The organism is Mesonia algae (assembly GCF_003253545.1).
GTDB classification, from domain to species: domain Bacteria; phylum Bacteroidota; class Bacteroidia; order Flavobacteriales; family Flavobacteriaceae; genus Mesonia; species Mesonia algae.
Genome location: NZ_QKYV01000003.1, coordinates 257,996 through 449,587, shown reverse-complemented (window position 1 = coordinate 449,587; position 191,592 = coordinate 257,996). Strand labels below are relative to the sequence as shown.

Here is a 191,592-nt window from a genome sequence, read left to right as displayed (position 1 = left end):
ATAGTTTACAGGTAAACGCTGAAGATTATGAAAGTAATGCGGCTATGGTAGGAGAAGATGCTGAAGGAGAAGTAGATCTTGTCATCGAGTTAAGTCCAATAGAGAAGATTATCCAAGAAGAAGAAGTGGTGTTAAATCCTATTATGTTTGATTTTGATAAATCTAATATACGAAAACAAGCCGCTTTTGAGTTAGATAAGCTAGTAGCTGTAATGCAGAAGTATCCAGAGATGAAAATTAAGGTAGAAGCACATACAGATAAGCGCGGACCATCCTCTTATAATCAGCAGTTATCAGAACGTAGAGCTCAAAGTACCGTACAGTATGTAATTTCAAAAGGCATCGATGAATCACGTATTAGTGGTGAGGGTCTAGGAGAATCTTCACCTAAGGTAGAATGCGACCCTTGTACAGATCAACAGTATGAACTTAATAGAAGGTCTTCTTTTAGAATTGAAAAATAAAAAATAAAAAAATTAAATTTAAAGAGCTCGTCTAGAATATTAGACGAGCTTTTTTTTTATTTAAAATTAGATATATTTTGAATGTATTTAATTTCCACTTCAACTTTCTACATATTATTTAAATCAACGTATATTTGCAGCAAAATTACATACCCATGAGTAAACTTTTAATTGTAGGAACTGTTGCTTTTGATGCTATTGAAACGCCTTTCGGAAAAACAGATAAGATTTTAGGAGGAGCAGGAACCTATATAGGATTAGCCGCTGAAAAATTTGGCGTAGATAGCGCTATTGTTTCAGTAGTAGGAGGTGATTTTCCTCAGGAATATTTAGATTTATTTCAGCAAAAAAATATCAATACCGAAGGTTTAGAAATTGTAAAAGAAGGAAAAACTTTTTTCTGGAGTGGTAAGTATCACAACGATATGAACACAAGAGATACTTTAGATACGCAACTAAATGTTCTTGCAGACTTTAACCCTGTAGTTCCTAAAAATTATAAAGATGCAGAAGTGGTGATGTTAGGAAACTTACATCCCCTCGTCCAATTGAGTGTGATCGAGCAAGTAGAAAACCCTAAGCTCATTATTTTAGATACGATGAACTTTTGGATGGATAATACATTAGAAGATCTTCATAAAGTAATTGCCAAAGTAGATGTAATTACCATCAATGATGAAGAAGCAAGACAGCTTTCTGGAGAATATTCTCTAGTAAAGGCTGCTCGTAAAATCTCTACCATGGGTCCAAAATATGTAGTAATTAAAAAAGGTGAACACGGAGCTTTATTGTTTTTTGAAAATGAAATGTTCTTTGCTCCAGCATTACCCTTAGAAGAAGTTTTTGATCCTACGGGAGCTGGAGATACTTTTGCAGGTGGTTTTGCGGGTTATTTAACCCAAACTAATGATACTTCTTTTCACAATATGAAAAATGCTATTATTTACGGATCTAATTTGGCTTCATTTTGCGTGGAAAAATTTGGTACAGAAAGAATGATCGATCTAAAAAGTGATGAAATTGATAAAAGGCTAAAAGTATTTAAGTCTCTTACTCAGTTTAAAATAGATTTAAATTAAAAAAATGCCCTGCCCTGCGCAGGGTTTTTTCATACATATACACAACAACACAAACCTGAAGGGGAACAACAAATATGAGTGACGCGATAAAACACGAATGCGGAATTGCACAAGTAAGACTTCTAAAACCTTTAGAATATTACAAAGAAAAATATGGTACAGCTTTTTATGGGTTAAATAAAATGTACCTCATGCTAGAAAAGCAACATAATAGAGGACAAGATGGTGCTGGATTAGCAAGTATAAAATTAGATACAGACCCAGGAGAACGCTACATTAGTAGAGTCCGTTCTAATCAGGCTCAACCTATTCAAGATATTTTTGCTCAAATTAACGATCGAATCAATGACGAGTTGGTTAGACATCCTGAATATGCTGATGATGTGGCTTCTCAAAAAAAGAACATTCCTTATATAGGAGAAGTTTTCTTAGGCCACGTACGTTATGGTACCTTCGGAAAAAATAGTATAGAAAGTGTTCATCCGTTTTTACGTCAAAACAATTGGATGCATCGTAACCTCATCGTTGCAGGTAACTTTAACATGACCAATGTATTTAAGTTATTTGATAATTTAGTAGAGCTAGGTCAGCATCCTAAAGAAAAAGCCGATACTGTCACCGTAATGGAGAAAATAGGTCACTTCTTAGATTCTGAAGTTAGAAAGCTTTACAAAAAACTAAAAAAAGAGGGATACTCAAAAAAAGATGCTTCTCCCCATATTGCCGACCAATTAAATGTAGCTAAAATACTCAGAAAGTCCTCAAAAGATTGGGATGGTGGTTACGCTATGGCGGGACTTATGGGACATGGAGATTCTTTTGTACTTAGAGATCCTGCAGGAATACGCCCAGCTTATTACTATATAGATGACGAAGTAGTTGTAGTTGCATCAGAAAGACCTGTTATACAAACCGTTTTTGATGTACCATTTGATGAAGTAAAAGAATTAGATCCTGGTCACGCTCTTATCACAAAGAAGAACGGAAAAACTTCTATCGATAAAATCATAGAACCATTAGAAAGAAAAGCTTGTTCTTTTGAACGTATCTACTTTTCTAGAGGAAGTGATGCCGAGATTTACGAAGAGAGAAAAAATTTAGGTAAATTTATTATGCCCGACATTTTAAAGGCTATTGATTATGATACCATAAATTCTGTCTTCTCTTTTATTCCTAATACTGCTGAAACTTCTTTCTACGGAATGGTAGAAGCTGCTCAAGACGAATTAAATCGTCAAAAGAATGAGGCTATTTTAGAGGAAAAAGAAAATTTAACTGACAAACGTCTTTCTGAAATTCTTTCTCATCGTCTTCGTACCGAAAAAATTGCTATTAAAGATGCTAAGCTTAGAACCTTTATTACTGAAGATAGCAGTAGAGATGACCTTGTAGCACACGTTTATGACGTTACCTACGGTGTGGTGAAAAAAGATGACAACCTTGTTATTATAGATGATTCTATTGTAAGAGGTACTACGCTTAAGAAAAGTATCTTAAAGATGCTAGATCGCTTAGGCCCTAAAAAGATTGTTGTGGTATCTTCTGCTCCTCAAATACGCTTTCCAGATTGTTATGGAATTGACATGGCAAGATTAGAAGACTTTGTAGCTTTTAAAGCAGCATTAGAGCTTTTAAAAGAAAATGACAAGTACGGTATTGTAGAAGAAGTTTATCATAAATGTAAGGCTCAAATCCATTTAAAAGACAGTGAAGTACAAAATTTTGTAAAAGAGGTTTATGAGCCTTTCACAAACGAACAAGTTTCAGATAAAATTGCAGAGTTGCTTAGTGATAATTCTATTAAAGCAGATGTAAAAGTGATTTATCAAACTGTTGAAAAACTTCACCAAGCTTGTCCTAAAAATTTAGGAGATTGGTACTTTACAGGGGATTATCCAACTCCAGGAGGAAATAGAGTAGTGAATAGAGCCTTTATAAACTTTTATGAAGGTAACAGCGAAAGAGCATATTAATTAACGATTTATAATTAAAAATAAATTTTACCGTAATTATTCTTAATTTATTTTGATAAATTCAATAGAATATCATATATTTATAACTCCATAACTAAGTAGGTTAAGTTTATGGTAAAATTTGGGGCAAAAAGGTGATTTAAAAATCACCTTTTTTTCATGAAAAAAAGCGAAGTTTAAATGAATAAACTCCGCTTTCTTATATTTTTAAATCTTCTTCTTATTTCGCTTTAGCGTATTTAGAAGAAACTTCTTCCCAGTTAATTACATTAAAAAATGCATCGATATAATCTGGTCTTCTATTTTGGTAATTTAAATAGTAAGCGTGTTCCCAAACATCTAATCCTAAGATTGGTTGAGCATCACAACCTTTTCCTGGCATAAGTGGATTGTCTTGATTTGCTGTAGAACAAACTTCTAATCTTCCTCCTTCGTGTGCACAAAGCCAAGCCCAACCAGAGCCAAACTGAGTTGCAGCAGCTTTAGAGAACTCTTCTTTAAAAGCATCAAAAGAACCAAAAGCTTCATCAATAGCTTTAGCCAAATCGCCTGTAGGTTTTGCTCCTCCATTTGGAGACATCACTTCCCAAAATAAGTTGTGGTTGTAAAAACCACCACCATTATTTCTTACTGCTTTATCCTCCATATCTAAATTAGTAAGGATATTCTCTATATTTTTTCCGTCAAGATCTGTTCCGCTTATAGCGTCATTTAATTTTTTGGTATATCCCGCATGGTGCTTGCTATAGTGAATCTCCATAGTCTTAGCATCAATATTAGGTTCTAATGCATCGTATGCATATTTAAGTTTTGGTTGTTCAAAAGCCATAATCTATTATTTTTTATATTAATTGTAAAAATTTCAATCAAAATTAGCTATTAAGATACACTTTTAAAATAAAAATATGTTATAAAATACTTAAATACTAAAACTATCTTACAAAACACAACTATAAACATACATTTCTTATTTTAGTGAAAAATTTTGCCTTGCAAACTACACAACCCACACCGTTTTATATTTTTAATGCCTCAGCTGGATCGGGGAAGACATTTACCATTGTTAAAAAGTACCTTAGCCTCTTATTCACTTCTACTCAAAAGGACTTTTATAAGAATATTTTGGCCATCACTTTTACCAATAAAGCTGTAGCTGAAATGAAAAGCAGAATCATTGAAACTTTACGCGCTTTTGCGGAAGAAGAAACACCCTCTAATTTTGAAGCCTTAAAATCATCTATTGAACAAGAAACTGGATTATCATCTATTGAAATACATCAAAAAAGTAAGCTTATACTCGAAAGCATTTTGCATAATTATGCAGCTTTTGAAATTTCAACCATCGATGGTTTTACCCACAGAGTTCTTCGCACTTTTGCAAAAGACTTAGGTATTGCTGTCAATTTTGAAGTAGAAATGGATACCGGTTTAGTTTTAAGTGAAGCAGTAGACCGGTTGATAGAGAAAGCAGGTAAAGATAAAGAACTCACACAAATTTTAATAGATTTCGCTTTAAGTAAAGCAGACGATGATAAGAGTTGGGATATCGCAAAAGATTTAAACGATATAGCTAAGTTACTTATCAATGAAAATTACATGCAACCCCTAGAGGTTTTAAAAAAATATGATCTTAATGATTTTAAAACCTTCGAAAAGGCTCTTAAAGAAAAAATAAAATTATTAGGTGAGATCGCTAAAGCGGAATCTGTTGCTTTTTTTGATTTGATCCACACTAACGGACTAGATGTTAAAGATTTTAGTTCAGGTTACATTCCTAAGTATTTCCAAAAAGTTATAGACGGCGATAATTGGTATCCATCGGGTAGCAAATGGCAACAAAACATAGAAACTCAAGCTCCTTACGCAAAGAAACAAACTGCAGATAAGAAAGTAGTTATGGATGGGATCTTACCAAAGATTGCATCTCACTATAGGTTGGTTGAAAAAGCGGCATTTCAGCAAGAGCTTTATAATCAAGTTATAAAAAATTTAAATTCTTTATCCTTATTAAATGCTATTTCTAAAGAGGTAGAGTTGCTTAAAAAAGAACGAGACATTTTACTTATTTCAGATTTTAATAAAAAAATCAGCGAAAGCGTAAAAAATCAACCAGTTCCTTTTATTTACGAACGATTGGGAGAACGTTACCAAGATTATTTTATAGATGAATTTCAGGATACTTCTGAATTGCAATGGAATAATTTAATTCCGTTAATTTCAAACAGCTTAAGTGCCTATTCTGATTCAGGAAAATTAGGAAGTTTACATTTGGTAGGAGACGCTAAACAATCTATTTATCGTTGGCGAGGCGGAAAAGCCGAACAGTTTATTACGTTAAGTGCCGAAAATGAAGAAAGTATTTCTAACAATCCCTTTTCAGTAGAAAAAAAGGTTGAAAATTTACCTTCCAATTGGCGTAGCAAAGCAGAAGTAGTAGATTTTAATAATAGTTTTTTTGGTCACGCTTCTTCCTATCTTGAAACCGACACCTACAAAGATCTTTTTTTAAATGCTGCTCAACATATTGAAAAAAAAGAAGGCGGTTATGTGCAAATAGATTTTATTGAGGCTGAGAATGTTGAAGAAAAAAATGAGCTCTATCCGCAAAGGGTATTAGAACTCATCTTAGATCTAGAAAGCAAAGGATATCAAAAAGAAGATATCTGTATTTTGGTTAGAAAAAAGTCTCAGGGTTATGCTATTGCAGAATTTCTAAATGAAAATGAAATTCCTATTATCTCCTCTGAAACTTTACTGATTAATCAATCTAAGGAAGTACAGTTCATTAACCACTTATTACAATTAAGTGTTTATCCTCAAGACGATCAAGCCAAATTTGGGATCTTATATTATTTATGGGAACAACAAGATAATAAAACCGATATTTTTGAATTTATCTATCCTAAATTAGATCTTATAGGTCAAGAGTTTTTTGATGTTTTAGAGAAAAATCAGTTAGTTTTTAATTTAGCTCACTTTCAAAAAATTCCATTTTATGATGGCTTAGAATATTTAATACGTTGTTTTCAGCTTCAGGAAAAGTCTAACGCATACCTTCAGTTTTATTTAGATTTTGTTTACGAGTTTACTCAAAAAAATAGCGGTGGGGTTTTACATTTTTTAGAGGAATGGGAGCTAAAGAAAGATCGCTTAAGCATTGTTGCTCCCGAAGGGCAAGATGCTGTGCAAATTATGACGGTTCATAAATCTAAAGGATTAGAATTCCCGATTGTTATACATCCTTACGCTAATGAAGCTATTGATGACACTAGTAAAGACTTTTTATGGGTAGAACTAGAAGATGAAGATTTACCTATACCTTTGGGGTATCTTAGAGCTTCGAAGAAACTCTTAGATTTTCAAGGGGATGCGGCCGCAAAATACAGTCAGCTACTCAAGGAAACTCAATTTGATGTTCTTAATGTTCTTTATGTCGCTTTTACGAGAGCAAAAAATCAACTTTTCATTTTATCTGAATTGGATGTAGATAGAAATAAAAACACGTATCCTAATAAAACTTCGGGAATATTAATAGATTACCTGAAGCTTCAAAATAAATGGAATGATTCTTTGAGCTATTCTTTTGGAACATTAATAAATCCGCAGCAGCGAGAAGAAATCGACATCCCTCCTATTTTTCAAGAAATGATATCTTCTGCCCCTACTCATCACGATATAGATGTGGTGACCAAATCGGGTTCTTTATGGGGAACGAAGCAAGAAGCCTCTATAGATTTTGGAAATACACTGCACGAAATTTTTAATGAAATTACCTATAAGAACGATGTAGAAAAAGCTCTGAAAAATGCAGTTCAAACTTCATTAATAGAAAAAGAAAATGAGGACACTTATAGAAAATCACTTGAGGCCTTGATTCATCATCCAGAACTTACAGCGTATTTCTCAAAAGAATATAGCGTTTTCACGGAAAAAGAAATTCTTTATCAAGCTGAGTTTAAACGTTTAGATCGGTTATGCATAAAACAGAAAGAAGCTGTAATTATAGATTATAAAACAGGAGATATTTCTCCAACTCACAAAAACCAAATCAACACTTACGCTATGGCCGTAGAAAGCCTAGGTTTTAAAGTGATTAAGAAAATATTAATTTACCTAGAAGACAACGCAAAACTAAAGATTGTTTACATTTGAAAATAATAAAAAGAGCAAACCATGTATAGTAAAGAAATTAAGCAATACCTGCAAAATGAACTGAATGAGATTAAAGAAAATGGTCTCTACAAAAAAGAAAGAATAATTACCACCCCTCAAGATGCTGTGATCAAAATTGACACAGGTGAAGAAGTGATTAATTTTTGTGCTAATAACTATTTAGGACTCTCTTCTCACCCAGAGGTAGTCCAAGCCGCAAAAGATACTTTAGACTCTCACGGATTTGGAATGAGTAGTGTTCGTTTTATATGTGGTACTCAAGATATTCATAAAAAATTAGAACAAAACATAGCAGATTTCTATCAAACTGAAGATACTATATTATATGCTGCTGCTTTTGATGCTAACGGGGGTGTCTTTGAGCCTATCTTAACCAAAGAAGATGCTATTATATCAGATTCTTTAAATCACGCTTCTATTATTGACGGAGTTAGACTTTGTAAAGCGGCTCGATATCGTTATGAAAATAGCAATATGGAAGATTTGGAACAACAGTTAATCGCTGCGAATGAAAAAGGAGCTCGCTTTAAAATCATAGTGACCGATGGGGTTTTCTCTATGGACGGTTTAGTTGCTCCATTAGATAAAATTTGTGACTTAGCCGATAAGTATGATGCATTAGTAATGATCGATGAATGTCACGCTACTGGTTTTATAGGTAAAACGGGAAGAGGTACATTAGAAGAAAAAAATGTAATGGGCCGTATCGATATTATCACAGGAACTCTAGGAAAAGCTTTAGGGGGTGCCATGGGAGGTTATACTACTGGTAAAAAAGAAATTATTGAAATACTCAGACAGAGATCAAGACCATATTTATTCTCAAATTCACTAGCTCCAGCTATCGTAGGTGCATCAAATAAAGTATTTGAAATGCTTACTAACAACACTGAATTGAGAGATAAATTAGAAGAGAATACTAAGTTTTTCAAAAAAGAAATGAAAGAAGCTGGGTTCGATATTATCGATGGAGATTCTGCCATTGTTCCTGTAATGTTGTATGACGCTAAGCTTTCTCAACAAATGGCCGATATGCTTTTAGAAGAGGGTATTTATGTGATCGGATTCTTTTATCCTGTTGTACCAAAAGATAAAGCAAGAATAAGAGTTCAACTTTCGGCAGCTCACAGTAGAGAAAATTTAATTAAAGCTGTTGAAGCATTTAAAAAAGTAGGTAAAAAATTAAACGTGATATAAGCGAAACTGTGATGCTATATGAAAAGTGTTAAGAAAATTTTATTATTATTTTTTTTTTTAATACTTAACAAGCGTTTACTTTTGTTCTTAATTAACACTTAAAATTAAAATTATAATATGAAACATCTTAGCAGAATTTTATTAGTTTCATTGTTCCTTTTCGGGCTTTCAAATGTGCAAGCACAAGACGAGAACAATCCTTGGGCAGTTGGTATTGGTATCAACGCCGTAGATTTTTATCCTGTAGGGGAGGATGCTCCTCAGGGAGGAATGTTTAGCGAATATTTTAATGCAGGAGACCACTACAACGTATTACCTTCAGTTTCTAGATTAACAGTAGGTAGATATGTTGGATCAGGTTTCTCTGTTCAATTAGCTGGTTCTGTAAACAAAATCGATAAATTTGGAGATGCTAATCTTGATGATTTATCTTATTACGCTGCAGATGGTGCTATTAGATATAGCTTCAAAAACCTAATAAATGAAGAGGGTTGGTTTGATCCTTACCTAGGAATAGGTGGAGGTTATGCTTGGATAGATGAAGACGGACAAGGTTCTGCTAACGGAACTTTAGGTTTTGATTTTTGGTTGACTGACAACATTGCTTTCAACATTCAATCTACTTATAAGAAAGCATTTGATGACGAAACAGGTTTAGATCATTTCCAACATTCAGCTGGTTTTAAATTAGCATTTGGAGGTAAAGATACTGATGGAGATGGTGTTTTTGATAAGAACGATAAGTGTCCAGAAACTCCAGGTTTAGCTGAATTTGATGGATGTCCAGACTCAGATGGTGACGGAATCCAAGATAGTGAAGATGATTGTCCTAATACCCCTGGTATGGCAGAATTTAATGGATGTCCTGATACCGACGGTGACGGAATTGCAGATCCTCAAGATGAATGTCCTACAGTTGCAGGTTTAAAATCTTTAAATGGTTGTCCTGATGCTGACGGTGATGGAATCAAAGATAGTGAAGATGAGTGTCCTAACGAAGCTGGTCCTGCTGCTAACAATGGTTGTCCTTACCAAGATCGTGATAATGATGGTGTATTAGACAAAGATGATCAGTGTCCAGATGTTGCTGGTACTAAAGCTAACAATGGATGTCCAGAAGTTACTGTAGAAGTAATTAATGAGTTAAATGAGTATTCTAAAACTATCTTATTCGACTTAGGAAAAGCTAGCATTAGAAAAGAATCTTATGAAGCTTTAAAATCTATTGCTGAAATTATGGAAGAATACCCAAGTACAGTATTCCATATTGAAGGACATACAGATAGCCAAGGAAGTGAGAAATTTAACTTAAAACTTTCTGATGAAAGAGCAGGTTCTGTTAGAACTTACTTAACTGAACAAGCTAATATCTCTTCTGATAGAATTACTTCTGAAGGTTACGGTGAGGCTAGACCTATCGCAACTAACAAGACTGCAGCTGGAAGACAGCAGAACAGACGTGTAGAAGTTTCTTTAGAAAAGAATAGAGATCAAGAGTAATATATAAAACTCTTATCAATCCAGAATAAACATTAAATTTATAGGATTGAAATTATTTAAAGCTGAACAATGATCTCATTGTTCAGCTTTTTTAATATATACTGTTTCCTTTTCAATCTATTTTGTTTGTGTTTTTATACAGTTATGTTCTCGGTCTTTATGAATCAAAAATTTTTAATAATATTTCTAATTCTATTAGATGATTTCCGTTTTAAAATAGCGTTTTTTAGGTGCAGAACATATTTAGTCAACTCATAAGGATATGAAAAACTCGCTTCCTCTCATATTTTTCGTATTCAATTCCTATCCCTGAGCGTGTATAATTTTCTTGCTTTGCGCTTTTAAGTTGAAATACTATGCTGAATAATAAATGCAAGAATACTCTGGACTATAGACGTTTGCACTTGTATGAGATTACCGTATGTCTATGTGTTTATCTATAAATAATTGAAAGACAGAGATTTTTCTTCTTTAGGAAACTTTGTGAATGCATTTTTTTTACCTAAATTTTTGATTGTAGTTGAAGGTCTCTTATAAACTCGTTTTTTATTAAAATTGCTTGTTATGATGTCGTTGGGTAATATTATATATAGACTGAGCACATTAGTCTTGACATTCTTTTAATCCGTAAAGTTGGTCCAATTCAGTTTTTGTTCCATTTAAAATATAAAACAAAATAAATAATCTTATTAAATGTGTTTCAATTTTGGAAATACGTGTAAATAATTTTTATTAAATACTCTAAGAGGTTATTACAGAGTATAATACATGCCAACAAAATGAACCTAACTCTGTATTGGAATTTAAGCTCAGGAAGATTAAAATGCTAAAAAAAAGCTATCAAATTAATGATAGCTCTTGAAACCTTATTAATAATTAATTACTATTTGCTAACTACAGCATTAGTATTTTGCCATTTGGTGACAGCGGTTACTTTGCTATCAGAATAATCTACCTCAGTTAGTTGATCACCATTCCAAAAAAACCATTTGCCTACTTTTTCTCCATTTTGGTACTGTGCTATAGCTTGTTTCTCTCCATCTTCAGTATACATTGTCCATTCGCCGTGTAGTTTACCATCTTTATAAGTACCTACTTGTTTTACAGTTCCGTCTTCATAGAAAAATGTACCTTTAACTGCATCTCCATTTTTTTCGAACTCAGGCTTCACATCTTGAGCTATCACTGTTGCTCCAAATAAAAGTGCAACCGCTACAATCATCTTTTTCATTTTCTTTCTTTTTTAAAGGTTAACTTAACAAATATAATGAAAAGTTTACAATAAATACACTATTAGGTAACGTTAAATTAACATTAGGAGTTTAAAATACTCTTATATAGTTATCTATATGAAGTTTAAATCATAATTTAATAGAATTATTTATTACAGAAAACATCGTTCATATATAAGTATCTTCTTATTTTTGCGCATCATTTATAGCAAAAACAACTATGTATAGAAGTCATACAAACGGAGAGTTAAATAGTAAAAATATTAGTGAAGAGGTAATCTTATCTGGATGGGTCCAAAAAATTCGAGATAAAGGTTTTATGATCTGGGTCGATTTACGCGATCGCTATGGGATTACTCAACTTATATTTGATGAGGAAAGAACTCCGGTAGAAATGATGGAAACTGCTAAAAAGTTGGGAAGAGAATACGTGATTCAAGTAAAAGGAACCGTCATAGAAAGAGAATCTAAAAACCCTAATATTCCTACGGGAGAAGTAGAGATTTTAGTAAAAGAACTTAGCATTTTAAATGAAGCAAAAACTCCACCTTTTACCATTGAAGATGAAACTGATGGGGGAGAAGATTTACGTATGAAATATCGCTACTTAGACATTCGTAGAAATCCGGTAAAAAATAAACTTGTTTTTCGTCATAAAGTAACGATGGAAGTTAGAAACTTTCTTTCTACTCAAGATTTTATAGAAGTTGAAACTCCTTATTTAATTAAATCTACTCCAGAAGGTGCTAGAGATTTTGTAGTTCCTAGTAGAATGAATGAAGGTCAATTTTATGCTTTACCACAATCTCCACAAACTTTTAAGCAGCTGCTTATGGTCGGCGGGATGGATAAATACTTTCAAATTGTAAAGTGTTTTAGAGATGAAGACTTAAGAGCAGATCGCCAGCCAGAATTTACACAGATAGACTGCGAAATGGCATTTGTAGATCAAGAAGATATCCTTAATATTTTTGAAAACCTAACCAGACATTTACTTCTCAAGATAAATAATGTGTCGGTAGATAAATTTCCAAGAATGACCTATGATGATGCTATGCGTCTTTACGGAAATGATAAACCAGACATTCGCTTTGATATGCAGTTTGGAGAATTAAATGAAGTAGCACAACATAAAGATTTCAAAGTTTTTAATGAAGCAGATTTAGTAGTAGGGATTGCCGTGCCAGGAGCAGCGAGTTATAGCCGAAAAGAAATCGATAAAATCATTAATTGGGTAAAGCGTCCGCAAGTAGGCGCTATGGGAATGGTTTATGTAAAATATAATGAAGATGGTAGTTTAAAATCATCTGTAGATAAATTTTATGACGAAGCAGATTTAAAGCAATGGGTTGAAAAAACAAAGGCTCAACCAGGAGACTTAATTTGTATACTTTCTGGAGATACCAATAAAGTAAGAGCTCAATTAAGTGCTTTAAGAATGGAAATGGCAGAACGTTTAGGTTTAAGAAAATCTAATGAATTTGCTCCACTTTGGGTGATCGATTTCCCACTATTAGAGTGGGATGAAGAAACAGAGCGTTACCATGCCATGCATCACCCATTTACATCTCCAAAACCAGGGCAAATTCCTTTATTAGCAACGAACCCTGCAGCAGTTAAGGCAAACGCTTATGATCTTGTCCTTAACGGAAATGAAATAGGAGGTGGTTCTATTCGTATTCACGATAAAGCTACGCAAGCTCAAATGTTTGATTATTTAGGCTTTACGGAAAAAGAAGCAAAAGCTCAATTTGGCTTTTTAATGGATGCTTTTCAATATGGTGCTCCACCACACGGCGGACTAGCATTTGGTTTGGATAGATTAGTAGCCATTTTAGGCGGACAAGAAACCATTAGAGATTTTATCGCTTTTCCAAAAAATAATGCGGGTAGAGATGTAATGATAGATGCACCGGCAGCTATTGATGAAGATCAATTAAAAGAACTTCATCTAAATCTTGTTAAAACTCAAGAATAACAAAAATAAAAATCCTGTTAACGCAGGATTTTTTTTGCTACATTTAGTAGATTCATAGTATAGATGTTAAAGAAAAAGACACCCTTTACAAAATTTTTAGTTTGGAGATATAAAAATATCTCCGATAAGAATTTTGTATATATGCTCTCTATTCTAGTAGGTTTAATTGCAGGTTTAGCTTCTGTAGCTTTAAAAAATATTACTCATTTTATAAGTACAATTTTTGAAGAAGGGATCATCCAGTCTTATCATACGTATTGGTACTTTGCTTTCCCATGTATAGGATTGTTATTAACGCTTCTTGTAAGAAAATACGTGCTAAAAAGTGATGTTTCTCACGGTATTCCTATGGCGTTATTTTCTATTTCTAAGAAGGAAGGGAAGGTGAGTAGGAAAAATACTTTTAGTTCTCTTTTAACTGCGCCTTTAACTGTGGGGTTTGGAGGTTCAGTAGGTTTGGAAGGTCCTTCGGTAGCTACAGGAGCAGCATTTGGATCTTCTATAGGACAGCTATTCCATATGAAAGCGCAGACTAGAAAATTATTATTAGTTTGCGCCGCGGCAGGATCTCTTTCAGCGATTTTCAAAGCTCCTATTGCGGCGATTCTATTTGCGATAGAGGTGTTTAGTTTAGATCTTACATTTGCCTCTTTATTACCATTATTATTTGCTTCCGCAGCAGCGGTAGTCACAAGAATATGGGTGATAGGAGAACAGTATATTGTTAACTTTAAAGATATACAGCATTTTGAGATTAAAAACATCTTGTTTTATGCTCTGTTAGGGATTTTAGCTTCTCTGGTTTCGGTTTACTTTTCTAAAGTTTATTTTACTACAGAAAATCAATTCCGTAAAGTAAATAACGAATATCTTAAAGTGGTTCTTGCCGGAATTATTTTAGGAGTCTTAACCTTTTTAGTTCCTCCATTATACGGAGAAGGTTTTTCGTTTATGAATAATCTTATAGCTCAAAATTACGATCAGGCGTTAGAAACCTTTTTGTTCAAAGATACTATTGAAAGTTCGTGGGTTATATTATTTCTAATTTTCGGACTCATACTTTTAAAGCCTATCGCTACTTCCGTAACCTTAAGCAGTGGTGGAGTTGGAGGAGTGTTTGCGCCAGTTTTATTTTTAGGTGCCGTGACCGGAAGTTTTTTTGTAAACATTTGCAAACAATTCGGTTTTCATTTGCCTTCCAGTAATTTTACGATGGTAGGAATGGCAGGTCTTATGGCTGGAGTTTTACAAGCACCACTTACCGCCATGTTTTTAATTGCTGAAATTACTGGAGGATATGAGTTGTTTATACCTTTAATGATCGTGGTGGGAATTTCATTTATGATCTCTAAAGCTTTTAGCGATAGTAATATTTATACAAAAGAATTAAAGGATAAAAATGCTTTAATAACCCATAATAAAGATCAGGCGGTTTTAACCTTATTAAAGTTAGACCGTATCATCGAAGAGAATTTTGTGAAATTAAAACCACAAATGACCTTGAAAGATATGTTATTCACAGCAGTGGTTAAATCGAAAAGGAACCTCTTTCCCGTGGTCAACGAAGAAGAAGAATTGGTTGGGGTTATTACGCTAGACGATATTAGAGAAATGATGTTCGACACTTCTTTATACGATACAGTATTGGTAGAATTTTTGATGCATGATGCTCCAGATTATATTTATTACGGAAAAGACGATATGCAAATGGTGATGGGAAAATTTCAAAGCAGTGGAGCGTGGAATTTACCTGTAATTAAAGAAGGGAAGTATGTTGGTTTCGTTTCTAAATCTAAAATGTTAACGGCTTACCGCCGAAAATTAATTACTTATTAAAATGAAATACGCTATTATTATACTTTTTGTCGCCATAGCCATTACGCTAGGAACAGGAATTTACCTTAATCAAACTGAAATAGATATAAAACTAGGTGGTATTCTTATCGGTTCTTCTTTAGGAACAGGGATTTTTGTTTGGATGCCTTTGTTTTTATACTATAGATCTAAAGGAAGAAAGCTTAAAGATTATATGCTTACGCCAGAGAATATCAAAAAAATGCAAGGAAAGAATTTAGATTAAATCACTCAAAATCAATTAATTTATAAAAAATTTACATTAATTTCATTTTGAAATCAATTTTAAATTGTAGGTTTGTACTTTATTAATATTTTATTTTTTTATAATGGAAGGTACAGTTAAATTTTTCAATGAGTCTAAAGGATACGGATTCATTACCAACGAAGACACAGGAAACGACATTTTTGTTCACATCACAGGATTAGATGGTGAGTCATTAAACGAAGGTGACCGTGTTGAATACGTTGAAAGCGAAGGAAGAAAAGGATTGACTGCGACAAACGTTCGCATCATCGAATAATATATAGTTATTATTTATTTTCTAAGCACCACTTTTTAAGTGGTGCTTTTATTTTATACCTAGTTTTCTTTTCAATTTTATTACCTTTAGATGATGCAAAAAGAATGTCTAGAGTGTAAAGAAAAGATAGTTGGCAGGATTGATAAAAAATTCTGTAGCGATTACTGTCGCAATGCTTACAACAATCGCTTAAATAAAGATTCTAATAATCTTGTACGGAATACCAACAACCGATTGCGAAAAAATTATCGAATTCTTCAAGAACTCAATCCCGATAAAAAATCTAAAACCACAAAATCTAAACTACTCTCTTTAGGTTTCGATTTCGATTTAATCACCAATATTTATACAACTCAAAAAGGTACCATCTACTATTTTGTCTACGATCAAGGATATTTACCTTTAGAAAATGAATACTACGCTTTAGTAAAAAGAATAGATTAATATGAAAAGAATTCTTACTAGTCTTTTTATAGTTCTTTCAATAATCCTTATTTCATATATAAGTATTGAAGGACTTCAGCCTTCGGCAACCTACTTTAAAGAAGAAACAGAGAAATCATTTTCTACTGCCAATGCATTCAATCACGTTAAAAGAATAGGAAGTCAGCCGCATTCTATAGGAACAAAGGCTCATAGTAAAGTAAGAAACTATATTGTACAGCAACTGCAAGATTTAGACTTAGAAGTTCAGACTCAAAAAGGATATGATTTCAATAATAACGGAATCTTAACCGCTCCTCAAAATATACTTGCAAAAATAAAAGGAAATGATCCTAGTCGATCTGCTTTATTGGTGATGACTCACTATGACAGCGCAGTTCATTCTTCCCCAGGCGCTAGTGATGCAGCATCTGGAGTTGGAGTGATTTTAGAAAGTATTCGAGTGTTTTTACAGAGTAATCCGCAGCCAAAAAATGATATTATTATTTGTTTTACCGATGGGGAGGAAGTAGGATTAAGCGGAGCTGGTTTATTTGTAAAAGAACATACTTGGGCAAAAAACATAGGACTCGTTTTAAACTTTGAAGCTCGCGGAAGTGGAGGACCTTCCAATACCATTCTAGAAACCAATACAGGAAACACCAATCTCATTAACGCTTTCGCAGAAGCAAATCCGCAATTTCCTGTAGCCACTTCTTTAATGTATAGTGTTTACAAGAAGCTTCCTAACGATACAGATGCAACTGTCTTTAGAGAAGTTAACGATACTCCCAGTTTCTTTTTTGCATTTATCGATGACCATTTTGATTATCACACCGCAAAAGACACTCCAGAGAATTTAGATATAAAATCTTTAGTACATCAAGCAACTTATTTGCAAGCTTTATTACCCTATTTTTCACAAGTAGATTTAGATTCGCTTAAAGCGGATAAGGATCAAGTATATTTTAATTTCTTTGGTTTAGATATCGTCCATTATCCATTCTCATTCATTTATCCAATGCTCGTTTTTGCTTGGGTGATCTTTCTTGGATTGTTCGTATATGGTATGCGTCATAAAATTTTGGACTTTAAACAAATAGGAAAAGGACTTTGGGATTTTTCAAGAGCTTTATTTTTTGGAATTTTAATAAGCGCAACCTTAAGTGATAAACTCCCTGTGATTTATGATTCTGTTTTAGAGAATCAAAACGATTTTCCGTTTAACGGACATTTATATATTGGGGTTGGAGTTTCTTTAACCTTAGCGATTTTGTTTTATTTTTATAGGAACTATTCAGCAACTACTACCGAGAAAAATAAAAATGCATTTGTAGCGCCTTTAGTTATTTGGTTGGTCTTACTCAGCATTATTGCTTTCATTTTAAAAGGAGCGGCTTATTTTATCATTCCTTTTTTCTTCTCTTTACTATCCTTTGGCTTATTGCTTTTTAACAAGAGAAACCCTTATCTACATTTACTTTTAGGAGTGCCAGCGCTTATAATATTAGTTCCTTTGGTTCAATTCTTTCCTGTAGGCTTAGGCTTAAGTAAACTGTTTATTAGCGCCTTATTTGTGATGCTCATTTTTGGATTACTGTGGTCAGTAATGGCTTACTTAAAGTATAAAAAAGCAGGTGTTTTGATTTTTGCAGTCCTAGCAGGTTTTCTATTTTTAACTGCTCACAGTCAATCGGGATATACAGAAGACCGACCTAAACCCAATAGTTTAATCTATATGTTAGATGTAGATCAAAAACAAGCTACTTGGAATACTTATGATAAAACATTAGATGCTTATACCAAACCTTATTTTAAGAAGGATAATAGTAATGTAGATTCGGTAGTTTTTGATAGTAAGTATAACGCTCAATACACCTACACTTCAGTGGCGCCTTTAGTAAATATTTCCGCGGCAGCGATACAAGTAGAAGAAAATAGATTAGACAACACTTTTACGGAATATAACGTAAAAATAAGTCCGCAACGAGAAGTAAAAAGAATAGAAGTGTTCTTAGACAAAAATGTAAAAGTAGAAAGCTTAACCGCCAACGAAAAAGCAACCCCAAATCATCAACTCCCTTATTATAAAGATCGAAAAACACCTAAATTACTTACGTATTTCGCTGTAGATCAAGATACGTTAAGATTGAAATTGAAGTTAAAAAATACAGAAATATCACCAGTTTTAGAAGTTTACGATGCAAGTTATGATTTGTTTGAAAATGAGACCTTAAATATTGCTCCAAGAGACGAGAAGATGATGCCTAGACCTTTTGTATTAAACGATGTAATGATGACGAAGCAAAAAATTATTTTAGAATGAAGAAAGTATCCATATTAGGATGTGGTTGGTTAGGATTTCCTTTAGCAGAAACATTTTTAAAAAAGGGGTATGAAGTTAAGGGAAGCACGACTTCACCTTCTAAGATAGATCAATTCACAAAGGTGGGAATAGAAGCTTTTTTAATTGCCTTAACGGAAGAAAAAGTTGAAGGTAATATTGCGGAGTTTCTGAAAGAAACAGATACCTTAATAATTGATATTCCGCCGGGATTAAGGAAAAATCCAAAAGAGGATTTTGCTAAAAAAATGACTCTTCTTTTTACTGAAGTAGAAAAAAGTAAGATAAAATACTTAATTTATGTAAGTTCTACGTCGGTTTTTGAAGATGGAGAAAGTATTCCTACTTACACAGAAAACGATATTCCGAATGCTAATTCTTCTGCAGGTCAGCAGTTAATAGAAGTGGAAAAACTTTGGCAAAGCAGCAAAATGTTTACAACTGCTGTAGTAAGGTTTGGAGGTTTAATAGGTGAAGATCGACACCCTGTAAACTATTTGGCACGACGAGAAAACATTCAAAATCCTCATGCTCCAGTAAACTTAATTGAACAAAAAGACGCGATGAGGTTGTTAATTCGATTAGTTGAAAAGTCTATTGCTGGAGTTTTTCACGGTGTTTATCCAGATCATCCTTCGCGAGAAATATATTATTCCGCAGCAGCGAAAAAGAGGGGTTTAGAGCCTCCAATTTTTGATCAGACTACAAATTCTAATGGAAAAAAGATTGATACGAAACAAACTTGCTTATTGCTAGCCTTTAAGTTTTTGCATCAACCTTAATTAATAAAAAACCCATCGAAAATCGATGGGTTTTTTTGTAAATCTTGAAACTAAAATATTACCAAATAGAAACTCTGTCTTTTGGTGCTACATACATAGAATCTCCTTCTTTAATATCAAAAGCTTGGTAGAATTCTTCGATGTTTTGTAATGGTACGTAAGCTCTGTACATTCCTGGAGAATGCGTATCAGTTTTTATTTTGTTACGTAAAGCTTCATCACGCATTTTGGTTCTCCAAACGGTTGCCCAAGACATAAAGAAACGTTGCTCTGGCGTAAAGCCGTCAATGTTTTCTGGTCTTCCGTTTTTCTCATAATGCATTTGTAGACCATCATAAGCAGCTAAAACACCACCTAAATCACCAATGTTTTCACCTAAGGTAAATTTACCATTAATGTATACAGAATCCAATACTTCGATATCGCTATATTGATCTGCTAATTTATTTCCTCTTTCGGTAAATTTCTCTAAATCTGCATCGGTCCACCAGTTTTTAAGGTTACCATCAGCATCAAAACGAGCTCCACTATCATCAAAAGCGTGAGAAATTTCGTGACCAATTACAGCCCCAATTCCTCCGTAGTTTACCGCAGCGTCTGCTTTGTAGTTATAAAATGGTGGTTGTAAAATAGCTGCTGGGAAAACAATCTCATTATTAAACGGATTGAAATAAGCATTTACCGTTTGTGGCGACATTCCCCATTCAGTTTTATCTACTGGCTCACCAATCTCTGAAAGATTTTTCTTGTAGCTCCAGTTAGAAACTGCTACCATATTATTATAGTAGTTATTTTCTTTATTAATATCTAAGTTAGAATAATCTTCCCACTCATCTGGATATCCAATCTTAACGGTAAATTTATCTAACTTTTCAATCGCTTTTACTTTAGTGCTGTCACTCATCCAGTCTAACTTCTCAATTCTTGCTTGAAAAGCAGCAATCACATTATCGATCATTTTTTCTGCCTTTTCTTTCGCTTCTGGCGGAAACTTCTCATCTACATATAATTTACCTAAAGCTTCTCCTACAGATCCGTTTACGGTAGCTAAAGCACGCTCTCTAGATGGGCGTTGTTTTTTAGCTCCGTTAAGAGTTTTGCTATAAAAATCCCAATTGGCCATTTCTAACTCGCTAGTAAGCATTCCTGCAGCATCATTTAGAGTTGCCCAACGCATTACGGTTTTCCAAAGTTCTACATTTCCTTCTTTTAAAACCTTTTGTACTTCTTTCATGTACTTAGGTTGCATCACGATAACCGTGTCTAACTCTTTTTCTACTCCTAATTCTTCAAAGTATTTTTTCCAGTTAATTGCAGGAACCATTTCTTGAAGCTCATCGATAGAACGTGGGTTATTAAAGTTTCTAAAATCTCTACTCGCCACTTTATCTAAACGTGGAGTTGCTAGACGTGTTTCAAAATCTAAGATTTGTTTTGCTTGCTTTTCCGCAGCAGCGCTATCATCTCCTAAAATTTGGAACATTCTAGAGATATGTGCTACATACTTTTCTCTTATCTCTTTAGAATCTGCATCTTGCTTGGTATAAAAATCACGATCTGGAAGACCTAAACCACCCGGAGTTACATAAGCGGTATTCATATTGCTATCTGCAGGATCTGAATAAGCTGCTAAACCAAAAAATGGAGCAGAGATAGTAGATGCATTTTTAGCAAGAACTCTTTGTACGTCTCCTACATTTTTAATACCATTAATCTCTTCTAAAGCGGGTTGAAGAGGACTAATTCCTGCTTTATCTCTAGCAACAGTATCTAATTTAGAATTGAATAAAAACAAAGCCTTTGCTTGATCGGTATCTGCAGCATATTTGTTTTCTTTTTGTGCCTTATCTACAATGGCTAGCACATCATCATCGGTACTTTTACGTAAAACCTGAAAACCTCCCCAAGAAGTTCTATCATCTGGTATAGTAGTGGTTTTCATCCAATTACCGTTCACGTAATTGTAGAAATCATTTTTAGGACTCACAAGCGTATCCATATATTGCAATTCGATACCTGGAGTTTTCTCCTCTGCTTGAGCCATATCTTTATCGTTTTTTGGATCTTCTTTACAAGAAAGAACCGCGAACGATGCAGCAGCAGCAAGTAAACTTTGTTTAAGCGTTATTTTCATGGTTTGTTATTTATGGTTATAGGTAAAAGGTTTTGCTAAATTGTTACAGATTAAGGAAGTGTTTTTATAAACTTTTCTTCAAAATTCTTTTTTAAAGTTGTCACTTTAGAGACGTGTTCGTTAGGAATACTTATAGAAAGTACATAATGTTGTATTCTCCAACCCTTTGTGGTTTTTTCTAATACTCCAGAACCTCTACAAAGTCCCATTTGAGTTTGGAGTAACTCATCGAACCACGCTATTTTATTTTTTATAAAAACATTGCGTTCTAAAGAAGTAAAACTCCAAGCCTTACCTTTATCAAAATAAGGTTTGGAAAAAGATTTAAACTCTTTTTTGTTCCAGTTTTCTGTAGGGTCAGTGCCAATAAATATGGCATCATCTGTCATTAAAGAGAAATAAGTTTCAAAATTAGCTTCCGCCGCAGCGTTATGCCAGTTATCCAGTACTTGTGTAATTTCTTTTTCAGCGTTTTGAGCAGATAGATTAATGCTAAGAAGTAAGATTAAGATAAAGAAAGAATGGTTTTTCATGAAACGCTGTCTTTTTTGATTTGCTGAATGCTATCTTGTTCTTGAATACGTTTTTCTATTTCTTCTTCAAACTCTTCTAAGGTTTTTAAGAAAACTTCATTCAACTGTATTTTTAAATCTTGAAAAGCGATAATAAGCTCTTTTGTTTTTTGTGTAATAACCTTATTATCAAAATTGGTTTTTGAAGATTCCTGTACTAGAACACTTGCTTTCGTGTACATGACATTAATTCTTGTTTGAATAGGAATTTCCTTGAAAATTGGCGGAATAGTAGAGATTAACGCAGCACTGGTTTCTTTTAAATTATTACTGGTGTTTACTATTTCTTGTATGCTTGAGTTTTGAAGTCCTGCAATTTCATTTTCAAAAGTTAAATACTCTGGCCATTGGGAGACGCTATCTTTAGCTTCCGCGGAAAGCGAAACACTTTTTATGTTAGAGATGCTTATATTCTCTTTTAATTGAGCAGCTTTTTTCTCTTGAAAGTTTTGAAGGGCTTTCTCCTCTTTTTGATCGCTATTGCAACTTATCGCTAAAAAGATAGAACTAACGAATAAAGAGTTGAAAATTAGATTTTTAAAGTTTATCATAAGAAATTTAAATCGTCCGAAAGATACGTAATTTTTTAAGGTGTCCAATTTAAGATTTTCAATTTTGTATTAACGTTTAAAAGTCGTTCTTTTGAAAAGGAAAAACAATTGTAGAATACATTTAAACTTTCAGATTTATTATGGCAATAAAGACTTTAATTATAGGAGCTTGCGGGCAAATAGGAACAGAACTTACATTGGCATTGCGTGAAAAACACGGTAATGATAATGTCATTGCAAGTGATATTCGTGAAGGGAGTGAGTCTTTAATGTCATCTGGTCCTTTTGAAACTTTAGATGCAACCAATTACAAAGCCATTGAAGACATTGTCATGCATTATGAGATAGATGAGGTTTATTTAATGGCGGCAATGTTAAGCGCTACGGCAGAAAAATTCCCAATGCGTGGTTGGAATTTGAATATGGACTCTCTTTTTAATGTATTGAATTTAGCTAAAGATAAAAAGATAAGTAAATTATTTTGGCCATCGAGTATTGCTGTTTTTGGTCCGTCAACACCTAAGTTTGATACGCCACAAACAACCGTTATGGAACCAACAACCGTTTACGGAATAAGTAAACAAACCGGAGAACGCTGGTGCGAATACTACCATAATAAATACGGTGTAGATGTAAGAAGCATTCGTTATCCTGGTTTAATTAGTTATAAAACCTTACCTGGTGGTGGTACTACAGATTATGCTGTAGAGATTTATCACGAAGCTTTAAAAGAAGGAAAATATACATCATTTTTAAGTGAAGATACTGCTTTACCAATGATGTTTATGGACGACGCTATTCGAGCAACCATTTCATTGATGGAAACTGAAGCCGATAACTTGAGCATACGTTCTTCTTATAACCTTGGCGGAATTAGTTTTACTCCAAAAGAATTAGCTGCAAGTATTCAAAAAGAGATCCCAGAATTTACCATTGATTACGCTCCAGATTTTAGACAACCTATAGCCGATTCTTGGCCTTCAAGCATCGATGATTCTCAGGCTCAAAAAGACTGGAACTGGAAACACGAGTACGACATCAATAAAATGACCAAAACTATGCTAGACGGTTTAAGAGATTAAACTTATAGTTTATTTATAATCTCAGCAGCAGCTTTTAGAGTTTCTTCTTTTTTAGCAAAGCAAAACCGCAACATGGAGTCATCTTGTTGATTTTTATTAAATACAGAAACAGGAATAGTAGCTAAACCTTTTTCTTTAATTAATCGCAAGGCAAAATCTGTGTCTTTTTCTTGGGTTATATTTTTGTAAGAAGCCGTTTGAAAATATGTGCCTTGGCTGGGGGTAAACGTTAAGCGTGAGTCTTTAATTAACGATAAGAACAAATCTCTTTTTTGCTGATAAAATTCTGCTAAGCCTAGATAATGCTGTTCGTTTTGTAAATAAGCATTAATGGCTACTTGCATTGGGTGATTCACGCAAAATACATTGTATTGATGTACTTTATTAAACTCTGTCATGAGTTCTTTTGGCGCTACGCAATAGCCCAATTTCCATCCCGTCACGTGAAAGGTTTTCCCGAAAGAATACGTGATAAAAGAACGTTCGGCTAATTGTGGGAATCTAGCTACGCTAAAATGTTTTTGATTGTCATAAACCAGATGCTCATAAACTTCGTCACTTAAAATAATAATATTCGTACCCTTAACCAACTGTTGTAATTTTTCTAAATCTTTTTGCTGTAGTATTTTACCACTAGGATTATGCGGAGAGTTAATGATAATCATTTTAGTTTTAGAAGAGATTTTTGCTGCTACTTCTTCCCAATCAATTTGGTAATTGGGTGCCTGCATTTGAATAAGCACGGGTTTTCCTCCGTAAAGCTCAATGGCAGGTTCATAACAATCGTAAGCGGGTTTAAAAACGATTACTTCATCTTCAGCTTTTACAAAAGCAGAGATCGCTGTAAAAATAGCCTGTGTTGCTCCCGCAGTAAGTGTAATGTCGGTTTCGGGTTGGTAGTTACTTCCGTAAAGTTTATTGAGTTTATAACAAAGGGTCTGGCGTAAAGAGAAAATCCCCTGCAAAGGTGCGTATTGATTTTTGGCTGAATGTATTGCTCTCGTTACTTCCTCTAATAATATTGGATCTGGACTAAAATCTGGGAAACCTTGAGACAAGTTAATGGCTTTATGCTCGTGCGCCAGTTTGCTCATTTTTGTAAATATAGTTGTTCCTAGATGAGGTAATTTAGAGGTGGGAAGTTTCATGAAATTGATTTTGCAGAAAAGATAAAAACAAAAAACCCCAATTTCAAAAGAATTTGGGGTTTTAAAATATAATTTAAAAAGGATTATCCCTTGCTTGTAGCACTCATATATTCTCGGTTCATGCGAGCAATATTCTCTAAAGAAATTCCTTTAGGACATTCAATTTCACAAGCACCAGTGTTACTACAGTTTCCGAATCCTTCTTCATCCATCTGTCTAACCATCGCTTGTACACGCTCGGTAGCTTCTATTTGCCCTTGAGGTAATAAAGCGTATTGAGATACTTTAGCCGATGTAAATAACATAGCACTTGCATTTTTACAAGCGGCAACACAAGCTCCACAACCAATACACGTAGCGGCAGCAAAAGAGTCGTCTGCATTTTGTTTATTTACAGGAATGGCATTTGCATCTACCGTATTACCAGAAGTATTTACAGATACGTAACCTCCTGCTTGCTGAATGCGATCAAAAGAACCACGATCTACAATTAAATCTTTCACTACTGGGAAAGCTTTTGCTCTAAAAGGTTCAATAGTGATGGTATCACCATCTTTAAATGAACGCATGTGTAATTGGCAAGTAGTAATTAAACGGTCTGGCCCGTGAGGCTCCCCGTTTATTTGTAGAGAACAAGAACCACAAATTCCTTCACGACAATCGTGATCAAATTCTACAGGCTCTTCTCCTTTGGCTACCAATTCCTCATTCAGTACATCTAGCATTTCTAAGAAAGACATGTCTCCTTCGATACCATCGATAGGATAATCTATCATCTTTCCTTTGGTCTTGGCATTATCTTGGCGCCATATTTTTAATGTAAGTTTCATATAGTTTAGATTTTAGTATTGAGTATTGAGTATTGAGTCGCTATTATGTAACATCTCATTTCTCAACACTGGTATCTATTTATAACTTCTCGTTTTTAGCTCAATATTGTTGAACTTTAATTCTTCTTTATGCAATTTCGCATCACGCGGATTTCCTGTGTACTCCCAAGCAGCAACGTACTTGAAGTTTTCATCATCTCTTAAGGCTTCTCCTTCTTCAGTTTGGTATTCTTCTCTAAAGTGACCTCCACAAGATTCGTTTCTATGTAAAGCATCTTTAGCAAAAAGTTCTCCAAGTTCTAAGAAATCGGCTACACGACCAGCTTTTTCAAGCTCTGCGTTTTTATCACCAGATTTACCAGTAACTTTTACGTTAGCCCAAAAATCTTCACGTAAAGCTTTGATTTCCTCTAAAGCATCTTCTAAATCTTTAGCGTTTCTAGCCATTCCACATTTGTTCCACATGATCTTACCTAAAAGTTTGTGGTAGTGATCTACAGAGTGCTTTCCGCTAGCATTCATTAAACGATTAATTCTATCAGTAACATCTTTTTCTGCAGCTTCAAATTCTGGAGAATCGGTAGAGATTTTTCCTGTTCTAATATCTTTAGAAAGGTAATCACCTATCGTATATGGAAGTACAAAATAACCATCTGCTAAACCTTGCATTAAGGCAGAAGCACCAAGTCTGTTAGCACCGTGATCAGAGAAGTTTGCTTCTCCTGCAGCGTAACAACCAGGAATGGTAGTTTGTAAGTTATAATCTACCCAAAGACCTCCCATCGTATAATGTACCGCAGGGTAAATCATCATTGGAGTTTCGTATGGATTCTGATCTACAATTTTTTGATACATTTGGAAAAGGTTACCGTATTTAGCTTCAATAACTTCTTTTCCTAGTTTTGTAATTTCTGCTTCCGTAGGGTTTTTATGTCCTGAAGTAAATGCTTTCTCTTTTCCGTAACGCTCAATAGCACTAGCGAAATCTAAGTAAACAGCTTCTCCGGTTTTATTCACACCATAACCAGCATCACAACGCTCTTTTGCAGCTCTAGAAGCTACATCACGAGGTACTAGGTTACCAAAAGCAGGATATCTTCTTTCTAAGTAATAATCTCTTTCGTCTTCGCTTAAATCGGTCGGTTTCTTTTTACCTTCACGAATAGCAATTACATCTTCTTTTTTCTTCGGAACCCAAATTCTTCCATCATTACGAAGAGACTCAGACATCAAAGTTAATTTTGATTGATGATCTCCCGATACAGGAATACAAGTTGGGTGAATTTGTGTATAACAAGGGTTTGCAAAGTAAGCTCCTCTACGGTGAGCTCTCCAAGCAGCCATTACATTACTTCCCATAGCGTTGGTAGATAAGAAGAATACGTTACCGTAACCTCCCGATGCTAATACCACCGCGTGAGCAGAATGACGCTGAATTTCTCCAGTGACCATATCTCTGGCAATAATACCTCTCGCTTTTCCATCAACCAACACTAAATCCATCATTTCATGACGGTTGTAAGATTGAATTTTACCACGATTTATTTGACGGTTCATCGCAGAATAAGCTCCTAATAAAAGTTGTTGTCCTGTTTGCCCTTTCGCATAAAAGGTACGAGAAACTAGTACTCCTCCAAATGAACGGTTATCTAAAAGACCTCCATATTCTCTAGCAAAAGGAACTCCTTGTGCTACACATTGGTCAATGATATTACCTGATACTTCCGCTAGACGGTAAACGTTAGCTTCACGAGAACGATAATCTCCACCTTTTACCGTATCATAAAATAAACGGTAGTTAGAGTCACCATCTCCTTGATAGTTTTTTGCGGCATTAATACCACCTTGAGCGGCAATTGAGTGTGCACGACGCGGAGAATCTTGGTAACAAAACGTTTTTACGTTGTAACCTAATTCTGCTAACGTAGCTGCAGCACTACCACCTGCTAATCCGGTACCAATAACAATCACATCTATATTACGCTTGTTGGCTGGGTTTACCAGATCAATTTCGTTTTTGTGTTTAGTCCATTTATCGGCCAAAGGACCTTCTGGTATTTTTGAGTCTAAAATTGACATAATCTTACGTATTATAGTTGATTAATATAGTGAAATAGTGCTATAAAAATAAACCCTAATGGTATAATGATAGCAAAAGCTTTAGTGAAGCCTTGTAGTCCTTTTGAATACTTATTATTGAATCCTACCGACTGAAAAGAAGAGGCGAAACCGTGTAGTAAGTGTAACATTAAAAAGATAAACGACACTACATACAAGATAACTCTCCATAAGTCTTTAAACTTTACAATGGTTTCTTCATAGTATCTTGTAGGATCTTCTGGTAAACCGTGTATGTATTTGTGAGAGATTTCTGGAAACCAAAAATCATAAAAGTGAAGACCTAAGAAAGCTAAGATTACTGCTCCAGAGTAAATCATGTTTCTAGACATCCAGCTAGAGTTAGCGTTTCCATTATAGTTTTTATAGCCTACACCTCTTGCATTACGGTTTTGAATTTCTAAGATGAATCCCATAATAAAATGGAAGATCACTCCAAAAATTAAAACTGGTTGTAGTAATGCTTGTACCACAAAGTTATTTCCCATAAAATGAGATAACTCGTTAAATATATCGGGGCTAATGACCGATGTAAAGTTAATGGTAAAGTGTTGTAATAAGAAAAAGACAAGAAATAGTCCTGAAAGAGCCATAGCAAATTTTCTTGCTACAGACGATTTTATAATTCCACCCATTGGTTTTGGTTATTTAAATAAAATTTATACAAAAATACATGGGTATTGGCTTATAGACAAACTTTAGCGTCTCTTTGATGCTATTTAGAATTAGTATTAACAAGTTTTTGCTGCTGTTAGGCTAAAGTTAATTTAATCGCTTAGAGTTTTTATTCAATTAGGATTGTTTATTTTTGAAAAAATTCAAGTTTTATGAGATATCAACCTATTAAGAAAGATTTATTTATAAAAAATCGCAAGAACTTTATGGCTCAAATGAAGCCATCGAGTATAGCGATTTTTAACTCTAACGATATTTATCCTATTGGTGCAGATAGCACCATCCCGTTTCAGCAAGATAGAAATCTGTATTTCTTAAGCGGAATAGACCAAGACAGTAGTATTTTACTACTTTTTCCTGATGCTCCTAAAGAAAAGCACCGTGAAATTCTTTTCTTAACGGAAACCAACGAACACATTGCTGTTTGGGAAGGAGAAAAGTATACCAAAGAAAAAGCCTTTGAAGCTTCTGGTGTAAAAACGGTGTACTGGTTAAAAGATTTACATAAAGTATTGCACGAGATAATGTCACAATGCGATACGGTTTACATCAATACGAACGAGCATTACAGAGCTAATGTAGAAACTGAAACTAGAGAAACTCGTTTTAATAAGTGGTTATTAAAAAAATACCCTGCGCACCAAACGGCAAAAAGTAATCCTATTTTACAGCGTTTACGTTCAGTAAAAGATCCTTTAGAAATAGAGGTGATGCAACAAGCTTGTAACATAACTGAGAAAGGATTTAGACGTATTCTTGATTTTGTGAAACCTGGCGTTTGGGAATATGAAATTGAAGCTGAGTTTATGCACGAGTTTCTACGAAATCGTTCTCGAGGATTTTCTTACACCCCTATTGTGGCTTCGGGGCAAAACGCTAATGTTTTACATTACATTGAAAACAAAATGCAATGTAAAGAAGGTGAGCTTATTTTATTAGATGTAGGAGCGGAATATGCTAATTATTCTAGCGATATGTCTAGAACGATACCAGTTTCTGGTCGTTTTACTAAAAGACAAAAAGAAGTTTACAATGCGATTAATAAAGTAAAAAATTTAGCACAAGATATGTTGGTGCCAGGAACATTCTGGGAGCAATATCACGTAGAAGTAGGGAAGTTAATGACTTCAGAGCTTTTAGATTTAGGTCTTTTAGATAAAGCCGATGTGCAAAATGAAGATCCAGATTGGCCAGCGTATAAAAAATACTTTATGCACGGAACTTCTCACCACATTGGTTTAGATACGCATGATTATGGAATCTTACACGAACCCATGCAAGCCAACCAAGTGTTTACTGTAGAACCAGGAATTTATATTCCTGCAGAAGGATTCGGAATTCGTTTGGAAGATGATTTGGTTATTCAAGAGAAAGGATCTCCGGTTAATTTGATGGGTAATATTCCTATTGAAGCCGAGGAGATTGAAGACTTAATGAATCAATAGTTATTATTCAATAGTATAAAAAGCTATTTGAGAAGTTATGAAAATCGTTATTCTGAAATAAGTTCAGGTTGACGAAAATTAACTTCTCAGATAGCTTTTTTTTATTCTGTTTTCGCTTCCGCGGAAGCGAAATTATTCTTTAGCTCTTTTTAAGTATAAGTCTCCAAAATCGAAACTAAAATCGGTGATAGGAGCGATGTATTTCATGGTGGCAGAGTGTGCTTTTCCATGTTCATCTAGACTGAACAATACAAACACATCGGCATCAAAACTTCTATTTTTCCATTTAGCCACATAGGTTGTCGTGTTATAAGGAAGCAATTCTGCTGTAAGCTCTGGATTTCTTTCAGAAGTAATTTTTAAATTCTTACCTTCTTCAGTAATATGAAATTTACCCAACCAAGCATCTTTGTAGGTTCCTGTAATTTGATTAGCGTTTAAAACTTTATCACTTGAACTAAATTTTTCTACTTGTTGATAAACCGCATTTTTAATGCTGTCATTTTTTGCTATCCAATCTGAGTTCCTTTTACCGTATTTTTCCAGCCAATTTCTGTCCTTATATCCCAAATAACTATCTTTTACGGTATTGGTAATGGTGCTAAAAGCGCTACCAATCATTTGATTAGTAAGTACCACAATCCCTAAATCCAATTCTGGAATTAAAGTAAACTGTGTTACTGTTCCTAATAAACCGCCCGTATGAGTTACTTGTTTGTAACCTCCTTTTACATCACTCACAAACCAACCTAAAGAATAACCCGAAAAATGAGTGTCATAAGAATTATTTTTGCTTACAGGTAATGGAGTTTGTAATTGCCATAATTCGTGCATTTGCTCTTCACTTAATATGCGCTCTCCATTTTTAGTCACGGCATCATTCATTAAAAATTCTGCCCAAGTAAGCATATCGGTTACGTTACTCATAATCCCTCCTGCAGGATTGGCAAGATCACTCCAATCATGCGGAATTTGAATTACTTCTCCTTCTGTTCTCGTATGGGCGTCGATGATATTAGATTTATCGGTCACTCGGCTATAAGCAGCTTTACTGTTCTTCATTTCAACAGGTTGTAAAATACGCTCTTCGATAAACTCTTCCCAAGTTAATCCGCTTGCGCGGTGAATCACCTCACCAGCGATAATAAACATGTTGTTGTTGTATTTAAATTCACTTCTAAAAGAACTTTCGGGCTCTAATTTGCTAACATTTGCTAAAACATCATCAATAGTAAAATCTCCACCTTCAGGGAAAAACATAAGATCTCCCGCTCCAAGACTTAAACCGCTGCGATGCGTTACTAAATCTCTTACTGTAAATTCTTCCGTGACAAAATCTTCTGGCATTTTAAATTCTGGAATGTGTTTTCTCACCTTATCATCCCAATCTAATTTTCCCTCATCCACCAAAATTGCCAAAGCAAAGCACGTAAAACCTTTACTGTTAGAAGCAACACCTACAAGTGTATTTTCGTTCATGTCTTTATTGTTGCTTAAAGAACGAACACCGTGGCCTTTGGCGTAAATCACCTTACCCTCTTTTACGATCCCTACAGATATTCCGGGAACATCAAATGTTTCTAAGGTATTTTCAATTAACCGATCTAATTTTTTTTCTTTTATCTGCGCCGTAAGTGTAAAACTAAATAAGCAGAAGCTTAGCGATAAGATTTTTAGCATTTTCATAGAGAAATATTGTTTTTTAGGATAAGAAAAGAATCTATTTTTGCCGCATGCAAAAATTTATACCTTACAAAAATATACAAATTGCCTTTACGGCTCAAGGAAAGGGAGAGGCAATCGTTTTATTGCACGGTTTTTTAGAAAACTCTACGATGTGGGAAAATGTAATTCCTGCTTTAGAAAAAAACTATCAAGTCATTACGATAGATTTATTAGGGCACGGAAATACCGAACGTTTGGGTTATATTCATACCATGGAAGAAATGGCGCAAACCGTCTCTTACGTTCTTGATCATTTGCAGATAGAAAAAGCTTCTTTTTTGGGACATTCTATGGGCGGTTACGTAGCTCTCGCTTTCGCGGAATTATTTCCGTTAAGAATAAAAAAATTATTGCTCTTAAATTCTACACCCTTAGCCGATTCTCCCGAACGTGTTGATAACAGAAACCGAGCGATACGCTTAGTAAAGCAAAATAAAGATGCTTTTATAAGTATGGCGATTACCAATTTATTTGGAAAAGAAAGCCGAGAGCAATTGAGGGAAAAAATTAATGCATTAATAAAAGAAGCGCAACAACTCCCTACTGAAAATATTGTCGCCGCTATGGAAGGTTTAAAAACTAGAAAAGATAGAACACATATTTTAAAAATCTTTACGGGAGAGAAAATATTCTTGGCAGGTGAAGAAGACGAAATTGTTCCTTTAGAAAGCTTACAGCAACTCGCAAAAGAAACCAATACTCAACTTAAAACCTTTAGAGGCGGACATATGACACATTTAGAAGCAAATGAGGAGTTGTTGACGTTTTTTAAAATCGATTAAAATCAAATAACTTAGGTTAATTTTATTTTTTCCTTAAAACTTTGTTAAGTTTTTTCATTTACATTTACAGCCGTGTTTGGTTAAGTAGCTAAATTTTAATGTAAATGTATAAATTAAACAAATGAGTAATAATAAATTTGATAAATTAATAATGAAAAATAAACTTAATTATATACCGTACTTATTATTATCGGCTTTAATCATTTCTTCTTGTACTTCAAAGAAAAATTATGAAGATAATTCAAATCAATCTTATTTAAATGAAGATTTAGAAAAACTAAGGTTAGATCATCAGAATCGCATAAATTCAACTGATAATTTTAAAACAATAGAAATTTTTTCTGATTCATCTTATGAGACAATTTCATATAATACTGATGATTTTAGTTTGCTTAAAACAAATAAAAATGGTACAAATAAAGTAATCTTCGAATATCCTGAAAATATTTTAAGTATGAGTTATGATAATATAAATGATTATTTTAGCTTATCAGATAGTAGAGACGATACCGACAAAATAATTGACGACATTAATTACATTGATAATAATAAAATAGAGATCATTGAAACTGTAGATGGAATAAGCTATGTTAAAACTGTAGTTTTTCCTTATGAAATAGAAAGTGTAGATGATGAAAATTTAGTTGGAAATATTAATTTATCTACCTCACTTCTACATAAAGAGTTGTTAAACATTGATCCAGATTCAAATAATGAGGATCAAAATAGTAAAGCTTGTCCTCCATGTGTAGGGCTATTAATTCTTGCAGTTATAACTGTTGCTAGTGATACTAATGAAACGAATAGTGAAAATTGTCAAGCAGCAATAAATGCAGCCCAAGCTAATTGTGCTAATCGTCCTGACAAATGTTTAGATTTCTCCAACGGTCCATGCAAACCTAAATGTGTAAATTGCTAAATCATAAGCTAGAGCTAACGAAGTAAATTATAGACTTCAATCGAAAGGGTATGATTAAATATTTATTAACTTAATTAATTCTTCCTTTAGTTGTTTTAGAATAAAAGTACTATAAAAATTTTTAAAGGATAATGACAGATTCTTTTTAGAAATAATTCACTTTTTTTTACTTCTTATTCTATAGCTATGGTTTGTTATTTAGTCTATCTAAATGAATTATAATTAAAAAACCAGCTCTTAAGAGCTGGTTTTTCCCTGTTTTAGTTGAAGTAAAAAGGGTTGGTTTTGGGTTAATGTACTAACCTTGCTGTGATAAAAACATACTGGTTAAGTAGTTGCAAGGTTGTAGCTTTGTCGGGGGTGTTTATAAGCAGTGATATATTATTATTACTGCCTCCATAAGCTATCATTCTTACGCTAACATCTTGTAAGATTTGAAATAGCTTAGGCGTGTCTTTATGGTGAACAATGTTGTTTCCCACTAAACAGACAATACTTTTGTTGCTTTCTACCTCTACAGTAGAAAATTTTTCTAGTTCAGAGGTGATTTCTTTAATATAAGTAGGTTGGTCTATGGTTAAAGATACGGCAATCTCTGAGGTGGTGATCATATCGATTGAGGTTTCGTACTTCTCGAAAATCTCAAATACTTTTTTTAAGAAACCGTGTGCAAGTAACATCCTTTCAGACTTTATTTTAATCACGGTAATGTCATCTTTTGCTGCGATGGCTTTTATGCCTTCTCCTTTTCTTTCGGTGGAAATTAATGTACCCAAGGCTGTAGGTTGCATGGTATTTTTCAACCTTACCGGAATATTTTTTTCTCTAGCAGGAATAACAGTTTGCGGATGCAATATTTTAGCACCAAAATAGGCTAATTCGGCAGCTTCATCAAATGAAAGTTGAGCGATAGAGGTGGTGTCTTCTACTACACGGGGGTCATTGTTGTGAAAACCATCAATATCGGTCCAAATTTGCACTTCTTTAGCTTTTAAAGCAGCTCCAATAATTGTGGCCGAGTAATCACTTCCGCCACGACGGAGATTAGAAATATTTCCGTTAGCATCTAAGCAAATAAAACCTTGGGTAACAAAAATTTGGTTATTGGGGTAACCTTTTAAAAGTCTGGTTAAGTTTTGTTGTATATAAAATTGATCGGGTTCATTTTCTCTATCTACCCGCATAAAATCTAAAGCAGAAATAAGAGCCGATGATAAACCTTGAGATTTAAAATAATGATGCACTAAAAGAGTAGAAAATAATTCTCCTTGTGCTAAAATTTTATCAGTAAAAGAATCTTGATAGGGACTATAAGAGTAACCTAATAATTGCGCAGTCATGGTATTAATATGATCTGCGACTAATTGATAAGTTTCATTTTCTTCTAGTAGTTGAAATGCAGTAGAAGTGTAATGATCTTTTAATTTTAAAATAAGTTGTGAAGCTTTTTCTTTTTCTTGATTTTGGATAGCTTCAGCAATAGAAACTAATGTATTGGTGCTACCGCTCATTGCCGATAAAACAACCACTTTAGGTCGTCCGTCATCAACAATTTCTTGTATTTTTTTAATATTTTGGATAGACCCTACTGAAGTTCCTCCAAATTTTAACACCAACATAGCATTTATTATTTGATTTCAAATATAGAATAGAGAAGGGTTGTTGCCTTAAAATTGTTTAAATTTGACTAATTTAACACAATATGTTATATAATTAACAAATGAGAACAATTGTACAATGCGTGGAAGAAATCTTAGTAAACCAATCTTTTTTGGAAGAAGCTTTGGAGCGAAAAATCATTAATTACAGTGCCTTAGCGGAAGAATTGCGAGCACCTATTAGCGAAATGTTGCGTAAGCCGGTAAAAGTGGGAGCTATTATGATGGCTCTTAGGCGTTACCAGACTCCATCTCATATTAAAAGTACATCTCATGTGAAAAAGGTGTTGAGGCAAATGGGGGATATCACATTGAGATCTAATTTGTATGCTTTTACTCTTAAAAATTCGGTTTCATTAATCGAAAGTCATAGCCTACTTTTAGATTATGTAGCTTCTAATCCGCATTTGTTTTATGCTTTTACTAGAGGATTGGTAGAAAGTAATATTATGATTTCTGGCTCTGAAAAAGAGAAAGCAGATAAGATTTTTAAAAATGAAATTATCCTAAGTAGACGAGGAAATTTATCGGCGATAAGTGTACAATTGCCACAAAATAATTATAAGATTGCAGGCTTGTACTATCAATTTTTTAAACACTTAGCGTGGAATGGGATTGCGGTTTACGAGGTGGTTTCTACAAGTAATGAGATTACTATTTTAGTAGAAGATAGTGTCATTGAAAAAGCTTTTAGCGTAATTAAAAGTTTGAAAAGTTAGAAAAGATATTCTTACTAACTAGTGCATCTGCTTTCATACTGTTGACTTGTTTTGAAGATAACAGCTTACCAAAGCAACCGACATAAATTTAAAGGTTATAAAGGTGGATATATTAGAGACCTCTGAACGAGATAAGTACAGTATTTAAGCGCACGATTAAAAACGGATAAATACGATAAACAGCAGTATTTTCTTCTTGAAATTTTGTTAGTTTTTTTTATTTTATTTTATTTGCAGCCGTGTTTGGCCAAGCATCCTAAATTCTAATATAAACTTATAAATTAAAAAAAAATGAGAAATTTATTTAGAAAGCCTTTTGCTATTTTGCTAATAAGCTTATTAATTTTTTCTTGTACTAAGAAAGAGAATAATATAAAAGAAAACGAATTGCAGTATAAAACTACATCGAAAACTTCACAGGATATTTTAGCTGAATCAATTAATAAAATCAATAAATATTATTCTGTTAAATTATCAAATGAAGATTATATTGAGACGGTAACTGTACAAGATGAAGAAGAACAAATATCTGAAATGAGCGTGGTGATTTTCAAAAATGAAAATACTATTTATGCTTCTAGTTTTAACTCGCAAACCAAAAAGTTTATAAGTGTAACCTCAAATCTAAAACTAAATGATGAGATTCATAATTTTACTATAAAAGGAGGAGATGAAGTCGACATTGAAAAACAAATTACATCGGCTCCATTATCGGACTGTAATGGAACAGAATCTTGTGAGGGTTGTCATTATAGAATTATGAAAGAAATAATTGCTCAAGATGGTGATAGTATGTATATGTGTGATAAATTAGGTGATGCATGTAATGATGCTGTAATGGTGGCCGCATTGGTTCATTGTTGGTATAGTCATTAAATATAGAGGTTAACAATCTCTTAATTTTACAATTATATATTAAGCTCTGAGGTATTAACTTAGGGCTTATTTTTTAATAACCTGAGTTCGATATTAGAAAAACTTAAACACCATTTGCTACCTAAGTCTGAACTCAGATTAAATATTATATATGAAGTTATTTAGTTTTATTTACATATTATTTTTACTATTAGTTTTTGCTGTTATGGTATGGGCTATAGTAGACATATTCAAAAGTAAAAATTTGCAACTTAGATATAAAGGAGTTTTAATGTTGGGAGTTGTATTTTTTCCTTTAATAGGGTCATTAATTTATTTTGCGTTTAAAAAAGAGTTTATAAAGAAGTAATGGATAAGCTAAAATTTAAAATCAGAAAAAAAATAATTTATAGTGTTTATGTTTTATAAATACAAAAAAAACTACTCATCATTAGTATCTCCAAATGTATTCCAGCCTTGGGCTTTCATTGGTATTTTTTGATTTCCTCTAGTCACTAAATGCATTCCTTCACGTTCTTCTGTCATATGACCGATGATGGTGAAATTTGGATTGCCTTTAATTTTATCGAAATCTTTTTGATCGACAGTAAACAAAAGTTCGTAATCTTCACCTCCGTTTAAGGCAATTGTAGTGCTATCTATATTAAACTCTTCACAAACTGAAATTACAGCAGGATCTAAAGGAATTTTCTCCTCAAAAAGATTAGCGCCCACTTTAGAGTTTTTGCAAAGGTGTATGATTTCAGAAGAAAGACCATCACTAATATCAATCATACTAGTAGGTTGTACTTCTAAAGCAGCTAATAGACTGGAAATGTCTTTTCTGGCTTCAGGTTTTAATTGTCTTTCTACTAAATATGAATAAGGTTCTAAGTCGGGTTGTGCATTAGGATTAACTTTAAATACTTGCTTTTCGCGTTCTAAAACTTGCAGTCCCATATAAGCGGCGCCGATATCACCAGTTACCACCAATAAATCATTAGGTTGGGCACCATCACGTTTAGTGATTTTTTCCGCTTCAGCTTTCCCTAATGCTGTGATGCTAATTACCAATCCAGAAGTAGAGGAAGTGGTGTCGCCACCAATGACATCTACGTTATATGTTTTTGCAGCTAAAGTTATTCCTGCATATAATTCTTCTAAAGCCTCTACAGGAAAACGGTTAGATGCCGCAATAGAAACTGTAAGTTGGGTAGCTTCAGCGTTCATTGCATATATATCAGATAAATTTACCATTACAGCTTTATAACCTAAATGTTTTAAAGGCATATAGGCTAAATCAAAATGTACGCCTTCCACAAGCATATCTGTAGTTACGACAGTAGCAAAGTTTTCATGATCGATGATGGCAGCATCGTCTCCAATTCCTTTAAGAGTAGAGGGTTGGTACAGCTCAACAAATCTAGTAAGATGGTCTATAAGGCCAAACTCTCCTAATTCAGATAAACTCGTTTTTGGGCTATTGTCTTCAGACATACAATTTGTAATAAGTTAACGTTATCAATATAAGGGTACAAAAATAATATTTTAAATACACTTGAGTGGGAAAAAAAGAACTTTCCTTAGAGAGGAGTTTCTATTTAGGCTATAACCAAACCCTATAAAACAATAACATATAATAATCTAGGCAAATATGGTATTCAGCACCTTAAATTGTATATTTGCAGATTAGATAGAATTAATTCAAACAAATTATGATAAAGGTTAGTCAGGAAGCTAAAGTAAAGTTAGCGAGTTTGATGGCAGAGGAAGGATTTGACGCCGAAAAAGACTATGTTAGAGTAGGTGTTAAAAGTGGGGGTTGTTCTGGTTTATCTTACGATTTAAACTTTGATCAAGCCCGAGTAGAAGAAGACAAAGTATTTCAAGACAATGGAATACAACTTATCGTAGATAAAAAAAGTTTTTTGTACCTCTTAGGGACCACATTAGAATATTCTGGTGGTCTTAACGGAAAAGGATTTATTTTTAATAATCCTAATGCACAAAGAACCTGCGGTTGTGGTGAATCATTTTCACTTTAATTTTTGAAGCAAAAAGATAATGAATAAGTTTACAGAAGACGACTTAAGAGAAGAGTTAAAAACCAAGGAATATGAGTATGGGTTTTATACCGATATAGAATCTGATACTTTTCCTGTAGGTTTAAACGAAGATATTGTAAGAGCTATTTCAAAGAAAAAGGAAGAGCCCGAGTGGATGACCGAGTGGCGTTTGGAAGCTTTTAGGGTTTGGGAACAAATGGAAGAGCCAGATTGGGCTAATGTACATTACGAAAAACCCAACTTTCAAGATATTTCCTATTATTCAGCCCCTAATAAAAAGCCTAAATACGATAGTATCGATGATGTAGATCCAGAGCTGTTAGATACGTTTAAGCGTTTAGGAATATCTTTAGACGAACAAAAGAAATTAGCTGGAGTAGCGGTAGATGTGGTGATGGATTCTGTTTCCGTGACAACGACGTTTAAGAAGACCTTAGCGGAAAAAGGAATTATATTTTGTTCTATTTCTGAAGCGATCAAAGAACATCCAGAATTGGTGAAGAAACATTTAGGAACCGTAGTTCCGCAGAAAGATAACTTTTATGCTGCCTTAAATTCAGCTGTGTTTAGTGATGGTTCTTTTTGTTACATTCCTAAAGGTGTAAAGTGCCCGATGGAGCTTTCTACTTATTTTAGAATTAACCAAGCAGGGACAGGACAGTTTGAAAGAACTTTAGTGGTAGCCGATGAAGGAAGTTACGTAAGTTATTTAGAAGGTTGTACGGCGCCAAGTAGAGATGAAAATCAATTGCATGCAGCGGTAGTAGAGCTTATCGCTTTAGATGACGCTGAAATTAAATACAGTACGGTTCAAAACTGGTACCCTGGTAATGCTGAAGGTAAAGGAGGGGTTTTCAATTTTGTAACTAAAAGAGGTTTATGTGAAGACCGAGCTAAAATTAGCTGGACTCAGGTAGAAACGGGTAGTGCGGTAACTTGGAAATATCCTAGCTGTATCTTAAAAGGAGATTATTCTATTGGAGAATTTTACTCTATTGCGGTAACTAATAATTATCAGCAGGCAGATACAGGTACTAAAATGATTCATTTAGGGAAAAACACGAAAAGTACCATTATTTCTAAAGGAATTTCAGCAGGAAAATCTCAAAACTCTTACCGAGGATTAGTACAAATAAATAGTAGAGCTGAAAATGCGAGAAACTTCTCCCAATGTGATTCTCTGTTAATGGGGAATGAGTGTGGAGCACATACTTTTCCGTATATAGAAACTAAAAACAAATCGGCTAAAGTAGAGCACGAGGCAACCACAAGTAAGATTGGGGAAGATCAGATTTTCTACTGTAACCAAAGAGGAATTGATACAGAAAAGGCAATTGCATTAATTGTAAATGGTTTTAGTAAAGAGGTGTTAAACAAACTTCCTATGGAGTTTGCTGTTGAGGCTCAAAAATTATTAGAAATTTCTTTAGAAGGATCAGTAGGATAAAAACTTAAAACATGAAAAAAGCATTTATTATCACCAGTTTATTAGCGGTTTTTCTTACAAGTTGTAAGCAAGATGCTAAAAAAGAAGAAGTAAAGGAAGCTGAAGCTGAAACTACTCAAGTGGAAGATTCTCAAAATAAAAATGGGATTGTAACCTTAAGTGGTGAGTTTATTTATGTGGCAGATGCAGCTGTATTAACAGGAAATAATTTTATTTATGGAGTGCAATTAGACTCTATGACGATGAAATTATCAGAACAGGTTAAGCCTCTTAAAAGAGAAGATTTTGATATGGTTCCTGTGATTGTAAAAGCAAAAGTAAAACCTAACCCTGCTAAAGAAGGTTGGGACGAGATTATAGAAATTAAAGAGATTTTAAAAGTTTCAGCACCAAAAGGAGAAGAAGCAATTAAAGTTAAAGGAAAATAAAATAAAGAGATGCTAAAGATAAAGAATTTACACGCAAGTGTTGAAGGAAAAGAGATACTTAAAGGGATAAACCTAGAAATTAATGCAGGAGAAGTACACGCTATTATGGGGCCTAATGGGTCTGGTAAAAGTACATTGGCTTCTGTAATAGCTGGGAAAGAAGAATACGAGCAAACAGAAGGAGAAATTATTCTAGAAAATGAAGAAATCTCTGAATTGGAAGCAGATGAAAGAGCACATAAGGGTTTATTTCTTTCGTTTCAATATCCAGTAGAGATTCCTGGAGTTTCGGTAACTAACTTTATGAAGACGGCTATCAATGAGACCAGAAAAGCTCAAGGTTTAGAAGATATGCCAGCGAAAGACATGTTAAAGAAAATCCGTGAGAAATCTGAGTTGTTAGAAATTGACCGTAAGTTTTTATCTAGATCACTTAATGAAGGGTTTTCTGGTGGAGAGAAAAAACGTAACGAGATTTTTCAAATGGCGATGTTAGAGCCAAAACTATCTATTCTCGATGAAACAGATTCTGGTTTAGATATCGATGCACTTCGTATTGTTTCTAACGGAGTGAATAAATTAAAAACTAAAGACAACGCGGTGATTGTAATTACACACTATCAACGTTTGTTAGATTATATAATCCCAGATTATGTACACGTTCTTCTTAACGGAAAGATTGTGAAATCTGGAGGAAAAGAATTAGCTCACAAGCTAGAAGAACACGGTTACGATTGGATTAAAGAAGAAGTGAAAGTAGAAAGCTAGAAACTACTTCTAGTCAATGTAAAAAGTAACAATATCAATTCCCCGTTAGGGGCAAAGTCAAGATTACCCATGGAATTAAAAGATAAATTAATCTCTTCTTTTTTTGCTTTTGAAGATCAAATAGATGTCAATAATCAAATTCATCAATTGCGAACCAAAGCCATTAAAGATTTTGAAACAATTGGTTTTCCAAATAAGAAAGAAGAAGATTGGAAATACACTTCTTTAAATTCAGTATTAAAAGAAGACTATAGCATATTCCCAAAAGAGGAGAATACTATAGATTATAAAGACGTTAAAAAGTATTTTATTCATGATATAGATACTTATTCTATTGTATTTATAGATGGAATATATTCTTCTCATCTGTCTAATACGACACACGATAAGATAGATGCTTGTTTAATGTCATCTGCATTGCATCATGAAAAGTACAAAGCAGTAATAGATAATTATTTTAATAAAATAGCTCCTCAAGACTCAGGATTAAACGCTTTAAATACAGCGTTTTCTAGAGAAGGAGCATTTATTTATATCCCGAAGAATACGTTAGCAGATCGTCCTATTCAAATTCTTAATTTTTCAACAGGAAATGAATCTGCTTTAATGCTTCAGCCAAGAAATTTAATTGTGGTAGGAGAGAACTCACAAGTTCAAATTATAGAACGTCACCAGAGTTTAACCGAAAATCCTGTTTTAACCAATTCGGTTACCGAAATTTATGCTGAAAAAAGAGCGCAAGTAGATTATTATAAAATTCAGAATGATAAAACATCTGCCTCTTTAATCGATAACACTTACGTGGAACAAAAGCAAGAAAGTTTCTGCTCTATTCATACGTTTTCATTTGGAGGAAAATTAGTACGTAATAATCTGCAATTCTTTCAACGTGGAGAAAGAATAGATTCTACGATGAAGGGGATTACGATTATTGAAGGAAAACAACACGTAGACCACAATACATTAGTTCATCATGCGGTGCCTAACTGTGAAAGTCATCAAGATTATAAAGGAATTTTTGACGATAAAGCCGTTGGAGTTTTTAATGGTAAAGTGGTAGTTGAAAAAGAAGCACAGAAAACAAATGCTTTTCAAAGTAATAATAACATTTTGGTAAGTGATAAAGCTACGATTAACGCTAAGCCACAATTAGAGATTTTTGCAGATGATGTAAAATGTAGTCACGGTTGTACTATTGGTCAGTTAGACGAAGATGCTATGTTCTATTTAAAATCTCGTGGAATTCCTGCTAAAGAAGCGCGTGCATTATTAATGTATGCCTTTGCTAATAATGTTTTAGAAAGTGTGAAAATACCTGAGCTAAAAAAACGCATCAACAAGCTTATCGCAAATAAATTGAATGTGAGTTTAGGTTTTGATCTATAAACTTATGAAACAGTTCTTAGTTATTATAATCTTTGTATTCTCAACATTAGCTGTAAGTGCTCAAGATTTCACCTATGGTTTTTTGATAGGAGCAAACGCTTATGATAGCGATATTTCTGGAGGAGATCTTCACGGCGGTGATGCCTATTCTGCCTTTGGTAAAGATGGCTTTCCATTAAATATTGGTGTGTTTGGTAATTATCAACTTAACCAATCTATCGGAGTAAAAGCGAACTTGTTTTATAAAGGAAACTATAGGAGCATAGATTATTTTTCAGCAGATAACCCTGGATTATATTATGATTTTGACACGTATATTTCGAGTATTCAATTTCAGCCGCTTTTTGTTTTCGACGTAAATAAAGAGTATGGTAAAGGGTTTTATCTTATGCTAGGACCAGGAATAGATTTTAAACTAAATGAAAATAATTTAGGTGATGAAGTTAGTGATGTAGAAGCACTTTACAACAATGTAAATATAGATGCATTGTTAGGTTTTGGTTTTACCTTCTCTAAGGTATTATCGATGGAATTTATTGCTAACTACGGTTTAAGCAATCAACTAGACTCAGATTTGTATGAAACTACAACTGTTGGAGCTTACGTTAATTTTTTAGTGAATTTAACTCCACTCATCAACAAATAAAACTCATTTTATGAGTCACACAAATATAGATATTAAGAAAATCCGTAAAGATTTCCCCATACTTTCTCGTAAAGTAAATGGGAAACCTTTAGTGTATTTAGATAACGCGGCAACTTCTCAAACTCCGCAGCAGGTGATTGATGTTATTGTAGATTATTATCAAAACTACAATGCCAACATTCACCGAGGAGTACATAGCCTTTCTCAAGAAGCTACCGATGCTTATGAAGAAGCAAGAGAAAAAATACGAACTCATTTTAATGCCAAACATAAAGAAGAAATCATTTTTACTTCAGGAACCACGCACGGCATTAACTTGGTCGCAAACGGATTTTCCAACCTTTTAAAAAAGGGAGATGAGGTATTGGTTTCGGCATTAGAACACCATTCTAATATTGTCCCGTGGCAAATGTTATGTGAAAAAAGCGGAGCTAAGTTAAAGGTGATTCCAATGACTCCACAAGGAGAGTTAGATAAGCTCGCTTTCGCGGAATTATTTTCAGAAAACACCAAGTTGGTTTTCGTTAATCACGTTTCTAACGCATTAGGAACGGTGAACCCCATACAAGAAATTATAGCAAAAGCTAGAGAAGTTGGTGCTGCAGTTTTAATAGATGGTGCTCAAGCAGCTCCTCATATTAAAGCCGATGTACAAGCGCTAGATGTAGATTTTTATGTTGTTTCTGCTCATAAAATATGTGGACCTACAGGAGTTGGGGTTCTTTACGGAAAAAAAGAATGGTTAGAGAAACTCCCTCCTTACCAAGGTGGAGGAGAAATGATAGACCAAGTGAGTTTTGAAAAAACGACTTACGCAGGTTTACCTCATAAATTTGAAGCAGGAACTCCTAATATTTGTGGAGGTATAGCTTTTGGAGCAGCTCTAGATTATATGAATGCCATAGGTTTTGAAGCTATTGCAGAATATGAATATGAGCTTTTAAAGTATGCAACTCAGCAATTGTTGGAAATTGAGGGTTTAAAAATCTATGGAACTTCGGCTGATAAAACGGCTGTTATTTCTTTTAACATAGAAGGAATTCATCCTTATGATATTGGTACTATTGTTGATAAATTAGGAGTAGCGGTAAGAACTGGCCATCATTGTGCTCAACCCATTATGGATTATTTTAAAATTCCGGGAACGGTAAGAGCTTCATTTTCTTTTTACAATACAAAAGAAGAGGTTGATGTGTTAGTTGAAAGCGTTAAAAAAGCAAAAATGATGTTATCATGAAAAATATAGGATTAGTTTTAATTGTAATGGTTTTTAGTGTGTTTGGATGTAAATCTTCCAAAGAAGCTGTAGCAGAATTGCAATCAGGAAAGTATGATATTGTAAGTATTAATGGTGAAGAAATTGATGATAAAGCTCAGGTAGATATTAATTTTAATACAAAAGCAAGTCGGGTAACTGGTAGTGCAGGTTGTAATAAATATACAGCTTCCTACACTGTAGAAAACGGAATGCTGGAGGTAAAACAAGCTGCAGTTACTAAAATGTCCTGTATGTTTATGTCTATTGAAACTCAGTTTTTAAAAGCATTGTCACAAGTAAAATCATATAAATATAAAGAAGATATGATTTTACTATTGGATGAAAATAAAAACGTAATTTTAAAAGGAAAAAAATAAGCGATTGGAGAGTATAAAGAATATACAAGAAGAGATAGTAGATGAATTTTCTATGTTCGAAGATTGGATGCAGCGCTATGAGTATATGATAGAGTTAGGGAAATCCCTTCCTTTAATTGAAGAACAGTATAGAGTAGATGAAAACCTTATTAAAGGTTGCCAGAGTAAAGTTTGGTTGCATTCTAAGTTAGATGGGAATAAAGTTATTTTCACTGCAGATAGTGATGCAATTATCACCAAAGGAATTGTAGCTATTCTTATCCGTTCTTTTTCTCATCAAGAGCCACAAGCTATTTTAGATGCCGATACCAATTTTATAGATGAGATTGGATTGAAAGAACATTTATCACCCACTAGAGCTAATGGTTTAGTGAGTATGGTAAAACAAATAAAAATGTATGCTTTAGCTTATCAAGCAAAGCTCAATTAAAAGTAAAGAATTATGTCAGTAGATACAATAGATACCAATGAGTTAGGAGAAAAAGTGGTGAAGGTTATAAAAACTATTTATGACCCAGAGATCCCTGTAGATATTTATGAATTAGGGTTAATTTATGATGTTTTTGTAAATGAAAACTACGATGTAAAAGTTTTAATGACTTTAACGACTCCTAATTGCCCAGTGGCAGAATCACTTCCGCAGGAAGTAGAAGAAAAAATTAAATCTATAGATAAGGTGAATGATGCAGAAGTAGAAATCACTTTCGATCCGCCTTGGACACAAGATTTAATGAGCGAAGAAGCAAAACTAGAATTAGGAATGCTTTAAGAATCAAAACATGTAAATGCCAAGAAGAAAATTAAATTCTTTAAAAGAAAAAAACAAAACCAATTTTAAATCATCATTTAATGCCCTTAGTTTTATTCCAAGATTTTTTAAAGAAATCTGGAATATTAACAAAGGGCTTTTTCTTATTTCAGCTATTTGCAGGCTTATAGCTGCTTTATTACCTGTCGTTATTTTATGGATAGGAAAAGAAATTGTAGATGAAATATTACTGCAAATAGAGCTTAGCAACCCCGATTATACTCAATTATGGACTTATGTTGCTGTAGAGTTTGGTTTAATTATACTATCAGAGTTATTTGGTAGAGCAATTTCACTTACAGATGGTCTTTTAGGCGATGAATATAATATCGCCACCTCGGTAAAAATTATAAAGAAAACCAACCAAATCAATATAAGCCAGCTCGAAGATCCCGATTATTACGATAAATTAGAACGAGCAAGAACACAAACTACGGGCAGAGTAGGGTTATTATCTAATGTTCTAGCCCAGGCACAAAGCATCATTACTATTACCTCACTCATTGTAGGACTCATTTACTTTGAGCCGTTACTAATTATTCTGTTAGTGCTTAGTATTATTCCAGCATTTATCAACGAGATTAAATTTAGTCAGCAGCAATACTCTCTAGCCAGAAGCTGGACCTCAGAAAGACGAGAATTAGATTACCTAAGGTTTATTGGTGCCAACAATAAAACGGCTAAAGAAATTAAACTCTTTGGACTAACAGATTTTGTGGTCAATAGATTTAAAAATCTCTCCAATTCGTACTATTTACTTAACAGAAAACTCTCTATAAGAAGAGCCTCCTTAGGCTTTTTATTCAACGTTTTAGGAACGGTTGCTTATTATGGCGCATATGTTTTTATTATTTTTAGAGTATTAACAGGAGTTATTACATTGGGAGAACTTACTTTTCTTTCAGGTTCTTTTAATCGTTTAATGAAAAGCTTACAAGACTTTTTTGCTCGCTTTACGCGGATTTCTGAAAGCGCATTATATCTAAAAGATTACTTCGACTTTATAGATATGGAAGTAGAAGACCAAAGTCAAGAAACAATGCCGCTTCCTAAATCTATTGAAATAGGTTTTGAATTTAGAAATGTTAGATTCGCATATCCCGAGAGTAATTCAGAAGTATTAAAGGGAGTTAATTTTACTCTAAAAGCGGGTGAAAAAATGGCCTTCGTAGGTCAAAATGGCGCAGGTAAAACCACTCTTATTAAACTCATGTTGCGTTTTTATGAACCTACTAGCGGAGAAATTCTCCTTGACGGAATTAATATTAATCAATTTAATAAAGCTGAATATCAAGAATATTTTGGTGTTATTTTTCAAGATTTCTTTAGGTATGAGTTTACGTTAAGAGAAAATATAGCTATTGGTCATATTGATGAAGTAGAAAATTTAGAAAAAATCAAAGCTGCCGCTCAACTAAGTTTAGCTAATGAAGTAGTAGGAGATTTAGAATTTGGTTATGAACAACAATTAGGTAGACGTTTTTCTAACGGAGTAGAACTTTCTGGTGGGCAATGGCAAAAAGTTGCTTTAGCACGAGCTTATATGAAAAATGCGAAAGTGATGATTTTAGATGAACCCACTTCCGCGCTCGACGCAAAAGCAGAAAGTGAAGTCTTTACTCGTTTTATTGGTCTTACCGAATCAAAAACAAGCATCATCATTTCTCACCGTTTTAGTACCGTTCGTCAAGCAGATAAAATTGTAGTACTAAAGGAAGGTAAAATATTAGAGGTGGGTACGCATATAGAATTAATGCAAAATAAATTGTTGTATTCAGAACTGTTTACATTGCAAGCTGAAGGTTATAAGTAAATGTCTTATTTTTTGATTAGGGACAAGATTTTAAATTTCACATAGGAGTAAATTTATATTTGGTATTTTTGCAGTATGGAAGAAGAAATTATAAATAGAGTAGCAAATAGTAAACTAGTCACCGTTAATTTAGAAGACTATTATTTATCAGGACAACGCCAACAAATAGATATTAGCGCTTGGCTTTATGAAGGTTTTGTGCTTCGTGAAAAAGATTTTAGATCTGCATTAAAAGATCAAGATTGGTCAAGTTATAAAAATTCTTTTGTGGCTCTTCATTGTAGTACAGATGCAATTATTCCTTCGTGGGCTTATTTGTTGATAACTACTTACCTTCAGCCTTATGCAAAAAAAGTAGTTGTAGGAGATTTACGAGAACTAGAATCTATTCTTTATGCAGAAAAACTTCAGCAAGAAAATTGGTCAGCTTTTAATGATCAAATGGTAATTATAAAAGGGTGTAGTAACCTTCCGGTTCCAGAGAATGCCTATTTATTATTGGCTCAGTACCTTCAGCCAGAGGTGAAAAGTCTTATGTTTGGAGAAGCTTGCTCTTCCGTTCCTCTTTATAAAAAGCCAAAGATGTCTTAGGTTTATTTTCTCTAAAGGCTTAAAAGACTTAAATTTGCAAAAAAATAAAAATATTTATTGCGACATGAAAAAATTACTATTTACTTTCTTAGTATTACTAACAGCGAATCAAATTACGTATTCACAAGAAGAACAAGCAGAAGAAAGACCTGATGGTTGGAAAGGTTCTGGAGCTGTTTCTTTGTTGTTTAATCAAGCAGCTTTTAATGCAGAGTGGCAAGGAGGAGGGACTTCTAACTATGCAGGAAACCTTAACTTGAGCTATGATTTAAACTATAAAAAGGGAGATTTTACTTGGGATAACCGATTAATCGCAGATTACGGTTTAACGAAAGTAAAAGACCAAGAGTTTACTCGTAAAACAAATGACCGTTTAGAGATAAATTCTATTGCTGGAAAACAAGTAAAAGAAAGCAATTGGTATTATTCATTTTTTATGAATTTTAAAACTCAATTTGCAAAAGGTTACGAATATAGTACTGTAGATGTTTTAGATCCTATTACAGGTAATGTAATTGGCGAAGAAGAAATAAGAACTGAAACAACTCATTTCTTATCTCCAGGTTATTTACAAGCAGGTCCTGGCATGCTATGGAAAAAAGATGATAATTTAAGTGTAAATATTGCTCCTGCAACAGGAATACTTATTTTTGTTGATGATGCATTTACTACTACTCCAGGTTATACAGATGGTGATTACTTTGGTGTAGATCAAGGTAAGTCTACAAGATTTGAATTTGGTGCTTCTGTGAATGTGTATGCTAAATTTACTGTAGCAGAAAATGTTACTTTTGAAAATATTTTAAATCTATATGCTAATTATTTAGAAGATCCACAGAATGTAGATTTAGATTATACAGGGAATATCAATATGAAAGTAAACGATTACCTTTCAGCGAGTTTTATTTTTCAAGCTATTTATGATGATAATGCTGTTAAAGGGTTTCAAATTAGAGAAGTTTTGGGTGTTGGTCTAACTTATAAGCTTAACGCAGCTAACTAATTTTTGAAGATATCATATATAAAAAAGCTTCCGATTAACGGAGGCTTTTTTTATGCAGATTTATAGCAGCGTCGAGTAGCGTATGAATGGTTTTTAAAGGAAGGTCTTGATTGGAGCCTATTCTCAATATTTTCATTCGAGAGCGGTTGCCTTTTTCTAATTGTGGGTAATCTAAAAGATTTCCATCTACAAATAAAATATAGGGTTCTTCTGTATGTTTATCTGTCCATAAATAACAGAACATTTTGTTTTTATAGCAAAAACACGGCATTCCATATTTTTTAGTTTCAGTTATATCGCAGTTTAAGTCCAAGATAATTTTCCGTAAAGCCAATAAGCAACTCCTATTGGGTTCTTCTTTGTTTAAATAAAAATTATCTAGATTGTTCATTTTGCTGAAATGTGTAAAATTGTTTTTTATTAATCTGGTAATGACAAAATTTATTTTGATGAGAATCTAGCCCTTCATTAATTTTTTGCATTCCACATTTTTTAGAGATGAGTATTGATGCTATATTCTTAGTATACATTCTGGCATGGATATTTTCTAGATGCAATTGCTGAAAACCATAAGTAATCAAACCTCTGCAAATTTCGGTTCCAAAGCCTTTATTCCAATAAGGGTAAGCGATAATATATCCTATTTCTAGTTCGTTATGGTTTTTAAAAGAATTATAAAAGCCAGCTTCTCCAATAACTTTATTTGAATTGGAAAGTTTAACTGCAAACAACTGAGAACCATTTTTGAAGTGGGTTTTATATTTTTTTGCTAACTCAGATCTAGAAGCGGAATATTGCCTTGGCGGAATAAAAGTCATATTCCTTTCATTATTATAGATATCAAATAGAGAATCGATATGCTTATCGCAAATAGGTGTTAAAAATAATTGATGGATTGCTATAGTTTCCATAAATAAAAAATAATCACTTTTTCATTACTTAGAATGTCTTTTCCCTTTTCTATTCATAGTGAATTTCATGCTGTAACCAAAAATTAGCCCACCAATTACCCAAATAGGAATAGCGGTAAGTATCGATTTTAAAGTGATATCTTCTTGAGACATTAGCGGAAAGATAAAAGTCATAATAACAAACATACTCAGACCCCACATTAAGCCAATTTTAATCCAGCCTCCATTTTCATAAGGATTGGGGATGTTTTCTAAATCTAAATTTTTAAACCGATGAGGTTGCTTTTCTAACCATTTCTTTTTTAAGGAATTTTTAAACCATCCCCACAACGGAAATGTAAGGGCTAAAAGGATAAAACTTGTAGCATTCGTTAAGCACGGAATTATATTCTCGCAGGTAGGACAAAATAAACCAAACCAATTTTTAAAAGCAGTTTTGTTTTGTGTAGACCAAGTTCTATGGTCGTGTAAAGTATTGCAATGTGGACATGGAATAAAGCTTCTTTCTGCCAAAGATTTTTCTGAAGTTTTATCTACTAGACTAATTTTGGGAACTTTCATTCCTAACAAGATTTCATTTATAGCTAAGCCTGGATTAATGATGTAGTGAAGCATCATCCAGTTCTTCCACGTGTAGACTTTGTACTTGTTTTTATCAAAATTCATAAAAGCAATTTTCTCAAAAGTAAAAAAAAGGGAAAACAAATATTTGTTTTCCCTTTACTGAATTATTACAATTTAAATTATGAATTTGAAGAACCTTGTAACTCTTTTCCTCTTTTTTGTCTCAACCACATTTTCAATTTCATAGATAAGAAAAACAAAATAGGAACTACAATTAGGGTTAAGAAGGTTGCAATTAAAAGTCCGTAGATAACTGTCCAAGCTAAAGGTCCCCAGAATACAACATTGTCACCTCCCATATAGATATTAGCATCAAAATCTGCAAATAAGGTAAAGAAGTTGATGTTTAATCCTATGGCTAAGGGTATTAATCCTAATATGGTCGTAATGGCCGTTAACAATACAGGACGTAAACGAGCTTTACCTGCTTTAACTATACTTTCATAAAGATCTTCATTTTCTAAGAAGTCATCGTTATCTAGATCTAAATCATTTTTCTTTCTGTCTATTAACAGTTGTGCATAATCGAGTAAAACCACCCCGTTGTTCACTACAATTCCGGCAAGTGAAATAATACCTACCATAGTCATCATAATCACAAAGGCACTTCCCGTAATTACAATACCACCAAATACACCAATAAAACTCAAGAAAATCGCCAACATAATAATCGCTGGTTTTGAAATTGAGTTAAACTGAAATATTAAAATGAAGAAAATAAGTCCTAATCCTGTGAAAAATGCACCCATTAAAAAGGTCATCTGCTTATTTTGCTCTTCAATTTGTCCGGTATAATCAATCTTGATATCTTGAGGTAGACCTTCATAACTTTTCATTTCATTTTGAATTTGTGTTACGATGGCTCCTGCATCTGTATAACCTGGTGATAATGCAGAGTAAACGGTTACTACACGTTTGGTGTCTTTATGTTTAATAGCGCTAAACCCAGAGTTATTCTCGTGTCTTGCAACCGCAGATACAGGAATACTCTTTAATTGCCCAGTATTATCTCTAAAGGTTATATTCTGATTGAATAAGGCGCTGGTATTATATCTATTCTCTTCATTAAAACGAACATAAATATCGTAATCATCTCCATCTTCCTTATAAATCCCCGCTTTAGCTCCAAAAATAGAATTTCTAAGTTGTTGTCCTACTTGAGAAGCGCTAATACCTAATTCCCCCGCTTTTTCTCTGTCAACAACCACTTGCATGCTTGGTTTGTCCTTGTTAACGTCTATTTTTAATTCATCAATACCTGCAATATTTTTGGTATTGATAAATTCACGCATTTTTTCCGCAGTAGCGATTAATTCGTTGTAGTCACTACCTTCTATTTCAATATTAATAGGAGAACCCGCAGGTGGTCCATTAGCATCTTTTTCAACAGAAATTAAAACCCCAGGATAAATACCTACTAATGCTTTCTGAACTTTTTGACGTAAAAGTTCACTGTCCTCACCTCGGCGATACTTATACTCACGCATAGAGGCTGTAATTTTTGCTTTATGAGGCATTTCGGCAGAAGAACCACCGTCCGTTTGCGGGTTTCCAGCTCCTTCACCTACTTGAGATACGGCACTTTCAACTAAGAAATTATAATTACCGTCTTTATATTGACCATCATCTAATACGTCATAAACCCTTTTTTCTATCTCTTTAGTAATGGCATTGGTTTTCTCAATAGCGGTTCCTTGAGGATATTCTATATAAACAATAATCTGATTAGGTTTGTTATCTGGAAAGAATTCAACTTTTGTTCTTTGAGTAGCTAATGACGCGCCAAAAGTTACAAAAGCAAGAATCAACATAATGAATGTCCCTATACTTAAAATATAAGGTTTTTTGCCAGAAAGAGCTCTTCTCAATTGGCGTTCGTACCAATTCTCCAATTTCACTAATGTTCTATTTTGAAAAGTATTTGCCCATTTTCTTAAGATTAAGCGATATACCCATAACATAATGGCTGTGAATACCATTAGAGATCCTAAGCCGCTATAATCGCCACCAAAAATTAGGATGAGAATACCAATGACTGCCATAATGATGGTAGTTCGTACAATTTTATGAAGCGGCATATCTTTATCTTCAATACTCATAAATTGAGATACCAAAACAGAATTGAAGAAAATAGCTACAAATAAGGAAGAGCCTAAAACTACCGAAAGTGTAATAGGCAGAATCATCATAAACTCACCCATAATCCCTGGCCATAGACCTAATGGTATAAAGGCTGCTACAGTAGTTGCGGTAGATATGATAATAGGAAAAGCAATTTCTCCAATACCTTTTTTTGCAGCCTGAAATCTACTCATCCCCTCTTCTTCCATAAGACGATAAACATTTTCAACCACCACAATCCCGTTATCTACTAGCATCCCAAGTCCCATAATTAATCCGAAAAGAACCATGGTGTTTAAACTTTGTCCCAGTAACTCTAATATCATAAGAGACATAAACATGGACATGGGAATTGCAAACCCAACAAAAATCGCATTTTTAAATCCTAAAAAGAACATTAAAACGGTCACAACTAAAATGACTCCAAAAATAATGTTGTTCACCAAATCATCTACCTGTCCTATGGTAACTGAAGATTGATCGTTGGCAATGGTTACTGTTAAATCTTGCGGGAATGTATTTTCAATAGCATCTTCTACTATAACTTGCACCTGTTCAGCTGCTGCAACCATGTTTTTACCTGCACGCTTTTTTATATCTAGCATTACTACAGGATTTCCAAACTCACGAGCATAAGTGGTTTTGTCTTCCTCTTGGAATGAAATAGTAGCCACATCTTTAAGATAAATGGCGTTTCCGTTTTCAGCTTTTACGACAAAATTTTCTAATTCACTAGGGTCGTCAATTTCACCTAAAATACGAATGGTACGACGTTGACCGCTGGCTTTTAGATTTCCAGCAGACATTGTTACATTTCCATTATTAATGGTACCAATAATGTCATTAAAAGTAACATCGGCAGCCATCATTTTATAGATATCAACAGCTACTTCAACTTCTTTTTCTTGCGCACCACGGATGTCTGCTTGTTTAATTTCTTGAATATCTTCAATCTCATCTTGAAGATGCTCTGCATATTCTTTTAACTTCTCAATGGTGTAATCTCCAGAAATATTAATGTTGAGTATGGGCATCTCTTCAGATAAGCTCAATTCAAATACATCAGGTTCTACTTTAGCTCCATTAAAGGTAGGCCAATCTTCACTAGCCGTTTCGGTGTCTATTTCATCCTTTACTTTTTGTTTAGCTTGTTCGACACTTATGTTTTCATCAAACTCAACGACTATCATCCCATAATCTTCTTGAGAAGTAGAGGTAATTTCAACAACGTTACTTACCGTTTTTAGTTTATCTTCTAACGGATCTGTAATTAGTTTCTCTATATCTTCTGCAGTGTTTCCTGGAAATACAGAGCTCACATAAATTTTGGTTTCATTAACCTCGGGGAAGTTTTCTCTTGGCATGCTAAAAAAAGCAGAGACCCCTAGATAGAAAATAACTGCGATTAAAACATACATCGTAGTTTTATTTTCTATTGCCCAAGATGATAAACCAAATTCTTTATCGACTTGTTTTTTCTTTTTTGTCATTTTCTTTGGTTTAGTAGTTGATCACTTTTACTGTTTGGCCATCTTTAACACTACGCGCTCCTTCTTGAACAATCTCTACATTATTATCTATACCTTCAAGTACTTCAATAACATCACCCTGTGTTTTTCCTGTTTTAATGATCACCCTTTCTGCAACGCCTTCATCATTCGCATTTTTTTCATTTACTACATAAACATATTGTTCACCTTCAGCATTTTCAGAAATAATACTTTGCGGAATTAAAATAGCATTCTCATTCGTGTAATCATTAATTTTTAGTTTAGCTGTTAAGTTAGGTTTGATGTTTTTTTCATCATTAGGGATAGCTACTTCAACTTTAAAGGTTCTATTGGCTGGATTAATAAAATCTCCAGCTTGTCTAATTTCTGTATCGATACTTTTTCCTAAAACAGGAAACTGTACTTTTACTTGTTTGCCTTTAGTGACATCTGTAATGTAACGCTCTGGAATATCTGTTTCAATGTACATATCTTTTAAGCTTACAATTCGCATTAACTGTGTTTGTCCGGCAGCAACTACACTTCCTTGCTCAGTAATTACATCATCAATAGTTCCTGTAAAAGGAGCTTTCACTGTAGTTTTTGCTACTTGTTGTTTTAATTGATTTACAGCTTCACTCTGTGCTTCATAAGTAGATTTTGCTTGTAGGTATTGAATTTCACTACCAATGTTTTGATCCCATAAACGTTTTTGACGTTCGTAAGTGGTTTTAGCTAAATCGGCTTCAATTTGTAACTGTGCTAACTGTTGGCTTAACCCACCATCATCTATTTTGGCAAGTGTTTGCCCTTTTGTTACTTTTTGTCCTTCTTTAACATACACATTCGTAAGAATACCATTATACTCTGGTGTAATAACTAATAAGTTCTTGGTAGTAACGTTTCCTTGAATTTCTAACACGTGATTAAAAACTTCTTCTTTTGCCGTAAGGGTAGTAATTAAAGGAACGTGTTTTACGGTATCTATTTTTGATATCGCTTGATCTAACCTTTTAATTTTTTCTTGAACAACTTGTTGTTCATCTACCAATTCTGCACGTTTTTGACGAATAGTTTCAAGGTTATTACTTTCTAGAACACGTTCTACAGAATTTCTTTTATTTTCTCCTCCGCAGGAAACCAATAAAAGAGTGACGATTAATAGGGAATATATATGTTTCATTGTATGATTATTTAGATTGATTAGTTTAATGGTACAGTATTTAAAATAGTTTCTAAAGCTGCTTTCTTGTTTAATACTTCGAGCATAGACTCTAGAAATTCTTGTTGTGTTTGGTATAATTGTGTTTGAGCTTGACGAAGTTCGAAACTTGTAGCTAAACCTTCAGTAAATTTAATTTGGTTTTTGTTTTCAATACGCTCAGCTAATCTTAGGTTTTGCTTTGCAGTTTGATAATTTTCAATAGCAAATTGATAATCATTTTTAGCTCTATCTATTTGTAAACGTATTTGTTCTTTAGCTTGATCAAATTGAGTTTCGGCTTGGTCTAGAGCAATTCTAGCTTGTGCTGTTTTTGCACTTCGTTTTAATGAACTAAATATTGGAATGTTAAGGCTTACTCCCCAAATAGAAGATTGAAACCATTGTTGGTTATCGTTTAAAAAAGTAAACTTTTCGCTATTTGCCGTTGTCCCATAATTAAGAAAAGTAGTAAGTCTAGGTAAGGCTTTTGTGCGTTCTAAGTTATACTCGTGTTCTCTTTGTTCAATTAAATTTTGAGCTAATTTGTAATCAAGGTTTTCCTCAATTGAACCTTCAGTGTTCATTAGGGTAAGACTAATGTTCTCTTCAGCTAGATTATCTAAATCTTCCGTTAAGGTAATTTTATGTGTTAATGGAATTCCTAAAGTTAGGTTAAGCATTTCTTGTGTAATCCCTACTAATCGCTTGGCATTATTTAATTGATTGGTGATTTGTAATAAGGTGATTTGCAGTTGCTCAACAGCTTCTTCTTCTTGTAAACCATTTTCAAATATTTCTTTAGTTTCATCATAGTTCTTTTGTAACGTGGTTTGGTTACTTTCTAAAATAGTCACTAATTCTTGAGCTAAAAGCACATTTCCATAAGCATCAATAACACTTTTTCTAACCTCTAAAAGAGTTTTTTGGGTTGTAGTATTGGTGTAATCTAGAAAAGTTTTAGAAGCTCTTAAGGCAACTAAATAAGAACCATCAAATAACAGTTGTGTTGCTGTGGCAGTTGCACTTAGATTTTGTTTGGTTCCAAATTGTACAGGAATAAATGTTCCAGGAGGTCCCCCTGTAATTTCGGCTGGTAGAAGTTGTACAGGTCGTTTTAGGTTATTTTGATAATCTATATTAGCATCAATTTGCGGTAATCCATCTGCTGTAGTTTCCCACTTTCTTTTTATGGCAGCTTCAATATCTCTTCTTGCATTTATTGCATTGTAACTGCTGTCTATAGCATATTCTATAGCTTCCTCTAAGCTAAAGCTGTATTCTTTTTGCTCTTCTTGCGCGAAGAATGTAAAGGATACGAAAAATAATAAACAGGTGAGTTTAATTTTCATGAATTTGTTTTTTTGCTAGTTTTTCTAAAATGATTTGTCCTTTTGCAGAAACGATTCCGCGCATGTGATATTCTAAAAAGTGTTTGATTAAAACTGAAATAGGATAGCTTTCTTCGGGGAAGTATTCACTCTTTTTAATCCCTTCCAACGTCATAAAATAAAAGCGATAAACTATATCTACTATCAGATCTTCTCTGTATAGACCTTCTTCAATCCCTCTATTGAGGTTGTTGACAATAGTTTCTTTCATTCTATCCATTTTACAATTGCGCATATTTGCTTCAATATTTGGGTAGTATTTTTTTAACTGATATTGGGGTGAAGATTTTTCCTCTCGCAATCGACTCAATATATATTTGTGTATATATAGGATCTCTTGAATGGGATTGTGATCTTCGGCAATGATTTCATCAATCCCTTCAGTAATACAATTAAAAAGTTCCATCGAACACACTTCGACTAATTTAGATTTGGTTTTAAAATGTGTGTAGATCGTTTTTTTTGATATTCCTAGGTTCTCAGCAATATCATCCATAGTAACGCTTTTAAAACCAAGTTCTAAAAACATTTCAGTTGCTTTATTTAAAATTTGTTCTCTCATAATCGCCGCAAAAGTATAACAGAAACTTTTAATACTATAAAAGTTTCCGTAGTTTTTTAGTTAATATTTCTACAATTTTCCCGAGTGGTAATTTTGGTTTGAGTCTTACAGGTTTGTTAGACGAATATCTATAAGAATAAAAAGTAAGGTGTAGCTTTGTTGAAATTATTTCAATTATGGTATTTTAGCCAAAATTTTAGGATAGGCATGAAAGAAATTAGCATTTATAGAGAAGAATTTTTAACGTATTTAGAAAGCAAGTTAACTCGTAAGGAGCCTGCAAATTTGTACGATCCAATGCGTTATATTCTCAAATTGGGAGGTAAGAGATTGCGTCCTATATTAGTGATGATGTCTGCAGATGCTTTTGGAACAGACTCTCAAAAAGCTCTAGATGCTGCTCTAGCCGTAGAAATTTTTCATAACTTTTCTTTAGTTCATGATGACATCATGGATGACGCTCCGTTAAGAAGAGGAAAAAAGACTGTACACGAGAAATGGGACATCAATACAGGGATTCTATCTGGAGATGCTATGTTAATTAATGCTTATCAACTCTTTGAAAGTTACGAAGGCGATCAATTTAGAAAATTAGCAAAGTTGTTTACCAAAACTGCCATTGAAGTTTGTGAAGGACAACAGTATGATATCGATTTTGAAACGAGAGAAGATGTTACTTTGGCAGAGTATTTACATATGATAAAATACAAAACAGCAGTTTTAGTAGGTGCAGCTTTAGAAATGGGTGCTATTGTAGCAAATGCAAATGAAGTTTGCACTCAACAAATTAATGAGTACGGTTGCTTGTTAGGAGTAGCGTTTCAATTACAAGACGATTATTTAGATGCTTTTGGAGATGCTGAAACTTTTGGAAAGCAAATAGGAGGAGATATTATTGAGAATAAAAAAACCTTTCTTTACTTAAAAGCACTAGAGGAAAGCTCTTCTGTAGAAGCTAGACAGTTGCAGCATTTATACACTATTGCTCCAGAAAATCCTGAGCAAAAAATCGAAACTGTAAAGCAATTATTTATAGATAGTGGAGCGGCTAGTTTAGCTAAAGCGGAAATAGAAAAATACACGCAAAAAGCATTTAATGTTTTAGAGGATATGAACATTTCTGAAGCTAAGAAAAAACCATTTAAGGAGTTCGGAGAATTACTAATGACGAGATCAGTTTAAGGTGTAAAATACGCTTTAACGTATTTTAACAGGAAAACTTATGGCTTATAAGAGAATTTTATAGTTTGAGGAGGGCTATATTTAGTAAAAATTGTATTTTTGAAGTGTTTTTAAAACACAACAGTATATTCCTCTTATGGATCAATTTTCATTTCTAAATGCGGCACACACCGCATATTTTGCAGAATTATATGATCAATATCTGCAATTTCCCGATAGTGTAGAACCTAGTTGGAGAGCCTTTTTTCAAGGATTTGATTTCGGTAAAACGTTTGATAACCAAGATGTAGACTCCTCTTCGCAGCACAATGCGACTTCCTCTAGTCAAGGAGTTGATATTCCTGAAAGCGTATTTAAGGAGTTTAGAGTAGTGCAATTAATCGATGGTTATAGAACCAGAGGTCACTTGTTTACGAAAACAAACCCTGTACGAGAAAGAAGGAAGTATGAGCCAACCCTAGCCATTGAGAACTTTGGTTTGTCTAATGCAGACTTAGACACTAAGTTTTCTGCAGGAGAAATATTAGACTTAGGGAAAGCTAGCTTAAAAGAAATCATAGATCACTTAGAGAAGATTTATTGTAGCTCTATAGGGATTGAGTACATGTATATTAAGAGTCCAGAAGAAATAGAATGGATTCAGAAAAGACTTAATATAAATGAAAATCATCCTGAATTTTCAGCAGAAAAGAAAAAGCAAATCCTTAAGAAATTAAATGAAGCTGTTTCTTTTGAATCTTTTTTACATACTAAATATGTAGGTCAAAAAAGATTTTCATTAGAAGGAGGAGAGAGTTTAATTCCAGGATTAGATGCTCTAATTGAAGCTGCTGCAGAAAAGGGAGTTAAAGAATTTGTCATGGGAATGGCCCATAGAGGACGTTTAAGTACTTTGGCAAATATTTTTGGCAAAAGTCCTAAAGATATATTTAGTGAATTTGACGGAAAAGATTACGAGCAAGAAGTATTTGATGGAGATGTAAAATACCATTTAGGTTGGACCTCTTGTCGTCGTACAGATAGCGGAAAAGGAATATTGCTAAATATTGCTCCAAACCCATCTCACTTAGAGACTGTTGGCCCCGTGGTTCAAGGTATTGCTAGATCAAAACAAGATAGACATTATTTAGATAACCCCAAAAGTGTACTTCCAATTATAGTTCATGGGGATGCTGCTATTGCAGGTCAAGGTGTGGTTTATGAAACCGTGCAAATGGCGCAATTAGATGGTTACAAGACAGAAGGGAGTATACATATTGTAGTCAATAATCAAATTGGTTTTACTACCAATTACTTAGATGCAAGATCATCTACGTATTGTACAGATGTTGCTAAAGTAACATTATCTCCAGTATTGCACGTAAATGCAGATGATGCAGAGGCTGTAGTCCATGCGATGTCTTTCGCTCTAGATTTTAGAATGAAATTTGGTAGAGACGTATTTATCGATCTTTTAGGATATAGAAAATACGGTCATAATGAAGGAGATGAGCCGAGATTTACACAGCCAAAATTATACAAAGCGATTTCCAAACATAACAACACTAGAGATATCTATGCAAAAGAACTTGTGGAGCAAGGTATCATTGAAGAAAGTTATGTAGATGAGATTGAGAAAAAATATAAAGACGAGTTAGAGCAAGATTTAGAGAAATCTAAAAAAGAAGAAACTACCATTATCACTCCAATTATGCAAGAAGAGTGGGAAGGCTATACATACGGAACAGAATCTGATATGATGGAAGCCGTTGATACTTCTTATGATTTAGAAAAACTAGATCAATTAGCTCAAACTATTACTTCTTTACCAGAAGATAAAAAATTCTTACGTAAAGTAACTAAGCTTATCAAAGCTAGAAATGAAATGTACTTTGAGAAGAATAGTTTAGACTGGGGTATGGGAGAACTCCTTGCTTATGCTACGCTTTTAGAAGAAGGACACGATGTAAGGATGACAGGTCAAGATGTTGAAAGAGGTACTTTTTCACATAGACACGCCGTATTAAAGGTAGAAGAAAGTGAAGAAGAGGTTAACTTACATAATCAAATATCAAAAGATCAAGGTCATTTTCATATCTATAACTCCTTACTTTCGGAGTATGGGGTAGTTGGATTTGATTATGGTTATGCTATGGCAGATCCCAATGTGTTAACAATTTGGGAAGCACAGTTTGGAGACTTCAGTAACGGAGCACAAATTATGATTGATCAATATATTTCTGCCGCAGAAGATAAGTGGAAATTACAAAACGGATTGGTGATGTTGCTTCCACATGGTTATGAAGGACAAGGTGCAGAGCATTCTTCGGCAAGAATGGAGAGGTATTTGCAACTTTGTGCAAAGGACAATATGTATATTGCAAATTGTACGACGCCAGCCAATTTCTACCACTTATTAAGGAGGCAAATAAAAACAGCTTTTAGAAAACCATTAATTGTTTTTACTCCTAAAAGCTTGTTGCGACATGCAAAAGTAACTTCTACTAAAGAAGAATTAGCAACTGGTTCTTTTCAAACCTTGATAGATGATAAAGAAGTAAAGCCAGAAAATGTAAAAACACTAGTTTTCTGTATGGGAAAATTCTATTACGACTTGTTAGCTAAGCGTGAAGAATTAGAAAGAGATGATATTGCTTTAGTAAGATTAGAACAATTATTCCCATTGCCAACTTCTAGAATTCACGAAGTTATAAATAAATATGAAAATGCAGACGATATCGTTTGGGCACAAGAAGAACCAAGAAATATGGGGGCTTGGAGCCATTTACTGCTTCATTTAGATGATGCTCGTAAATTTAGAGTTTGTAGTAGAAAATTTTATGGAGCTCCTGCAGCAGGTAGTTCAGTAAGATTTAAGAGAAGACACGAAAGAGTAATCGAAAGTGTTTTTGATAAAACAATAAATGATTAATAGTTAAAAAATACGATTCCGAAATAAATAGAAATTATGGCTTTAGAAATGAAAGTCCCTTCACCGGGAGAGTCGATTACAGAAGTTGAAATAGCACAATGGTTGGTAGAAGATGGAGATTATGTAGAAAAAGACCAAGCAATAGCCGAAGTAGATAGCGATAAGGCTACTTTAGAGTTACCTGCAGAAGCAAGTGGTATTATTACGCTTAAAGCGGAAGAAGGAGATGCAGTTCAAGTTGGGGAAGTAGTTTGCTTAATTGATACCGATGCAGAAAAGCCAGGAGGTGATTCTTCAGATAAAAAAGAAGAAGATTCAAAAGAAGATAAGGATAAAGCTGAAGCAAAAACAGAAACCCCTTCTAAGCCTTCTACGCCAGATCAAAAACAAGACGATAAAAATTACGCTAGCGGAACACCTTCGCCTGCAGCCAAAAAGATTTTATCAGAAAAAGATATGGACGCTAAAGATGTTCAAGGATCTGGTAAAAACGGGAGAGTAACTAAAGAAGATGCGGTTAATGCTAAACCTTCTATGGGAACTCCAGGTAATGGAACTAGAAGTGAGTCTAGGTCTAAAATGTCTATGTTACGTCGTAAAGTAGCAGAACGTTTAGTAAGTGCTAAGAATGAAACGGCTATGCTTACTACCTTTAACGAGGCAGATATGTCAGCTATTTTCAATCTAAGAAAAGAATACAAAGAAGACTTCAAGGCTAAACATGGGGTAGGACTAGGATTTATGTCTTTCTTTACTTTAGCGGTGGTAAGAGCATTAGATATGTATCCTGCTGTAAATAGTATGATCGATGGTAAAGAAATGATTACTTACGATTATAAAGATATTAGTATTGCAGTTTCTGGACCAAAAGGATTAATGGTTCCTGTAATGAGAAATGTAGAAAACCTTACGTTTAGAGGAGTAGAGAGTGAGGTGAAACGTTTAGCGCTTAAAGCTAGAGATGGGAAAATCACAGTAGATGAAATGACTGGTGGTACGTTTACTATTTCTAACGGAGGTGTATTCGGGTCAATGCTTTCTACACCAATTATCAATCCTCCACAAAGTGGAATTTTAGGAATGCACAACATTATTGAGCGTCCTGTTGCAATTGATGGAAAAGTAGAAATACGACCAATGATGTATTTAGCACTTTCTTATGACCATAGAATTATCGATGGTAAAGAATCTGTTGGTTTCTTGGTGGCAATTAAAGAAGCTTTAGAAAGCCCAGAAGAATTGTTAATGGATAATAATGTAAAAAAAGCTTTAGAGCTTTAATTGCAGAATATAAAAATTTTTAAAAAACCGTTTTCATTCAGTTGAAAGCGGTTTTTTTATTTTAAATATAAGCAATTGCTCTTGTAATCAATCACTGCTTTTCCTTTCTCTAGCATATCTGCACCAATGATACCGTGCACTTGGTCGGCGTTATGATTTTCTAAGGCCTGGTTCACGTGGCTTAGATCAAATAATACCAAACTCACCTTTTTCTTTTTCCAATCTTTAATTTTCAACTCATTTTTTAAGGACACTTGGGTAAGCATATCTGTAGCTCCAGCTCCAGCGGCTTTTACATCGCTATCTTCAGCAAAAAGTTTAAAATATTCTGCGGTATCAATTCCCACACAAGAACTAGAAGCGCCTGTGTCTAAAATAAAATTACCTTCAACTTTATTGATTTTGGCTTTTAGTTCTAAATGGTTGGTGGCAGTGGTTTTTAATTTAATGCGGGTGTAACCTTTTTCCTTCATTAATTTTCGTAGCGTAGACATTCTTCTTTTTTTAGCAAAGATAGCCGAACAAAATCAATTAGTTTTGCAAAACAAATTCAGGTTTTAAATTTTGTTTTATGAAGTTGATAGATACCCATACCCATTTATATAGCGACGCTTTTGCAGAAGATAGACAAGAAATGGTGCAAAGAGCTTTAGAAAAAGGAGTGCAGCAATTCTTTTTGCCCGCCATTGATAGTGAAACTACCCAGGCGATGTACGATTTAGAAGAGCAGTTTCCTAAAGAAATGCATTTAATGATGGGGCTTCATCCTACTTCCGTTAAGGAAAATTATAGAGAAGAATTACAACACGTAAAAGATCAATTTGTACAACGAGATTTTTGTGCTGTAGGAGAAATTGGTATCGATTTGTATTGGGATAAATCTACCTTAGAAATTCAACAAGATGCTTTTAGAGAACAAATAAAATTAGCGAAAAGTAAAAATTTGCCTATCGTAATTCACTGTCGTGATGCTTTCGATGAGGTTTTTGAAGTGTTGGAAGAAGAAAATGATGAAAAGCTTTACGGAATTTTTCACTGCTTTACAGGAAATGAAGAGCAAGCAAATCGTGCTTTGTCGTATAATATGAAGTTAGGAATAGGTGGAGTAGTGACCTTTAAAAATGGAAAGATAGATCAGTTTTTAGAAAATATTCCTTTAGAGCACATCGTTTTAGAGACCGATGCTCCTTATTTATCACCAAAACCTTTCCGCGGTAAGCGAAATGAAAGTAGTTATGTGGTTTATGTGGCCGAGAAACTATCGGAAATTTATAACTTGCCAGTCGAAAAAATTGCAGAAATCACTACCAAAAATGCTTTAGAAACATTCAAAATCTATAAATGATGCAAGAAAATAATTCTAAGATTTTATTGATTTATACCGGGGGAACCATTGGTATGATAAAAGATTTTGAAACCGGAGCTTTGGTAGCCTTCAATTTTGACGAATTACTGCAAAATATTCCCGAGTTAAAGTTGCTAGAGCACACTATAGAAACAACAGATTTTGGTGAGCCTATAGATTCTTCAAATATGAATCCGATGTATTATGGGAGAATTGTTGAGGTGATTGAAAAGAATTACGATGATTATGATGGTTTTGTTGTTTTACACGGAAGTGATACGATGTCTTATTCCGCTTCAGCGATAAGTTTTATGTTAGAGAATTTAAATAAACCTATTATTTTTACGGGTTCCCAACTGCCTATTGGAGATTTAAGAACCGATGCTAAAGAGAATTTAATTACTTCAATTCAATTAGCAGGTTTAAAAGAGCATGGGAAAAATGTAATTACAGAGGTAGGTTTGTACTTTGAGTATAAGTTGTATAGGGCTAATAGAACGACAAAAATTAATTCAGAAAACTTTCATGCTTTTGCTTCTTTAAATTATCCTGCTCTAGCAGAATCGGGTGTCAATCTATTGGTTAATAAGTCTATTTTAAAAAAACCAAACCGTAGAAAGGATCTTATTGTTCATAAAGAATTAGATGATAATGTTATAATTTTGAAGCTATTTCCTGGAATTAATGAGCATATGGTGTCTCATTTATTGTCTGCAAAAAAATTAAAAGCCATAGTTTTAGAAACCTACGGGAGTGGAAATGCTTGCACAGAAGATTGGTTTTTAGAGCTATTAATAAAAGCGATAAAGAGCGATATCAAGATCGTGAATGTAACGCAATGTGCAGGAGGAAGTGTAATTATGGGGCATTATGAAACGAGTACGCAACTTAAAAAAATCGGAATAATTTCGGGAAAAGATATTACTACAGAGGCTGCTGTGGCAAAATTAATGTATTTATTGCCAAAAGATTTGTCTCCAAAAGTCTTTAAGACTATATTTGAAACATCGCTAAGAGGAGAAATGGCATAAAATTAACGCCACATATTTTTGTGACTTATTTTTTTTTTGTTATTTGGCACTTCGTTTCGGCAATCGTAGCGGATATAATAGAGAGGTGGCCGAGCGGTCGAAGGCGCACGCCTGGAAAGTGTGTATACGTCAAAAGCGTATCGAGGGTTCGAATCCCTTCCTCTCTGCTGTTTAAAATGAACGATAATTTTTATATATTTAAACCTTTAACTAATAATTAATTAAGACAACAAGTAATGAAAAGATTATTTTCTATTCTGGTAATCGCAACAATTATGGTCTTTGGTGGCCTTTCTGTCAACGCGACTAATAGTGTAAATGCATTGCCATCAGTAACTTCGAATATTATTCAAGACGAAGATGAAGCAGGGACCGCAGTTCAAGAAGAAGAAAGCTTAGGTTTTCATCAAGAGCTTAAAAAGCGTTTTATAGAAGGTGGTGCCGGTTTTATGGGGATCGTTCTTTTATGTTTGATTCTTGGTTTAGCGATTGCAATTGAAAGAATTATTTACTTAAACCTTTCTACAACTAACTCTAAGAAATTAGCACAAGATGTAGAAGATGCTTTAAATAGTGGTGGTGTAGAAGCTGCAAAAGAGGTTTGTAGAAATACAAAAGGACCTGTTGCATCTATTTACTACCAAGGTTTAGATAGAGCAGACGAAAGTGTAGATGCAGCTGAAAAAGCAGTTGTTGCTTACGGTGGAGTTCAAATGGGACAATTAGAAAAGAATGTTTCTTGGGTTTCTTTATTTATTGCTTTGGCACCAATGCTTGGTTTCATGGGTACAGTAATAGGGATGATTCAAGCATTTGATAAGATTGAAGCAGCAGGAGATATGCAGCCTTCATTAGTTGCAGGTGGTATTAAAGTAGCACTTTTAACAACTGTATTTGGTCTTATTGTAGCAATTATTCTTCAGATTTTTTATAACTACATTATCGCAAAAATCGATAGTATCGTTAACGATATGGAAGATGCATCTATTACTTTAATAGATATCTTAGTAGATTACAAGAGAAGAAAGTAATTGAGTAATTAACCTATAATACAACTATAATGGTATTACATAAAATTTTAAAAATACTAACTCTAATAATTGGTGTGGTTGCATTGGTTATGGGAATATGGTTATTTGCTTCAGACAATCAATCTTTAGTACAGCCCTTAATGATGTTGGCTTATGCTGTTGTTGCAATTGTTTTAGTACTAGTTGCTGCTTTCGTAGTGAAAGATCTATTCTCGGGTAATGTAAAAAACACCCTAATTTCTGTTGGAGCTTTTGTATTAATCGTAGCAATCGCATATTTTATTTCTGATGGTACTGCTACAGAGATGAAGAATGGAGAAATGCTTACTGCTAACGAATCTCAATGGATTGGAGCAGGATTAAGAACATTCTATATTCTAGCTGCAATTGCGGTAGGAGCAATGATTTTTTCAGGAATTAAAAAATTAATTAAGTAAGAACTAAGTATGGCAAAGAGAAATGCACCAGAAGTGAATGCAGGTTCGATGGCAGATATTGCTTTCTTACTGCTTATCTTCTTCTTGGTGACAACTACTATAGAAACCGATGCAGGTATCAATAGTAAATTGCCACCAATTGAAGACATACCAGAAGATCCACCACCACGTAAAGAAAAGAACATCTTTATAGTGTTAGTAAACCAAAATGAAGAATTATTGGTTGAGGAAGAAAGAATGGAACTTGGTAACTTAAGACAAGCTGCAATAGACTTCTTAGATAACGGAGGAGGAGATTGTAATTATTGTCAAGGTCGTAGAGATCCTGCTTCTTCAGATAATCCATTAAAAGCAGTAATTTCTTTACAAAACGATAGAGAAACTGAGTATGGCGCTTATATCGCTGTACAAAATGAATTGGTTGCTGCCTTTAACTTTTTAAGAAATAGAGAGGCCAATCGTTTATTCGGTACATCTTTTGTTCAAATGGAGAAAAACTTTAACGACTCTGAGTATAGAGGAAGTAAAGATAAGCTTGAAGAAGATATAAAAACCATTAGAGATATGTTTCCTTTAAATCTATCGGAAGCTGAACCTAAGGAGAGAGAATAAAAAGACAAATAAAGATTCATTATGTCTAAATTTAAAAAGAAAAAAAGTGGAGATTTACCTGCAATATCAACGGCATCATTGCCAGATATTGTATTTATGTTGCTATTCTTCTTCATGGTTGCAACCACGATGAGAGATACCACTTTAATGGTTAAAAATGAATTACCTTTTGCAGATCAGGTTGAAAAACTAGAGAAGAAAGATTTGGTAATGTATATCTATGCAGGAAAGCCTAGTGAGCGTTATCAAAGGCAATTTGGTAAAGAAGCCCGTGTTCAGTTAAACGATAAGTTTGCAGATGTTTCAGAAATCAAAGAATTTATCATCTCTGAAAGAGAATCAAAAAGAGAAGAGTTACAGAATTTATTGACAACTTCTCTTAAAATTGATACCGAAACTAATATGGGAATTGTAGCCGATATTAAATATGAATTGAGAAAAGCTGAAGCTTACAGAGTAAATTACACTACGAAGAAGGGATCAGCTACTCAAAATATGCAATAACAAGTTTTTTTACTTGTAATAGAAAAACATCCAATTTCAATTGGGTGTTTTTTTGTTTTTATACCTTCCTTTTAATTACCTTTCTCGTATGAAAAACGTTTTTTTATTCTTGCCTCTTCTCATCCTACCTTTTATTACTTTAGCTCAAGAAGTTAAGAATATAAGTGTAGATACACTTTCGACTGAAGTTGATAGTCTTTATAGAGAAGATCAATTTTATGTGGGCTTTGGTTTTAATTTACTCTTAAACCGACCAAAGGGGGTTACGCAATCTGGGTTTTCTGGAGGTTTACATTTTGGCTTCACTCGAGATATGCCGATTAATAAGAGACGTAATAAAGCTATTGGTTTAGGTTTAGGAATGTCTATTAATTCATATGGATTTAATATGTTAATCGATGAAAAAGACGGTCAAACTACCTTTACAGAAATTGAAGATAGTTATGATACTAATCGTTTAACGAGTTATTTAATCGAAGCTCCTCTAGAATATCGTTGGAGAACATCTACAGCCTCAAATTACAAATTTTGGAGAATCTATACAGGTGTAAGGCTAGGTTACGTATTTTGGTCAAGGTCCAATTATATTGCAGACGATATTACTATTAGAGAAAAAAACTTAGATGCCTTAGATAAAATAAGATATGGATTAACCTTTACTTTTGGATACAACACATTTAACTTCCACGTCTATTATAGTTTAAACTCATTTTTTGATGGTACTTTAGAAAACTCTATGGAAGATGTGGGTTTAAATCCTTTAAAGGTTGGGATTATGTTTTACATACTTTAAAACCAAAATATACCAATATAAGGAATTAGACCGATAAATAAGCCCCAAGCTATTTCTTTTGCATTGTGCGCTTTTGCTTCTAATCTAGAAGCAGCAATCCAACCCACAGAGAAAATACTTATTGCAATTAAATAAAGAAGATTGGTTTGGTAAATAAAACTAAGTAAAAGTATAAAACCAACAACTCCCGAAATTCCAATTAGATGCAAACTTGCTTTAATTTTAAAATAAGCTAGCAGTAATGCTAGGATATTTGAATAGAGAATGCAAGTAAAGAAAAAATACAATTCTGTTTGATTATAACTTTGAAGTATAAAGTTATTTACTGTTAATAAAATAATGCAAAAGAACAGCAATGGAATCTTCCTTTCTTGTACTTTTTTTAGATGGATACTATCTATCACTTTCAAGTTTTTCAGTAAGAAGAAAAAAACAATAGGAATAAAAATAGTTAGTATAGAAATAGCCATGATTTTGGCTTTCGCTATAGAATCTGGAGAAAATCTAGGAGTAATTAAAAAATAAAGAATCGTACCTATTAAAGGCATGAAAATGGGGTGGAGAAGATAAGATGCCGATTTAATGAATAAACGCATAAAAAGTATTTAAATTTCCTTTCTAAGCCTTGCTACAGGAATATCTAATTGCTCCCTGTACTTGGCAACCGTTCTTCTTGCGATAGGATATCCCTTATCTTTTAAAACCTTAGCAAGTTTATCATCGGTTAAAGGTTTCTTTTTATCTTCATCTTCAACGGTCATTTCTAAAATCTTCTTTATTTCTAAAGTAGAAACTTCTTCCCCTTGATCGTTAGTCATTGATTCAGAAAAAAATTCTTTAATCAATTTTGTACCGTATGGAGTATCTACATATTTACTGTTGGCCACTCGACTTACGGTTGAAACATCCATATCAATTTTTTCAGCAATATCTTTTAAGATCATAGGATTTAAGTCGCGTTCATCACCCGTCATAAAATATTCATATTGATGGTGCATAATAGCATTCATCGTCACAAATAAGGTTTCCTGACGTTGACGAATAGCTTCAATAAACCATTTAGCAGAATCTAACTTTTGCTTAATGAACATTACGGCATCCTTTTGCTTTTTGGTCTTCTCTTTGGACTCTTTGTAGCCTTTAAGCATATTATTGTACTCTCTAGACACATGCATGCTAGGAGCATTTCTTCCGTTGAGGCTTAAATCTAACTCTCCATCTTTAATTTTTATCGTAAAATCTGGCACTACATGCTCAACAATTCTAGTATTGCTAGAATAAGAACCGCCTGGTTTTGGATTAAGGTGAGATACCTCATCAATAACCTCTCTTAATTGATCCTCGGTAATATTAAATTTTGAAATTAGTTTTTGGTAATGTCGCTTACTAAATGCATCAAAAGCATTTTCAAGAATGTCAATCGATAGTTCTACTATAGGATCGGCTTCTCTTCTCTTTAGCTGAATTAATAAGCACTCTTGTAAAGAACGCGCTCCCACACCAGCAGGATCTAACTCATGAACCAGTTTGAAAACTTTTTCAACCGTTTCTTCGCTAGTGTATATATTTTGAGTAAAGGCAAGATCATCAACAATATCACTAGTTTCACGACGTATGTACCCACTTTCATCAACGCTTCCTACTAGAAATTCTGCTATATTTTTTTCCTCTTCATCGAGTCTAAACGTCTGCAATTGTGTTTTTAAATGCTGAGAAAATGAAACCCCTGATGCATAAGGAATCGTTTTATCGTCATCATCTTTACTATAATTATTTGCCTGAGTTCTATAACTAGGAATCTCGTCATCACTCAAATACTCGTCTACATTAATCTCAGATTCTGTTTCAATAATTTCAGAATCACTTTCCATCTCCTCATTCTTAAACTCATCTTCATACTCATCACTAGATTCTTTTCCGCTATCTAAGGCAGGATTGTCTTCTAACTCCTGCTTTACGCGTTGCTCAAAAGCTTGCGTAGGAAGTTGTATCAATTTCATTAACTGAATTTGTTGCGGAGATAACTTTTGTGAAAGTTTAAAGTTTAATTGCTGCTTAAGCATAAAATAAAGGATTATACCTACAAAAATAACTAAAAAGTTATGGTTTTTTATACCAAAATTTTGTTAAGCTTCAAGTAATTTTCAATTTTGGCATAAGAAATTTCTTTAGAATTTTTTAAATCGTTTAGAAAGTGCAGCTTCAAATTCTAATTTTTCTAAAGTAATTGGATGGGTAAAGCGGAGTTGAAATGCGGTTAGATAAATAGCTTTTTCCAAGAAATAAAGAGAGCCATACGTTTTATCTCCCACAATAGGAAAACCGTGCATAGATAAATGTTTTCGTAGCTGATGTGTTCTTCCCGTTAACGGATTTAATTCTACCAAGCTAAAATCATTTCCATCTCTTTGATAATATTCTACGACTTTTGCTAAGGTTTCAGCTTCTTTTCCTTCAAGAGGATCGTTAAATAACTGTTCTTCTTTAGAAAATTTCCCTTCTACGATAGCCAAATAAGTTTTGTAAATTTCTTTATGTTCAAAAGCTAATGACAATTGCGTTTGCACGGATTTAGTTTTGGCAATGAGTAAAAGTCCGCTAGTAGGATTGTCTAATCGGTGTACCGGAAGTGGGTAAGTAAGTGCATCTTTTTCCGCGGAAGCGATAAGGTTATGCGGAAGAGCATTTTCTATGGTTTTAAAATAATTTCCGTTGGTAGGGTATCCGGCAGGTTTTTCTATAACTGCTAAAAATTCATCTTCAAAAATTACGTTTAAGTTCAATTGAAAGATCTTCTTTGTGAAAATAACTTCTTCTAATAATTCTAGAACTTGTCCTTCTTCAATCCAATCTGCTGTGGTGGCAATTTTTCCGTTAAGGAGAATACGCTCTTTCTTAATTGCTTTTTTAACCGCACTCCTAGATATAAGTAAAGAGAAAGCTTGAGAAGCATATTCTTGCAATCTCATTTTTTCTTTTACGCTAGGAACAATATGTTTTTCTATGATTTTGGGATGCGACATAATTAAATATCTTTATAAAAAATATATAGGATGCGATTAACTTTTATATTGTGCTTTTTGTCTTTTACAAGTATTGCACAGAATTTTACCTCTACTGTAAAATCTAAAAAAACTAAGCAACCTCTATCTTATGTGAATGTAAGTATTTTAAATAAGAGAGTGGGTACAAGCACTAATTTAGATGGTGAGTTTTCTATAAATTTAGAAAAGTATAAAAAGGATACTCTACTAATTAGCTGTTTAGGTTTTAGTACTAAAAGATTGGACATATCCTCTGTTTTAAAAAATCCGACAGCTTATAGAGAAATTTATTTGGAAGATGAACTCTCTTCTTTAGATGATGTTGTTATAAATGTAAAGAAGAAAAAATACGGAAGCAAGCATAGTTTAGGTTTACGAAAAAAGTGGTTTTACAGTCGGGTAGGTGTTCAATTTGGGATGGAACAAGCTATTTTAATTCCCAATGATAAAAGTAAGGTTGGTAAAATAGAAGAAGTAAGTTTTTGGGTAGGAAAGGAGGAGCAGTTATTTTACAACAGTAGATTAACTTGGTTTAGAATAAAGTTTTATAGTTATGATAAAGAAAAAAATGAGCCTAAAGAGTTGCTTTCTTACCAAGATATTATAGTTAAGCCTCAAGAAAACGAAAAACAAAATTTAAAAGTAGATGTCAGTTCATATCATATTTACTTTCCTAAAGACGGTGTTTGTGTGGTGATAGAAACGGTTAACCCTAAGCCGAGTAAAGAAAGTGACAACCAATACATAACTTACCCTCAATTAATCTACTCTAATGAAAGCAAAAATAGAGCTTGGAAAAGGTACAGAGGAAATAACTGGTTTCAACAGTCTGAAGAACATAGATCAACTAGTGCTATTATAGGGTTTGAAAAGAAGTATTATATAGCGCCAGCGCTAAAAATTAAAGTGCGGTATGAGAAGTAGGAGATAAGAAAATAGCAAGAGGTTGTCTAAAAATTTAGTTTTCGATTTGCTAGGTATGTAATTAACTTATAAGTAAGCTGTTACGTTGTTCTTTTATCTTATAAAGCTTAACCCGCAATTTTTGCACTCCAAATCATTCGGTAAAATGCTTAATTTACAAGCTGGACAGTAATCTGTAATATTTACGATTTTAACTTCGTAATTTTTCCGTAGATTTTTTAATGTTTCTAAATCAGTTTCTTCAATAGACCTTAACTCTCTCCTTTTTCTTATTGTATCATCTATTAGAAACTCAAAAATTATATACCACCACAAAGTGATTTCTACCCAGTAAATTTTATATGATTTTTCAGTTTTAGAATACCCAATAATTTTATATTCAGATCTTATAGATAATGCATTTCTAACTGAAATCCCTTTTTTCCGGTTAAAACGATTCTCTCGTAATTCATCTTTTTTTAGTCGTAAATGTTCAATATAAATACAGTTATTCTTTTCAAGAAAATTAATTGATTCTTTTAATGATAATTTTGGTTTGATTGAAGGGATATAAAAATATTTAATTGACATAAAGCATATAAATACGCAAAATGTTATAATCAAGAAAATTAATATACACGATATAATATCAGTCACTTATTGTTATCATTATATGACGGCTACATTTATCTCAAATTGCAGAAATAGCTATTTGAATTTACTGGCTCCAACTACTTTCATTTTATATTTCTAAAATTGCTTTTTTTTTAAAAAACATCTGTCATTTATAATGAACCGCTAATAAATTTAATCTAATTTCTCAATCTCTAAACTGTTCAGTATCATTTGCTATGCTTAGAGTAAATCTAAGTCTTTTTGTTTTAAAATTACTTTAGCAAAAAATCCTATATTGACATTTATATCAACTAATTTGGGGTGAAATTGATTAATTGCTGTTATAGAAGTTCTTGTATTGCTACTCTAACAATTAGAACGTTAATTCTTAAAATTGACTTATTTTTAATTCGTACAGTAAAATTTGAGAAGTAATTAAAATAAAAAAAGCCAAATTGAAATTCAATTTGGCTTTTTAATATATTGTATTTAATTAAAAATCTGCGTTTTGCGGACTTCTAGGGTAAGGAATAACGTCTCTAATATTACCCATTCCTGTAGCGAATAAAACTAAGCGCTCAAAACCTAAACCAAAACCACTATGCACACAAGTCCCGAATTTACGGGTGTCTAAATACCACCATAATTCTTCTTCATCGATGCCTAGTTCTTTCATTTTGGCTTGTAGTACGTCTAAACGTTCTTCACGTTGAGAACCTCCTACCATTTCTCCTATCCCAGGGAAAAGTACGTCCATCGCTCTTACTGTTTTCCCGTCTTCATTCAAACGCATATAAAATGCTTTGATATTGGCTGGATAATCAAATAAGATTACCGGACATTTAAAATGTTTCTCTACCAAGAAACGCTCGTGTTCACTTTGTAAATCTGCTCCCCATTCTTCAATCACGTAATTGAATTTTTTCTTCTTGTTGGGTTTAGAATTTCTTAAAATGTCTATAGCTTCGGTATAGCTAACACGCTTAAAGTTATTTTCTGTGATAAACTTCAACTTATCTCGCAAAGCCATAGGTGCGCGGTCTGCCTCTGGCTTACTTTTATCCTCTTGTATAAGTCTGTTTTCTAAGAAAGCTAAGTCATCATCACAGTTTTCTAAAATGTAGTTTAGAACGTACTTAATAAAGTCTTCAGCCAGATCCATATTTCCGTCAAGGTCACAAAAGGCAACCTCGGGTTCAATCATCCAAAACTCTGCTAAGTGACGAGAGGTGTTCGAGTTTTCGGCTCTAAAGGTAGGTCCGAATGTATACACTTGTCCTAAACCAAGGGCGTAAGTTTCCGCTTCTAACTGTCCGCTTACGGTGAGATTGGTTTCTTTTCCAAAAAAGTCTTCTTTAAAATTAATGCTTCCATCCTCATTTTTAGCAGGATTGGTAAGGCTCATATTAGTTACCTTAAACATTTCTCCTGCGCCTTCTGCATCACTACCTGTAATGATAGGGGTATTTACATAATTGAAGCCATTTTGCTGAAAGTATTGGTGAACAGCAAAAGATAGCTTAGAACGCACTCGCATAATCGCACTAAAGGTGTTGGTGCGTACGCGTAAATGTGCTTGTTCTCTTAATTTTTCTAAGGAATGACGTTTAGGAGAAAGAATAGTTTTCTTAACCTCTTCTGGATCTGCTTTTCCTAAGATTTCTATGTCTTGTACTTCGATTTCTACTTTTTGTCCTTGCCCTTCACTTTCTTTAAGTGTACCTTTTATAGCAACGGCAGCTCCAACATTAATTTGTTTTAAGGTTTCTTCGGGAGTATTTTCAAAATCTACAACACATTGTAAATTATTAATCGTAGAACCATCATTTAGGGCGATAAAGCGGTTACTTCTAAAAGCGCGCACCCAGCCTTTTACATAAATTTCTTGTAAAACCGGATCGGTTTTAATTACATCTACAATTTTTGTATGTTTCATCTTCATTTAATTTGAGCGACAAATATAATTTTTAGCCCTAAGCTTAGCAAGAAGTTAAGGGTAAAAGAAATGCTACGTACTAATTTATTCTATAACTGACAGAAAAATGAGGGAAACGTATAAAATCTTTAAAAATAACGCTGGATTCAACGTCTTTACGGTTTTCGAAATTTGGCGTATTAGAATGATAGGTAACTATATCTTTAAAGAAAATGGAAACCATCCAATCTTCTTTTGATAAAAAGCTAACACCAGCGTCTAGATATGTTTTTAGATAATTGCTGGTTTGTGTATCTAAATTTTCTATGGCAGGGTTTACACGATAATGGTTGTAATTGGCACCTATTTCACTTTTAAGGTAAAATTGAGGTGTAATTTTTAAGAAGTAGTATTGTAGTTGTGCCCCGATTTTATAATTGAGCGAAGTGTTATTTTTATCTATTTCTTTTACTTCAAAAGAATCGTAACTCATCCCTAGTTGACCGCCAATAAATAATTTGTTGGCAATAGCATAATTTATTTGTGGAATAAACTCTAAGCGTAAACTATTATTTATTTCTTGGTAATCAATATCATTGTTATTTATTCTTGCTATTTCTCGGTTATAAAAAGATAATCCTGCTTTTGTTTCTACCCATAGTTCTCCTTTTTCTAAAGCTTGGGTTTGAGCTATAATATTATAGGTAGAAAAAAATACTAAAATAAATGTACAAAAGTTTAAAAAATGGTTTCTTCCCATATATCTGGAATGTTTTTTAAGTTTTCTAAATCCATGGATATAAATATATAGTCTATATTTTCTTCTTTATAAAGATGTTTTGCTAAATTGATATATTTATCTTGTAAACCATCCATTTTCTTAGTGTAAAGAATTATAGTGGTTGTTTTATTTTTAGGAAAATCATATAATTTTTGTGATTCAATACTTTTTAAAACAATCCCTTCATAGGTCTTTTCGTTAGAAAGAAAATTTTCAATATCAGAATTATCTATTGCAGTAAAATTATCACAAGTATTTAATGGAATCTCATTACCATTTTCATCTTTTACCAATATTTTATCAATTGAAGTAGATTGTTTATTTTTTGTAAAAGAAATTAATGATGCTTCCATATTGTTTATGAAATCTGGGCTTGAAGCTTTTGATACATAATAGAACTTTGACTTTTTTGCTTTTTGTGTATCAGAAACTTTATTTAAATATGCTTCTGAGGGTAAAAGTTTTTCAGAAGCATTGTTTTTTGTTTCAAAACTAATTTTAATGCAAGAGGTCACCAACATAAAGATAGTTATATAAAAAATCCTTTTCATCCAATTATATTTCAATATTTATATCACAAATTAAGTTTCCATTTTCATCAATTCTAGTAGGATAAGAACCTTCTATAAACATTACTTCCCCATGCTGGGTATTCTCAGTAACTATAAAATTTTCAAGGTCTTTAGAAGAATGATGCTCGGAATTGGTAGTTATTTCTGAAGGAAAATGTAATCTTAAAGTATTTTCGTTTATTAATTCAGGCGTAAATTCTACCTCACCAGTACTTTCATTGTAGTTGGTAACAATTTCTGGATTTTGTATTCCATCGATTGCTAAAACAATTGAAAAGCAAAAACCAAACCCAAAGCTACATTCGAGGCTACCAAATTTTGGTACTTTTAAGAATGCAATTTTAATAATTGGCCACTTCTTAGAAGAGGCTTCATTTGCATTAGAAGAAGATTCATTCGGAATAGCTTCATCTAAATTCTCTGATCTATTTATAGTAGGTGTATTTTCATAGGAATCGATTTTATCATAATCATTGTCTGAACTACAGGAATTTAATATAGATAGAACTAAAAAGAGTATTGTTAGTTTTAAAGGGTTAAAGTTTTGAAGTTTTCATAATGAAGTTTATTCATATAAGTTGACTTCTAAGCTAAACAAAAAAAATTATTTAACAAAATCATATGATATTAATAATTCATTTACATAAATTCTAATCTTTACTTTTTTGTTTATTAAGTGGTTAAGGGTAAAATGGATTTATTTATCGATTGATTCCTCCTCTTCCTCTTCAGCAATAATATCTAAATGAGGCTTTTTAAAAGTTTCTTTGTTAGAAACGCTTTTTTCTAATGAAAGCAACAGCGAAGGCAACAGCAATAAGTTAGATAACATCGCAAAAAGCAAAGTTGCAGAAACTAATCCGCCAAGGGCAACTGTACCTCCAAAACTACTAATCATAAATACCGAGAATCCAAAAAACAAGACGATGGAAGTGTAAAACATACTCACGGTGGTTTCTCGTAAAGCGGGATATACCGATTTTTTGATTTTCCAATTATGGTATTTTAACTCTTGCCTATATTTTGCTAAGAAGTGAATGGTGTCATCTACTGAAATTCCAAAAGCAATACTAAATACTAAAATGGTAGAAGGTTTTATAGGAATTCCTAAAAAGCCCATCATTCCTGCAGTAATTAATAAGGGTAGCAAATTGGGAATTAATGAGATTAAAATCATTTTAAATGATCTAAACATCCACGCCATAAATATAGCGATAAGTAAAATAGCTAATGATAAAGAAAGCACTAAGTTTTGTACTAAATAGGTAGTTCCTTTTTGAAATACTAAAGCTTTTCCCGTCATGGTAATGTCATAACGCTCCTGCGGAAATAACTTATTGATTTGTGGCCATAAGTTATCTTCTATACGCTCCATCTCTTCGGTGCCAATATCTTTCATAAAAACTGTCATACGTGCATATTGCCCTGTTGAATCTACATACGCATTCAGTTGATTGTTCTTCCCGTCTGACATTCCTTTTAAATAAGGGAAAATAAAGTTTTTTTCTTGAGAGGTGGGAAGTTGGTAGTATTTTGGATTTCCGTTATAGTAAGCTTGTTTACTATATTTTACTAAATCTACCACCGATAGGGGTTTAGAAAGTTCGGGAACATCTGCCAATAAGTTCTCGAGATCTCTCATCCGCTTTAGCGTTGAAAGTTTAAGAACCCCTTCTTTTCTTTTGGTATCTATTAAAATTTCTAATGGCATAATACCATTAAACTCTTCTTCAAAAAACTCTATATCTTTAAAAAATTCAGCTTGTTTAGGCATATCTTCTAGCAAACTGCCTGATACTTTTATCGTATATATTCCTAGAATACTAATGACTAAAACAATAATTGAGGTAATATAAATCGTTATTCTACGGTGTTTAACGGTTCGTTCAATCCAACTTACAAAACCTTCTAGCCAAGTTTTCCCCAAATGTTTCAAGTGTCTTTCTTTTGGAGGTGCTAAATAGCTGTAAATAATAGGTATGATGAGTAAACTTAAAATAAAAATTGCTAAAATGTTAATCGAAGCCACCACACCAAACTCTTTAAGCAGCTTACTTTCAGTAATAATAAAAGTAGCAAACCCAGAGGCTGTAGTGATATTCGTCATTAATGTAGCGTTACCTACTTTGGTAATTACCCGTTGTAAAGACTTTGCTTGATTCCCGTGCTTTTTTATTTCTTGTTGATATTTATTTATCAAGAAAATACAGTTAGGAATACCAATCACAATAATTAGTGGAGGTATAATGGCTGTAAGTACAGTAATTTCATAGTGGAATAAACCTAATATCCCAAATGCCCACATCACACCAATAATTACTGTGAACATAGAGATAAGTGTGGCTCTAACCGATCTAAAAAAGAAAAAGAAAATAAGGGAAGTCACAAGTAATGCTCCACCCAAAAACCACTGTATTTCATCTACAATATTTTGAGAGTTAAGCGTTCTAATGTAAGGCATTCCAGAGACATGTAAATCAATATCATTTACCTCTTCAAACTCGTCTAATAAAGGCTGTAATTGTTCCATCACAAAGACTTTTCTCTCTTTGGAATTGACAATATCTTTGTTTAAATATACTGCGGTTTGAATGGTGTTGGTTTTTTTGCTATAGACCAAACCTTCGTAAAAAGGGAGCTTTTCAAAGATTTCTTCTTTATAGGCTTTCGCCTGAAGTTCATTAATTTGCTCTTCTTTTATTAAGGGAACTAACTCAAATCGGTTGGGATTGGTAAACTTTTGAAGTTTTTTGAGATTATGTATTCCAATGGAATATTCTACTTGTGAAAAAGAATCTAATTGCTTGGTGAGATCATTCCACGCATTAATCTTTTTTGGTGTAAATAAGTCTTTATCGTTACTGGCAATAACAAGGAGATTACCTTCTTCACCGAATTTATCTAAAAATTTTTGATACTCTTGATTTACCTCGTGATCATCTGGAAGTAGATTGGCTTCGGTATAAGAAAAACGCATGTTTTTCCATTGAAAACCTAAAAAAACAGTGAAGGCTATGATTAACCCTAAAATAATAACTCTGTTTCTTAGAATTATTCTTGCGATAGTATTCCAGAAACCAAAACTAAAGATCTTTGACATGACTCAAAATTAGGCTTGCAAAGGTATAAAATGCTACAAAATAAACAGTTGAATTTTCTATTTAAAGCTGAAAATAAAATGTAAACTTAAAACCAATATTGTCTTCAATTTGTGGTAAATGATAGGCTCCATAACGGTAGGCAAAATTTAATCCAAAACCGAATAAGATTTTATTAATCTCTAAAGCGGCTTCGTTATAGCCATGTTCTAAAGTATTGAAGGTAATATTTTGATGCTGTGCTTGATTAGAAATATCTCCAATTGCATGTCGAGTTACGAATACGAATTCGGGTTTAATTTTTTTAGAAATTTCAAGCGGACGAAGACGATGCTTAATTTGAAGTGTTGCTAAACGATCACTAAAAAACTCACTAAAATACATGGTTTCAAAGGTTCTTCTACCGGCTACAGAAAAGCGTTGTAAAAGCTCGTCTTTATTGGGGTTATTAGGATAAGCGTGAAAAGTATGTGTTAATGGTAAGTCGCCAATAGCATAATCTCCTTCTAAGATGATTTCAGTATTATTTTGAGTAATCCTGTTGATGGTATAATTCATTTTAGCCCCAATTTTAGTATATCTAAAATCACCATCTAGCATTCCGTTTATGGCTTGTACAACTTGGAGAGAAAATTTAGGGTAACCTACATTTACCTCAATAGATTTTTCAGGTGCTTCTAAATAATCACTAAAAGGACTCCAGCGAAAACTAGCTGTTAATTCGGTCAAATCATAAGATGAATAAAGTTTACCATCGTTTAAATAACGGTAACCGCCAGTTTGTTCAATTTTAGTTTTAGTTATTTGAAACTCGCTCAATAATTCAGGAAAAAAATTATGCTGTAGGCTAGATTCAAAAGCTCGGTATTCATAATAAAAATTAATATTTACTAATCTAGGTTCGAATAGAGAGTATACACGAGCATCAGATAAATATAAAAAACTACCAACCTCTTGAATATCTTTGGTGTAACTGGCGTTTAGCCAAGTGTTTGTTTTTTTGTTTAATGAAACGCCTGCTCCAAAATTATATTTAAATTCCCGGTCTTTGAAACCGTATACCGTATAACCTTGGAGTCTAAAAACTTTCGAGAGTTTATCATTGGTAACTCCACCTCCACCTAGTCTTAATCCTTCAAAATCGTTATATTTCAAAATTGTTCTCAAATCTAAATTGAAGAAACCAATGGGGTAGTAACCGATATTAAAATTTTGAAGAACATTAATTTTTCGATTAATATTTTGGTTTTTAACAATGCTATCTACCTTTTGAAAAGTGTTTTCGTCCCTTTCCGTAAAGGGAATACTTCTATTTTCTTCCCAAAATGAGATAGGTTGTGAGGTTGCATTTGGAGTTAAAATAATAGAACTTACCTTTTTTAGGTCTTTATCCACATTTTCAAATACAATTCTTTCATTAATAGATGTAGAGTTTAAAAAGAGCTTACTGCTCACATCTTGTTCTTCGGGAAGACTTCCCAATGAAATATTACCTCCAAAAATTGAAACCTTTTTCCCGCCGCTACCAGGGAGGATCGTTACATTTTGCTTTTTAGGAAACCAGATATCCTCTTGTGGATAGTACACAAAATCTTGTTCGGCGCTAATTTCTACTTCACCTTTTAACTGCCCTACGGCTTTTTGTAAGCCATAATTTAAAGTGTCTATATAAAGTACACCTTCTAAACCTGCGACTTTTTTCTCTCTTTTTGGCTGAAAATAAATTACGAATGCAGGTCTGTCATTTGCAGTAGTATCTAAAACTTTATAGGTGTAATTATTAAAGGGGTTTTTAGATAATGGTCCTGCGTAATCGTTGCCAAATACGGTATATTTTTCTTTGTACCACGTATTAGATTGAACTTTTAAGGAAAGTAATTCATAAACGGGTTCTTTAAACCCAGCTGTTCTCGTAGCGACAATCTCTTGTTTTACACCTTCATCTTTTAGAAATTTAAAATCACTTATTTGTTCACTTAAATAGGCTCTACCGTCTTCTATAATTGTTTTTATTTCTCTACTTGTGGTGTCTAACTCAATGTTTAAAGAGTTTTTTTGATCGTCGATAATGAGTTTGTTGTAAGTTCTAAACGAGTAGGAGCTAAATTTTAAATCGGGATCATTATATTTTTTTTGTGCTATAGCTTTTTTGATAATCCTATTGGCTAAAAGCCCAGTAGATTTTAAGTAAACTTGATCTAATTTTTCAATATCTCTATCTAATTGAATAAGGTAAAAATCATTGGTGTTGATTTTTACTTTTTTACCAATGTACCCTATATAAGAAACTCTTAAATAAGTATCTTGTTCTTCTACTTCTATTTCAAATGAGCCATCTATGTCGCTAAGTATGGCTTTATCTGAATTTACAATAGAAATATTGGCATATGGAATGGGATTTTGGGTATTTTTATCTACCGCTTTCCCAGTAATTATCCTTTGCCCTAATAAGAAATTAGGAATACAAAGGAAAATTAAAATACACCAAGAAAATTTTGCCATTTATAGGAGATTTAACGTTGCAATAAAATCAAAAAAAGCGACATGACTGTCGCTCTTAGGTAAATTTTAAGTTTTTGAAATTATTAAACCGTCATAATTTCTTTCTCTTTATGCGTGTAGATATCATCTATTTTTTTGATAAACTTATCGGTTAAATTTTGAATATCTTCTTCAGCTCCTTTTTGTAAATCTTCAGAGATATCTAACTTTTTAATATCGTTATTAGCATTCTTACGATCATTACGTACACCAACTTTAGAGTCTTCTGCTTCCGCTTTAGCTTGTTTAGCTAATTCTCGTCTTCTTTCTTCTGTTAAAGGTGGTACACTTATGATAACGCTTTCCCCATTATTCATAGGATTAAAACCAAGGTTGGCATTCATAATACCTTTTTCAATTTCTTGAATTAAAGATTTTTCAAAAGGCTGAATAGATATGGTTCTAGCATCTGGAGTATTGATATTTCCCACTTGATTTAGCGGAGTTTTAGAACCATAATAGTCCACTAAAACCGAACTTACCATAGAAGGAGATGCCTTCCCAGCACGAATTTTTAATAGTTGCTTTTCTAAGTGAAGAATAGCGTTTTGCATAGCTTCTTCAGCGCCATCTATAATAAAATTAACTTCTTCGTTCATCTTTTTTATTTTTTATCTCTTTGAGATTGATCTCGATTATCTAAAAAAATTATTTGTTTATTGCGAGACTTTGATTCTTTTTCAATTATACGTAAAAAGAATGAAATTATAAATTTACTTTGGTACCTATATTTTCTCCAGAGACTACTCTTAATAAGTTTCCTGGTTTGTTCATATCAAAAACAATAATAGGCAATTCATTTTCTTGACTAAGGGTAAAAGCTGTAGTATCCATTACTTTTAATCCTTTTCTTAATACATCATCAAAAGTAATAAAATCAAATTTAGTTGCTTTTTGATCTTTTTCTGGATCTGAAGTGTAAATCCCATCAACTCTAGTTCCTTTTAAAATCACATCAGCTTCAATTTCAATAGCTCTTAAAACTGCCGCAGAATCTGTCGTAAAATATGGGTTTCCTGTTCCTCCTCCAAAAATAACCACTCTCCCTTTGTCTAGATGGCGCATTGCCTTTCGGCGGATAAATGGTTCGGCTACTTCATTGATCTTTACAGCAGATTGTAAACGAGTTTGTATACCTGCATCTTCACAAGCGCTTTGTAATGCTAAACCGTTAATTACAGTTGCTAACATTCCCATATGATCTCCTTGAACACGATCCATTCCTTTGCTAGCTCCAGCAACACCTCTAAAGATGTTTCCTCCTCCAATAACGATAGCTACTTCGATCCCCTTATCGGTAACCGATTTAATTTCTTTAGCATATTCTGCTAAACGATCTGGATCTATCCCATATTGACGAGATCCCATTAATGCTTCTCCAGAGAGTTTTAAAAGTATTCTTTTGTATTGCATGGATTGTATATGATAAAGTTGTGCAAATATAGCGATAAATGTATTTTGTAAAAGAATTGCTTTTAAAAATCCTTTAATAATATTTGAGCAATTATTTATATTCTTTTAAATGCTTATATCCTTTCTTTTTAAAACTTTCATTTAGTTCTTTAAAGTGATTCTTGCCATAGACCAATGCAATTTTGTCATAGGGGGAGTTGAGTACTTTATACTCTATATATTGATTTCTAATACTCATAATAACGTCATCTCTTTTAAAACTAGAGACCTGTTGGCAATTGTATTCTTGTTTAAGCCCGGTTAAGTAATCACAGGGCCCGAGTTTAATTTTATTATATTTAAGCTCAAAAACCTGCAATAAAGTATCTAAAGGAACATCTATTTTTATATCTGTTTTTGTTAATCCTATATTTTCTCGAGTTTGATTTGCATATTTACTATTTCTTAGCGCTTTTGGGAGAGATTTATTTTCTTTATCGTTGTACGCTGTAAGATGAAAGCCCATAAGTTTTCTAGCTTTCATTTTAATAGTGTCAATTTCTTCCTTAGAATATAAGGTGGTATCTAGCCTAACTGACTCGTAGAAAATCGTATAATTTTGCTTCCGTAAAGAATCTAATTTATATTTTACATCGTCATAAAATTGTTGGTGGTTCAGGTGAACCATGGGAAAGGTAACAAGTTTTTTATTTTCCTTTTTGTTATAAAAGACCTCCGTCTTTACAGATTTACTTGTCATTGTTTTTAATAACAATGTTGTGCAACTAGCAAAAAGTGCAATGATAATAATTAAACAGGTAAGTTTTTTCATTGCTTAAAGGTAGGAAACAAAAAACCCGCTAACAAATGAATGTAAGCGGGTTTTTTTATAGGTAAAAAGAGATTTGCTTAACCTAAAGCAACTCTTTTAAATTCTGTGATAGTTACGTCTCCGTAAGAAGATACGTAATCTGCCACGTTTTTCTTTTCATCTTTAATGAAAGTTTGATCTAATAAACACATTTCTTTATCTAAAGTTGTGTTATCAGATAAGAAACGATCCATTTTTCCTGGTAAGATTTTATCCCAAATTTTTTCTGGTTTTCCTTCAGCTTGTAATTCTGCTTTAGCGTCCTCTTCAGCTTTAGCTTTAACCTCAGGTGTAATTTGAGACATAGAAATGTATTGAGGTACATTCTTTTTAGTTTTACCTAAACGTCCTAATTCAATATTTTCTTTTTCAATTTCAGCAATTCTAGCTTCAGTTTCAGAAGCAACAAATGCAGGATCTAAATCTTTGTAAGATAAAGAACTTGCTCCCATAGAAGCAATTTGCATAGCCACATCTTTTCCTAAAGTTTCAGCGTTGTCTACTTTAGCAGAAAAACCTACGATAGCAGCAATTTTGTTAATGTGTACGTATTCTCCAACGTAAGCAGCACTCACAGTTTCGAAAGCATTGATGTCTAATTTCTCACCAATAACTCCGGTTTGCTCAACTAATTTATCTGCAACACTCATTCCACCAAAATCAGCAGCTAAAAACTCTTCTTTATTGTTATAGTTTAAAGCTAAATCACCTAAGTCGCTAGCTAATTGTAAAAAGTTTTCGTTTTTACCAACAAAATCAGTTTCGCAACCTAATACGATAGCTACACCTTTAGTTTGGTCTGCATTTATTTTTGCTACAGCAGCACCTTCAGAAGATTCTCTGTCAGCTCTCTTAGCAGCTACTTTTTGACCTTTTTTACGCAATACTTCAATTGCAGCATCAAAATCACCTTCAGCCTCTACTAAGGCTTTTTTGCAATCCATCATTCCGGCTCCAGTAGCCTTTCTTAATTTATTTACTTCAGCAGCACTTATTTTTGCCATGTTCTTAGGTTTTAATTTAAAAAAGATAAGTCGTTTAGAAAACTCTATTTTACAATAAAATCACTAAACGACTTACTTTTGAGTTTTATAAAATTGTTATTTTATTTTTCCTCTTTGTTAGAGGCGGCTTTCTCTAAAGTCTCTTGCTTAGATTCTAACTTTACCTCTTTTTTAGCTTCTTTCATTGCCTCTTTGTCTTCTGCATCTTTAGAAGGAACTTCTACATCTTTCTTAGGCTCTGCTTTAGCTTCTTTTTTTGGAGCATCCTCTTTAGAAACTTTAGCTTCTTTTTTGGCGTCCTTATCTGCTTTTCTTTCGCTTAATCCTGCTACAATAGAATCAGAAACATAAGAAATCACTTTCTTTACAGATTTTGAAGCATCATCGTTTGCTGGAATTACGTAATCTACCTCTCTTGGGTCAGAATTCGTATCTACCATTGCGAAGATTGGAATGTTTAATTTTTGTGCTTCTTTAATTGCGATGTGCTCACGAGTAATATCTACAACAAATAATGCTCCTGGTAAACGAGTCATATCTGAAATAGAGCCTAAGTTTTTCTCTAACTTAGCTCTCATACGATCTACTTGTAAACGCTCTTTCTTAGAAAGTGAGTTGAAAGTTCCGTCTTTTTTCATACGGTCAACCATTGCCATTTTCTTTACTGCCTTACGGATAGTAACGAAATTGGTTAACATACCACCAGGCCAACGCTCAGTAATATAAGGCATGTTTGCTTTTGCAGCTTCTTCAGCTACAATTTCTTTTGCTTGTTTCTTGGTAGCAACGAATAATATTTTTCTACCGCTTGCTGCGATTTTGCTAAGCGCTTCTGCAGTTTCCTGCATTTTTGCAGCAGTTTTATATAAGTTGATGATGTGAATACCATTACGCTCCATATAAATGTAAGGAGCCATATTTGGATTCCATCTTCTTGTCAAGTGACCAAAATGTACACCTGCATCAAGTAATTCTTTTACTTCTACTTTATTTGCCATTTTTGTAATAGTTTACGTTCTGTTGAGATAGCAATAAATAAGTGGCGTTTTTACGACCTTATTCATTTAGATGCTAAACTAACTTCGTTTTTAAAACGAATAACAACAATACTTTTTTAATGTGTTGAAGGAGTATCCTGCAACAAAATAATTGATTAACGTTTCGAGAATTGGAATTTCTTACGAGCTTTCTTCTGACCGAATTTCTTACGTTCAACCATTCTAGGATCTCTCGTTAGTAAACCTTCTGGCTTAAGCGTTAATCTGTTCTCTGCATCTAGTTCGCACATTGCTCTAGAGATGGCAAGACGAACAGCTTCTGCTTGTCCAGTAATTCCTCCTCCTAATACGCTAACTTTCAAGTCGAAGTTACCTTCGTTACCAGTTAACATTAAAGGCTGATTTACTTTATACTGAAGTGTTCCTGTAGTAAAGTAATCGTTAAGGTCTTTTTTGTTAACGGTAATGTTTCCTGTTCCTTCAGAAAGGTAAACACGTGCAACAGCAGTCTTTCTACGACCAATTTTGTGAATTGTCTCCATTTACACTAATTCGTTTAGGTTAATAGTTTTAGGCTTTTGCGCTTCATGATCGTGCTCAGAACCTACATATACCTTTAAATTTTTGAAAAGAGCAGAACCTAATTTGTTCTTAGGTAACATCCCTTTTACAGATTTTTCGATAAGTCTTATTGGATCCTTACCAAATAATTCTGAAGCAGTTAAGCTTCTTTGTCCACCCGGGTAACCTGTATGACGAATATATTCTTTCGCATCCCATTTCTTACCAGTTAAGTTGATCTTCTCTGCATTGATAATAACTACATTATCTCCGCAATCAACGTGTGGGGTGAAATCGGTCTTGTACTTTCCTCTAATAAACTTTGCAGCGATAGATGAAAGGCGACCCAATGATTGTCCTTCAGCGTCTAGCACAACCCACTCCTTATTCACGGTGTTTTTGTTGGCAGAAACTGTTTTGTAACTTAATGTGTCCACACTAATTGTATTTAATAATTAAACATTCCTTTCCCTTTCCCAAAACGGGAAACGGGCTGCAAAAATACAATATTTAATTTATTGGGCAAGGGGGAAGAGTTAATTTTTTACTGAAGTGTTCTCGTTGCCAACTATTTGAAGTTCAAAGTTAAAGGAAAATTAAGATTTTAGGTTAATAATACAGTCAATTTTCGTCTTTATTTTAATAATCCTTGTGCTTTAATTTGCTTTTGTATTTCGACAATATCTTCAGGTATTTCATTTTCTGTGAGCCAATTGATGTCTAAACCGTGACGTATTGCAGTTGTCATAAGTAGAGGTTCCTTTGCGATTAAATCGCCTAATTCCGTCAAGGGTTCTTCAAACTCTAATAGTAGATCTTCGTGCATTTTTTGAATGAGTACCAAAGTTCTAAAGGTTCGTACGATCACATAAACACAAAACTTTCTAGCTTGAAATTCGTTTGATTTTCTAAAAAGTCTCGTGGTGTTTTTTAATACGGTGTTTAGCATGAGTAAATTAAGCGAGACTTCTCCAAATTTGTCTTTAGTCACACGTACGTGTTCAGAGATTTCTCCACTTACATAGCGAATAAGCATTTTTAGATGATTAAGTGATTTGGCTTCTCTTGTAATCTCTTTAGCTCTCTTTTCGACTCTTTGTTCTAAAATCGCTCGGTGATCGTCTGCATTTTTATCGTCAATCAATTCAAAGTATAAGCGGTTGACCAAGTTTTGATCTTTCTTGAGTAAACGAATCAATAATTTATCTTTTTCTTTTTCAGATAAATGGAGTACCGCTTCTTTAAACTCTGGACTGAATTTCATGATTTTTTAATTTTTCCGACGTTAATTCTTATCATTCCGTGCTTAACAGAGAATTTGACTTTATGTTCTAAGTAGAGCTAAAAAGATGAGATTCTGAATAACTTTAGAATGACAACAATGTTGATAGCTGAATACTAAATCTAATGAGCTTCTAGCCAATTCTCACCCACACCAATTTCTACATCTAAAGGTACTTCTAGTTTAAAAGCATTTTCCATTTCATGTTTAATGAGTGCTTTTAAATCTTCTAATTCTTCTTTTAATACATCAAAAATCAATTCATCATGAACCTGAAGTAACATTTTAGATTTAAATTGCTTGTCTTTTAGCTTTCGCTGAATATTAATCATTGCCATTTTTATAATGTCGGCAGCACTTCCTTGTATGGGAGCGTTCACGGCATTTCTTTCGGCAGCACTTCTTACCACATTATTTTTCGCATTAATGTCTTTTAGATAACGTCTTCTTCCTAAAACCGTTTCTACATAACCGTTTTCTCGAGCAAAATGCACTTGATCGTCTATATAGTCTCTAAGTTTAGGGTAAGTTTTATAATAGGTTTCAATGAGTTCTTTAGATTCACTTCGAGTTAAATCGGTTTGATTGCTTAATCCGAATGCAGAAACACCATAAATGATCCCAAAGTTGACTGTTTTCGCATTGCTTCTTTGTTCTCTAGTAACTTCTTCAATAGGAACATTAAATACTTTTGCCGCTGTTGAAGCGTGGATATCTTCTCCATTTTGAAAAGCATTGATCATCGTTTCTTCTTCGCTCAATGCAGCAATAATCCTTAATTCTATCTGCGAATAATCGGCAGCTAGTAAAATGTGATTTTCATCCCGAGGAATAAATGCTTTTCTTACTTCACGTCCACGTTCTGTTCTAATAGGAATATTTTGAAGGTTAGGATTATTAGAACTCAATCTTCCGGTTGCAGCAACCGTTTGCATATAGTCGGTATGAATTCTTCCTGTTTTTTCTTCTATTTGATGTGGTAAAGCATCTACATAAGTATTCTTTAATTTAACCAATCCGCGCCAAGCGAGCACATCTTTAATAATTTGGTGTTCATCGGCTAAGTAAGAAAGCACATCTTCTGCGGTAGAATACTGTCCGGTTTTAGTTTTCTTGGGTTTCTCTACCAATTCAAGTTTTCCGAAAAGGATATCTCCCAACTGTTTTGGAGAACCAATATTAAATTCTTCTCCGGCCTCCTCATAAATTGTTTTTTCTAGGCTTAAGATATCTTTCTCTAAAGCATCAGAAAGGTTCTTAAGAAAATCTCGGTTAACATGAACGCCTTCTAATTCCATTTCAGCCAAAACTTTAAGTAAAGGCAATTCAATTTCATTATAAAGTTTTTGGGTGTTGGTGTCTTTTAACTCCTTATCAAAAAACTCTTTTAATTGATAGGTAATATCGGCGTCTTCTACAGCGTATTCCTTTTGATCTTCTATAGCGACACTGCGCATACTTTTTTGATTCTTCCCTTTTTTTCCGATAAGGTCTACAATAGGTTTTGGTGAATAATTAAGGTAAGTTTCTGCCAATACATCCATATTATGACGCATATCTGGATTGATGACATAGTGCGCTAACATAGTATCAAAAAGAGGTTCGGCCACTTCAAGATCGTAATTAGCCAATACTTTGATGTCGTATTTTAAATTCTGACCTATTTTTTGAATATTGGTATTACTGAAAAATTCTTTTAAAGGTTCTAAAATAGTCTTCGCTTCTTCTTGATCTTCTGGAATCGGTAAATAGTATCCTTTTCCTTTTTCCCAGCTAAACGCAATTCCAACCAATTCGGCTTCGAAGGTGTTAAGCGAAGTCGTTTCGGTATCAAAACAAACCGAGGTTTGTTGTAAAAGTTTTTTAATAAATAATTGGGTGGCCATTCCTGGTTCTACCAATTGATATATATGTGGCGTGTTTTCTAAGTTTTGGTAACCGCTAAAGCTCTTTGCGGAAACGTCTTCTTGAGAAGTGTCGTTGCCAAACAATGAAAACTGTCCTGCGCCAGCAGTGGGAGCAGATGCTTTTTTCTTTTCGGCGACGGCTGTAGGGGTCGTTAATCCTCCTCCAGATTCTCCACCTTCATTAAACATTTTTATAAATTGCTCGGTAAGTCTTCTAAATTCTAATTCTTTAAAAATTTCAACAACTTCTTCTACATTGGGTTTAGAAAGCTCGTATTCTTCTTCGTTAAATTTTACATCACAGTCAGTAAAAATAGTGGCAAGCTTTCGCGAAAGTCGGCCTAACTCAGCATTTTCTATCACCTTTTCTTTCATCTTCCCTTTTAACTGATCGGTGTTAGAAAGTAAGCCTTCCATACTATCAAACTGAGCGATAAATTTTTTAGCAGTTTTATCACCTACACCAGGTAAACCAGGAATGTTATCTGAAGCATCTCCCATCATTCCTAAATAATCGATCACTTGCTCTGGGCGTTCAACCCCAAACCTCTTCTGAATTTCTGGGATTCCCCAAATCTCAATGGCATTTCCCATTCTTGCGGGGCGGTACATAAAAATATTTTCAGAAACCAATTGCCCAAAATCTTTATCGGGCGTTACCATAAATACTTGGTAATTTTCCTTTTCGGCCTGTTTAGCTAGAGTTCCTATAATGTCATCGGCTTCTAATCCTTCCAATTCGATACAAGGAATATGCATTCCAGTAAGAATTTTCTTAATAAATGGGATGGCATCTCTTATGGCTTGTGGCGTTTCATCTCTATTAGCTTTGTATTCTTCGAACATTTCGGTTCTTGCAACGCTTCCGCCTTTATCAAAACAAACGGCTAAATGGTCTGGATTTTCTCTTTTAATGACATCAAAAAGTGAATTGGTAAACCCCATTATGGCAGAGGTATCTTGCCCTTTGGAGTTAATTCTAGGATTCTTGATTAATGCGTAATATCCGCGAAAGATTAAAGCATATGCGTCTAGTAAAAAAAGTCTTTTTTGATTGGCCATGAAATTGATATTGAAAATGGAAGTGTAAAGTTATCAAATCTACAAGTTTTTATCATTCATTGAACGCTTAAATCTTTTAAGCTTTCTATTTATCAGACTTAAATAAATGTAGATGATGGTGTATTTTATTCCGCGAAAGCGTACTATATAATTACTGTAATTTGAGTTAAATAATACAAAAATAACATCTTAAGGAGCTTGGTTTGTGTAGTTTTGCAGCGCTAAATTTAGAAATATGCGTTGGGTTATTTTTGTGGTCATATATATTGTATTAAGTTTTTATAGTTTTCAAGCGGTAAAAACCGTCTTTAAAACCAATTGGATACAATATTTATTTATTGGGTTGGTGGTTCTAATATTAGGGAATTTTATTTACCAATGGTTGCAACCAGGAGAAGGACGAGTCTTAACTCAGCCTAAAAGTTACGCATTCGGATTTTTATTAGCGATGCTCTCGGCAGAGTTAATTTTAGTGATTTTTATGTTTGGGGAAGATATTGGTCGGTTATTATCGGCAACCTATAGTAAGTTTTTTACAGCTAAAGAATCTTTTCATTTACCTTCTCGGCGAAAATTTGTAGGAACATTAGCATTGGGTATTGCAGCCATTCCATTTGCCTCTTTGCTTTACGGAATGTTTAAAGGAAAATACAACTTTAGAGTGTTGAGCTATAACTTAGAGTTTGATGATTTACCTGAAGCATTTGACGGTTATCAAATCACTCAAATTAGTGATGTGCATAGCGGTAGTTTTGACAATCATAATAAAATATCTTACGCTGTAGATTTAATTAACGAACAACAGAGTGACGCTATATTCTTTACAGGGGATTTGGTGAATAATCTAGCTAGCGAAATGGATGAATGGAGTGATTTGTTCTCCACTTTAAAGGCTAAAGATGGTGTGTTTTCGGTTTTAGGAAATCATGATTATGGAGATTATGTAGATTGGGCTAATACTTTAGAAAAAGAAAACAATTTAAATCGTTTAAAAGAAGTCCAAAAAAATATGGGTTGGAGGTTGCTCTTAAATGAGAACGTATCTATAAATAGGGGAGAGCAAAAAATTTATTTAGTTGGTGTAGAGAATTGGGGGAAAGGTGGTTTTGTAAAACACGGAGATCTAGATAAAGCCGCAGCAGATTTAACTAAAGAAGATTTTAAAATATTACTGAGTCACGATCCTTCTTATTGGCAAGAAAAAATTAAATCTGATCCTAAGCATTATCAACTTACCCTTAGCGGACATACTCACGGAATGCAGTTTGGAATAGAAATTCCTGGTTGGATAAAGTGGAGTCCTATAAAATATCGTTACGAAAATTGGGCTGGAATTTATGAAGAATTGGGTCGATATATAAACGTTAATAGAGGCTTTGGTTTTTTAGGGTACCCGGGTAGAGTAGGAATATGGCCAGAGATTACCGTGATAAAATTAAGGAAAAGAAGAGCTTAATATACACTTAGGCGTTAAAAATTGCTTTTAATCTATAAATTATATACTTTTACGGTATAACCCCCTATAATTTATATGATGAAAATTTTACTATCCATTTTATTAATAATTGTTTCCTTTTCTTTTGGTTTTTCCCAAGTAGGAATCAATACTACAGATCCTGATGCTAGTGCAGCATTGGATATTGTGAATGACGAGCGAGGAGTTCTAATTCCTAGGATGACAACTGCACAAAAAAATGCAATTGTAGAGCCTGCTCACTCTTTATTAGTTTATGATACTGACTTAGAAGGTTATTACTTTAATCAAGGTACTCCAACAACCCCAAATTGGGTGCTCTTGTTAACAGATGTAAAAACTAGAGATAATTACGTTATAGTTAAGAGTGTAGAAGATTTTCCTGGTGGAGGTCAAGGTGGTACGATTACCTTAGATGAAAATACCCTTTATGAAGTAAATGGTACTATTACCCTTAGTCAATCTATTGATGTAAATGGGGCTTACTTAATAGGGAAAGACACTAATGAAGATGTTTTAAATTATACAGGTAATAGTGCATTATTTACGGGTTCTGCCAATGCAAGTTTTAGGAATATAACATTTAATAATTCAAACAGTGGTAGCTTATTTAATCTTACAGCTTCTTCTACAAATAGCCTAATTGCCCAAAGTGTAGTAGTTAATGGTTTTAGTTCTGTAGGTATAGTTGGAGGCTATGGATTAGTTTTCTTTAATGTGGTCCAATATATAGCTAATTCTGATGGGATTACTTATACAGATATTGGTAATTTGCTTTTAAATAATATGGGGTGGCAGCCAAGTAATGGAGGCTCTTATGAAACTTTTACAGGAACTTTTGGGTTTATTCAAAAAGTAAGTGGTTTTACAACGGTAGGTTCGGGTGCAACGGGTTTAGATGTTAGTTCTAATCCTACGGTAAGCAATGGAACTCTAAAAAGTGTCGTGTTTAGTGGAACTGGAGATTATGTTGATTCTTACACGGGAACAGGAACCTATACAGGGTTTAACTTTACAAATGATTGGGCTGTTGATTGTATTGGTATTCCTAGGGAAGATGATGATAATGCTTCAGGTAATATTTATATTACAAGAAACTCTACAACTACAAATCCTTCGTTTAGCATAGCTTCAGCTACACCTATAAATGCTTCTATAGATCCAGGACAGATGTTTAGGTTTTCCAATTCTACTTCTACAGTTACAGTGGGTAACAATGTGTTGAAGTATGAGGGAAAAGAAACTAGAACATTTAGTATTTCGGGAAACTTGTCTTATCAGTCAACCAATACTAGTAACAGTGGAGTAGAAACTGTACACGTTTTTTTTATTAGAAGATTTGATAGTAGCGGTACTGATCTTGGCGTTCCATTAGGTACTGAAGTTTACAGTGAGGTAGGGGCAGATGGTGATGAATTAGTAAGGGCAATACCTTTGGGAGGAAAAGTAACTTTAGATCCAGGGGATTATGTTAGGATTTATGGACAATTCATTTCCGCTACTGGGACTGCAAGAAATAATATTAGAGTGTATTCTGTAAGTTTAACTCTAGAGTAATTCTAATCTCTTAACAAACTCCTAATTATTTGGTGATTAACGACTGCTTCTCTATTTTTATTTTTTAAAAAATGACCCTATGTCAAAATTTGGAGAATTAATAGATTCAGAAAAGCCAGTTTTATTGAATTTTCATCCGGTAGAAAGTGGAGAAGAAGCTTCTCGTCTTATTTTAAAAGATGTAGCTGCCACTTTGGGTGAAAAAGTAAAAGTGATCAAAATAGAGGTAGAAAAAAATAAATCTTTAGTTGAAGCTTTAAGAATTTCGGAAGTGCCCACTTATATACTGTATAAAAACGGAGAAATGTTGTGGCGACATAGCGGTGAGCAAAATGCAGATTCTTTAATTTCAGTAGTAGAAAAACATATCTAGAGGGTATCAAATTTATATCCCAACTTACTATAATACATTAGAACCTTAGGTAAAACATGCCTAAGGTTTTTTTCTGCTTTTAAGCTATCGTGAAAAACTAAAACACTTCCGTTTTTGGTGCTTTTAAGAACCCTTTTCCAACAGTTTTCTTTGCTTAGATCTTGATCATAATCTTTGCTTAAAACATCCCACATAACGATCTTATAGTCTTTTAAAATCTCTTGAGCTTGTGATGAGGTTGTTTTTCCGTAAGGAGGTCTAAATAATGCTTTCGCGGAATTTGAGACGTAACTATCTATGATTTTTTGTGTGCTAAGAATTTGTTGTAGGTAATTCGATTTACGGGTGTTCCAGCCGTTTATATGTTGAAGGGTGTGGTTTCCTATTCGGTGTTTGTTTTTAATGACCGACTTAAATACTTCTGGATGTTTTTCAATATTTTCGCCGATGCAAAAAAACGTAGCTTTCGCTTTAAACTGTTGGAGAAGATCTAATACCCACGGAGTAACTTCAGGGATTGGACCATCGTCAAATGTGAGGTAAATGACTTTCTCCTCTCTAGAGCGATGCCAAACTCTTTGTGGGTAAAGTTTTTTTCCGATAAGGGAAATTAACTCCGCCATGGATTTATAATGACGGAGAATTTACTAAAGTATCTTGTAATAAAGTTTGATCTTGTTTAAGTTCATTTTTTAGGTTAGGAGTGTTTTGTAAAGGTAAATCTTCCTCAACATCATAATTCTCATCATCCCTATAAAAATGTTTAAACTTTTTAAGATAACTATTAAACTCATCAGCTTTCTCTTTTACCAATTCTTCATCTTGATTAAGAACTAGAAGATCAATTAAGCTTCTGTAGCGTTCAATATCTGTGATAATTTCATCGCCAATGTTGTATTGTCTTTCTAATGATAACTGACTGTAATAATTGATGTTTTCCTGATATTTTTCAGCAATCTTATTCCATATATCTCTCGCTTTTTCTTTTTCACCAATTTGATAGTAACCATCAATAAAAGGTTCTATAAGCGGATAATACCCATATTTTTCTAAAGGCATTTTTTCCATTCCTAAATCTAGAATTTCTTTAGCTCTAACCGAGTCTTTCTCTTTTAAAAGATTCTCTACCAAACGTGCTAAGTTGCTTCTATAAGTAATAGAGTTTTTGCGGGTTTCAGGGTCGTAATAAATATCATCGCTTCCGCTGTTACCCCATTCCCAGTCTTTAACGATAGAGTACATTTTATCGGTATCAATTCTACCCATAGTATATGGATCTCTAGGGTTTATAGGAGTTTGAATAGGAACCAACTTATAGCAAACACCGTCTAATTGTAGGTAATCCTTCATCCATAGATAATCATCGTTACCAAAACTTCCTCCAGTGAAATAAATAGGACGTTTCCAATCTACATTAGCTAAAACATCTAACATTAATAAACGATTCTTGTATATAGCATTTCCTTCGAGTTGAATGTCGATATAAGGAACGATTTTATCTTTTTCTTCTGGTTTTACAATACCGCTTTTAACGGCGTTTGTTGCATTTACAGGAACTCTTATGGTTTTAGTAGGGAATACACTAATGGTTTGTCCATTTTGTAATTCTGCCTGTGTACTAGGGTGGTCGCTCTTAATGTATTTTAACCAATCGGTGATTAATAAAGTGTCACCTACACGAGGATCTTCCATATACCTTAGGTAATCATTTTTTCCGTAAAGATAATCTTCGTGTTCAAAAATGGTTTTTACGGCTTTACTTTCATAAGCAGCTCTTTTCATTTGATCAATATACCAATCTGTAGCAAATAGGCTGGTGTTAATCACACGAACATCGGTTCGGTAACCTTCTATTTCTTGAGCATACCAAAGCGCAAATGTGTCGTTATCCCCAATGGTAAATAAAATCCCGTTTTCATCTACTGAGTCGAGATACATTTTTGCCATAGATCTAGCAGTGTATTTTCCAGAGCGGTCGTGATCGTCGTAGTTTTGTGAAAGTAAAATTCCGGGAACGGCGATTAAACAAATAACACTTACTACTGGAGCTATGATTTTTGGAGAGGCGTATTGTTTTAATTTATCAATAAGGGCATACACACCAAAACCAATCCAAATGGCGAAAACGTAGAATGATCCTACCAAGGCGTAATCCCTTTCACGAGGTTCAAAAGGTCTTTCGTTGAGGTATATTTTAAGGGCTATTCCTGTAAATAGAAAGAAAACTAATAGAACCCAGAAGGTTTTTACATCTCTTTTTGACTGAAATAATAATCCGATTAAGCCTAAAATTAGAGGCAGGAAGAAATAGGTATTTCTCCCTTTGTTATTTTTAACGTCACTAGGTAGATTATCTTGAGAGCCGAGTCTAATCTCGTCTATAAAATCGATTCCGCTAAGCCAATTTCCGTGAAGGTCATCATACTTTCCTTGAATATCGTCTTGTCTTCCTGTGAAATTCCACATAAAATACCTCCAATACATATATCCCATTTGAAACTGAAATAAATACTGAAAGTTAGAGGCTGTAGAAGGTTTTTCTACCTTAAGATAAGCTCCAAATTGTTCTAAAAAACTAATGTAGTCTTCGTTGGTAAGCTTTCCTAAAGCATATTCTTTTTTAAATTGATTAACTGTAGAAACTAATTGGTCTTCTTGTTGATATTCTGGTAAAATTGAAAATTCTATAGGACCTGTAAACTGCATATAGTTAGCCATATGCTCTGTACTCCACATTCTAGGTAAAAACGTTTTATGCTCATCACTAGAGTTTTGTTTGGAGTTTTTCCAATCGTTTACAATGATATATTTTCCAGCAGCTTCATCTTCTTCATATTTTGGTTTATCATCTATGTACGGTTGATCTTCATCTAAACCTCCAAAAAGATCGGTAAATTGAGGACCGTAAAATAATTTTGTTTCAGGATATTGCTCTCGGTTGTAATATGCTAAGAGTTCTCTAGCATTGTCTGGACTGTTTTCATTAATTACAGTTCCTGCATTTGCACGTATAGGAAGCATTACCCAAGAAGAAAAGCCTATAAAAATAAATAAGGTGCAAAGGATTAAAGTATTGGCATGGATGTAGTCTTTTTTCCGTGTAAACGTTAACCCAAAGTAAAAAAGCGCTATTAATACGATAGCAGCGATGATTGTCCCCGAATTAAAAGGTAAACCAAAAGTATTCACAAAAAATACTTCCGCTTCAGCGAAAAAGGTTAGTGAATAAGGAAGTAAAAGCTTAAAAATAAACATTAAAATAGCCACGACGACTACATTTGCTATGATGAAATTCTTTACGGTTACCTTTTCTACATTTTTAAAGTAGTATAAAAACCCAATTGCTGGGATGGTAAGAAGAGCCATAAAATGAACTCCAAATGATAAACCAATAATAAAAGCAATAAGAATAAGCCAGCGATTACCGCGAGGTTTAAACATATCTCTGTCCCAAAGTAATCCTACATAAAATAAAATGGCCATTAAGAAACTGGCCATAGCATACACTTCGGCTTCTACGGCGCTAAACCAGAAACTGTCTGTAAATGTAAATGCTAATGAGCCGACTAAAGCACTTCCTAAAACAGCTACTTTTTTAGAAGCGGATAGGGTTTCTTCGTGACCTGCAATTTTTCTTACCAATAAGCTAATAGACCAAAACATAAATAATATAGTAAAGGCGCTAGAAAAAACCGATACCATATTCACCATAAGTGCCACTTGATCTGCATCTGATGCAAAAGTAGAAAAGAACGCTCCTGTCATCTGAAATAAAGGCGCTCCTGGTGGATGTCCTACTTGTAATTTTGCTGATGTAGCAATATATTCCCCTGCATCCCAAAAACTGGCAGTAGGTTCTACAGTTAGCATATAAGTGATTAAGGCAATGGCAAAAACGAACCATCCCATTATTTTATTCCACTTACTAAAGTTAAAGTCTCTCATACTTAATGAATAATAATGTCTAGCAATTTGGCGAATTTAAGAATAAATGCCGAATGAGAAGAGAACGTACAAAGGATAAAAATATTTTTTTTAAAAAAATTTTTATTTTTGTTTGGTATAACGAAAGTTTCTTTTAAATTTGCACTCGCATTACAATGCTGGCCCATGGTGTAACTGGCAACACGTCTGTTTTTGGTACAGAAGAGTCTAGGTTCGAGCCCTAGTGGGCCAACAAAAAAACCCAATTTCTTATAGAGATTGGGTTTTTTCATTTATAAGCCTTACAGGTTTATAATTATTGGTTTGTTTGGTGTAATGTACTTATCATCAAAAGACGTAGCGTTAATGTAAGTAGTCTTTCCTAATTTAATTTTCCCGTAATTATCGTGAGCGTGTCCGAAGATGTGGTAGTCGGGTTGTAAATGCTCTATTTGTCTTCTTAAATAGGGACATCCTGCATGTTTATTTTTTGTATGATCTAAAATGTCGTAAGGTGGATTGTGGGTGATTATTATATTCGCTTTACGCGGAATTTTTTCCCAATGATTTTCAATTTGATCTACTTTTAGTCCAAATGCCCATCTTTCTCCTAAAGATGTGTTTGGTGAACCCCAGAAATGATAGTCATTTATAATTAGAGATTCATTGATTAAGATGTGTACGTTTTCTAAGTAAGGTTTTAATTTTTCGTAACGTTCTTTCTCAAGATAGAAATCATGGTTACCAGGAACTAAAATTTTATGAGCATGATTTTGATTAGAAAACCACGATAGAAAAGCCTTAGTTTCGCGAAAAGTGCCTACCTCAGAAAAGTCTCCTGCGTGTATAAGAATATCTCCATCTGGAATATTTAGTAGGCTTTCTCTGGTATGGGTGTCAGCAATGCAAATTAATTTCATGCTGTAATGATAAACAAATTAAATTCTAATCAAGAACTTTTTCAGCTTGTTCCTCATCTATGGGAAGTGCGATTTTTGTGGCTTGCATTATAAGTATGCAGACAATAAGGGTGGTTAGAAGAAAAAATAAAAACTTAACAAGAAGACTGTCTGTATGTAAAAAGCTATAAATCCCAAGTGCAATTTCTGCAATTAGAAAAAAGGCTGAGAAGATTAGTTTGAGTATCATTTTTTTACATAAGATTATGTTGCAAATATAAAGCGGGAGCTTCATTCATTTTTGTAAAAAAAATACAATTAATTTAAATTTAACGATTGGCTAATATTTAGAATATTTTCGTTAAATCTTTTACAATAAGTTAGATAGATAAATATTAAAACTTACTTTCATTTTCAAAACAAAATTAATTTGAAAACATTTTTAAAGATTGTATCTGCAGTAGGAGTTTTACTAATTGTCGGGTATATCGCCACGCACTTTTTTGTAAAAAATAAAATAGAAACCGCTCTAGAAAAGCCAATCGCAGAGGGTGTAGTTACATACGAAGATTTAGGGCTTAATCTTTTCCGCGGAAGCGTAGATTTTGCAAATATTAAATGGAAAAGTGATAAGAATGAATCTCATCTTAGTGTTCCTCGTTTAAAAGTTGCTAGTTTCTCTTATTATGCTTTATTGGTTGATAATCAGGTAAAGGTGAAAAAAGTGTTTTTTGATGAGCCAGATATATTTCTTCATACAAAAACAGATTCGGTAAAGTCGGCTTCTCAAAATAATAGTAAAAAATTCGAAAAAGAAGTTCTTGTTCAAAAATTTGAGATAGATAATGGAAATTTTATCTTGAAAAAAGACAGTATTGAAAAAATACGAGTATCCAACTTTAATTTTGGGATACATGAAATTTTTTCCAGCAAAGACTCTAGAAACGGCAAAGTCCCATTTACTTATGAGGATTATAAATTAGAAGGAGACAATTTATTTTTTGATCTGAATGATTTGCAAGAATTAAATGTTGATAAAGTGTCTGTATCAGAAAAAAATATTTCTTTACGGAATTTACATATGGCTCCTAAGCATAGTAAGGATAGGTACATTGAGCATATTCCTTATGAGAAAGATTGGATGGATTTAAAGATTGATGAGTTATCGATTCTTGACTATACGTTGAATTTAAAAGACAAAAAGAGCTTTTCGACTCCATTGATAGAGATCAAGAAATTGAATTTTGAAATTTTTAGAGATAAGACGGTTAAGGATGATGTGAGAAAGAAGGATATGTACAGTAAAATGTTAAGAGGTTTAGATTTTGGAATAAAAATAGATTCTTTAAACATATCTTCAGGCTATTTGGCTTATGGGGAACAATTAAAAAAACCAGGACCAGCAGCGACAATATTTTTTGATGAGTTCAACTCTGGGATAACAAATATTACTAATTTAGACTTAGATCGAGAAGATTTCCCAATGACCAATGTTAAGATTAGTACCCAGTTTATGGGAAAATCTAAGTTAGATTTTAATTGGAATTTCCAAGTAAATGACACTTTAGATCGATTTACAGTACAAGGTTCTGGTTACCAAATTCCAGATACATCTATTAATTCTTTCTTTAGACCTGCATTTAATATGGAAGCAGAAGGAGGTGTTGATGAGGTGTATTATAATTTTAGCGGTGATCGTAATCGAGCTTCGGGAGATATTAAATTAGATTATGAGAAATTTAAATTGCACGTTTTAAAGAAAGATCGCGAAAGAAAAAATAAGGTGCTTAGTTTTTTGGCAAATATAGTGGTGAAGAACTCTTCTAAGAATGGGGGTATTTCTAAAAATGTTGGGGAAGTTAAAAGAGACAAGACCAAATCTTTTTGGAATTATTTTTGGTCTTGTCTCGAAGCTGGTTTGAAAAAAGTATTTATTTAATTCTAAAAGTAACCACGGGTCTTTTGGCATGATTTACTAAGTCTTCGCTTATACTTCCGTTAAGGAAATGAGCAAGGCCTTTTCTTCCGTGGGTGCTAACACCAATTAAATCTGCATTCTTTTTAGAAGCGTATTTTAAAATCCCTTTTTCAACAGATTCGGCTCCATAAACTTCAAAGCTCAAGTTGCTTGTGTCTACACCGCTAAGAAGAGCTGTAGATTTTTCTTCTAAATAATCGTCGGTTTTAAATTTATTAGAGGTGTTAATGTAAACCACGTGCATTTTTGCATTTAGCATATTGCAAAATTGAACAGCCTCTATAAATGAATCTTTGTTTTTTTCCATTAAATCGGTGGCGTACACCATATTTTTCACGTCAGAAACCATAATGTCGTCCTTAATTACGAGAACAGGTATATCTGAATTTCTAACTACTTTTTCTGTGTTAGATCCAATGAATACTTCTTTCATTCCGCTGGCACCGTGAGAACCCATGACTACCATGTCTACATTATTATCTTTGGTGAATTCCATAATTCCATCAAAGGCTTCTTGAAATTGAACCGCTTCGTAAACTTTAATTCCGTTAAGGTAATCTTTAGATAAAACTTCTTCAAAACGTTTATGAGCGAGCTTCATAAAGTATATAGACTCGGGAATTTGGTTTCCGCTACCAGAAGTTGCGGGATCTATAAGTTGTGTAGGAAGTTCTAGCATATGTAAAAGATAGATTTCGCTGTTGTGTTTTTTTGCAAATTGTGCAGCAACTTTTAATGCACTTTCTGCTTGTTCAGAAAAATCTGTAGGAACAAGAATTTTTTTCATTTTTAGATAGTTTATTTTTGTTAATTAATCTAGTATAATAAAGTTACAAATAATTTCATTGGACATCTAATTTATTATGTAAGAAAATATTACTATATTTGCAGTGGAAAGAAAAAATAATTGATAGAGGGGACATACAGTCCCCTCTTTTTATAAATATTTTAATGCAGAAAGAGTTAGTTAAAGAATTGCTAGACAAAGCTTTAGATGAAAATGAAAGCTTGTTTTTGATAGACTTTGAAATTAAGAGTGATAACCAGATTTTTGTGGTTATAGATGGGGATAAAGGTGTCTCTGTGAATGATTGTATTGATGTTAGTCGGGCTATTGAGCATAATTTAGACCGAGAAGAAGAAGATTTTTCTTTAGAAGTGACCTCTGCTGGAGTAGCTGCGCCTTTGTTAATTCCGAGGCAGTTTAAGAAAAATATTGGAAGAAAGTTAGCGGTGAAATTAAAGGAGGAGGCTATAGAAGCCAATTTAGAAGATGCTAACGAAGAAGAAATTACACTCCGTTGGAAGGCTAGAGAACCTAAGCCTGTGGGAAAAGGAAAAATAACAGTGAAAAAAGAAGCTGTAATACCTTATTCCGATATTGTAGAAGCAAAAGTGATGATAACGTTTTAACAGAAATTAGATATGGAGAATATCGATTTGATTAACTCTTTTTCGGAGTTTAAGGATGATAAATTAATAGATCGTGTAACTTTAATGGCGATTTTAGAGGATGTTTTTAGAAATGCTCTAAAGAAAAGATTTGGGGAAGACGATAATTTTGATATTATTATCAATCCTGATAAAGGAGATTTAGAGATATGGAGAAATAGAGTTGTAGTAGCAGATGGAGAGGTTGAAGATGACAACAAAGAAATCTCACTTACAGCTGCTAGAAAGATTGAGCCGGATTTTGAAGTAGATGAAGATGTTTCTGAAGAAGTGAAATTGATAGATTTAGGTCGTAGAGCTATTTTAGCTTTAAGACAAAATCTAATTTCTAAAATACATGAGCACGATAATACGAATATCTATAAGCAGTTTAAGGACTTAGAAGGTGAGATTTATACCGCAGAAGTTCATCATATTCGTCATAGAACCGTAATTTTGTTAGATGATGAGGGTAACGAACTGGTAATGCCTAAAGATAGACAGATTCCTTCAGATTTTTTCCGTAAAGGTGAGAATGTAAGAGGAGTGATTGAAAGTGTAGAATTAAAAGGGAATAAGCCAATTATTATTTTATCAAGAACGGCTCCTGTTTTCTTAGAAAAATTATTTGAGCAAGAAATCCCAGAAGTTTTCGACGGATTGATTACTGTAAAGAAAGTAGTTAGGGTTCCTGGAGAAAAAGCTAAAGTAGCGGTAGATTCTTATGATGATAGAATTGACCCTGTTGGAGCATGTGTGGGAATGAAAGGTTCTCGTATTCACGGTATTGTTCGTGAACTAGGAAATGAAAATATTGATGTAATTAATTTTACAACTAATAATCAATTGTTGATTACTAGAGCGTTAAGTCCTGCAAGAGTTACTTCTATTAAAATAGATGAAGAAAAGAAAACCGCTCAGGTAATGTTAAAGCCTGAAGAAGTTTCTAAAGCTATTGGTAGAGGTGGTCATAACATTCGTTTGGCTGGCCAGTTAACAGGCTATGAGATTGATGTTTATAGAGAAGGAGGAGAAGAAGATGTTGAATTGTCTGAATTTACAGACGAAATTGAAGATTGGGTAATTGCAGAATTATCTAGAATAGGATTAGATACGGCTAAAAGCGTCTTGGAGAAAGATGTAGAAGATTTAGTCAAAATAACAGACCTTGAAGAAGAAACCATTCAAAATGTAATTAGGGTCTTAAAAGAAGAATTTGAAGATTAATTTTTTTTTAAAAAATTTTAATCATATAATAAGAATAAAGAGGTTAATTTAGAGGCAATTTATGGCTGAAGCAAGAACAATGCGATTAAACAAAGTACTACGTGAATTCAATATATCACTAGACCGTGCTGTAGAATTTTTAGATTCTAAAGGTTATGATATTGAGGCGCGTCCTACTACAAAAATTTCCGAAGAAGTTTACCAAGTGCTTTTTGAGAAGTTCCAAACTGATAAAAGTAAAAAAGTAGCTTCAAAAGAAGTAAGTGAAGAGAGAAAGAAAGAAAAGGAGGAGCTTCGACTGACAAGAGAAAAAGAGCAAGAGGAAAAATTGCGTAAACTAGAAGAGAGAAGACTGAAAGAGAAGGAGAGAGAAGAGGAGGAAGCTCGAATAGTTAAAGCTAAGGCAAGTTTAAGTGGTCCTAAGCAGGTTGGGAAAATAGATTTAGATAAAGATAAATCTAAAAATAAACCAAAACCTAAGAAGGAAGAAAAACCTCAAAAGCCTCAAGAGCCTAAAAAAGAAGAAAAGAAGAAGGAAGAGCCTGCTTCACCTTCAAAATCTGGGTTGAAGAAAGAATCTCCTTCTAAAAAAGAAGAAGAAGTGAAAGCTCCAGAAGAACGTTTGGAGACTCAGTATAAGAAACTTAACGGACCTAATTTTACGGGAGAAAAAATTGATTTAAGTCAATTTAAAAAGAAACCTGCTAAAAAGAAAGAAGATCCTAAAGCTAGTGCCGCTGCTGCTGCTAAGAAAAAGAAGCGTAGAAGAATTAGTAAAGATTCTGGTGGTAATGCTCCTGGAGGTAATAGGAGAACTGGTGGAGGAGCCTTCAAAAAAGGTGGAAACAATAAAGCTCGTAGACCTCAGGTTACTAAAGAGGAACCTACAGAAGAAGAAGTACAAAAACAAATTCGTGAAACTTTAGAGAAACTTCAAGGTAAATCTTCTAAAGGTAAAGGAGCGAAATATAGAAGAGATAAAAGAGATCAACACCGTCAAAAAACTGAAGACGAGCAAGCGCAGCAAGAACAAGAGAACAAAACTCTTAAAGTTACTGAGTTTGTAACGGTAAGTGAAGTTGCGACGATGATGGATGTGCCAGTAACGAAAGTAATTTCTGCTTGTATGTCATTAGGAATGATGGTAACGATGAATCAGCGTCTAGATGCTGAGACACTTTCTATTGTTGCTGATGAGTTTGGATATGAAGTTGATTTTGTAACGGCAGACTTAGAAGAATCAATCGAGGAGGTTGTAGATAACCCAGAAGATCTTGTTGAAAGAGCGCCTATTGTAACTGTAATGGGTCACGTAGATCACGGTAAAACTTCATTGTTAGATTATGTTCGTAAAGAAAATGTAATCGCAGGTGAAAGTGGAGGAATTACACAGCACATTGGAGCTTATGGAGTTGAGTTAGAGAATGGTAATAAAATTGCGTTTTTAGATACACCAGGACACGAAGCCTTTACGGCGATGCGTGCTCGTGGAGCTCAGGTTACAGATATTGCTATTGTAGTAATTGCAGCAGATGATGATGTGATGCCACAAACAAAAGAAGCTATTTCTCACGCTCAAGCAGCGGGAGTGCCAATTATATTTGCGATTAACAAAACAGATTTACCTACAGCTAATGTAGAGAAAATTAAAGAGAAGTTAGCTTCTATGAATTTGTTGGTAGAAGATTGGGGTGGTAAAGTACAGTCTCAAGATATTTCTGCGAAGACAGGAGCTGGAGTAAAAGAATTATTAGAAAAAGTTTTACTTGAAGCTGAAATCTTAGAGCTTAAAGCAAATCCAGATAGAAACGCTTCAGGTACTGTTGTGGAAGCTTATCTAGATAAAGGTAGAGGGTATATCTCAACTATTTTAGTACAAAGTGGTACATTGAAAATAGGGGATTATGTTCTTGCAGGAACCACAAGTGGTAAGATTAAAGCTATGCACGATGAGCGTGGCAATAAAATAAAAGAAGCAGGGCCTTCAACGCCAGTTTCAATATTAGGATTAGACGGTGCTCCGCAAGCTGGTGATAAGTTCTCTGTAATGGAAGATGAGCGTGAGGCTAAAGATATTGCATCTAAGCGTACTCAGTTACAACGTGAGCAGAGTGTAAGAACTCAACGTCATATTACTTTAGATGAAATTGGACGAAGAATTGCGTTAGGAGACTTTAAAGAATTAAATATTATCTTAAAAGGTGATGTTGATGGTTCAGTAGAAGCCTTAACGGATAGTTTCCAGAAATTATCTACAGAAGAGATTCAGGTAAATATTATCCATAAGGGAGTAGGTGCAATTACTGAAAGTGATGTGTTGCTTGCTTCGGCTTCTGATGCGATTATTATCGGATTTAATGTTAGACCTGCCGGGAATGCACGTCAAGTTGCTGATAAGGAAGAAATAGACATCAGGACTTACTCTATTATCTATGATGCTATCAATGATCTTAAAGATGCTATGGAAGGTATGTTATCTCCAGAGATGAAAGAAGAGATTACGGGTAATGCAGAGATTAGAGAAACATTTAAGATATCTAAAATCGGAACCATCGCTGGTTGTATGGTAACTGATGGTAAGATTTATAGAAATAGTAACATTCGATTAATTCGTGATGGAGTGGTAGTTTATACTGGATTCTTATCTTCATTAAAACGATTTAAGGATGATGTGAAAGAAGTTTCTAAAGGCTACGATTGTGGACTTCAAATTAAGAACTACAATGATATTAAAGAAGGAGATGTTGTTGAAGCATTCCAAGAAGTTGCAGTTAAAAAGAAACTGAAATAAATTTAAAGATTATAAATAAAAAAAGCTGCTCTTAATGAGCAGCTTTTTTTATTTATAATTAAGAGATCTAAGCTCTTCTTTTGGTATTTTAGTAAAAACCCTTGCTGGGTTTTATATAATAGTTCTGTGTTATTAATTTTATTGTCTGGGTTTAAATACAAAAGAGCTTTTAAAATCTTCTTTAAGTGCGATAAATAACCTTTCTGCCTCAAGTCTATCTCTAAAGTCACCTACCCAAACTTTGTAATTAGGAGTTTGGTATTCTATACTAGCAGGTTCATCTGGATGTTTTATTTTAAATTTTTGTCTAATCTTGTTGGCAGCCTCTAATGTCGACCCAGAGAATAGTTGAATTTTGTAACGCTCATTAAGTTCATTGCTCTCGGTCATTTTTGATTTTAATACTAAGAGTTCTTGAACTAGTGGATCTGTATTTATTTTAGATTTACTCTCTTGTGCATTTAAGTTTGTTAAGCTTAACGTGCAAATGCTTAAAAATAAATAAATTACTGAAGTGTGTTTGTTCATAATGCAAATTATTTTTTACAAAAGTATGATTAAATAACTATAGTTAAGCTCGATTTATTATTTAGAAGTAATATAAATTAAGCATTAACAGTTCTGTAACATTCCTTAAATCATCTATAAGTATTACTTTTGTGCTTGGATTTAGGAGTGTTAAGATATGTTAATATAGCTAACTACTTCACTGTAAAAACCATACCAAACTAAGATGTTAATTCAGCTGTAATATGAAAAAGGTGAATATACGCCATTCAATTTCTAGAACACTACTACTGTCGTTAGTAGTATTATTTTCATTCTCTCAAACTTCGTTTTCGCAAGAAGACTCTGGAGCTGCTACGGATGCTCCTAGTGTAGAAGAGTCTGCTTCCGCGGAAGCGATACCTTCGAGTTCACAAGGTGGAGATCCTGCTGCGGGTAAAGATTTGTTTAATTCTTTATGTGCTGCTTGTCATAAGCCGTATAAAAGAGCAACGGGTCCTGCATTGCATGGAGTGACAGAAAGACATGAAATCGATTGGCTTTATAGATGGATAAAAAATAGTGCTGCAATGATCGATGCAGGAGATCCTGCAGCGGTGGCAATTTATGAGGAGTACAATGAAACTCCAATGAATGCTTTTCCTCAGTTATCAAATTCTGATATCGATAACATACTTGCTTATGTGGAGCAGCCAAAACCAGAACCTAAAGCGGCAGCTACAGGTGAGGGTCAGGCTTCAGCTGGATCTGGAAGTGGGGTATCGACTAATATTGTATTAGGGGTGCTGGCATTTGTGTTGCTATTATTGGTAGCAGTGTTGGTGTTGGTGAATAAAACATTAAATCGATTTGCTGAAGCGAATGGTGTTCCTGTAGTGGTTTCTGAAAAAAGAAAGCCAATTTGGAAAGCTTTTGTTGAAAATCAATTTTTAGTTTTAGTTACTTCAGTATTCTTATTGCTTGCTGGTGGGTATTTTGTTTATGGGTATTTGATGCAGGTAGGTGTTGATCAAGGATATCAGCCAGTGCAGCCAATACATTATTCGCATAAAATTCATGCAGGAGACAATCAGATAGAGTGTAAATATTGTCACTCTTCTGCTCGAGTAAGTAAAACATCTGGAATACCATCGCTAAATGTGTGTATGAACTGTCATAAATCTATTTCTGAAGTAGCGCCAGAAACTGCTACTGAAGATTATTCTAAAGAATTTTATGATGGTGAGATTGCTAAGCTTTACGAGGCGACAGGATGGGATCCTGCGACTCAATCATATAGTGGGGAGCAAAAACCAGTAAAGTGGGTGAGAATTCATAACCTGCCAGACTTTGCTTATTTTAATCACTCGCAACACGTTTCTGTAGCTGGGATTACTTGTCAAGAATGTCACGGTCCTGTAGAGGAGATGGAAATTATGCGTCAGCATTCGCCATTAACAATGGGTTGGTGTATTAATTGTCACAGAGAAACAAACGTAAAAGTAGAAGGCAATAAGTATTATGAAAAAATTCATGAAGAATTGTCTAAGAAATATGGTGTTGAAACATTAACAGCGGCTCAAATGGGTGCGTTGGAATGTGGTAAATGTCACTACTAATTTTTTTAAGAAGTTAATATCTATATTATCATATGTCATCAAACAAGAAATACTGGAAAAGTGTTGAAGAGCTAAAGGAGGATAGTTCTATTGTTGAGACGCTTCAACAGAATGAATTTGTGGAAGAAATTCCTACAGATGAGTTTTTGGGAGACAAAGAAACATTAGAAAGTTCTAAAACTTCCAGAAGGGATTTCCTTAAATTTGTTGGGTTTAGTACAGCGGCTGCGTCTCTTGCAGCTTGTGAGGGTCCTGTGACTAAATCAATACCTTACGTAGTTCAGCCAGAGCGTATCGTTCCTGGTGTAGCTAATTATTATGCTACAACTATTGCAGATGGTTTTGATTTTTCTAGCGTGCTAGTTAAAACTCGCGAAGGAAGACCTATTAAAATAGAAAATAATACTCTTGGTAAGGTTAATTCTGGCGCAAATGCTAGAGTTCATGCTTCTGTATTGTCATTATATGATAATAAAAGGGTTAAAAGACCTTCTATTAAAGGGGAAGATGTTTCTTGGGAAAGGTTTGATAAGGAGTTAAGTGAAAAATTAAATGGTTTAGGAGGAAAAGAAATTGTGTTAATGACGCAAACTTTTGCTAGTCCTTCTACTACTGAATTGATTAAAGAGTTTAAGGCGAAATTTTCGAATGTTCGTCACGTAGTATATGATACTGTTTCTGAAAACGCTGCGTTAAATGCGTTTGAGGCAAAGTATGGTTTCAGAGCGCTTCCTAATTATGATTTTTCTAAAGCAGAAACAATTGTTTCTATTGGAGCAGATTTCTTAGGAGATTGGCAAGGTGGGGGATACGATTCTGGATATGCTCAAGGAAGAATTCCAAAGAATGGAAAAATGTCGCGTCATATTCAGTTTGAATCTAATATGTCTATGACGGGTGCAAATGCAGATAAGCGTGTTCCTGTAACTCCTTCTGAGCAAAAAATGATTCTAGCTGCGCTTTACGGATATGTTTCGGGGAATCCTTCAAGTAATTTATCTGCTAAACTAGATGATGCTGTTGTAAAAGCTAAAGAACAATTAAGAAGAGCTGGGTCTGGAGCGGTAGTGGTTTCTGGAATCGAAGATGAGGATGCTCAAAATTTAGTAATGGCAATAAACGAACAGTTAGGTAGTGCGGTAATGGATACTGCTAATCCTAGAATGATTCGTCAAGGTAATGCTAAGGAGGTTCTTGATTTAGTAAATAAAATGAATAATGGTGCTGTAGGTGCTGTTATGACTGCAGGAGTAAATCCTGCTTATAGCTTACCAAACGCAGATGTGTTTGTGAAGGCGCTTAAAAACGTAGATGTAAAAGTAGCTTTCTCTTCTAAAATGGATGAGACTGCTAAATTATGTGATTTTGTTGCTGCTACGCCTCATTACTTAGAAAGTTGGGGTGATGTACAGTTAACTAAGAATTACTTTAGTTTAATGCAGCCTACGATTAAGCCGTTATTTGATACACGTCAATTTCAAGATTGTTTATTGAAATGGACAGGTAGTGATAAGTCTTACTATGAGTATATTAAAGAGACTTGGAAAGGAAAGTTAGATTCGTCTTCTTGGTCAACTGCATTACATGATGGAGTTTTTGAGTCGAATTCTACGCTTTCTCAGGGATCTGATGCTGAATTTTTGGGTGCAAGTGTATCTGCTTCCGCTTCAGCGAGAAAATTATCTCAGTCTGAAAAAGGAAAAGGTTTAGAGTTGACGCTTTATACTAAGACTGCTCTTGGAGATGGAGAGCAGGCTAATAACCCTTGGTTGCAAGAATTGCCAGATCCTATTACTCGAGCTTCTTGGGATAATTACTTAACGGTTTCTAAAGCTGATGCTGAGGCAATGGATTTAGAGAATAAACACGTTGCTAATGGTGGTTTAAATGGTAGCTATGTTACTGTTAAATTAGGTAAAACTGAGCTTAAGAATGTTCCTGTGATCATTCAGCCAGGGCAAGCTAAAGGTTCTGTTGGTTTAGCTTTAGGTTACGGAAGAAAAGAAGCAATTCAAGAAGAAATGCAGGTAGGTGTTAATGCTTACCCGTTATATAAAGATTTTAATAACGTTCAAAATATTACCATTGAAAAAGCATCTGGTGAGCATGAGTTTGCTTGTGTGCAGTTGCATAATACTTTAATGGGTAGAGGGGATGTTGTAAAGGAAACAACGTTAGAAATTTTCAATACTAAAGATAAGCATGAGTGGAATTCAACTCCACACGTATCTTTAAATCACGAGCCTGTTCCTGTGACTTCTCCAGAGGTAGATCTTTGGGATGAATTTGACAGAACAATTGGACATCATTTTAATCTTTCTATAGATTTAAATGCTTGTACGGGTTGTGGAGCTTGTGTTATTGCTTGTCATAGTGAAAATAATGTTCCTGTTGTAGGAAAATCTGAAGTAAGACGTAGTAGAGATATGCACTGGTTGCGCATTGATCGTTACTACTCATCTGAAGAGACTTTCGCAGGAGATAATCAAAAGAAAGATGATTTTGACGGTTTAGGTGATTCATTATCTGGATTCGGTGAGTTAGAAGATGCTTCCGATAATCCTCAGGTTGTTTTCCAGCCAGTAATGTGTCAGCACTGTAATCACGCACCTTGTGAAACTGTTTGTCCAGTAGCGGCAACTTCTCACGGTCGTCAAGGCCAAAACCATATGGCTTACAACCGTTGTGTAGGTACAAGATATTGTGCTAACAACTGTCCTTATAAAGTACGTCGTTTTAACTGGTTCTTGTATAATAAGAATGACGAGTTTGATTACCATATGAATAATGATTTGGGTAGAATGGTATTAAACCCAGATGTTACGGTAAGATCTCGTGGGGTGATGGAAAAATGTTCTATGTGTATTCAAATGACACAAAAAACAATTCTTGATGCTAAACGTGACGGAAGAGAAATTAAAGATGGAGAATTCCAAACCGCTTGTTCTAATGCATGTAGTTCTGGTGCGATGAAATTTGGAGATATCAACGATAAAGAAAGTGTTGTGAATGATAAAAAACAAGATGATAGAATGTATCACTTGTTGGAATATGTAGGTACGAAACCTAATGTATTCTATCACACAAAAGTTAGAAACACTTCTGAAGTATAATAATAGAGTTAATAAAAGAATCAATTATAAAGCATTATGTCTCATTACGAAGCACCTATTAGAAAGCCTTTAGTTACCGGAGATAAATCCTATCATGATGTTACTATAGATGTTGCAGCACCTGTTGAAGGTAAAGCAAATAAATCTTGGTGGATTGTATTTTCTATTGCCTTAGTAGCTTTTATTTGGGGATTAGGATGTATCACTTACACTGTGTCTACAGGTATTGGTACTTGGGGATTAAACAAGACCGTAGGTTGGGCTTGGGATATTACCAATTTTGTTTGGTGGGTAGGTATTGGTCACGCTGGTACACTTATTTCTGCCGTATTATTGTTATTCCGTCAAAAATGGAGAATGGCAATTAACCGTTCCGCGGAAGCGATGACAATCTTCTCTGTAGTTCAAGCAGGTTTGTTCCCAATCATTCACATGGGTCGTCCTTGGTTAGCATATTGGGTATTGCCAATTCCTAATCAATTCGGATCATTGTGGGTAAACTTTAACTCTCCACTACTTTGGGATGTGTTTGCAATTTCAACTTACTTATCTGTTTCATTAGTATTCTGGTGGACAGGTTTACTGCCAGATTTTGCAATGATTAGAGATAGAGCTGTAAAGCCTTTTCAAAAGAGAATTTATTCTATTCTTTCTTTTGGGTGGTCTGGAAGAGCTAAAGATTGGCAACGTTTTGAAGAAGTGTCATTAGTATTGGCAGGTTTAGCTACTCCATTAGTACTTTCTGTACACACTATTGTATCTTTTGACTTTGCTACATCGGTTATACCAGGTTGGCATACTACGATTTTCCCCCCTTACTTTGTTGCGGGAGCGATCTTCTCTGGTTTTGCTATGGTAAATACCTTATTGATTATCATGCGTAAGGTTTCTAATCTAGAAAACTACATTACTGTTCAGCATATAGAGTTAATGAACATTGTAATTATGCTTACGGGTTCTATTGTTGGGGTTGCGTATATTACCGAGTTGGTAATTGCATGGTACTCTGGAGTTGAATTTGAGCAGTACGCATTCTTAAACAGGGCTACAGGACCTTATGCTTGGGCATACTGGTGTATGATGACGTGTAACGTATTCTCACCTCAATTTATGTGGTTCCCTAAATTAAGAAGAAGTATAATGTTCTCTTTCTTTATCTCTATCGTAGTAAACATAGGAATGTGGTTTGAGCGTTTTGTGATTATCGTAACCTCTTTACATAGAGATTATTTACCATCATCTTGGACAATGTTCTCTCCAACCTTTGTAGATATTGGTATTTTTATAGGAACAATTGGGTTTTTCTTTGTACTATTCTTATTATACGCTAGAACGTTCCCTGTAATTGCACAAGCAGAAGTAAAAACAATCCTGAAATCTTCAGGAGCAAAATATAAGCAGTTAAGAGCAGAACATGGAGATCATGTAAAACTATATGATGAGCCTGTAAGAAAGCCAGCGTCAAATATCGATAATGAAAAAGACGCAGCAGATGATGCTAATTCAGACTCAGATAATAATATAAACTCATAATAAGTAAAGAATGTCTTCAAAAGTTATACACGCTATTTATACGGACGATGACTTGCTTATGCAAGCCGTAAAGCAAACAAGAGAGGCCAACTACCACATTGAAGAGGTTTATACACCTTTTCCTGTACACGGTCTTGATAAGGCAATGGGATTAGCTCCAACTCGATTAGCAATTACCTCATTTTTGTATGGATTAGTTGGTTTATCGGTAGCTATTTCTATGATGAATTTTATTATGATACAAGATTGGCCGCAAGATATTGGAGGAAAGCCAAGTTTTAGCTTTCTGGAGAACTTACCGGCATTCGTACCTATTATGTTTGAACTTACCGTATTTTTTGCTGCTCACCTTATGGTTATTACTTTTTATATGAGAAGTAAACTATGGCCATTTAAACAAGCTGAAAATCCAGATGTGAGAACTACAGATGATCACTTCTTAATGGAAGTTAGTGTAGGGAAACATAATGTAAAAGATATGTCTAAATTTCTAAGCGATACCGGAGCTTTAGAAGTGAACTTAATAAACAAATAAACCTATGAAAAGTTTATTTAAAATAGCTGGGGTTACTTTAATGTCTTTATTGGCAGTATCCTGTTTTAATGAAAAAGATAGAAACTATCAATACTTTCCTAACATGTATAAATCTGTAGGATATGAAACCTATGGAGAGTATGAAGTTTTTGAAGGAAGCCAAGAAGCAAAATTACCTGTAGAGGGAACTATTCCTAGAGGATGGATGCCATACGAATATGACAATTCCACAGAGGGTTATGATTTAGCTAAAGCGGAATTAAAAAATCCACTTCCTTATACTGAAGATAATGTAAATGAAGGAAAAGCGCTTTATACCATTTACTGTGCAATTTGCCATGGGGATAAAGGTGATGGAAAAGGAACTTTAGCACAAAGAGAGAAAATACTTGGTATTCCAGCTTATGATGATGCGGGAAGAGCAATTACTGAAGGTTCTGTTTATCAGGTAATGTATTATGGTATAAACACTATGGGATCTTATGCAGCTCAAACCAATGAAAAAGAACGTTGGCAAATAGATCATTATGTAATGGATTTGAAAGCTCAATTGGAAGGAAAACCAAAAAGAGAGCCTTTAACTGAAGATGAAGCAAAGCAATTTGATAGTAGTTCAGAAAATCAAATGGCAATTGCAGATGAAGAAATGACAAATGATGCAGCTTCTAGCCATGAGAATGCTAATACAGAAGAGAGCAGTAGCTTAAACGAAGAATAAATTAAGAATCAACCGCATTATATATTTTAATATGTACACGCTATCTGGTAAATTAAAAATAACAGCAATAATCTTAATGATTGTTGGAGCAATAGGACTTATCTATGGCTTTTTATCTGCACCATCTTCAATAGAAGATGTGAAAGAAATTATTGCATCCCACGAAGCTCATGGTGAAGGACACGCTGAAGCAGAACAAGCTACACATCATGTAGAAGGAACTCACGCAGATGAATCTCATGCACCTGTAAAAGAAGCTCACGGTGAAGCTGCTCACGGCGATGAAGATGCACACGCAGAACATTTATTACACCAACTACAAAATAAACCTTGGGCTGCAACGTATGTAGCGGCTTTCTTTTTCTTTATGATAGCTTTAGGTGCCTTAGCATTTTATGCTATCCAATACGCTGCTCAAGCAGGATGGTCACCTGTTCTATTTAGAGTAATGGAAGCGGTTACCGCCTATTTGTTGCCTGGAAGTATCATTATGTTTATCTTATTAGCTCTTTCAGGTTTTCATATCAATCATTTATTTATTTGGATGGATCCAGAGGTAGTGGCTAATGATGAGCTTATTCAAGGCAAGTCTTCTTACTTAAATGTTCCTTTCTTTTTAATTAGAGCTGCTATTTATATTGCAGGATGGAATATTTTTAGATATTTCCTTAGAAAAAACTCACTAAAACACGACGAAGTAGATCACAACCGTTTTTATAAGAAGAGTTTTAAATTATCTGCAGGGTTTTTAGTATTTTTTATTGTGACAGAATCAATGATGTCATGGGATTGGATAATGAGTTTAGATCCTCACTGGTTTAGTACTTTATTTGGATGGTATGTTTTTTCAAGTATGTTCGTATCTGCTATTACAGTAATAGCTTTAGTTACTATGTATTTAAAATCTAAAGGCTATTTAGAATACGTAAACGATAGTCATATTCATGATCTAGCTAAATTTATGTTTGGTATTAGTATTTTTTGGACTTACCTATGGTTTTCACAGTTTATGTTGATATGGTATTCAAATATTCCAGAAGAAGTAACTTACTTCATTACAAGAATAGAAGACTATAACTTGCCTTTCTTTGGTATGGTAGCGTTAAACTTTATTTTCCCTGTATTGATGTTAATGAATAGTGATTATAAAAGAATTAACTGGTTTGTAGTAATGACTGGTATTGTTATTCTTTTTGGTCACTACTTAGATATTTACAATATGGTTATGCCGGCCACAGTTGGTAAATCTTGGTTTATCGGTGTGCCAGAAATAAGTGCAATACTTTTCTTTGGAGGATTATTTATGTTTATCGTATTTAATGCTTTAACAAAAGCACCATTACTAGCAAAACGCAACCCTTTTATTAAGGAGAGTCAACATTTTCATTATTAAGATAATTAGTTTAAAGAAGATATTATAAAATGACTGTATTTTTAATCATCATAGTTATAGCGCTTTTAGGAATTACTTTTTGGCAAATGTCAAAAATCCTAAAACTATCTAAGTCTCAGAGTTCAGAAGATCCAACTATTGCATCCGATAAGGATAACAAGATTCAAGGTTACTTGATGTTGGCTTTTTTAATTGTATTTAACATTTTTATGCTCTATAATTTTTGGAGCTATTCTAAATTTTATTTACCAGAAGCTGCTTCGGCACACGGTGAAGATTATGACCGTTTAATGTTCATCTCTATTGGGCTTATCATGGTGGTGCAAGTTTTAACTCAGTTTTTACTCCACTACTTCTCTTTTAAGTATAAAGGAGAAAAGGGTAAAAAGGCATTCTTTTATGCAGATAACGATAAACTAGAGTTTATATGGACAATTATTCCTGTAATTGTTTTAGCAGGTTTAATTATCTATGGGTTATTTACTTGGTCGGAAATTATGAATGTCGAAGAGGATGAGGATACTGTTGTTATTGAATTATATGCCTACCAGTTTGGATGGAAAGCTAGATACGCTGGAGAAGATAACACTCTAGGTAAAGCTAATGTAAGATTTATTGAAGGCATTAATACAGTAGGTATTGATGAAAGTGATAGCTACGCAATGGATGATAAAATAACTAGCGAACTTCACCTTCCTGTAGATAAAAAAGTTTTATTTAAGTTAAGGTCTCAAGATGTATTACACTCTGCTTACTTTCCTTTCTTTAGAGCACAAATGAATGTTGTTCCTGGGATGATTACTCAATTTGGTTTTACCCCTACAATTACTTCTGAAGAAATGAGAAATTCTGAGTATATGGTTGATAAGGTAACTGAGATCAATCAAATTCGTAAAGAAAACAGTAAGGAGTTAGTCGCTAATGGTGAAATGGCTTTAGATCCTTATGAATTTGAGTACTATTTATTATGTAATAAGATTTGTGGTATTTCTCACTACAACATGCAAATGAAAATAGTAGTAGAAAGCGAAGAAGATTATAAAGAATGGTTAGCTGGTCAAGAGAGTTTTGGAGAAACTATGGCGAAGCAAGAAGAAAATAACAAACAATAATTATTTAAAAGTAATATATTATAGATATGTCAGCATTAGCAAACGCAACAGTAGCTCAAGATCATCATGGACACGATGATCATGGACATCATCATAAAGAAACCTTTATTACTAAATATATATTTAGTCAAGATCATAAAATGATCGCCAAGCAATACCTGATTACTGGTTTAATCATGGGTGCGCTAGGGATTCTTATGTCTGTTTTATTTAGAATACAAATTGCATGGCCAGAACAGTCTTTCGCGATATTTGAATTACTTTTAGGTGAAAAATATGCTCCAGATGGAGTTATGAATGCAGATGCATACTTAGCTTTGGTTACCATTCATGGTACTATTATGGTATTTTTCGTATTAACTGCTGGTTTAAGTGGTACCTTTAGTAATTTCCTAATTCCATTGCAAATTGGTGCCAGAGATATGGCATCTGGATTTTTAAATATGGTTTCTTACTGGATATTTTTCATTTCTAGTGTAATCATGATTTCCTCATTATTTGTGGAGTCTGGTCCTGCTTCAGCAGGGTGGACAATCTATCCGCCATTAAGTGCATTACCAGAAGCTATTCCTGGTTCAGGAATGGGAATGACACTTTGGTTAATATCTATGGCATTCTTTATCGCACAATCTCTTTTAGGTTCTCTAAACTATATTGTAACGGTAATCAATTTAAGAACTAAGGGAATGTCTATGACAAGACTTCCATTAACTATATGGGCATTATTTGTAACTGCCATTATTGGAGTTGTTTCTTTTCCAGTATTATTGTCTGCAGCATTAATGTTAATAATGGATCGAAGCTTTGGAACTTCATTTTTCTTAAGTGATATATACATTAAGGGAGAAGTTTTAGCACATCAAGGTGGTTCGCCAGTATTATTTGAACATTTATTTTGGTTCTTAGGTCACCCAGAAGTTTACATTGTAATTCTTCCGGCAATGGGTCTAGTATCAGAAATTATGGCAAGTAATTCTAGAAAACCAATCTTTGGTTATAGGGCGATGGTTGCTTCTATATTAGCAATTGCCTTTTTATCTACTATAGTTTGGGGTCACCATATGTTTGTATCTGGAATGAATCCATTCTTGGGATCTGTATTTACCTTTACAACTTTATTAATTGCAATTCCATCAGCAGTAAAAGCCTTTAACTGGATTACGACTTTATGGAAAGGAAACTTACAAATGAATACAGGAATGCTGTTTTCTATTGGTTTTGTTTCTACATTTATTACAGGAGGTTTAACAGGAATTATCTTAGGAGATAGTACTTTAGATATTAACGTACATGATACATACTTTGTAATTGCTCACTTCCACTTAGTAATGGGTATATCTGCACTTTACGGATTATTTGCAGGGGTTTACCACTGGTTCCCTAAGATGTTTGGAAGAATGATGAATAAAAACTTAGGTTATGTTCACTTCTGGGTAACAGCAATAGGAGCTTATGGAGTATTCTTCCCAATGCACTTTATTGGATTGGCAGGATTACCAAGACGTTATTATACAAATACTGCTTTCCCATATTTTGATGATTTAGCTGATACAAATGTTCTAATTACTGTATTTGCAATCATTACTGCAGTAGTACAATTAGTATTTATCTATAACTTTATTTCTTCTATTTTTTACGGTAAGAGAGCAACACAAAACCCGTGGAGATCTAATACTTTAGAGTGGACTACTCCTGTAGAACACGTTCACGGAAACTGGCCAGGAGAAATTCCTTCAGTATACCGTTGGTCTTATGATTACAGTAAAATGAATATTGATGAAACAGATTACGTGATTCCAGGACAAGATTTTGTTCCTCAAAACGTACCTCTACAAAAGAATGAAGAAGAGCTTAATCACTAATTAGTCTCTTAACATAATACAAAGCCTTTTCTATCTTTAGAAAAGGCTTTTTTAGTTAATCACATTTCCAAAATTGCCAACCCTATGGGCAATTAAGTATATATTACTAAGTATATATTTTTCAATTTTGCAGAATGAAGAATATATCCAAACTTAGTATTGTTACTATATTATTAGTAAGTAGTCTTACCATTATGGTAGGCTCAGTTATAGCTCCTGCACTTCCTAGTATTGTTGAGAACCTAGATTTTAAGTTTACTCCTGGCTTATTGGTTACTTTACCATCATTAGGAGTAGTAATTTTTTCGCCTATTATTGGTAGATTGATCAATAAATTAGGACCATTTCAATTACTTTGTTGGGGTTTAATACCTTATGCCGTTTTAGGATTTATAGGTTTTTATCTTAAGAATAACTATTTGCTTATTGTTGATAGATTACTTTTAGGAGCCGCTTGTGTAGCAATACAGGTTGCTATTACCACTTTTATTGCTCAGCTTTTTGAAGGAAAAGATAGAATGAAAATGATTGCTTGGCAGGGAATGGCAATAGAGTTAGGCGGTGTTTTATTTTTATCAATAGGTGGTTTCTTAGGAGAACTCAATTGGACATTTCCTTTCTACATTTATTTATTAGCCATACCGTTTCTAATAATGGTATTACGCAGTCTGCCTAAAGCTAATATTAAACAAAATAAGTCAACATACACTAATGATGATTCAGACGAAAAAAGATTTGAAAAAAGAATCATGAAACCTGTTTTTATGGGTTCATTTTTCTCTATGGCTATTTTTTTTGTAGCTTATGTTACTCTTCCAGCATATCTGCCAAAACAATTTTCTTTTACTGAATCTTCAACAGGCTATTTCATGTCTGCCATATCGCTAGTCGCTGTATTAACTGCGAGTCAAATGCCTAACATTACTCAAAAGTTAGGTGAAAAAATTACAGTTTGTATAGGTTTTTTGTTTTTTGCCTTGGGTTACTTATTATTTGGGGTGACGTTAGAAATTTATATAATGTATGTCGGAGTTGTATTAACCGGCATCGGTTTTGGGTTAACAGTTCCGCTATTAAATCATCTGGTGGTAGAATATAGTGGAGAGATGAGTAGAGGTAAGAACTTAGGCAGGTTCTCTATGATGGTTTTCGCAGGTCAGTTTGCAGCTACGTTTGTTGAGTATATACCTGGAAACTCTTTCTATATATTTATTTGTACAGCATTTATAAGTTTGTTAGTAGCAATCTTTCTTTATATTTTTTTTAAACGTAATAATTAATTGTATTTTTCTATTTGTTTACCATTATAAATAGAAACGTGAAAAATTGGAAAAATAAAATTTCACTAGTCACAGGTGAATGTTTTGACAGTAAAGAACATCTTAAAAATACATTTCGTTTGTTCTTCAGCTTTAATACACATGAGGCTAAAGTTTTATTTATTCCTTTAAATGAAAGTTTTAAAAGAAGATCGTTTGATAAACAAGAGTCTTTGTTACTTTCCTTTCAAAGAGAGCTTATAGAAGAAGACGATGTGGAGTTTGCACTAGATATTTTAAACCTCTTTAATCTTAGTAAGAATAATGAATTATCATTATCTACGAGTCAACAAGAAGAAATAAAGTCTATTTTAGATTTTTTTAGAGTTGAATATGCCAAAGAAACTGCTTCTTATTTAATTATAAAATCTCTTTTAAAAATAGTATTGCTTTTTCTTATCAGAATTAAAGAAAAAGAATTTCTTCCTAAAGAAATTAACCAAACAAGAGTTTATCAATTTTTAAATTTGATGGAACAGTATTTTAAACAAGAAGTGGATACTATATTTTACGCTAAAAAAATTAAAATTAGTGACAAGCGTTTAAATCAAATATTGAAAGAAAAACTAGGTTTTACTGCAAAACAATTAATTGCTCAGCGTCAAATTACTGAAATAAAAAGAGACCTGTTAAAAAGAGAGTCTACAATTAAACAAATCGCTTTTGAATATAATTTTAATTCAGTAAGTGCATTTTCTAGGTTTTTTAAACGTTATGAAGGAGTCAGTCCTGCATTATTTACCAAGAAAAATTAAAAATTGTTGATTATTTCTGAAAAGTGTTTTTGAGAACACTAATTGAATTATAGCTTTCCTATATTTGTTTTATGAATGAAAATCTAGATGCTAGCGGAGAAAATTTTACTCCAGAAGAGTTTGACATAGAAAGAGCTTTAAGACCTCTTTCTTTTGATGATTTTGCAGGTCAGCAAAAGGTGCTTGAGAACCTTCAAGTCTTTGTGCAGGCGGCTAATTTAAGGGGAGAAGCATTAGATCATACCTTATTTCACGGTCCTCCGGGCTTAGGGAAAACTACTTTAGCACACATATTAGCGAATGAACTTAACGTAGGTATCAAAATTACATCTGGGCCCGTTTTAGATAAGCCTGGTGATCTTGCTGGTCTATTAACCAATCTAGAAGAAAGAGACGTCTTGTTTATAGACGAGATACACAGATTAAGTCCTATTGTAGAAGAGTATCTCTATTCTGCTATGGAGGATTTTAGAATTGATATTATGATTGAGTCTGGACCAAATGCACGTTCAGTACAAATTAATTTAAATCCGTTTACCTTAGTTGGAGCTACAACCAGATCGGGTCTTTTAACAGCGCCTATGCGTGCCAGATTCGGAATATCTAGTAGATTAGAATACTATTCGACAGAGCTACTTTCTAATATAGTACAAAGAAGCGCCGAAATTTTAAATGTGCCTATAAGTATAGATGCTGCAATAGAAATCGCAGGTAGAAGTAGGGGAACTCCAAGAATTGCTAATGCTCTTTTAAGAAGAATTAGAGATTTTGCTCAGATAAAAGGAAATGGAAAAATAGATATCGAAATATCTAAATATGGATTGAATGCGCTTAACGTAGACGCCCATGGTTTAGATGATATGGATAACAAGATTCTATCTACGATTATAGATAAATTTAAAGGTGGACCAGTAGGAATTACGACCCTTTCAACAGCAGTTAGTGAAAGCTCTGAAACTATCGAAGAGGTGTACGAACCTTTTTTAATTCAACAAGGTTTCATTGTACGTACTCCAAGAGGAAGAGAGGTAACTCCTGCGGCTTATAAACATCTAGGGAAAACCAGGCACGATACACAAGGCGGGTTGTTCTAAGGGCATAACATTTTCAGTAATTCATATAGCTTCTGTAAAATTCAGTAAATAAAAATGTTGAATAATACTTCTAGGTACACAAAACTCATAAAAGATGAAGCTAAAAGACTCGGCTTTATGTCTTGTGGCATCAGTAAAGCCGAATTTCTAGAGGAAGAAGCGCCAAGATTAGAAAATTGGCTCCATGAAAATAGAAATGGCAAGATGGGTTATATGGAAAATTATTTTGACAAAAGATTAGATCCTACCTTATTGGTCGATGATTCTAAAAGTGTGGTTTCTTTATTGCTGAATTATTATCCGCAAAATTTCCAAACAGAAAATACCTATAAGGTTAGTAAATATGCCTACGGACAAGATTATCATTTTGTAATTAAGGATAAACTGAAGCATTTACTTAACTTTATAAAAGATGAAATAGGTGAAGTAGGTGGAAGGGCTTTTGTAGATTCTGCACCTGTCTTAGATAAAGCTTGGGCAGCGAAAAGCGGTTTAGGATGGATTGGTAAAAATTCAAATTTACTTTCTAAAAAAACAGGATCTTTCTTTTTTATTGCTGAATTGATTATCGACCTAGAATTAGATTATGATACTCCTGTGACAGATCACTGCGGAAGCTGTACAGCTTGTATAGACGCTTGCCCTACAGATGCTATCTATGAACCTTATAAAGTGGATGGGAGCAAGTGCATTTCATATTATACCATCGAGCTCAAAGAAAGCATACCCGAGTCTGAAAAAGGGAAATTTGAAGATTGGATGTTTGGTTGTGATATTTGCCAAGATGTTTGTCCTTGGAATCGATTTTCAAAACCTCACAATGAGCCACTCTTCAATCCGCATCCAGATTTATTGCAAATGACAAAAGATGATTGGGAGGAAATTACTAAAGAAACCTTTCAAGAAATTTTTAAAAAGTCTGCCGTAAAAAGAACTAAATACGACGGTCTAAAGCGCAATATTAATTTTTTAGAAACTTAATTTCTCTATTCTAAATGGATGTTTACCTTTGTTAATCCTCAAAATATAACAAGATGAGCAGCAACGAACGCAAAAGAAGAGAAGCTTTAGTTTATCACGCAAAACCTAAGCCGGGTAAAATAGAGGTTATACCAACCAAAAAATATTCTACCCAAAGAGATTTATCTTTAGCCTATTCTCCAGGAGTTGCAGAACCTTGTTTAGAGATTGCAAAAGATATAGATAATGCCTATAAATACACAGCAAAGGGAAATCTTGTAGCTGTAATTTCTAACGGTACAGCTGTTTTAGGTTTGGGTGATATAGGACCTTTAGCTTCAAAACCTGTAATGGAAGGGAAAGGTTTATTATTTAAAATTTTTGCAGATATAGATGTTTTTGATATTGAGGTAGACACTAAAGATGTAGAGTCATTTATTGAAACCGTCAAGAATATAGCTCCTACCTTTGGAGGAATAAATTTAGAAGATATCAAAGCCCCAGAAGCTTTTGAGATTGAAAGAAGGCTTGTAGAAGAGCTAGATATTCCGGTGATGCACGATGATCAACACGGTACGGCAATTATTTCTTCTGCGGCTTTATTAAACGCCTTAGAAATTGCTGAAAAAGAGATTTCAGAAATAAAAATTGTTGTTTCTGGTGCAGGTTCTGCAGCAATGGCGTGTATAAAATTATATTCTTTATTAGGGGTTAAAAAAGAGAACGTTACGATGTTCGATGTGGATGGAGTTCTACATAAAAATAGAACAGACTTATCGAGCATGCAAATGGAATTTTCTAATGCACAAGAAAATCTCACTCTTGAGGAAGCTCTAGTTGGTGCCGATGTATTCTTAGGGCTTTCTGTAGGAAATATCATCACTCCAAAAATGTTATTGCAAATGAATAGTAACCCTATCGTTTTTGCAATGGCCAATCCTGTTCCAGAAATTGATTACGATCTTGCAGTAAAAACAAGAAAGGATATTATCATGGCGACGGGAAGAAGTGATAATCCTAATCAGGTAAATAATGTACTTGGTTTTCCATTCATTTTTAGAGGAGCTTTAGATGTTAGAGCGAGCAAGATTAATGAAGAAATGAAAATGGCAGCGGTTAAAGCTCTAGCTAATTTGGCAAAAGAGCCGGTTCCTGAACAAGTGAATATTGCCTACGGGGAAACGAAGCTTAATTTTGGGAAAGATTATATTATACCCAAACCTTTTGATCCTAGATTGTTAACTCAAGTGCCTCCAGCAGTTGCACGAGCAGCAATGGAGAGTGGTGTAGCAAAAGAACCAATTTATGACTGGCAACGTTATGAAGACGATCTATATGAGCGCTTAGGAGGAGATAATAAAATCACTCGTTTACTATTAAATAGAGCAAAAATGAATCCGAAAAGGGTCGTTTATGCCGAAGCCGATCATTTAGATGTGCTTAAAGCAGCTCAAATTAGTAGGGATGAAAGAGTATGTCAACCTATTCTGTTAGGAAGAAGAGAGGTTATTTTAGAACTCATGCAAGAAATTGAGTTCGAGAATACTGATGACGTGATAATTATCGATCCAAAATCTGACGAGCAAAAGGAGCAAGTTAACGCTTACGCGGAAAAATATTGGAAAAGTGCTCAGCGTCAAGGAATCACCCTTTATGAAGCGCAAAAACTATTAAGAGAGCGTAACTATTTTGCGGCCATGATGGTGAATGAAGGTGATGCTGATGCCTTATTATCTGGGTATTCTAGATCTTATCCTACCGTAGTTAAGCCAATTTTAGACTTAATTGGTATGGCAAAAGGAGTCTCTAGAATTGCGGCGACCAACCTTATGAATACTTCTAGGGGACCAATTTTTATTAGTGATACCTCTATAAATATAAATCCTAATGCAGAAGATTTAGCACGTATTGCAAAAATGACAAGCTATATTGTAAAAATGTTTGGAATGGAGCCTGTTATGGCAATGATTTCATATGCCAATTATGGTTCATCTAAACATCCAGAGGCTAGAAAAGTAAAAGATGCTGTTCAAATACTTCATGAGAAAAGTCCAGATTTATTGGTAGATGGAGAGTTGCAAGTAGATTTTGCACTCAATAAAGAAATGCTACAAAGCAAATTCCCTTTTTCAAAATTAGCAGGAAGAAAAGTAAACTCATTAATATTCCCAAATTTAGATTCTGCCAATTCAAATTATAAACTAATTAAAGAGCTTAATAAAACTGATTCTATCGGACCAATTATGATGGGATTAAATAAGCCAGCGCATGTTTTACAATTGGGAGCTAGTGTAGAAGAAATGGTAAATATGACAGCTGTTGCTGTAGTAGATGCACAAGAAAAAGAGAAAAAAAGACAAGCAGCATTAAGTATTTAGTATTTTGACTGTTAAACTAAGAAATTAGGGTTTTGCTATCTTAATAAATTTCCTACATTTGAAGCTTTAACGTTTGCTTAACTTATGATAGAATACCTTAAAGGGAAAATGACACAAAAAAATCCTACAGATGTCACTGTAGAATGTGGAGGAGTTGGGTATTTTTTAAATATATCATTGCATACATATTCCCTGTTGCCAGAAAATGAAAATATACTCATCTATACTTTTTTACAAGTAAGAGAAGATGCGCATACATTATTTGGTTTTATGGAAAAATCTGAAAGAGAAATTTTTAAAAAACTTATTTCTGTTTCAGGGATTGGGGCAAGTATCGCAAGGACGATGCTTTCTTCATTGAGTCCAGGGCAAATTATTGAAGCCATCACTACAGAGAATGTACCAGAGATTCAAAGCGTTAAAGGAATTGGAGCAAAAACAGCTCAAAGAGTAATTATAGATTTAAAAGATAAGTTGGGAGAAATTGATTCATCAGGACAAATTTCTACTCTTCAACGCAATAGCCATAAAGATGAAGCGTTATCAGCATTAGAAACACTTGGTTACACGAGAAAACAATCTGAAAAAGTGGTCTCAAGAATCATTAGAAATGATGAAAGTGCTTCTGTAGAAACGATAATTAAGCTTGCTTTAAAAAACCTTTAATATAAATTGAAAAACATTTACTACTTTACTAAAGGATATAAAAGTAATTATATACTTATTTTTTTCTTGTTAAGCTGTACTTTTATGTATAGCCAAGAAGAAAATGAAACTTCACAAGACTCTACAAAAACGGGTTACTCTACAGGAAATATTCAACTGGCAAACCCTAGTGGCATTGAACAAAAATATACGTATGACCCTATTTTAGATAGGTATATTTATACTGAAAAAATTGGACGTGTAAATGTTGAGTATCCAATGGTTTTAACGCCAGAAGAGTATAGGGATTTGATTCTTCAGGAACAGATGAAGGATTATTTTAAACAAAAATCTGATGCAGTTGCGGGGAGAAGTGAAAATGCTGAAGAAGAACAAAGAAACCTATTGCCTATATTTTATGTTAATAATAGTTTCTTTGAAACAATATTTGGAGGTAGTGAAATAGAAGTGATTCCTCAAGGTTCTGTAGAAGTAGATTTAGGAGTTTTGTATACTAAGCAAGATAATCCTGCACTTTCGCCTCGTAACCGAAGTAATTTTACATTCGATTTTAATCAGCGTATCAGCTTAAGCTTATTGGGTAAGGTTGGGAAGCGTTTAGAAGTAAATGCAAATTACGATACGGAGTCTACGTTTGATTTTCAAAATCAAATTAAGTTAGATTATACGCCAGATGAAGATGATATTGTAAGAAAAATAGAAGTCGGTAATGTAAGTATGCCACTTAATAGTTCTTTAATGCAGGGGGCGCAAAGTTTATTTGGTGTTAAAACGCAACTTCAGTTTGGTAAAACTACCGTTACAGGTGTTTTCTCTGAGCAAAATTCAGAAAGACAAACCACTAATATTCAAGGAGGAGGCGCGGTTCAAGAATTTGAGAAGTTTATTTTAGATTATGATGAGAATAGGCACTTCTTTTTAGCGCATTACTTTAGAGATCAATACAACCAGTCGCTTCAAAACTATCCTTTTATAAATAGTAATATTCAGGTAACTAGATTACAAATCTGGGTAACCAATAGAACTAACTCTACACAAGCATTAACCAATGCTAGAAATATTGTAGCGATTCAAGATTTAGGGGAATCTAATCCAGATAACGTAGGGGTTTTGCTCGATCAAAACGGAAATCCTGTGACACCTCCTGGGTTTGCCAGTTTTTTAAATTCGACTCCAGGTGCTTACCCTAGTAACTCAAACAATGACTTTAACCCGTTAGGAATTACTGGGCCACAACAATCTGTTTTAACACCAGCTATTAGAGATATATCAACGGTAGATCAAGGTTTTGGTTCTAATTCTACGAGTGTAGATGAAGGTGTAGATTATGCTAAATTAGAAAATGCAAGACAATTAGATCCTAATGAATATACGTTAAATACGCAACTAGGTTATGTTTCTTTGAATCAAAGAATCAATAATGATGAAATTTTAGCAGTTGCCTTTCAATATACGGTTAACGGGCAAGTGTATCAGGTAGGAGAATTTGCAAATGATGGAGTACAAGCTACCCAATCTGGGACCAATCCTAATGCAAACCCAAATGATCCAAATGACCCCAATAATCAAAATTCAATAGCGATTAATCAAAACTTAGTAGTTAAGCTTTTAAAGAGCCCAATTACTAATGTTAATGAACCTATTTGGGACTTAATGATGAAAAACATCTATAGTTTGGATGCTTTTCAATTAGAAAAGGAAGATTTTCGATTTAATATTTTATATACAGATCCGCAACCACTTAATTACATAAGTCAAGCGCCTAATTCATCGACCCCATTACCTCAAGATGTAGAAGATAAAAACTTATTGCAGGTTTTTAATTTAGATAATTTAAATTTAAATAATGACCCTGTAGTCGATGGAGATGGTTTCTTTGATTATGTGCCAGGTTTAACCATAGATCCTCAAAATGGTAGGATTATATTTACATCGGTTGAGCCTTTTGGAGAATATTTATTTGATAAATTAGATACTACTCCAAATGGTGGACCAGAGGATTATGATAATCCAAATACTTATAATGGAAATCAAACCAAATATGTGTTTGGGTCACTTTATAACACGACAAAAACACAGGCAGAACAAGAGCAGGCAGATAAAAATAAATTTCAGTTAAAAGGAAGTTATAAATCAAGCGGTCAAGATGGGATTCCTATTGGAGCTTTTAATGTTCCTCAAGGATCTGTAACGGTAACTGCTGGAGGTAGGGTACTACAAGAAGGTGTAGATTATACGGTAGATTATCAATTGGGTAGAGTTAAGATTTTAGATGAAGCTTTATTGGCTTCAGATACTCCTATTCAAGTTTCTACAGAAAATAATGCATTATTCGGTCAACAAACCAAACGATTTACGGGAATTGATATTCAGCATCAGTTTAATGAAAACTTTTTAATAGGTGGTACTTATCTTAATCTTAACGAAAGACCATTAACTCAAAAAGCTAACTATAGCTACGAGCCTATTAATAATTCTATGTATGGTTTTAACATTAATTATTCTACAGAGGTTCCTTTCTTCACAAGGCTTGTTAATAAACTTCCGAATATAGATACTGACGTGGAGTCGAATTTTTCTGTAAGAGGTGAGTTTGCCTATTTACAGCCAGGTTCCCCTAAAGGAAATGATTTTAATGGTGTAGCAACTTCTTATGTAGATGATTTTGAAGCATCACAAACTTCTATTTCAATCATGACACCGCTCTCTTGGTCACTCTCTAGTGCACCAATTGGTTTTGGAGGAGAAAGAGCAAATAATGATTTGGCTTCGGCTTACAAAAGAGCTAAACTTAATTGGTACTCTATAGATCCTATATTTTATACCAATCAGCGTCCAAGCGGAATAAGTGATGAAGATCTTTCAACCTATGCTACAAGAAGAGTTTTTATAGATGAAATTTTTCCAAATACAGATATTATACAAGGTCAGGCGCAAGCAATTTACACTTTAGATCTAAATTTTGATCCAGATTCTCGTGGTCAATATAACTTTAATCCAGCGGCAGCAGGAAGCAATCAACTGCCTAACCCAACAGATAATTTTGGGGGTATCATGCGAGAAATTACCACTACCAATTTTGAGCAATCTAACGTAGAGTTTATTGAATTTTGGGTAATGGATCCTTTTATCTACGAAGAAAATAATACCATAAATGAAGGTAAAATTACTTTTAACTTAGGTAGTATTTCTGAAGATGTACTTAAAGACGGAAGAAAACAATATGAAAATGGTTTGCCAGATGATGGAAATGTAGGAAATACCCTAGAAACTGCTTTTGGTAGAGTGCCTTCTAGTCAGTCTTTAGTTTATGCTTTTGATACCGATGGGCAACAAAGAACTAATCAAGATTTAGGTTTAGATGGTTTAGATGACTTGGCGGAGGCTCAAAAATTTTCAGGTTTTGGAGGTTTAGAAGATCCGGCAAACGATAATTACGAATATTATTTAAGTGCAGATGGCGATATTCTTAATAGGTATAGAAACTATAATGGTACACAGGGAAATTCACCGACAGAAGTAGGTCAAAATAACAGAGGTAACACTACAATACCTTCGGTAGAAGATGTAAATAGGGATAATACCATGAATACTATTGACAGCTACTTTGAGTATGAAGTTCCTGTTTTTAGAGATATGGGAGTTAATAATAATACAAGTTCTGTAGCAGGTATTGATAACGATTATATTACTGATGTAAAGACGCTTACAACAACCCTTCAAAACGGAAGTGAGATGGATGTTCGTTGGGTGCAGTTTAAAATTCCGTTAAGGACAGAAAGTGAATACTCTGTAAATGGTATAGCCGATTTAAGATCTGTGAGGTTTATGCGTATGTTCTTATCTGGTTTTAGTGATGATGTGGTATTGCGTTTTGGTACTTTAGACTTGGTTAGAGGAGATTATAGAAGATACAATCAAGCTTTGATTCCTAACGGAACAGATCCTGAAAATACACCAAGTACTACTTTAGAAGTTGCTGCCGTAAGTGAAGAGCAAACATCAGATTATGTTACTCCTCCAGGTGTTGTTCGAGAAGAATTAGTAAATAACAATCAAACCATTAGAGAAGATGAGCAATCTCTGTCTTTAACGGTTAAGAATTTAGCGCCACAAGATTCTAGAGGAGTTTATAAAAACTTTCAGGTAGATATGCGACAGTATAAAAACTTAGAAATGTTTTTACACGCCGAGAGTTTACCTTTTCCATCACCCACTTTAATGGATGGTGAATTGACTGCATTTATTAGAATGGGAACCGATTTTTCTGATAACTTTTACCAAATTGAAATTCCGTTAACGGTAAGTGATGAAAACTCTACACAACCTAGAGCTGTTTGGCCCGTAGAAAATGATTTGAATTTGCCTATGGAATTACTTCAGCAAATAAAGTCATTAGTAATAGGGAGTAGCTCATATAACTCCATAGATCTTAACTTTTTCACTCCAGATTTAGCGCCGTCAAACTCCAGTAATGCAGGAGAGTTGAGAGTGGGGATTAAGGGGAACCCAAGTTTTGGAAACATTCGAGTTCTTATGTTGGGTTTAAAAAATACGGGAGCTACAGACGCCTCTGGGCAAGTTTGGTTTAACGAACTTCGTTTATCTGATTTAAAGAATGAAGGAGGTTGGGCTGCAGTATTAAATATGGATACCAATTTTGCTGATTTTGCTACAGTTTCGGCAACGGGGAGAAGAAGTACAGTTGGTTTTGGGTCTATAGAACAAGGGCCAAACCAAAGAAGTAGAGAAGATGTAAAACAGTATGATGTTGTAAGTACTATTAATGTAGGTCAACTGCTTCCTAAAGATTGGGGAATTAACATCCCTTTTAGCTACAGTAGAGGAGAAGAGCTTATAACCCCACAGTATGATCCTGAATATTTAGATTTAGAGCTTGAAACTTTATTAGATAATACTGCAGATGAGGATAGAAAAGATGAGTTGCAAGAAAGAGCAGAAGATTATACTAAAAGACAAAGTGTAAGTGTAATTGGTTTAAGGAAAGATCGAACCAATCAAGATCGTAAACCTATGCCTTACGACGTGGAGAACTTTTCTTTTTCAGGTACGTATAATCAAGAAGATCATAGAGATTTTGAGATAAAAGATGCATTAGATCAAAATGTAAATGTTGGAGCTACGTACGATTATGCTTTTGCACCTTTAAAATTAGAACCCTTTAAAAACATTAAGTTTTTAGATAGTAGTGAATATTATAGGCCTATTAAAGATTTTAATATTAATCCTTTACCGTCTAATATTTCAGCGAGTTCTAATATTATTAGACAATATAATGAGCAGCAGTACAGAGAGATTAATTTACCTCCGGGATCTATAGGATTACCTACTCTTTATCAAAGAAATTATACATTCGATTGGCAATATACAGTGAATCATAACTTAACGGAATCTCTTCGTTTTAACTTTAATAGTTCTAATAATCGTATTGTAAGAAATTACATTAATCAAGATAATGTTCAAGATAATTCTATTGGAGTTTGGGATGGTTTTTTTGAAATAGGAAATCCAAATCAACATTATCAAAGCTTTCAGTTAAATTATGATTTGCCGTTAGATAAAATTCCATTTCTAAAATTTATAAGAGCTCAATATTCTTATACAGGAAATTTCCAATGGCAGAAAGGTTCTGAAATATTAAATGATCTTCCAGGAATTCCAAATATTGGTCATACCATTCAAAACTCAAATACGCACCAAATTAATGGAACGTTTGAGATGAATACTCTTTATAAGTATTTAGGATTGGTTAAAAAGAGACCAGCTAGAGCGAGTAATAGAGGTCCGCAGTTTGGAGCTCAAGAGAAAAGAAGTAGTTCTGCAAATAAATTAGGATTTTCGAGAAGTCAAGCTGAAGATGATGCTACAAATGCTAGCGATGACACATCGCTTTCGGCAGGTGATAAAGCTTTAAATACAGGTATTGGAATCATAACTTCTTTAAAAAGGTTAACATTAAACTATCAAGAAACGAATGGTATTTACCTGCCAGGATATACTAACGATGTTGGTTTTGCAGGAACATTAAAACCTACAGCAGGATTTACTTTTGGTAGCCAAGCAGATATTAGAGAGAAAGCGGCTGCTAGCGGATGGCTTACCTCTTACCAAGAGTTTAATGAGCAGTATACTGAAAATGAAAGTAAGAATTTAAGTATCCAAGCTAATATAGATTTAATACCAGATTTGACGTTAGATCTAAATGCTAATAGATTGTATTCTGAAACTTACACAGAGAATTACCGAGTAAATCAGCAAGATCTTCAGTATAGATCTTTAACGCCTAATACTTTTGGTAACTTTAATATTTCTACGATAATGATTAATTCTGCTTTTAGCAAAAGTGATAATCAGCAATCGGTAGCATTTGAAAAGTTTAGAGAGAATAGATTAGAAATAGCAAATAGATTAGCTACATCTGCCGGAATAGATTTAACAGATCCTAATAATATCAATCAAGAAACGGGATATCCTAAAGGTTTTGGTAGAAACAGCCAAGCAGTATTACTGCCTGCATTCCTATCAGCTTATACTACAAGTAAGGCAGAAGATGTGAGTTTAGGAGTTTTTAGAGACACTCCATTACCTAACTGGAATTTAAAATATACGGGATTAATGCGTTTAGGATGGTTTAAAGATAAATTTAAGCGATTTAGCGTTCAGCACGGATATACATCTATTTATAATGTAAATCAATTCCAGAGTAACTTAGACTTTGATAGAGCGAATCCTTACGGGGAAAATAATGTGGATCAGTCTGGAAACTATAAAAATCCATTCTTAATTTCTAACATTAACCTTGTAGAGCAGTTTTCACCGTTAGTGAAAGTGGATATGGAGTTGAAAAACTCTGTAAAAATTTTAGCAGAAATTAAGAAAGATAGACAATTATCCCTTAGTTTTGACAATAATTTGCTGACCGAGATTCAAGGAAATGAATATATTTTAGGATTAGGTTACCGTTTAAGAGATCTTAGATTGGCAACTAGAATAGCAGGAGAGCAAAGAATTATAAGAAGTGATTTAATCTTTAAGGCAGATTTATCTTACCGAAGAAATGAAACTATTATAAGATATTTAGAATTTGATAATAGTCAAACAACTTCAGGTCAAGATATTTGGGGATTCAATTTCAATGTAGAGTACTCACTTTCAAAAAACTTAACCGCAATATTTTATTACGATCATAGTTTTTCTGAATATGCAGTGTCAACAGCATTTCCTCAAACCACTATTAGATCTGGATTTACCTTAAGGTATAATTTTGGAAATTAAAAAATATCAACCATACTAAATAACAACAAAATGAGTACACCTAGCGAATTAAAGTATACTAAAGATCACGAGTGGATTAAGATTGAAGGCGATATTGTAACCGTAGGGATTACAGAGTTTGCACAAGGAGAGTTAGGAGATATTGTATACGTAGAAGTAGAAACTGTAGATGAAACTTTAGAAAGAGAAGAAGTTTTTGGAACAGTAGAAGCAGTTAAAACAGTATCAGACCTTTTCTTGCCAGTTTCGGGAGAGATCATTGAGTTTAATGAATCTTTAGAAGATGAGCCAGAAAAAGTAAATACAGATCCTTATGGAGATGGGTGGATGGTAAAAATTAGGATGACTGAACCAGACCAGATAAAGGATTTGCTAGATGCAGAAGCTTATAAAGAACTTATTGGCGCCTAGATTAACGTTATCTTTAGCGATTCTTTACTCTTTGGGGATTCTTTATGTTTCTTTAATGCGTACAGATGGATTGCCTAAAGTTAATTTTAATCAAATAGATAAAGTTTTTCATTTTGTAGCTTATTTAGGATTGACTAAATTATGGTACTTGTATTATATTAGTTGCAATTTGAAAAATGGTCTCAAAAAGAAATCTTTTTTAATAATTGGGCTGTTAGCAATTGCTTTTGGCATCCTTATTGAGATATTTCAAGATGTGATGACAAGTTATAGGACGATTGATAGTCTAGACGTATTAGCTAACACCTTGGGAGTTTTTACAGCTTATATTTTGGCATTAATGTTAAGATTGAGGGTTCAAAACTTTAAATCTAACGAATAGTTTATATTTTTTGTAAAAAATAATTACATTAGCAATTCGATAAAATTATATTATGGAACCAAAGAAAAATCCAAAAAAAGATTTAGGGAAAAGAAGTGTTCTTTTTTTTCAACTAGGTCTTATTTTAATGCTTTTTATTACTTGGCGTGCCATCGAGTGGAAAACCTACGATAAAGAGGCAATCGATCAAGGGGTTGTTCAGTTTGATCAACTAGATGAGGAAGATGTGCCAATTACGCAAATTAAAACTCCACCACCACCACCACCACCACCACCACCAGCACCAGAAGTTATTGAGGTAGTTGAGGATGATGTGGAAATTGAGGAAGAAATAATTGAATCTACTGAGGTAACAAATGAGCCTATTATTGAGGTAGCAGAAGTAGAAGAAGCTCCTGAAGAGGTAATTGAAGATGTTCCATTTACAGCAATTGAAGATGTTCCGTTATTTCCTGGTTGTGAAAAATTCAAAACCAATAATGAGCGTAAGAAATGTATGAGTGACAAGATTAAAGATTTTGTCAACAGTAAATTTAATACGGACTTAGGATCAGAATTAGGTCTTACAGGAGTAAATAGAGTTTACGTACGTTTTAAAATTGATAATAAAGGAAAAATCACAGGAGTTCAAGCAAGAGCACCTCACCCAAGACTTCAAAAGGAAGCTGAGCGTGTAGTGAATATGCTACCAAATATGACTCCAGGTAAACAAAGAGGAAAGCCAGTAGGTGTACTTTATTCTTTACCAATAATATTCCAAGTACAGGATTAAGTAAAAACTTAACTTGTTATATATCAAAGCCTTTAATTGAAAAATTAAAGGCTTTTTTTGTTTAAATATATTTTTTGGCAATATTATTGATTTTGTAGTTTCATAACATAAAATCAAGATGTCATGAGAGAAAACAAACCTACCCGTAAAAGTAATGTCGTATACTTTCAAATAGGCTTAATTGCAGCTTTGTTACTGACTATCTTTGTAATTGAAAATAAAACGGAAGTGAAAACTTTAAAGCCTGAAACAGCTCATGCAAGAGAATTGGATGCAGAAACGCCGTTTGTATTTCATATGCCTAAAGAGAAGCCAGAAGTTAAGCAGCCTGTAAAAGAAAATAAGACTTCTAAAAAACTACCTACACAGCCAATGGAAAAGCCTTTTGTAGAACCTGCTATTGTAGAGGCTTTTGAACCTAATGACCCTGTTAATTATGATCCTGGGAAAATTGAGTTTGAACAAACTATCGATAAACCTATTGAAAATATAGATTTTAGAAAAGTAGAAATGGCTCCAGTTTTTCCTGGGTGTGAGATTTATGAGACTCAAGAAGAAATTAAATCCTGTTTTTCATCACAAATCGCTAAAATAATTAAAAAGAAATTTGACGGAGATCTAGCAGGCGAGCTTAACTTACGAGGGGAGCAAAGAATTTATGTAACTTTTACGGTAAATGATAAGGGTTGGGTTGAAAATATAAAAACAAGATCGATTCATGAAGAGCTTTCTAATGAGGCTGAAAGAGTGGTAAAATTGTTGCCAAAAATGCAACCCGGTCAGCAACAAGATAAAAAGGTGTCGGTAAGATACAGTCTTCCTATTATATTTCATATTAAGTAAACTTATCAAAAGAGTGTAACGGTAAAGCTTATGGTTTTACCGTTTTAAAAATAGTTTTACGTATATTTCGACCAAATTTATGACCGAAACTATGCGTAATTTTTTTGTTCTTTTCTTTACTTTATATGTAGTGATTTCCGCGAAAGCGCAAATATTAATTTCTGATGTAGAACAATATCCAATATTTGAAGCATGTGAAAATGTGAGCTTAGAGCAGCAAGAAAACTGTTTTAAGCAAACTCTTAATCTATTTGTAAAAGAGAATCTTCAGTTACCAGAAAATCTAGCTAAAGATGATTATTCGGGAAACGTGACTGTATTATTTGAGGTTACTAAGGAGGGGGAATTTAAAGTTTTGTACGTAGATGCTATAAATGGAGATTTAAAGCAAGAAGTGACTAGAGTATTCTTAGAACTCCCTGTGATCAAACCTGCGACTTATAATGGTAAACCCGCATATATTCAGTTTAGATATCCTATTTATGTTCCTTTTTCAGGTGGAAACGATATTAATTTAGAGCAAGATGATAGTTTCGCTCAAGGCGGAAATAAAAGCGCGAAGAAAATAGATGATAGAGAATCCGCCGAGTATGCCGATGTGGAAAAAGCATATAAAAAGTATGAATATCGTGAGTTTGAGAGTAAAATAAATATACCGTTTTCTCACGAAGTGTATAGTCGGTTTGATTCTGAGTTGAACCGAGTGGGGACTAATTCTCATACTGCGACAAAACCATTTCTTTACCAAACAGTAAACAAGTATTATAATTTTAAAGAGGAAAATAAAAAGCTAGAATTAGAAGGAGATTCTTGGTTACATCGCAAATTTTTTAACGAACATCTTGTAAGACTTCAGGGAGAAAATTATTGGTTTACCGCAGATGTAGCTGCAGATTTGCAAGTAGGTAAAGATTTTGGCGCTGATTTTGGAAGTACCTATAATAATACTCGTGCTGCGGTAGTACAAGGAGGAATTGGTAAAACCATAAATTTCTATGCAGCAGTATATGAAAGTCAAGGAAGGTTTGCTCGTTACTTTAATAATTATGCAGAATCTATTCGTCCAGATGGAGGGAATCCTGCTGTAATTCCGTCAAGGGGAATAGCAAAAAGTTTTAAAGAAGATTCCTACGATTATCCTATTGCAGAAGGTTATATTTCTTACTCTCCCAATGAAACATTTAACCTTCAATTTGGTCACGGGAAGAATTTTATTGGTGATGGTTATCGTTCGTTATTAATGAGTGATGTGGCAAGTCCGTACCCATATTTCAAAATTAATACTACCTTCTGGAAATTTAAGTATACCAATACGTGGATGTCTTTGCGAGACATTCGTCCAGAAGTAACAGACAGCGGTTCTTTTAGAACTAAATATATGGCAACGCATTATTTAAGTTATAATATCACTAAACGTCTAAACATTGGTTTATTTGAATCTGTTTTATGGGAAAATGATAACGACCGAGGTTTTGATTTAAATTACTTAAATCCAATTATATTTTATCGAGCTATTGAGTTTTCAACGGGTTCTAGAGGAGGGAATGCTTTAATAGGTCTAGCATATAAATACAAAATATCCAATCAATTAAACGCATATGGGCAATTAATGATAGATGAGTTTTCTTCTAAGGATGTTATAGGGGGAGAGAATAGTTATAAAAATAAGTTAGGCTATCAATTAGGGTTAAAATATTTTAATGCATTTAAAATTGATAATCTCTATTTGCAATTAGAGTATAATCGTGTACGCCCTTATACTTATTCGCATAACACGGTGACCTTAAATTATGGACACAATAATCAGCCTATGGCTCATATTAGAGGTTCAAATTTTAGCGAAACTATAGCTATTGCTAGGTACCGGTTAAATAGGTGGTACGGGCAAGCTAAATTTATGTTTGGAGCAAAAGGCTACGAAATCACTTTAGATAAAGATCCTTTCTATGGTGGAGATATTTACGGAACTGAAGATGATAGAATTGCAGATAAAGGAAATGAACTATACCAAGGGAATAAAGCTAATTTTACTTATGCAGAATTAGAATTAGGTTATTTGGTAAATCCTGCTACAAACTTGAAAATTTATACCAGTTTAATACAGCGGAATCTATCACCTACCATTAGTAATACAGAACTTAACCTTGTAGAAAATACCACTTGGGTTAATTTTGGGTTTAGAACAGATTTGTTTAATTGGTATTATGATTTTTAATCTCTCCTCAAAAATATTTAACAATAAAAGACGCTTGTTAAAAGGGTTTTAAACAGTATCTTTGCACTCCAAAATATTTTATTTTTTGAGTAAAGCCATCACAAATAATCAGTCTGTAGATCTTATTTCAGACTTCAAGGAAATCACCAAAATGCGTTTGGCTGTAAGTGTGGTTTTTTCTTCGGTTGCGGGATATTTTTTGGGAGCAGAAGTTATAGACTTTGTTGAGTTGTTGCTTCTGGCTGTAGGAGGATATATGATGGTGGGCGCTTCTAATGCATTTAATCAAGTTATTGAAAAGGATTTAGATGTGTTGATGGATAGAACTAAAAATAGGCCAATTCCATCAGGGAGAATGTCAGTTAAAAAAGCGTTATTTATAGCTTTTACGTTTACCATACTTGGTTTATTGGTGCTGTATATCATCAATCCGGTGACTGCAATGTTTGGTGCTATTTCTATCTTTTTATATGTGAGTATATATACCCCTTTAAAAACCAAAACACCACTATCAGTATTTGTAGGAGCTTTTCCTGGGGCAATTCCTTTTATGTTAGGTTGGGTTGCTGCAACTAATGATTTTAGTATAGAATCGGGAACCTTGTTTATGATTCAATTTTTTTGGCAATTTCCTCATTTTTGGGCTTTGGGCTGGTGGTTGTATAATGATTATAAAAGAGGAGGTTTTTTTATGCTTCCTACAGGGAAAAGAGATAGGGGTACTGCAATTCAAATTATTTTATATACAATTTGGACTATAGCGGTTTCTTTAATACCTGTTTTTGGAGTTACAGGTAGGCTGTACTTAACACCTGTTTCAGGAATTTTAATACTTATTTTAGGTTTAGGTATGCTTTATTATGCCTACAAACTATATAAAAATCGAGATGAGATTTCAGCAAAAAAATTAATGTTTGCTAGCGTTTCATATATTACTTTGTTACAAATAATTTATGTATTAGATAAATATATAAGAATATGGATTTAACTCAAGGAACAGAAAAAGAAAAGATTGAAAGATCAAAGAAAATGATGCTTTGGTTTGGGATCATTAGCATGGGGATGATGTTTGCGGGTCTAACGAGTGCTTATGTAGTAAGTAAGAATAGACCAGATTGGTTAAAAGACTTTCAATTGCCTAGTGCTTTTATCTATAGTACCATAATCGTTTTGGTAAGTAGTTTTACCTTTCATTTTGCTAAAAAAGCGATTAAGTCTGGCTCCTATAAACGAGGGACTAGTCTATTAGGGATTACATTAGTTTTAGGGTTGGCTTTTATTTATTTACAATTTGAAGGCTTTAGTCAAATCTTAGAAAACGGATATTATTTCACTGGGAGTGCAAGTACTATTACTACATCATTTATATATTTGGTGGTAATGGCTCACTTAGCTCATATCTTTGCTGGGATTATTGTATTGTTTGTTGTAATTTATAACAATTCTAAACAGCGTTATAAAGTCGGTCAAATGCTTGGTATAGAACTGGGTGCGACCTTTTGGCATTTTATTGATGCCTTGTGGCTGTACCTGTTTTTGTTTTTATATTTCTTTAGATAAGAAAAATAACTATTTTTGCGTAATATTTAACATTAATTTCTTTTTATGGAAGCTACTGTTGTTAGAACAGGAACCGAAGGCAAAACTTGGGGAGGAGGCTCAAAATCTCCTTTAAAGGCGAGCTACGGAAAAATGATGATGTGGTTTTTTATCACTTCAGATGCTTTAACGTTTTCTGCATTTTTGGCGTCTTATGGGTTCTCTAGATTTAAGTTTCTAGATTCTTGGCCAATCGCCGACGAAGTATTTAATCACTTTCCATTTATGCACGGGGTAGATGCTCCAATGTATTACGTGGCATTGATGACCTTTATCTTAATCTTTTCTTCTGTAACTATGGTATTGGCAGTAGATGCTGGTCACCATATGAAAAAAGCAAAGGTGACTCTTTACATGTTTTTAACCATTATTGGAGGAGTAATTTTCTTAGGTTCTCAAGCTTGGGAGTGGAAAAACTTTATAAAAGGTGAGTACGGTGCTGTAGAAACTAGAGGAGGTCAAATTCTTCAATTTGTTGATTCAAATGGAGAGCGAGTAGCCCTGCATGATGTTGCAACAACCTTAAAAGAAGATAGAGTAGCTCACGAAAGAAAAAATGGACTTTGGTTTGTAGGAGATGATGCAGAGCTTACAACCTACTCTATAGATGAAATAAAAGAAGGTTTTAAAACTAAAGAGAATTTACTTGTTAGAACTCAAATGCTGGATGAAAATGGAGCAAAAACCATTTTAACTAGAGAAAAGTCACTTGCAATGCTTGATCAACATGCAGTTGGAGTGGTAGAAGGAGCTAACTTAACACATAATGAATATGGTCCGCCATTGTTCGCAGATTTCTTTTTCTTTATAACAGGTTTTCACGGGTTTCACGTTTTAACTGGAGTATTGATTAATATCATTATATTCTTCAACGTGATCTTAGGAACTTATGAAAGAAGAAATAGCTACGAAATGGTAGAAAAAGTAGGTCTATATTGGCACTTTGTAGATTTAGTTTGGGTATTTGTATTTACATTCTTCTACTTAGTTTAATATAAAAAAGAATTAAAGAAATGGCACACGACGCAACTCATCAGCACGAAGGTTCGGCAACAAAGAAAATTTGGTCAGTTTTCGCAATCCTATCTGTAGTAACTATAGTAGAAGTTATTTTAGGAATTATAAAACCAGAATTTTTAATAAAGACTAGTTTTATTTATATGTCTTTATTAAACTGGATATTTATTGTATTGACCATATACAAAGCATATTTAATTACTTGGTCCTTTATGCATATGGAGCATGAATCTAAAGGTTTAAGAAGATCTGTAGTTTGGACCGGAGTCTTCTTAGTAGCATATTTAGTTTTTATTCTTCTTACTGAAGGAGATTATATTTACGAAGTTTATAAAGGAGGTTATATTTCTTGGAACTTCTAAAAAGTTAAAACACAAAAAAAGGCGGTTTATTAAAACCGCCTTTTTTATTTTTGCATACCCATAAGTATCATAGCAAAAATGAAAAAATATACAGTTCTTTTTGTGCTCTTTGCACTTCCAATTTTGGCCTATCTTTTTTTCTCCTCTGGGGTTAATAATTTTGCTAAACTTCCGGTTATCACTCAAAATGTGAATGAGCTAACAGGTTTCTCTTCCGTAAATCAAAAGCCACTTCAATTTAAAGATAAAATTACGATCCTAATATTTTTTGGTGATAATATCAGCAAGAGAGAAGGTAACGCTTTTAATCTAAATGAAAAGATCTACGATAAAAACCATCAATTTAAAGATTTTCAATTTGTAGTTGTTGCTAAAAAAGGTCAGGAGCAAGCCGCATTAGACTTAGAAAAAGATTTAGCTACAACTATTGATACTAAAAAGTGGAATTTTGCTTTCGCTTCCGCTGAAAAAATTAATACTTTATTTTCTAGTTTAAATACAACCTTAAAATTAGATTCCGACTTATCTAATCCCCATGCATTTATCATTGATAAAAAACTGAACTTAAGAGGAAGAACCGATGAAGAAGATCCATCTAAAATCGAAAATTATGGTTACAATACGAGTTCGGTAGCTGAATTAAATAACGTAATGGATGATGATGTAAAAGTAATTTTAGCTGAATATAGATTAGCTTTGAAAAAGTATAATAAGTAAGTGATGAAAAACTATTCATACATAGGTATTTCTTTGGTAGTCCTTGTTTTTGGAATTTGGGCAGTACCAAAAATTATAGATAAGGTTAGTGCTCCAGACATGGCCGAAATTGGTACAGTTCCCTCTTTTTCCTTCACTAACCAATACGGTAAGGTAATTACTAATCAAGATTATGAAGGGAAAGTATACGTAGCTGAATTCTTTTTTACTACCTGCCCAACCATTTGTCCTAAGATGAATGAAAATATGATTAAGATTCAAGACGAGTTTTATGGAAATCCAAATTTCGGAATTGCTTCTTTTAGCATTAATCCAGAATATGATACTCCAGAAGTTCTTAAGGCTTACGCCGAAAAATATGGTGTGGCTATTCCTAATTGGCATATGCTTACAGGAGATAGAGAAGCGATTTATGAATTAGCTAATAAGGGATTTAATCTATATGCAGCAGAGAATAAAGATATAGAAGGTAATTTTGAGCATTCGGGTTATTTTGCTCTCGTAGATCAGGAAGGTGTAATACGGTCTAGGTATGACGATTTTGGAAACCCTATAGCTTTCTACAATGGTTTAGATAAAAAAGATCTGGAGAAGTTAAAGGAAGACATTAAGAACTTATTATAGTTGAAATATGAATACATTAAAGAAATCAGATAGAGTAGCTGTCCCTGTTATTATTATACTATCTATAGTTATTCCTTTAGCAGTTTTGGTGTTAATGAATTTACCTGCACGCTATGATATTTTTGGTTTAGATATGGGGACTTATCCTTTCTTTCATGCTATTCTTAACGGAGCCACTTCTGTATTATTAATTGCAGGCTATATTTTTATTAGAAGAGGAGAAAGAAAATTACATCGTAACGTTATGATTACTGCATTTTTCTTGTCTTCAATTTTTTTAGTAAGCTACGTGATCTCAAAAATAAGTAACGATCCAACTCCCTATGCCGGCGAAGGTTTTTTAAGGCCCATTTATTTTTTCGTCTTAATTACACATATAATGCTGTCTGCTATTATTGTACCGTTAGTATTGTTTACGATGTATAGAGGTTTAACAAAAGAGTATGCAAAACATAGAAAAATTGCACGTTGGACATATCCAATTTGGTTATACGTATCTGTAACGGGTGTATTGGTTTATTTATTTATGTTACCTTATTATTAAAACAAGATAAGATGAAAAAAATAATTTCCTTTTTACTTATTGTTTGTATGTCTGTAGCTTTTAATACGGTCTATGCACAATGTTCCATGTGTAGAGCTGTATTAGAAAGTGAGGCAGATGGAGGTGCTGCGGAAGCAATTAATGACGGTATAATGTATCTCATGGTTTTTCCTTACATCTTAGTTGCTGGAGTAGGTTTTGCAATTTACAGACTAATGAGAACTAATAAGTAGTATAATAGAAATGTTAAATTTAACATTTCTGTAACACTTTAATTGTAACTATTTTCCTTTTTGCAAGTCATATGGGTAACTACTTCTTTCCGAAGAAGAAAAATTAACCAGATGATAGAAATTAAAGATCTTCATAAATCATATAAAACAGGTGCAACTTCATTGCACGTTTTAAAAGGAATCAACTTTAATGTTAAAGAAGGCGAACTAGTTTCTATTATGGGTTCTTCAGGATCTGGGAAGTCTACCTTACTTAATATTTTGGGTATGTTAGATGAAGCAGATACAGGTTCATATATGTTAGATAATGTGCCTATTAAAAATCTTAATGAAAAAATTGCAGCAAGATATAGAAACAAATTCTTAGGTTTCATCTTTCAATCCTTTAATCTTATAAATTATAAAACAGCTTTAGATAATGTAGCTATGCCTTTATATTATCAAGGAGTAAGTCGGGGAGAGCGTTTAGATAGATCTATGGCTTATTTAGAGAAAGTAGGTTTGGCACCTTGGGCAAAGCATTTGCCTAATGAGCTTTCTGGAGGTCAAAAACAAAGGGTGGCTATTGCAAGAGCTTTAGCTAGTGATCCTAAAGTTTTGTTAGCCGATGAACCTACAGGGGCTCTAGATACAAAAACCTCTTATGAAGTGATGGATTTAATTCAAGGTATTAACGATGAAGGAAAAACCATTTTGGTCGTTACCCACGAAGATGATATTGCGCACATGACCAAGCGTATTGTAAACCTAAAAGATGGTGTAATTATAGATGACTCTTATGTAGAACAAGTAAGAGCCAAAGACCATGTTTAATTTAGAGCGTTGGGAAGAAATATTTGAAACCATTAGCAAAAACAAGCTAAGGACTTTTCTTACGGGATTATCGGTGCTTTCTGGAATATTTATACTAGTAATTTTACTAGGAGTAAGCCAGGGAATGCAAAATGGAATTTCGTCTCAATTTCAAGATGATGCTGCCAATGTCATTTTTGTGTGGACGGGAGTTACCTCTGTAGAATATAAAGGAATGAATCCTGGAAGGGTCATTCAGCTTCGCAATAAAGATTACGACCATATTACCAAACTGCATAAAGATGAACTTGAATATAAGTCATCGGTTTACCGAATTTGGGGAGGGATGGTGACTTATAAAAAAGAATCTGGTAGTTATCGAGTAGAAGGTGTTTATCCAGACTATCAATTTCTAGAAAATCAAACACTTATTAAAGGAAGGCATATTAATACTTTAGATATTGATAACAGTACTAAAAGTGTTGTAATTGGTAAAAAAGTGAATGATGATCTATTCAAAGATCAAGATGCTATTGGCAAGTACGTTAAAGTTTCTGGAGTAAATTTTAAAGTGGTAGGGGTTTACTCAGATCCGGGAGGAGAAAGAGAAGAATCAAGAGTTTTTGTGCCTATATCAACAGCACAAAAAGTTTTCAGTGGAGCAAATCGAGTTAATTTTTTGTCCTTTAGTTTACCTATGGAAGATAATTTTGAAAAGGCAACTGCTGCTTCCGTAGACTTTTCAGATAAAATTGAAAAACAACTTAAAGAAACTCATGATGTAGCACCACAAGATGAAAGTGCTATTTCAGTAAATAACTCTTTAGAAAATGCAAAACGATTTTATGACCTTATGGGAATGATTAAAATGTTCTTTTGGTTTGTAGGTATCGCTACCATATTAGCAGGAGTTATAGGGGTGAGTAATATTATGCTTATTATCGTAAAGGAACGCACAAAAGAAATAGGAATTAGAAAAGCATTAGGAGCGCAACCTTTATCTATTGTGACGATGATTTTACATGAATCCATTTTTGTCACGGCAATAGCAGGTTTCTTAGGCTTGTTCTTAGGTTTAGTGCTTTTAGAATTTGTAGGTCCTATGGTAGAAACTGAATTTATAGCTAATCCTTCAGTTAATTTTCAAATTGCCATAACTACAGTAATTATATTGATAGTTGCAGGAGCTTTCGCCGGATTTTTCCCAGCCTGGAGAGCGGCTAGAATTAAACCCATTATAGCCTTAAGAGACGAATAGTATGTTTAGCAGAGATAAATGGAACGAAATTATAGAATCACTAAGCTCAAATTGGTTTAGAACGATACTTACTGCTTTTGGCGTGTTGTGGGGAATATTTATACTTGTTATTCTCTTAGCCGCTGGGAAAGGTTTAGAAAACGGAGTAAAACAAGGCTTTGGAGGAATGGCGACTAACAGCATGTTTATGTGGACACAAACGGTTGCCAAACCCTATAAAGGATTACCTAAGGGGAGACGATATAATTTTAAAACTAAAGACGTTCAGGCTATAAAAGATAACGTGCCGGGACTTCAATATGTTTCTCCACGTAATCAATTAGGAGGTTTTGGAGGCACTAATAATGTGGTTAGAGGCTTAAAGTCTGGAGCTTTTAATGTATACGGGGATTATCCAGAAATTATAAACCAACAACCTATGGATATTACTTCTGGGAGGTTTCTTAATTATAATGATCTTAATGAAAGACGTAAAGTAGCGGTTATTGGAGAAGGTGTTAAAACTACCATGTATGAGAATGATGAAGAAGTTTTAGGTAGTTATATAAAAGTGAATGGTGTTAATTTTCAAGTTATAGGTACCTATAAGAAGAAAAGTACAGGAGGAGGAAATTCAGAAGAAGATCAAAAAGAAATTTATGTGCCGTTTACCTCTTTCTCTCAAGCTTTTAATATGGGAGATATTGTAGGTTGGATGGCTATTACAGCAAATGATAATAATTCTATCACAGCATTGAAAAGTTCTATTTTTGACGTGATTAAAGAAAATCATACCATACATCCAGAAGATGATCGTGCGATAGGAAATTTTGATCTATTTGAAGAATATACAAAAATTAGTGGCTTGTTTACAGCTCTAAATTTCGTTGCTTATTTTGTGGGAATTCTCGTCTTACTCTCGGGAGTAATAGGAATCTGTAACATTATGCTCATCGTAGTTAAAGAACGAACTAATGAGATAGGTGTGAGAAGAGCTTTGGGTGCGACACCATGGTCAATTCGAGGTCAAATTCTATTAGAGTCTATTTTCTTGACAATTATCTCTGGGATGGCCGGCATTATTTTAGCCACCTTAGTTCTTTGGCTGGTAAATTATGCTTTGGCTGCACAAGATAGTTCAGAAATGATGTTTATCAACCCGAGTGTAGATTTAGTCACAGTAATTATAGCCTTACTTATATTGGTGATTTCAGGTTTATTAGCAGGGCTAATACCTGCACAAAATGCGATTAGAATAAAACCTGTAGACGCTTTAAGAACAGAATAAAAATAAAATCAATCTATAAAATGAAAAGAATACTAACCATCATTGTTTTAGTTGTCATAGGAATCTTGTTTTTTGGTTCTTTGTACTACTTATACCAAAAGAATCAAGAAAGTCCCGTTGTTTATGAGACTGAGAAACCTTCTAAGCAAACTATCGTCAAAGAAACAGTTGCTACTGGAAGTATTGTTCCTAAAGAAGAGATTTTAATCAAGCCTAACATATCTGGAATTATTGATAAAATTTATATCGAGGCGGGAGAAAATATCAATGTCGGAGATTTAATTGCTTCTTTAAAAGTGGTCCCTAATGTCTCTAATTTGGCTAGTGCTAAAAACCAAATTACTTCAGCAAAAATAGAAATGGATAACCAAAAGCGTAATTATGATCGCCAAAAAGGATTGTTCGATAAAGGAGTTATTTCGGCTAACGATTTTGATCAAGTAGAAGTTACTTACCGTCAATCTCAACAAACCTATAGAGCAGCTCAACAAACCTATGAAATCATTCAAACAGGAACCACCAGCGGAGTAGGAAATGCAGCAAATACTCAAATTCGTTCTACCATTTCAGGTATGGTTTTAGAAGTTCCAGTAAAGGAAGGAAATCAAGTAATTGAAGCAAATAACTTTAATGAAGGAACTACCATTGCTACGTTAGCTAATGTAGATAAAATGATTTTTGAAGGGAAAGTAGATGAATCTGAAGTAGGAAAAATTAAAGAAAACCTTCCATTAGAAATAACGATTGGTGCTATTGAAAATAAAAAATTTGATGCCATTTTAGATTACATCGCTCCAAAAGGATTAGACGAAAATGGAGCTATTCAATTTGAAATTGAAGGAACTTTAAAAAATCAAGATAGTACATTTATTCGTTCAGGGTTAAGTGCGAATGCTTCTATTATTTTAGATAAAGTCGAGAATGTTTTATCGATAAAAGAGTCTTTGGTTCAGTTTGATTCTGATACTAAAGATCCATTTGTAGAGGTGAAAACGGGAGATCAGGAATTTAAAAGACAAGAGGTGAAGCTTGGCTTGAGTGACGGAATTTACATTCAAGTTTTAGAGGGTATAAATGAAAATGATGAGATTAAAGTTTGGAATCAGGTGAAACCTGCAGAGAACTTTGGTCAAAAAGACTAAGTTTAATTGTAACAAAACTATAATGAAATCTACATATATACATAGAAACCTTTTTATGAAATCAATATCTAGCTTTATTATTCTTTTTTTCTTGACGTTTACTTTTCAAGCGCAAGAAAAAAAATGGACATTAAAAGAGTGTGTTGAGCACGCTCTAGAAAATAATATTTCTATCCGTCAGTCTCAACTAGATGTAGATGCTGCAGAGCTAGACAAGATGGATGCCATTGGTAACTTAATTCCTACGGTAAACGGTTCAGCTTCTTATTCAACCAATACAGGTGCCAATATTAACCCAGTAACTAACCAGTTTGAAAATGAAACGTTTTCATCTATGACTGGGGGAATAAGTTCTAACTTAACTTTGTTTGATGGTTTAAAAAATATTCGTCAGCTTCAAAGATCTAAATTGGCAAAGTTGGCAAGTCAATATCGTTTAGATAAAATGAAAGATGATATTGCTTTAGCTGTTGCAAATTCTTATTTACAAGTATTACTTAATAAAGCTAACTTAGAAGTAATCAAATCTCAGAATATTGTCACTTTAGAGCAATTAGAAAGAACCCAAGATTTAGTTGATGCAGGAGTTTTGCCACAAGGAGATATGCTAGAAATAAAGGCTACAGATGCGAGTGAAAAACAACGTATCGCTGTAGCGGAAAACGATGTAGAGATTTCTTTAATTAGTTTAGCTCAACTTTTGCTTATAAAAGATTACGAAAGTTTTCAAATAGTTGATGAAGGTTATGAGATCATCTCAACCGAGGTTACAGATATTCCTGTACAAGAGATTATCAACTCAGCTGAAGAAACTAGATCTGAAGTTAAAATAGCTGAACAAAATGTTCTTTTAGCTGAAAAAGATGTTCAAATAGCAAGAGGTAATTATTACCCGACACTTTCAGCTTTTTTTGGATATAACACTAGATATTCAGATAATGATTTTTTAGATAGAAATTTTACAGATCAATTATGGCAAAATGATGGTATAGGTTATGGACTTCAATTAAACGTTCCTATTTTTAATGGTCTATCGGCAAGAACTAATGTGAAAAGAAATAAAGTAAACTTAGAAAGAACAGAGTTTCAATTAGAGCAAGCAAAATTAGATTTAGAATCAAATGTGTATCAGGCTTATGTAGATGTAAAAGGAGCACTTAAAGCTTATGAAGCTTCACAAACAGCTTTAGAATCTCAAGAGTTAGCTTATGATTATGCTAAAGAGCGTTATGATGTAGGTTTAACAAATGCCTTTGATTTTAGTCAGTCAAAATTGAGATTTGATAATGCTAAAATAGAAGTGAACAGAACTAAGTACGATTATATATTTAAATTAAAAGTTTTAGAATTATTTTTTGGTGTAGACGCAAAAGATATTAAGTTGTAATTATGAAAAAAAAGACACTTGTTATAATTGTTGCCTTAGTAGTAGCGGTTATTTTGTTATTGGTAGTTGGTAAAAAAAGCGGATGGTTTGGAAAAACAGGAAACTTTAAACAAGTTGAAATAACTGCCATTAATGAAATAGATATAACCGAAACGGTTTCGGCTACAGGAAAAATACAACCTGAAGTTGAGGTAAAGCTATCTTCAGAAGTTTCGGGAGAAATTATTGAGTTACCAATCCAAGAAGGTCAAGCCGTAGAAAAAGGAGACTTATTGGTAAAGATTAATCCAGATTTGTATCAATCTAGCTTACAGCGGTCTCAAGCAAGTTATCAAAATATTCAAGCTTCTTTAGCTCAAAGTAAAGCGAGTTTTAAGCAAGCAAAAGCAAATTACGACCGTAATAAAACTCTTTTTGATAAGGGAGTTATCTCAAAATCTGAATGGGATGCGATTGTATCTGAATATGAAATGGCTCAAGCCTCTAGAGAATCTGCTTATTATAATGTGCAAAGTGCTGCTGCAACGGTAAACGAAGCTAAAGATAATTTAGGTAGAACTACGATTTATGCACCTATGTCTGGGACAATTTCGAAGTTAGACGCCGAGTTAGGAGAGCGAGTGGTAGGTACTCAGCAAATGGCAGGAACCGAAATTTTACGTGTAGCGAATCTTGCCGAGATGGAAGTTGAAGTAGAAGTAAATGAAAATGATATTGTTAAAATTGCAGTTGGTGATTCGGCAATTGTAGAAGTTGATGCCTATTTAGGTAAGGAATTTAAAGGAATTGTTACTGAAATTTCTAATTCGGCTGCAGATGATTTAACGGCAGATCAAGTAACTAATTTTGATGTTAAAGTAAAGATCCTAAAACAATCTTATGCGGAGTTAACCGAAGGAAAACCAGAAGATTTCTCTCCGTTTAGACCAGGAATGACTGCTACCGTTGATATCATCACAAGTAAAAAGAAAAATATTATTGGAGTTCCTATTAGTGCTATTGTGATCAAAAACGATACTACTTCCGTAAAGAAGAGTATAAAAGGAGACGATAAAGAACAAACTCCTTCTGCAAAAAAAACAATTACAGATGAAACTTTTGAATGTGTATTTGTGAAAAATGGAGATGAAGTTAGGTTACAAGTTGTGAAAACAGGAATACAAGACGATACAAATATAGAAATATCTAAAGGCTTAAAGGTAGGGGACGAAGTAATTACAGGTCCGTATAACACGGTTACCAAAAGTTTAAAGGCTGGTGATAAAATAGAGGTGAAAGGCTCATTAGAAGATAAATAATTTGGCTTTAATATTATTATTAGAAACAACGACAATCAATTGCTCTGTTGCTTTAGCAGAAGATGACAAGATTATAGCAATTAAGGAAGATAAAACTCCTGGGTATTCTCATGCAGAGAAACTCCATTTATTTATTGAAGCAGTCTTAACTGAATCTAATAAGACACTATTGAATTTAGATGCAGTAGCAGTTAGTAAAGGACCTGGCTCATACACAGGATTGAGAATTGGAGTTTCAGCAGCAAAAGGACTGTGTTATGCTTTAAATTTACCTTTATTGTCGGTTGATACATTAACTTCAATAGCACATCAATATAAATCTTTAGATTTTACTGATGGGTATGTAATTCCTATTTTAGATGCTCGTCGTATGGAGGTTTATACTTCTGTGTTTAAACTAGAAAATGGAGAGTTAATTTTAATCTCTCCCGTGGAAGCAAAAATAATAGATGAAAACTCTTTTGAAGAGTTGAAAGGAAATAAGCTTTTTGTTGGTGATGGAGTCGGGAAAATCGAAGAAGTCTTATCTAATAAAAAGAATACTTCATTCTTACAATGCTTGCCATCTACTAAAGAAATGGCTGCAATAGCATGTCATAAATACAAAATAAGCGACATGGAAGATGTCGCTTATTTTGAACCTTTTTACTTAAAAGATTTTGTAATCAAAAAGAAGAAGAATTAAGAGTCTTGCGTAACTTCGTTATAATACTTAATAAGGGTAATTAAGTCTTTTTCTTCATCATCTCCTCTAAACTTCAATTTATTTTCTTTAATGTATTTCTCTAATTCCTTGTTGTGGTTAGGGAAAGCGTCTGCTGCTCTTTTTTTATGAGCCTCAATCGCGTAAATTTTTTCATCTAAAGAAATAAAATAATGCTCTTCATTTTTAAGTCTAGGTTTTTTATCACTAGCCATAGGAGTATTCGCTTTCTGACCAGGAATAAAATCCTGACTTATTCTTTTTAAAAGTTTTCCCTTTTTATTTTCGTTTAAAACCACTAAGTAACCATTATTAGCCTTATTGATAAAAATAGGAAGTTTATTGATAAAAGTAAATTTAGCATCTTCTATCGCGATGTCATACTTGGGATTTCTTTCCATAATTAAAGTCTCTTTCTCCTCTGGAGATTTTTTAGCTTCAAAGGTGTCGTCATATATTCTGTACCTTAAATATACAGATATAACTTGTCCACTTTCTTTATCTATGACTTGGCCTTTTTTAAATTCATCATTAAAGTACATTGAGCCAATGACATTTGAATTTTCAACTTTCTGTCCGTTTTTAATAAAATAATTGGTGTTATTTTTAATGTTGTTATTGAAATTTTCTGTGGAAGAAACCATTTGTTGAAACTGGCTAATGCTTTGAGGAGCAACGGCAGGAGTTTGAGCAAAATTTAAACTATAGGTTAATAAGGCTAAAATTAAGGTAATTCGTTTCATATATTTTATTTAAAATTTGAGGTTTGTAATTTACAAAAAAATTGCACTTAATTACTTAAGTGCAATCATTATTCCATTTTTATTATTTATAATTTTTTATAGTAAGAGACTAGCTTTATCAAGTCTTCATCTTTAGAACTTTCTTTAAACTTTAATTTATGATCTTTAATAAATTGTTTTAGCTCTTTTTGATGGTTTGGAAATGCTTTATAGGCGTTTCTTTTGTCAGGTTCTACTTCAATTAATATATTGTTTATATTTATAAAATAATTTTCTTTATTAATTAATCTAGCCTTTTTATCACTTTCCATTGGAGAATTCGTTTTTTGTCCAGGTATATATTTTTGACTAAGCCTTTTACAAAGAGAGATTTTTTCATTTTCAGAAAGTACTAAAACATAACCGTTGTTAGCTTCATTTATAAATACCGGCAACTTATTGATAAATACAAAATGAAGATTATTATATTTAATATCATATTGATTAGATCTTTCTAAGAAAAGTGTAGCTTCGTCGTCTGTAGATTTTCTTGCTTCAAAAGTATCATCAAAAATTCTATATCTTAAATAAACATTTATTACCTCCCCAGATACTTTATCGATAATTCTTGCTTTATGAAAATCAGGACTTAAATACATATCACCAATTACATCAACATTCCTTATTTTTTTTCCATCCCTTATAAAATAGTTAGTATTGTTTTTTACATTATTATTAAAGTCATCATTTTTACTTATAGTTTTTTCCCATTCTGATGTAGGCTTCCACATCGGAATAGGGGTAGGAGCTTCATTAAAATTTAATAGTTGAGCAAAACTTGAAGTACTTATCATAATGATTATTAAAAATAGTAGTCTTTTCATGATTTTTAATTTTTGATTAATAAAACTATTTAATGTTAAATATACCTCAAAAAAAAGGCCAAACTTGATGTTTGACCTTTTAATATCGTTAAAAATTAACATTTAATCTTTGATAATGTGAACGTCTCTCTGTGGGTAAGGGATTCCAATACCTGCAGCATCTAATCTTCTTTTAGCTTCTTCTATTGTATACCAGTGGCATCCCCAAAACTCATCGTTAGAAGCCCAGAACCTAAGTGATAGGTTAACTGAATTGTCTGCAAGTTCGGTTACAACTACTTGTGGCTCTGGATCTTTATGAATGCCTTCTTGCTCCTTCATTAAATTTAATAGAATGTCTTTTGCCTCCTTAATATTGGCATCATATGAAATTCCTATAGTAATTGCATCTTTTCTTTTTCCTTCTACTGTATAATTTATAATATTATCATTAGATAATTGACCATTAGGAATTACTGCTAATTGATTCCCAAAGGTGTTGATGTGTGTGTAAAAAATAGATATTTCTTTTACACTACCGGAAACTCCTTGAGCTTCAATCCAATCTCCTATCTTAAAAGGCTTCAAGATAATTATTAAAACTCCACCAGCAAAATTAGCTAGAGAACCTTGAAGGGCTAAACCTATAGCTAAACCTGCAGCACCAATAATAGCAACTAAACTTGTGGTTTCAATTCCTAATTGGGTAATAGCGGTAATAAAAACTAGTATTTTTAGAGCCCATCCAAGAATATTAACAATAAAATTCTCTAAAGCAGGATCGTAACTTTTCTTTTGAAAGAATTTTTTTACGTAGCGTACAATGATTTTTGCAATCCACCATCCAATTACCAAAATTGCTATTGCAGCAACTAAATTAGGTAGAAAGTCAATTAATTTTTGGCCGTACTCTTTGGCATAATACTCAATGTTGTCTAATTTTTCCATGTAAAATATTTTAAGCAGGATAATAATTAGTTTTTTTGTTGTCTGAAACTTTTAGCTGTTTAAGTTTTGTTAAAATTAATTGAAATCTATTTGTTTTAATATTTCTATATTCTTATTAGAAGGCCTCTTACACGAATTTTCTTGACATAAAAGCATTTGATTTGAGATATCGCTTTCGCGGAAATCATATTGTTTAAGGTTAACTGGAACATGTGGAGTTAGAATTGCATTGGGAAGATATTCTTCTAAAAAAAACTTTTTATTTTCTATGCACTCTTTACCGAAACTTAAATGATAAAATGGATGAGATATATTTAAATAGGTGTTCATCCATTCACTATAATTCGATGGGGTTTCATGAAAAGAATTTTTGTATTTGTGTAGCATATTCTTCGCGATCTCAATGTATTTCTCCTGATTTGTAATTTTTCCAATCATAAATAAATTGTTGCACATAATTGCATTAGAACTTGGAATTACATTATCGTGTACTTCAAAAAGATGAGCAAATAATTGTTCATTCGATTTAGAAGCTAAGTAAAATAAATTTTCTTTTTCATCGTAAAATTCCGCGAAAGCGATATCAATAAGTTTTTGAGATTTTTTTAACCAAGAATCTTCAAAAGTTATTTGATAGAGTTGTAAGAAAGCTTTTATGACTAGCGCATAATCTTCTAATGTTCCTATAATTTGCCTATTGCCTTCTACATAATTCTTGTATAATTTTTCGTCAAACAAGTTATCCCACAGGGCTCTTGCAGTAGTCAAAGCAGAACTCAGGTATTCTTCGTTTGCAGTAATTTTATAAGTATCTATAAAAGAGGAGATCGTTAAAGCATTCCAACTAGTAAGACATTTGTGATCGAGTAGAGGTTGAGGTCTATTATTTCGTTCTTTTTTTAAAGTAAGAAGACAACTATCTATTTTTTCTTTTAACTGAAATTCTTCTAGATGATAGTTTTGTGCAATCTTTTGTAGGTTTTGAGTTTGAATGAATACATATTTTCCGTTTTCCCAATATCCTGTATCATTGATATTAAAAATATCAGAAAAAAGAAGGAAATCTTCTTTTAGGAGGTTTTGTAATTCTTTTTTTGTCCACGTGTAAAAAGCACCTTCTTCTTGTTCTCCTTTTTTATTTTGACTGTCTGCATCATAAGAAGCGAAATATAAATCATCATCACTTTTTAAATCACTTTCTATAAAAGCAATGGTTTTTGTGGCGATTTCTTTAAAGTATTCATCTTTAAAAACTTGATAAGCTTGGGCATATAGAGATATTAGTTGAGCATTGTCGTATAACATTTTTTCGAAATGTGGAATATGCCATTTTTCATCTACACTGTATCTAGAAAAACCTCCGCCTACCACATCGTGAATTCCGCCTTGAGCTATTTTATATAGTGTAAGTTTTACGTAATTTAAAACTTCTTTGTTGTTTTCTTGAAATCCATAACGTAACAAAAACTGTAATTGATTAGGCATCATAAATTTTGGAGCGCCTTTATCTCTTCCATTCTTATAATCAAAATTTTGTTGCCATTTATTCATAGCATTTTGTAAATGGTATCTTTTAAACTCTTTGTCTTTTGGTTCATCGATGAGTTGTGTAGAAAGAATGCCTTTCTCTAGCTGAAGAGCGTATTCTTCCATTTGATCGGGATCTTTTTGATATAAATCTTTAAGCTGATGCAAAGAACCTAACCATTGTTTTTCGGGTAAATAGGTAGCTCCCCAAATAGGTTTTCCGTTAGGTAATGCGACAATATTAAGTGGCCAGCCTCCTTGTCGAGTCATAATTTGCAATGCTAACATATAGATTTGATCCACATCGGGGTGTTCTTCTCGGTCAACTTTTATAGAAATAAAATGCTCATTCATGAGATGGGCAACCTCTTGTTTTTCAAACACTTCTTTTTCCATCACATGACACCAATGACAAGCAGTGTAGCCAATACTTATTATTAATAATTTATTTTGTTGTTGAGCTTCTCGTAAAGAATTTTCGTCCCAAGTTTGCCAATGTATAGGGTTATTAGCGTGTTGTAATAAATAGGGGCTCGATTGGTTCTTAAGATTATTTTGAGAGAAATTCATTTAGTTGTGTTATTTTAGTTTTTTGTAATTCAAAACAGAATGTTTAAAATTAATGTTTTGGTAACAATTAAAACAGTGAAAAGAATTATGAAATATACATTTTTGCAAATTCAGAAATAAAAATTTTTTATGGAAAATATTTATATCGTAATGCTTACGATTTTATTTGCACTTGCAATTACCGATTTGGTTGTAGGGGTAAGTAATGATGCAGTGAATTTTTTAAACTCTGCAATTGGTTCTAAAGCCATTTCTTTACGTACCATTATGATTGTTGCCAGTATTGGTGTAGCGGTTGGAGCCATTTTTTCTAGTGGTTTAATGGAAGTGGCTCGTAAGGGGATTTTTGTTCCTAGTCAATTTTATTTTGATGAAATCATGATCATCTTTTTGGCCGTGATGATAACCGATGTTTTATTGTTAGATTTTTTCAATTCCTTAGGTTTACCAACTTCCACCACGGTTTCTATTGTTTTTGAATTATTAGGAGCTGCAGTAAGTGTAGCTTTTATTAAACTATATAACCAAGGTGAAGGTTATGAAATGTTGGCGCAATATATTAATACTTCTAAGGCATTAGAAATAATTGTGGGAATACTGCTCTCGGTCGTCATAGCATTTACGATTGGTGCTTTGGTTCAATATTTATCTAGGTTGGTATTTTCTTTTCAATATGAGAAAAAAATTAAATATATAGGAGCTATTTTTGGAGGACTTTCAATTACAGCAATTACCTATTTCATTTTCATTAAAGGAATGAAGAGTATTTCTTTTATTTCTTCGGATGTAAAAGATTATGTGAATGACCATACTTTGATTATTATTCTGGGTAGCTTTTTAGTGTGGACTTTACTTTCTCAACTTCTTATGAGCGTTCTGAAAATAAACATTTTAAAAGCGATTATTGTTATAGGGACCTTTGCCTTAGCTTTAGCTTTCGCTGGAAATGACTTAGTAAACTTTATAGGTGTTCCTATTGCAGCTTGGCAATCTTTTGAATTGTGGCAACAGGCTTATCTTGCTACTGGGGTTTTACCTTCTGAGTTTAACATGGAAGGACTTTCAGGCGCAGTAGAAACGCCAGAACTTTTATTGATTTTAGCGGGAGGAATAATGGTAGTTACATTATGGTTTTCAAGTAAAGCTAGATCGGTTGTAGATACAGGAATTAATTTGGCAAGACAAGGAGATGGAGTAGAGCGATTTGAACCTAATACTTTATCGCGAGTAATAGTGCGTTATTCTGTGTACCTAACAAGTGGTATTTCTAAGGTGTTGCCAAATTCCGTGAAAAATAAGATAGAAGAAAAATTTCAAAAACCAAAGGAGTTAATTAATGATAGAAGAATTGATGCTCCAGCATTTGATACCGTAAGAGCATCGGTAAATATGGTAGTGGCGAGTATTCTTATTTCTATAGGAACCAATTTAAAATTACCATTATCTACAACTTATGTAACCTTTATGGTAGCTATGGGTACTTCTTTAGCCGATAGAGCTTGGGATAGAGAGAGTGCTGTGTATAGAGTAGCAGGAGTTATTAATGTAGTAGGAGGATGGTTTGTAACCGCAATTGTTGCCTTTATTGCTGCAGCTATATTTGCTGCAATTATTTGGTATGGAGGGATGATTGCTATTGCAGTTTTAGTTTTGTTGGCTGTTTTTCTTATTACGAGGAGTGCAATTTTACATACTAGAAAAGTAAAAGCTGAAAAAAATAAGAAGCGTTTTAATAGAAATGATATCATTACTATTAACGAAATTACGATGGAAACATCACAGAATATTTCTAACGTTATTCAGGGTATAAATAAGCGTTACGGTAAAGTAATTGATCATTTGGGTTACCATGATCTTGGGAAGCTTAAAAAGGATACTAAAAAGCTAAATGTGCTTGAAGATGAGGTGGAAGAACTAAAAGATAATGTATTCTACTTTATTAAATCTTTGGAGGAAAATTCTGTAGAGGCGAGTAGATTCTATATTCTCTTCTTAGACCATATGCAAGATATTGTGCAGTCGATTGCTCAAATAACTAGATCGAGTTATAAGCACGTTAACAATAACCATAAGAATTTGAAGTTTAATCAAATTCGAGATTTAAAGAGTATTGACAGAGAGTTACAGGTAGTTTTCCAAGAAATAATTGAAACTTTTGATACGCATTCTTTTGAGAATATAAATCAGATTATTGTTCAGAAACAAGCCCTTATCGGAAAAGTTTCAGAGCTAATTCAAAAACAGATTACACGTATTAGAACTTCAGAAACTAGTCCTAAAAACACCAAATTATATTTTGGTTTGTTGTTAGAAACTAAAGATATGATCACGTCAACGATTAGTTTATTGCAGCTTTTTGAAAGCTATTATGACGATGCTAAACGAGAATTTTAATAAATAGAACTCCGTATTGTAAAATAAAAAAGCTCCCAAATTGGGAGCTTTTTTAATATGTGATAAACCGAAAAAATTATCCGTTAATAGCTTCTACTGTATTTACTTTATTGTGAAGCATTTCTTTTAACATATTTTCAATACCATTCTTAAGCGTAAAAGTAGAAGAAGGACATCCGCTACAAGCACCTTGTAAAATCACTTTTACTGTTTTAGTTTCTTCATCATAAGAGTCGAACATTATATTTCCTCCATCACTTGCTACGGCAGGTTTTATATATTCATCTAAGATCGCAACGATTTCTTTAGAGGTATCATCTAAATTTTCGATAGATGGAGACGAGCTGTTTACTATATCCTCTCCAGAAGATTTTTGTGTAGCTCCTTCTTCAAGAATCTGTTTACCGTCTTCAATATAACTTCTAATAAATTCTCTCAGTTCTAAAGTAATATCATTCCAGTCCGCTACGTCATATTTAGAAACCGAAACATAATTTTCATCTAAGAAAACCTCTTTCACAAAAGGAAAATGAAATAAAGCTTTAGCTAAAGGAGAATGCGAGGCATCGTCAATATTTTTAAATTCTATAGATTGTAAAACTAATTTTTTATTAGCTACAAACTTCATTACTTTAGGGTTAGGAGTGCTCTCTGCATATACCGTTACCGGAATTTTTTTAGTTTGTTGAGAATCTTCTTTAATAATAACAGTGCCATTATTTAAAAGGTCTTCTAACTGATTTTTTAATTCTTCTTGCACATCTTCCCAAGCAACAATGTCATATTTTTCTATAGCAACAAAATTTTGTGCTAAATAAACCGTTTTAACAAATGGAAGGTGAAATAATTTTTGTGCTAAGGGCGATTTTGACGCCTCATCAATATTTTTAAATTCATAGCTTTCATGATTGACTAAAAATTGATCAGCTTCAAATTTAACAATAGATTTATTGGTGGTAGCCTTAACTTCTATATGGTAATTTTTCATAAACGCAAATTTTACGCAAAAATACTAAAAGAAATACAATGAAATGAATATATTTACGGCTTATATAGAGAAATAAAGTTTAATAGAAATTCCTCAAAGGATTCATATTTTATGTTAATTTTGTGATTTTTGTTAGAAAAACCATAAATAATGTGGTTATAAATTTTTTACTTTTTCTCAATTTGCTTTAATTTGACGAGATAATACCCTAAAAAAATATGAAGTCTATAAAAACCTACTTGTTTTTGGCAATTATTACATTACCATTTTTGTCTCAAGCTCAAGAACGTGGAATTCCAGTTTATACCGATTACTTAACTGATAATCTATATTTAGTACACCCTTCAATGGCTGGTGCTGGTATTAGAAATAAAATTCGTCTTACGGGAAGAAGACAATGGTTTGATGTAGATGATGCTCCTTCTTTAGAAACTTTAAGTTTAAACGGAAGAGTTGGAGAGAATGTTGGAATTGGGGGGATTTTGTACAACGATAGTAATGGTCGATTTTCTCAACAAGGAGTTTACGCCACATTTGCATATCATATCTTGTTATCTAGAGATAGAGTAGATTTAAATCAATTATCTTTTGGTTTAAATGTGGGTGTTTTACAAGAGAAATTAGACGAAAGTGATTTAATTGGAGGTACAAACCCTAATGACCCCATAATTTCAGGAACAGAACAACAAGATTCTTATTTTAATGTTGATTTTGGAATGTCTTATTATTTTTTAGAGTTCTATTCTCATTTTACCGTAAAGAATTTAATTCCGCAAAAGCGTGATATTTTTTCAGATAACTTTGAGACCGATAACCAAAGACAGTATTTACTTTCGTTAGGTTACATTATAGCGCCTTATGGATCGGAGTGGTCATACGAGCCTTCGGTTCTTTTTCAAATGAAAGAAGAAACCTCAGAAGCATCAATCGATGCTAACTTTAAAGTTTATAGAAATTTTGATTTTGGTCAACTTTGGGGAGGTCTTTCTTATAGAAGAAGTTTTGATGGTGCAGAATATAGTACTGATGGATTGGCTAGTGTAGAAAATCAAAAATTACAATATGTATCTCCTTTCTTAGGAATTAATTACGGAGATTTTATGTTTGCTTATACTTACACATATCAAGCAAATTCTATAGTATTAAGTAATTCTGGTTTTCACCAAATAACTTTAGGATATACCTTCGGAAAGAATAAAGAGCCTTACCATTGTAATTGTCCTGCTATTAATTACTAAAAATCTAAATAGGAAACTTTAAATTTTTCTATGCGGTTATAATTTACCAGGTCGTCTAAGACTTTAGGATTTTTATTTGAAAAAAATATAGAATCTTTTTCTAACCTATCGCTAAGCAGTTTTGCATTTTGTAAAACTGCTTTTGTCTGTTTAGCTACCGCCTCTCCAGAATCTATAATTTGTACGCCTTCAGGAAGTATCTCTTTAATTAATGGAATTAAATAAGGATAATGACTGCAACCTAGCACAAGATAATCTATGCCCTTTGCTATCATAGGTTGAAGAAGTCTTGTAAGTAAGTTTCTTGTTTTTTCAGAATTTAATAAACCTTTCTCTACGAGAGGGACTAATCCTTCTCCTATCACTTCTATTATTTCAGTATTTTTAGCAAACAGTTCAGATGTTTTGGTAAACAATTCGCTGGATAATGTTCCTTTGGTGGCTAATATCCCAATAACTTTAGATTTACTTTGAAGTGCTGCAGGCTTAATAGCAGGCTCTATTCCTATAAAAGGCACATCAAAGCTACATCTTAATTCTTTTATTGCATTTGTGGTAGCTGTATTGCAAGCCACAACAATGATTTTTGCGCCTTGGTCTAAAAGTAATTCTGTGTTCTTATAGGATAAATCTATGATCTCTGATTTGCTTTTAGCTCCATACGGAGCATTTCGGCTATCTGCTAAGTAAATGATTTGCTCTTTAGATAAAAGCTGTTGTACGGCTTTAAAAATAGAAGTTCCGCCAACGCCAGAGTCAAACATTCCAATAGGAGCAGATTTTATCATAGTTAAATTTTAATAGTAAAAATAAAAAAGCGTTTCCATTAATGGAAACGCTTTTTTACAATTTGTATAAATTTTATAGAATTAGATTCCTAACTCCTTCTTTACATCGTTTAATAAGTCATAACCATCGGCTAATAAAACACCTCCAGCACCTGTAGTAGAATCTAAAACGTAATCAAAACCTTTAGCTCTAGCTACTTTTTGAATCGCAGTTCTTGCTTTTTCATAAACAGGCTTTAATAATTCAGTTTCTTTCTTTTGTAACTCCTTTTGAGCAACTTGTTGGAACTGAACGATTTTCTCTTGAGTAGCTTGTAACTCTCTAGCTCTAGAAGCATTCTCTTCTTCAGTCTTGGTAGTAGCTTCTGCTTGGTAACGTTGATTTTTGTTTTGAGCCTCTTTTAATAAATCATCGATGTCTGCTCTATAAGTCTTTTCTAATTTTTCTAATTGAGACATAGCAGATTGATATGTAGGCATAGACTCAATAAGTTCTTGTGTTCCTACGTGAGCCACTTTAGAGGTTTGTGCATTAGTAAATGCAACTGCACCTAACATAAATGATACGGCTATTAAAACGGTCTTAAATTGTTTCATCTTTCTAAAAAATTAATTGTTGTTATTTAATTGTTTCTTTTATTTATTTCTAGCTTGTTCTAAGCTGTCTCTTCTTCTTTCTCTATCTTCTAATAACTTTCGTCTTCTCTCTTCATATTCTGCTTGTCTGGCTGCTCTTGCAGAATCTCTTTTCCTTTGACGTTCGTCTAGCATACTTTCTCTTTCATCAACTTGAGCCTGTCTTTCTCTTTCTCTTTTTGCTTCTTCTGCAGCCTCATTTTTGGCACCTTCAACAGATTTGTACGGCTCGTTAGGATCAACAGCTACTTCATTAGCTCTATTTTCATTCTGCGTTTTTCTAGACGTTCTTTCGATCATCGTTAAAACCTGATCGCTAATATCGTGTCTATTTGCAGAAAATAACATTAATGCTTCCGCGGAATTTTCAAAGATAAAATCATATTCTCTTTTAAGACCGATTTCTTGTACAGCATTAAAAACTTGATCTTGAACCGGCTGTACCAATTGTCTTTTTTGAATCATTAAATCTCCTTGAGTGCCAAACCTATCATTTTGATAATCTAAAACTTTCTTCTCTTCAAAAGCAATCTCTTCTTCTCTTTCTTCTATAAGTTCTTTAGTCAAAAGAGCTCTTTCATTTTCTAAGTTTTGCTTCATATCATCAACATTTTTCATCATCAGTTCAATTTCAGATTTCCATTTCTGAACCTTGCTTTCTAATTGTTGACTAGCTTGTTGATATTCTGGAATATTTTTTAAAATATAATCCATATCAATATAAGCAATTTTAATTCCTCTTTGAGCGCTTAAATTAAGGCTAAAGGCTATTGCTGTAATAAGAAGTAAAAAATTTTTTTTCATCATCTCTTGTTCATGTTAGAAAATATCGTGCCAATTTAAAATTGCTGTCCGATAATAAAATGAGTTTCCCATCCATTAGCACCGTTATTTGTTCCAGGAATAGGGTCAAATCCATAACCAAAATCAATACCTAGTAAACCAAATGCAGGCATAAAGATACGTAAACCTACACCAGCAGATCTACTTAGTTGAAAAGGATTAAAGTCTTTAAAGCCATCGTAACTAGCTCCACCTTCAACAAATGCTAACGTATAAATAGAAGCTGTAGGCTTAAGCGTAATTGGGTATCTTAATTCTAACGAATATTTATTATAAATTGTAGCTCCATCATTTCTAGTTAAGTTAGAGCCTAAGGCTCTGCCTTGAGGTGTTAAAGATTGATTTGGATAACCTCTAAGCGCAATATTTTCTCTTCCGTCAAGGCTGTATCCTCCTAAACCATCACCTCCTAAATAGAATCTCTCAAACGGAGGAATTCCTCTATCATTGTCGTAAGCTCCTAAAAATCCGTATTCTGTTGATGCTTTAAGTACTAATTTTCCAGCTATTTTGTTATACCACTCACCTTTAAACTTTATTTTATAATATTCTAATAGCTTAAATCTTTCTTGGTCAATTTTAGCTACATCGGCCTCTCCATTGGTTTGGAACTCTGGATCATCTCCTAAATTAGCATAATCTACACCGTTCCATGCAGAATAAGGAGGAGTTACTTTTGCTGAGATATTGAATTTAGATCCCCCCATTGGGAAAACAGGGTTGGTGTAAGTGTTATCTCTACTTAATCCAAATGTAATAGCAATGTTGTTAGCATACCCGTCAGGGAAGGTAAATAAACCTATGTTATAGTTCTTTAAATTATAGTGTTGGTAACTTAGAGCTACAGATGCTGTAAAGAAATCATCTGGAATAGTAAGTCTCTTTGCTAAACCAATAGAACCACCAGTAATTAAAAATCTTCTGTCTCTATCTGCTTCTCTTTCAAAAGCATCATAGAAATATTGAACAGTATGAGAAAAAGAGGTAGTTAAACGAATTGGTTTTTTTCCTCCTAACCAAGGTTCTGAAAATGATAAGCTATAGGTTTGGTAGTAACTTGCAGCCTGTGCTCTTAAAGATAAGGTTTGCCCGTCTCCCATTGGTAAAGGTTTGTAAGCATCTTTGTCTAAAATTCCTTTTAAAGAGAAATTGTTAAAAGATAAACCTAATGTTCCTACAAAACCTCCACCGCCATAACCTCCTTGAAGTTCTACTTGGCTAGCTCCGCTTTCAACTACTTTATAATCTAAATCTACAGTAGCGTCGGCTGGGTTTACTTTAAAATCTGGAGAAAGTTGTTCGGCGTCAAAGAAACCTGTAGCTCCTAATTCTCTAACTGTTCTTACCACATCTTGCTTACTATACTTTTGACCAGGTCTCGTTCTTATGTTTCTGTAGATTACGTGATCGTTAGTTTTATCATTTCCGGTAACGGTAATTCTATCAAAATAAGCAATTTTACCTTCTCTTACACGTATCTCGAAGTCTATCGTATCGTTATATATTCTTGTTTCAACCGGATTAATTTGCGCAAATAAATACCCGTTATTTTGATACAAATTAGTTAAATCCTCTGCGTCTGGCTGAGTTTGATCACTAATTTTCTTTTCTAATAAGGTTCCGTTATATACATCTCCTTTAGAAATTCCTAAGATGTTTTTTAATTCCCTATCTGAATAAACACTGTTTCCTAAGAAAGTAATATCTCCAAAAAAGTATTTATTACCTTCTTCTAAATTAATGGTAAGCTCAACATCCTTCTCGTTTAATTTAACGAGCGTGTCAGATACAATTCTGGCATCACGATAACCTTTAGATTTGTACTTGTCTATAATTTTTTCTTTGCCAAGCTCATATTCGTCTTCAATATACTTAGATCTCTTCCAAAATCTAAAGAAGCTCTTTTGTTTAGTTTTTAATTGACGACGTACTTTACCATCGCTAAAAATTTCATTTCCGTTAATGTGTATGTCTGCAACTTTCACTTTTTCGCCGCGATCTATCCTTAAGATCATGTCTACTTGTTCGGCTTCAGAAACTTCTGCAGTATCTTTTACGGTATTCGTTCTTATGTCTACTTTGGCATTAAGATAACCGTCTTGAGCATAAGAATTCTTAATATTATTCTTTGTTTTGGTAATTAAGTTTTCGGTGACTTTAGATCCTGCTTTAAGGTCATTGTCCTTAATTATATCTTTTCGTTTCTTTTTCTTTTTAAGACCTACGATTTCAACTTCTTTTAACTCTGGTACCTCTTGAATTTCTAATTCTAAATCGGCTACATTTCCGTTAACGTTCGTTACGTAAAGGTTGATGTCACTAAATAGCCCAAGATCCCAAAGCTTTTTGATAATGCTGCTGATTCTGTCTCCTGGAATGTAAATCTCTTCTCCAGTTTTGAGTCCTGTAAAAGCAATTACGGTTTGCTCGTTATAATTTTGACTACCAACAACACTAATCTCGCCTACGGTATATTTTTTACCATTGGCAATAGCTATATCTTGTGCCTGAGTGTGGTTGAATGCGAGTACACAAATTATTAAAAGTAATAGTTTCTTTAACATCAATATATTAATTGATTTGTTCACTGGTTTTTCCAAATCTTCGTTCTCTGTTTTGATAATTTAGTATTGCTTCTAATAAGTCTTCTTTGCGGAAATCTGGCCACAAAATATCTGTAAAATATAATTCCGCGTAAGCGATTTGCCACAACAGAAAATTACTAATACGACGTTCTCCACTTGTTCTAATCAATAAATCTACATCGGGTAAATCATGAGTATACAAATGCTGCTGTACGAAATCTTCATTAATTTCACTGGTTTCAATTTCTTGCGCTGAAACCTTTTCGCTTATTCTTTTTATAACACTTAATAGTTCTTCTCTAGAACCGTAGCTAAGTGCTAATGTTAGGGTCATTAAATTATTGTTAGAAGTTTTTTCAATAACTTCTTCTAATTCTTTTCTTGCCTTGGAGGGTAAATTATCTAAACAACCAATAGCTTTAAGCTGTATGTTGTTGTCCATTAAAGTTTTAATTTCTTTCTTAAGAGAAGAAACCAATAACTTCATAAGAGTTTTAACTTCTAATTTTGGTCGGTTCCAGTTTTCTGTAGAAAAAGCGAAAAGGGTTAAGTTTTTTACACCTGTTTCGGCACAAATTTCAACGGTTTCTCTAACCGCAACTGTTCCTTTTTCGTGACCAACAGCTCTTAAAAAGCCTTGTTTTTTTGCCCACCTACCGTTACCGTCCATAATTATGGCGATGTGTTGTGGAAGGTTTTGTTTATTTATTTTTTCTTTCAAATTCATTAAAAAGCGCAATAACAAGGTTTTCGACCAAAGGTATAAGTTAAGGTGACTCCTACAAACATATACCAATCATTTGTATTGGGATTTCCAAAAGAAGGGTAAACTTCACCACCGTCAAACTCTTCAGGATTACTTCCGTCAAGGTTATCGGTAAAGGTGTAACGAGCACCGGCTTCAATTCCCAAAACCCAATTGGTGTTTAAAGTGCCTTTTACTCCTATAACCATAGGGATGGCTGCCGTAATTTTATTATCACCAGGAACAATGCGATTGGTCCTGTCTACATATTGATTGTCAGTAAAAACTCCTGTTAAACCTGTATATAAATAGGGTGTGAGTTGTGGTTTAAGGTTGTGAAGATTCCACTCCCAGAAGGTGTATTCAATACCTAAAGAAGCCTCGGTAATTTCATTTTTAAAAGAATAACCTCTTTGTTGTCTCCTATTTTCATCAGAATTTTTATCATCTGCCTCTAAAGAAGTGTGAAGAATAGAAAGTCTAAAAGAATGTCTTTTACTTCTATTCCATTTAAAAATACCTCCGGCTAATAAGCTTTTTGGAGCTATATAGCTAGTAGATCCTACGTCACCAATATAATTAGCTCCTCCTATATAAGGGCCAATTTCATAGGTTTGAGAACGTATATCTTTCACACACATAAGTATGGTTATCACAGCAATTAAATACCTCATAGATTTTCAAAAGTTTGCAAATATATGAATTAAGTTTTCTCTAACTTAATTTATATGGTTTTTGTACTTCTATGATTAACAAATTATACTCGTTTTTATTGTTTTAGTTTCTTTTATCTTCTCCCCAAAGTAACTTTTGTCTTAGAGTTTTGATAAAACTATCTTCATTTAATAGAACTAAACCTATAGTAAAAGGAGCTTTTTTAATGGTAATCGTGGTATCGTTATGAAGACTGGTTAATCGTGAATCTAACGAAACTAAAAACTCATTTTCTCTTCCAGAAACTTTAAGTGTTAGCTCTGTGTTATCTGGAATCATTAAAGGTCTTGCGTTTAAGTTGTGAGGAGCAATAGGTGTTATAGCTAACGCTTTAGTTTTGGGGTCTATAATTGGACCTCCACAACTTAAAGAATAACCTGTTGAACCGGTTGGCGTAGCAATGATTAAACCGTCTGCCCAATAGGCATTTAGGTATTTGCCGTCTAGCCAAGTCTCGATGGTGATCATCGAAGTGGTGTTCTTTCTACTAATTGCGATCTCATTTAAAGCAAAGTTCATATTAGAAAGACTATCGTTTTCTGGAGATGTTGCAATGGTGATTAATTCTCTTTTTGATATAGAGTATTTTTTTTCCTTTATAGCTAACATCATTTTTTTGATGTTCTCTTTTTGTATAGTTGCTAAAAAACCTAACCTTCCTGTGTTAATACCAACGATAGGAATGTCTAGGTCTCTTACAAAATTGATGCTTTTTAAAATCGTACCGTCTCCACCAATACTAAAAAATAACTGATAAGAATTATCAAGTTTTGTGAAGGTAGAAAAATTAGTGTATTGCTTATCTATACTACTATTTTCATTAATAATTTTAAGAAAATTAGCTTCAATCTCTACTTGTATATCTTGTAATTCTAGGGCGTCTAAAAGCTCTTGAATATACTGGCCGGAGTTCTTATGATAAAACTGTCCGTAAATTGCTACTTTCATATATTCAGGTATTTATCTAGGTAGTCAGATCTTTCTTGTAAGTTTTTGGTATAAGTGTCTTCTTCGTGTGAGCTTAGAATATTGTAGCCGTATCGTCTTAAGGTTTGGATTACATCATTAACTCCAGAGATATTGGTTTTTATAGTGATTTCTGCTACATCATTTTCAATTTTACTTACAAAAGCACCTAATAATTTATTGTTTGATGATTCTATAATCTGACTAATTTCACTAAAAGAATATTCCGTAAAGTTTTTTTCAACCACTAAAATGGCACCGTTTTCATTTAAAAATGGAGTTTCGTTAAAGAAGGACATAATATCTCCTAATTCAAGGTAGCCAAGGTATTTATTAGATTTTTCTTCTAATACTGGCATAAGATTGGCATTGTTAACACTAAAGTTTTTTAAAACTTCTAGCCAATTTTCGGTGTCACGAACAAAAAATCGCTCCAGAGCATATTGGTAATCCTCTAAAGTTTTTTCATTATCAAAGCATCTTAAATCATTTTCGCTAATAGAACCTATAAAAACTCCATCCTTTTCGACTGGAATATGTGTATAGGTAAGTTCGTTAAAAAGCTTTTTCAAATTCTTTATAGGCTGATTTACAGATTGGATTTCAATATCCTTAATAATGTAATTAGACAATAGCATACTCTGTGCGTTTTAACTGCAAATTAATTAAATTATACCACATGAAAGAATGGCAACTTTGTATTTTTGTAAAGCTAAAGACAAACCTATGACAAAATTAAGTGTTAATATCAATAAAATAGCCACCTTAAGAAATGCACGTGGTGGTAATATCCCCAATGTAGTAAAAGCTGCAAAGGATATTGAAGAGTTTGGAGCACAGGGAATAACAGTGCATCCAAGACCAGATGAGCGACATATAACTTACCAAGATGTAAGGGATTTGCAGCCTGTGGTAAAAACAGAATTTAATATAGAAGGTAATCCTGTTACAAAATTTATAGATCTCGTTATTCAAAATCAACCTACGCAAGTTACCTTGGTTCCAGATGCGGTAGATGCTATAACTTCAAATGCAGGTTGGGATACAGTTAAAAATAAGGAGTTTTTAACCGAAGTAATCTCTGAGTTTAAGAGTAAAGGTATTCGTGCATCTATTTTTGTAGACCCTAATCCCGAAATGATTAAAAATGCCATACATACAGGAGCAGACAGAATAGAGTTATACACAGAAGATTTTGCTAGCGAATATGAAAAAGGAAATCATGATGCTATTAAACCTTATATCGCTTGCGCGGAAATTGCCAATGATTTAGGTTTGGGGATAAATGCAGGTCATGATTTATCATTGCAAAACATTGAGTTTTTCAAAAAGAATATTCCTGGTTTATTAGAAGTTTCTATAGGTCATGCACTAATGGCAGAATCTCTTTATGAAGGTTTAGAAACAGTTATTCATAAATACCTAAAACTACTTCAGTAATGCAATTATATTCAAAAGTAATAGGAGAAGGGAAGCCATTTATCATTCTGCACGGTTTCTTAGGAATGGGGGATAATTGGAAAACTTTAGGAAAAGAATTTTCAGAAAAAGGGTTTCAAGTTCATTTGGTTGATCAAAGAAATCACGGACGTAGTCCGCATACAGATGAGTTTAGTTATGAACTCATGGCAGAAGACATTAAGGAGTATTGTGAAGAAAAAAATCTAAAAGATATTATTTTGTTGGGCCATTCTATGGGAGGAAAAACCGCAATGAAAGTGGCGACAAAATATCCAGATTTAATTCACAACCTTATTGTAGTAGATATCGCTCCAAAATATTATGAGCCTCATCATCAAACCATCTTAGAAGGCTTAACTATGCTTCAGGATGCAGAGTTAAACTCTAGAGGCTTAGCCGATGAAAAATTAGAAGAGTATATTTCAGAATGGGGAGTAAGACAATTTCTTTTAAAAAACCTATATTGGAAAGAGAAGGGGAAATTAGCTTTAAGAATGAATCTAGATATCTTAAAGGAAAAAGTAGAGAGTGTAGGGAAAGCTTTAGAGGAGAGCGATACATTTGAAAAGGATACTTTATTTTTAAGTGGGGGAAACTCTAATTACATCCGTAAAGAAGACAGAGAGTTAATAAAATCTCACTTTCCTAAAAGTAACTTAGTAACAATTAAAGATGCGGGGCATTGGGTTCACGCAGAAAAGCCAGATGATTTTTTTCAAATAATTATGGCTTTTATTGATAAATTCTCATAAATTTACTATGCCTGCATAATATTTCTCAAAAATGCTTGCCTATATTCTATTTTATGCTAAATTTGAAATAATGAAATAACTTAATATATCTTCTATGATTATGAAAAAACTACTATTTTTTGCAGCATTTTTACTTGCTGCGAGTGTTACTTATGCTGGTGGTTATCGAGTGAGCGCTCAGGGTCAAAGGGCTTTGGCGATGGGACACACGGGAGTGGCAGTCGTTAACAGTGCAGAATTGGCTTTCTTTAACCCCGCAGGATTAGTTTATTTAGAAAACAAATTAAATATATCAGCTGGTGTAACAGGTGTTATGTCTAATGTAAAATGGCAAAATGTAGAATCTGGCCAGTTTGCAGAAACAGATAACCCAATAGGGACACCCTTCTATTTTTACGCTTCATATAAAGTAACCGATTTTCTTACAGTAGGGTTAAGTGCTTATTCTCCTTATGGAAGTACAGTAGAATATCCAACAGATTGGGCGGGATCACATTTAGTTAATAATATTGATTTACAGGCTATTTATATTCAGCCGTTAGTTTCATTAAGATTATCTGAATATTTTAGTATTGGTGGTGGTCCAATTTACGTAACAGGAGGTGTAAACTTTAATAGAAACGTGAATAGAACACTTACCGATGAACAAGGAGATCGATCTAATGTAGAAATTGATGCTTCTAATGTTACTAATTGGGGTTGGTCTGCTTCTTGGATGTTTACTCCAACAGAAAATTTTAGAATAGGATTTAATTACCGTTCTGAAGTTATTTTAGAAGCAGAAAATGGTGATGCTACTTTCTCTAATGTGCCTAACTCTCCATTATCGCCTGTGCAAAATGGAACGGTGAATTTTGATGCATCTTTACCAATGCCTGCCGAAATGACTGTAGGTTTATCTTACAGCTTCCTAGATAAATGGTTGTTCGCATTTGATTATAACAGAGCTTATTGGAGTGTTTATAATGATTTAATGATTGATTTTGCGCCAGAAGGTGTTCCAGATTCTTCTAATCCTAGAAACTACAAAAATGCTTCTACTTATAGATTCGGTTTACAGTATGAAGCTCTAGATCAATTAACCTTAAGAGCAGGATATTACTTAGATGAGTCTCCAGTACAATCAGGTTATTTTGCTCCAGAAACACCAAGAAATGATTCCCACGGATTTACAGGTGGTTTTTCTTACCAATTAAGTAAAAGATTTGCTTTAGATGCCTCTGTAACTTACCTAAGATTTAATGAAGTTGATGCCTCTTATGATTTTTATACAGAAAATGGACAAAGTGTACCATTTGAAGGAACCTACAAGAGTAACGCTTTCTTAGCAGGTTTGGGTGTAACATTTAATTTATAATAGAAATGATAACAATGAGAAATTATATAAAATATGCTGCAGTTCTAGCTTTAGGATTAGTAGCTTGTGAGCCAGAGTTTGATGAATCTGTTGAAGATGATAAGGTATATGACCAAGGTAGCGCAGATTTCAGTAATTATGTTGCGGTAGGAAATTCTTTAACTGCAGGTTATGCAGATAATGCGTTGTATGTTAGCGGACAAAAAAATTCTTATCCTAATATTTTAGCACAACAATTTGAGCGTGTAGGTGGAGGAGATTTTACTCAGCCATTAATGAATGATAACCTTGGTGGACTTTTACTTCAAGGGGATCAAATTGCAGGTAACCGTTTGACGTTATCTGTTGTAAATGGTGCGCCAGCACCAACACCAATTTCGGGAACTCCAACCACAGAGATTTCAAATACACTTACGGGATCTTTCAATAATATGGGAGTTCCTGGAGCGAAAAGTTATCACTTAATGGCTCCAGGTTATGGGAATGTTGCCGGTGTACCTACAGGTCAATCAAATCCTTATTTTGTGCGTTTTCGTTCATCTGCAGATGCAACAGTATTGGGAGATGCAGTAGCGCAAAACCCAACATTTTTTAGTTTATGGATAGGAAATAACGATGTGCTAGGCTATGCTTCCTCTGGTGGAGTAGGAGTTAGTCAGCAAGGAAATTTAGATCCTGCGACGTATGGAAGTAATGATATCACAGATACTAATGTTTTTGCGTCTGTTTACAGTCAAGAAGTAGATGCACTTTTAGCTTCGGCAAGTGCTGGGGTCGTTTTAAATATTCCAAATGTAACTTCAACTCCTTACTTTAATACGGTTCCTGTAAATGCAATTCCGTTAGATGCGGATACAACAGCGTTTTTAAATTCACAATTTGCAGCTTATAATACTCAGGTACTTCCAGGTTTAGTTCAATTTGGAATTCTTTCTCCAGAAGAAGCAGCTATGCGTGAAGTTGTATTTCAACAAGGTCAAAATTATGTAACCTTAGTAGATGAAGAATTAACTGATATTTCTCAGATACTCCAAGCTCCGCCGTTTAGTTTAGATGCTCAAACAGCCATGATGTTAGGTCAAATTAGACAGGCAAATGATTCTGATTTAATACCTCTACCAAGTTCTAGTTTCTTAGGAACTTTAGTTAATGATGATCCTAATTTGGTAAATGGGGTAAGTGTTCCTTTAGGAGATGAACATGTTCTAACTGCTTCTGAACAAGAAGAAGTGGCGACTGCGACAGCGGCGTTTAATCAAATTATAGAATCTATTGCTGCAGATAAAGGTTTAGCTTTTGTAGATGCTAATGCAATATTAGATAGGGTTGCTACTTCTGGTATTTCTTTTGATGGTGGCTCTATAACAGGAGAATTTGCTACTGGAGGAGCTTTTTCTTTAGACGGAATTCACTTAACGCCTAGAGGGTATGCTTTTATAGCTAATGAAATTATAAAATCTATTAATACGACTTACAATGCTACAATACCAAGTGTAAACATTGGAGATTATAGCGGTGATCCTTCTTTAGGAGACTAGTTGAAAGTTAATTTTTTTAAAAAGGCATTCTATATTTAGAATGCCTTTCTTATTTTTAGAATAAACTTAGATAGATATATGAAACTCATTCTTAAAATTCTTGTTACAGCTATATTAGTAGTTATTTTAGCTGAAATTTTACCAGGAGTCACCACTTCTAGTTATGTTACGGCTATTATCGTAGCGGTTATTTTAGGCTTACTTAATTTAATCGTCAGGCCTATTTTAGTGTTATTAACACTTCCAGTTACGATTGTTACATTAGGTTTATTTCTGCTGGTCATCAATGCTTTTATCATATTGGTAGCAGATGGTTTAATTGGTGGTTTTGAGGTAGACGGATTTTGGTGGGCGCTTATTTTTAGTGTTTGTCTTTCAATCTTACAATCTATTCTTGATTCGATAACCGATTAGCATCCGTAAAATAAAAATCACATCATCAAGTTAATTAAAAACTTGGTTGGCAGGTAAATAAATTGTAATTTTGCACTCCAAAATTTAGAAGTTTTAAGCATGGAAATTACAAGAGAGAATATAGACGAGCTAAATGCTGTAATAAAGGTTGATATCAAAAAAGATGATTACAACCCAAAAGTAGAGAAGATTTTAAAAGATTACCGTAAGACGGCTAACATTCCTGGTTTTAGAAAAGGTCACGTACCCATGGGAATGGTAAAAAAACAATACGGTCAAGCTGTATTGGTTGATGAGGTAAACAAAATTTTACAGGAATCTCTTAATAACTACATTACTGAAGAGAAATTAGAGATCCTTGGAAATCCATTACCAAAAGAGCAAGAAAGCTTCGATTGGCAGCAAGATGATTATTCTTTTGAGTTTGAATTAGGTCTTTCACCAAAATTTGATGTAGACCTAAAAACTAAAGAGGCTATCACACAATACCAAATTGTTGCAGATGAGGAGATGATTGATAATCAAATCAAAACCATCCAAAAGCAATACGGGAAATTAGTTTCTAAAGAAGAAGTTGAAGAAGGAGATGTCGTTGCTGGTACTTTTAAAAATGAAGAAGAGGGAATAGAAAATACGACTACTCTTCCATTAGAAAAGTTAAAAGGTAAAAGAAATTTAAACAAATTTGTTGGATCTAAAGTAGGTGATACAATTAGTTTAAAAACAAAAAGTCTTTTTGAAGATGATCACGATCTTATAGAGTTCCTAAAAGTAGAACACGATAAAGCACACGATTTAGATGTTGAGGTTACTTTTGAAATTACAGAAGTTAATCAACAAGAGCTTGCAGAATTAGATCAAGAATTATTTGATAAGCTTTTTGGTGAAGGGAACGTGAAAACGGTAACTGAACTTAAAGAAAAAATAAAAGAAGACGCAGAAAATCAGTTTAAACAACAAAGCGATCAGCAGTTGTTAAACGATGTAACAGAGCGTTTAATTGAAAATACAAACTTTAGCCTTCCGGCGGAATTCTTACAAAAATGGATTCAAGTAAGTGGAGAAAAGCAACTTACAGCAGAAGAAGCTAAAGAAGAATATGAAAAAAGTGAAAAAGGTTTACGTTTTCAGTTAATTGAAGGAAAATTAGTTCAAGATAACGACCTTCAAGTTCAGTTTGATGAAATTAAGGAGATTACTAGAGACCGTATTAAAATGCAAATGGCACAATTCGGTCAGATGGATCCTTCAGAAAAAGATTTAGATGATATTACTGCAAGAGTACTTTCTAACCAAGATGAGGTAAAGAAATTATCTGAGCAAGTGATGAATCAGAAGCTATTAGAATTCTACAAAGAAAACATCAACTTGGATAAAAAAGAAATGACTTACGAAAATTTTGTTAAGGAAGTTTACAAGTAGTCTTTTATAGAATTAATACTTATATTTAAGGCGTTAAACCAATATGGGATAACGCCTTTTTTAGTCAATAAACACAGGGCTTTTTTAAAGCCACAAACAAAAAAAACTATGGATTTCGGAAAAGAATTTGAAAAATTTGCGACCAAAGATCAAGGGATTAATCCAAACTATTATTCTAAAATAGTAAGTAGTATGACACCTACAGGGATGACGCCTAATATTATTGAAGAAAGACAAATGAATGCGGTAGCTATGGATGTCTTTTCTAGATTGATGATGGATAGAATTATCTTTTTAGGAACAGGAATTAACGACCAAATAGCAAATATTGTACAGGCTCAAATGCTTTTTTTAGAAAGTACAGATGCCAATAAAGATATTCAAATTTACATTAACTCTCCAGGAGGTAGTGTATATGCAGGATTAGGAATTTATGATACGATGCAGTTTATAAAGCCAGATATAGCAACTATTTGTACAGGTATGGCAGCATCAATGGGTGCGGTATTATTATGCGCTGGAGCTGCAGGAAAACGTAGCGGATTACCACATTCTAGAGTTATGATTCACCAACCATTAGGAGGTGTTCAAGGTCAAGCAAGTGATATTGAAATTACAGCAAGAGAAATTCTTACCCTAAAGAAAGAGTTGTACAATATTATAGCTAAGCATAGTGGGCAAGATTACGATAAAGTACACGAAGATAGTGATCGTGACTACTGGATGAAAGCAGATAAAGCTAAAGAATACGGTATGATCGATGAAATTTTAACAAGAGGAGAAATCAAAGCATAAAGGATAGATATGGCGAAAGAAGAATTAGAATGTTCGTTTTGCGGAAGAAAGAAACCAGATACCAGTTTGTTAATTGCAGGCTTGGACGCACACATATGTGATCGCTGTATTGAGCAGGCTCACGGTATTGTGGTGGAAGAATCGAAACAAGAAGGAGCACTAGAACTTTCTACAGAGTTTAAATTACGCAAACCAAAATCTATTAAGAGTTTTGTAGATGATTATGTCATTGGGCAGGAGTATACCAAGAAAGTACTTTCTGTAGCGGTTTACAATCATTATAAGCGTTTATTACAGCCTAAAAGTGATGATGATATCGAGATCCAGAAGAGTAACATCATTATGGTGGGGCAAACAGGTACTGGTAAAACCTTAATGGCAAAAACCATTGCAAAAATGCTTAATGTGCCGTTAGCTATTGTAGATGCTACAGTATTAACAGAAGCAGGTTATGTAGGAGAAGATGTAGAAAGTATTTTAACAAGATTGTTACAAGCTGCAGATTACAACCTAGAAAAAGCTCAGCAAGGAATCGTTTTTATTGATGAGATAGATAAGATTGCACGTAAAAGCGATAATCCATCAATTACTAGAGATGTGAGTGGGGAAGGTGTTCAGCAAGCTTTATTGAAACTTTTAGAGGGTACAACAGTAAATGTGCCGCCTAAAGGAGGAAGAAAGCATCCAGATCAAAAATTTATTGAAGTAAATACAGAGAATATCTTATTTATTGCTGGTGGGGCTTTTGACGGAATTGAAAAAAATATTACTAAACGACTTAATTTACAAGCCGTAGGGTATAGTGCTTCTAAATCTGAAGATACTATTGAACAGGATAATATCCTTAAATATATTATTCCAAAAGATTTAAAAGACTTCGGATTGATTCCTGAAATTATTGGGCGACTTCCGGTATTAACCTATATGAACCCGCTTGATGAGGAGACGCTTAGGGCTATTTTAACTGAACCTAAGAATTCATTAATTAAACAATACACAAAATTGTTTGAAATGGATGATATAGAGTTTAGCGTTACCGATGGTGCTTTAGAGTATATCGTTACAAAAGCTATTGAGTATAAGTTGGGAGCTAGGGGATTACGTTCTTTATGCGAAGCTATCTTAACCGATGCTATGTTCGAGATGCCAGAAGGTAAAGAGAAAGAATTAAAAGTGACTAAAGCTTACGCGGAAAAAGCGTTAGACAAAAGCACGATTAAAAAGTTAAAGGCAGTTTCTTAAAAGAACGTTCTTTAAAGTTATAAAGGCTACCTCGAAGGGTAGCCTTTTTTTATTTAATTCAGCGTAAGCTAAATTATGATAAAAAAAGAAACCCACTTCAATGAAGTGGGTTTCTTTGTATAGGTTGAATGAAAAATGATTACATCATTCCTGGCATACCGCCACCCATTCCTTGTGGCATACCGCCACCAGCTCCTTCTTCAGGAATATCAATTAGTGCGCACTCTGTAGTTAAGATCATACCGCTTACAGATGCCGCATTTTCTAAAGCTACACGTGTTACTTTTTTAGGATCTATAATCCCTGCTTTCAACATATCTACGTAAGTTTCAGTTTTAGCATCGTAACCAAAGTCTTTCTTACCTTCTAAAACTTTATTGATCACTACAGAACCTTCTCCACCAGCATTTTCAACAATAGTTCTTAATGGAGATTCGATAGCGCGAGCTACGATTTGAATTCCCGTACCTTCATCAGTATTATCAGCTTTTAGCTTATCTAATACAGCTTTAGCTCTAACTAAAGCAACACCTCCACCGGCAACAATACCTTCTTCTACAGCAGCTCTCGTTGCGTGTAAAGCATCATCAACACGATCTTTTTTCTCTTTCATTTCAACTTCTGAAGCAGCACCTACATAAAGTACAGCAACACCACCAGCAAGTTTAGCTAATCGTTCTTGAAGTTTCTCCTTGTCATAATCTGAAGTAGTACTTTCTATCTGTGCTTTAATTTGGTTCACACGATTCTTGATAGTGTCATTATCACCAGAACCATTTACGATAGTTGTATTGTCTTTATCGATGCTTACTTTTTCTGCAGTCCCCAGTTGTTCTAGAGTTGCATTTTCTAAAGTGAAACCTCTTTCTTCAGAGATTACTGTACCGCCAGTAATAATAGCAATATCTTCTAACATTGCTTTTCTACGATCTCCAAATCCTGGTGCTTTAACAGCAGCAATTTTTAAAGAACCTCTTAATTTATTCACCACCAAAGTAGCTAAAGCTTCTCCGTCAACATCTTCAGCAATAATTAATAAAGGCTTACCGCTTTGTGCTACTGGTTCTAAAATTGGCATTAAATCTTTCATCGTAGAGATCTTCTTATCAAAAATCAAGATGTAAGGATTCTCTAAATCGGTAGTCATCTTTTCGCTATTTGTAACGAAATATGGAGAAAGGTATCCTCTGTCAAACTGCATTCCTTCAACAACATCTACATAAGTTTCAGTACCTTTTGCTTCTTCTACAGTAATCACTCCTTCTTTTCCAACTTTAGCAAAAGCTTCAGCGATCAACTCACCAATTAATTCGTCATTGTTAGCAGAAATTGAAGCTACTTGCTTAATTTGATCTGAAGAGCTTCCTACTTCTTTAGTTTGCTTTGCTAAGTCTTTAGTAATAGCTTCAACAGCTTTGTCTATCCCTCTTTTTAAATCCATTGGGTTAGCTCCTGCTGCTACATTCTTAAGACCTTCTTTTACGATAGCTTGTGCTAATACAGTAGCGGTAGTAGTACCGTCTCCTGCTAAATCGTTAGTTTTTGAAGCTACTTCTTTTACCATTTGAGCTCCCATGTTTTCTAAAGGATCTTCTAGCTCAATTTCTTTTGCTACAGAAACTCCATCTTTAGTTACTACTGGTGCTCCAAATGATTTGCTTATAATTACATTACGACCTTTTGGTCCTAAAGTTACTTTTACTGCGTTTGCTAAAGCATCTACTCCGCGCTTAATCCCGTCGCGTGCTTCAATATCAAATTTTATATCTTTTGCCATTTTTTATTTTTTTTGTTGAAACGTATGTTTCGAATAATTAGAATTAAATTTTAGAGATGAGAATTATAGAATTCCTAAGATTTCATCTTCTCTCATAATTAAATAATCTTTCCCATCTAACTTAAGCTCTGTACCAGAAAATTTTCCGTAAAGAACAGCGTCTCCTGTTTTTACTGTCATATCATGATCTTTGGTACCTTTACCAACAGCTACGACTTTACCTTGTTGTGGTTTTTCTTTGGCAGAATCTGGAATATAAAGACCAGATGCCGTTTTAGTTTCTGCAGCAGCAGGCTCTACGACAACTCTATCAGCTAGAGGTTTAAATTTTAATCCCATTGTTTTAATATTTTAGTTAAAAATTATTTTCATAGTTGAAACATAACAGACGAAAATTATGCCAAGTGATTTTCTTCTGTCAAGGGCAAAAAAAAATGCCATCTTGTCACAAGACAGATGGCATTTTTATATAAGGTAATAAGTTTTATTCTCTAATCCCTCCTTCGTCGTTAGAAGCTGGAGTTTCTGTAGTATTTGCTGGGACAGTAGTTTGAGTGTCGTCACCCATAATTCTAGATTCTGCAACTCCATTACCATCCATTATTGCTAAATTAGATAATAATATTAGCACCAACAGTACTGTAGCTAGAGTCCAAGTACTTTTATCTAAAAAGTTGGTGGTGTTTTGAGCACCTCCTACTTGAGTACCTCCTCCTCCAAAAGATGAAGATAATCCTCCTCCTTTAGGATTTTGTACCATGATAACGACTACAAGCAAAAATGCTACGATAACGATTAAGACTAAAAATATTGTAAATGTATTCATTGTTATTTGTTTTCTTGTAATTTTTCGATCGCTCGAATTTGGTCTGCAAATAAACCACTTTTTTCGGGATTTTTCAAAATTAATATTTTAAATGCTTGAATTGCTTTAGAATAATTTTTCTGTTCTAAGTAAACTCTAGCCAAAGTTTCAGTCATTAAGCTTGTATTGGTAGGCTCTGAACTAATTTTAATCGGTTTAGCTTGATGTTCTTTTGAAGGAATAATTTTAGGTTTTTTCTCAATAAATTCATCAATTAACTTAAAGTTATCGTTAGATCTCTGGGAAATATCCTCTTTTTTGTCAATTGGCTTAATAGGTTTTGAAGAGGTAAGTTGAAGCCATTCAGTAAAAGAATGCTTTTCTCTAGAGGTGAATTCTAAAGGTTTACCTTGTTCTAAAGCATCTTCCTCTACCTTTTCCTGTTCAATTTCTTCCTCTTTAGAAGAAACTTCTTGAAATAAATACGGATCTAATACCTGATTGGCTTCCGTTAAGTTCATTTCTAAATTTTCATCTTTCTCATTCTCTAGATGATTTCTATATTTTATTTTTTCTGAAACCTCTTGTTGATTAAAACTTTCAGAAATAACGTAATCAAATAAAACTTCCCGGTTAGTGGTGTAAGCTGCAGTCTTTTTTAGTTCAAGATTATAATTAAAGCTATGATGCTGTTTTAAGGCTTTTATTTGAATGGCTCTGGCAGATTGAAAATAAGGAAATTGTTCCAACAAAAGTTGATAATCCCTCAAACTGCTTTCTGGCAACGAAGGATTGTTTTCTAAGTGCGAGATGTACTCTTCTTTTGTCATAAATAAATTACCAATCGGTTAAAGAAGCATTAAAAATATCTTGGTTGATTCTTAAGTAAATTTCTTCTAAAGCGGTATCTAAGGTAGAACCGACTAATTGCTCATTTGCAGGATAGTCATAATAGAAAGAAAAACTTCGTTCAAAATCCTTTTCAGGTTGTTTGTTATTAAAAAATCTAACATTTACCGCTATGGTTAATCGGTTTTGGGCTGCTGTATTTTGACTCGTAGAGGTCATAGGCGCAATATAGTATTGCGTAATTTCTCCTTCGTAAATTAAATCTCCCCCTTCATTGGTTAAATTTAAACTGGTTTGGCTGTTAATAAAATCTTGCAATTGATTGGTGAAAATTCTATCTATCCCAGGCTCAATTAAACTGGCGTTGTTTTGAAAAAAATTGACTTGGAAGGTTTTTGCATCTCCAATATCGGCTCCGGAGAGAGAGTAAATACCGCAGCTAGAAAGTAGTAAAGCAATACTGGCTAAAAAGCTAATTTTTAAATTTCTTATCATAATAAAAGGAGATTCTATAAATCGTATTGTTTTATCTTTCTGTATAAGGTGCGTTCACTTATTCCCAACTCATCTGCTGCAGCTTTTCTTTTTCCGCTATGGCGTTCTAGCGACTTTTTGATGAGTTCTAATTCTTTATCTTGTAATGAAAGCGTTTCTTCTTCTTCAATTTCTTCCGCGAAAGCGTATTTGTCTTGCTGTAAAGAAGCATTGTTTTTCTCTGGAATTTGAAGTACTTCCATTTGTTCTTCTAACTCTTCTTCATATTGTTCTTGCTCTTCAGAATCGCCATATATTTTTTGAATCAGACTTTCATTGTCATTTTTAACCTCATCATTATTACCGTTACGCATTAATTCTAACGTCAGTTTTTTTAAGTCGTTAAGATCACTTTTCATATCAAAAAGAACTTTGTAGAGAATTTCGCGTTCATTGCTAAAATCACTTTCCTTTTTCTTTTCGTTAATTACTGCAGGAAGATTCGAGCCTTGATTAGGTAAATAACCGTGCAAGGTTTCTGAAGTAATTTCTCGCTTTTGTTCTAAAACCGATATTTGTTCTGCAACGTTTCTTAATTGTCTAATATTACCAGACCAACGATATTTAAGCAGCATTTGCGTAGCAGCATCGTCTAATTTAATCGCTGGCATTTTATATTTCAATGCAAAATCTGAAGCGAATTTTCTAAACAATAAATGAATATCATCTTTACGCTCGCGCAATGGGGGAAGGTTAATTTCTACGGTACTTAAACGGTAGTATAAATCTTCTCTAAACTTCTCCTTTTTTATAGCTTCAAACATTTCTACGTTTGTGGCAGCCACAATTCTTACGTTGGTTTTTTGCACTTTAGAAGAGCCGACTTTTATAAACTCGCCATTTTCTAATACTCTTAATAAGCGAACTTGAGTGGTAAGAGGTAATTCTCCCACTTCATCTAAAAAAATGGTTCCGCCATCGGCAACTTCAAAATAACCGCTTCGAGTTTGTGTAGCTCCGGTAAAAGCACCTTTTTCGTGTCCAAAAAGTTCACTATCTATGGTTCCTTCGGGAATAGCTCCGCAGTTTACAGCAATATATTTGCCGTGTTTTCTATGTGATAAAGAATGAATAATCTTAGGAATACTTTCTTTACCTACACCACTTTCTCCAGTTACCAATACCGATATGTCGGTAGGAGCCACTTGTATGGCTTTTTCTACCGAGCGATTAAGAGCGGCATCGTTTCCTATAATTCCAAATCGTTGTTTTGTTGCTTGTACTGATTCCATATTTGTTTTCCGTCAAGCGGAATTTAATTGTTATCTGAATATCCTACGGGAGTTCCTATTAAAGTTGCGCTAGTACAATCATCTATGTGTACCATTACAAAATCACCAACTTTATAATTTTCTTTAGGGAAAACTACCGTGGTGTTTTGTGTATTTCTTCCACTCCAGTGTAAATTAGATTTCTTCGATTCTTTTTCAATAAGGATTTCTTCTACTTTGCCTAAATGCGATTGCGTTCTGTAAGCTGCATGTTCTCTTTGTAGAGCAATTATTTCGGCAAGTCTACGCTGTTTAGTTTCTTTAGGAACATCATCTTCTAATTTTCTTCCAGCCATGGTTCCTGGTCTTTCAGAATAAGCATACATAAATCCGAATGCGTATTTTACTTTTCGCATTAAGGAAAGCGTGTCTTGATGATCTTCTTCAGTTTCGGTAGGGAAACCAGCAATCATATCTTGAGAGATAGAGCACTCAGGAAGGATTCGCTCAATATTATCTATCAATTCAAAATATTCTTCTCTCGTATGTAAGCGGTTCATTTTCTTTAAAATACGGTTGCTTCCGCTTTGAACAGGTAAATGAATCGATTTGCAAATATTGTCGTGCTTGGCCATCGTTTCAATAACTTCTACTGTCATGTCTTGCGGATTAGAAGTAGAAAAACGAATTCGCATTTTAGGATGTGCTTTGGCTACCATTTCTAACAAATTGCAAAAGTTAACCGAAGTGGCTTTTTGCATTTCGGTAGCTTTTTCAAAATCCTTCTTTAAACCACCGCCATACCAGAGGTAACTATCTACATTTTGTCCTAATAAAGTAATTTCTTTATATCCTTTGTTGGCTAAGTCTTGTACCTCCTCTAATATACTTTGCGGATCTCTACTGCGTTCTCTACCGCGTGTAAAGGGAACTACACAAAAAGTACACATATTATCACAACCACGTGTAATTGAAACATATGCCGAAACACCATTAGATTGAAGTCTAACAGGAGAAATATCTCCGTAAGTTTCTTCTTTAGATAGAATAACATTTACGGCATTTCTACCTTCTTCAACTTCTTGAATTAAGTTAGGGAGATCTTTATAAGCATCGGGACCTACAACGAGATCTACAATTTTTTCTTCGTCTAAAAACTTTTCCTTCAAGCGTTCTGCCATGCAACCCAATACACCAACTTTCATTTTTGGATTGATTTTTTTTACGGCATTATATTTTTCTAAGCGTTTTCTTACGGTTTGTTCGGCCTTATCTCTAATAGAACAAGTGTTGACCAAAACTAAATCTGCTTCTTCTAATTTTTGGGTAGTGTTAAAACCTTCTTGTGTAAGAATAGAAGCCACTACTTCGCTATCGCTAAAGTTCATCTGGCAACCATAACTTTCTATAAATAATTTTTTAGTATTGGTTGCTTTTCCTTCTAATATGAGGGAGTTCCCTTGTTTACTTTCTTCAATAACCTTCTCCATAATCTATTGTAATCCTAAAATTGAGAAAGCAAAGATACAGTTAAAACAAAATTCTGACAAACTGACAGCCTTGAATTTTGAATGAAGCAACAATTTAGTATACGAATACTGGTAAAAAGGTTTTTCTTATTTGAAAATTTAACTGAGAATGAATTCATATAAAGACTTTATTTTTGCTAAATGAATTGTAAAACAATACGTTTTCAAATATCATTTTTACACTTAAAAGCTTCGTTTTAAAAAATTCATATACTTTTGCATTTCGAAAAATAACTATTATGGCGAAGAATTTAGTGATTGTGGAGTCCCCTGCAAAGGCGAAAACCATTGAAAAGTTTTTAGGTAAAGATTATAAAGTAGAGTCTAGTTTTGGACATATTGCAGATCTTCCTACCAAAGAACTAGGGGTAGATGTAGAAAAAGATTTTAAGCCTAAATATGTAGTTAGTAAAGATAAAAAGGACGTCGTTAGAAAATTAAAAAAACTAGCAGACAGTTCAGAAATGGTTTGGTTAGCAAGTGATGAAGACCGAGAAGGAGAAGCAATTGCTTGGCACTTAGCAGAAGAGTTAAAACTCGCTAAAGAGAAGACTAGACGTATCGTTTTTCATGAGATTACTAAAAATGCCATTTTAAAAGCTATCGATAATCCTCGAGAAATAGATTACAATTTGGTGAATGCTCAACAGGCCAGACGTGTATTAGATCGTTTGGTGGGGTATGAGCTTTCTCCTGTTTTGTGGAGAAAAGTAAAAGGTGGTCTTTCTGCAGGGCGAGTGCAATCGGTTTCTGTACGATTAATTGTAGAGCGAGAAAGAGAAGTACTCGATTTTAAAACCGAAGCTTCGTTTAGAATAGATGCAGAGTTTTCAACTTCAGACGGAAAAAGTTTTAAAGCAAAAATCCCAAAAAACTTTTCTAGTAAAGCTAAAGCGGAAGCTTTTTTAAAGGAAAATATAGGAGCCAATTTTAAGGTAGCAGATCTTACTAAAAAGCCAGCAAAGAAAAGTCCGGCGCCACCATTTACCACATCAACACTTCAGCAAGAAGCTGCACGAAAATTATATTTTTCGGTAAGCAAAACGATGAATATGGCGCAACGTTTATATGAAGCAGGTCATATTACTTATATGAGAACCGATAGTGTCAACCTTTCTGATGAAGCAAAAAAAGGCGCCGCACACGAAATTAATTCCGCTTACGGAGAAAAATATTTAAACGCTAGAAACTACAAGGGGAAATCTAAAGGCGCTCAAGAAGCACACGAAGCGATTCGACCTACGCATTTTGAGAATCATAGCGTTCCCGCAGAAAGAGATCAGCAACGTTTGTACGAATTAATCTGGAAAAGAGCTATTGCTTCACAAATGAGTGATGCGCAGTTAGAAAGAACCAATGTAAAAATAGAAGCCGATACACACGAAAAGCAATTCACGGCAAATGGTGAAATGCTAAAGTTTGATGGATTCCTAAAAGTATACTTAGAAGGAAAAGATGACGAAGAGGAAGAGCAGGCAGGTTTGTTGCCAGCAATGAAAAATGGTGATACTTTAAATAGTGAATATATCACGGCTACAGAACGATTTACAAGACCTCCATCTCGTTATACCGAAGCATCTTTAGTAAAGAAATTAGAAGAATTAGGAATAGGAAGACCGTCTACTTATGCGCCAACCATTTCTACTATTCAAAATAGAAAATACATTGAAAAGGGTTCTATTGACGGAAAAGAGCGAGAATATGTAAAATTTAAGCTTAAAGCAGATAAAATTGTAGAAAAAACCTTATCGGAAATGGTGGGGAGCGATAAAGGAAAATTAATCCCAACCGATGTAGGAATGGTGGTTAATGATTTCTTGGTGCAGCATTTTAGTAATATCTTAGATTACAACTTTACAGCAAAAGTAGAGCAAGATTTTGATGATATTGCCGAAGGAAACGAAAAATGGACGGAGATGATGAATGAGTTTTATGACGAATTTCATCCTACTGTAAAAGATGTTGCCGAAAATGCAGAAAGGGAAGTAGGAGAACGTGTGTTAGGGAAAGATCCTAAATCTGGAAAGCCAGTAAGTGCACGTTTAGGAAAGTTTGGGCCGATGGTTCAAATAGGAAGTGTAGAAGATGAAGAAAAACCTCTCTTTGCGAGTTTAGGCCCAGATCAAACGCTTTCAAATATTACCTATGAACAAGCAATGGATTTATTTAAACTTCCAAAAGAAATAGGGGAATATGAAGGGGAAGCTGTTGAGGTGAATAATGGTCGTTTTGGACCTTACGTTAAATACGGTAAGAAATACGTTTCTTTAGATAAAGGAGAAGATCCGTTGGATGTTACTTTTGATAGAGCAATGGAGTTGATAAAAGCTAAGGAAAAAGCAGACGCACCTATTTATGAGTATGAGGGAATGGGAGTGCAAAAAGGTGTAGGTCGTTTTGGGCCTTACTTAAAATGGAATAGCATATTTATCAACGTTAATAAAAAATACGATTTTGATAATCTATCAGAAGACGATATTGTAGAGCTTATAGAGGATAAAAAGCGCAAGGAGCGAGAGAAAGTAATACATAATTGGGAAGAAGAAGGAATTCGTGTGGAGAAAGCGCGTTGGGGTCGTTTTAAAGTGATAAAAGGTAAAACTAAAATAGAATTACCAAAAACTACAGATGCAGAAGCTTTAACCTTAGCTGAGGTGAAAGCGATGATAGAAAAAAAGGCACCTAAGAAGAAAGCAACAAAAAAGAAAGCACCTGCAAAGAAAAAAACAGCTGCCAAAAAAACGACCACAAAAAAAGCTAAAAAATAAATATGAATATTGATTTTTTTAAACCGATAGATTTTGAAGAGTTTTTAGAATCTTTAGAAAAATCTCCTTCCCTATTGGGAAATCAAATTAGTACTTATGTAAAGGGCGAAGATTTCCCAAACTTAGAGCAAGTAAAGGTAGCTATATTCGGGGTTGTTGAAAATAGACGAGACTCAAAAGCTGATAAAGAATATTTCGATTTTACAGCCATACGTAAAGAATTTTATCAGCTTCATTCAGGAAATTGGGATATAAATATAGCAGACCTCGGAGATATTATTGCAGGTGATAGCGTAGACGATACCTATTTCGCTATAAAGTCAGTAACTTTTGACTTGTTAAAACGCAATATAATTCCCATTATACTTGGCGGAAGTCAAGATCTAGCCTATGCTCAATATAGAGCGTATGACGATTATGGTTCTATGGTTAATTATGTAAATGTTGATGCTAAATTTGATTTAGGAAATACAGATGCGCCAATCACTTCTACTTCGTACGTAGGGAAAATGGTGGTAAATGAGCCTTACAACCTGTTTAATTATTCTAATCTAGGGTATCAAACTTATTTTAATTCTCAAGAAGAAATAGGTTTACTTGAAAAATTATATTTTGATGCTTATCGTTTAGGTGAGGTAGCAAACAATATCTCTATTGTAGAGCCTGTTTTTCGCAATGCTAACATGGCTACAATAGATATTTCATGTATAGAAGGCGCTGTGTTGGGTAATAGAAATATATCTCCTAATGGCTTTAATGGCAGGGAAATATGTGCTCTTGCAAGGTACGCTGGAATAAGTGATGAGTTAAGTAGTTTTGGTTTGTATCACTTAGATTATTTGGAGAAATCAAAAAATAGTACTATGTTGGTATCCCAAATTTTATGGTATTTTATCGAGGGAGTTATTTATAGGAAAAACGAAAATAATTTAGCAGCCAAAAATAATTTCATAAAATACCAAGTGCCCGTTCAAGACGATATTTTAGTTTTCTATAAGAGTAATCTTTCTGGAAGATGGTGGATTGAAATCCCATATTCTACAAATTTTAACAATAAATTAGAGAAACATACGTTATTGCCTTGTACATATCAAGATTACGAGGAAGCTTGTAATCAAACCATTCCTGAACGCTGGTGGAAAGCGAGAAGGAAAAATGAGTTGTAAAATATTAGTAATTTATACTGAAATTTAACAATTTTTTAAATAAAAAATTGTTTTTTTGGAAATTATTAGATAGGTTTACGCCCTTAAATTTAGATCATCTTAACCTAATATAGTTATGAAGAAAGTTTTTTCAATTGTTGCCCTTGTATCTTTTTTAGCAAGTTGTGGAGGAGGTACCCAGGGTCAGTTAGTCGGTGTTAAAGGTAAAAAATGGCATTCGGAGAAGCCTTACGGTATGACTACCGTTCCTGGTGGGTCGTTTATCATGGGTAAATCTGATGACGATATAGCTGGGTTAAATAATGCACCTACAAAAACCGTAACCGTTCGTTCTTTTTATATGGATGAAACCGAGATTACAAATGCAGAGTATAGACAATTTGTAGTTTGGACTCGTGACTCTGTAATCAGACAGCGTTTAGCTGAAGAGGCTGAAATAGCTGGTGGTGGAAGTGGAGCTCAAGGTGGTGGAGGTAACAATGGTGCTTCTATTCAAGATTATGCCTTTAAAGGTTCAGCTAACAATAATAATAATGGGGGTGGAGCTAATGGAGCTGCAAGTAACGAAACACCTTATCAACAGTACTCGAAGCATTATGATCCTAATAACCAGCGTTTAAACTGGGAGGTTGATTTGCTTTGGAAAACAGAAGAGTATCCAGACGAATCTTACGTTTATGTGATGGATGAAATGTATCTTCCTATGGAGCAGTCTTATAACGGTCAGCGTCTTATGGATGTTACTCAGTTCAAATACAGTTATAAGTATATGGACATTGAAGGTGCTGCAAGATCAAATGGAGATCGATCTAAATTTATTAAAAGTGAAGAAGTAGAAGTTTATCCGGACACAACGGTATGGGTGAAAGATTTTAATTATTCGTATAATGAGCCAATGCATAACGATTACTTCTGGCACGCAGCATACGAAGATTATCCTGTAGTTGGAGTTTCTTGGGAGCAAGCTAAAGCATTTTGTGATTGGAGAACGTTACTTCACAATGGATATAAGGTAGAAAAAGGTCAGCAGAGAGTTAGACAATATAGATTACCATCTGAAGCAGAATGGGAGTATGCGGCAAGAGGTGGTTTAGAATCAGCTACTTATCCTTGGGGAGGTCCTTATTCTAAAAATGATAGAGGTTGTTTCTTAGCAAACTTTAAACCTTTGAGAGGTGATTACGCGGCAGATCAAGCTTTATATACTGTTGAGGCAGAGTCTTATGAGCCGAATGATTACAACTTGTATAATATGTCTGGTAACGTTGCAGAATGGGTGAATTCATCTTATGATGCAGCATCTTATGAGTATTATTCTTCAATGAATCCTAATGTTAATGATCCAGAAAATGAACGTAAAGTAGTTCGTGGTGGTTCTTGGAAAGATGTAGCATATTTCTTACAAGTAAGTTCTCGTGATTATGAGTATGCGGATTCTTCTAGAAGTTATATCGGATTCAGAACGGTACAGGATTACTCTTCAAATGATTTAGATTTAAACCAACCCCCACAATAAAAATTTAATCTCAAATTAAATATTTAACTATTAAACTTAACTTAAACAACTAAAACTTAAATTATGGCAAAGTCAAAAAAAGGAGCAAAAATTATGAACATGGTGTACGGTCTAGGTGCAGCAGTAGTAATTATAGGAGCATTATTTAAAATTATGCACTGGCCTTATGCAAACCCGATGCTTATCGCAGGTCTTGTTACAGAAGCATTAGTATTTACTATTTCTGCATTTGAACCAGTAGATGATGATTTAGATTGGTCTTTAGTGTACCCTGAATTAGCTGGAGGTTCAACTTCAAGAGTAGCAAAGAAAAACGATGTAAAAGAGGTAGAAGATTCTCTTTCTAAAAAATTAGACTCAATGCTTAAAGAAGCTAAAATTGATGGGGCTTTAATGAGCAGTTTAGGAGATAGCATTAAAAACTTTGAAGGTGCAGCAAAAAATATGGGTCCAACAGTAGATTCTATGGCATCTCAAAAGAAATATAGTGAAGAGATGACTTTAGCTGCGGCTCAAATGGAATCTTTAAATAACTTATATAAAGTTCAAGTAGAATCAGCTTCAAAACAAGCAGAAGTAAACCAAGCTGTAGCTGATAACGCTGTTAAATTAAGAACAGAAATGGAAAGCTTAACATCTAACTTGTCTTCATTAAATGGAGTTTATGGAGGTATGTTAACTGCAATGCGTCCAGGAGCCTAATCCATAATTAATCATATAAATAAATTAAGATATGGCAGGAGGAAAACAAACCCCAAGGCAGAAGATGATTAACTTAATGTATTTAGTATTCATCGCAATGATGGCACTAAATATGTCTAAAGAAGTACTTTCTGCATTTGGATCAATGAATGAAAGCTTTACAGAAGCTAACGAAGCAGCTACAGTGCGTAATAACGCGTTTAATGCTGGTTTAGCAGAGAAAGCTGCAGAACAACCAAAACAATATAAGCCATTACAAGAAAAGGCAGCTACTATTAGTGCCGCTTCAAGTGATTTATATAATTTTTTAGCAGAATTAAAAGCTGGAGCAACGAAAGAACTTGATGATCCTAAGGATTATGAGGCTATGGATAAAGCAGACTACTTTAATGAAGTATTTTATAAAGGTGGAAAGTTACAGCCAAAAGGTGAGGAGTTTATCTCTAAAATGAATTCTTATAAAACTACAGTTGTTTCAACTTTAGGAGATGGATATGCTGACATCAAAAAAGATGTTATGAGCAAGTTCTCTACTGGAGATGAAAACAATAAAGTTGTTGATGGAGAAAATGTAAAAAAAGACTGGTTAAGCTATCACTATGAGGGTTTTCCATTAGTAGCATCATTAACAAAGATGACTAAAATACAGGCAGACGTTAAAACTACTGAAAGCCAAGTATTATCAGCTATGTTACAAGGACAACAAGCATCTAGTCTTTCTATGAGTAACTATGAAGCTATTGTTATCCCAGAAAAAACTGCATTTTTTAGTGGTGAAAATTTTAAAGGTAAAGTAGTTTTAGGTCGTTTTGATAACTCTTTAAGTTTTGATAAAGTTATCATTAATGACAACGAGATGGAGAATCCTGGTACAGGAACTGTAAATCTTGATTTCGCAGCAGGTAATGTTGGTCAACAAGAGATTAAAGGTTTACTTCAGTTTAAAGAAGGAGATTCTATCGTTGATTTACCATTTACAAGCTCATATGCAGTAATTCCTAAGCCAAATTCAGCTGTAATATCTGCAGATAAGATGAATGTGGTTTATCGTGGAGTTAAAAACCCAATGACTATATCTATTCCTGGAGTACCTTCAGTGAGTGCAAATGGTCCCGGTTTATCTAGCGCAGGAGGAAACTCTAAGTATGTAATGGATGTAACTAGTATTAAAGCTAAGGAAGTAAAAATTAATGTATCTGGTAAATTACCTGACGGAACATCTGTTAGTGATAGTAAGGTTTTCCGTATTAAGGAAATTCCAAGACCTATTGGTAATGTTGCAGGTAGAGATGCTTCAGGTGGAGCTATTAGAATGCCAAGAAATACGGCTTCTGTTGCTCAAGTAAGTGCTAAATTACCAGATTTCGTTTTTGATTTAAATCTTAACGTAGTTAGTTTCCAATTCCAAGTACAAGGTAAACCTCCAGTTACAGTGACTGGAAATAAATTAAATGGTGCTGCAAAAGCGGCATTAAATGGTGCGCCAAGAGGTGCAGTAGTGACTTTGTTTAATATTAAGGCTAAAATTGTAGGAAATTCTTCTTACACGCTTCCTAATATTTCACCAGTCTTTATTGAACTTACAGATTAAAATATAATTTATGAAAAATAGAAAAATTTATTCTTTGGTGGTGTTTTTTAGCTTGTGCTTTGTAGGCGTAGGTGTAAATGCTCAATCAAATCTTTTAAATGCCAAGACTGTTGATAGTATAGGTGTAAAAACTAAAGCTCAAATTAAAAGTGATAATGATGAACCTCTAGAATATGGGTACATTGATGATAGAGATATACTTTGGTCAAAAACGACTTGGGAGTATATTGACTTGAATCAAAGAATAAATTTTCCTTTGTTATTTCCGTTAAGGGAA

165 protein-coding genes and 2 tRNA genes (1 of these 167 running past the window's edge) are annotated in these 191,592 nt (G+C 33.7%); 104 read left to right on the top strand and 63 right to left on the bottom strand.

The annotated features are described in order from the left end of the window. The 3 genes from LX95_RS07430 to LX95_RS07420 form a co-directional block, all read left to right on the top strand. On the top strand, positions 1-464 hold a 464-nt coding region (locus tag LX95_RS07430; RefSeq protein WP_146240761.1), incomplete at its 5' end, for an OmpA family protein. Positions 465-619: 155 nt separating this feature from the next. Further along, the gene (locus LX95_RS07425) at positions 620-1,543 is read left to right on the top strand and encodes a PfkB family carbohydrate kinase (RefSeq protein ID WP_111540802.1); all 924 of its coding nucleotides are present in this window, start codon (positions 620-622) and stop codon (positions 1,541-1,543) included. Between the two features lie 74 nt (positions 1,544-1,617). Further along, the gene (locus tag LX95_RS07420) at positions 1,618-3,516 is read left to right on the top strand and encodes an amidophosphoribosyltransferase (protein ID WP_111540801.1); all 1,899 of its coding nucleotides are present in this window, start codon (positions 1,618-1,620) and stop codon (positions 3,514-3,516) included. Between the two features lie 220 nt (positions 3,517-3,736). Here LX95_RS07420 and LX95_RS07415 read toward each other — a convergent pair whose 3' ends face one another. Beyond that, on the bottom strand, positions 3,737-4,345 hold the full coding sequence (locus tag LX95_RS07415) for a superoxide dismutase (protein WP_111540800.1): 609 nt from the start codon (positions 4,343-4,345) through the stop codon (positions 3,737-3,739). 161 nt (positions 4,346-4,506) lie between these two features. Here LX95_RS07415 and LX95_RS07410 point away from each other — a divergent pair, with 161 nt between their 5' ends. The 3 genes from LX95_RS07410 (at position 4,507) to LX95_RS07400 (ending at position 10,386) form a co-directional block, all read left to right on the top strand. Further along, positions 4,507-7,668, top strand: coding sequence for a UvrD-helicase domain-containing protein (locus LX95_RS07410; protein ID WP_111540825.1), 3,162 nt, complete (start codon positions 4,507-4,509; stop codon positions 7,666-7,668). A gap of 21 nt (positions 7,669-7,689) precedes the next feature. Next, positions 7,690-8,886: a glycine C-acetyltransferase gene (gene kbl / locus LX95_RS07405; RefSeq protein ID WP_111540799.1), complete on the top strand. Its 1,197-nt coding sequence runs from the start codon at positions 7,690-7,692 to the stop codon at positions 8,884-8,886. Between the two features lie 117 nt (positions 8,887-9,003). Then, positions 9,004-10,386, top strand: coding sequence for an OmpA family protein (locus LX95_RS07400; RefSeq protein WP_111540798.1), 1,383 nt, complete (start codon positions 9,004-9,006; stop codon positions 10,384-10,386). A gap of 883 nt (positions 10,387-11,269) precedes the next feature. Here LX95_RS07400 and LX95_RS07395 read toward each other — a convergent pair. Further along, positions 11,270-11,617, bottom strand: coding sequence for a toxin-antitoxin system YwqK family antitoxin (locus LX95_RS07395; RefSeq protein WP_111540797.1), 348 nt, complete (start codon positions 11,615-11,617; stop codon positions 11,270-11,272). Between the two features lie 221 nt (positions 11,618-11,838). Here LX95_RS07395 and aspS point away from each other — a divergent pair, with 221 nt between their 5' ends. The 7 genes from aspS (at position 11,839) to LX95_RS07360 (ending at position 19,523) form a co-directional block, all read left to right on the top strand. Continuing rightward, entirely contained in the window at positions 11,839-13,596 is a 1,758-nt protein-coding gene (aspS, locus tag LX95_RS07390; protein ID WP_111540796.1) for an aspartate--tRNA ligase, read from the top strand. A gap of 141 nt (positions 13,597-13,737) precedes the next feature. Beyond that, positions 13,738-15,432: a chloride channel protein gene (locus tag LX95_RS07385; protein ID WP_245924735.1), complete on the top strand. Its 1,695-nt coding sequence runs from the start codon at positions 13,738-13,740 to the stop codon at positions 15,430-15,432. A 1-nt stretch (position 15,433) separates the two neighbouring features. Beyond that, positions 15,434-15,676, top strand: coding sequence for a hypothetical protein (locus LX95_RS07380; RefSeq protein ID WP_111540794.1), 243 nt, complete (start codon positions 15,434-15,436; stop codon positions 15,674-15,676). A gap of 103 nt (positions 15,677-15,779) precedes the next feature. Beyond that, the gene (locus LX95_RS07375; protein ID WP_111540793.1) at positions 15,780-15,974 is read left to right on the top strand and encodes a cold-shock protein; all 195 of its coding nucleotides are present in this window, start codon (positions 15,780-15,782) and stop codon (positions 15,972-15,974) included. Between the two features lie 93 nt (positions 15,975-16,067). Continuing rightward, entirely contained in the window at positions 16,068-16,418 is a 351-nt protein-coding gene (locus LX95_RS07370; RefSeq protein WP_111540824.1) for a hypothetical protein, read from the top strand. 1 nt (position 16,419) lies between these two features. Continuing rightward, positions 16,420-18,723, top strand: a complete 2,304-nt coding sequence (locus tag LX95_RS07365) for a M28 family peptidase (protein WP_111540792.1) — start codon at positions 16,420-16,422, stop codon at positions 18,721-18,723. Further along, positions 18,720-19,523: an NAD(P)-binding domain-containing protein gene (locus tag LX95_RS07360; RefSeq protein WP_111540791.1), complete on the top strand. Its 804-nt coding sequence runs from the start codon at positions 18,720-18,722 to the stop codon at positions 19,521-19,523. Before LX95_RS07365 ends, LX95_RS07360 begins: the two co-directional genes overlap by 4 nt. A 58-nt stretch (positions 19,524-19,581) precedes the next feature. Here LX95_RS07360 and LX95_RS07355 read toward each other — a convergent pair whose 3' ends face one another. The 3 genes from LX95_RS07355 to LX95_RS07345 are packed head-to-tail and all read right to left on the bottom strand — an operon-like array spanning position 19,582 to position 22,780. Continuing rightward, on the bottom strand, positions 19,582-21,657 hold the full coding sequence (locus LX95_RS07355) for a M13 family metallopeptidase (protein ID WP_111540790.1): 2,076 nt from the start codon (positions 21,655-21,657) through the stop codon (positions 19,582-19,584). 50 nt (positions 21,658-21,707) lie between these two features. After that, positions 21,708-22,190 carry a nuclear transport factor 2 family protein gene (locus LX95_RS07350; RefSeq protein WP_111540789.1) on the bottom strand — a complete coding sequence of 161 codons (483 nt, stop codon included), beginning with the start codon at positions 22,188-22,190 and terminating at the stop codon, positions 21,708-21,710. Next, positions 22,187-22,780, bottom strand: a complete 594-nt coding sequence (locus tag LX95_RS07345; RefSeq protein WP_111540788.1) for a hypothetical protein — start codon at positions 22,778-22,780, stop codon at positions 22,187-22,189. Before LX95_RS07345 ends, LX95_RS07350 begins: the two co-directional genes overlap by 4 nt. Before the next feature lie 140 nt (positions 22,781-22,920). Here LX95_RS07345 and LX95_RS07340 point away from each other — a divergent pair, with 140 nt between their 5' ends. After that, the gene (locus LX95_RS07340) at positions 22,921-23,862 is read left to right on the top strand and encodes an NAD-dependent epimerase/dehydratase family protein (protein ID WP_111540787.1); all 942 of its coding nucleotides are present in this window, start codon (positions 22,921-22,923) and stop codon (positions 23,860-23,862) included. Between the two features lie 2 nt (positions 23,863-23,864). Here the strand turns inward: LX95_RS07340 and LX95_RS07335 are convergent, their stop codons facing one another. The 4 genes from LX95_RS07335 to LX95_RS07320 all read right to left on the bottom strand — a co-directional run bounded on the left by LX95_RS07335 (position 23,865) and on the right by LX95_RS07320 (position 28,593). Beyond that, positions 23,865-25,010, bottom strand: a complete 1,146-nt coding sequence (locus tag LX95_RS07335; RefSeq protein WP_111540786.1) for a methionine aminotransferase — start codon at positions 25,008-25,010, stop codon at positions 23,865-23,867. Positions 25,011-25,093: 83 nt separating this feature from the next. Then, positions 25,094-25,840 (bottom strand): succinate dehydrogenase/fumarate reductase iron-sulfur subunit, encoded by a 747-nt coding sequence (locus tag LX95_RS07330; protein WP_111540785.1) that lies wholly within the window; start codon positions 25,838-25,840, stop codon positions 25,094-25,096. 75 nt (positions 25,841-25,915) lie between these two features. Next, on the bottom strand, positions 25,916-27,919 hold the full coding sequence (locus tag LX95_RS07325; RefSeq protein ID WP_111540784.1) for a fumarate reductase/succinate dehydrogenase flavoprotein subunit: 2,004 nt from the start codon (positions 27,917-27,919) through the stop codon (positions 25,916-25,918). An 11-nt stretch (positions 27,920-27,930) separates the two neighbouring features. Beyond that, a complete protein-coding gene (locus LX95_RS07320; RefSeq protein WP_111540783.1) occupies positions 27,931-28,593 on the bottom strand; it encodes a succinate dehydrogenase cytochrome b subunit in 663 nt (220 codons plus the stop codon). 192 nt (positions 28,594-28,785) lie between these two features. On the opposite strand from LX95_RS07320, the gene LX95_RS07315 reads away from it, so the two are divergent. Further along, entirely contained in the window at positions 28,786-30,078 is a 1,293-nt protein-coding gene (locus LX95_RS07315; protein ID WP_111540782.1) for an aminopeptidase P family protein, read from the top strand. A 132-nt stretch (positions 30,079-30,210) separates the two neighbouring features. On the opposite strand, the gene LX95_RS07310 is transcribed toward LX95_RS07315, so the two are convergent. Next, positions 30,211-31,764 (bottom strand): serine hydrolase, encoded by a 1,554-nt coding sequence (locus LX95_RS07310; RefSeq protein WP_317047022.1) that lies wholly within the window; start codon positions 31,762-31,764, stop codon positions 30,211-30,213. A gap of 47 nt (positions 31,765-31,811) precedes the next feature. Between LX95_RS07310 and LX95_RS07305 the strand changes: the two genes are divergently transcribed. Both LX95_RS07305 and LX95_RS07300 read left to right on the top strand, forming a co-directional pair. Further along, the gene (locus LX95_RS07305; protein ID WP_111540781.1) at positions 31,812-32,585 is read left to right on the top strand and encodes an alpha/beta fold hydrolase; all 774 of its coding nucleotides are present in this window, start codon (positions 31,812-31,814) and stop codon (positions 32,583-32,585) included. A gap of 121 nt (positions 32,586-32,706) precedes the next feature. Continuing rightward, positions 32,707-33,504: a hypothetical protein gene (locus LX95_RS07300; RefSeq protein ID WP_111540780.1), complete on the top strand. Its 798-nt coding sequence runs from the start codon at positions 32,707-32,709 to the stop codon at positions 33,502-33,504. Positions 33,505-33,794: 290 nt separating this feature from the next. On the opposite strand, the gene LX95_RS07295 is transcribed toward LX95_RS07300, so the two are convergent. Further along, on the bottom strand, positions 33,795-35,123 hold the full coding sequence (locus LX95_RS07295) for an aspartate kinase (protein ID WP_111540779.1): 1,329 nt from the start codon (positions 35,121-35,123) through the stop codon (positions 33,795-33,797). A 101-nt stretch (positions 35,124-35,224) separates the two neighbouring features. Here LX95_RS07295 and LX95_RS07290 point away from each other — a divergent pair, with 101 nt between their 5' ends. The 3 genes from LX95_RS07290 to LX95_RS14865 all read left to right on the top strand — a co-directional run bounded on the left by LX95_RS07290 (position 35,225) and on the right by LX95_RS14865 (position 37,106). Continuing rightward, entirely contained in the window at positions 35,225-35,881 is a 657-nt protein-coding gene (locus tag LX95_RS07290; RefSeq protein WP_111540778.1) for a hypothetical protein, read from the top strand. A 291-nt stretch (positions 35,882-36,172) separates the two neighbouring features. Continuing rightward, complete coding sequence (locus LX95_RS07285; protein WP_111540777.1) at positions 36,173-36,757, top strand: hypothetical protein; 585 nt, start codon at positions 36,173-36,175, stop codon at positions 36,755-36,757. 151 nt (positions 36,758-36,908) lie between these two features. Continuing rightward, positions 36,909-37,106, top strand: coding sequence for a PLDc N-terminal domain-containing protein (locus LX95_RS14865; protein WP_111540776.1), 198 nt, complete (start codon positions 36,909-36,911; stop codon positions 37,104-37,106). A gap of 71 nt (positions 37,107-37,177) precedes the next feature. Here LX95_RS14865 and thiL read toward each other — a convergent pair whose 3' ends face one another. Then, positions 37,178-38,233: a thiamine-phosphate kinase gene (gene thiL / locus LX95_RS07275; protein WP_111540775.1), complete on the bottom strand. Its 1,056-nt coding sequence runs from the start codon at positions 38,231-38,233 to the stop codon at positions 37,178-37,180. Positions 38,234-38,451: 218 nt separating this feature from the next. Between thiL and LX95_RS07270 the strand changes: the two genes are divergently transcribed. From LX95_RS07270 to LX95_RS07210, 13 genes are all read left to right on the top strand, one after another. After that, entirely contained in the window at positions 38,452-38,781 is a 330-nt protein-coding gene (locus LX95_RS07270; protein ID WP_111540774.1) for a HesB/IscA family protein, read from the top strand. Positions 38,782-38,800: 19 nt separating this feature from the next. After that, positions 38,801-40,249 carry a Fe-S cluster assembly protein SufB gene (sufB, locus tag LX95_RS07265; protein ID WP_111540773.1) on the top strand — a complete coding sequence of 483 codons (1,449 nt, stop codon included), beginning with the start codon at positions 38,801-38,803 and terminating at the stop codon, positions 40,247-40,249. Between the two features lie 11 nt (positions 40,250-40,260). Further along, a complete protein-coding gene (locus LX95_RS07260; protein ID WP_111540772.1) occupies positions 40,261-40,677 on the top strand; it encodes a hypothetical protein in 417 nt (138 codons plus the stop codon). A gap of 9 nt (positions 40,678-40,686) precedes the next feature. Then, the gene (gene sufC, locus LX95_RS07255) at positions 40,687-41,445 is read left to right on the top strand and encodes a Fe-S cluster assembly ATPase SufC (protein WP_111540771.1); all 759 of its coding nucleotides are present in this window, start codon (positions 40,687-40,689) and stop codon (positions 41,443-41,445) included. Positions 41,446-41,514: 69 nt separating this feature from the next. Then, the gene (gene sufD, locus LX95_RS07250) at positions 41,515-42,831 is read left to right on the top strand and encodes a Fe-S cluster assembly protein SufD (protein ID WP_111540770.1); all 1,317 of its coding nucleotides are present in this window, start codon (positions 41,515-41,517) and stop codon (positions 42,829-42,831) included. Positions 42,832-42,835: 4 nt separating this feature from the next. Beyond that, positions 42,836-43,477 (top strand): outer membrane beta-barrel protein, encoded by a 642-nt coding sequence (locus LX95_RS07245; RefSeq protein WP_146240760.1) that lies wholly within the window; start codon positions 42,836-42,838, stop codon positions 43,475-43,477. 10 nt (positions 43,478-43,487) lie between these two features. Beyond that, positions 43,488-44,714 (top strand): aminotransferase class V-fold PLP-dependent enzyme, encoded by a 1,227-nt coding sequence (locus LX95_RS07240; RefSeq protein ID WP_111540768.1) that lies wholly within the window; start codon positions 43,488-43,490, stop codon positions 44,712-44,714. Next, positions 44,711-45,112, top strand: a complete 402-nt coding sequence (locus LX95_RS07235; RefSeq protein ID WP_111540767.1) for an META domain-containing protein — start codon at positions 44,711-44,713, stop codon at positions 45,110-45,112. The genes LX95_RS07240 and LX95_RS07235 overlap by 4 nt, the downstream gene beginning before the upstream one ends. A 52-nt stretch (positions 45,113-45,164) precedes the next feature. After that, positions 45,165-45,542, top strand: coding sequence for a SufE family protein (locus LX95_RS07230; protein WP_111540822.1), 378 nt, complete (start codon positions 45,165-45,167; stop codon positions 45,540-45,542). 12 nt (positions 45,543-45,554) lie between these two features. Beyond that, the gene (locus LX95_RS07225) at positions 45,555-45,881 is read left to right on the top strand and encodes an SUF system Fe-S cluster assembly protein (protein ID WP_111540766.1); all 327 of its coding nucleotides are present in this window, start codon (positions 45,555-45,557) and stop codon (positions 45,879-45,881) included. Between the two features lie 16 nt (positions 45,882-45,897). Continuing rightward, a complete protein-coding gene (locus LX95_RS07220) occupies positions 45,898-47,733 on the top strand; it encodes an ABC transporter ATP-binding protein (protein WP_111540765.1) in 1,836 nt (611 codons plus the stop codon). Between the two features lie 75 nt (positions 47,734-47,808). Next, on the top strand, positions 47,809-48,324 hold the full coding sequence (locus LX95_RS07215; protein ID WP_111540764.1) for a DUF2480 family protein: 516 nt from the start codon (positions 47,809-47,811) through the stop codon (positions 48,322-48,324). Positions 48,325-48,388: 64 nt separating this feature from the next. Continuing rightward, the gene (locus LX95_RS07210) at positions 48,389-49,327 is read left to right on the top strand and encodes a DUF3078 domain-containing protein (RefSeq protein WP_111540763.1); all 939 of its coding nucleotides are present in this window, start codon (positions 48,389-48,391) and stop codon (positions 49,325-49,327) included. A gap of 34 nt (positions 49,328-49,361) precedes the next feature. Here the strand turns inward: LX95_RS07210 and LX95_RS07205 are convergent, their stop codons facing one another. The 7 genes from LX95_RS07205 to LX95_RS07175 form a co-directional block, all read right to left on the bottom strand. Beyond that, complete coding sequence (locus tag LX95_RS07205) at positions 49,362-49,718, bottom strand: DUF1801 domain-containing protein (protein WP_111540762.1); 357 nt, start codon at positions 49,716-49,718, stop codon at positions 49,362-49,364. Then, the gene (locus LX95_RS07200) at positions 49,702-50,238 is read right to left on the bottom strand and encodes a GNAT family N-acetyltransferase (RefSeq protein ID WP_111540761.1); all 537 of its coding nucleotides are present in this window, start codon (positions 50,236-50,238) and stop codon (positions 49,702-49,704) included. The genes LX95_RS07205 and LX95_RS07200 overlap by 17 nt, the downstream gene beginning before the upstream one ends. A gap of 24 nt (positions 50,239-50,262) precedes the next feature. Then, positions 50,263-50,904 (bottom strand): hypothetical protein, encoded by a 642-nt coding sequence (locus LX95_RS07195; RefSeq protein WP_111540821.1) that lies wholly within the window; start codon positions 50,902-50,904, stop codon positions 50,263-50,265. 77 nt (positions 50,905-50,981) lie between these two features. Next, a complete protein-coding gene (locus LX95_RS07190) occupies positions 50,982-54,473 on the bottom strand; it encodes an efflux RND transporter permease subunit (RefSeq protein ID WP_111540760.1) in 3,492 nt (1,163 codons plus the stop codon). A gap of 10 nt (positions 54,474-54,483) precedes the next feature. After that, positions 54,484-55,656, bottom strand: a complete 1,173-nt coding sequence (locus LX95_RS07185; protein ID WP_111540759.1) for an efflux RND transporter periplasmic adaptor subunit — start codon at positions 55,654-55,656, stop codon at positions 54,484-54,486. Positions 55,657-55,676: 20 nt separating this feature from the next. Continuing rightward, entirely contained in the window at positions 55,677-57,026 is a 1,350-nt protein-coding gene (locus LX95_RS07180) for a TolC family protein (protein WP_111540758.1), read from the bottom strand. Next, positions 57,016-57,627, bottom strand: coding sequence for a TetR/AcrR family transcriptional regulator (locus LX95_RS07175; RefSeq protein WP_111540757.1), 612 nt, complete (start codon positions 57,625-57,627; stop codon positions 57,016-57,018). The genes LX95_RS07180 and LX95_RS07175 overlap by 11 nt, the downstream gene beginning before the upstream one ends. A gap of 207 nt (positions 57,628-57,834) precedes the next feature. On the opposite strand from LX95_RS07175, the gene LX95_RS07170 reads away from it, so the two are divergent. The 3 genes from LX95_RS07170 (at position 57,835) to odhB (ending at position 63,001) form a co-directional block, all read left to right on the top strand. After that, the gene (locus LX95_RS07170) at positions 57,835-58,809 is read left to right on the top strand and encodes a polyprenyl synthetase family protein (RefSeq protein ID WP_111540756.1); all 975 of its coding nucleotides are present in this window, start codon (positions 57,835-57,837) and stop codon (positions 58,807-58,809) included. Positions 58,810-58,945: 136 nt separating this feature from the next. After that, positions 58,946-61,720 carry a 2-oxoglutarate dehydrogenase E1 component gene (locus LX95_RS07165; protein ID WP_111540755.1) on the top strand — a complete coding sequence of 925 codons (2,775 nt, stop codon included), beginning with the start codon at positions 58,946-58,948 and terminating at the stop codon, positions 61,718-61,720. Between the two features lie 36 nt (positions 61,721-61,756). Further along, positions 61,757-63,001: a 2-oxoglutarate dehydrogenase complex dihydrolipoyllysine-residue succinyltransferase gene (odhB, locus tag LX95_RS07160; protein ID WP_111540754.1), complete on the top strand. Its 1,245-nt coding sequence runs from the start codon at positions 61,757-61,759 to the stop codon at positions 62,999-63,001. Between the two features lie 56 nt (positions 63,002-63,057). On the opposite strand, the gene LX95_RS07155 is transcribed toward odhB, so the two are convergent. Continuing rightward, positions 63,058-63,495 carry a retropepsin-like aspartic protease gene (locus LX95_RS07155; protein ID WP_111540753.1) on the bottom strand — a complete coding sequence of 146 codons (438 nt, stop codon included), beginning with the start codon at positions 63,493-63,495 and terminating at the stop codon, positions 63,058-63,060. A 77-nt stretch (positions 63,496-63,572) separates the two neighbouring features. Between LX95_RS07155 and LX95_RS07150 the strand changes: the two genes are divergently transcribed. The 8 genes from LX95_RS07150 (at position 63,573) to LX95_RS07115 (ending at position 68,754) form a co-directional block, all read left to right on the top strand. Beyond that, positions 63,573-64,346 (top strand): TatD family hydrolase, encoded by a 774-nt coding sequence (locus LX95_RS07150; protein WP_111540752.1) that lies wholly within the window; start codon positions 63,573-63,575, stop codon positions 64,344-64,346. Beyond that, complete coding sequence (locus LX95_RS07145; protein WP_111540820.1) at positions 64,346-65,377, top strand: asparaginase; 1,032 nt, start codon at positions 64,346-64,348, stop codon at positions 65,375-65,377. Before LX95_RS07150 ends, LX95_RS07145 begins: the two co-directional genes overlap by 1 nt. A gap of 79 nt (positions 65,378-65,456) precedes the next feature. Beyond that, positions 65,457-65,544: transfer RNA gene (locus LX95_RS07140), tRNA-Ser, on the top strand. 69 nt (positions 65,545-65,613) lie between these two features. After that, positions 65,614-66,408, top strand: coding sequence for a MotA/TolQ/ExbB proton channel family protein (locus tag LX95_RS07135; protein ID WP_111540751.1), 795 nt, complete (start codon positions 65,614-65,616; stop codon positions 66,406-66,408). A gap of 29 nt (positions 66,409-66,437) precedes the next feature. Beyond that, entirely contained in the window at positions 66,438-66,845 is a 408-nt protein-coding gene (locus LX95_RS07130) for a hypothetical protein (RefSeq protein ID WP_111540750.1), read from the top strand. Positions 66,846-66,854: 9 nt separating this feature from the next. Continuing rightward, complete coding sequence (locus LX95_RS07125; protein WP_111540749.1) at positions 66,855-67,457, top strand: ExbD/TolR family protein; 603 nt, start codon at positions 66,855-66,857, stop codon at positions 67,455-67,457. 21 nt (positions 67,458-67,478) lie between these two features. Beyond that, the gene (locus LX95_RS07120; RefSeq protein ID WP_111540748.1) at positions 67,479-67,961 is read left to right on the top strand and encodes an ExbD/TolR family protein; all 483 of its coding nucleotides are present in this window, start codon (positions 67,479-67,481) and stop codon (positions 67,959-67,961) included. 88 nt (positions 67,962-68,049) lie between these two features. After that, positions 68,050-68,754 carry a porin family protein gene (locus LX95_RS07115; RefSeq protein WP_111540819.1) on the top strand — a complete coding sequence of 235 codons (705 nt, stop codon included), beginning with the start codon at positions 68,050-68,052 and terminating at the stop codon, positions 68,752-68,754. Here LX95_RS07115 and LX95_RS07110 read toward each other — a convergent pair. The 3 genes from LX95_RS07110 to LX95_RS07100 all read right to left on the bottom strand — a co-directional run bounded on the left by LX95_RS07110 (position 68,751) and on the right by LX95_RS07100 (position 71,777). Further along, positions 68,751-69,350, bottom strand: coding sequence for a hypothetical protein (locus tag LX95_RS07110; RefSeq protein ID WP_146240759.1), 600 nt, complete (start codon positions 69,348-69,350; stop codon positions 68,751-68,753). The two genes, LX95_RS07115 and LX95_RS07110, sit on opposite strands and share 4 nt — an antisense overlap. 9 nt (positions 69,351-69,359) lie before the next feature. After that, positions 69,360-70,817 (bottom strand): RNA polymerase factor sigma-54, encoded by a 1,458-nt coding sequence (rpoN, locus tag LX95_RS07105; protein WP_111540746.1) that lies wholly within the window; start codon positions 70,815-70,817, stop codon positions 69,360-69,362. A gap of 105 nt (positions 70,818-70,922) precedes the next feature. Continuing rightward, entirely contained in the window at positions 70,923-71,777 is an 855-nt protein-coding gene (locus LX95_RS07100; protein WP_111540745.1) for an RluA family pseudouridine synthase, read from the bottom strand. Between the two features lie 57 nt (positions 71,778-71,834). Here LX95_RS07100 and LX95_RS07095 point away from each other — a divergent pair, with 57 nt between their 5' ends. Continuing rightward, a complete protein-coding gene (locus LX95_RS07095; RefSeq protein WP_170116590.1) occupies positions 71,835-72,722 on the top strand; it encodes a carboxypeptidase-like regulatory domain-containing protein in 888 nt (295 codons plus the stop codon). Positions 72,723-72,815: 93 nt separating this feature from the next. Here the strand turns inward: LX95_RS07095 and LX95_RS07090 are convergent, their stop codons facing one another. The 15 genes from LX95_RS07090 to polA form a co-directional block, all read right to left on the bottom strand. After that, positions 72,816-73,292, bottom strand: coding sequence for a hypothetical protein (locus LX95_RS07090; RefSeq protein ID WP_111540743.1), 477 nt, complete (start codon positions 73,290-73,292; stop codon positions 72,816-72,818). Positions 73,293-73,809: 517 nt separating this feature from the next. Further along, positions 73,810-75,252, bottom strand: a complete 1,443-nt coding sequence (gene asnS, locus LX95_RS07085; protein WP_111540742.1) for an asparagine--tRNA ligase — start codon at positions 75,250-75,252, stop codon at positions 73,810-73,812. A 79-nt stretch (positions 75,253-75,331) separates the two neighbouring features. Beyond that, positions 75,332-75,991: an amino acid--tRNA ligase-related protein gene (locus LX95_RS07080; RefSeq protein ID WP_111540741.1), complete on the bottom strand. Its 660-nt coding sequence runs from the start codon at positions 75,989-75,991 to the stop codon at positions 75,332-75,334. Continuing rightward, complete coding sequence (locus tag LX95_RS07075; RefSeq protein ID WP_146240758.1) at positions 75,970-76,563, bottom strand: hypothetical protein; 594 nt, start codon at positions 76,561-76,563, stop codon at positions 75,970-75,972. The genes LX95_RS07080 and LX95_RS07075 overlap by 22 nt, the downstream gene beginning before the upstream one ends. Before the next feature lie 718 nt (positions 76,564-77,281). Continuing rightward, the gene (locus tag LX95_RS07065) at positions 77,282-79,684 is read right to left on the bottom strand and encodes an efflux RND transporter permease subunit (protein WP_111540738.1); all 2,403 of its coding nucleotides are present in this window, start codon (positions 79,682-79,684) and stop codon (positions 77,282-77,284) included. A gap of 61 nt (positions 79,685-79,745) precedes the next feature. Then, a complete protein-coding gene (locus LX95_RS07060) occupies positions 79,746-82,184 on the bottom strand; it encodes a DUF5686 family protein (protein WP_111540737.1) in 2,439 nt (812 codons plus the stop codon). A gap of 83 nt (positions 82,185-82,267) precedes the next feature. After that, positions 82,268-82,822, bottom strand: a complete 555-nt coding sequence (gene frr / locus LX95_RS07055; RefSeq protein WP_111540736.1) for a ribosome recycling factor — start codon at positions 82,820-82,822, stop codon at positions 82,268-82,270. Between the two features lie 106 nt (positions 82,823-82,928). After that, positions 82,929-83,636, bottom strand: a complete 708-nt coding sequence (pyrH, locus tag LX95_RS07050; RefSeq protein WP_111540735.1) for a UMP kinase — start codon at positions 83,634-83,636, stop codon at positions 82,929-82,931. 91 nt (positions 83,637-83,727) lie between these two features. Beyond that, on the bottom strand, positions 83,728-84,375 hold the full coding sequence (locus LX95_RS07045) for a hypothetical protein (RefSeq protein WP_111540734.1): 648 nt from the start codon (positions 84,373-84,375) through the stop codon (positions 83,728-83,730). Positions 84,376-84,524: 149 nt separating this feature from the next. Beyond that, entirely contained in the window at positions 84,525-85,490 is a 966-nt protein-coding gene (tsf, locus tag LX95_RS07040) for a translation elongation factor Ts (protein WP_111540733.1), read from the bottom strand. Positions 85,491-85,591: 101 nt separating this feature from the next. After that, positions 85,592-86,488: a 30S ribosomal protein S2 gene (gene rpsB / locus LX95_RS07035; protein ID WP_111540732.1), complete on the bottom strand. Its 897-nt coding sequence runs from the start codon at positions 86,486-86,488 to the stop codon at positions 85,592-85,594. A gap of 155 nt (positions 86,489-86,643) precedes the next feature. Continuing rightward, on the bottom strand, positions 86,644-87,030 hold the full coding sequence (gene rpsI / locus LX95_RS07030) for a 30S ribosomal protein S9 (RefSeq protein ID WP_111540731.1): 387 nt from the start codon (positions 87,028-87,030) through the stop codon (positions 86,644-86,646). Continuing rightward, positions 87,031-87,486 carry a 50S ribosomal protein L13 gene (gene rplM, locus LX95_RS07025; RefSeq protein WP_111540730.1) on the bottom strand — a complete coding sequence of 152 codons (456 nt, stop codon included), beginning with the start codon at positions 87,484-87,486 and terminating at the stop codon, positions 87,031-87,033. Positions 87,487-87,683: 197 nt separating this feature from the next. Then, positions 87,684-88,313: a hypothetical protein gene (locus tag LX95_RS07020; RefSeq protein WP_111540729.1), complete on the bottom strand. Its 630-nt coding sequence runs from the start codon at positions 88,311-88,313 to the stop codon at positions 87,684-87,686. A gap of 140 nt (positions 88,314-88,453) precedes the next feature. Further along, positions 88,454-91,300: a DNA polymerase I gene (gene polA, locus LX95_RS07015; RefSeq protein ID WP_111540728.1), complete on the bottom strand. Its 2,847-nt coding sequence runs from the start codon at positions 91,298-91,300 to the stop codon at positions 88,454-88,456. 235 nt (positions 91,301-91,535) lie between these two features. On the opposite strand from polA, the gene LX95_RS07010 reads away from it, so the two are divergent. The 3 genes from LX95_RS07010 to LX95_RS07000 all read left to right on the top strand — a co-directional run bounded on the left by LX95_RS07010 (position 91,536) and on the right by LX95_RS07000 (position 94,704). After that, positions 91,536-92,756 carry a metallophosphoesterase gene (locus LX95_RS07010; protein ID WP_111540727.1) on the top strand — a complete coding sequence of 407 codons (1,221 nt, stop codon included), beginning with the start codon at positions 91,536-91,538 and terminating at the stop codon, positions 92,754-92,756. Between the two features lie 78 nt (positions 92,757-92,834). Further along, positions 92,835-94,331 (top strand): hypothetical protein, encoded by a 1,497-nt coding sequence (locus LX95_RS07005; RefSeq protein WP_146240757.1) that lies wholly within the window; start codon positions 92,835-92,837, stop codon positions 94,329-94,331. Positions 94,332-94,410: 79 nt separating this feature from the next. Then, entirely contained in the window at positions 94,411-94,704 is a 294-nt protein-coding gene (locus LX95_RS07000; protein WP_111540725.1) for a thioredoxin family protein, read from the top strand. Here LX95_RS07000 and LX95_RS06995 read toward each other — a convergent pair. Together LX95_RS06995 and LX95_RS06990 are read right to left on the bottom strand one after the other, a co-directional pair. Further along, positions 94,701-95,327 (bottom strand): polysaccharide deacetylase family protein, encoded by a 627-nt coding sequence (locus LX95_RS06995; RefSeq protein ID WP_111540724.1) that lies wholly within the window; start codon positions 95,325-95,327, stop codon positions 94,701-94,703. The genes LX95_RS07000 and LX95_RS06995 overlap by 4 nt on opposite strands. 4 nt (positions 95,328-95,331) lie before the next feature. Then, a complete protein-coding gene (locus tag LX95_RS06990; RefSeq protein WP_111540723.1) occupies positions 95,332-98,649 on the bottom strand; it encodes a protein O-mannosyl-transferase family in 3,318 nt (1,105 codons plus the stop codon). 159 nt (positions 98,650-98,808) lie between these two features. Here LX95_RS06990 and LX95_RS06985 point away from each other — a divergent pair. Beyond that, a tRNA-Gln gene (locus LX95_RS06985) sits at positions 98,809-98,881 on the top strand. 49 nt (positions 98,882-98,930) lie between these two features. On the opposite strand, the gene LX95_RS06980 is transcribed toward LX95_RS06985, so the two are convergent. Next, positions 98,931-99,548, bottom strand: coding sequence for a metallophosphatase domain-containing protein (locus LX95_RS06980; RefSeq protein WP_111540722.1), 618 nt, complete (start codon positions 99,546-99,548; stop codon positions 98,931-98,933). 409 nt (positions 99,549-99,957) lie between these two features. Between LX95_RS06980 and LX95_RS06970 the strand changes: the two genes are divergently transcribed. Beyond that, complete coding sequence (locus LX95_RS06970) at positions 99,958-101,466, top strand: AsmA family protein (protein ID WP_111540720.1); 1,509 nt, start codon at positions 99,958-99,960, stop codon at positions 101,464-101,466. Here LX95_RS06970 and LX95_RS06965 read toward each other — a convergent pair. Beyond that, a complete protein-coding gene (locus tag LX95_RS06965; RefSeq protein WP_111540719.1) occupies positions 101,459-102,292 on the bottom strand; it encodes a universal stress protein in 834 nt (277 codons plus the stop codon). The two genes, LX95_RS06970 and LX95_RS06965, sit on opposite strands and share 8 nt — an antisense overlap. Before the next feature lie 164 nt (positions 102,293-102,456). Here LX95_RS06965 and rimP point away from each other — a divergent pair, with 164 nt between their 5' ends. The 3 genes from rimP (at position 102,457) to infB (ending at position 106,954) form a co-directional block, all read left to right on the top strand. Further along, positions 102,457-102,918 (top strand): ribosome assembly cofactor RimP, encoded by a 462-nt coding sequence (gene rimP / locus LX95_RS06960; protein WP_111540818.1) that lies wholly within the window; start codon positions 102,457-102,459, stop codon positions 102,916-102,918. Between the two features lie 12 nt (positions 102,919-102,930). Beyond that, positions 102,931-104,163, top strand: coding sequence for a transcription termination factor NusA (nusA, locus tag LX95_RS06955; RefSeq protein ID WP_111540718.1), 1,233 nt, complete (start codon positions 102,931-102,933; stop codon positions 104,161-104,163). 61 nt (positions 104,164-104,224) lie between these two features. Beyond that, positions 104,225-106,954 carry a translation initiation factor IF-2 gene (gene infB, locus LX95_RS06950; protein WP_111540717.1) on the top strand — a complete coding sequence of 910 codons (2,730 nt, stop codon included), beginning with the start codon at positions 104,225-104,227 and terminating at the stop codon, positions 106,952-106,954. A gap of 138 nt (positions 106,955-107,092) precedes the next feature. Here infB and LX95_RS06945 read toward each other — a convergent pair whose 3' ends face one another. Beyond that, complete coding sequence (locus LX95_RS06945; protein ID WP_111540716.1) at positions 107,093-107,482, bottom strand: SPOR domain-containing protein; 390 nt, start codon at positions 107,480-107,482, stop codon at positions 107,093-107,095. A 224-nt stretch (positions 107,483-107,706) separates the two neighbouring features. Between LX95_RS06945 and LX95_RS06940 the strand changes: the two genes are divergently transcribed. From LX95_RS06940 to tsaB, 35 genes are all read left to right on the top strand, one after another. Then, the gene (locus tag LX95_RS06940) at positions 107,707-109,059 is read left to right on the top strand and encodes a cytochrome c3 family protein (RefSeq protein ID WP_111540715.1); all 1,353 of its coding nucleotides are present in this window, start codon (positions 107,707-107,709) and stop codon (positions 109,057-109,059) included. A gap of 32 nt (positions 109,060-109,091) precedes the next feature. Beyond that, positions 109,092-112,172 carry a TAT-variant-translocated molybdopterin oxidoreductase gene (locus tag LX95_RS06935; protein WP_111540714.1) on the top strand — a complete coding sequence of 1,027 codons (3,081 nt, stop codon included), beginning with the start codon at positions 109,092-109,094 and terminating at the stop codon, positions 112,170-112,172. A gap of 36 nt (positions 112,173-112,208) precedes the next feature. Beyond that, positions 112,209-113,705 (top strand): NrfD/PsrC family molybdoenzyme membrane anchor subunit, encoded by a 1,497-nt coding sequence (nrfD, locus tag LX95_RS06930; RefSeq protein WP_245924734.1) that lies wholly within the window; start codon positions 112,209-112,211, stop codon positions 113,703-113,705. A gap of 10 nt (positions 113,706-113,715) precedes the next feature. Next, positions 113,716-114,240 carry a DUF3341 domain-containing protein gene (locus LX95_RS06925; protein ID WP_111540713.1) on the top strand — a complete coding sequence of 175 codons (525 nt, stop codon included), beginning with the start codon at positions 113,716-113,718 and terminating at the stop codon, positions 114,238-114,240. A gap of 4 nt (positions 114,241-114,244) precedes the next feature. Further along, a complete protein-coding gene (locus LX95_RS06920) occupies positions 114,245-114,958 on the top strand; it encodes a c-type cytochrome (RefSeq protein ID WP_111540712.1) in 714 nt (237 codons plus the stop codon). Between the two features lie 31 nt (positions 114,959-114,989). Further along, the gene (locus LX95_RS06915; RefSeq protein WP_111540711.1) at positions 114,990-116,351 is read left to right on the top strand and encodes a quinol:cytochrome C oxidoreductase; all 1,362 of its coding nucleotides are present in this window, start codon (positions 114,990-114,992) and stop codon (positions 116,349-116,351) included. 29 nt (positions 116,352-116,380) lie between these two features. Beyond that, positions 116,381-117,463 carry a cytochrome c oxidase subunit II gene (locus LX95_RS06910; protein ID WP_111540710.1) on the top strand — a complete coding sequence of 361 codons (1,083 nt, stop codon included), beginning with the start codon at positions 116,381-116,383 and terminating at the stop codon, positions 117,461-117,463. Between the two features lie 26 nt (positions 117,464-117,489). Then, positions 117,490-119,325, top strand: a complete 1,836-nt coding sequence (locus LX95_RS06905; RefSeq protein WP_111540709.1) for a cytochrome c oxidase subunit I — start codon at positions 117,490-117,492, stop codon at positions 119,323-119,325. Positions 119,326-119,459: 134 nt separating this feature from the next. Next, a complete protein-coding gene (locus LX95_RS06900; protein ID WP_111540708.1) occupies positions 119,460-120,605 on the top strand; it encodes an MFS transporter in 1,146 nt (381 codons plus the stop codon). A gap of 38 nt (positions 120,606-120,643) precedes the next feature. Continuing rightward, positions 120,644-121,399 carry a helix-turn-helix domain-containing protein gene (locus tag LX95_RS06895; protein ID WP_146240756.1) on the top strand — a complete coding sequence of 252 codons (756 nt, stop codon included), beginning with the start codon at positions 120,644-120,646 and terminating at the stop codon, positions 121,397-121,399. A 71-nt stretch (positions 121,400-121,470) separates the two neighbouring features. Then, positions 121,471-122,493 (top strand): Holliday junction branch migration DNA helicase RuvB, encoded by a 1,023-nt coding sequence (gene ruvB / locus LX95_RS06890; protein ID WP_111540706.1) that lies wholly within the window; start codon positions 121,471-121,473, stop codon positions 122,491-122,493. A gap of 54 nt (positions 122,494-122,547) precedes the next feature. Continuing rightward, positions 122,548-123,474 carry a tRNA epoxyqueuosine(34) reductase QueG gene (gene queG / locus LX95_RS06885; protein ID WP_111540705.1) on the top strand — a complete coding sequence of 309 codons (927 nt, stop codon included), beginning with the start codon at positions 122,548-122,550 and terminating at the stop codon, positions 123,472-123,474. 53 nt (positions 123,475-123,527) lie between these two features. Beyond that, entirely contained in the window at positions 123,528-125,831 is a 2,304-nt protein-coding gene (locus LX95_RS06880; protein WP_111540704.1) for an NADP-dependent malic enzyme, read from the top strand. Between the two features lie 84 nt (positions 125,832-125,915). Next, the gene (gene ruvA, locus LX95_RS06875) at positions 125,916-126,497 is read left to right on the top strand and encodes a Holliday junction branch migration protein RuvA (RefSeq protein WP_111540703.1); all 582 of its coding nucleotides are present in this window, start codon (positions 125,916-125,918) and stop codon (positions 126,495-126,497) included. An 84-nt stretch (positions 126,498-126,581) separates the two neighbouring features. Further along, on the top strand, positions 126,582-133,793 hold the full coding sequence (sov, locus tag LX95_RS06870; RefSeq protein WP_111540702.1) for a T9SS outer membrane translocon Sov/SprA: 7,212 nt from the start codon (positions 126,582-126,584) through the stop codon (positions 133,791-133,793). A gap of 30 nt (positions 133,794-133,823) precedes the next feature. Next, complete coding sequence (gcvH, locus tag LX95_RS06865) at positions 133,824-134,204, top strand: glycine cleavage system protein GcvH (RefSeq protein ID WP_111540701.1); 381 nt, start codon at positions 133,824-133,826, stop codon at positions 134,202-134,204. Continuing rightward, entirely contained in the window at positions 134,170-134,586 is a 417-nt protein-coding gene (locus tag LX95_RS06860) for a VanZ family protein (RefSeq protein WP_111540700.1), read from the top strand. Before gcvH ends, LX95_RS06860 begins: the two co-directional genes overlap by 35 nt. Positions 134,587-134,638: 52 nt before the next feature. Beyond that, entirely contained in the window at positions 134,639-135,358 is a 720-nt protein-coding gene (locus LX95_RS06855) for an energy transducer TonB (RefSeq protein ID WP_111540699.1), read from the top strand. Between the two features lie 123 nt (positions 135,359-135,481). Further along, the gene (locus LX95_RS06850; protein WP_111540698.1) at positions 135,482-136,201 is read left to right on the top strand and encodes an energy transducer TonB; all 720 of its coding nucleotides are present in this window, start codon (positions 135,482-135,484) and stop codon (positions 136,199-136,201) included. A 79-nt stretch (positions 136,202-136,280) separates the two neighbouring features. Beyond that, the gene (locus tag LX95_RS06845; RefSeq protein WP_245924733.1) at positions 136,281-138,416 is read left to right on the top strand and encodes a gliding motility protein RemB; all 2,136 of its coding nucleotides are present in this window, start codon (positions 136,281-136,283) and stop codon (positions 138,414-138,416) included. A gap of 85 nt (positions 138,417-138,501) precedes the next feature. After that, entirely contained in the window at positions 138,502-139,404 is a 903-nt protein-coding gene (cyoE, locus tag LX95_RS06840; protein ID WP_111540697.1) for a heme o synthase, read from the top strand. Then, the gene (locus LX95_RS06835; protein WP_111540696.1) at positions 139,395-139,976 is read left to right on the top strand and encodes a cytochrome c oxidase subunit 3; all 582 of its coding nucleotides are present in this window, start codon (positions 139,395-139,397) and stop codon (positions 139,974-139,976) included. Before cyoE ends, LX95_RS06835 begins: the two co-directional genes overlap by 10 nt. Before the next feature lie 45 nt (positions 139,977-140,021). Beyond that, positions 140,022-141,008, top strand: a complete 987-nt coding sequence (locus LX95_RS06830) for a cytochrome c oxidase subunit 3 (protein ID WP_111540695.1) — start codon at positions 140,022-140,024, stop codon at positions 141,006-141,008. Positions 141,009-141,028: 20 nt separating this feature from the next. Further along, positions 141,029-141,394, top strand: coding sequence for a cytochrome C oxidase subunit IV family protein (locus tag LX95_RS06825; RefSeq protein ID WP_111540694.1), 366 nt, complete (start codon positions 141,029-141,031; stop codon positions 141,392-141,394). A 78-nt stretch (positions 141,395-141,472) separates the two neighbouring features. After that, a complete protein-coding gene (locus tag LX95_RS06820; RefSeq protein ID WP_111540693.1) occupies positions 141,473-142,111 on the top strand; it encodes a hypothetical protein in 639 nt (212 codons plus the stop codon). 3 nt (positions 142,112-142,114) lie between these two features. Further along, the gene (locus LX95_RS06815) at positions 142,115-142,735 is read left to right on the top strand and encodes an SCO family protein (RefSeq protein WP_111540692.1); all 621 of its coding nucleotides are present in this window, start codon (positions 142,115-142,117) and stop codon (positions 142,733-142,735) included. A 7-nt stretch (positions 142,736-142,742) separates the two neighbouring features. Continuing rightward, positions 142,743-143,279 carry a DUF420 domain-containing protein gene (locus LX95_RS06810; RefSeq protein ID WP_111540691.1) on the top strand — a complete coding sequence of 179 codons (537 nt, stop codon included), beginning with the start codon at positions 142,743-142,745 and terminating at the stop codon, positions 143,277-143,279. Positions 143,280-143,326: 47 nt separating this feature from the next. Next, entirely contained in the window at positions 143,327-143,512 is a 186-nt protein-coding gene (locus tag LX95_RS06805; RefSeq protein ID WP_111540816.1) for a hypothetical protein, read from the top strand. Positions 143,513-143,623: 111 nt separating this feature from the next. Continuing rightward, positions 143,624-144,325: an ABC transporter ATP-binding protein gene (locus tag LX95_RS06800; RefSeq protein ID WP_111540690.1), complete on the top strand. Its 702-nt coding sequence runs from the start codon at positions 143,624-143,626 to the stop codon at positions 144,323-144,325. Further along, positions 144,318-145,562 carry an ABC transporter permease gene (locus LX95_RS06795; RefSeq protein WP_111540689.1) on the top strand — a complete coding sequence of 415 codons (1,245 nt, stop codon included), beginning with the start codon at positions 144,318-144,320 and terminating at the stop codon, positions 145,560-145,562. The genes LX95_RS06800 and LX95_RS06795 overlap by 8 nt, the downstream gene beginning before the upstream one ends. Before the next feature lies 1 nt (position 145,563). Further along, positions 145,564-146,829 carry an ABC transporter permease gene (locus LX95_RS06790; RefSeq protein WP_111540688.1) on the top strand — a complete coding sequence of 422 codons (1,266 nt, stop codon included), beginning with the start codon at positions 145,564-145,566 and terminating at the stop codon, positions 146,827-146,829. Positions 146,830-146,849: 20 nt separating this feature from the next. Then, a complete protein-coding gene (locus LX95_RS06785; protein WP_111540687.1) occupies positions 146,850-147,971 on the top strand; it encodes an efflux RND transporter periplasmic adaptor subunit in 1,122 nt (373 codons plus the stop codon). Positions 147,972-148,026: 55 nt separating this feature from the next. After that, on the top strand, positions 148,027-149,358 hold the full coding sequence (locus tag LX95_RS06780; protein ID WP_111540815.1) for a TolC family protein: 1,332 nt from the start codon (positions 148,027-148,029) through the stop codon (positions 149,356-149,358). Positions 149,359-149,360: 2 nt separating this feature from the next. Beyond that, positions 149,361-150,656 carry an efflux RND transporter periplasmic adaptor subunit gene (locus LX95_RS06775; protein WP_111540686.1) on the top strand — a complete coding sequence of 432 codons (1,296 nt, stop codon included), beginning with the start codon at positions 149,361-149,363 and terminating at the stop codon, positions 150,654-150,656. Between the two features lies 1 nt (position 150,657). Continuing rightward, the gene (gene tsaB / locus LX95_RS06770) at positions 150,658-151,341 is read left to right on the top strand and encodes a tRNA (adenosine(37)-N6)-threonylcarbamoyltransferase complex dimerization subunit type 1 TsaB (RefSeq protein WP_111540685.1); all 684 of its coding nucleotides are present in this window, start codon (positions 150,658-150,660) and stop codon (positions 151,339-151,341) included. Here the strand turns inward: tsaB and LX95_RS06765 are convergent. From LX95_RS06765 to LX95_RS06750, 4 genes are all read right to left on the bottom strand, one after another. After that, positions 151,338-152,102 (bottom strand): hypothetical protein, encoded by a 765-nt coding sequence (locus tag LX95_RS06765; protein WP_111540684.1) that lies wholly within the window; start codon positions 152,100-152,102, stop codon positions 151,338-151,340. The genes tsaB and LX95_RS06765 overlap by 4 nt on opposite strands. 86 nt (positions 152,103-152,188) lie before the next feature. After that, positions 152,189-152,965: a hypothetical protein gene (locus LX95_RS06760; protein ID WP_146240755.1), complete on the bottom strand. Its 777-nt coding sequence runs from the start codon at positions 152,963-152,965 to the stop codon at positions 152,189-152,191. Between the two features lie 102 nt (positions 152,966-153,067). After that, the gene (locus LX95_RS06755) at positions 153,068-153,892 is read right to left on the bottom strand and encodes a mechanosensitive ion channel family protein (protein ID WP_111540682.1); all 825 of its coding nucleotides are present in this window, start codon (positions 153,890-153,892) and stop codon (positions 153,068-153,070) included. A 75-nt stretch (positions 153,893-153,967) separates the two neighbouring features. Continuing rightward, positions 153,968-155,989, bottom strand: a complete 2,022-nt coding sequence (locus tag LX95_RS06750; RefSeq protein ID WP_111540681.1) for a thioredoxin domain-containing protein — start codon at positions 155,987-155,989, stop codon at positions 153,968-153,970. 129 nt (positions 155,990-156,118) lie between these two features. Here LX95_RS06750 and LX95_RS06745 point away from each other — a divergent pair, with 129 nt between their 5' ends. Then, the gene (locus tag LX95_RS06745) at positions 156,119-158,383 is read left to right on the top strand and encodes an inorganic phosphate transporter (protein ID WP_111540680.1); all 2,265 of its coding nucleotides are present in this window, start codon (positions 156,119-156,121) and stop codon (positions 158,381-158,383) included. Between the two features lie 76 nt (positions 158,384-158,459). Here the strand turns inward: LX95_RS06745 and LX95_RS06740 are convergent, their stop codons facing one another. Continuing rightward, complete coding sequence (locus tag LX95_RS06740) at positions 158,460-159,371, bottom strand: NifU family protein (RefSeq protein ID WP_111540679.1); 912 nt, start codon at positions 159,369-159,371, stop codon at positions 158,460-158,462. Between the two features lie 218 nt (positions 159,372-159,589). On the opposite strand from LX95_RS06740, the gene LX95_RS06735 reads away from it, so the two are divergent. Further along, a complete protein-coding gene (locus LX95_RS06735) occupies positions 159,590-160,609 on the top strand; it encodes a PorP/SprF family type IX secretion system membrane protein (protein ID WP_111540678.1) in 1,020 nt (339 codons plus the stop codon). Here the strand turns inward: LX95_RS06735 and murI are convergent. From murI to LX95_RS06695, 8 genes are all read right to left on the bottom strand, one after another. Then, the gene (gene murI, locus LX95_RS06730; RefSeq protein WP_111540677.1) at positions 160,606-161,397 is read right to left on the bottom strand and encodes a glutamate racemase; all 792 of its coding nucleotides are present in this window, start codon (positions 161,395-161,397) and stop codon (positions 160,606-160,608) included. The two genes, LX95_RS06735 and murI, sit on opposite strands and share 4 nt — an antisense overlap. Positions 161,398-161,478: 81 nt before the next feature. Beyond that, positions 161,479-161,994 (bottom strand): OmpH family outer membrane protein, encoded by a 516-nt coding sequence (locus LX95_RS06725; RefSeq protein WP_111540676.1) that lies wholly within the window; start codon positions 161,992-161,994, stop codon positions 161,479-161,481. 39 nt (positions 161,995-162,033) lie between these two features. Then, positions 162,034-162,837, bottom strand: coding sequence for an OmpH family outer membrane protein (locus tag LX95_RS06720; protein ID WP_111540675.1), 804 nt, complete (start codon positions 162,835-162,837; stop codon positions 162,034-162,036). A 35-nt stretch (positions 162,838-162,872) separates the two neighbouring features. After that, positions 162,873-165,440 carry a BamA/OMP85 family outer membrane protein gene (locus tag LX95_RS06715; protein ID WP_111540674.1) on the bottom strand — a complete coding sequence of 856 codons (2,568 nt, stop codon included), beginning with the start codon at positions 165,438-165,440 and terminating at the stop codon, positions 162,873-162,875. 7 nt (positions 165,441-165,447) lie between these two features. Beyond that, positions 165,448-166,188, bottom strand: coding sequence for an isoprenyl transferase (locus LX95_RS06710; protein WP_111540673.1), 741 nt, complete (start codon positions 166,186-166,188; stop codon positions 165,448-165,450). Continuing rightward, positions 166,188-166,880 (bottom strand): type IX secretion system protein PorG, encoded by a 693-nt coding sequence (porG, locus tag LX95_RS06705; RefSeq protein WP_111540672.1) that lies wholly within the window; start codon positions 166,878-166,880, stop codon positions 166,188-166,190. Before porG ends, LX95_RS06710 begins: the two co-directional genes overlap by 1 nt. Positions 166,881-166,983: 103 nt before the next feature. Then, positions 166,984-167,868 (bottom strand): NAD kinase, encoded by an 885-nt coding sequence (locus tag LX95_RS06700; protein WP_111540671.1) that lies wholly within the window; start codon positions 167,866-167,868, stop codon positions 166,984-166,986. Then, the gene (locus LX95_RS06695) at positions 167,865-168,524 is read right to left on the bottom strand and encodes a CBS domain-containing protein (protein WP_111540670.1); all 660 of its coding nucleotides are present in this window, start codon (positions 168,522-168,524) and stop codon (positions 167,865-167,867) included. The genes LX95_RS06700 and LX95_RS06695 overlap by 4 nt, the downstream gene beginning before the upstream one ends. An 88-nt stretch (positions 168,525-168,612) precedes the next feature. Between LX95_RS06695 and LX95_RS06690 the strand changes: the two genes are divergently transcribed. The 8 genes from LX95_RS06690 (at position 168,613) to clpX (ending at position 176,867) form a co-directional block, all read left to right on the top strand. Then, positions 168,613-169,326, top strand: coding sequence for a pyridoxine 5'-phosphate synthase (locus LX95_RS06690; RefSeq protein ID WP_111540814.1), 714 nt, complete (start codon positions 168,613-168,615; stop codon positions 169,324-169,326). After that, positions 169,326-170,099, top strand: coding sequence for an alpha/beta fold hydrolase (locus LX95_RS06685; protein WP_111540669.1), 774 nt, complete (start codon positions 169,326-169,328; stop codon positions 170,097-170,099). Before LX95_RS06690 ends, LX95_RS06685 begins: the two co-directional genes overlap by 1 nt. Before the next feature lie 100 nt (positions 170,100-170,199). Beyond that, positions 170,200-171,456: an OmpP1/FadL family transporter gene (locus LX95_RS06680; protein ID WP_111540813.1), complete on the top strand. Its 1,257-nt coding sequence runs from the start codon at positions 170,200-170,202 to the stop codon at positions 171,454-171,456. 14 nt (positions 171,457-171,470) lie between these two features. Next, positions 171,471-172,994 (top strand): SGNH/GDSL hydrolase family protein, encoded by a 1,524-nt coding sequence (locus LX95_RS06675; RefSeq protein WP_111540668.1) that lies wholly within the window; start codon positions 171,471-171,473, stop codon positions 172,992-172,994. 78 nt (positions 172,995-173,072) lie between these two features. Next, entirely contained in the window at positions 173,073-173,408 is a 336-nt protein-coding gene (locus LX95_RS06670; RefSeq protein WP_111540667.1) for a phage holin family protein, read from the top strand. A gap of 99 nt (positions 173,409-173,507) precedes the next feature. Next, entirely contained in the window at positions 173,508-174,830 is a 1,323-nt protein-coding gene (gene tig, locus LX95_RS06665; protein ID WP_111540666.1) for a trigger factor, read from the top strand. Positions 174,831-174,938: 108 nt separating this feature from the next. Next, a complete protein-coding gene (gene clpP / locus LX95_RS06660) occupies positions 174,939-175,625 on the top strand; it encodes an ATP-dependent Clp endopeptidase proteolytic subunit ClpP (protein ID WP_111540665.1) in 687 nt (228 codons plus the stop codon). A gap of 9 nt (positions 175,626-175,634) precedes the next feature. Further along, positions 175,635-176,867: an ATP-dependent Clp protease ATP-binding subunit ClpX gene (gene clpX / locus LX95_RS06655; RefSeq protein ID WP_111540664.1), complete on the top strand. Its 1,233-nt coding sequence runs from the start codon at positions 175,635-175,637 to the stop codon at positions 176,865-176,867. A gap of 139 nt (positions 176,868-177,006) precedes the next feature. Here the strand turns inward: clpX and groL are convergent, their stop codons facing one another. The 7 genes from groL to miaB form a co-directional block, all read right to left on the bottom strand. Then, positions 177,007-178,644, bottom strand: coding sequence for a chaperonin GroEL (gene groL, locus LX95_RS06650; RefSeq protein ID WP_111540663.1), 1,638 nt, complete (start codon positions 178,642-178,644; stop codon positions 177,007-177,009). 63 nt (positions 178,645-178,707) lie between these two features. Beyond that, positions 178,708-178,983, bottom strand: coding sequence for a co-chaperone GroES (locus tag LX95_RS06645; protein ID WP_111540662.1), 276 nt, complete (start codon positions 178,981-178,983; stop codon positions 178,708-178,710). 145 nt (positions 178,984-179,128) lie between these two features. After that, positions 179,129-179,470, bottom strand: a complete 342-nt coding sequence (gene secG / locus LX95_RS06640; RefSeq protein WP_111540661.1) for a preprotein translocase subunit SecG — start codon at positions 179,468-179,470, stop codon at positions 179,129-179,131. 2 nt (positions 179,471-179,472) lie between these two features. Further along, on the bottom strand, positions 179,473-180,279 hold the full coding sequence (locus LX95_RS06635) for a hypothetical protein (protein WP_111540660.1): 807 nt from the start codon (positions 180,277-180,279) through the stop codon (positions 179,473-179,475). Positions 180,280-180,286: 7 nt separating this feature from the next. Next, positions 180,287-180,793 carry an LptE family protein gene (locus tag LX95_RS06630; RefSeq protein ID WP_111540659.1) on the bottom strand — a complete coding sequence of 169 codons (507 nt, stop codon included), beginning with the start codon at positions 180,791-180,793 and terminating at the stop codon, positions 180,287-180,289. A 14-nt stretch (positions 180,794-180,807) separates the two neighbouring features. Next, positions 180,808-182,064, bottom strand: a complete 1,257-nt coding sequence (locus LX95_RS06625; protein ID WP_111540658.1) for a sigma-54 interaction domain-containing protein — start codon at positions 182,062-182,064, stop codon at positions 180,808-180,810. 23 nt (positions 182,065-182,087) lie between these two features. After that, a complete protein-coding gene (gene miaB / locus LX95_RS06620) occupies positions 182,088-183,533 on the bottom strand; it encodes a tRNA (N6-isopentenyl adenosine(37)-C2)-methylthiotransferase MiaB (protein WP_111540657.1) in 1,446 nt (481 codons plus the stop codon). 278 nt (positions 183,534-183,811) lie between these two features. Between miaB and topA the strand changes: the two genes are divergently transcribed. The 6 genes from topA to porN form a co-directional block, all read left to right on the top strand. Then, entirely contained in the window at positions 183,812-186,340 is a 2,529-nt protein-coding gene (gene topA, locus LX95_RS06615; protein ID WP_111540656.1) for a type I DNA topoisomerase, read from the top strand. 2 nt (positions 186,341-186,342) lie between these two features. Then, complete coding sequence (locus LX95_RS06610; protein WP_111540655.1) at positions 186,343-187,506, top strand: formimidoylglutamase; 1,164 nt, start codon at positions 186,343-186,345, stop codon at positions 187,504-187,506. A gap of 115 nt (positions 187,507-187,621) precedes the next feature. Next, positions 187,622-189,022, top strand: coding sequence for a T9SS ring complex lipoprotein PorK/GldK (gene porK, locus LX95_RS06605; protein WP_111540654.1), 1,401 nt, complete (start codon positions 187,622-187,624; stop codon positions 189,020-189,022). A gap of 63 nt (positions 189,023-189,085) precedes the next feature. Then, positions 189,086-189,724, top strand: a complete 639-nt coding sequence (porL, locus tag LX95_RS06600; RefSeq protein ID WP_111540653.1) for a type IX secretion system motor protein PorL/GldL — start codon at positions 189,086-189,088, stop codon at positions 189,722-189,724. A gap of 31 nt (positions 189,725-189,755) precedes the next feature. Continuing rightward, positions 189,756-191,315: a type IX secretion system motor protein PorM/GldM gene (porM, locus tag LX95_RS06595; protein ID WP_111540652.1), complete on the top strand. Its 1,560-nt coding sequence runs from the start codon at positions 189,756-189,758 to the stop codon at positions 191,313-191,315. Positions 191,316-191,325: 10 nt separating this feature from the next. Beyond that, positions 191,326-191,592 carry the 5' portion of a type IX secretion system ring subunit PorN/GldN gene (gene porN / locus LX95_RS06590; protein WP_111540651.1) on the top strand. 687 nt of this gene lie beyond the right edge of the window, so 267 of the gene's 954 nt are visible here — the first part of the coding sequence; its start codon is at positions 191,326-191,328; its stop codon lies off the right edge, out of view.

Bases quoted from the DNA above. Each gene is read 5' to 3' on its own strand.
- LX95_RS07425 (WP_111540802.1), top strand. From the start codon at position 620: ATGAGTAAACTTTTAATTGTAGGAACTGTTGCTTTTGATGCTATTGAA.
- LX95_RS07420 (WP_111540801.1), top strand. From the start codon at position 1,618: ATGAGTGACGCGATAAAACACGAATGCGGAATTGCACAAGTAAGACTT.
- LX95_RS07415 (WP_111540800.1), bottom strand. From the start codon at position 4,345: ATGGCTTTTGAACAACCAAAACTTAAATATGCATACGATGCATTAGAA.
- kbl (WP_111540799.1), top strand. From the start codon at position 7,690: ATGTATAGTAAAGAAATTAAGCAATACCTGCAAAATGAACTGAATGAG.
- LX95_RS07400 (WP_111540798.1), top strand. From the start codon at position 9,004: ATGAAACATCTTAGCAGAATTTTATTAGTTTCATTGTTCCTTTTCGGG.
- LX95_RS07395 (WP_111540797.1), bottom strand. From the start codon at position 11,617: ATGAAAAAGATGATTGTAGCGGTTGCACTTTTATTTGGAGCAACAGTG.
- aspS (WP_111540796.1), top strand. From the start codon at position 11,839: ATGTATAGAAGTCATACAAACGGAGAGTTAAATAGTAAAAATATTAGT.
- LX95_RS07385 (WP_245924735.1), top strand. From the start codon at position 13,738: ATGCTCTCTATTCTAGTAGGTTTAATTGCAGGTTTAGCTTCTGTAGCT.
- LX95_RS07380 (WP_111540794.1), top strand. From the start codon at position 15,434: ATGAAATACGCTATTATTATACTTTTTGTCGCCATAGCCATTACGCTA.
- LX95_RS07375 (WP_111540793.1), top strand. From the start codon at position 15,780: ATGGAAGGTACAGTTAAATTTTTCAATGAGTCTAAAGGATACGGATTC.
- LX95_RS07370 (WP_111540824.1), top strand. From the start codon at position 16,068: ATGCAAAAAGAATGTCTAGAGTGTAAAGAAAAGATAGTTGGCAGGATT.
- LX95_RS07365 (WP_111540792.1), top strand. From the start codon at position 16,420: ATGAAAAGAATTCTTACTAGTCTTTTTATAGTTCTTTCAATAATCCTT.
- LX95_RS07360 (WP_111540791.1), top strand. From the start codon at position 18,720: ATGAAGAAAGTATCCATATTAGGATGTGGTTGGTTAGGATTTCCTTTA.
- LX95_RS07355 (WP_111540790.1), bottom strand. From the start codon at position 21,657: ATGAAAATAACGCTTAAACAAAGTTTACTTGCTGCTGCTGCATCGTTC.
- LX95_RS07350 (WP_111540789.1), bottom strand. From the start codon at position 22,190: ATGAAAAACCATTCTTTCTTTATCTTAATCTTACTTCTTAGCATTAAT.
- LX95_RS07345 (WP_111540788.1), bottom strand. From the start codon at position 22,780: ATGATAAACTTTAAAAATCTAATTTTCAACTCTTTATTCGTTAGTTCT.
- LX95_RS07340 (WP_111540787.1), top strand. From the start codon at position 22,921: ATGGCAATAAAGACTTTAATTATAGGAGCTTGCGGGCAAATAGGAACA.
- LX95_RS07335 (WP_111540786.1), bottom strand. From the start codon at position 25,010: ATGAAACTTCCCACCTCTAAATTACCTCATCTAGGAACAACTATATTT.
- LX95_RS07330 (WP_111540785.1), bottom strand. From the start codon at position 25,840: ATGAAACTTACATTAAAAATATGGCGCCAAGATAATGCCAAGACCAAA.
- LX95_RS07325 (WP_111540784.1), bottom strand. From the start codon at position 27,919: ATGTCAATTTTAGACTCAAAAATACCAGAAGGTCCTTTGGCCGATAAA.
- LX95_RS07320 (WP_111540783.1), bottom strand. From the start codon at position 28,593: ATGGGTGGAATTATAAAATCGTCTGTAGCAAGAAAATTTGCTATGGCT.
- LX95_RS07315 (WP_111540782.1), top strand. From the start codon at position 28,786: ATGAGATATCAACCTATTAAGAAAGATTTATTTATAAAAAATCGCAAG.
- LX95_RS07310 (WP_317047022.1), bottom strand. From the start codon at position 31,764: ATGAAAATGCTAAAAATCTTATCGCTAAGCTTCTGCTTATTTAGTTTT.
- LX95_RS07305 (WP_111540781.1), top strand. From the start codon at position 31,812: ATGCAAAAATTTATACCTTACAAAAATATACAAATTGCCTTTACGGCT.
- LX95_RS07300 (WP_111540780.1), top strand. From the start codon at position 32,707: ATGAGTAATAATAAATTTGATAAATTAATAATGAAAAATAAACTTAAT.
- LX95_RS07295 (WP_111540779.1), bottom strand. From the start codon at position 35,123: ATGTTGGTGTTAAAATTTGGAGGAACTTCAGTAGGGTCTATCCAAAAT.
- LX95_RS07290 (WP_111540778.1), top strand. From the start codon at position 35,225: ATGAGAACAATTGTACAATGCGTGGAAGAAATCTTAGTAAACCAATCT.
- LX95_RS07285 (WP_111540777.1), top strand. From the start codon at position 36,173: ATGAGAAATTTATTTAGAAAGCCTTTTGCTATTTTGCTAATAAGCTTA.
- LX95_RS14865 (WP_111540776.1), top strand. From the start codon at position 36,909: ATGAAGTTATTTAGTTTTATTTACATATTATTTTTACTATTAGTTTTT.
- thiL (WP_111540775.1), bottom strand. From the start codon at position 38,233: ATGTCTGAAGACAATAGCCCAAAAACGAGTTTATCTGAATTAGGAGAG.
- LX95_RS07270 (WP_111540774.1), top strand. From the start codon at position 38,452: ATGATAAAGGTTAGTCAGGAAGCTAAAGTAAAGTTAGCGAGTTTGATG.
- sufB (WP_111540773.1), top strand. From the start codon at position 38,801: ATGAATAAGTTTACAGAAGACGACTTAAGAGAAGAGTTAAAAACCAAG.
- LX95_RS07260 (WP_111540772.1), top strand. From the start codon at position 40,261: ATGAAAAAAGCATTTATTATCACCAGTTTATTAGCGGTTTTTCTTACA.
- sufC (WP_111540771.1), top strand. From the start codon at position 40,687: ATGCTAAAGATAAAGAATTTACACGCAAGTGTTGAAGGAAAAGAGATA.
- sufD (WP_111540770.1), top strand. From the start codon at position 41,515: ATGGAATTAAAAGATAAATTAATCTCTTCTTTTTTTGCTTTTGAAGAT.
- LX95_RS07245 (WP_146240760.1), top strand. From the start codon at position 42,836: ATGAAACAGTTCTTAGTTATTATAATCTTTGTATTCTCAACATTAGCT.
- LX95_RS07240 (WP_111540768.1), top strand. From the start codon at position 43,488: ATGAGTCACACAAATATAGATATTAAGAAAATCCGTAAAGATTTCCCC.
- LX95_RS07235 (WP_111540767.1), top strand. From the start codon at position 44,711: ATGAAAAATATAGGATTAGTTTTAATTGTAATGGTTTTTAGTGTGTTT.
- LX95_RS07230 (WP_111540822.1), top strand. From the start codon at position 45,165: ATGTTCGAAGATTGGATGCAGCGCTATGAGTATATGATAGAGTTAGGG.
- LX95_RS07225 (WP_111540766.1), top strand. From the start codon at position 45,555: ATGTCAGTAGATACAATAGATACCAATGAGTTAGGAGAAAAAGTGGTG.
- LX95_RS07220 (WP_111540765.1), top strand. From the start codon at position 45,898: ATGCCAAGAAGAAAATTAAATTCTTTAAAAGAAAAAAACAAAACCAAT.
- LX95_RS07215 (WP_111540764.1), top strand. From the start codon at position 47,809: ATGGAAGAAGAAATTATAAATAGAGTAGCAAATAGTAAACTAGTCACC.
- LX95_RS07210 (WP_111540763.1), top strand. From the start codon at position 48,389: ATGAAAAAATTACTATTTACTTTCTTAGTATTACTAACAGCGAATCAA.
- LX95_RS07205 (WP_111540762.1), bottom strand. From the start codon at position 49,718: ATGAACAATCTAGATAATTTTTATTTAAACAAAGAAGAACCCAATAGG.
- LX95_RS07200 (WP_111540761.1), bottom strand. From the start codon at position 50,238: ATGGAAACTATAGCAATCCATCAATTATTTTTAACACCTATTTGCGAT.
- LX95_RS07195 (WP_111540821.1), bottom strand. From the start codon at position 50,904: ATGAATTTTGATAAAAACAAGTACAAAGTCTACACGTGGAAGAACTGG.
- LX95_RS07190 (WP_111540760.1), bottom strand. From the start codon at position 54,473: ATGACAAAAAAGAAAAAACAAGTCGATAAAGAATTTGGTTTATCATCT.
- LX95_RS07185 (WP_111540759.1), bottom strand. From the start codon at position 55,656: ATGAAACATATATATTCCCTATTAATCGTCACTCTTTTATTGGTTTCC.
- LX95_RS07180 (WP_111540758.1), bottom strand. From the start codon at position 57,026: ATGAAAATTAAACTCACCTGTTTATTATTTTTCGTATCCTTTACATTC.
- LX95_RS07175 (WP_111540757.1), bottom strand. From the start codon at position 57,627: ATGAGAGAACAAATTTTAAATAAAGCAACTGAAATGTTTTTAGAACTT.
- LX95_RS07170 (WP_111540756.1), top strand. From the start codon at position 57,835: ATGAAAGAAATTAGCATTTATAGAGAAGAATTTTTAACGTATTTAGAA.
- LX95_RS07165 (WP_111540755.1), top strand. From the start codon at position 58,946: ATGGATCAATTTTCATTTCTAAATGCGGCACACACCGCATATTTTGCA.
- odhB (WP_111540754.1), top strand. From the start codon at position 61,757: ATGGCTTTAGAAATGAAAGTCCCTTCACCGGGAGAGTCGATTACAGAA.
- LX95_RS07155 (WP_111540753.1), bottom strand. From the start codon at position 63,495: ATGTCTACGCTACGAAAATTAATGAAGGAAAAAGGTTACACCCGCATT.
- LX95_RS07150 (WP_111540752.1), top strand. From the start codon at position 63,573: ATGAAGTTGATAGATACCCATACCCATTTATATAGCGACGCTTTTGCA.
- LX95_RS07145 (WP_111540820.1), top strand. From the start codon at position 64,346: ATGCAAGAAAATAATTCTAAGATTTTATTGATTTATACCGGGGGAACC.
- LX95_RS07135 (WP_111540751.1), top strand. From the start codon at position 65,614: ATGAAAAGATTATTTTCTATTCTGGTAATCGCAACAATTATGGTCTTT.
- LX95_RS07130 (WP_111540750.1), top strand. From the start codon at position 66,438: ATGGTATTACATAAAATTTTAAAAATACTAACTCTAATAATTGGTGTG.
- LX95_RS07125 (WP_111540749.1), top strand. From the start codon at position 66,855: ATGGCAAAGAGAAATGCACCAGAAGTGAATGCAGGTTCGATGGCAGAT.
- LX95_RS07120 (WP_111540748.1), top strand. From the start codon at position 67,479: ATGTCTAAATTTAAAAAGAAAAAAAGTGGAGATTTACCTGCAATATCA.
- LX95_RS07115 (WP_111540819.1), top strand. From the start codon at position 68,050: ATGAAAAACGTTTTTTTATTCTTGCCTCTTCTCATCCTACCTTTTATT.
- LX95_RS07110 (WP_146240759.1), bottom strand. From the start codon at position 69,350: ATGCGTTTATTCATTAAATCGGCATCTTATCTTCTCCACCCCATTTTC.
- rpoN (WP_111540746.1), bottom strand. From the start codon at position 70,817: ATGCTTAAGCAGCAATTAAACTTTAAACTTTCACAAAAGTTATCTCCG.
- LX95_RS07100 (WP_111540745.1), bottom strand. From the start codon at position 71,777: ATGTCGCATCCCAAAATCATAGAAAAACATATTGTTCCTAGCGTAAAA.
- LX95_RS07090 (WP_111540743.1), bottom strand. From the start codon at position 73,292: ATGTCAATTAAATATTTTTATATCCCTTCAATCAAACCAAAATTATCA.
- asnS (WP_111540742.1), bottom strand. From the start codon at position 75,252: ATGAAACATACAAAAATTGTAGATGTAATTAAAACCGATCCGGTTTTA.
- LX95_RS07080 (WP_111540741.1), bottom strand. From the start codon at position 75,991: ATGGGAAGAAACCATTTTTTAAACTTTTGTACATTTATTTTAGTATTT.
- LX95_RS07075 (WP_146240758.1), bottom strand. From the start codon at position 76,563: ATGAAAAGGATTTTTTATATAACTATCTTTATGTTGGTGACCTCTTGC.
- LX95_RS07065 (WP_111540738.1), bottom strand. From the start codon at position 79,684: ATGTCAAAGATCTTTAGTTTTGGTTTCTGGAATACTATCGCAAGAATA.
- LX95_RS07060 (WP_111540737.1), bottom strand. From the start codon at position 82,184: ATGGCAAAATTTTCTTGGTGTATTTTAATTTTCCTTTGTATTCCTAAT.
- frr (WP_111540736.1), bottom strand. From the start codon at position 82,822: ATGAACGAAGAAGTTAATTTTATTATAGATGGCGCTGAAGAAGCTATG.
- pyrH (WP_111540735.1), bottom strand. From the start codon at position 83,636: ATGCAATACAAAAGAATACTTTTAAAACTCTCTGGAGAAGCATTAATG.
- LX95_RS07045 (WP_111540734.1), bottom strand. From the start codon at position 84,375: ATGACAAGTAAATCTGTAAAGACGGAGGTCTTTTATAACAAAAAGGAA.
- tsf (WP_111540733.1), bottom strand. From the start codon at position 85,490: ATGGCAAAAATAAGTGCTGCTGAAGTAAATAAATTAAGAAAGGCTACT.
- rpsB (WP_111540732.1), bottom strand. From the start codon at position 86,488: ATGGCAAATAAAGTAGAAGTAAAAGAATTACTTGATGCAGGTGTACAT.
- rpsI (WP_111540731.1), bottom strand. From the start codon at position 87,030: ATGGAGACAATTCACAAAATTGGTCGTAGAAAGACTGCTGTTGCACGT.
- LX95_RS07020 (WP_111540729.1), bottom strand. From the start codon at position 88,313: ATGAAATTCAGTCCAGAGTTTAAAGAAGCGGTACTCCATTTATCTGAA.
- polA (WP_111540728.1), bottom strand. From the start codon at position 91,300: ATGGCCAATCAAAAAAGACTTTTTTTACTAGACGCATATGCTTTAATC.
- LX95_RS07010 (WP_111540727.1), top strand. From the start codon at position 91,536: ATGCGTTGGGTTATTTTTGTGGTCATATATATTGTATTAAGTTTTTAT.
- LX95_RS07005 (WP_146240757.1), top strand. From the start codon at position 92,835: ATGAAAATTTTACTATCCATTTTATTAATAATTGTTTCCTTTTCTTTT.
- LX95_RS07000 (WP_111540725.1), top strand. From the start codon at position 94,411: ATGTCAAAATTTGGAGAATTAATAGATTCAGAAAAGCCAGTTTTATTG.
- LX95_RS06995 (WP_111540724.1), bottom strand. From the start codon at position 95,327: ATGGCGGAGTTAATTTCCCTTATCGGAAAAAAACTTTACCCACAAAGA.
- LX95_RS06990 (WP_111540723.1), bottom strand. From the start codon at position 98,649: ATGAGAGACTTTAACTTTAGTAAGTGGAATAAAATAATGGGATGGTTC.
- LX95_RS06980 (WP_111540722.1), bottom strand. From the start codon at position 99,548: ATGAAATTAATTTGCATTGCTGACACCCATACCAGAGAAAGCCTACTA.
- LX95_RS06965 (WP_111540719.1), bottom strand. From the start codon at position 102,292: ATGAAAAAAATTCTTGTTCCTACAGATTTTTCTGAACAAGCAGAAAGT.
- rimP (WP_111540818.1), top strand. From the start codon at position 102,457: ATGCAGAAAGAGTTAGTTAAAGAATTGCTAGACAAAGCTTTAGATGAA.
- nusA (WP_111540718.1), top strand. From the start codon at position 102,931: ATGGAGAATATCGATTTGATTAACTCTTTTTCGGAGTTTAAGGATGAT.
- infB (WP_111540717.1), top strand. From the start codon at position 104,225: ATGGCTGAAGCAAGAACAATGCGATTAAACAAAGTACTACGTGAATTC.
- LX95_RS06945 (WP_111540716.1), bottom strand. From the start codon at position 107,482: ATGAACAAACACACTTCAGTAATTTATTTATTTTTAAGCATTTGCACG.
- LX95_RS06940 (WP_111540715.1), top strand. From the start codon at position 107,707: ATGAAAAAGGTGAATATACGCCATTCAATTTCTAGAACACTACTACTG.
- LX95_RS06935 (WP_111540714.1), top strand. From the start codon at position 109,092: ATGTCATCAAACAAGAAATACTGGAAAAGTGTTGAAGAGCTAAAGGAG.
- nrfD (WP_245924734.1), top strand. From the start codon at position 112,209: ATGTCTCATTACGAAGCACCTATTAGAAAGCCTTTAGTTACCGGAGAT.
- LX95_RS06925 (WP_111540713.1), top strand. From the start codon at position 113,716: ATGTCTTCAAAAGTTATACACGCTATTTATACGGACGATGACTTGCTT.
- LX95_RS06920 (WP_111540712.1), top strand. From the start codon at position 114,245: ATGAAAAGTTTATTTAAAATAGCTGGGGTTACTTTAATGTCTTTATTG.
- LX95_RS06915 (WP_111540711.1), top strand. From the start codon at position 114,990: ATGTACACGCTATCTGGTAAATTAAAAATAACAGCAATAATCTTAATG.
- LX95_RS06910 (WP_111540710.1), top strand. From the start codon at position 116,381: ATGACTGTATTTTTAATCATCATAGTTATAGCGCTTTTAGGAATTACT.
- LX95_RS06905 (WP_111540709.1), top strand. From the start codon at position 117,490: ATGTCAGCATTAGCAAACGCAACAGTAGCTCAAGATCATCATGGACAC.
- LX95_RS06900 (WP_111540708.1), top strand. From the start codon at position 119,460: ATGAAGAATATATCCAAACTTAGTATTGTTACTATATTATTAGTAAGT.
- ruvB (WP_111540706.1), top strand. From the start codon at position 121,471: ATGAATGAAAATCTAGATGCTAGCGGAGAAAATTTTACTCCAGAAGAG.
- queG (WP_111540705.1), top strand. From the start codon at position 122,548: ATGTTGAATAATACTTCTAGGTACACAAAACTCATAAAAGATGAAGCT.
- LX95_RS06880 (WP_111540704.1), top strand. From the start codon at position 123,528: ATGAGCAGCAACGAACGCAAAAGAAGAGAAGCTTTAGTTTATCACGCA.
- ruvA (WP_111540703.1), top strand. From the start codon at position 125,916: ATGATAGAATACCTTAAAGGGAAAATGACACAAAAAAATCCTACAGAT.
- sov (WP_111540702.1), top strand. From the start codon at position 126,582: ATGTATAGCCAAGAAGAAAATGAAACTTCACAAGACTCTACAAAAACG.
- gcvH (WP_111540701.1), top strand. From the start codon at position 133,824: ATGAGTACACCTAGCGAATTAAAGTATACTAAAGATCACGAGTGGATT.
- LX95_RS06860 (WP_111540700.1), top strand. From the start codon at position 134,170: ATGCAGAAGCTTATAAAGAACTTATTGGCGCCTAGATTAACGTTATCT.
- LX95_RS06855 (WP_111540699.1), top strand. From the start codon at position 134,639: ATGGAACCAAAGAAAAATCCAAAAAAAGATTTAGGGAAAAGAAGTGTT.
- LX95_RS06850 (WP_111540698.1), top strand. From the start codon at position 135,482: ATGAGAGAAAACAAACCTACCCGTAAAAGTAATGTCGTATACTTTCAA.
- LX95_RS06845 (WP_245924733.1), top strand. From the start codon at position 136,281: ATGACCGAAACTATGCGTAATTTTTTTGTTCTTTTCTTTACTTTATAT.
- LX95_RS06835 (WP_111540696.1), top strand. From the start codon at position 139,395: ATGGATTTAACTCAAGGAACAGAAAAAGAAAAGATTGAAAGATCAAAG.
- LX95_RS06830 (WP_111540695.1), top strand. From the start codon at position 140,022: ATGGAAGCTACTGTTGTTAGAACAGGAACCGAAGGCAAAACTTGGGGA.
- LX95_RS06825 (WP_111540694.1), top strand. From the start codon at position 141,029: ATGGCACACGACGCAACTCATCAGCACGAAGGTTCGGCAACAAAGAAA.
- LX95_RS06820 (WP_111540693.1), top strand. From the start codon at position 141,473: ATGAAAAAATATACAGTTCTTTTTGTGCTCTTTGCACTTCCAATTTTG.
- LX95_RS06815 (WP_111540692.1), top strand. From the start codon at position 142,115: ATGAAAAACTATTCATACATAGGTATTTCTTTGGTAGTCCTTGTTTTT.
- LX95_RS06810 (WP_111540691.1), top strand. From the start codon at position 142,743: ATGAATACATTAAAGAAATCAGATAGAGTAGCTGTCCCTGTTATTATT.
- LX95_RS06805 (WP_111540816.1), top strand. From the start codon at position 143,327: ATGTCTGTAGCTTTTAATACGGTCTATGCACAATGTTCCATGTGTAGA.
- LX95_RS06800 (WP_111540690.1), top strand. From the start codon at position 143,624: ATGATAGAAATTAAAGATCTTCATAAATCATATAAAACAGGTGCAACT.
- LX95_RS06795 (WP_111540689.1), top strand. From the start codon at position 144,318: ATGTTTAATTTAGAGCGTTGGGAAGAAATATTTGAAACCATTAGCAAA.
- LX95_RS06790 (WP_111540688.1), top strand. From the start codon at position 145,564: ATGTTTAGCAGAGATAAATGGAACGAAATTATAGAATCACTAAGCTCA.
- LX95_RS06785 (WP_111540687.1), top strand. From the start codon at position 146,850: ATGAAAAGAATACTAACCATCATTGTTTTAGTTGTCATAGGAATCTTG.
- LX95_RS06780 (WP_111540815.1), top strand. From the start codon at position 148,027: ATGAAATCAATATCTAGCTTTATTATTCTTTTTTTCTTGACGTTTACT.
- LX95_RS06775 (WP_111540686.1), top strand. From the start codon at position 149,361: ATGAAAAAAAAGACACTTGTTATAATTGTTGCCTTAGTAGTAGCGGTT.
- LX95_RS06765 (WP_111540684.1), bottom strand. From the start codon at position 152,102: ATGAAACGAATTACCTTAATTTTAGCCTTATTAACCTATAGTTTAAAT.
- LX95_RS06760 (WP_146240755.1), bottom strand. From the start codon at position 152,965: ATGAAAAGACTACTATTTTTAATAATCATTATGATAAGTACTTCAAGT.
- LX95_RS06755 (WP_111540682.1), bottom strand. From the start codon at position 153,892: ATGGAAAAATTAGACAACATTGAGTATTATGCCAAAGAGTACGGCCAA.
- LX95_RS06750 (WP_111540681.1), bottom strand. From the start codon at position 155,989: ATGAATTTCTCTCAAAATAATCTTAAGAACCAATCGAGCCCCTATTTA.
- LX95_RS06745 (WP_111540680.1), top strand. From the start codon at position 156,119: ATGGAAAATATTTATATCGTAATGCTTACGATTTTATTTGCACTTGCA.
- LX95_RS06740 (WP_111540679.1), bottom strand. From the start codon at position 159,371: ATGAAAAATTACCATATAGAAGTTAAGGCTACCACCAATAAATCTATT.
- LX95_RS06735 (WP_111540678.1), top strand. From the start codon at position 159,590: ATGAAGTCTATAAAAACCTACTTGTTTTTGGCAATTATTACATTACCA.
- murI (WP_111540677.1), bottom strand. From the start codon at position 161,397: ATGATAAAATCTGCTCCTATTGGAATGTTTGACTCTGGCGTTGGCGGA.
- LX95_RS06725 (WP_111540676.1), bottom strand. From the start codon at position 161,994: ATGAAACAATTTAAGACCGTTTTAATAGCCGTATCATTTATGTTAGGT.
- LX95_RS06720 (WP_111540675.1), bottom strand. From the start codon at position 162,837: ATGAAAAAAAATTTTTTACTTCTTATTACAGCAATAGCCTTTAGCCTT.
- LX95_RS06715 (WP_111540674.1), bottom strand. From the start codon at position 165,440: ATGTTAAAGAAACTATTACTTTTAATAATTTGTGTACTCGCATTCAAC.
- LX95_RS06710 (WP_111540673.1), bottom strand. From the start codon at position 166,188: ATGAATTTGAAAGAAAAAATAAATAAACAAAACCTTCCACAACACATC.
- porG (WP_111540672.1), bottom strand. From the start codon at position 166,880: ATGAGGTATTTAATTGCTGTGATAACCATACTTATGTGTGTGAAAGAT.
- LX95_RS06700 (WP_111540671.1), bottom strand. From the start codon at position 167,868: ATGAAAGTAGCAATTTACGGACAGTTTTATCATAAGAACTCCGGCCAG.
- LX95_RS06695 (WP_111540670.1), bottom strand. From the start codon at position 168,524: ATGCTATTGTCTAATTACATTATTAAGGATATTGAAATCCAATCTGTA.
- LX95_RS06690 (WP_111540814.1), top strand. From the start codon at position 168,613: ATGACAAAATTAAGTGTTAATATCAATAAAATAGCCACCTTAAGAAAT.
- LX95_RS06685 (WP_111540669.1), top strand. From the start codon at position 169,326: ATGCAATTATATTCAAAAGTAATAGGAGAAGGGAAGCCATTTATCATT.
- LX95_RS06680 (WP_111540813.1), top strand. From the start codon at position 170,200: ATGAAAAAACTACTATTTTTTGCAGCATTTTTACTTGCTGCGAGTGTT.
- LX95_RS06675 (WP_111540668.1), top strand. From the start codon at position 171,471: ATGAGAAATTATATAAAATATGCTGCAGTTCTAGCTTTAGGATTAGTA.
- LX95_RS06670 (WP_111540667.1), top strand. From the start codon at position 173,073: ATGAAACTCATTCTTAAAATTCTTGTTACAGCTATATTAGTAGTTATT.
- tig (WP_111540666.1), top strand. From the start codon at position 173,508: ATGGAAATTACAAGAGAGAATATAGACGAGCTAAATGCTGTAATAAAG.
- clpP (WP_111540665.1), top strand. From the start codon at position 174,939: ATGGATTTCGGAAAAGAATTTGAAAAATTTGCGACCAAAGATCAAGGG.
- clpX (WP_111540664.1), top strand. From the start codon at position 175,635: ATGGCGAAAGAAGAATTAGAATGTTCGTTTTGCGGAAGAAAGAAACCA.
- groL (WP_111540663.1), bottom strand. From the start codon at position 178,644: ATGGCAAAAGATATAAAATTTGATATTGAAGCACGCGACGGGATTAAG.
- LX95_RS06645 (WP_111540662.1), bottom strand. From the start codon at position 178,983: ATGGGATTAAAATTTAAACCTCTAGCTGATAGAGTTGTCGTAGAGCCT.
- secG (WP_111540661.1), bottom strand. From the start codon at position 179,470: ATGAATACATTTACAATATTTTTAGTCTTAATCGTTATCGTAGCATTT.
- LX95_RS06635 (WP_111540660.1), bottom strand. From the start codon at position 180,279: ATGACAAAAGAAGAGTACATCTCGCACTTAGAAAACAATCCTTCGTTG.
- LX95_RS06630 (WP_111540659.1), bottom strand. From the start codon at position 180,793: ATGATAAGAAATTTAAAAATTAGCTTTTTAGCCAGTATTGCTTTACTA.
- LX95_RS06625 (WP_111540658.1), bottom strand. From the start codon at position 182,064: ATGGAATCAGTACAAGCAACAAAACAACGATTTGGAATTATAGGAAAC.
- miaB (WP_111540657.1), bottom strand. From the start codon at position 183,533: ATGGAGAAGGTTATTGAAGAAAGTAAACAAGGGAACTCCCTCATATTA.
- topA (WP_111540656.1), top strand. From the start codon at position 183,812: ATGGCGAAGAATTTAGTGATTGTGGAGTCCCCTGCAAAGGCGAAAACC.
- LX95_RS06610 (WP_111540655.1), top strand. From the start codon at position 186,343: ATGAATATTGATTTTTTTAAACCGATAGATTTTGAAGAGTTTTTAGAA.
- porK (WP_111540654.1), top strand. From the start codon at position 187,622: ATGAAGAAAGTTTTTTCAATTGTTGCCCTTGTATCTTTTTTAGCAAGT.
- porL (WP_111540653.1), top strand. From the start codon at position 189,086: ATGGCAAAGTCAAAAAAAGGAGCAAAAATTATGAACATGGTGTACGGT.
- porM (WP_111540652.1), top strand. From the start codon at position 189,756: ATGGCAGGAGGAAAACAAACCCCAAGGCAGAAGATGATTAACTTAATG.